Source organism: Paenibacillus sp. FW104-T2, assembly GCF_058789975.1.
Window position 1 is genome coordinate 57,672 of record NZ_JBYTCE010000004.1, and the last position, 230,686, is coordinate 288,357.

Here is a 230,686-nt window from a genome sequence, read left to right on the forward strand (position 1 = left end):
TATAGCTTGACTCAATCCACAGACAGGAATGGTAACGTGAAAGATAAAATTGTAATGCCTCTCTGGACATGCTGTCTGTTCATTGTCGTGATGAACACCACCATGTTTAATGTATCCTTACCCGTCATTATTAACGATCTCCAAATTACATCTGACCTGGGCTCATGGGTCATCTCCAGCTACTCTATCGGTTACGCATTATCGACCGTCATTTTCAGCCGGTTATCCGATCGGGTCCCGGTGCGCAAACTGCTAACCATCGGACTGCTGATTCTGGGCTTGTCCTCGTTACTTGGATTATTCGCACACAGCTTCGCCGTCCTGCTGCTGACGCGCATTTTGCAATCCGCAGGTGCAGGGGTTATGGCTGGGCTCGGCCTTGTAATTGCGAGCCGCTACATCCCGCTGGAACGGCGCGGAGCCGCAATTGCCCTCATCTCTTCAGGCAGTGCCATGGCTTTTGGGCTGGGTCCCATTGTGGGCGGACTCATTAGCGAGTACTGGGGATGGAATGGTCTTTTTGCAATAACCGTACTTGTTCTGCTTGCCCTGCCTGTATTGCTCTATTTTCTGCCGCGGGAAACACCAAGCTCAGACAACCCTTTCGATATGATCGGAGCAGTGTTAACGGTTATTAATGCCATAACGCTTCTGGTCGCGATTACCCAGCAGTCCTGGATCTGGTTTGCTATCGGTGTCCTGTCTCTTGTGGTTCATATGTGGTACATCCGCAAAGCACGCCTTCCGTTTGTCAATCCCGATGTATTCCGAACACCAGGGTATACACGTTTGATTCTCATTGGCTTCTGCATTTTGGTCGTTAATCTGGGTAATCTGTTTCTGATGCCGCTTGTCCTTGCCGACTTGTTCGGGCGTTCATCGCTCACAATTGGTTTGCTCATTGCTCCGGGAGCCATTGTCGCAGCCTTTTGCACCCGTTTCGTAGGACGCTGGATCGACCGTTACGGCAACATGCGCTTTCTGATGATTGGACATGTGCTGCTTGCAGCTGTACTTGCCCTGTTTATGCTCGGACTGAATCAGTCCGCCTTTATTATTACCGCAGGCTATCTCTTTTTCTCACCTGCACTCTCCGCCTCCATGGCTTCACTGAATAACGAAACGTCCCGCATTCTCCCCAAGACGCAGATTGGAGCAGGTATGGGCATACTTCAGCTGATTCAATTCTTCGGTGGTTCGATGTCTGTGGCGGTCTGCGGACTGCTGTTACACAGCATCCCGGGCGTTTCGGTAGAGAAAGCCTATCACGTTGTTTATGGATGTCTGCTCTTCGTCTGTCTTGTCTCGCTTGTTATCGTAGTGTGGCATCACAGAGCCTCTCAATCTGGAGTTGTACAGAGTCAGAGTAGTACCGTGAAATAATGGAATACTTTAAAATAATTGTTATAAAATGAATACACAAACAGCCCGCATGCAGTGCGGGCTGTTTGTGTATTTCGATACGTCTTCAGTACGGAGTCATCCGCATCGATTCTAACTCTGGGTTCAAAATTCCGTATTAATTCCCATCCCGCGCTGCCTTCCAGGCTTCCTCCACCGATACAGGGGCTTTGCTGCTGCCCTCTCCGCTTCCTTCTTGGGTCCACAGAGGCGGGTAATAGGCAAATACTTGTCCCCTCTGAAGCTGACCAAGATCATTTTGCCACCCTTCCCAGCGGAAGGTCTGGTAGAACTGCTGCAAATCGCCATCTGCCAGCCAGGTCAGAAATTCCGAATAAGTAAGCTCCGTCGCTTCCCATTCCTGAGCATCCGGCGCATAATAGTATATCTCTCCGGTGCGACCGAATTTGCCCGTATCCAGTGCAAAAAATCCGCCTGCCACATCATAGGCAACCACCATCATGCCCTGCAGAGCCTGTACACAGGGCTTGTCGCTCAGACCGTTCCAGCTGGTCAGACTTCCAAATACGCTCTCACCGCCTGCACCCAGCAGCGTGATCCACCCGTGATCAATCACCATTCCTTCCGTCTCGTAAGCAACAGCTCCCAGATAGGATTTGGTGCTCACTTGAAGACGATAGAGCGTATCCTCTCCATCCTCTGGTCGTGCAGAAACATACTCATATGTATTTTGCCCGTTATCCAGTAGTTCCTTGAGTTCCTCCCACGCGTGATTGTCCCGATCCAATAGTTCATCTGCAGATAATGTGTGCATATCTTTACTCCTTCCAAGGTATCAATTCATCATTTATACCTAGCATTCTTTTATTCATTTTCCGTGACCAAATCCCTCTAACACTTCACCATTCTCGTTGTTCAGCTCTACCCTACCGCGTAAAGTCTTCCTCATCATCCAATCTCATCGGTTCCCCTGCACAATTCAGGCAATGAATCGGCCACTTGTATGCAATCCTCGTACCCCAGATTTCCAGAATGAGCAAAAAGGACTCCAGGCCGCTTTTCCCACTCCTTTTCAAAAACATCGTTCCACATGCTTAACCCTCCATTACACACTCACATTTTACCTTTCTATCAGCATATCATGGCATATTTCACCATTCAAATCTGCTATAATCAAAACTTCACAGCTAACTCATAAGGAGGAAAACCTTTGCTTCGTGCAGTCAACTTTTGTTTTCTGGCTCTGATGCTGCTGGCAGCGGGTTGCCAGGATCAGGTCACATCCAATCCAGCCCCTGCTCCGACTGACAGATCCGACCATCAGGAAGTCTATTACATATCACCTTCAGGTGACGATGCAAACAGCGGTACGATTCAATCCCCTTGGAAAACAATGCAGCATGCTTCTGAACAAGCCACGCCAGGGAGTACGGTCTATTTGCGAGAGGGCGTGTACCAGCAGAAAGTCAAAATCACCCGGAGCGGTCATTCCTCCACTAAGCCTACCATCTTCTCCAGCTATCCCGATGAGAAAGCCATTATTGACGGAAAGGGTCTGTCTGTTAATGGACTTGAAGGCTTGATTGAAGTGGAGAATGCCAGCTTCATCACGATTCAGAATGTTGAGATTCGCAACTTCACCACAGCACATGCTGACCAGGTACCCACCGGGATTTATGTACACGGAGCAGGTGAATACATCCAAATTCGAGGCAATACCGTACACGAGATCGCCAACGTTGCTCAGCCGGAAGGACCCGATCTAACAGGCAGGGATGCTCATGGGATTGCTGTCTATGGCACGGAACACCCCGCAGCACTGCGGAATATTCTTATCCAGGATAATGAATTATATGATCTGGTCTTAGGTTCAAGCGAGTCACTCGCTGTTAATGGAAATGTGGACACTTTTTCCATACTGGACAACACCATCCATGATACGGACAACATCGGCATCGATCTGATTGGGTATGAAGGGATATCTGCAAATGACAAGTATGATCGGGCCCGAAACGGAATTGTAAGAGGTAACGAAGTATACGATATTACGTCCAATTTCAATCCTTCTTATGGCACCAACCTTCCCAATGACAGCCATTCGGCAGGGGGCATCTATGTCGATGGGGGTACAGATCATATCATTGACCAGAACCGGGTATACCGCAACGATATCGGCATCGAAATCGCATCCGAACATGCCGGGCGTTCCACAAGCCATATTACGGTTCAGGATAACCTGGTCTACAACAACAGGCTGACGGGCATTGCCATGGGAGGATATGACGAGGAACGCGGGTCTACCGAAAACAGCACGGTGATGTACAATACCCTGTTTCAGAATGACACTTTGGGCGCAGGCAATGGGCAACTGTTCGTGCAAGCCATGACGAAGAACAACACGTTTAAGCGCAACATTGTCGTGTCAGGCAGCTCAGGTGTGCTCATCTACAATGAATACAGCAGCAATTCAGGGAATCTGCTTGATGAAAATGTATACTATACCCCAGTTGCAGAGGAAGATGCCCTGTGGGTTTGGAAAAATGAAGGATATTCCGGTTTTCCAGCCTACATGAAGGACTCCGGCAATGACGCACACTCACGCTATGTAAATCCGGCTTTCATGGACAAAACCAGCGAAGACTTCAATCTCCAGCCCGGATCACCGGCAGAAGGTTATGGTTACCTTGCACCCAGGTAACAGCGGAGACTAAGAAAAGAATAGAAAATCAAAAACCGGATCGGATAAAGGGGTGTCCCTATCCTGTCCGGTTTTTTTCTGCTTTTACTACATCATTAGTTATAAGAAGTTAGCTTTGGATTGTACCAGCTGCATGAGTCACCCGATTGCGCCCTCCGGTTTTGGAGGCATACAGCGCCATATCCGCTTTTTGGAACAAGGACTGATCCGTATCTTCCTCAGCAACCGTCGCTGCACCGATACTGATGGTGATATTATAGACTCCCCAATCCGCAGAAGCCACCTGAGTACGGTACCGTTCGGCTGTAATCACTGCTTGCTCGGCCGTACAATCCGTGAGAATAATCACAAATTCTTCCCCCCCATAACGAGCCACAACGTCCGAACTTCTGGATACCGACTGCAGCAGACCTGCCAGATTGCCAAGTACGAGATCCCCTACCGGATGTCCGTACGTGTCGTTAATGCTTTTGAAATGATCAATATCTACGACCAGCAGCGAGAACTCGCGTTGGGTGGCATGGTAGCCTTCCAAACTTTCAAGCATTTTCAGCTGGAAGAATCTGCGGTTTTTAAGTCCGGTGAGCAGATCGGTAGAAGCCATCGTCTCGAGCTGGTCATTCACTTTAATTAATGCCTGCTGCTTCACTTCATATTCCTCGTGCAGCCGTTCAAGCTCCTTGTTTGCTTCATGCGTAGCCTGATAGAGCTCCTGCAGCTTTGTCTTCGTGTTCAAAATATCCTTCTCATGTTCAATCCGTTTACGCATGACCACAACCACACAGTCCACGACGCTTTCCCCGTCACGAGTCTGGCGAATCCCATTAAGCAGAACCGGAACATCCTGCTGCTCACTGGTGCGAAACGTAAAGTACATCTCGTCCACGCGGCCATACAACTGAATGTACGGATAGAAATAGGTGTGGAAAAAAAGCTTGTTGGTGACCGACATGGTGGACTCAATATGTCTTCCCATTAGCTCGCTGCGTTCATAACCCAGCATCGTCAGCAGGGTTTGATTGACTGATTGTATAACCCCCGAGTCAGAAATCGAGAAGTACCCGCAGGGAGCAAGATCTAATTGTGCATCCATCAATAACAGCCTTTCTTCTGGGTTTTATGCGCTCGTCAAATAATTATTAATCAATCGAATGGTTTCTTCCGGTTGACTTAAGTGAGGGTAATGTCCTTTGGCGGTCATCTGCTGCAGCATGCTGTTCTTCAGATGAGCATGCAGATAATCGCCTACTTCAACCGGGGCAATGCTATCATCGGAGCATTGAAGAATCAGCGTAGGTACAGATGCCTGTTCCAATTCCTCACGACAGTCGGACAAAAACGTCACCTCGGCAAATTGCCTTGCAATATGCGGATCTCTGGAGCAAAAGCTCTTCTCCAGCTCTTCCGTGAGCTCCTTCCGTTCCGCATTCTGCATCACGATCGGTGCCAAATAACTTGCCCAGCCAATGAAATTCAACTGCATCATCTCGAGCAGTTCATCAATGTCACGGCGATCGAAGCCCCCATAATAATTCGGCAGGTCATTCACATATCGCGGAGAAGGCCCCAGCATCACGATGCTATTAAAATATTGGGGAGCTTGAATTGATGCCAGCATGCCAATCATGCTGCTGACAGAATGCCCAACGAATATCGTATCTCTCAATTTGAGCGCTTCCATAATCTCCAGAACATCCGTAGCATATCCTCGCAAATCACTGTATTTATGCGCATCGTAATAATTGATCTGAGATTGCCCTGAGCCTACATAATCGAACAAAACAATTTGATAATTTTCACTAAAACCCGGAACGATATAGCGCCACATGTCCTGATCACATCCAAACCCATGAGCAAAGACAATCGTTCTGCTGCCTGAGCCAAGCACTTTTACATTGTTGCGTACAAGAACGTCAACCGTCATTACAATCACCTCTCTGAGGTATTTTCCATTCACTTCATATGTGGTTATTATATCGGAAAAAGTTGGAATATGAATTAAAAATATTAATTCACTTGAGGTAAACATGAATAAGATTCGCATTTCCGCAAATCACAAAAACCTTTACAACCTGACTGTCGTCAGGTAATATCAATTCAACATGTCGTGCGACAAAGATAACAAAGTGGAGGAAGATGAATGACTACCCTTGGAATTGGAAATGCACCCCGGAAATTGTGGGGAAGATCTTTTATTTTTATCATGCTGGCTAACGCTTTATTGTTTATGGCCTTTGAAATGCTGTTACCAACCTTGCCTTTATTCGTTTCAACGCTTGGCGGCGATGCTTCCCAAATCGGCCTGGTCACAGGCATATTTATGTTCTCGGCCATCCTGGTTCGCCCTTTCACGTCGGTGCTTGCATCACGGATGGACAAAAAGTTTCTCCTGCTCATCGGTATAACCATATGTGCTTTAACTACAGGTTCATACTACCTGTCGTCAGGTATTTGGATGATTTTGATATTGCGGGTTATACACGGATTCGGATTTGGTCTGGCAACGACATATTTTGCCACGATCGCCACGGAAAACATCCCGCGGGATCGCCGGGGTGAAGGTATGGGGTATTTCGGTGTAGGAGAGACTGTAGCCATTTCCATTGGCCCATTGATCGGAACCAGTCTTCTGTACAAATACAATTATCAAAGTCTGTTCATGGGTGGTATGTGCATCCTGCTTCTCGCGCTGATCATGGCGATATTTGTATCGAGAAAACCAAAAACAGCATCAGGTGCAGACCCATCGGGTTCCCCCACACCTAAGGTCAAGCTAATCGAAAGAAAGGTACTCTTTCCTTCTCTACTGATTATGTTAGTTGGCGTTGCTGCCGGGTCGATCATGTCTTTTGTAGCCTTGTTTGCGGCAGAGAGAGGATTTGATAATGTAGCCTGGTTTTTCTTCATCGTGGCTATTGCGAGTTTTGTGGTCCGATTGTTCTCGGGGAGAATGTTCGATCAATTGGGCCCGGGGTCCGTATTGCTGCCATCTGCCGTATTTGCGATCGCGGGACTGTTCATACTGACCATCGCTCAAAATGACATGCACTTCCTCATAGCCGGTGCCTTGTATGGATTTGGATTCGGTGCCATTTTCCCAGCGATTCAGACCTGGTGCGTCAATCTGGTGGACGAGCATGAACATGAGAATGCCATGGCCTCCTTCTTTAATTTCTTCGATCTGGGCATTGGCGGTGGTTCACTGCTGCTTGGTATGATTGCTTCAGCATTTTCCTATACAGTGGTGTATGATATTGCCATAGGCATTTTTGTGGTATATATCCTGTTATATCTGGTATACTCCCGTAAACAACGGAGAGCTGAAGATTATTCATTGGAGGTAGACATTGAGTAAACAACGCATCAAGGACATTGCCATCCAACATTTCAATCGTCTGGGTTACGAAGGAACCAAGATGGCGCAGATTGCCGAAGAGGCGGGCATTCGCAAGCAATCGCTTGCGTATCATTACCCGACCAAAAAGGCACTGCTGCTTGAACTTTATGAGGAAGTGGTGCAGGAGGAACAGCAATTCGTCAAAGATTTCTTCCTGCAAGCGAATGAACTGCCTTTGGAGCAGCAATTGTACAACTTTTTGCTTGAGCATAAAAACAGATTCCTGACACATCCGAATGTGGCTTTTATGTACATTCTGTCCTTTATCACTCCGCTTGAAGTGCATGATTTTGTCCTCGCGCAGTATCGAACATATCTTGGCACGCTCAAAGCCGAGCTCGCCGCCGTGTTTACCAAACATGAGAACATCCGTCTGAACCCTGAAGAAGCTACGGTGGCTTATGTCACGCTATTGGATGGACTGGATGTACAGCTCGTATATGAGACGAGACAATCCTATGAACACGCACTCACCATTGCCTGGAATGTATTCTGGACAGGCATACGTCGCTAGCGAATTTGACTTGTCCTGCAAGCAAAGAGGAGCGCATCTCCATGTTTATACTGTGGAGACCGCTCCTCTTTGTGATGTTCTTTTGACGCGAGCTATGCCTTCGTTATTTCGCAGTCACCCTTTGCCGTGTCCGTGTCCGTGTCCGTGTCCGGTCTTAAGCAGGCCGCTTCCCTATCCCTTCTGCTCCGTTGCACCCAAGCTGTCTTCCCCATTAAAATGTTTAGCCACCGGCTCAGTCTTATAGTCATGGGACATTCCACTCAACCCCCAACATAACAGGTTGTAAGCTTTTCCCATTTTGATATAGTATAATTTCTATGGCGACAGGATCTATACATAGCATTAACATGACATTCATAACATCTGGAGGAATTAAAACCATGCAAAAATTGGACGCTGCCTTACAACAGTTTATTGAACAGCAGGATTTATACAATGAAGCTTACGGACTCTTCAAACAACATGATCTCCGCCCCCGCGAACAACCTAACCAGCCCGAAGTGGACAAGCGTATACCCCTCTCACCTGAGCTTGTGTATTTGTATACCCATTATGAGATGAGAGATGCAAAAGCTGAAGGGACACTCAAAATGAAAAATGCGGCCGTGGAAATTGGAGATGCGGCCCTATTATCCTTCGTTGCTCCTGAGCACCTGCACCGCCAGCAGCAGGGTTATCGCTGGATCGGCATGAATGAGCCATATGTGGAGTCGCCCTCCTGGAAAGCAAATCATGTCGTTATTGCCAACTTCAATGATGATCCATTGATTGTGGATACAAACGAAGCCAACTCACCTGTGTATGCTGCCTTTGAAGGCGGAGAGCCCCGGCGTATTGCGGGTTCATTGTCCGACCTGTTCACTGCACTCGCCATCCTGATTGAAGCGGCACGCGCTTACGGCGGAGAAGTGAAGGATGAAGAGACCTATGAAACCAAACCTGAATATTTGGAGCATATAGAACCTTTATTGGTTGATCTGCTTGGCGCAGAGCACACCGCACATCTGGTTGAATATTTATCGCTTCGTTAAACCATCGGAATGAGAACAAGCAAGATTGAAGTGGCTTCGCTAACGAATTGATAATGTGTGCTGGAATTGCATACAGAAGAATTTATCTCTGATGAACTAGGGGGAAGACCATGATTTATGTTGCTTTGCTGCGGGGGATTAATGTAGGCGGGAACAATAAGATCAATATGAAGCAGCTGAAAGAAGCTTTTGAACAAGCAGGCATGCAGAATGTCGTTACTTACATTAATACGGGCAACATTATCTTCGCCGATGATCAGGAACGTATTCACGCTAACGCCGAGATATCCAAGATATTGGAGCAAGCCATTACTGCTGAGTTCGGATTAGAGATCCGTGTCGTGGTGCGCAATATGGAAGAAATGCAGACTGTGCTTCAGGCGCTGCCGGAGGAATGGACCAATGACGAGCAGGCCAAGAGTGACGTGATGTTTCTGTGGGATGAAGTCAATGACGTCTCGGTGTTGGACAAGCTGCCCCTCAAACCGGAAGTGGGCACATTGATATACGTTACCGGAGCCATCTTGTATTCAGTAAGCAGAGAAGATGCCGGACGCAGCGGGATGAACAAGCTTGTCGGCTCCTCTGTCTATAAATATATGACGGTCAGAAACGTCAACACGACCCGCCAAATTTATAGGCTCATGCTGGCTGCGGCAGAGTGATCATATGAACTTCGGCATGAAAAAATCCCCCAAGGGATGGCATGGAGGAATATTTTGACGGATGTCTCTCCATGCTGTTTGCCTTGAGGGATTACCTTTTATGAATACAAGCTGCTGCATGTAAAATCATTAATCGATCTGAATACGTCTGTGCGTATGATCGTCTCCTGTACATTTCGGTATTTCAAGCTTCAGCACGCCATCTTCCAACCGGGCCTTAATGTTCTCCTCATCGATATGTTCCACATAGAAACGCCGGAGGAATTCACCGGACCTGCGCTCCTGCCGAATAATTCGATTCGAATCATCCTTCTGTTCATGAAACTCATTACGTTTCGCACGGATCACCAGTTCATTGCCCTGTACCTGAATATCGATATCCTGCTTGGCGATACCAGGCAGATCAGCTTCAATCAAATATTTTCCATCTTCCTCACGGATATCCGTCCGGAATGGCTGGCTGCCGGTTCCAAAGGGAGAAAGCCACGGGCTGTCAACCATATCATTGAAGGATTTCAGCATGTGTCCGAACAGGTCTTCATTTCGTTTACGAAACGGGATCAGATCAAACATGAACATCATCTCCTTATATGTGATTGGTTTGTTGTTGCTTACATGGATTATTATAATCCTCTTGTGGATGATGCTCAAAATACGTAAGAGCCGAAAAAAAATGATTTTTCTTCAATATGGCTCGCTGCTTGAAAATAAATCCTTGTTTCTTTTGATTTGACCTTTTTTGACCTTCCTGCTTTTTCGGGCTCATTCAGAGAATGAACAGAACGCTATCCTTCATACTGAAAACGATCCAGAAACCGCTTAACGATGAGATTGGACGATTTGCTTTCACGCATAACCCATCCAATGGAAATCGCACGCTGTACACCTTCAATTTCCAGGATGGAGAAGTCATGATGCAGGACACTTCTGTCATGTGTGAATGAATATTCATGACCGATCGTCACCGCATCCAGCTGGGCAAGGGCGGCATTGACCACTTCGGAATTGTTCGTTCGGAACAATACATTCACCTCTCCTACCGTCTGTGAAAGCTCCCCTACAAACAAATCCACCAATTCGTCATTAAATAACACCAGTGTCTCGTTTTTCAATTCATGCATGGTGATCGACTTCTTGCCTGCCAAGTGATTGGTATGATTCACACAGGCACGCATCACCCCTTCATCAATGGGAACAAAGCGCAATCCTTCCAGATGCTGCTCCATATCATCTGTATATAGAGCGATTAGACCGAGATCGACCTGCTTGTTCCGCACATCTCTGATAATGTTGCGGGCAGCACTTTCGGACAGCTCGAATTTCAGATCCGGATATCGTTTCTTCATACTCGCAATGGTAGGTATGATGCCCGGAATTCCTCCAGGTATGGCTGACAATCGGAGTTCTCCATGGATCGATTCCCCTATATACTGGGCATCCTCCTTGATGTTTTGGACCGTATCGACAACCGATTTCATTTTGTCCAAAATAGGCTTGGCCTGTTCCAATACATACGCACCGTTACGGGACCGGCTGAACAATGGCATGCCCAGCTCATGCTCCAGACGTGTGATCGCCTGACTGATCGTGGACTGCGTGACCGATAATGTTGCAGCAGCAACGGTAATAGAGTTGGTCTTTTCAACTTCAAGTACATACACCATTTGTTCCAGATTCATCGTTTAACTCCCAATCCTTACATTAATTTATTTTATGTTAAGTGCATTTTTGTTAAATATACATGAATCATAAAATTAAGTATACTTGGATTGAAGATGAATGTAAGCGAAATCATTTTTTTTATTTTAACCGACAAAGGAGTGCTACATATGAATCCATTTGAGAATCGATTTGCAGGTAAAGTTGCGGTTGTTACAGGTGCGGCATCCGGTATCGGATATGCCATTGCAAGACGCCTTGTCCAAGAAGGAGCTTCCGTCCTTGCTGCCGATCTGAATACAGAACGTCTGGACGCCATCCAGGTTGAACTTGGGGAACGGTTCTTCGGTGTTAAAGCCAATGTGACCGTTGAAAACGATATTGAAGAAATGGTGAGTGCCGCTGTCAAACAATTTGGCAAACTCGATCTGGCCTTTAATGTGGCAGGTGCCTCCCGTGCAGGCGTCATTACGGAACTATCGGAGAAAGATTGGGACTTCACCGTGGATCTGTGCATGAAAGGTGTCTTCCTAAGCATGAAGCATGAAGCCCTTGAGATGGCTAAACATGGTGGCGGAGCCATCGTAAATGTGGCTTCCCTCAACTCCCACGTGCCTATGTATGCCGGATCGGCCTATGCCTCTGCCAAAGCCGGTGTCGAAATGCTTACCAAGAATGGAGCACTCGAAATGGCGCGTAACGGCATTCGTGTTAATGCTATTCTACCGGGTCTCATCGATACACCTTTAACTGCGGAACTGCTCTCCAACGCAGATATCAAAGAAGCCTACATGGAGCGGATTCCGATGAAACGTGCTGCTCAGCCGGAAGAAATGACGGGACCTGCCCTGTTCCTTGCGAGCGAAGATGCAGGATATGTGTCCGGTTCCAGCCTCATCGTGGATGGAGCTTGGGCAACGACCGGATATCCAGACCTGAGCCGCTGGTTCTAAGTCTGTACATTTCCACATGGTTTCCATATATCAAGTAAAGCCTATTGGACAGAGCTCAGCTCTGCCAGTAGGCTTTTTTCACTTGGATGTCATTACTCGATATTTTTACAAAACTGCTTCAGTTCGCTAACCTCGGCTTAACAATTCGCCCCTATACTAAAACAATTGTACATACTATCAACCATGAATCGGTAAAAGGGGATCTGGAACTGTGAAAAAGAGAAATCAATGGCTCGCCGTTTTGTCCATGACAGCTATACTCGGCGCAGGAGCAGCCAGCTACACATCGATGGTTCATGCGGCAAGCGCATCCGAATCTACTAATCATGTCGTACTACGAACAGCCATCCAAAATATGCAGGGAACCGTCACTTGGGATAGCAGCAGTCGCAGTGTCGACATCCAGTTGGGTGAAGTCCGAGTGCAGCTTCCGGTCGAAACAGCTACAGCTACCATCAACGGGGTGCAAACGCAGCTGGACAGCAAAAGTTATGTTACGAAAGGAATGACATACGTTTCCCCACAAACGTTGAAACGGATTACGGATCAGGTGATCCTGCGCCAAAATAAAACCGGATTTGAACAGACAGCGGCCTTCCAGATGCCAAGCGGCAAAGCCGAAATTGCTGCCTCCACTCCGGACGGCAAGCGCCTCCTCGTAACTGAAGCAGACAATGGCAGCATTTCCGTGCTGGATATTGCTGATCTGAACAACGTGAACGTTCTGAAAACCGTCAGCTTCCATGATCTCTCTGCCAAAGCAGAGGTAACTAGCGTAACCGTATCCAAGGACGGCAAATATGGCCTCGCCGTTATTCGTACCGGCGATACAGATACCGAGGCGAACAAGGGGCTACTGGCGGTTGTTGATCTTGCAACCTACAAAACCGTGAAGACGTATGAGCTTGGGGTCGGGCCAGACTCCATCGCATTATCCCCGGATGGATTGCAAGCCGTGATCGCAATCGAAGATGAGGAACTTAACAAGGCTGCGGACGAGATCGATTACCCTAATGCCAAACGCCCAGGCAGCATCATGATTGTATCGTTTGCCGGCGGAAACGTCCTTGAAGGAGAGGTAACCAACCTGCCTGTGTCTCTGGAAGATGTGAGCGGTGCAAGCTATCCGCATGACCCGCAGCCAGAGTATGTTGCCATCAGCCCGGACAGCAAAACCGCTGCTGTTACATTGCAGGAGAACAATGTCATTGCCATCATCGACCTGCAAACGAAACAGATCAGCTCGATCTTCTCGCTTGGTACCACCTCACATCAAGCCGATCTGAACGATGACGGTGTCGTTCAGTTCACCGAGAGCCTGACAGCCCGCTACGAGCCAGATGGTATTGCGTTCTCTGCAGATGGCAAATACCTGCTGACCGCCAATGAAGGCGACCTGGGCAAAGACGAGTTTGACGATGGTGTCAAAGCTGGCGGACGCAATATCGCCGTCTGGGATTTGCAGGGCAAGCGGGTATATGACAGCCAAAACCTGATCGATGAAGCAACCGCGAGGGTTGGTTTATACCCGGATGATCGCAGTCCGAGCAAAGGCAGTGAAGTTGAAAATCTGACGGTATCCACTGTAGACGGCACAACCTATGCTGCCGTAGCCTCTGAACGGGCCGATGCCATTCTGTTCTTCGATCTGGCCGACCCGGTAAACCCGGCCTACCTCGGCCTGATTCCGACAGCTGGTGAGTCACCGGAAGGAATCCACCGGCTTAACGGCCGCAGCGTATTTATTAGTGCGGATGAGAGTACAGGGACACTTAGCTTTTTTGAAAAAAAATAATTCAGTACGCAGCAGGCGGCTGTTCCAGCAGCTGGGATTAAGTTCATGAAATTTCAAAAGGACATGAGAGCATCACGCTCCCATGTCCTTTTTTGCTGCCTGCTAATGTGCCATCTCTGCTGCTTTAAAAGCTCCGAGCCAATCGTTCCAGCCATTCCACCGCCGGAGCGAGAACTGCTTCATCGATATCGAATTCAGGATGGTGATGGGGTGCAGGCAGGTCGCTGCCAACAATCATATACGTTGCAAGTCCACCCTGCTCCTGTACGCGTTTGATCATATAACTTGCATCTTCGCTTCCCAGGGCAGCGCCATCCGAGATCGCTTCAGCATGTCTTATTCCGGATATCCCTTCTGCCTTCTTCACGGCCAGCTCTGCAAGTTCCATATCGCACCTGATCGGAATAGCTCCGCCTACAATCTCAACGGCGACACTTAACTCATGCATGGCTGCACTATGCTCCAGAATCTGACGCACACGCCGCTCCAGTTCAAGATTCGTTTCTTCCTTCGTGGAACGCGTCTCAATCACCATGCGAGCGTGCTCGGCAATGATGTTCGCGCCAGTTCCTCCTTCCAAAATGCCCACATTGATCCGTGTATCGGCTGTACTGAATCTTGGCAGTGCATGAATATTAAGCATGGCAGTTGCCGCACCAAGCAGCGCATTCCGCCCTTCTTCAGGTGAAGCTCCCGCATGCGAGGATACCCCCGTAAAGTGCGCTTCCAGCTTCGTCGTTGCCAGGAAACCAGCGGAAGCCCCTTTGACATGACCGGACGGCACGTCGGTACCCAGATGCATGCAGAACAGGCGGTCTACCTGGTCGAGCATGCCCTTTTCCACCATGGCGTACGCACCGCGTACTCCCTCTTCGGCAGGCTGAAATAACAGCCGGACTTTCCCGGCAAACTGTCTGTCGCTTAACCGTTCTGCTAGCGCTAGACCAATGCTGGTATGCCCGTCATGTGCGCATGCGTGCATGATGCCTTCATGTTTCGAGCGGAACTGCCCAGACTGCGGCACGTGCTTGTCCTGCCCGCTTTCACGAATCGGCAGTGCATCCATGTCGAAGCGAAATGCCGTTGTCGGCCCTTCCTGAATTCCATCCAGCTCGGCGACAACAGCGGTAAATCCGCCGCGCATCTGCTCCACGATAGCGGGCTCCGCTCCTTCCTGAAGAGCACGCTGATAGGCATCTTCCAGTACTTCCGGTTTGGGCAGCCCCCGCCGGGACGTGTCATCAATGGCCTCTTTTCCATACGTCACACGATAGCCTAACGCTTTTAACATCTGTACAACTTTGGTCGCAGTACGAAATTCCGTGAATCCCAATTCGGGATATTGATGCAGCTCTCTGCGAAGCGCAATAATGTCGATCATATCGGTTCCCCTCTCTCAACTCTCTTATTTCCGAATCAGACGATCTTCTATAATCTGGCGTGAACTCCCGGGCCAAGTGGCAGGTTGAAGACGTACCAGAGAATGACCATAACGACCCAGACGGAGAAGAATGCAATGGAATATGGCAAAATCAAGGAATAATACGTTCCGAGCTTGGCATCCTTGCGGTATTCCTGCAAAAATCCGACGAACAATGGTACAAAAGGCGATACCGGAGCAAGTGGAATAATAACCGAGTCGGATACCCGGAAAATGACTTGAGTGAACGCCGGATGGAATCCAAGCAGCATCATCATCGGGATAAATACAGGAGCCAGAATGGACCAGATTGCAGATCCACTTGCAATAAACATCGTTAGCAATGCAGATAGGAAGATCAATCCGATCACCACCGGGATGCCGTTAATACCCGTTTTTTCAAGCAAATCGGTGATGGTCAGTGCCAGAAACTTACCCATATTGCTCCAGTTGAACATCGCCACGAATTGGGATAGCGGGAAGACCATCACGATGAAGCCTGCCATCGTTTTGATCGGTTCAATCAGCAATTTCGGCAGATCATTCTGGTTTCGAATCACTTTCAGTTTAATGCCGTAAGTCAGTGCTACGGTGAAGAAGAACAGTAAAATGACAGGCACAATCCCTGCAAGAAAAGGCGAACCCATCACACTGCCTGTTTCCGGGTTGCGAAGAATGCCATTCGAAGGTACAACCATAAACGCGATGATAGCGATAAAAATAAGGGCGGCAAAACCAGCCGCACGCAGTGCCCGGTTTTCTTCAGGTGTTGGAGCTTCCAGCTTGTACACACGTTCCCCTTCATATGTGCCAAGGCGCGGTTCCAGGAATTTGTCTGTCATAAAACCTGCGACCAGCGTCAACACAATCACAGAGGCGGACATGAAGTACCAGTTATCCAAGACCGTAACACCCACATTTGGATCTACCGAGGCGGCAATTTCGGTACTGATGCCTGACAGCAATACATCCGTAGTCACAATCAGCATATTTGCGGTGAAACCAGCACCAACGCCGGCAATGGCTGCAATCAATCCGGCAATTGGATGTCTGCCTACAGCGAGAAAAATTAATGCTCCGAGCGGAGGCATGATGACAAGCGCTGCATCTGAAGACACATGACTGAAGAATGCAATGAAAATAACAAGATAGCTGGCATAGCGGGCGGGTACCCGAACAGCCATTTTGCGCATGACCGCTTCCAGAAGCCCTACTTTCTCAGCGAGACCAATTCCGAGTACCAATGCCAGAATCGAAGCAAGTGGTTTAAAATCAGCAAAGTTCTTTACCACATTCGGCAGCAGCCACTGTATTCCCTCTCGGCTCAGCAGGTTTTTGACCTGAACCTTCTCTCCGTCAATCGGGTTATGTGCTGTCGCGTTAAAGAACGACAGTATAAGGGTAGCAATCATCAGCGCAACAATGAGATAGATAAACAATAAAAACGGATTGGGAAGCTTGTTCCCCACTTTCTCTACCCAACCAAAAAGTCCTGTACTCTCCTGCCTTTCCGCTTTCACCATGCAAATACCCCCTGACTGTGATATTAACGTACATTTAACGAAAATGTCGTAATTTTAGGACATTATATAATTAACTCCGTACAAAACTCAATACTTATGTTATGTATTTTGACACTACACATAAAAAATACCGATCTGCAGCCCGTTCACATTGTCCACCAGGAGTGGACATGAGAACTAAGTTTGCAGCATCGGTATCCTTATTCCGCCTCTATGTTCGTAAATCTAACGCAGCAGCCGATATCGGTTACTTGGCCGTCCTCTGCGGGTATTCAACTCATTTCCCGTGATTTCAGCCAGGGAGTATGCCGTAAGACTGCCGAGAATTCGCTGTACGTGCCTGATGGTCATTGATAATCCTGATGCCAGTTCACTGGCCGTAAATTCTTCTCTGCCCATCCGGCGTATGTATGCCTTCAGTTTCTGAAATGTACGAATGCTAACCCCTGCCTTGTTCAACTGTTCGAGCAATTCGGTGTCACTTGAATACATCTCATAGGATAATTCCTGATCCTCACCCGCTGCCTCCACAATCGTCCCATTCGTCTCATAGACAATCACACGTCCAGCTTCATCGTCCTTGGCATATTGGATCGCCTTCCGGGCATGACGCTCTGCATCAAATGCAGTTTCACCAAACCCGATCCCGGCAAAGGAAAGCAGATCCGTATCCAGCTCAAGCTGATGCATCGCTGTGTGCAGCGATTCCATATTGCGGGCCATTCCACCCCTGGAACCATACATCAGATATCGTCCTGTACCATCCTGATGAAGGGAACCATCGATTTGTTCACAATGACGCAGGAGGATGCCTTTGATCTTGAGCTCCATATGCTGCAGCTGATACCGTTCCGTCGATTGTTCACCGGCTGCATGCCACCCTTCAATCTCAACCATTAACACGCCAATCTGGCTGTCTTTGAATGCAGAACTGCGGATCTGCTCAATCAGCATTCGTACCGCTTGCACCGTCTCCAGCTTGGTGGAATCAATCTTGAAGACAGGGACCCCTCTCTGAAGTAATCCTTCATATACAGCGTACAGACAGGTAATGGCTGCCTTGGTCTGCCCTTCCTCCCAGTGACGAACGTGGAATTGGATCATGTCTTCGACATCGTAATCGGTGGAGAAAACGTATTTTCGCAGCTGCTCATCCGAGAAATTCAATTCCTCAAGACTGTCCATCAGCCCCCAGCTTTCATTCCCCGTCATATCAATGGAGATTTCCTTCACCGGATTGTCCAGTGTATAAATGGCTTGCAGCATAGCTTTGTACAAGCTGGCCCCGGTAGGCGGGCAGTAGATGGCATGTTCTTTTTCATGCAAGACGTCCTGGGCTGTCAGATAAGGAATGGGACCCGTAAACACCCACCCGTGTACTTTCTCGCGGTTCCTCGTAATAATCTCGCCCGTCTCGCGTGCATGTTCATAGGGATACAACTCAAAATGAGCCTCCAGCTCCTGCCCCTCCACAGCACGCATGGTCCGCTCAATGGACGGCTTCGGTCCTACAATTCCGATTCGGTACATGCACTCACATCCCCTTGTCCAACGCAGCATCGTTTAATAGAAAAATCATACCGAACTGAGGTTCCGCTGTAAACCTCTTCATCTCAGCCATGGCTTACACCCTCTCATTCCTGATTATGCATCATAATCGTAAATTTTACATTTAGTTAACCCATTCCTTACGTTCGTTTAGCAATTGTTGTATACACTGGTTTTTGGATACCAAACTATACATATCTATTTTAGGAGGATGTATTCATGTTAAACCGGTTCAATGCCCGTGCGGCCAAAATGATGCTCGCGGTTACAACAGTTGTTACAGCTACGCTGGGAGGAAGCAGCGCAGCATGGGCTGCTGACGACACTGCTGCACCCGCATCATCATCACCGATCAAAAATGTCATTATCCTGATTCCGGACGGTATGGCTAACGATGCCACTGCACTGGCCCGCTGGTACAAAGGGGCCTCCCTGACTCTGGATTCCATGGCAAGCGGTATGGTTCGCACACACTCCGCAGATGCTCCGATTGCGGACTCGGCTCCTGCGGGAACGGCTTTTGCTACAGGTTATAAATCACATACAGGATATGTTGGCGTACTGCCAGACAAGGCAACCATGCCTGGACAGAAGGCTATCGCTCCTGGAGATGCCAAGAAACCCGTTGCATCCGTGCTGGAGGCATCCAAATTGGCAGGCAAGGCAACCGGCATTGTAGCCACCTCCGAGATTATGCACGCTACCCCGGCAGACTTCTCTGCCCACTATCCGGATCGCAAAAATTACGATGCACTCAGCAAACAGCAAGTATACAACGGACTCGATGTTGTTTTGGGTGGCGGAAGTCGCTACCTTGAGCCGGCGGGTCGCAAAGACGGTGAAAATCTGGTCTCTTCCATCAAAGCACTCGGTTACGATTACGTGACCACACCGGCTGCCATGAAAGCCTCAAACTCCGGCAAGCTGTGGGGAATGTTCGCACCTGCAGGCATGGCTTATGACATGGACCGTGACCCTGCCAAACAGCCAAGCCTTGCTGAAATGACTTCCAAGGCCATTGATGTTCTGTCCAAAGACGAAGACGGTTTCTTCCTCATGGTTGAAGGCAGCAAAGTGGACTGGGCTGCTCATGCCAACGATCCGATCGGAATTATCAGTGACGTGCTGGCATTTGATGATGCCGTAAAAGTAGCCATGGATTTTGCCAAAGCAGATGGAGAGACAGCTGTTGTGGCAGTAACGGACCACGGTAACGGCGGTCTCACGATCGGTAACAATGCAACAACGGGCACCTATGACAAAGAACCATTGTCCACTTTCATCGGACCTTTGAAAAAGGCCAAGCTGACAGGTGAAGGCGTGGAAGCGAAGCTGAATGCCAAACGCACCAATATCAAAGCTGTCATGAAACAATACTATGGCATTTCCGACCTGACATCCGAGGAGATCGCTACCATTAAGGCAGCCGAGCCAGGCAGCCTGAACTACTCCATCGGACCAATGATCAGCAAACGCGCAGGCATTGGCTGGACAACTGGTGGTCACACAGGCGGAGACGTTGTGCTCTACACGTATGCTCCGAACAATGACCGTCCATTCGGCGTAATCGACAATACGGATGTGGCTAAATATATGGCGCGCGTATTGAATCTGGATCTGGATAGCGTGAGCAAACAGCTATTTGTTCCTGCCAAACAAGCATTCACAGCCAAAGGCGCTGCGTACAAGCTGGACCTGACAGATGCCAAAAATCCTAAGATTCTGGTTACCAAAGGTAACACTAAAGTCGAACTGCAAATCTACAAAAACATTGCGCTGGTTAACGGCAAAAAGACTGCGCTGGAAGGCGTAATCGTGTATAACGGGGTAGATGCCTTTGTACCACAAGGTGCAGTGGATCTGATTCAGTAAGTTTGAAAGATGGTCTGCGCTTATAAACCAAACACACATAATGGGAAAGCGTAGCGGTTTACAACGTTTCAACCGGAATTATATCATTGGGCTGCCGAATATTTCGGCAGCTATTTTTGTTGTTCACAGACAAGGAAGGGTACCCCCTCCTTGCTTGTCGTATAATAGACGTAACATTGATAAATAGGAGACAAAAAGGAGAGATTCACCCATGTTGATCAAATTAAACTGGATTACACTTCGGGTACGCAATCTGGAAGCCTCGCTTGGGTTCTACCACGGCATGCTCGGGCTTCCAATCCAGCGCCAATTCGAAAGTCGTGGGCGGCAAATTGCCATGCTGGGCACAGAAAATGAAACCATGCTGGAGTTGATTGAGGGAAGTGAATCCATCCTCAAAAAAGAATCTGGCGTGTCCATCGGCTACGAGGTGAGTTCACTGGAAGATGCCATGGAACGACTGACAGCACTGAATATTCCCATTGTTCGCGGGCCCGTTCAGCCGAATCCGCATCTACGCTTCCTTTACATTGCCGACCCGGACGGCTTCGAGGTACAGCTCGCCGAACATGCATGATCTGGTGTGACACTCATAGAACAGCGTTACCACGTTTTGGTGTTGTGCTTGCCCGGAATCAACAATAATATCCTATACAAAACAAGAGCATCTCTAGTTGAGCCCAGAACATGCTCTTGTTTTGCATTTACAAATCATTTGTGGAACGCTGTTGGACACTTCATGCTTAGCAGCTCGGCAAGCTGGCGATAACCTGGTCCATCCTCGCTTTGGTTCACTTCATCTTCGTCCATCTCCAGCCAATAATCAGCATCCAGCAGCTCCACCATGTCCAGCATCGTAATCTCCGCACAGGCAGGATGTTCACAAACAGCCAGCATAGGCTCGGGACTGTCATCCCAGTTGTACCCGTCCACGACAGCATGCAGAAGTACAGCGGAGTCCAGCTCACGGATCTTCGCGGCTGCCCTCTCTGAAGATTCTTCGTACAAAATTTCATCCACGATGGCTTGTTCCGAATCAGTCAGCCGAAGTCTTACCGATCCCGTGGTGCTGAGCAGCATATCTGCAATGGCCGGGTCCCGTCTAGCTGCATTCCAGGCCGACGCCTGAATTCCATATGCAGAGTCAAGCTTCACCCCATATTCAAGCAAGAGCTGGATGGCTTCGATCTGCTTGAACTTCACAGCTTTTTTTAGAGCGGTATCACCGAGTTTGTCCTCCGCGTCCAAGTCTGCTTGCTGTTCCAACAGACATTTAATGGCCTCAGCTGGCATGCGATACGTCAGAAAAAGCATAAGCGGTGTCCGTCCCCGTTCATCCCGCTCATTGATATCCAGGTTATGTACTGCTGCACAAGCTTGCTCCACATCTTTGGACTTACTAATTTCAAGCCAATTCATTCACAATCCTCCTCCTTGCACTTCACACTCTACATTACACTGTAAAGGAGATATTCACGGGGTTCAAGTCCACTTGACAGCAAAAAAGCCCGCCGGACGATGAACGTACGGGCGGACTCTACATTTTCTACTAAAAGGTATCCTACCTCTAAACTGACAGCGCATCGATCGGTACTATAGTGGGTGAAGGACGATCAGCATCCTTCTCTTCAGTGAGAGAAGAGGACAACTGATGATCCGACACCAGCTCATTCAGGTTCAGTATCAGTTGCTCCAGCTCACCGAAGCTGTCCACCATCTTCTGAGTCAGGCTGCGCTGCTCCTCCATACTGGCAAGAATCTCTTCCGTAGCGGCACTGGATTGCTGAGTCACACTAGAAATCTCGGAAACCTCATTCACGACTTTCGTGGAGGATTCCTTCATCGTGGCGGAACTGCTCTCGATATCCATGGCCTGGTTCAGCACTTCCTGGGAATTGCTATTAATCGTACGGAACACAACTTCTGCAGTCTGCACGCTGTCTCTTCCTTCTTGAAGAGCAAAGCGAATGCGTTCGAAGCGATCGGTCAGTGCCTGTGTTTGCCCTTTTAACCGGGTCAAAATGGTACCAATCTCACTAGCTGACTGACCAGAGTGCTCTGCCAGCTTGCGAACTTCCTCCGAGACCACGGCAAATCCGCGTCCATGTTCGCCTGCACGAGCGGCTTCGATCGCAGCATTGAGTGCAAGCAAGTTGGTCTGGTTCGCAATATCCGAGATACTGTTCAACATCAGGGACATCGCTTCACTTTCCTCATTGAACTTTCTCATATCGGAAGCCGTGGTATCAATCGTCTCATAGAGTTCCTGCATCTGCACATTCAGATGATCCATCTGTGCACTTCCCGTTTCCGTGCTGGAAGCCATACTGGCGGATAATTCTTTCATTTGAGACGAATAGGAAGCAACATCACGGATATGATGATCCGACAGGGAAAGGGATTCCGAAATTTCTGCCACACTCGTAGCCTGGAACTCCACGCCTTTGGCCACTTCACTGAATCCAAGCGTCACTTCATGCGTGATGGACCCGGTCGCGTCCACCTTTTGTTTCAGTTGATCCGTATAAAGAGACAGGCCTTCCACCGAAGCTTTGACACGCTCCATCATGGTCTCTACTCTGTGTTTGGATTGCTCTACTTCCTGCCAGCGGACTTCGCTGTCCAGGAAAAGTCTCTGATTTAAATGGGAGACTAACATCAGGATTGCTCCGGTAAGAGCGAACAGTCCAACGTTAACGATATTCTCTATAAGTTCATCAGCATGAGCTGTGTTTATAACAAATAGCTGGAGCACACTGTGGACTAGTAAGACAAAAAAACCAATCATAAAAAACTTCTTGTTCGGAATGAGCAGCAAAACAGCGGTTATGACCAGACTCATCGTAAGATTAACTGTTCCCCAACCAACATAGACCCCACATATGGTAATCAAAATGGTATACAGCCAAGGAATTAAATGAATATGTTTTCTTTTCACATTAGCGTATGTAACCCAGGCTGCAAACAAAATGGCAATCCCATTGGAAACAAGCAGCTTAGGGAGCATGAAGCTCAGACCCATACCAATTGCAAGAATAATCCACAGAATGATACTGATCAGCTTGTTCCTTTTCCAAATAATCTCATCATACCGATTCATCCGTTCCCCGTCCTTTATCTAGGTAAATGTGTTGTTGTAGGGCAACTCTGTACTACATTCCATTGGTCTATGGTCCTGCTTATACGCAATCCGCAAATCCCCCGCGCTGTAGCATAGTACAAATTAACTTCATAAACATGAAATGAGCGCTACATTATGTATATCGGTATTCTAAATTTGAAATTTTATATGACTTCCAAAATAATATACTTCCATATTATATTGACAAACGAAAATAAGCCTGCTTATACGCTGTGACGCATAAGACAGGCTAATTGGTTAATTTAAGTAGATCACGTTACCTACTACAAATTCTATTTTATTTTCAACTCGATCATATCGCGTTCTGCTTCCTGAAGATCATCGTACGTTTTGCCTGGCACACCATGCAGCTTTAATACCAACGAGTGTGGCTCATCCAGTAGGTTGCTGCTGAAGGAAAAAATCATGCCGTCTTCCGTTCCACTACCCGATACCATAATTAGCGTTGTCTCTTTCCCGTCTTTGGTTGTGGATACCATCTGAGTAGGTTGAACCACATCGTTAATGGACATTCTGGATTCAAAATCAATATCTTTTTCAGGTTCGTAGATGAATCTCGCTCGAGTCACTAGAGGCGATAATTCTACTTCAGATAACATCACCTCATATCCACCAACTGTGAATAGCTTATTCAGTTCTAAGACTTCTGTCTGTGGAATCGAGAATTTAGGGTCCAGATTGAAAGTGACGTTCATTTTTTTTGAAAATTGATATTTGCGTTCCTTTTTGACTGCATCTGAATCAGTCCCTTGGTTCGGAACAACTGATGAAATCTGTACATTCATCATGACTTGTTCAGGCAAGGGCTGATTTTTTTGAAACTCTATGGCGCTTTGACCATAAATGGTGTGCTCATCTTCTGAATGATGCACCCCTCTAATATTTCCGTCGCCCAATACATTATTCGTTACCGCGTTTGTCATCTTGGTATTCACAACCGAATAGACTTCTTGAGTATCGTCTGTCTTGGCTGTATATAACACAATTAACTTGTTCTCATCTGCCATTACTGCATTAACGGTAAATTGATATATTCCCGATTTCACCGTACGGTCGACAAGTTGAACATAGCCATTATTCATTGCAGATTCGATCGTACTCCCGCTAACGTCCTGCTCAGCCAGTTTTCGAAAAGGCTCCAGCACTCCCCAATCCTGAATGGGTTCAACTGCTGTGGTTTGTGAGGGAATAATCCCTCGGTATGGCCCGAGTAGGAAACATGCGGCAGTGATTACTGTTATGAGCACAGCAGTGATCCATTTTATTGGGAGACTGCTTGCCGTTCGCTTCGCTCTTGCTTTTGCAAGTCCTCGCTGGATGGCAAATGCCGTATCTGCCGGGTTCAAATGCTGTTTCTCCACTTCAACCTGATATGCGTCTGCGAGCAGTGCTTGTTCCTCCGGACTAGTTCTCATGCCAATCCCTCCTGTTCTTCATCAGCTTGCGTAATTGCTCCAGCCCTTTGTGCTGCCAGGTTTTGATGGTGCCTTCGGGTTTTCCGAGGATCAAGGCAATGTCGCTCAGTGTCATGTCGTTATAATATTTCAGCAGTAGTACATGGCGGTATTTCGGTTTTATTTTCTGCAAAAATCCCCACATGACAATCCGGTTATCATCCTGGCCTGCAACTGCGACCTCCGCAAACACATCCTCCAAACCGTCATTAGCCAGCGGTGTGGTTCGCTTGCGGCGTCTCTGTTCATCAATACAGACATAGATCAAAATACGAATAATCCATGATTTGAACGCTTTTTCATTTTTCAAACTCCGACGCTTCGTCCAGGCCCGGCATGTCATCTCCTGTACGGCTTCCAGAGCATCATGACGATTGCGGAGATAGCTGTAGGCAATGGAAGTCAGCGTATCTTGATGCTCCATGATGGACTGGACAAACACCGTCTCATCTTCGGTTTGCACGAATATCATCTTCTTCATCTCGGCTTTGGTCTCCACCCCGGTTCCCTCCTTCTCTCTCTCTTTCTGTGGTATAAGACGGGTAACTGTACCAAACGGTTTTTATTATTTTCCCAAATGCCAATGAGCCGGATTGTAAAATAGATTCAAACTGGCCCAATAAGGCTCAGGGCTGTCTAGAGATCTTTTGATTTAAACGATAAAAAGAATGACCCCTGTTTAAGACAGAGATCATTCATTAATCCGTACTGTTCTTTATTAAAATGTGATTTATAGATCATCGTACGTTTTTATAAACTCTATTTATTTATGTAATGTCGAATGGGCGATTTTCACTCACGTTAAATGGTTATCGCTGATCTACATGAGTTACAATGGGGTCCCTAGAAAGCTTAATTATTCTCATTCCCCTACTCTTCATTCAATTCATGGATGGAACGATCCAGCCATAACTCATACCAATCCAGAAAGCGCAGACGTTCCATATTGCCGAAATAATGATCTGGATAAATGCCGCTGCGATTCGCCCGATCATCGGTCCAGATCTCCCCGCTGCATGGTCCATTCAAGACCAGATTCATGGAAATGCCGCAGCCAAAATCACTGATGCGCAGCAGGCCTGCCGACCGTTTAGGATCATGATAATCATGGTCCAGTGCATCCCACTCCTCTTCTTCCTTGCTGTCATCATACCAGTCAACTTCCCAGTTCCAAGCCTCTACATAGGGAAATGGATCCGAGATAGCATTCAGCTCATCGTCATATCCAATGACGGCATACACCCCATCTTCCGGCTTCTCCAGTCCGTAATATGGACCTGCTCCTCCCGACCCGATATGCAGCAAAAAAGCCCGATACTCCTCTGGCAAAGTAATCTTCCATTTCTGTTCGAACCCTGTGATCTCTTCCGGTGTCCATACCCGCTCCAGCTCATATTCGTGGTTCTCTGCCCCAAACAAGCTCATATCCGCATCCAAACGTTGAAGATTCTTCAACTTCTCGCTTATGCGTTCCAGCTGCTGCTTATACACGACTGCTGCCCCCTCACCCTCTATTCCATTTGTTCTATGACATAACCACGTTGTTGCAGCTCATCCAGTGCTGCTTCTACATCACGTTCAGGACATAGCTTCCTGATTAAACCTGGCGTCACTGGTTTTCCTTCATATACTTCAGCAATCGCAGACAGCGGCAGTTCATGTGACTCGTAATAACCCTCTGCCCAATCAGCGAACGCCTCTGGCGTTTCCTCGATATAGCCCAGCAAAAAATCGGCACCGCCTGTGGCGTCGTCTTCGCTTTCCTCGATTAACGCTTGCTGAATCCAGCTTCCTGCCTTCCACTCCGGGTCGTTTGCTTCCCGCCAAATACAAAAGGTAACATCCTCCGGCTCCATTCTCTCTTCCTGATCCTCCATGATTGCTCTCAATGCCTTCGGCACTTCATCATACATGCCCGGATAGACTTGCCCATCGTCACGAGCATGGGGGCTCAAGGGAGATTCGTGATCAAACCCCTTGATTAAGGTACCCGATGGGGTAAACAACACATGCAGGTGATCTCCTGCCCCGTTGTCGATACTCCCCCAAGCCACACCAGGCTGCAGCTCTGCTTCATAGCGGTGTACACGAAGCCATTCTTCCTCCGACAGGATGATATCTAGTGCGGCGAGTACCCGCATATGTTGATGCAGTTTATCTGAATCTGTGATCGATGTGAAATTCCAATTCGGCATGTGGATTCCTCCCGCTTCCGTTTTCTTCAGTTCTTGAGTTCTATGAGACCTGTCTACCCTTATAAAAAACACTTCAAATCCGGATCAGACTATCCAGATCATTGTGTCCTTGAGCACCTGGTTGAATCGTCAGTGAGATCTGATTGCCTTCTCTTGAGACGATGCAAGCCACATTTCCCGGCTGCAGCGATAGTGTTATTCCATCGCATGACTCATCCGGCTCCAGTTCTCCCCCACTGACATCTTCAGCTGCACCCAGAAATACGTTGCCGGTCGGAACTTGCAGATAGAATACCTGCGCATCTTCCGTTTCTTGCACTTTGCTAGCTGTATCCGAGATGTCCACACTCCATGTCACCTCGTACAATCCATCGGCTCCCAGATTGAAAAAGAGGCAATTGCCCGCATTCACCTCAGCCAGTTCATCTTCCGGAATGGACCACCAGTCGGGCGGTTCTTCTACACGGTGTTTTAACGAAGCCAGATCGAACAGGCACATGGTCGCCGTTCCCGTCACGAATTGAAATGTCCCACGCATTCTTATCTTCCTCTCTGATCGTCATGATTTATTGCATTAGCCACTCCAAGCGATGCAGCAGATCACCGTCCAGTTCCTGCCCGCATAACGACAGCAGCTTATGAAGACGTTCCCGTTCTGCCGTGGACAATCGCCCGCCGTAGCTGCGGTTCGGGTATCTGGCCCAGTTATATAACTGGCGATGAATGGCTTGTTTCACCCATTCGTGCCTTGCCGCTGGAAGCTGCTGCAGCAGCAGTCCAACCTGATTCCACTTGTTCATGGAAGAAATAATGCGCAGCACATTGCGGACGACATGAGGCAGGGCATCAGGGTCCGACAACAGTCCAGCCATTACATCAGGCTGGATGAGATAGGGATGATGCATAAGTGCACGGCAGGCCTCCCGGGAAATGCCAGACTGCGGGCTTTTTAGCGAATCTACAAAATGCGTTCCGTATGAAGAAGCGTCCAGCCGCATTAATCCGCGGATAACGGCTTTTCGTACGGCAATCGATGGATGCTTCGCATATTCATACAGCACTTCTGCGTCTGCCTTGTCCCCCGTCTCTCCCAGTCCTGAAATTGCTGCAGCGAGATGATGCTGATCATCACCCCAGATGACATCCAGATACCACTCCGCATAGCTCACGTTCATCCACCGTTTGGCATACCTCCGTGCTGTATCCCGCACTGGCAGGTTTGAATCCAGAAGCCGATCCATTATAATGGCCTTTGCATCATCTGGATACATCGTGGCAAGTACAGCCAGACCTTCCCGGCGGATTGAAGGTACACTGTCCAGCTGCATGCCAAGAAGGGCCTCTCTCAGCTTCTGACCGGACAACATACGATCTACTCGCTGCGCTGCCCATCGCCGGATGGCAGGGTTCTCATCCCGTAATGCCTGCTCCATAATCATGCCAGCATCCGTGCCCTCTGCTTCGAGTGAAATCCGAAAAGCGAACTGACGGATGCTGGGTTCAGGGGATACCCGTGCGTTATGACGGACAAACCGGCATTCCTTCTGACGCAGCAGGTGATGTACGGATTCGACAAAAGACTCGAATGAATCCCGCCCACAGATCCGAAGCCGCTCCACAAGCATGATATTTTCCATCCACAGCTTGGCATGCTCGGGCTTCAGTTTAAGTTCCAGTGCCGCTCTCGCCAACTGACGAATTTCGGACACCCAGTCATTCAACCGAAGCAGCAAATAAGAAAAGCTATAGGACTCATCCTCCCGAATCATTCTTCTAACCGCAGCCTCTCTGATGTAGCCGCTCCAGTGCATCGTCAACATGGATAAACGAATTGTACTGGCCTGATCTATCTTATGTACCTCACGTTCCACGACCCGCTTCCAAATGACGGGGGAAGGACGCCATTCCCTTACATGTTCGTTCAGCCACACCAGTTCGGATACTGGACACGCTTCTATTAAACGAGCTACCGCCTGCTCTGCAGCCTGACGGATAACAAGACTGTCATCATCCATCAGTCGCAGCAGACTCGGGATCAAGATATACTCTCCGGATTGACCAAGATGACGGAGCAACTCGGCGGTTTCCTGAACCGTTCCCGTCCCGAGCTGATCCAATCTAAGCCGGAGTTCCGAAGTTAATTGCCGCATTTCATCCGCTCCTTCCCATCTGATTCAGGTGAGGAATCAGAACCATATCCAACCATTATATCAAGCCAGGCACCGGGGTTAAAGGAACTCAGGGGCTATATCTGTGTATGCTATACTTGTGAGAAAAATGCAATGAGGGTGGGACTGTACTATGGACGGATGGGAAAGCGGCGTGATTCGGGTTCACGATAGCCTGAAATTGTACTCCGGTCTTACGGAGGAGGAATTGAAGGCAAGTTGGTTTTATCGGGAGAATCGTACGGAGGTTCAGAAGCTTACTACGGGATATACGTGGTATAAATTCAAATCAGATGCCTCTGCAGATGTTAAAGCATTTTACCTCGCCTTGTGTTTCCATCAGTCCCGGCTGGTTCAGGCCAGTTTGGCACTGGACGGCGAAGAATTCCCCTCTTCATGGGATGACTGGACCGAAGCAGGTGAGATGAAGCGAAAGCTGGCCCATGATGAGTGGCTCAAAAATCAAATTTCCGCTGCGCCGCATATTAACCGCTCCAAACCCTATCCCTATATGGAATACAGCTTCCCATGGGGATCAATATATTCCAGCTATGATCCACGGTCTGCGAGTGCGAGCATAGGGGTCACTTTTACCTGATATGGTGTTGGATCCCCTTCAATGCAAACAAGGCCATATCTCTTCATTTTCGGGTACAAATTGACGATATATCCATAACATGAACTTTTTGAACTTTGTGGAGGAAACTATGTCAATCAACCTTAGAAGAGAGCCTTTTCGTTATACATTGAAGGAACCCATCACGTTTGAAATTTACATTATCAGCATTAATGGAGTCTCTGCTCCGCACAAACCCATTCAGGCCGAATTGATCGATATCAGCCGATCGGGGTGCCAGCTTTCATTTCCGCTAAGCCTGCATGTAGAGTCCAATGAAATCCGGATCGGAATGAATCTGCTTCTTTTTGAAGATCCGTTAGATCTGGAAGGAACACTGCGCTGGGGCAACGAGGAGAACGAAACCTGGCATTACGGCGTGCAGCTCGAAATACAAGACGGGAACCATGATCGCCTGTCCAGAGAACTGCGCATGCTTGCCGGACAGGGAAGAATCATGGTGAAGTAACGGTTTTGCTCGCGGTAGAAGCATTCTCCATTTTGGACCAGTTCACACTTTTCTCCAGAATCAGCGAGACCATAACTCCGATCACGAGACCATTGCTAATAATCGGAATAAGGTAAATCGGTAATGCCTGAAATGCCTCTGCAGGGATGTTCATCACTGCCACGCCGGTTAGCACAGGCAGAGCCACGCGGTAGATCGTCTTGGAATTAAATGCAGTACCTTCAATGGTGCGGAGAGCCGTTCCAAACATTTGCAGATAGGCTACAAACAGCACCGCACTGCCCACACTCGGTGGTATTTGCGCAAAAAAGGCCGTCACCGAAGGGGTAAGTCCCAAAATACATAACATGGCAGCCCCGATAATAAAAGCAGCACGCCGCAAAATCCGAGTGCTTTCCAGAAAACCGATAGACGAAGCAAATAAACCAAATGGCAGCACACCCACACATGCGGATAGCATGCTGAACAATCCGGTTAGCACATAGGAGCGTTTATATTGCTGGTCTGTCGTCTGTGTTTCATATATTTTCTCGACCGTGCTTAATGTCGTAATTGAATTCGTCATATTGACCAATCCGACAAAGAACGCAGTTACAACAATGCCTGGCTCCCACGTCGGTACTCCCCATGGAAACAGTGTAAACAAGCTCCCCCCAGAATTGCCCGTTAACCCTGCATGCTGGCCTGGAAACACAAAACTGTAGGCAATCCACCCTGTCACAATGCCGATGAGGATGGAGTAGTTGCCCAGTTTACCTCTTCCCTTCAGTTGGATCAGGGCGACCAGAAAAGCAATAGCTACAGACAAAGCTGCAACCGGCAGGTTAAATGTACCGAATTCGGTATACCCTATCATGCCTTTGAAGAAATTCATGGTCAGCTGAATCGTCATGAGAAACAGCATGGCGCTCTTAACCATGGGTGTAAACAGCTTCTGCAGCAGATGGGCTGCACCCAATCGGCCAAGAATGGCCATGGTTAGTCCTGCGAGCAGGAAGCCGGCAGCAAGTCCGCCCCCGATTCGCTCCAGACTCATGCCGGCGGAAGATGCCGATACGGTCAGACTGAGGGTCAATCCCCACCAGAGACCGGACGGTCCATCCATAACTGCATAACGATGCCCAAACACGGCCTGCAGAATGCACACGGCTCCGGTCAGCAGAAAAGCGTGCTGCATGGATGCAGCGATGGCATCCGGTGACATCTGAAAATTATGACCAATGGATAATGGAACCACGACCGTGTTGGTAAACAGGAAGAAGAACCATTGAATTCCTGCCAAAACCAGAGATGATGTCTGACTCATATATTTTGTAATGAAATGCTCTTGTTGTCTGTTCATGTTTTCATTCGTGTCCTTTCGCGCCTCAATATGGAAATAGGCACCTTCATTCAGCTATTCAATAACATTCGTTCCATTTCGGTATAACCGTTGCGTCTGGCATGAGCTAGCGGGGTTACGCCATCCCGATCGGCGATCTCTCTATCGGCACCATATTGCAGAAGCAATGCTACGATCTGCTGATGCCGCGGTCCACCGTCCCCCAGAATGACGGCCTCCAGGAGAGCTGTCCAGCCCAGATTGTTGATATGGTTCACATCCACATCCGTACAAGTCAGCAGGAATTCCACAATGTTCACATGGCCTCTGTCTGCTGCAGGGATAAGTGCGGTTCCGCCAAAGCGATTCGTTAATCTTGTATCTGCCCCAGCCGCGACGGCCATTTCAACAATTTCCTTGAGGCCCTCAGCACTGGCATATAACAATGGATTATCCAATCGATTATCCTGAATGTTAATATCCGCTCCGGCATCAATCAACATGCTAACGGTCTGTACCTTGTTGCCATGCACTGCAGCCATTAGTGGTGTTCGCCCAAGCGCATCCCGTTCATTCAATCCGGCACCTTGTGTAATATACCGGATCACCTCATCTGTATGTCCAGCTTCTGCAGCGGCATGTATCGTATTAACCAATGCGTTCATCCTCCAATTCATTGTTAACCTTGTGGATCAGCGTTCCAATGGAGATCGAATCTTGCTATTTAGGTGCGTAAATCTAATGTATGGTACCATAGGAGGATAGTATATTAAAAATACATGTTTTGTTGGCTAACTATACGAAATACATATACTTGCAACGAGGGTGAAAACAAGTGGATATCAAACAATGTCGCTACTTTATTGCCATTGCCGAAGAGAAACAAATTACCGCAGCTGCCCGAAGACTGCACATGGCTCAGCCTCCACTCAGCCAGCAATTAAAACTGATGGAAGAAGAGCTTGGCGTAGCCTTATTTGAACGCAAAGGACGCCTGATGGAATTGACGCAAGCAGGCCGCAGCTTCTATGATTATGCCGTCACGATGACCAAATACATGGAGGAAGCCGTTATGGAAATGCAGAGCTTCCGTTACGGCATCCGGGGCAAGCTATCCCTTGGCATGAATACCATTTCCGATAGTCTGATCCCGAAGGCGCTCCAGCAGTTTCGCACAAGCCATCCTCAAGTAACCTACAAAATTCAGCAGAATGAATCTGCTCAACTATGCAGCATGCTGGATGATGGACTGATTGAGCTGGCATGCGTACGTATGCCGGTAAAAACCAAACACTATGAAGTGCTGCATCTGCCGCAGGAGCCGCTCTACTATATATCCTCGGAGCCCCTGGAGACCAATGGAGAAAATGGCACTTACTTTGATCAGTTGGCCGAAGTTCCACTCCTGCTTCCCAGTACAGAGGGACTTGGCATGTTTGAACTGATTCTCGAGAAGTTTCGTGAACATCAGGTGAAGCCTTCGATTATGGGTGAATGCTCAGATGTGGCCATGCTGCTAGAGCTGGTCCGGCTCGGATTCGCGAACTCCATCGTGCCTGGCACTGTGCTGCAGCTTCATCACGAACAATCATTCCATGTATATCGGATCCTTGATCCAAACTCCACCGTGGGTTCAGCGCTCGTCTGGCTGCACCATCGTTATCTGTCCAAGCCGGCCCAGCAATTCGTGCAGTTGGTTCGGGAGATGCTCCCATAGGTACATAACGGATGAGGTGTTGCTTCTGACAGCAACGGATTTGCCTTTGCAGTGACATACAAAAAATAGTTATAAACAAAAAAAACAGCAGGGTCTCCAGTACGTTTGGAAACTCTGCTGTTTCTTATGGATTAGGCTTTGGCTGTATAGAGCAGCTCTTGCTCTTTAATTGCAGTACGACCTGCAGATACAATAGACTCATATTGATGCATGTTTGTGATGATGACTGGTGTAATGGTTGTATAACCCGCTTTTTCGATTTCTTCACGGTCAAATTCCATCAATACATCACCCACAGCAACTTTTGCACCCGCCTGAACCTTAGGCGAGAAGAATTGGCCTTTCAGCTTCACTGTATCAATTCCGATGTGAATCAGCATCTCTGCACCGTTGTCGCTGACCAGACCAATCGCATGTCCACTCTTCGACAAAGAGAACACCGTTCCGTTAATCGGGGAAACCACACGACCTTCGGTCGGCTGAATTGCAAATCCTTTACCCATAATTTCTTCAGCGAATGCAGGGTCCGGTACTTCACTCAACGGTTTTACTTCCCCTGTCATCGGGCTGAATACTTCTTGATCCTGGGCTTTTTCTTCTTCAATCGCAGATACTGCTGAAGCGGAACTGTTTACATCAGCGGCAACTGGTGTAACAGGCTCAGCTGAAGCTGTAGTCGCTGCTGCTGGAACCGCTTCTGGAACATCTTCGAATCCGAGGATGTAGGTCAGAATTGCTGAAGCTACAACCGCAATGACTATTCCGATCAGAGCATATACAAATGTCGGACCGATGATCATTGGAATTCCTGAAAGACCTGCCAGACCACCAATAACATACGCTTTTGTTTGGAAGAAGCTAATGAACGCTCCGCTAATTGCCGCACCAATCAGTGCTGCCACAAACGGTTTTTTGAATCGCATATTGACCCCGTACATAGCTGGTTCTGTAATACCCATAAGTGCGGTAACACCAGTCGATGCAGACAAGGATTTGATTTGTTTGTTTTTGGATTTCAGAGAAACACCCAGAGCACTACCTGCTTGTGCAAAGTTAGCAACCATCATGAGCGGAATCAAGTAATCGTATCCCAATGTTGCAATGGAACCGATCATGATTGGAACGAGCGCATAGTGCATTCCTGTAATAATCAAGAGGGAGAACGCTCCACCAACAAGCAATCCTGCAAACAAACCAGCATTATTAAACAACCAGTTAATACCGTCTGTCAAGCCGTTACCAATGATAACCCCTAGTGGTCCTACGGCGATCATCATAACAGGAACAATGATAAGCAGTGTAACTGTTGGTACAACAATCAATTTAAGTGAAGCATGTGTAACCTTGTCGATAGCTTTTTCTACATAAGATGCCAACCAGACTGCAATCAAAATCGGAATAACCGAAGATGCATAGGTTGCAGCTACAACCGGCAAACCGATGAAAGATACATTCTCACCCGGTGCTAACAAAGCGGTAATGGTTGGATGCATAACCGATGCACCAATGGCCGCACCAATGTACATATTGCTCCCGAGTTTACGTGCTGTACTAATCCCGAGAATGATTGGCAGGAAGTAGAACGCACCATCACCAATTGCGGATAAGATGATGTATGTTGAACTTGTTGCATCAATCCATCCAAAGGTAAGCAGCAAGGCCACGATTCCTTTGATCATACCTGCGCCAGTGATGGCTGGAAGGATTGGAGTGAACACACCTGAAATAAAGTCAAATACGGCACTCAGCGGATTTTTCTTTTTGCCGCCTGTTGCAGCAGCAGCTGGTTTCGCATCAGGAGATTTGGACATGTTTCCTACCAGCGCGTTATACACCACAGGCACATCGTTCCCGATAATAACCTGAAATTGACCACCATTCTCCATAACGCCCATAACGCCAGGTGTATTTTTAAGCGTCGCTTTGTCAGCTTTGCCGTTGTCATTGAGATTAAATCTGAGTCTTGTCATACAGTGCGTGACTTGATCAATGTTTTCTTCTCCACCGACCAATTTCAGAATATCTTTGGACAATTGTTGTTTATCCATTGTGTTTTGCTCCTTTAATGTGTAATGAAGGTTAAAAAAAAACCTAAACACTGAATAATGACAAAGCAGTTTCAGCTTATCATTATTCAACGTTTAGGTTTTGCCTTTTTAGCAGTAACAATCCCAAAATTATTCAATTGGTTGTTCATTTCTTACAACACGCTCAATGTGAATCGTCAGATACAGTATTTCTTCCTTGGACAAGACCCGATTATAGATCTTCCGCGTATAATCATTAATCTTGACTGCACAAGCAAATGCTTCAGGGTATTGCTTACTCACCAGATCATGAAGCGGATTATCTTCTTCCTTGTCTTCAATGGCTGTACCTTGCAGCACACGTTGAGCAAAAAACTTCAGATGGGTTAAGAAGCGATAATAGCTCAGCGAATCCTCATCCAGTTCAATGACAAAACTGCGCCTTACAATGTTGAGTATGTCCTTGACAATATTCGTAATACTGATGGTTTCTCTCATCTCGCCGTTCATCTGGGCGTTGACCAGATGCATGGCGATGAATGCGCATTCGTCTTCGGGAAGCAGTACACCCAGCGTTTCTTCAATAATCTGTAGTGCCTTTAGTCCAATGGCATATTCCTTGCGGTACATGCGCTTGATCTCCCAGAACAGTGCGTTACGGATCTGCAATCCTTGACGATGTCGATCAATGGCAAAATGAATATGATCCGTTAGTGAAATATAGATGCTCTCATGTAACTTCTCACCTAACACCGTCTCCGCATAACGAATAATTTCATCCGAGCATTCAACATATTCAACTGGAATATCAGACAGAAGCGTTTTCAGTTTCTGCGATACTTCCTTGCTTTCCAATGAGAATATTTTTTCGACAAGACTTTCGTCGATCGATTCACCAGCATGTTTTTTGAAGGCAATTCCCCGCCCCATGACGACCAGTTCGTTTCCGCCCGAATCAATCACGGTAACTACGTTGTTGTTGAGCACCTTCTCAATTTTCATTTCTTCACATCACCTTGCACCGTCAAAGTAGTAAAAGGCAAAACCAAAGCAGGTCACGAAAGATGCCCTGCTTCTGGTTTTGCCTGATTGAACAGTAACAATCCAGTTATTCATTAGCCTTAGGCCCATCTTACCATATAAATATCTATATGACAATGTTTTTGTGTAAGCGGTTAATGTGACTAATTATGACATGAGAAGATGCTTGTCAACCATGCCTTTTGAACCACTATTATTCGTTAATGCCTTTCAAGCTTGCACCATTAGTACTAATAACTTCTTTGTACCAATGGAACGATTTTTTCTTATACCGTTCCAGTGAACCTGTTCCGTCGTTGTTACGGTCCACATAGATAAATCCGTAACGCTTCTTCATCTCTGCAGTCGATGCACTAACCAGGTCGATACAGCCCCATGAAGTGTAGCCCATAACTTCTACACCATCTTCAAGCGCTTCACCCACCTGCACCAGGTGGTCATTCAGATATTGAATGCGATAATCGTCATTTACCGTTTTATTGCCGTTCTCGTCCGTGATCAATTCATCCACAGCACCCAGCCCGTTCTCAACGATAAACAATGGTTTTTGATATCGATCCCAGTATTTATTCAGCGTCACACGCAGACCTTGCGGATCGATCTGCCAACCCCATTCACTTGCTTTAAGGTAAGGGTTTTGAACCCCTGCAAACAGATTTCCTTTTCCTTCAATGCGTTTCTCTGGATCGCCTGTCTCACAGATACTTACATAGTAGCTGAACGAGATAAAGTCGACCGTATGCTTCAGAATTTCCGCATCTCCGTCTTCGAACTTGATATTGATATTATTCGCCTTGAAATAACGGTTAATGTATTTTGGATAGTATCCACGTGCGTGGATATCGGCAAAAATGTCATTACGTTGTTCTGCATGCATCGCTGCAACTACATCATCCGGATTCGGAGTCAGCGGATACGTTGGCATACTTAGAACCATACAGCCAATTTTGGCTTCCGGCATAATTTCATGACCCAGTTTAACAGCCAGTGCACTTGCCACCAGCTCATGGTGAATCGCCTGATACAGATCCTGCTTGCTCAATTGGTCTTTTGGCGTATAGATCCCGCCGCTCATGAATGGCTCCTCCAAAATGGAGTTGATTTCATTAAACGTCAGCCAGTATTTTACTTTGCCCTTGAAGCGGTTGAACAGGACCGTTACATAACGCTCGTAAAACTCGATCATTTTACGGTTAACCCAGCCGTCATACGTTTTGGATAGATGCAGCGGTGTCTCATAGTGAGAGATCGTTACCAGGGGTTCAATCCCGTATTTGTGGCACTCATCGAATAAGTCATCGTAAAATTGCAAACCTTTTTCGTTTGGCTCCAGCTCGTCCCCTTTAGGGAAGATTCGGGACCAGGCAATGGATGTACGGAACACTTTGAAGCCCATTTCGGCAAACAGTTTTACGTCCTCTTTGTAACGGTTGTAGAAATCGATACCGATCAATTTCAGGTTATCTTCCGTAGGTCCTTCCGTTCTTGGCGTGGTGATCCCGTGAGGCATCACATCTTGGACAGACAATCCCTTACCATCCGTATTATAAGCTCCTTCAAGCTGGTTGGCGGCTACCGCGCCGCCCCATAGAAAGTCCTTAGGAAATGGTGTTGTCATCTCAATCATTCCTCTCTTATCGTGTCTATTCATTGTTTGTCAGAAGCGTTCAAGCTATCCGAACCTGTAATTACAGCTGTTCACCATTGCTTGCAATCACGTTTTTGTACCAGTCAAAAGAATCCTTTTTGGAACGTTCGAGGGTTCCGTTACCTTCGTCGTCCAGATCAACGTAGATGAAGCCGTACCGTTTGGACATTTCGGAAGTGGACATACTCACCAGGTCAATTGGACCCCAAGCCGTAAATCCGATTAGATCCACACCATCCTTGATGGCTTCCTTCATTTGTTCGATGTGTTTTTTCAGGTAATCCACACGATAGGAGTCATGAATCGAACCATCTTCTTCCACTTTGTCATAAGCTCCAAGACCATTCTCTACGATGAACAATGGTTTTTGGTAACGATCCCAGAAGTTGTTCAGCGTTATGCGCAGGCCAATTGGATCGATCTCCCAACCCCAGTCGGAAGCTTCCAAATAAGGGTTTTTTACACCGCCAGCCAGGTTGCCTGCAGTTTCCTCCAGGTCAGCAGAAGCTGATTTGGTTACGGACATGTAGTAACTGAAGGAGATGAAATCGACCGTGTTGTTCAGCAAGATTTCATCATCGCCAGCTTCTTTTTGAATCATGATGTTGTTCTCTTCAAAATAACGTGCCATGTAGTTCGGATATTTACCACGAGCGTGCATATCCGTGAAGAAGAGGTTGATCTGATTCTCGTGTTGAGCCAGACGCACATCTACCGGGTTACAAGTCGCAGGATATGTCTCCATGCGAGCGAGCATACAGCCCACTTGGGAACCAGGCATGATCTCATGCGCAAGTTTCGTTACCATTGCACTTGCTACAAATTGGTGATGCAGCGCTTGATACGTCGTTTGCAATTTGTTGTCCACTTTATCGATCAGAATGCCGCCGCCAGTGTACGGGCTGAACAGCATAACGTTGATTTCATTGAAAGTCAGCCAGTATTTCACTTTGTTTTTATAACGGTTGAATACTGTTTCTGCATATCTTACGTAGTGCCCAATAACTTCACGGCTAGCCCAGCCATTGTACTTCTGTGTCAGACCAAGCGGAGTTTCGTAGTGAGACAAGGTCACCAGCGGCTCAATGCCGTATTTCAAGAGTTCATCGAAGACTTCGTCATAGAATTTCAGACCTGCTTCGTTCGGTTCCTGATCATAACCGTTCGGGAAAATGCGCGCCCAGTGAATGGACAAGCGGAATACTTTGAAGCCCATTTCGGCAAACAAGGCGATGTCTTCCTTGAAACGATGATAGAAATCGATACCAAAGCGTTTCGGGAACCGCTCTTCAATTTTGCCTGACAGAATTTCTTCGATGCGGGAAGAGGAGATTTCCATCGCATGTCCGCCCGTACGTTTCTCTTTGGGAACATGGGCGATCATATCTGCTGTGGATAGACCTTTACCGTCTGCATCAAATGCTCCCTCCAATTGATTGGCAGCAGTAGCGCCGCCCCATAGGAAGTTTTCAGGGAAACCTTTTTTTGCCGTAGTCATGAACAACAACCTCTTTTCAACAATTTATTTTGTAATGACAAGTCAGAAAGATAGAATGTCCTATTTCGAGCAAACCAACACGATAATCAGTAGATCCACTTGAGGTTGTTCCTGATCCATGGACCCAAAAGAGGCCAGAAAACAAGAAAAACCTAAACTCAAGGTAAAATAGCGCCCAAAAAAGGAGCTTTCATTTCACCATCAGTTTAGGTTTTGCCTGTCTTCGCAGTAACAATCCATCAAACGATGTATTGATTATTCGGTTGTTTTTCTCTCGTGATGTAAGCGTAACATATCTATAAATCAAAATCAACTTCACCACGTGACACCCATTTTATATAGAAGAACTTCAACGCGGCATGCACATAACGGCTGCTCTTGATGCATTTGTGCCGTCTGTATGACCCAGATAGCTTGCAGGACTTTGGTCGCCTAAAGCAAGCAGCTTTTTGCGCACCCATTCCAGTGCATACTCCCCCATTTCGCATAAAAACACCTGACATATATCTGCCGGAATTCCCTTTTGTTTCGCGCTTTCAACCAGTTTCGGATCGACCTGCAAAAAGCGATCGGCAAAGCACATAACAAATGAGTCCCAATTCTCCTGATTGAATTCAGCAAGAAAGATATCTTTCATACTCATGTAAAATGCCTCCCTGAAATGCGATTTGATACCCCGAAGTCCTATCTGACATAATTCAGCCTTAAGCCGCTTGAAACGATAACTGAGACAGGTAAACTTAATTTTACATGTTTTTTGAGAGATTGAACACCTGAAGGAGGAACCCATCATGACTGATGAAGCAAGCACAGCCGGCTGGGATGCCATTGATAAAGCATTTAACGAACTTTATGGGGAGCAGGAACCCAAACATTATGGCACAGCCATCCCTTATGCGCTCGGAGGACCTGACCCTCTGGATGGAATCAGTGCCTATAAAGTGGAACATCCCACGCCTCATTGGCATTTTGTAACGTACGGTTTCTCCGAACTATATGACAAAGAAACCAATGATCCAGAGCACAGTGGATATGGATTCGAACTGACCTTTCGGCTTACCCGAACAGAGGATGAGACTGAACCTCCCGCTTGGGCTCTGAACTTGTTACAGAATATGGGGCGGTATGTCTTCAATAGTGGTAACGTATTTCGCCCAGGCGACTATCTGGATGCCAATGGACCGATCTGTCTGGGCTCTGATACCTTGCTGACCGCCCTTTCCTTTATTGAAGACCCGGATCTGAAGCAGCTATCCACCCCTAATGGTACAGTGGAGTTCATTCAAATGGTCGGAATCACCGGACGTGAACTGGAAACAATGCAAACGTGGAATACTCGCGGATTCCTCAAATCATGCGAACCTTTCATGCCCAAATATGTCACGGATCTCATGCGTAACTCCTATGTGGATATTCCATCGGTAGTGCAGGCTGTTCAGCGTGGAATTGAGCTTGAAGGCTCAAGCACGGCATTTTTATTCATACAACAACTAACTTGGACGCCTTCCCGCAAAAGATTGCTGCAAAAAAATGTGCCCGCCGAACTTCAGTTTGGAGCCAAACAGGCGGTTCTGATTGGAAAAATACTGCGCAGCCGCATTGCAAAAGGTGCTCCGTTATCACTTGTAGGTTCAGGAGTAAATATCACCTTCGAGGCCGGAGAAAATGCTGCTTTTCATGAAGAAGAAACCAAAATCACCGTAACCGTGAATGAACAGACAGTAAACGAACTAACAGCTCATCTTAAACCTTCGGAAATGACATTCGAAATACCTTCCCTTCCCGGCTTGGTTATCCGAATCGTCCGAACTGAAATTACCGACCAGGAAGGTCGCGTCGTAGAAACCATCGGTTAAATGTAAGGAGGTAGTATCATGTCTGTCACTACATCGGCCTTGCTGGAACCTTGGTCTGACATCAGTGCACCTAGATCGAGCATGGCTCATATTAAATATATTTCCAGGACCAGTCTGGAAAGATTGCGCAAAATCAATCATTTTCTGATCGGTGCCTTCCAGCGCAGTCTATCGGATATAAGGGAGAACCTATCCAGCACCTATCTGTTTCTGCTGACGGATGCGGATGGCGTGCTGCTCGCCATGGATTACAGCCCTGATCTGGAGGATGAAGTGAAGCAGTCACCGATTCGTCCAGGCATGGTTTTCACTGCACAGAGCTGCGGAATCAACGCCATCTCGGCCACCATGGAAAAGAACGAACCGGTATTGCTGCCACCAGAGCAGCATGAGAGCCCTCTTTTTCAGCAATGGCACTGTTACGCTACGCCTCTATCTGTAGGAATCAACCATTCCGGTTATCTGGATGTGTCCACCATTAACGCAGATATGCAAAGTGAATTAATCGCCATTGCCAAGCTCATCCCTGCCCATATGCAGAACAGCTATCAGAGCCTGATGTCATCCATTCCTTCCGAGAAACCTTCTGTGGATTTCACTGAGCGTCAGTTAACCATCCTTGAAATGATCTCAAAAGGGTTAACCGTTAAGGCCATTGCTTTGAAATTAAAAATCAAGGAATGCACGGTGAATCACCACAAAAAAGTGATCTTCAACAAATTAGGTGTGCAATCCAGCACGGAAGCTGTTTCAATTGCAAGCCGATTGTCTTATTTATAGTGGAACCCCTATAGTTTCCTATAGGTGGTCAAGAAGAACACTTGTGCTACAATTTTGTAGTACGCCAGATTAGAGAAAGAGAAAAAACACACACATTTAATTCAGGAGGGTTTTATGTCTATCACAAAAAAAACGTCTTTATTCACTATGCTCATCATGATGATGCTTGTTGCAGCCGCTTGCGGTGACAAGGCAGATAACAACGCTCAAACGGAAGACACGACTAAAACAGAAACTGCAGCCGCTACAGACACGGATACCGCCAAGACAGAGGATACTGAAAGTACGGAAACGTCGACTGACGCAGCAGCTGAAGAAGACAATTCAGCTAACGTGGAACTGGGCACAACCGAAAAAGGTTCTTACACGAATGACTACTTCGGTGTATCATTGAAATTCCCTGAGGAATGGGAGTTCCAGGATGCAGAAGGAATGAACGAGCTGACAAGTGCTTCTTCGGAAGCCATTGCCGGTGACGATGATACGAAGAAAAAACAGCTTGAACTGTCCCAAACAAAAACACTGAACCTGTTGATGGCTTCGGAATTGCCGCTGGGTGGTCAGGAAGTAGGTCCTTCCGCTATGGCCATTGCCGAGAAAGTCAGCCTGCTGCAGGGGATTCGCACAGGTAAAGACTACCTGGAAGCAACCAAGAAATTCATGGTCGACAGCCAGTTCCCTTATGAATATAAAGAAATTGCAACCGAAACGATCGGCGGTAAAGAGATGGATGTTATGCAAATCACAATGGATGCTGGTGACGGTACAACCATTACACAGGATTACTACAGCACCATCATTGAAGGTTATGCCTTCAACTTCATCTTCACGTATTTGGATGATGCAAGCAAAGCCGAGATTGACAACATCAAGAAATCCGTTCAATTCAAATAATAAAGTCCACACCTAAAACAAACGTATGAAGGACCCCGCACAGTTGATCTTGCACAGATCACTGACGGGGTTATTTTTTTGTGCCTGCTTGTTTGATCACTTTGATCCGTTCTAGCCGGAAACGGCCACCCAGTGCCCTTCCGTTACTTCGACCCACTTGGACTGCTCCAGATTGTAACGATCGGCTAGCTGCTCCCTGCTGTTTTCTTCAAACACCGTGCGTTTTTTCTTCGCTTCCACAGCCGGATCAGGGACCGGGATTGCAGAGAGAAGCGACTTCGTATACGCATGCTGTGGATTGGAATAGAGCTCTTCACTCTCAGCAAGCTCAACGATTTTACCGTTATACATCACAGCCACACGATCACTGATATGTTTGACCATGGACAAGTCGTGTGCAATAAAAAGATACGTCAAACCAAGCCGCTGCTGCAATTCCTCAAGAAGCTGTACGATCTGCGCCTGTATGGACACATCGAGCGCAGACAGCGGTTCATCGCACACAATAAACTCCGGTTCCACAGCAAGTGCCCGCGCAATCCCGATTCTCTGTCTCTGACCGCCAGAGAATTCGTGAGGGTACCGCAGCGCATGGGATGGCTCAAGCCCCACCATTTCCAGCAGCTCTTCCACCCGCTTCTCCCTCTCCGCTGTTGTCTTGGTCAGCTGATGAATATCAAGAGCCTCCCCGATAATGTCCATAATTCTCAATTTCGGGTTCAATGAGGCGTAGGGGTCCTGGAAGATGATCTGCATATGCCGTCTCATCGTTTTCATTTCCGAAGTGGACAGCCGGTTCAGTGGAACCCCTTTGAACAAGACATCCCCGCCAGTCGGTTCATGCAGTCTCAAGATGGCACGCCCCGTCGTGGATTTCCCGCTGCCAGACTCTCCGACAACCCCCAGTGTCTCGCCCTGGCGGATATAAAAGCTGATATCATTCACTGCCTTCAGCGCGTTGCCTTTGCCAAGATTAAAATGCTGCCGCAGGGATTTCACCTCAAGCAGAGGCTGATCATCTTGTAGATCCTTAGGGAACAGTGAAACCGGTTTGGGTTTCTTCTTCTCATCCAACCGCGGCAAGGCATTCAGGAGTCTGGACGTATATTCGTGTTTCGGATTCGCGAAGATCTCTGCCGTTGTCCCAGATTCCACGATCTGTCCCTCTTTCATGACCACGACGCGGTCACACATTCCAGCCACAACCCCCAGATCATGTGTAATCAGGATAATGGACGTTCCCAGACGTTCCTGCATGTCTTTCATCAGATTCAGAATTTGCGCCTGGATGGTCACATCGAGTGCAGTGGTTGGTTCATCGGCAATCAGCAGCTCCGGGCGGCAAGCAAGTGCAATGGCGATCATAACCCGCTGACGCATGCCTCCCGAGAACTCGTGTGGGTACTGATTGTAGCGCACCTCACTCTGTGATATGCCAACCAGTTCGAGCATGGCGATGGCTTGCTTTTTCGCTTCCCTGCGGGTCAGCTTCTGATGCTTGATCAGACTTTCGGAGATTTGTTTTCCAACTTTGATGGTCGGATTAAGCGAACTCATGGGGTCCTGGAAAATCATGCCGATGTCGCGGCCGCGGATGCTTTCCATCTCCTTTTGCGTTTTAGTCGCCAGGTTAACTCCGCGAAACAAAATCTCTCCCTGCTTCATCTGAGATGGAGGAGAAGCAAGCAGCCTCATAATGGAACGGGCTGTTACGCTTTTGCCGCTTCCCGATTCTCCAACAATCCCAAGCGTTTCCCCTTTCCGAACCTCGAAGCTGACCTCCCGTACCGCCTGAAACTCATTCTCTCCAGAATGAAAAGAGACCGACAAATCACTAACTTTCAGTAAAGGCTGCATGTAAACACCTGCTTTCCTTCATGTTTATGCGTTTCATAATATGTACACAATTCCATACCTTGACAATTGAATAGACCCTAAATAATATATACTATATCAATCGGAATAATGCAATTTAAAACTGAATGATGGGAGGTTTGCACGGTTTGAATCTTGCAGTAGACGGCAAAATGTCACGGCTTGCACAGCATCTGAGTTTCATTTATGGCAAAATGCTGCTTCATCCCTCCTACCGATATGTGCTGTTTATTCTCGGGCTGCCAATCAATCTGATTGTGCTTCTGGTGTGGCAATCCAAACGACAAAAGGATGGATGGCAAACCACTCAGCGAGCTGTAGAACAGGAGATGCACGCTTCTTCTTACCGGGATAAGCTTCGAACCATAGTAGAAGAACAGCTGCGGCGCAAACATCGTTTCTTCCAACAGCAGGTAAGTGAAACAGAATTCAAGCGTCAGACGGAGCAGTGGCTGGAGGAAACCTATCAGAAAGAGTTGTATGAACGAACGTCACGCAGGCTGCAGGGACATGGAGAACAGCGCCTGACCATGGCCGACACGTTCCTTGCATTGCTGGATAGACCCTGGTTTGTGGCTCTATCTATCATTCCAGGCTGTCTGATGTACGTCATACTATGGATCTATGGCAATCCTTATCTAAAGTACATATTCGAAAGAATACTGATGACTCTGTTCGTCATTCTGGGTGTAGCTACCCTCGTATTCACCATCCTGTATCTGTCTCCGTTCAACCCGGCAGCCAACATTCTCGGAGAGACAGCGACACAGGAGCAGATTGCAGCCTTTAATCACGTATACGGTCTGGATCAGCCTTATCTCGTTCAGCTATGGAACAATATCAAAGGAATCGCGCTGTTTGATCTGGGCAACTCCTTCTCGGGAAATGAGGATGTGACCGCGACCATAGCCAGAAAGTTTCCGATTACACTGACACTCGCAGTCATTTCTCTACTGCTTGCCCTTGTCATCGCACTTCCCATCGGGATCATCTCGGCGATCAAGCCCAATTCGCTGTTTGATTACACGTTTATGTTTATCGCCCTGATCGGATTGTCGATTCCGAACTTCTGGCAGGGACTGATCTTCATCCTGAACTTTTCAATTAAAATGCAGTGGCTGCCTGCAACCTTCAATCCTCAGAACTGGCTGTCCATCATTATGCCAACCATTGTTCTGGGAACAGGATTAACAGCTGCAGTGGCCCGGATGACCCGTTCTTCCACTTTGGAGGTTATTCACGAAGATTACGTGATGACAGCTCGCGCCAAAGGACTCAGCGAACGGAGTGTTCTGCTGAAACATGCGGTACGCAATGCTTTGATTCCAATCGTAACGGTCGTTGGATTGCAATTCGGAGGTATGCTCGGCGGAGCGGCCGTAACGGAGAAAGTATTTAATATTAGCGGACTCGGCAGTTACATTGTGGATAAACAATTTATTCCCGATATTCCGAGTATCATGGGCGGAGTAGTGTATACAGCGATTACCATTTCCATCATTAATGTAATCGTAGATCTGTTGTACGCATTTATTGATCCAAGAGTACGTTCCAAGATGAAACAATATTAAAGCAGGTGCAATATGACAAATTCGGGTTCCTTAACACAAGAAGTGCGTTTCCGGCTTAAGTCTTCACCAGAATACAGTCAGGCCAGCTTTGCATGGGTCACTTCTCTCCTATTAACGGTGTTACTGCTGTTTAACAGTTATGACCTGGGCAGGCAAGAGTTCAGACCCTTTCTGCTGACTGCACTTTGTATCTATCTTTTCTTCACGCTCATTCAAAGTATTCTGATGCTGCTCATCCGAAAAGACTTGACCAGACACGGACATATCTCAGCATTAACCCGCAGGCTGGCTTGGGTTCAGCTGCTGGCCATCTGCTCTGGCAATATTTTCATCGTCACAGCCGCATTTCATCTGATCAAAAAAGCAAAGCAAGTGGAATACACCTTTGCGGTCTATATGCTGCTGACGCAGCTGTTCGTTATTGGCGTATCGGCGCTCAATATGTTCAAACCCTATGTATCCGATATGTTTTTGCCAGCCATGGCCGCCTTGCTACTCATTCTGGTCATTGACCTGGTCGTTTTGATGATTGTAGCCCAGTATACTGCTGCTTCGATCATCCCGCGATGGATGGTTGCTGTCAGCATCCTGCTGATTCTGACCTCGGTCACAGGAAACGTTTTTGCACTGCTGCTCGGCATTTCCATCATTGGGCGCTACCGGAGACAAGGGAAACAGAAATCAAACTTCTGGAACGACCTCTGGGACCGACTGGCTCCTAACGTAACAGCGATGTCCGGCATGTTTTTTATCATCTTTCTATTTTCCATCTCGATCTGCAGTTTCTTCACCTTTGATTACAGCATGGCGGTCGAAAACAACTATTCCGCCCTGCTGCAGCCGCCATCCCTGGCTTATCCACTCGGGACGGATGACTTCGGGCGATGCCTGTTCTCCCGAATCGTATTCGGTGCCCGCATCTCGTTGATCGTAGGCTGCCTGTCGACCATTATTCCTGTAATCATTGGCGGAGTCCTTGGAGCCTTCTCCGGATTCTATGGAAGACACACAGACAATATCATCATGCGGCTGCTCGATGTCCTCTATGCCATTCCGGGCATCCTGCTGGCCATTGCCATCATTGCAGCATTCGGTGCCAATACGGTCAATCTGATTCTGGCCCTCAGTCTGGGATCGATCCCAACTTATGCACGTACCATGAGAGCCAGTGTCCTGTATGTTTCCACCTTCGAATTCGTGGAGGCTGCGCGTGCACTCGGCTATAACAACCGTTCCATCATTTTCAAGCACATCATTCCCAACTCGCTTGCACCAATGATCATCAAGTCCACGCTTACGATTGGCGGAGCGGTCATTGCTACCAGCAGCCTGAGCTATTTGGGACTGGGTGTCGAACCACATATCCCGGAATGGGGCAACATTCTCAAACTGGGCAGTACATATCTGGAAACGCACTCGTATCTCGCCATTTATCCGGGACTGGCTATCATTCTGCTGGTTCTGTCATTCAACTTTCTCGGTGATGGTCTGCGCGACGCACTTGATCCGAAGTTGGTAAAGGCTTAATTCAAGCAATTTCAATTTATTCAATTCATTCCATTCAAAATTATCCAGGAGGTAATCCCATGAAAAAACGTTCGTTGATCTCATTGCTGCTTATTCTCGTCATCGTGATTTCGGGCTGCAGCGTGAAGACCAAGTCCGAATCCCAATCGGAGACGGCCCCGACTTCGCCAGCAGAGAGCGCTCAGAATCAGGCTCCAGTCGACATTGAGCTGCTCGCCCAAAGTTCTTCCGAAAATGACGTTAATATCATCCGTGACCAGCTGACCAAAAACGGCTTCAATGTAAAGCTGAATCTGCAGCCGGATTACGGCAGCTACAAATCCCAACAGGACGCAGGCAACTATGATATTGCTCTCTCCAGCTGGACGACAGTAACCGGTAACCCGGACTATGCCGTTCGTTCTCTTTTCAAAACCGGTGGTGACTACAGCATTCTGGCGGATGAAGAGATCGATAAACTCATTGACGCCGCAGCTACCCAAACACCCGAAGAATACAAGGAAACGTACAAACAATTGGAGGACCGCCTGGTAACGGATCAAGCCTACATCGCTCCGTTGTACATTTCCCTGAAAAGTCAGGCCGTGAATCAGGACATCCTGAATCCGGATACGGTACGCCTGTCCAAGTCCCGTGCCATGGCTTGGGAACCGATCGAATTCAAAGACAGTTCCAAGAATACTAAGGATCCACTGATCCTGACTCAAAGTGCTTCCGTGCTGACTTCCCTTGACCCGATCAAAGGCAACGACGGCTCCATCAACCAATTGAACACCAACATGTATGTTCGTCTTGTAAACCTGACGGATGATGATCAACTGACGGCCGAAGGATCACTTTCCCACAATTTCAGCATCGCTGAAGGGAATTCGGAGTATTATTTCATTCTGAGAGACGATATTAACTTTGCAAAGATTGAAAACAAAAAGGCAGTAGATACCGGCGAGCGCGTGGGTGCCGATGACGTCATCTTCTCTCTGGACCGCGCCAAAAATAAAGACTCTGTTCCGGATCACCGGACATACAGCTTGCACGAGCATATCAAAGAAGCTGAGCTGGTAACCGACCTGAGCACCCTGGAATCGATCCAGCAATCCGGCGGTAAGGGAACCATCAAAGACGCTCTCGAGCAAGGACTCGATTCCAAAATCACCGAACTGGTCTCAGACAAAACAAAAGCGGATAATAGTGCAGGTAAATATCAGGTCGTGAAACTGACCACAACAGAGCCTTTCCCTCAAGTCCTGAATTACCTGGCTCACCAATCCGCGGGGATCGTGTCCAAGAAACAGGTGGAGAGCATCAACACCTATGACGTAGCTTCTTTTGACGTAAACAAGGATATTCCTTATGGTGACCAGAACACGGTAACAGAGGGGGCTTCGTACAACAACACACTGTATGCAAGCGGACCTTACATTCTGGCTTACAAAAACGACTACGAGGGCGTATTCTATCAAAACCCCGGATACCGCAAAGGATCTGAATATGCTCCGAAAATTTCACAGGTAAACGTGCGCTTCATCGCGGATGCTGACAGTGCGCTATCTGCCCTTCGCAGCAGTGAAATTCATCTGTATTACGGGGTACCCGAAACGAAGTATGACATCATTGAAAGTGACAGCAAGCTGAAGCTGCAGAGCATTCCGAGCAACGCGGTTTCCTATCTGCTGTTTAACACCAAGAATAGAGATGTGGCGAAGAGCAGTGACTTGAGAAAGGCAGTGCTGTACTCCATTAATCAGGATGAGATTCTCCAGTTCTATAAGAACAACAAGCTCAAAGCCTATTCCACGGTAAGCCCTCTCGTTCAGACAGGGAATGAATTGAAGTCTGACCCGGCCAAAGTAAAAGAGTTCTTGAGCAATTACAACGCATCCAAGTAGATAAAAGCATAAACGGCTGCTGACAGAATCAATCCAGGGTTCTGTCGGCAGCCGTTTTCATATCATGCAGATTGCAAGCAGGTTAATGGTAAAACTTGATAAAAGAACGTACGTTCGGTATAATGGTGTTATCCTGAATAAGCGAGAGGCAGATATGGACGACAAATTTATTAAAGAATTACGCGGGATTAGTCGGGATGATAGACGAAGATCCGAATTCATGATTCAAGGCATGAAAGAAACACTGGAAGAAAGAAAGCAGCAGAACATACTTAAGCGCTGGATCCGGCGCAGGAAAGCAGAGAAGAAAATCTCACAACGATTCAATCCGAATCCCCACTCGGATCAAAAGTAAGACATAAAAAAGGAGGCAACGCGTGCCTCCCTTACGTTTACATATGAGAACTAATCTAGTAAATAGCATTTGTATTTCAATTCGACGCTTACTTTCAATAGAACTTGATTTCATTGGAGAGCTGCCGCATCAAGGCAAAATGGCAAAGGATCTAACCGGGAATCCGGAAGCCTTTTCGGCCTTGGGTACAATGTTGAAGATCACTGCACCTTTTGCTGGCACCTGATCCAGATTGGTTAACAACTCTACCTGATATGTATCCTGAGCAAGCACATAATATTCCGCGAGAAGTGCGCCATTCTTCTGATAATCCACAGCTGAATCGGTATCGAAGGTTTCATGACCAATGGCCTTGATTTTGCGTTCCTCGAACAAAAACATCAATGCACTAACCGACCAACCGGGTGCATGGCTGTTGCCTTCTGCATCCTTGTTGTCGAACTTTTCATGATCGGGCCAGCGTTTGCTCCAATCGGTACGAAGTGCCACGAAGCTGCCTTCTTCAATGACCCCATATTCCTTTTCGAATTCAAGAATATGCTCGACATCCAGCGTAAAGTCCGGATTGCCCGCCACGGCAGCAGACTGGTCAATGACCACCAGCGGCAGAACAAGTTCCTTCAGCCCTAGCTGATCCAGATAACGCGTGTCACGCACAAAATGAATCGGTGCATCCAGATGGGTGCCGTATTGGCCGGGGAATGTAAAGCTCTGAGCGAAAAAACCTTGGTCGTGATTAAACAACGTATCAAACTGGGCAGCATCAAAAGCAGAGAAGTGCGGCGATTCCGGGCCAAAAGTATGGGTCAGATCAACCCATTTCTTTTCTTTTAGCAGTTGAATGGCCTCGATGAGTTCGTTGGACAATTGGATCACCTCATACGCAGAATGGAATAAATTTCTACTATTATATCTTAAACCTCCACATATGGGAATGCTGCTTCTGCCCCTCCCTCCTCCATGAAACAGCCACCTTCCCAAACGGAAGATGGCCTTGATTCAGACTCCTAATTTCAATGTAATATAACCTTCGTATGCGAGTTGACACCTATTGCGCACGGATGACAAGCTTCCCACGTGTATGATGTGTTTCGCTTTTCTTATGCGCCTCCTGAAGTCCCTGTTCGCTTAAATCATACGTCTCGTCAATCACAGGTTTGAGTTTCCCTTCTGAGGCGAGCTTCGCCAGTTGGTCGAGCTGCTCCCCTTTCGGTTCCATCATGAATACATTCGCAGTTACGCCTGCCTCCTTGGCAAGGTTCTCGTCCGGTTGCTCCACCAGCGAAACCAGATGTCCGCCGGACTTTAGCACCTTGAAGCTGTCCCGCTGAATATCACCACCCATTGTATCGAGCACGACATCATACCCGGAGAGGATCTCCGAGAAATCTTCTTTTTTATAATTGATAAAATGTTCCACGCCCAAGGAGCGAAGCAGCTCCTCATTGGACTCACTCGCCGTTGCCGCCACTTCAGCACCAATGTATTTGGCAATCTGTATCGCATAAGTTCCCACACCGCCTGCTCCCGCGTGAATCAATACCTTTTGCCCCTTGGCGAGGTGCGCATGATCAACTAGTGCCTGCCAGGCTGTCATGCCCGCAAGCGGTATGGCCGCAGCCTCCTCAAAACTCAGATTATCCGGAATACGGGATACGATATCTGCATCTACCGCCACATATTCTGCATAGGTTCCGAAGCTTCGCGGACGGGCGAATACTCGGTCACCCTCCCTGAACTGTGTAACATTGGATCCTACCTCTGCTACAATACCCGCAGCATCCCCGCCCAAAATCAAAGGGAATGAATCAGCCGCTTCTTCCATATGTCCTTGCCTGACTTTGAAGTCGACCGGGTTCACCGAGGTTGCATGAATCTGGATGATGACCTGATTGATTCCACATGTCGGCTTCGGTACTTCCTGTTCCTTCAATTGTTCCGCTCCACCAAACTTATCAATAACAATAGCTTTCATACCAAATCCCTGCCTTTCGATTGGATTATCGCGTGCCCTCCTTCTTCATTACCCTGTGCAGCCATTCACTTGACCTTGAATCTCAAGCTCGCCGTCCTCGTTCCATCAAAAAAACAGCCACTAAGCATGCTATAATAGGAACATTCTCATTTTTCATGAACTAACGGACAAGCGAGGGAAAACAAAATGGATATTGAGGTCATCACATTACATGCATTTTCGGATATCGTTGAGGGAGGTAACCCCGCTGGAGTCGTTATGCAGGCAGAGCATTTGTCCGCGTCGCAGATGCAGGAGATTGCCAGACAAGTCGGATTTTCTGAAACGGCATTTGTCATGCCTTCGAATTCAGCTGATTACAAGATACGTTACTTTACTCCAAATCATGAAGTAGACCTATGTGGACATGCAACGGTTGCACTATTCTATCTGATGAAGGCAGAGCAGATGGTCGACGTGGGCAGGTATACACTTGATACACTTGCAGGCATTCTCGAGGTAACCGTCGAGAAAGGCGGTGACGTCTATCTGTCCCAGACGCTTCCGCAGTTTGGAGAGCTGGTTAACCGGCAGGACATCGCAGACTCTCTGCAGATTCCGCTGCAGGACCTACATCCAGAATTGCCTGTACAGATCGTGTCTACCGGGCTGCGCGACATCTTAATTCCGGTTAGGCATCCTGATGTTTTGACAACCATTAACCCTGACCTTCAGCAAATCTCCGACATCAGCAAAGCTCATCAAGTGGTGGGTTATCATGTGTTCGCACTTGAAACGCAAGATAATGCAGCCCTCGCAGAATGTCGGAACTTTGCCCCGCTGTACAACATACCGGAAGAGAGCGCCACAGGGACATCCAATGGCGCATTGCTGTGTTACCTGCATAAGTATCAACAACTCCGAGCTCCCCATGATCAGACATACATAATCAAACAAGGGTACACGATGAACCGTCCTTCCAGGATCCTGGGCAGAATAACACTCGGCCCTTCCAACGAGATCACTCAAGTTCAGATCGGCGGCGTCGCCGTGCATATCGAGAATATTGGGATTCATCTTCCTTAGGCAAAAAAATATCCGCGTTGCTCGCCTTCTCACTTACCGTACTTGGTAGCATAGGAATTCAAAAAAAAGCGTCACACCCGAGAGATGAAGTCTCTCCCGGTGTGACGCTGCTACCCGAATTCAATCTAACCTGTTTCTTTCCTTCGTAATCGATTTCTCAGACGCTCATATTGCCCATAGATCCACGGCGCTTCCTTCGTCAGGATCGGGCCCAGAACCGCCAGAATCAGCACGTACAACACAGCGAAGGACTGGATTGAAACCATCAATCCTCCGGCCTTGCCAATGTTCGCCATAATGATGGAGAACTCCCCTCGGGAAACCAGCGTGAATCCTACCTTGAGTGAAGCCTTTGGCGTCATTCCAGACATTCTGCCTGCAATCATTCCTGCGCCATAATTGCTCGCAATGGTTAAAATGACCGCAATGATGGTCATCCCGACAGCACCCCCAAGGGAGGAGGGTTCAATGGTCAGCCCAAAGCTAAAAAAGAAGATCGCACCAAAAAAGTCCTTGAACGGCATGACCTGATGCTCAATCCGGTTCGCATGTCTCGATTCACCGAGGACCAGTCCCATCATTAATGCACCGATCGCCTCGGCAACATGCAGCGTTTCCGAGAAACCAGCGACCAAAAAAAGCAACGTCATCACGGTAAGCAGAAACAGTTCGGATGACTTGATATTCAGCGCCTTGTCAATATACTTGATGCTCTTCCGGCCAATGATCAGAAACAGCACAATGAACAGCATCGCAGACAAGGATACCAGCAGTACACTGAGGAACGAGGTCGCCCCGCTGAGAACGAGGCCAGTCAGGATCGAGATATGAATGGCAATGAACAGATCGTCAAACATGATCATGCCCATAATAATCTCCGTTTCGGGATTCGCCGTGCGCTTCAGATCAACGAGTACTTTGGCCACAATCGCTGTTGAAGAGCTGGTCATGATGCCGCACACCACCAGCGTTTCTTTTAACGGCAGCTCCATGAACCAGCCCAGCAGCAGACCGGAAGCAAAATTAAGCCCTACATAGAACATGCCTCCGGTCAATATGGCTTTGCCCGATTTCATCAATCGGGAGACCGAAAATTCAAGTCCAAGATAAAATAAAAGAAACAAAATGCCAAGCCTGCCCATAAATTCAATAAATGCCGAGCTTTCGATGAAACGCAAATCCACGATACCGATCTGTGGTGCATGCGGTCCAACCGCCATTCCGATCAGAATGTAGAAAGGAATGACCGAAAATCGTAATCGTGCAGATATTAGCCCCGTAAGTGTAATCAGCGCAACAGCAATTCCCACTTCGAATATGAGCATATCCATAGGCTACAACCGTCCATCGGATAATAACCGTTTTAATTGCCTGATCTGATCCCGCTCTCCAGCCACGACAATCGTAGCCCCTGAGGCAAATGTGTAGTCTGGACCCGGATTAAACTGTTTCTCCCTGTTCTTCTCCACCACCGCCAGAATGACAGCCCCCGTCGCTTGGCGGATATCCAGTTCCCCTATCGTTCTTCCAATACTTCGTGAATGAGGTTCGATTCGCAACCATTCGATCAGTAAGCCATCGAGCATAACTTCCCGTTCATCCTGGAATTTCGGCTTATAAGTCATGCCTCCCACGACGGCAGCGACTGCACGGGCCTCTTCGTCATCCAAGGTTACAAGGGATACCATATCCCCCACCTCTTCAGGCGTGTCTCCGGATTCCATGTGAAACAGATCGCGCCGCTCATCATTATGAATCACGATAATCAAATGCTCTCCGCTACGGGTGTGCAGCCAATACTTGCGTCCAATTCCCGGTAAATCCGTCTCTTTAAAGTGCATGATCCACACCTCCTGAAGACACCGGATTCAAGGTTGTATTACTCCAAGTGATTTCCGTAATACGCACCCTCATGGAACCAGCCGGGATCGTAACGGATCTCGTTTCCCCTTTGCTGCTAAGCAGCAATTGACGTCCTACAGGCGAGAGAAAGGAGATGCGCCCTGCATCCGGATCTGCCTCTTCAGGCATGACAATCTTGAATGCATCCGACGTATGGAAATCAATGTAATCAAATCGGATCTCGCTCCCAATAAGCACGACGGAATGGAGAAGCTCATCCGGGCCGAGCAGGAGCTTCTGGACATATTCGGTGTAAGCAGACAATAATTTCTCCATCTGTATCCGCTCGGGTTCACGCACGTCAAAATAGGCGTCGAGAAAAGTCCTTTTCTCTTCACCTAATGTAATGAGCTGTTTCACCAGTATTTCTCTGCAAGGTTGAAGGTTAGACCTATGGTTCATAATAGATCTCACCTCCTATACAAGCTTTGTTCTCCACATGAATTCGCATGTTGCTGTTCATCATCCTGTTTTCCTCCTTCTGTTAGATAAAAGCCCCGGAAACCGGGGCCTTCTTACCATCTTACCAAAACTAATTTTTTAATCCAGTCTATTCAGCTAACTTCCCGTTCAAAATGGGTAATCGGCTGTATTATCCAATTGTTGGAATGTAATCTTTACACCACATGATAGATCCATAGAACATTTTAATAACGTCATAAAAAACATTTTATGGGTTTTCATCTCGTATTTTTATTTTCTTTCCTGTATATTTAACTACAAACTTTTATGCAATTTATGCAAATAGCCAACCACAGACTTTAACACAATAAAGGAGTGCATCGAAAAAGTGTCCACTATTACTCAAGAATCAACTCAAGTCACTGCTGCAGAATATGTTCATTCCGTTTATGAATCGGTTATCGCCAGAAATCCGCAAGAACATGAATTCCATCAGGCTGTAAAAGAGATTTTGGACTCACTCATTCCTGTGATTGAAGCGCACCCGAAATACATGAACAACAGCTTGCTCGAACAGCTGGTTGAACCCGAGCGTGTCATTACGTTCCGCGTACCATGGGTCGATGACCAAGGCAAGGTTCAAGTGAACCGTGGATTCCGCGTACAGTTCAACAGTGCCATCGGTCCTTACAAAGGCGGACTGCGCTTCCACCCTTCCGTGTATTCCGGAATTGTGAAGTTCCTGGGCTTCGAACAGATTTTCAAAAATGCACTGACTGGACTGCCGATCGGCGGTGGTAAAGGCGGTTCCGACTTCGATCCCAAAGGAAAATCTGATCTGGAAGTAATGCGTTTCACGCAAAGCTTCATGACAGAGCTGTATAAATATATCGGTTCCGATACGGACGTACCTGCAGGCGATATTGGTGTAGGCGCGAGGGAAATCGGTTACATGTTCGGACAGTACAAACGCATTAGCAGCGGGCATGATGCAGCGGTATTAACGGGGAAAGGTCTGCTGTATGGGGGAAGCCTTGCTCGCAAGGAAGCTACTGGATTCGGTTGTGTGTACTTCGTGAACGAGATGCTGAAATCGAAAGGGCTGAGCTTCCAGGACAGCACAGTGGTTGTTTCCGGTTCAGGCAATGTATCCATTTACGCCATCCAAAAGGCTCAGGAGCTCGGCGCCAAGGTCGTGGCTTGCAGTGACTCGGGAGGATACATATACGATGCAGAAGGAATTAACCTGGATACCGTAAAACGATTGAAAGAAGTGGATCGCCTGCGGATCAGCGAATACGTCAAAGAGCATCCTCATGCGGTGTACACCGAGGGCTGTGCAGGTATCTGGTCCATCCCGTGCGATATCGCGCTGCCTTGCGCAACGCAAAATGAGATTGATGAACAGTCTGCTGAACTGCTCGTGCAAGGCGGCGTCAAAGCCATCGGTGAAGGAGCCAATATGCCTTCCACGCTTGCTGCAATCGATCTTTTCCTGAAAGAGGGCGTTCTGTTCGGTCCGGCGAAAGCAGCCAACGCAGGTGGAGTTGCAGTGTCCGCCCTTGAAATGTCTCAGAACAGCATGCGGTTGTCCTGGTCATTTGAAGAAGTGGACACGAAGCTGCATGAGATCATGCGGAACATTTACAACAGCTGTGTGGAGGCAGCGGATCAATATGGCTGTACTGGAAACCTTGTGGCAGGAGCCAACATTGCAGGCTTCCTGAAGGTAGCCGATGCCATGCTCGCTCAAGGCGTAGTCTAAGTTTTAATCAATTTGACCGTTCCACTTGAAGCGTGTGCACATCATAACTTTATTCATGAAGGACAGTTCTCCCTGAGGAGAGCTGTCCTTTTTCATCTTTTGAAATGATCGGAGCACCTCAGGCCACTACAGGATGAGAGGGTCCATGTGGTTCCGTTCTCCCTTACGCAAAAAAGCCGCCAAAATGGCGGCTATCACAGTCAATATGGTTTATGAACGAACGGTTTTCAGTGCCCCGCTCCAGGACAACACTTGGTCCAACATTCCGTTGAGATTGGTCAAGTGCAGATCAGCCGGTTTGAAGGTTCCGTTATCAAAATCGGTGAATAAAGAAAGTGCCGGGTGAACACGCACATCCGCAACCGACAGTTCTCCCAGAATACCGCGCAGATGTTCTGCCGCACGAGCACCGCCTACCGAGCCATAACTAACAATTCCTGCAGCTTTATCGTTCCAGGCTTCACGAGCATAATCCAGTGCATTTTTCAGTGATGCAGAGATGCTGTGATTATATTCCTGTACGATAAATACGAATCCATCGAGGCTCGCCAGCTTGGTGTTCCAGGCTGTAGCCTGTTCTGTTGCATCAGCTTCGCCCAATAGCGGCAGCTTATAATCGGCAATATCCACGATTTCATAGTTGGCATCACCGCGTGAATCAGCGATCTTTTTCACCCATTCTCCTACTTGCGGACTCAACCGACCTTCACGTGTACTCCCAAGAATAATCCCAATATTTAATTTCGACATCTTTGTTTCCTCCTCTTGTGTGTTGTTGTTAGTTTTACCGAATAACTTATCCATAAATCCCATATCTACACCATCCTGCATCCGTTTAATTGTTTGGCTTTTTATTGATAATAAGTTATATGGTTTAATTAGTCAAGTAACTTACATAAAGTTTGCAAATGTTTTTTTATCTCTACATATCATATCAATGCTGATTCCTATTTATGCTGCAATTCTGCCCTCCCATATGGAAACCTATAGGAATTGATCATATTTCAGTGTAATGGTAAAGTGATATTAACACTAAATATCCAGTTTTTTCATTTATCAAAGGAAGTGTACACATTGTCTAATCTATCCCACGGCAGTACGATGAGCCCTCATTTATACACGGACTGTGAGCAGTGTTTCGGGCTGTGCTGCGTTGCCTTGCCTTATGGCAAGTCATCCGACTTTGCTTTTGACAAAGCCAGCGGCACCCCTTGCTCCAACCTGCGCTCTGACAATCGCTGCGGCATCCATACGCAGCTCCGGCAAAAGGGCTTCAAGGGCTGCACCGTCTATGACTGCTTTGGTGCAGGCCAGAAGCTGTCCCAAGTAACCTATGCGGGCAGAGATTGGCGGGATCATCCGGAATCTGCTGCCGAAATGTTCGACTGCCTGCCTGTCATGAGACAACTGCATGAACTGCTCAGTTATATGAACGAAATGCTCTTGCGGCCGGAAACCTCCTCTCTTCACGATGCCATCCGCAGCGTATACCAGGAGACGGAACGCCTCACCGATCTGGAGCCTTCCGCGATTCTGCGTCTGGATATTCCCTCTCAGCGGACGGTCGTGAACGATCTTCTGCTGCAGGGGAGTGAACTGGTACGTGCGCATGCGCCATCCAGCAGCCCTGAGCAAGGGAACTCCAAACGCAAGAAACTGAAAGGAAGAGACTTCCTAGGCGCCAATTTAAGAGGAGCTGACCTCCGGGGAGCAAGCTTTCGGGGCGCCTTAATGATTGCTTGTGACCTGCGCAATGCCGACTTGAGACATGCTGATCTAATCGGTGCCGACTTGCGTGATGCGGATCTGGGCGGAGCAGATCTGACCGGGAGCATTTTTCTGACACAATCCCAGCTGAATGCAGCCAAAGGAAATTCCCGTACCAGATTGCCAGCTCATCTCAACTTGCCTGAGCACTGGTTGTAAAGATATCCTCTGCTATATAAGAGAGAGCTTTAACAAAAACAGCCCGTCCCTCATAATGAAGGACAGGCTGTTTCTATTTATTGCAATAAATGAATCGTTTTATTTCGAACATTTACAGAAGATCGCGGCGAAGTTCCTCAGCGGATTTCGGGGACAGGTGACCAAGTGGAATATCAAATACGGTTTTGGCACCTTTATGTCCTTCCAAGCTCAAACGCTGTGCAGCCCGTGCATAAGCGACCAGTACACTGGCGGTGAATTCAGGGTTGCTATCGAGCTTCAGACCAAATTCCACAATTTGCTTTTGGCCTGTACCGGTAACACCACTACGAATAACAAATCCACCGTGCGGCATACCTTCATGTTCCGATTTAAGCTGCTCTTCAGTAATGAACGTTACCGTTGTATCGTAATCTGCAAAATAGTTCGGCATGGATACAATGGTTTCCCGAATTTCATCCTGGTTAGCACCTTCTTCAGCCACGACATAGCATTGACGCAGGTGTTTCTCGCGTGTGGACAGTTCCGGTGTCTCGCCTGCGCGAATCCGGTTAATCACTTCTTCAACAGGTACAGTGTACTGAACACCTGCCTTAACCCCTGGAACACGGCGGATTGCATCGGAGTGACCTTGACTGACCCCTTTGCCCCAGAATGTGTACTCTTTACCCTCTGGCAGAATGGATTGGGCGAGCAGACGGTTCATGGAGAACAAGCCTGGGTCCCAGCCTGTGGAGATCACACTAACGTGACCGCCTTGCTCTGCTGCAGCATTCACTTCCGCGTAGAATTCAGGAATTTTCGCATGTGTATCGAAGCTGTCCACCGTATTGAACAACTTGGCAATGGCAGGTGTCTGCTCCGGAAGATCCGTTGCCGAACCGCCGCACAGAATCATGACATCAATTTTACCTATGTATTGCTCGGCAGCAGAGATGTGCTCAAAACGAGCTTCTGTACCTTCTGCAACCATCTGCTCCGGATTACGCCGTGTAAATATAGCAACAAGCTCCATATCCGGGTTTTGCACAATGGCTTTCTCCACGCCTTTACCCAGATTTCCGTAACCTACGATACCAACTTTAACCATGTTCGATCCTCTCCTGTCTTCTTCTATAGTTGCTTACTACTCTAGTATAAAGATATAACATACCATGTAACCTGTTAGGTTTCCAGTCGAAATCAAAAATACCTTGCACTAATGCAGCACCAAGCTGCTTTCATGCAAAGCATGAGCCATTCATTCCTATCCTGGACCTAGAAAAATAATCGAAACACATGAATGATGTAATCCGACTGTTCGGTAAAATGTGCTACAGATGCTGCATCTACTCTGGCTGTGAAGCACAAGAAAGATACGGTTAGAATCAAGAGAGAGAGTACACTGCTTGCCAGGAGCAAGGATGCGAACTTGGTGACGACCCTTAATTTTCTCATCCAATCTGCCTCCTGTTCGCTGTTTGTTTCGGAGATTATATGTTTCATTTGTGACCTGTGGATTCAGCCATGTCCAAAATGGCACCCGCAACGGCATCCGGTTGACTGTTATGGATGTAATGTTTGGCGTGAGGAACTATCTGCTGTCTCCCCTGTACGGACCATGAGGCAAACTCGGCTTGATCTGCCTGCCATGCCCGGCTTCCCTCACTTGGTTGATCTGATCCGGCCGTAAGAATGGTTAGAGGAAAGGAAAATGGCTGTTTGTTCTCCAGCACACGGGCTGCGTTAACCTTGGAACGATGAAGCTCATCCATCACGTTGTCGTTGTACGCATGCTTCAGCGTCGAACGGGTAGCGGCCTTTTTCATTGGTTCTGCAACCAGGTCCGGGTCAATAACCAGCGTTGCCATCATCCGATCCGAATGCAGCAATGTTCGTGCAATACCGGTTTTCACCAGAAATCTTGCTGAATCGAAATACCAGTCTGGCGCATCCATCTCCGCCGTGCTGTAATATTCAGGACTACCCCCATCGATCATAACAATACCTGCCACTTCATCCGGATACATTTGTGCATATCGAATGGTCTCCAGAGATCCCAGGGAGTGACCCACCATAATGTACGGTGGTCGCTGACCGGATTTGCGCAGCAATTGATGCACTTCATCTACAACGGTATCGATGTCACGCGGCTGCTCTGTATAGTCGCTGTATCCATACCCGAATCGGTCATACACGGCAATTTTTACATGGGATTTCAGCTTGTCGTACAGCGGACTGAAATCCACGTAGGGATTCGGTGTTCCCCAGCCTGATGCAAGTACAACGGTCACGGATCCCTTCCCCGCCGAGTAGAGGTGCATATTACGTCCACTTACCTCATACAGCCTGCCAGGCGGCGTATATGACTTCATATCCTGTGCAGACTGATAAGCTTCGTAAGCCGTACCTGTAAGCAGCAGCAGACCTGTCGTCAGCATCAGGCCACCTAATACTTTCACCACTCTCCGTAAACCCTTGTTCATCGCTTCTCTACCCCTTACACGCTAATCTCATCTTCGTCTATGCCTTGCATAACGTTCCTATATGTATTCTTTAATCCTACCCAAGAACCGTTGTAACCGGAACAATCCGGGGTCCAGTTCTTCCCCCAACCAAAGTCCAGTTCATGACCTACCCTGCGGGCTGAGAAGGGACTGTCCAGCATTCTATTAGAGGGGATAGACAACCCAGTTCACACCAAAAAACCGCAAATTCCCGATGCATTATCGGAAACCTGCGGTTCTCACCTTACTCTATTATTCAGCCTATTCTGCGACTGCTACAGTTGCAGCGTTAATCCGACTGGACAGTGGTCACTGCCCATCACATGACAGTCGATGTTTGCATCTTCAACCAGTGGTGCCAGTTGATTGGACACGAGGAAATAATCGATACGCCAGCCCACATTCCGCTCCCGTACCTTTGGCATATAAGACCACCAGCTATACACGTCCGTGCGATCTGGATACAAATGCCGGAAGCTGTCCACATATCCCGCCGCCAGCAGTTCGGTCATTTTCCCCCGTTCTTCCAGCGTAAATCCGGAGTTGCCCATATTGGGCTTCGGATTCTTCAGGTCAATCTCCTGATGAGCCACATTCAGGTCACCACAGACAATGACCGGCTTGGTCTGCTCAAGCTGCAGGATATATTTCAGGAAACGATCCTCCCACTCCAGTCGATAAGGAAGACGGGTCAGATCACGCTTCGCATTGGGCGTATATACATTCACCAGGTAAAAGCGGTCAAACTCCAGCGTAATCATCCGGCCTTCCGGTTCACTGTCTTCCTCCATCCCGTAGCGGACGGATAACGGCTTGACCCGGGTAAACACGGCGGTACCGGAATATCCTTTTTTGATGGCATAGTTCCAGTATTGGTACACATCTTCCCCGAGGTCCATCTCAATCTGCCCTGCCTGAAGTTTGGTCTCCTGCACACAGAAAATATCGGCCTGACTTTCCTTATAATAATCCATGAATCCTTTCGTAACGCATGCCCTTAACCCATTCACATTCCAGGACACCAGCTTCATATCCTCATCTCCTCACATCTCCCCAATATAGCATGGGCGAATTCATAAGGACAAGGTTATCCGCCTGGAAATGGGACGAGGGGTGCTCAAAGGCAGTTCCCGCTAGGTAAACAGCCACTCCAGCGCTTCGGAAAAGTGTTTGGCAAAGAACAGCATGTCATGTGTTCCTCCCTCTTCCTCCACGTAGTTCAACCGATCAGCGGGATATCCCTTTGCCAGAATCGCCCTGACCGCTGCACGCGTATAGTCCAGCATATGGGCCTGAATATTTTGTTTGTAGATCCCCTCCAGGCTGCCCACATACATATACAGCTTCAGCTCACTTCGATCAGACCAGGATTGCCCGGTCATGTAATCCAAAAATCCTTCGTACCACATCGAAGCAGACAGTGCCCCTACCTTGCCAAATACATGCGGGAATTCGGTGGCTGCATACAGGGAAATTAAGCCCCCAAGTGAACAACCCATAATCCCCGTATTCACTCGATCTGAAAATGTGCGGTAGTTCGAGTCCACGTGCGGTTTCAACTGATTGATGATCGTATCCAGATAGGTTCTGCCTTGCCCGCCAAAAGACGAAAACGAAGCCGTAAGGGCCGGCATTGGCCAAGGCGTATAATCATCGTTCCGATTATGGGGCTCAATGCCAACCAAAATCACTTCGGGCAGCCTTCTCGTTCGATAATAGTGATCCAGAAGATTACTGCAGACCTTGGCTACTGCTCCCCCATCCTGAATATATACGACAGGATAACGACCTCCATCGGCGTAGGAGGGTGGAAGAAGAAGATGAAGCGTCCAGCCGCCTACTGTCTCATGTATCCATTTACTCATGCTAGGATTCCTCTCCTCCAATGCGAATCCGGCCAATCACATCCGGTTTTTGAGCAGCAAAAATATAAAATACGGTACTCCGATAATGGAGATCACAATGCCTACGGGCAGCTCTGCCGGGGCAAATACGGTTTTGCCAATCAGATCACCCACGACGACCATGGCCATACCTACCAGCCCGGATACCGGAATGACCCGCTTATAATGAAGTCCCACCAGTCGTCTGGCAATGTGAGGAGCGATGAGTCCAACAAATCCGATACTGCCGGATACGGCAACACAGGCGCTGACCAGTCCCACACTGCCGAGCAGCAGCAGTCTTCTCTCCCGGTGCACATCCACGCCGAGCCCCTGACTGCTGGCCTCCTGCAGCTGCATTACATCAAGTACACGGGATTTCAGCCAAAGCAGCGGAATAAGCAGCACCAGCCAGGGTATCATGGCCGCAATGAAACGCCAGTTGGCATTATAGATACTGCCGGTCAACCAGACGGTGGCCATCTCAAAGTCCCCAGGGTTCATCTTCAGGGAAAGATAGAGCGTGATTGCACTAAAGCCCGAACCGATGGCAATCCCGACCAAGATCAGCCGCTGCGAATCCAGCTGTCCCCGCTCTTGGGCAAACCACAGAATAAGAGTTACCGCCACTAAGCCTCCGATCAGCCCAAACAGCGGCATGGCCATAATGGACAACCAGCCGGTCCCCGATATGGAACCCTGGAACAGAAGCATAAACAGCACCATGGCCGTTCCCGCTCCTGCATTGATTCCAAGCATGCCTGGATCAGCCAGCGGATTGCGGGCAATCCCCTGAATAACCGCCCCTGCAATGCCAAGTCCCAGCCCAAGCAGCAGGGCAATGACGATGCGCGGCAGCCTGAAGTCGAAAATAACCAGGTCATGTTCATGAACGGGGTCCAGCCGCATTAAGGTTTTGACTACCTCCATGATCGAGATATCGAACGTGCCGTTCGTCAGACTGATATACACTGCCGTTGCGATAATAGCTGCACATACGAATATAACGGCCCATAATCTTCCCCGCTTCCGTTCAGGCATGTTTTCCCCCTCCTTTGGTCTTGATCAGATAGAGGAAAAAAGGCACACCAAACAATGCGGTGACAACCCCAATCGGTGTTTCAAATGGTGAATTGATGAATCTGCTCAGAATGTCGCACCATGCCAGGAATATCCCGCCCAGAATGGCTGAACAAGGAACAACCCAGCGGTAATCCACACCGAAGAAAAAACGCGTGATGTGCGGTATTAATAAGCCGACAAATGCGATCTTCCCTGCCAATGCCACGGAAATCCCCGTTAAAATAACAACGCTCAGGATGGATAATGCCTTGACCCATGCGGTCCGCTGTCCCAGGCTTGTTGCAACGTCATCTCCCATGGACAGAATGGTAACGGACTTCGAAAGGATCAGCGCTAACGCCAATCCCACCACAGCAAAGGGAATAATCAGCTTGATCATGGTCGGATCCATCTGATGCAGTCTGGCGTTGTACCAGAAGCTGATGGTCTGGGAGACCTGATAGTAGGTCGCTACAGCCTGCGACACACTACCTAGAAACGTGCCAATAATCGTGCCCAGGATGGCAAGCCGCACAGGGGACATTCCGCCGGGCAGCAGCCAGGCAATGAAAAATACGAGCCCTGCTCCCAGAGCAGATCCCGCCAGGGAATAAAAAATAAGCCCAAGGGAAGACGTATTAGGCATAAATACCATGCATAGCGTGATTACAACGACCGACCCATCGGATACCCCCATAATGGAAGGGGAGGCAAGATAGTTTCTTGTCATCCCCTGCATGAGAGCGCCGGATACGGCCAAAAAAGCGCCGATCAGCAGAGCACCAATCACGCGTGGAAGCCGTGAAGACACAATGATCTGATGATCGATGCTGTTCGTGTCAAATTCAAAGATACTTGCAATGACCGTGGAAACATCAATATTTTTGGCTCCATACAGAATGGATGCCAGAATGGTGGCTGCAATAATCAGGGGTGCTGCTGCGAACAGCACCGCCGGATTCAATCTTCTTTTTTGCATGGATTATACACGCCTTGCTCTAATTATTTGGTTAGCTGCTCAACAGCGGCCTCCAGGAAATGAATTCGGCTCCACGCCGGACCTCCTTCGGCAAGCGGATCAATCACGTTAACAAACGCCTGATCATTTTGCAGGGCCTTCGTTTTCTGCAGAATCGGGTTATTCTTCAGATCTTCAAGCGCATTCGGCGTGTCTGCATTCTCTGTTGCTTCGAATTGAATAAACACCACATCCGGATTCATCTCGGCAAATTTCTCCACGGAGATTGCTTCCTGTGCTTTCGCTGCCTGAATCTCGGCAGGGACCTGGAATCCAAGGTCATTGTACAGGATCGGGTTCACGAAGACCGACTCGGGATATACATACATCTGTCCATTACGGATTCGGACCGCCACAACCTTTTTGTTCTGCAGTGTATCACCAAGCTCTACCTGAGCCGTTGTCAGGGCTGCTCTGTATTTTTCAATCTCCTGTTTGGCCAACTCCTGCTTGCCTGTCAACTCAGCGAGCAGATTGAGATTGGCCTCCCAGTTCGTGGAAATGTGAGATACCTGAATGAACGGGGCAATTTTGCCGAGCTGCTCAGCCACTTCAGGCTTGAATTTGGTGGTGCCCAGAATAATATCCGGTTTCAGTGACAAGATGGTTTCAAAGTTTGGCTCAATCTTCTGTCCAATGGACTCTGCTTGATCGGTAATCGAGGTATACATCTCCGGGAACTTCCCGCCGAAGGTGATTGCACCTACAGGGTGTACGTCCAATACCAACGCATCTTCCATCGCTTCCATCGAACCGGTGATTACGATTCGTTGAACATCCGTTGGCACCTTATATTCCTGATCCAGATATTGAATGGTTCTTGTTCCTTCTGCTGCTTCGGTTGTTTCCGTCTCACTACTCGCTGCCGTACTTTCGGCCTGAGCTGAATTTTCCGTTCCTCCTGCTGTATCTTCCTGATTACCGCATGCCGCCAGAACAGTCAGCATACAGATCAATGCCAGCAGCAACCCCAGTTTTTTCTTCATCTCTGGTGATCCCCCTTCAATAGTTCCATTCTCTAATTGAGAATAATAATCATTATTGAATGATAAACAAGAATGACAAACAGGACCATGGACTCTGTCCTGAATCCCTATGGATTATTTACCGAAGCAGATTCATCATGTCATCCAACATTCGTTCATTGGATACAGGGGAATTTTCAAGCCAAGGGTCAGCCGTAATGATATACAGACGGTTATTCTGCACCGCCTTGATGTTTTGCCATAGGGATGTTTTCTGCACATCCTCCCATACGGATAATGTTTCACTTTCCTGACACACCATCAGGAAAATGCAATCCACCTTCATGGCGCTTAATTGTTCCAGGCTAATGGGTTCGTTGTATACCGCGCCCTGTGGACTCGAATAGGCGGACTTAACCCCCAGATCACCATAGAAAACCTCCGCCATGGAAGGTGAGCTGTACCGGGTGAACTGCTGTTTCAGCAGGCGTACAACTACAGCTGTGTCATTACCGAGTTCCTGCTGCATCAGCACCTTAGCCTGCTGGACCTTGAGGTCATAGCTTGCCAGCCAGGCCTCGGCATCCTGCTTTCCTCCCACCTGCGCAGCCAGCGTCTGCAGCTGTACACGCCAAGAATGTTCCGAAGCTGCAATATACTGCACAGGCGCAATTTCTTCTAGCCGGTTCCTCTCTTCAGGCCGCAAATGGTCATAACTGATAATCAATTCGGGTTGATGCTCCTGCAGAGCCTGGATTTTGGATTCCCATTCCACGTCCAGACGATAGGCACTGAGGTGCACCGGGATGTCCTTGCCCAACATACGATAGTAATAGGCCGTCCATTTGGGGTGCAGCGGAGCAGCATATGGAATCATGTTCAGCGCCAGCAAATGTCCCGTCACCCCAATATGATAGGCAGCAATTTTGCGGCGACGGCTGTTCATGTATACCGAAGGGGATACGCCAACGATTTTTTTGAATTTGCGGCTAAAGTAAAACTCATCCTGATACCCGACCTGGTGGGCGATGTCCCGCAGACGCAGATCCGTGCTGGCCATGAATTGCTTCGCCCGGTTGATCCGGAGTCCTGATATGTAGTCCGTGGTGCTCATTCCATATCTTCGTTTGAACAAGTCCACGTAATATTTTGGGCTGAGTCCGGCCATGCCTGCGAGAAGTTCCACCGTCAGATTCTCATTGGAATGTTCATCAATGTATTCTTTGGTGCGCTGAATCAACATTTGCGAGTCTTCCTTAAGTGGTGTGTGAGCCTCTGTAACGTGAACCAGAAACTGCAGGAATTCCAGATAAGCATGGTAACGGCCCATCGGCTTGCCACTGTGCCAGAAGTTATTCATTTCTTCACAACGGAAAGCCAGCTGCAGGGTGGAAGCCACTGCCAGTTCCCTACCAGATCGAAACAAAGGTGTATCCTTAATGAGACGAAGCGAACTTGTGTCTTCTTGGTCTTCCTCATACAGATCGAAACGGACCAATGTTACTTCAGCGCCCTCTTCTCCAAAAGATGCCAAGCCAAACGTTGATTCAGGCACACATGAATATACGCCTTGTGCCCTTATGTTTACGGAACGGTGATCCAGGGTTAACAAAGCTTCACCACCTGTAACCATGACCAATATATAAGAGGATGTATGCTGCTGAGGCAGCACCCATCCTGCTCTGGATTTGATTTTCTCAATATCTCGTATTTTCAACGTCAGACGATCGAGTGGATGTTCGGAACCCACCAGGCGATCCTTGTGAAAGTTTTGGGAAATCATCTATTTTCCTGCCTCCATTTGATAACCATTCTCATTTACTTGTTCTAGTATATCAAATTTACGCAGGATGTCGCACGACCTTCTCAGGATCGACACATTAGAAAAGAGTGATCCATTATCCTATGGAGGCAAACCGGATTGCCCTGCTCATCAATATCGGCAGTACCGAAATATGACCTTCATCTTCAAAACATGTAAACTCGGCACTGAAGCCCTCAAGTCCCGTCTGGCCCAGCCAATGTGCGAGCTCTCTGGAACGACCCACTACGCCGCTCGGGTGGCTTTCTTCCTGCTCCCCTGCTGCAATTAATACGTGCATCTCCGTCCCACAATTCTCCGTGCGCGAAACCCATGATGCTCTCTGCTGTTCAATCCAAGCTGAATTCCAGTGGATGGACGGACTGCCTGCGATGTAATGGCGAAATGTTCCGGGATTGCCCAGCAGCATCTGCAATACGAATAACCCGCCGAGGGAGTGACCTACGATGGATTGCCTGCTGCGATCTATGGAATACTTTTCCTCCACCTCCGGCTTCAACTGTTCTTCAATAAAATGCATGAACGCTTCTGCCCCTCCATATTCAGGCCAGCTTGCGCCATCCGGTCTTCGAGGCAAATCCGCTTCCGGAACCGGCATCATGAAATCGTAGTATCTCTCTGGTGGAAAGGGCTGCTTAGCCTCGTAACCAATCCCGACAATCACTGCCGGGACCACTCCAGTTTTGTCTGAACGCACGGATTGAACACGCATCGCCTCAACCATGGTACCGAACACGGCATTGGCATCAAGCAGATAGATCACGGGATATCCGCTGGGCGGCGAAGCGATGTCCGGAACAAAAACGTAAATTACATACTCGCGTCCACTCCGTTCAGCGCGCCCCTTATATACAGATGTTCCCGGCAAGATTACTCCCGGACCCATGCCATCTTGATTCATGACCTGTTTCATTGACGATTCCTCCTTGTTGTTAATGCAGTAACTTTTGATTATATCCAAGGCCCTTCTATCCCTCCATGGACGATCTCCTCGTCTAGTATGGATAATGCACCGTTCATGCAGAGTTCCCAAAAAACGAAAAAAGACCGGAACATGGTCCGGTCTTCGTTCGGCCGCGAAGAGGCGCGGCCTTTAGCCTATGTGAATTCTTGCAGGCTCGTGTTTCCTATACCTCGCTCTTTAACTTGGAGAACACCGCAAGATCGATGTAGCGTCCCTTTTCAAACTCATGCTGCCGCAGCAGACCTTCCTGTTGAAAACCAAGCTTATGCAGCAGTCTGATCGAGGCCTCATTCTTCGGCTCCACTTTCGCTTCAATCTTGTTTAGCTGCATGTTCGTGAAGCCAAAATGCATTACGACATGTGCTACCTCAGTCATAACGCCCTTCCCCCAATACTCGGGATGCAAATCGTATCCAATCTCTGCACGGTTATGTACTTCTTCTCTATTGAGGAACCCGCAGGTACCCACCACTTTACCGGATTCCACATCTTCAATCATCCAGCGCAAACCGGACTGTTCCCTGAAAATCTTCGTATACCAGCCTATCTCATCCATCGCATCGTTCACACTCTCAAAAGGTGTAAATGGCATGAATTCCACAACCGTCTCATTGGAATACAACGCCAAAAGATCCGAGGCATCCTGCTCATCTGCAGCTCGCAGGTTGAAGCGGTCGGTCTGAAGCACAGGGAACTCGTCAAACATAAACGGGGTATTCATGGATCTTCTCCTTTCAGCCAAACTGTTATCAAATTCTATTCATCTCGGATTTTTCCTATCCATTGTACCAAAATCATGATAAAAAGACCCCTATATTGCACAGCAGATGATAGAAACAAATCACCGTACTGTTCAACAAGGAGTCCTGCTGCACACGGTTAACCGTGCCTATTCACACTTGATGGTTACTCAATTACAACCCATGGGTATCGGGACGGCTCATCAAACAGAAGTCGTATTCGATCAGGTGCACAGCCTTCCTCGTCAAATACGAGCAGTTCATTCTCATCCTGAAGCCAGGAAACAGGAACTTTGTAATCTTCCTGCGGACCAATCTGCCAATATCGGCCCAGATGATGTCCATTCAGATGGAGTGTTCCCTTGCTCATTCCGGTAAGCCGAACCATCAGGTTCACTCGGTAATGTTCCGGCACATCAGGCCGGGAGAACTTCCAGCGGTACCACACCGGCTGGCCATATGAACGATCAATCAGCGGGCTGGCCATACGATTGCCACTATACTGAACGACATCCTTGGTTTCCATAGGCTCGGCCGATTCATCGAATGTACCCAGCGTTGCCCACTGCTTGGGAAGCAGTGCTTCGTTGCCAGCCATGCGCCAGTCTGTCAGCTCATCTTCATTTCGGTACAGAATAAGCTCCAATCGGTTCAGAGGGCTGGTGCTATAAGGCATCTCCAGTGTGTTGACCTCACCCGGTTTCAAATAAAGTGACAGATCCACCGTATGGAATGAAAACCAGTCCTGATACCCTTCGAGCGGTACATCGATGCCATTAATCCGCAGCCCTTTGCTTACAGCTCCAACAAGAATGGCACGGTCCATGCCATCCAGCGTGATACTCCGGCTGAGAAGCGGATGTTCCTCCAGATAATTTACTTCATCCAGATGAACAATTCCACTTGCTGCGTGCCAGTCCCGCCGGATATCCTGTACGGAGCCGCCAAGATACACAGGGCCCGCCAATCCTTTGCTCTCACCCAAATGTGGCGAGAAATTGAGCCTTCCCATGTGCTGAATCAGGATCTGGAGCCTGTTCGTTCCTTTCACAGTCCTCACCGGGATCGCCGCCGCACCAACCTGTCTTACCAGCGCCTGTTCCACGCCACCCACGTATACTCTGGCCGTATCCTGAAGATCCGGCAGAATGAGATTGCTCGCACCTCCATCCTCACTGTGAAAGTCGCATTCAGAGAGCAGATATCCGTAATCCTGCCCGTACTCCGCGAAGTGTTCCGGATGACCGCTTGGTGATTGCGCCGCTGCTTCCAGGTTGATACGCGCTACGTCCGGGGATTCAGACAATCTTGGAGGCATCGGCAGCACGGGCAGCTCCTGATGGTGAGCGCCCTTGGGCGCATAGTAATCCTGCGTATCCTCCGCACGACCGGACTCCACTGCAGCATCCGGGTGGATGAACTCGCGTCCAGTCAGCATCTGTTCACCAGAGGGCCAGCCACCGAGCAGCAGCATGGACCGGTCCGGATCGGAGATCATGCCCTTGACCTGCCCGGATGGCAGAATGTCAACATCATCCACCCCGATCACATAACGCAGTTGTTCCTGATCCGTGCCTTCGATTCTCCAGGTTCTGTCCATCGCTTCACTGTCCAGTACAATGATGCGGAGCGGGACACCGCCAACCTCCAGACGAATTGTCCCGGGTTCACGGAAATGGAACAAATCCAGGCGCCGGACATCACTTTCCGGATCGTGATCCAGGAGCAGCTGCATGCTGCTGCTTATCACTCGCAGGGACGGAGCCTCCAGTTCCACAACCGAACGCTGTCCCGTATCCCCCACAATGAACAACGTCCGTTCACCATTCACCATTTCGTTGCCTGCAATCCACACACCACCCGTCAGGAAAACATCATCTGCAATCCGAATTCGGTCAAAAACCGGAACGATCTGTCCAGGGCCCAAAGCAACAGGAAGGGTGCGTCCTTCATCCAGCGTAATCGGCAGTGTCTGCCGTTCATCCAGGTGACTCTCCATGAACCATATCGTCTGGTCGCCAGAACGCCGTCCTCGTATGGAGATCCCTTTGGGATAGCGCGGGCTCATCTCAGCTTCCGGGATCTCTTCGGCTTCCATGAAGAACGCTCCGAACGCGTTCAAGAAATAGGACCACTTCTTCGTTACCGCGTATTTCGGCGTCACACGCCCGTATTCATTCAGCGGTGCATCATAATCATACGAAGTGACCATAAATATGTCGCTACTGCCCACGCTTCTACCACCATAACCGCCAAAGTTGGTCCCGCCATAGAACATGTAATGGCTGATTCCGGTATACCCGGCACGGAGAACCTCCATCAGCCGCTTTTCCAGTAATGGTGCCGTTTTCTGAATGGCAGAGGGTCCCCCCCAATTCTCAAACCATCCGGTCCAGAACTCAGTAACCATCTTCGGCGTATCCGGCTGTTTCTCACGCAGCTTCGCATAATGCCCGTCAGCACCCGACCAGAAGTTGGCCCCCTCGATCGTTCCCTCTGCACCCCCTACACAGGTAATGAGCGGGACATTGATTCCACGGCGAAGCAATCCATCCTTAAGGCAGTTCATATGATCGCTTGCTGCGGCGTCATCCATCAGATACCCGTATTCATTCTCCACCTGAACAAGAATGACGCTGCCTCCAGCGGAAACCTGGCGCTCACGGATGATCGGTATAATCCGGTCGAAGTACAGGTCCACATAGTGCAGATAGGTTTCGTTGTTTTCACGGAATTTCACGTTCGGCTTCGTTGCCAGCCAGTAAGGAAATCCGCCAAAATCCCATTCTGCACAGATGAACGGTCCTGGACGTGCAATGACCCACATACCCAGTTCGGCACACAGATCCAGGAAAGCCCCACAGTCACGATCTCCTTCGAAATTCCATTGTTTTTCCTCAGGCTCATGAACGTTCCAGGCAAAGTACGTATCGATGCAGTTCATGCCGGCCAGTTTGGCCTTAACCAATACCTCTCTCCACTCTTCCCTTGGCATCCGGAAGTAATGAACCGTTGCACTGTTCAGAAATACGCGCTGTCCATTCCACATGAAGCTATGCCGGTCATAACTCCATTCCGAAGTAACACGGTTGTCAGCCCTAGGTTCTGTATTCTTCTCCTGCTCATGAAGCAAAAGGGATCGTTTCTCTGTCAAAGCGTTCCCCTCCTTCTTAAATGTTTGAGTTCATATGTCATTCGTCTATCCTAATCAAGCGAATGGATCTGCGTCAGTTCGATCTACTCGCCCGCCTTCAGCGTTACACCTTCCAGAACCACGGTGGTCACGGAATTCTCCGCCACAGGCACTTCCACTCCATTGGCATACACCGGAATGTCCTCAAGCTGTTCCATATTCCGGTCCGGTGAGGTCTGGTACACCTGTGCCGTGGATGAATTCCCAATATCAAAAGACTGCAAATCAAATGCCTTTTTTCCGGCAGACAGCTCATTGCGGATAACCAGCACCAGTCTCTGGCGCTCTGCGTCATAGGCAGCCAGCGTGCGTCCATCATCGGTCGGTATAATCTTCGTCCCCGGACGAATGTACTTGGTGAACTGAGCCATGCCATAATACTGTTTGGTCATCTCATACTGCTCATCCCCATTAAAATTGGCATGGATGAAGCCCCAGTTATTATTGGCACCTTCATCTTCAACAGCCTGCCAGTAGACCCAGGCAGAAGGCTGCATGATTTTCAGATCAAACATGATCCGCTCCGCCAGTTCCTGTACCGATGTCATATCTTCGTGATGGTGAGGCTCACTGCCTCCCGTGCCATACTCGGACATCCACAATTTCTTGCCGTGCCGCTCCGCCAGGGTGCGCAGTTCCTCCATTTTGCTTCCATTATAAGAATGGGTGTTGATCTGCGCGATCACATCCAGCGTATCCTGATCATAGATGCTGAAGTTGTGCACGGTTTCATCAATGCTGTTGTCGTCCGCAGCACTGATGACCGTACCATCCAATCCTTTGCTCTTCAGCGATGCAGCCACCTTTTGGATAATCTCGGCCTGCTTGTCGTTGCTGAAGTGACTGCCTTCCTGCATATTGCCTTTTTTCCACCAGTCCGAGGAAGGTTCATTCAGGGGATCAAGCGTCCGGAACGTAATGCCCCACTCATCCCGGTAATGCTTCACCACTTCGGTCAGATAATCGGCAAAGGCATCATACTGATCCTCACGCAGGTTATTGCCGCCGTCTACGGCACCCGTTACCGATCCGCTGATCGTCATCCAATACGGTGGTGAGTTGGAGAACGCTTCAGCGATGTTTACTCCGCGTTCCAGGGAGCCCTGCAATACCGACCGCTGCCCTGCATCCGCCTTCCAGTCCCACACGCCAGGTTCAGGCTGGAAACCGGGAACATCTCCGCCGGGGCGAAGCGCCTTCATTTCCGGGTTTTCTTCTCCGCCGATATTGTAACGGACGATGTTCAGTCCCAGCCCTTTGTCCACATCAAAGACCAGATCCATGACTTCATCGACCTTCGCCTGATCCTTCCATCCCCCCAGATCGTTAGCCCACCATGCAAGCGACGTTCCCCATCCTTCAAAATGGTCATAGGACTGTTCCAGCTGCAGACGTACGGGCTCACCCTCAAATGCAAGCATCTTGGATTTTTCATTGGCAAATTGATTCACGATGATTCCTCCTCCCGCCAGAAGCACAATCAGGGCCATACCGATCAGGGTATAGCTCCTTTTGCGGCTGCTGCGTTGTTTGTTATCCGCCATGGCTCACCCAATCCCTTCTCCATGCACGAACATGACATCCACTGATTTTCACGACAGGTTCAATCATTGTACGTACCCCCCGTTACTTGATTCCGCTGCTGCCCCCGCTAATGTTGGCTTCATAGACATAACGCTGTCCGAACAGATAGACCAGTACCATCGGAATGGTCAAGAACAAGGAAGCAATCATGACCAGGTTCCAAGGAGGCATCTGCCCGCCGCCAACGGTAGTCAGGAGCTGAACGCCAAGCGCGAGCGGCATTTTCTCCGGATCATTGATATAGATGAGCGGCCCCATGAAGTTCCCCCAGTTATAGGAAAACGAGAAAATGGCGATGGCCGCCAGGATGGGGTACGTCAGCGGCATGATGATCTTCCAGTAGATACCCGGATGTCCCATACCATCGATCATCGCGGCTTCATCCAGTGATTTCGGAATACTCATCACGAACTGACGGATCAGGAATACGTTGAACGCTCCTGCGAAGAAGCTCGGTACGATGAGCGGATAAAATGTATTGATCCAGTCCAGATGACGGAAGATGATGAACTGCGGCACCATGGTGACCTCACCCGGAATCATCATTGTGCTTAGGAGGACGATAAACAGAAACCGACTGCCTTTGGCCTTGATGCGAGCGAAGCCGTAAGAAACGATGGAAGCCGACAGGACCGAGCCCACGATGGTGAATATGGTGATGATGATTGAATTTTTCAAATAGGTGCCCAGGTTGTTGTTGGTGAAGATCGTGTAGAAGTTCGACCATTGAAACTCCAGCGGCACAAATGTAAAGGCTGACTTCACCGTGGTTGCGTCACTCGCCAGTGCAATCGAGATCATGTACAGGAAGGGCGAAGCAAGCAGCACCCCGACCAGAATCAGAAATATGTAGGATATCGTTTTCTCCGCAGTGGATGGATTACTCATTCGCTTTTCCCTCCTCGTAGTGCACCCATAGTGCCGATGAACGGAACACAACCAGGGTGAGTGCCATGATGATAATGAACAGCACCCAGGCTATGGCTGAGGCGTAGCCCATTTTGTAGAACTGGAATGCATTCTGGAACAGGTAGGGAACGACCATCTGGCTCGCATTGTCAGGGCCTCCCGCTGTAACAATGAACACCTGTGCGAACGTCTGCAGTGCCCCGATCATCCCGGTAACCAGATTGAAGAATATGACGGGCGTGAGCATCGGAAAGGTAATATGGAAGAAGGACTGTGTGCTCTTGGCTCCGTCAATGGCAGCAGCCTCGTACAGCTCCTGGGGAATACCCTTCATACCCGCCAGCAGCAGTACCACGCCACCCCCAACGCCCCAGAGGGACATGAGAATCAATGCAGGTTTGACCCAGTTCGGATCGAGCAGCCATGCTGGACCCGGAATGCCGAAGATGGACAGACCCTTGTTAATCAACCCTTCGGTTGGTGCCAGCAAATGAATGAAGAGCAGCGAGCTAGCTACGACCGGTACGACCGACGGCAGATAGAACAAGATACGAAAAAAGGTAATACCCTTGATTTTTTTGTTCAGATAATAGGCGATCCAGAGGGAGATCGACATGCCCAGTGGAATGGATATCAATGCATAGAAGAATGTATTGCCCACGGACTTCCAGAACAGTGGATCATCGGTGAGCAGCGTTTTGTAGTTGTCGAACCCGATAAATTCCGGGGTCTGGAACAGATCCCAGTTGGTGAAGCTCATATAGATGGAAAACAGGATCGGACCCAGGGTAAGCCCCAGGAAACCGATCAGCCAAGGCGAGATGAAGAGATAAAACCATTTCCCGTCTTTTTTTCTCACGTTAAGCCCTCCCCATGACGTAGAGAGCAGATGGAGATCCGCACAAGTTCATGTGCTGCGCTCCATCTGTCCCCCTGTCCATGCTATTTGTAGAGTCGTTCCAGCCCACTCTGAATTTCGGTTACCGTATCATCCAGTGAAGCCTTGTTGTTGAAGTAGACGCCAAGCTTGTCATTGATCAGTTTCATCATTTCGTTCCATTGCGGGTTGAATGGTTCTGCATAAATGGTCGATTCGCTGAACGCAGCCATGTTGATCTTCTTGCCGCCATATTCGGCATTCAGGAATTCATCGCTGGACAGTCCCGCCTTCGTAGCCGGTGCATCCTGCCCTGCCTTGATCATCGGCATCTGTGCCTCAGGTGTCGTCAGTGCTTCAATAATCTTGAATGCTTCCTCCTTGTGTTTCGATGCATTCGTGATGGTGAAGCCGTTGAAGAATGCGTTCGTCTCACCCCATACCGGGGAGATGTCCCAGTTGATGCCTTCCACCTTAGCCAGTGAACCGATGTTCCAGAAGCCGGTTGTTTCCATCGCGATTTTGCCCTGAGCGAACAGCGGGTCTGCACCGATATTGCCCATATCGGCAATCTCCGTCGGCGTCGGTCCAGCACCGTGCGTGAAGATCAGGTCATTCATGAATTGCAGCGCATTACGCACCGGTTCCGTGTTGAAGGTTGGCTTGCCGCTCTCGTCGAACAACGACCCGCCGTTCTGGTAGATCAGCTGCATCCACTGCGGCCACCAGCTTCCCGGGTAGTACCCCCATTGAACCGTCTTGCCGTTCTCCTGCACCGTCAGCTTCTTGGCTGCTTCAAGCAGGTCCTCCTGGGTCCAGTCCTTGGTTGGGTATTCTACCCCAGCCTTGTCGAACAGATCCTTGTTATAAAAGAGCACCATCGCGCCTGCGCGGTCCGGCATGCCGAACTGCTTGCCGTCGTATTTCATGAGGTTCGCGATGTCATCGGAGTAGCGCTCTGACATGTTGACATTGTTCGCCTGGATCATCTCATCCAGCGGAATGATCTGATTTTTGGAGGCGTACGCCTGATAGTTCTCGGCAATCATCATGATGTCGGGTGCAGTTCCCCCCGCGATCATGGTTTGTACCTTCTGGTCATAATCCCCTGCAACCACGTTAAGCTTCACGTTAATATCGGGATAGGTCTGTTTCACAATGTCGAGTCTCTCCTGGTAAATCTTCTTCTCATCCTCCGAGCCCCAGATCGTCATGCTCAGATCAACCTTGCCTCCGGCCCCGCCAGCTGAATCGCCGCCGTCTCCGCTGCTGCAAGCTGTCAGAACCACAACCATAACCAACATCAATAACGAAATGACCTTTAAACTTCTTCTCATACGGTACGCCCCCTCGAAATAATGAATGGATGACCACACTGAAACCCATTTCATGAAATGGGTTTCATAAAGCTTAAAATTAAAACCCGTTCCACTTCATGAAAGGGGTTTCATTTACGGACTCATTATATTTCACCTTTCGAGGGAATGTCAACGCTTTCTTTTCCAGATGTCCGTCCCTTTATCGCTTGGCAGGACCGGTGCTCTGACGAATAATCAGCTCCGGCTGCAGCACGGTTTGCTTCTTCGCTTGTCCCTGATTAATCAGCTCGTGCAGCTTATCCACCGCCAGCTTGCCAAGCTGATACGTATTCTGTGACACGGTCGTCAGTTCCGGAATAACCGCACTGGCCAGCGGCGTATCATCGAATCCCACGATGGAAATATCCTGCGGAATGGACAGACCATGTTCAATCGTTGCCTTGATCGCACCAATGGCGGTGTAATCATTTACACAGATGACGCCTGTCGGTGGATTGTCCTGCTCCAGCAGCTTGGACATCTCCCGTTTGCCGTCATCGATGGAGAAACTGCCGAGCAGCTGGCGTTCTTTCGGAATTTCGAGTCCATGCTCCCGCAGTTTTTTCTGCACGGCCCTGACCTTGACCATTGTTGTGGACAGTTCTCTCAATCCGCCTACAAAAGCGATGTCCCGATGTCCCAGTTCCAGCAAATGTTCCGCAGCGAGTACAGCTCCTGCCGCTTCATCCGTGTAAACCCGGTGGAAACCTCCTTTGGGAATATTGCCATTGACCAATACAATCGGCATGCGTTTGCCCATGTCGATCAATTCCTGAGCCATGTCGTCCGGACAATGCTGCATGTTGATTCTTCCCCCGAGGAAAATAATGCCATCCACCCGCTTTTCGCGCAAAATGGACAGATACTCGGACTCCCGGTTGTAATCCCCCGCCGTATTGCACAGAAAGAACGTGTATCCCAAGCCACGTGCCTCATTCTCGGCACCCCAGAATACTTCCGGGAAGAACGGATTGGTAATGTCCGGAAGGATGATGGCAATCGTGCCCGTCTCTTTCTTGATCAGGCTTCGTGCCTGCGCATTGGGCTGGAACTGGTGCTTCTCGATAATCGACATGATTTTCTCTCTCGTGCTTGCCCGTACGGGTGCCGTATCGTTGAGCACCCGGGAGACGGTCGCAACAGATACGTTTGCTTCTTTTGCGATGTCATAAATGGTGATCGGTGTCATAAGTGGAACCTTCCTTTGTCTCTAATTTTCCTGCTTATCATACCAGATAAGGATGGGCGATGTAATGGGTTTCACTCAGGTGAGCGAATCATTTTACACTGGATCACTACGCGGTCAGAACCATCTTCCGATCGCTGTTATCCTCAGATTTTTCTGATTCACTAGAAGTAAGGGGAAAATCCGGGGATAAGCGTATGCTTTCGATGTAGCTTTCTTGCAGAAAGCTTTTAGGCGAACGCTACGCTTCTACAGATTGGTTCTGTCCTCTCCGTTATTGTGTAAGTGGTTAGTTCAACTTATATAGCGTGTCAAAATAAACAGCTTGCTGTCGGCATTCACGACCTGCGTGCCGTTTTCCAGCTGCACAAGGGACGTATCCCAGTGGGTATGTCCGCAAAAGACAACCGTCTCCGGCCCGGCCTCCAGGGCCTGCCGGATCAGCGGTTCGCCCATGAGCCCAAGCTCGGGAATGCCCGGGCTCTGGTGCAGCAGCAAGCAATCCGGATGCTGCTTCAGCAGCTTGTTCAGGGATTGCAGGTAGTGCTTCTCCGGCAGCCGGTTCGGCTTGTCAGGCCTGCCGATAATGCCGCCCAGGCCAGCGATGCGCAGCAGCTGTGACTGGGCGGCAGCATGCGACGCAGGGCCACCTGGTGGCGGGCCTGCGTTAATGACGGCTGGGACATCCATGTAGTGGATGCCCTCGCCGCTGTGCAGCCGATGAGCGCCTGCTTCATCGGTGAGATCATGGTTGCCGTCCACGCCGGCAACCCAGCCGAAGGCTTCCCGGAAGGCAAGCCAGACGGGAACCGGATTGCCGCTTGCTCCCCTTTTGCCGCGTCGGCCATACAGGTCTCCGCACAATAACACTCCCACACGATCCGGATCAACCTCCGGCCATTCCACCTCTAGCAGCAGCCGTACATGAGCGGGCAGCATCACACCGAGCAATGCATCCATGTCGGATTCAGCAGCTGCATTGGCTGCAATCGTGTGCGTTTCCATCCGGGGCACAGGCACAATGCCCTGCAGATCCGAAGCCACAATAAGTGCATCTATACCCTCCGGCAGCCCGGAAACCGTACCATGATATATGGGCAGCTGCGCCTCTGCGACCTCTCCCCCGGGGATGGCATTCAGGTAATCATACGGTTCGATCGGCTGGTCGTTCAGCTTCAAGATTTTCATGCAAATTTGCCTCCTTCGCTGACGAAAAATGTCCGTGTTTTTGTATAGAAGTACTCTAAACTGCTATTAAGATTTATGTATGACTTCCAAGCTTGTACATGGAGCAAATTCGTCTTCATTTTTCCTTGATTTTGCATGGATACTCCTTCTATTTTACATCACTCGCCCATATATTAGATTGTAAGCGAATTCATATGGTGATTAGAGGAGTGTGAACTTACGTTATGATCATTCAGGTCAGCCCGCTGGCAGAATCCAGACTTAACGCGATGCTGGGAGATCAGCCAGGCTATTTAAAGCTGTTTTATGACACCGATGGATGCGGATGCGATGGCACTGCGGTCCTCCTGATCGTTAACGAACCGGATAGTGATGACATTCCGATTGAATCCGGTGCGCTCCCTTTTCTCATCAACAAACAGCAGCAGATATACTTCGAGTCCAACTTGCGTCTGCAATCGGAGAACAGCTTTCCTTCGTACCGGCTGACCAGTGATTCCATGATCTACGGCAGCCATGTCAAGGTCCATGATCTTCGGGATACGGCCAACTCTTCACCCGAGCCGCTCAGTTGGTTTGTCCGCTGATTTATTTTACTACGCTTAACCACATATGCAAAAGCCGGCACTCCGTTGGAGCGACCGGCTTTTGTTATGGAAGGCATGGAATATCTATGCATTATCGAATTTTCCTTTATTGTAATACCTTCCTCCTCCAAGCTGCCTCTTGACCAAACTCGCTTTCGCGTCTACATTATCATGTAAGCTAATTAAGCCTAATCAATCCGCGAGAGGAGGAGCTCTTATCACACCATTCTATGACGTCATTATCGTTGGAGCAGGCTCCATGGGGATGAGTGCAGGTTATTATCTGGCACGAAGCGGGGTTAAAACCCTGATGATTGATGCTTTTGATCCCCCCCATACCGAAGGGAGCCATCATGGAGAGTCACGATTGATTCGCCATGTATACAGCGGGGGACCTGATTACATCGCGATGGCACTTCTTGCCCAGAATCTATGGCAGGAGCTGGAGGATATAGCGGGGAATAATCTATTTGTTCGTTCAGGAGTCATCAACCTGGTTGATCCAGAATTCCATACGTTTCGCGACCGGTTGACTCATGCAGATGATGCCGGAGTCCGGTATGAGATGCTGCGTGCCAATGAAGTGATGGATCGCTGGTCAGGGATTACCATACCTGAACATTATGAAGGCATGTACGAACCGGATGCTGGTTATCTGTTCAGTGAACGCTGTATTCAGACGTATCGACAAGCCGCAGAACAAGCGGGAGCCACGCTGCTGACGCATACTCCTGTGGAACATGTCGAGTGCGGACCTCAGTCCGTATCCGTAAAAACTGCTGGAGGAGATACGTATCACGCAAGTAAGCTCATACTCAGCACAGGTGCCTGGTTTCAGACATTGAAACCGTTTGTGGATCTCCCGATCCGGGCCGTTCGCAAAACGGTAGGATGGTTCGATGCACCGGAAGCATTGTTCGGCGAAGAACATTTCCCTGGTTTCACGATATCCGAACGGGAAGGGATCTATTACGGATTCCCCAGCATCGGCGGGGCCGGAGTGAAGATTGGCCGTCATGATACAGGACCTACATGGGCGCCAGGAGAACCACAGACACCGTTCGGAACGGATGAAACGGACGAGGGTGAACTGCGGAGGCTGCTTGAGCTTCGAATGCCACAGGCGGCAGGTCAATTGAAGCGTGGCAGTGTATGCAAATACGAAATGACGCCTGACGAGGACTTTATTATTGATCGTCACCCGCTGCATGAGCATGTTTGGCTGGCAGGCGGATTCTCGGGTCACGGATTCAAATTCGCAAGCGCAATAGGCCAGATCCTGTCCGATCTGGTCCAGACAGGACATACGGATCAGGATATTGGACGGTTTGCCCTGTCCCGATTCACCAAGACCGGCGTCTCATCATCACTATAAATTCAAAAGACGTGCAGGGACATCATCAATCCTTATCGATTGGCGTCCTTGCACGTCTTCTTCATGAACACTTTTAATAATTATAAATGATTCTTGTGGTACTTGCTTAAAGCAGATAGGTTATTTCATTTTATTTAGTTTATTTTGGTTACTTCATTGTTCATTCATTGGGTCATTTCGTTTTAAACTTCGCCGCTTCCGCTGCAAGCCGTTTGGTCAATGTATCAATGGTCTGTACCATCTCTGCCAAATGCTCTGTCATCCCCGCTTGCTCCTGCATCGTTGCGGTCACTTCCTCAACTGAAGCCGATACTTCCTCACCGGAAGCAGACAAGTTCTGTGCGGCTCCAAGGACATCATCCTTGTCACGCTCAATGGATTCGATCTCGGAAGCAATGGCCTGTACCTGGTCCATGATTTCATGCATATTTTGCGTGACAAACGTAAAGGTTTCCTTGGTTTGGCCAACACTGCTCTTATGCTGTTCCGCAATGGCCTCAATGGCTTGTACGCTGCGGTTGTTCTGCTCGACATGTTCAATCGTCTGCATCACAATCCGCTTGATGTCCTCCGACTGTGCGGTTGTCTGCTCTGCCAGTTTACGGATCTCCGAGGCAACGACGGCGAAGCCGCGTCCCTGATCGCCTGCTCTGGCTGCCTCAATGGAAGCATTGAGTGCAAGCAGCTTCGTCTGATTCGCAATCTCGGCAATGGTGCTTGTAATCTGATGAATACCCGAAGAACTCTCGGCGAGCTGCACCGTAATTTTAGAGATATTTCCAACTTCAGCCTCGTTCTGATTATTCACGGCAATGAGCTTATCGACGACCTCATGATTGTTTTCAAATGCATCGGTAATCTCATCGGCTTTACGTTTCACTGCCTGCGATTTCTCGCTCACACTGGCAATCTTGCTTCCTACGTTCATAAATTTATCCACGATGGATTCCGTATCACTTGCTTGTGATTCCATGGCCCGCGAAATTTCCATTGCCGTTGTCGTGGTATCCGCAATGGATGCTGAAGTCTGCTGCGTGGACTGATCCAGCTCGGTTGTACTGGTGTTCAACGTACCAATGGAGCTGTTCATGCTGGAGATCAACTGCCTGTTGGTACCCGCCATCGTGTTGAAGCTGTCCGCCAGATCCTTGAACTCCCCGCTGTATTTTCCTTCTGCCTGAACGGTCAGATCTCCACCTGCGAGCTGTCTGAACAAAGCGTTCAATCTCGTAATCGGTCTCGTTACCATGAGCGAGATTAGAATTCCAGCTGCGATGGAAACCGCAATGGCACTAAACAGCACGATATACATTTTGTTCGCCATGGATACAAGCGGCTTTCGCACGTCCTCGTACGAATCCTCCACAATGACCGTCCAATCCGAGCGCGGAATTTTGGAGTAGAATACCACTTTTTCTTCCGAGCTAACTTCCCCTTGCTGCAGCTGCTCGCTTGAAGGCAGATTAAGCAATGTCTGATACTCCCCTGACTCCATCTTCTGGCCTGCCAATGTATCATCTGACGAATGGAACATCACCGTACCTACACGGTCCAGGATGATAACACTACCATTTTCATTGATTTCGATGTTCTGCAGCTGGTCGACGAAGAACGAGGTGGTTGCAGTAGATACCAACACGCCTTCTACTTGATTGTCATCATTGTAAATCGGCATGGCGAATGCTGTACCCAGCGTTCCGAGCGTTTTGGATATAATCCCTTCACTGATGACATTCCGCCCTTGAATGGCCTGCTTAAAATAATCCCGATCTGCACGTTCACCCTTGAGGGCTGTCGGATCATTCGCTGCAACAATAATGCCTTCCTTGTCCAGCAAGATAATATTGCTGTTGCCCTCCATTCCTGCAAGACTGTCTGCCAATATGCCACTCGCTTTGTCAATCAGTTCACTGTTTTCCGCGAAAAATGCATCATCGCTCTGTTCTCCCGAATTCCGTATCTGAAGCAATTCTTCAAATGTACGATGGGTCGTAATGAGAAACGTTGACTGCTCCTCCAGAGTAAGGGAAGTGAACAATCCCGCCCCGATCCGATCGGAAGTCGCCTTAATCTCATCTTTGCTTTTGTCCAGCGTAATATTTTCTGCAACCCTGTAACATAAGATCGCCGTAACTACCAAAACGATACATACCAGCACACTGATCATCAGCGGCAACCTGACCCTGAAGGACATGTTCGCCATGCTTCCCTTCACCTTACCGAATAACTTCAATCCATTTCACCTTCCATTTTCATCATGTTGTAGTCCAACTTTTATGTATTTTCTTTATATCGGTATGTATCTGTGAATTGTTCAGTGATATAGAACATTTGCATTGATGTTTTCATATTCATGCAGTACCTCTGACGCCCTTTCCCCAGGATCTTTCTAGGACAAAGGAGAGAGCAACCGATTAGCAAATATAGACTTTGGTTTAATACAAAATATGACATCACTTACGTATAATCAAAGAACTACATATTTATTAGGGAGAGAACTGAAATTGAATACAAAAATGCCCACAATGTTAAACGTTATACGCTCACTGCTTGGGGTACAGATGATCTATATGGGAATTGCCACAGGCTTTGTAATCTACGATATGCTGCGCCACAGTGCAGATTACGCCGCGTTTCCGCTATCCGATCAGGTTGCTTACTTCACGAGTGCGGGAACCCGCATCCTGCTGTTCCTGGGCCCCCCGATTCTGACCATGATATTCATTGCAAAAAGAAGATATAAACTGACCATGACCTTCATGAGTCTAACCTTTTTGTTCACTGCCGGATTGCTTCAAAATTTTCTAGTCGTTCTGCATTTGTTCATGCTGCTTGTACTCCTGCTCCACAAGCCGAGCAAGATGTATCTCAAGCAGGAGGCTCATGTGCGGCAGTATTCCAAGCGGGATTTGCAAGTATAGATTTAGTTGTAGAATGGAGTCTGTGAATAGAATGAAAATGCCAAAATGGTTTAATGCCTTTTACTCTCTACTCTGCCTCAAAGTTGTCTATGAGGGGTACTCCCTTTTGAAAGCAATCTCCTTGTTTCTCAGCGGCACACTGGATAACGCTCCTGTTGTACTAGCGGATGCCATTACCCGGTTTATTTTGCTTGGCCTTCCCGCGATCTGGATCGTGGTTTGCATCTCCCAACGTAGGTACACCAGAACTATATTTGCGCTGATTTTGGCGTTACTGCTGGGCATAACCCTGCCTCCCACCTGGGGTCAAACGTTATATCTATGTTCCATCCCGTTCCTTCTGCTGCATAAGCCGAGCAAAGAGTATTTAAAACGTCCCAAGGAAGAGCCATCGGCCATTCGAATTCCTGCCAAAAAGGCTCGTATGTAAATGAAATCTGGTAACGTAACTAGATTTTTTCTGTGGCAGAAAATTGCTCTTGTTCAGATCGGTTGGGGCTCCGATTGTTCTATAAGGAGACTTTCTCAATAGATCGGATCAGTTCTCTTACTGCTGACAGAGAAGAACATAGCGTTAAATGGAGAAGTGAAGATGCTTGGTTAACGTAATACTAAATCCTTCTAGTAAAAAAGCTCCTGCCATATATGTGGCGGGAGCTTTTGTGCGATCGATAACTCATAGTGAACGATCATAGTGAACGCAAACGTCATATTACGAATATTTATCATCTTATAAATATATTCCTTGAACCTTTCTTCTTAACCCAGCTGTGCAATTCGCTGCTCTATGCGGGGAAATAAACGGAATGCATTCTCATAGAACACCTTGTCATGATGCTGCTCCGGCACAAGCCTGCGGATGAATTCGGCATACAGATCGATCGGTGCAAGCGGCCAGTCGGTTCCGAAGAGCATTTTCTCGTAGTGATCGGAATACACCAGCGCCCGGCGGAAATGGTCCATGAACAGCGGTTCATTCATGAATCTTTCAAAATGGGGACGATCCCCCACCACAAGGCCGGACAAATCAGCATATACGTTAGGATTCTTCGCCACCACTTCGGCGGCATCCATCACCCAGGGATCACCCAAATGACAGATCATGAAGTTCACTCCTCGCTGTTGATAAGCTAGCTCATCCACAGTCAGCGGATGGGCATACTTCAGCAATCCATTCATCGAGTAGGTGTCCCCCGTATGAATCACGACGGGAATATTGTACTTGGCTGCCAGTTCATAGATCGGAGTATAAATCTTGTCATGGACATAGTAATGATAGTACCCCGCGTACAGCTTGATTCCCGCTACCTCGGGAGCCTGCAGCCTTGCTTCAATGCGGTCCAGTTCTTCCTGTGCGTGTTCACCGCCAAGCTGGTTCGGATTGACACCTACGCACTCCATCAGAAAGGGCGGAACCGTTTCTTCCAGATCAAGTCCCATTGGGTTCGGTGAACTGGAGTCCGGAAAGGCTCCCTTGGTCTGCTCGGTTACTCCCATGCCAATACCGAGAATGACATCGTTTTTATCAAACTCCGCCTTAAGACCGGCGGCAGAGTAATCGACTTGGGACAGATCGATCGCCGTTCGATGGAAGCTGTCAATGTCAGACAGATGAATGTGAATATCAATGATCGGCATGAGTGTTCTCCTTTACCTTTACACCAGTCGTGTTTCTAAAAGATAGCTTCAACAGGCTGCGGACATCTTCCGCATTCAGAGGAATCTGCCCTAAGACCAGATAAGTTGGTTTCATCCAGGCAGTCTCCCCATTGGATACCGGCAGATGTTGATGCACATTGTGGCTGAGTACCTGGTTATTCACATATACCGACGGATTATGGTTGGGATAGGCATCAACGGCATGCAGCATGTTTTTACGTGAAACTGCACCTACTCGCAAGAGTCCCTTCAATTGAAGACCCGCATCCACCTTCCCCAAGGAGAACCGTCCTTGTTCGGGATGTTCCACCCAACCTTCGGCAAATATGGGTGAAGGCCTGAAGAAATGATCTTCCGTAAGCGAGTAGTCCGCCAGCATCAATCCGGTTTCGTTCGTCACCGAATGCAGCGAGCAGAGAACTGGCACGCCAGGCAGCATGAGGTAACGCTGTTGTACTGTGATTCCCCGATTCGCTTCCTGCTTCTCGATCCGGGTCGTCATGCAGATTCCTGTCCAGATGTTTCCGTGATCATCCTTCTGCTCCGTCCACGCTGTACTTCGGTGCTCCTGCTGACGGCTAAAACCATTTATGCCGGGGATTCCCACGCCAAGCCCACCGTACCACGGATTCCACCAGGAACGCGGTGCTGCTTCCGGATACGAACTGTCCAGCCATTCCTCTCCCTGATACATCAAGGAATGCACAACACTTCCGAACCCGGGTGCTGCTGCTATTGAGAGAACTCCATTGCTCACCGTGTACACCGGACCTGCCGGACCTTCTTCAATCACACAGTCAACGGCGGATTGCGTCTTCGGAATCCAGAGAGCGGTCCGTTCCTGTATCCGATCCTCCCCGCGATATACGGCTCGAATCTTCCAGCCATGTTCACTGTTTTCCTTTGCCACGGTTTCCTCAGGGGAGAACTCCAGCTGTACAGAGCGAAGGTCCTGCTCCCGGTTTAATTCCATATCTGCAACTTTATACTCCGATGCACTGCCGTTCTGCGCATACAGCTCCAGATTTCCGGCTAGTGGTATCATTTTTCGCTCCATCCATTCGGCCTGCAGCTTCCCTCCCTCAAATGGATTACCACCGCCCAGAGCCAGTTCGAGATGGTCATCCAGCACAGGTACAATCCGATCGCGCTCTTTACGTGCAAAAGAACGGAAATCCTGCCACTTCACGAAAGTGTTCAACGCAAATACAGTCTTCTTGGTCTGTACAACAGCCCCTGCCTGCATCCTGCCAAGGTCATGCTCCAGCCCCAGTGTATATTCCGGACGAAGCAGCTTCAGTGAAGGGTCCCAATAGATACCACATGCTCCGTACGCTTCCTTGCAGAAAAGCCAGTTCTCCGTGATTTGGGCACTATCCCAATGGCCCGGATCGCTGGAATACGTATCACCCATGTCCACGTACCGACCTTGGTACGGCAGAATTAGCCGATTCCCGAAGAATCCGAAGTTGGTCATTAAACTTACATCCTCTTCCAGATCTGTACTGCGCGTATTGATTATTTCGTGGTTAAATTCCGCAATGCCGCTGGCAAACAACTTGACCACAGACTTGATATGCAACCCAGGAAAGTCCTCCGATTCATAGAGAGCTTCAAAAACCTGACTGTCCCCTTCGGGATAGATGTTGACTTCTTTGGCTTGTTTCTTGGAAAACTCCTCGGCAAACGGCTTACCCAGCTTCGGATAGGTCCACCAGAACGTATGGTGAGAGCCCGGATACTCGATCCACATCGTATTATCCTGTCTGCTCATATGAAGGGAGAATGCACCATTCACAGCTACCCATTGATCCCCGTATTCTCCGCCATAACGCCCTTGGGTTCCCTTCATCAGGACGGAGAGTTTACTTGTGAAAACGACTGACTGGTGACCTGCCGGAACAGCTGTCACCTCCACCTTCCTCGAATAAATTCCATACGAGCGCAGGATAAAGGATACGGGTATCGAGGCTTTACCCTTCGCAGGCACGGTGAGGCGTATCGAAGGTTCTGTCCATTCCAGAAAATCATCCTCGGGCAGGTCAAAAGCAAACTCGGCCTCGGCATCATAATTGTTCTTCACGTTCAGAACCAGCTCTGCGGGGACACCCGTGTACAGTTCCTTCGCAGGCAGCACCAGGTTCAGCTTGGCTGGAAACTTCGGTGCAACGCCTATACGGAACTCCGCTTTCCTGCCGCCAATCAGCCATGTACTGGCGACAACAGGGTGGGTCTTCATCAGGTTCTGTTCCTCTGTGACCGGGTCCAGATGGAACTCGCCTTCCACAACGATCGTCTCCCCCGGAGCCACTTCTCTTGTGGTGTGCAAAGCAAAGCGAATATTTTTGTTGTCCTGCCCCTTGATTTCTATCGTCAGCTCAGATGCTGAGCAGTTCTTGATTCGGTAGCGAACCTTGTATGTGGAGCCAAACACCAGATCATGGTCATCGATCTCTGTAGTGATTACGTAATCTGGCGTGTCGAGTGCGGTCAAGCCGCGACCGGACTTCTCGAACTCGGCGCGCAAGGAGATGTCTCCCTTTTTCCAAGTGTAATCGAAGAAATCAAAGCCTCGCTCACGCCGACCATCCGGCTCAATAACGAGTTCACGCGTACTAGCGGTATACCAGTCCAACACCTCGAAGTATGGAGCGAGCGCTTCGGTCTGCAAGACGGTCGGGATGAAGTTCATCAGGTGCACATTGTCCTCTTTTTTCTCCCAGAAGAAACCGCATTTCTTGTACATCGGCACAGCCTTGGTGTTGCCTGCCCACGTGAACAGATCGAGGCGTGGCCACCCCGCTTCCACGGTTTTGCGAACGGCGTTCAGAATCAGATTGCGTCCGACCTTATGGCCGTGATAATCGGGACGCACGTTCAGTAACGGTACATACAGCGCACCTTCATCGAAACGGTAGTGGGCAAAGCTGCAAAAGCCAACCACTTCATGCTCATGAACCGCGAGAAACACATGCAGATTGGACGAACTCTCCATCTCCCGGCGTACGGTATCTTCCGTTCTCTGGTTCGTCCCTCCTCCCCAGCTTTCATTGCTGCGGTTCCACATGTCTGCCAGTGCGGCAGCGTAGGAGTGATCGTATTCGATAATGCGGATCTGTTCTAGATTTGAGGTGACTGCCATGTCTCTATCCCCTTTGCTATATGTATAGGGTGGTCTTGGGTACTCGTTCGTAATGACCCGACCTTGTCCGATAGCCACAGAGATGATAGAGTACGTGTTTGCAGAAGCTATCGATAGTATGATCATACTATAAATGGGAAAGATTTTCAGAGGATTAAAAATCTATCTTTCACTAGGAATGTCTACTAGATGCACTTAATCACCGGATAATTCCAAATTCTATATCGAAACAATATAATTCGTTGCTTTATTAAAACTAGGTAAAACAAGAACAGAAGAGTTCGAAAATTCCTTTCGGGATAATAACAAAAAAATCCACGTCATTGAGATAGACGTGAATTTAAGTATGGGATCTCGTTTGGGAACTCAAAGCAACTCGTTCCCTTCCGTGCCAAAGTCTATTTCATCGTGTCGTTTATCCTCTTTCACTTTAGAGAGCAGAGTCTTTTGATGAGAGCGCAGTTCTTCCTTGTAATTGGTCAGTTTGGTTTTTGGGCGCAACAACAATTTATTGTCTGCCGTCACTAAAATCTCAACTTCCGAACCTTCCTTCAGATTAAGACGTTTAAGTACTTGGTTAGGAATACAAATTGCGATACTATTTCCCCATTTTCTAAGTATGGCTGTAGTCATGGCAATCTCATACCTTTCGTTTGATAGTTGCTCCAATTATACCTCGCCCCGCTATTTTTTCCATGAAACACCAAAAGTGCATTACATCCGTCCGTAAAAAGAAAAATTTATCCGTCTACGGCCAGCTAAAATAATAACATCATGTATTTCAGATTCAATAAATAAAAGAACCCCCGTTTAACTTGAACGAGGATTCCTATGCCATCTCACATAATTAAATGAAATAGAATAATTACTAAATCAGTTCCTGCTTCCGTTTCAGATATACAAACAGCACCACCCCCGACGCCGCACAGATCACAGCGCATAAACCGATGAACCCATAACCCGCCTGCAGACCGCGAAGCAGCCCCAACGGAGTAGTTGCACCATACGCGTTCTTCACGCCTTCAATAACCCAGCCAATCGCATAGTTACCAATGACGCTGCCGACCCCCATCAGCGTAACCGCAAACGTAATGGCGGTGTCGCTTCCGTTTGGATACCTTTTCGCAATAAATGCCATCACCGTTGGATAGATCATGGCAATACCTGCACCAGACACGGCAAACAGGAACGCCAGCCCCTCACCGCCCGCGATGGCCGCAAATGTACATACAGCTGAGAAAGCTGAGAAAACAATCAATGAAAGTACAAAACCAATCCGGTCCGTAAGCGGACCGAGCAGCAGACGCCCGAGCGAGAAGCTGAGGAAAAATGCAGACAGCATCCCCGAAGCCTTCACGGTGTCCCAGGTATACGCCTTTTCCAGGAAGTTTACAAGCCAGCCGCCCACGGCCAGTTCGGATACCACGCCAAAAGAAAGAATCAGCACCATCATCCAGATGGCCGGATCCCGTGTCAGCATTTTCAGGGAAACCCGATCTTCATGCGGAAGATCATCTCCCGGAAACGAACTAAGCATTGCCGCAATAATAGGCAGTAGGCAGAGGGATAACATCGCCAGATACATGCCGCGCCAGTCCAGTTCATGCCCAAACACCGTCAGTGACATGACGCCCGTTGCCAGCAGCGGAGCTACGGTTGAACTGAGACCATAGAAGAAATGGGACAGGTTCATCATCATGCCTGTATTTTTCACAAAGATCCGAGCACCCAGAATCGCCAGCGCAATCTCCAGCATGCCGTTACCGATGTACATGAAGAAATACGATGAAGCAAATAGCGGATATGTATGGGATAAATAAATGAACACACCCGAGAGAATCATGGAGGCAAAGGAGATAATGCTAACCGCCTTGATGCCCCATTTGCGGACAAGGATGGCCGTAAACGAACAAGCGATCAGATACCCCAGCGCGTTCAGGGATAACAACGTTCCGAGCTGCTTCTCGTCCAGATTGAAGTCGAATTGAATGCGCGGAATCGCCGGTCCTTTAATATTTTCCGATATGCCAAAAACAATAAAACCAATAAAGATCGTCGCCAGCTGCATGGCATACATCTTATCAAACTTCTTTTTACTCGCTTGCTGCTCCAAAATAAGTACCTCCTGTTGTATAAGACAAATAAACGATTCGTCACATATAATCTACCATTTTTTCTCGATTAACTGGATGCGGTAGGTTAGGCTCTCCAACGTGACAGCAACCAGGCCGGTAACATATTCACGCCGTGTGTCATTTTGAATCATGACTTGTGGCATGTGCTCCTGTGGTATGGTTTGCAGGCAACCCTGGATCAGATCGTGCTGCATGCCAGAGTCCATCGTGTCTCCTGTAATGACGATCGCTGCCGGGTTAATAATGACAATGATGGATACCAGCGTTTTGACCACAAGCTGATGCAGTCCCTCGGGAGTTTGCAGCAGGTGAAGCTGTTCTTCGGATGACACCCCAAAAGGCAGGTAGGATACCTCGCCGCTAAAATGTGTGTTCCCTTTCAACGGGTGACCGTCAATGATGAAGCCTGCCCCGGGATAATGATTTTTTGGAAAAGTGACCACCGCAAAGTTTTTCTCTTCCTCAAAATGCTGCTCGTTGTACAGTCCGTACACCGTCAGATTCATGTCGTTATCAATAGTGACTTCAACGTCTTCGAATCGCTCCTTGAGCTTTGGCCCCAGCGGCTGACCTGCGAGACCTGGCACATCACAAATGCCAATAATTCCGTTGTGCGCCACCCCCGGTATACCGATCCCGACCGCCTGCACATTGTTGTACTTTTCAATCAAAGCTGCAATCAGATCCTCCACTGTAGCCACGGTAATCTCATCCAAAATAAGCGTCTGCTCATCCTTTATCTCGCCATTCAGATTAGCCTGAAGATGCGTGATCGAGTGAACACCGCCCTCTGTTCGAATAAACACGCATAGCACGCTGGCATAGTCCGCATTGAATTGATATCTGCTCGCAGGTCTCCCCCCACTTGATTCATCCGGGCCCAGATCGATAATCTCCCCCGTCTGCAGCAGCTCGTTCAGAATTGTGCCGCAGGTCGCAACACTGAGTTTCGTCAAGTTCGCAATGGAAGACTTCGTACCCACGCCCGTTGATCTAAGTGTGTTCTTCACCAGCTCCACATTAATTCGCTTCACCTGCTGTGTGTTGTGTGATGTAGGCTGCATGTAGAATTGAACCCTCCTTTCAATTAATTTATCATTCGAAGGAATGTTTTTAAAAGTATTTTAATAATTGAAGTTTAGGGGGACACCCGGGGAAAGTCAATGCTTAATTGAAAGCGGGAACAATGTTAATGTTATTAGAGAGAGGGTTGATACATCATAGTATATTGTCAAAGGAGACACAGACGATGAGGAAAAAGGGACGCTTTATGCTTTCGATTATTTTGGTGGGCCTAATATTGCTAAGTGAATTATTCATTTGGTCTTCGGGGAGAATCGGATTGATTAATACAGTATGTAGGATGATTTCAGATGCACCTGATATAGCAATACAAGGCAAGAGATTATCTTACCAAGGAACAGTAAGTTTTGAAGATACTCTTAGTCTTGAACAATATGCATCCAGTGACGAGGGCAAAGCCCTGTACAAAGCAAAAGGTACTCCAATACCACCACCATGGATTTATGTTAAAAAAGATGAAAACCACTTTTTTCGATATAAAGTTCCACAGATTCCTTGGCGCATGTGACAATCCACCCGATCGTCGTAACGTATACTTCATGATCTTCTCGTCCCCATTGACAAATCTCCATAACAGGTCTAACCTAATAACGAATCACTCATTCATTATTAAGGAGTCGTTCTCAATGGTGCAAGCCAAGAAAGACGAAGTCAGGAAAGAAATTGAATACGCAGCGCTGAAGGTGTTCTATGAGAAAGGCTTTGTGGATGCCAAAATGAGCGACATTGCGAATGAAATCAATATTTCGGTAGGCAATATCTATACGTATTTCAAAAACAAAAAGGATCTGTTCTATGCGGTCGTGCCACCGGATCTGGTTGATTACCTAAAAAAAGTGCTGGTCGATACCATTCACTTCGATAACCAGAACCTGTTCGAGGCGGAAACGGACAGCGAAAGGAAAACGGCACTGTTACAGGAACAGGTTGATGTATTGCGCAAATACCGGAACCAGATCATCATCATTTTCGAAAAGAACAAAGGAACGATCTACACCAACGCCAAGAATGAGCTCGTCGAGACCATGATCGAAACCAAGAAAGCCTATCTCAAAAAGCAGTACAAGCATTATGAGATTGGAATGGAAGAACACCTGATCTTGCTCGATATCCTCGCGCACAATGTGATCGACATGAACCTGGATTTGTTGAAACGGGACATGAGCGAGGACAGCCGCAAGCAGATTTTTGAAGCGTTATATGTATACCGGTTATACGGCATGAAGAGTTTGAGCGAATAAGCTATATGCCTAGCTGGCACAGCGTGCAGATCAGGTCAACAAACGTACTTGGTCCGCACGCCAAAAAAATGCCTAATCCACCCCCTTATTTTTTTGATTCAAAAATGAATTAATAATTCAATTTTAAATTCGATGCTCATTTCAAGGAGGAACACCCAATGACGAAAACAGCTTATGCATTAAAAAACTGCCATCTGATTCATGGAGACCTTAATCGCGATCTGGAGAAAAACATCACCGTCCTGATCAATGAGCAAGGGCTGATTCAGGGGATTGGAAAATCAAGTGAACTGGCCATTCCGAGCCACTATGAGGTTATCGACCTATCGGGAAAATATGTGATGCCTGGCTTGATCAACGCTCACGTCCATCTCTTTGCGGATGGTAAGCCCTTCAGCCTGTCGGTCAGCGAAGGCATGCTGCAATTCGCCTATGATCGAATCCTGAACACGAAATTCGGCAAGAACGTTCTGAAAAAAAGAATGAAACGCAATGCGCTGACCGCACTGCACGCGGGCGTAACCACGATGCGCAGTGTCGGCGAATTCTTCTATACCGATGTGAAATTGCGGGATGAAATTAACAACGGTGAATTCGTTGGCCCTAATCTGCTTGTCTCTGGATTTTTCCTAAGTGTAACGGGAGGTCATGGTGCTCCTTTCCTGGCTCTGGTCGGGGACTCCCCTTGGGAAGCTCGCAGAAATGTACGCCTCAATGTGAAGAACGGCGTGGATCTCATCAAAATCTGCGTGACGGGCGGCGTTACGGATGCCAAAATGGTCGGCGAAGCAGGCCGTTTGCAGATGACGGTAGAGGAAGTTGCCGCGATCTGCGAGGAAGCCCACAAAATCGGGTTGCGGGTGGCAGCTCACGTGGAAAGCACGGAGGGTGTCAGAGTCGCATTAAAAGGCGGCGTCGATACCATTGAGCACGGCTCCGAGATGGATGACGAGATTATCAGCTTGTTCAAAAACAATCCGAATGCCCTGAATGGCTATACTGCGCTTATTCCAACCTTTCTGGCTGCTTATCCCTCTGCTCTGCTCGATACCAGCGTAACGAAGGTGAGTGCAACCGTGAATGAAAACGCCAGACTCGTGTATACATCCATGTTAAAAGGTGCGCAGCAGGCCATCGACAACGGCATTACCATCGGTCTTGGCACCGATGCCGCCATGTCGTATGTGACTCACTATGACATGTGGAGAGAGATGGACTACTATATCAAACAGACTAATCTTAGCAACAAACACCTGATCGATATGGTGACCCGAACCAACGCGAAGATCCTCGGCATTGAAGACGTTACAGGTACGGTCGATATTGGAAAACAGGCAGATCTGATCGTGCTGGACCAAAGCCCGTTGGAAAATATTGAAGCACTATCCGATGTACGTATGGTCATGGTCAAAGGAAATCTAATTCAATCACCATCTGTGACGAGAATACAGCAAGTAGACGATGTTCTAAACTCGGTTTGGTGAATTCAGGAGTGAAATCATGTTAGGAATATTAGTCAATTGCTTTTCCATTGTATTCGGAAGTACCCTTGGAGCGATCACTAAAAAGTTTGTCAATGACGGATATAAAGCCATTCTGTATCAAGTCATTGGGATCAGTGCTATCATCATCGGCATTAGCACTACCATCAACAGCATCTCTACGAGCCAGTATCAGGTGATGTTTGTTATCTTTCTTACGATAGGCGGCATTATCGGTCAACTGATTAATTTCGATCAGATTTTGTCCAGGATCATGACCCGTTTCTCGTCCAATGGACTAAATGAAGGATTGACGGTTGCAATCTCCTTATTATGCTTAGGGTCCATACCGATTCTCGGACCGCTGCAAAGTGCACTGCAGGGAGATAACACCTTTTTGCAGATCAATACCATTTTCTCGGGCATTACGGCCCTAATTCTGGCTTCCTCCTTCGGCTTTGGCATTATGCTTTCAGCGATTATTTTATTTGTCATTGAAGCTCTGGTCTTCTTCTCGGCTGACTTTATCTCCGTATACATGACGGCCAACATCATTAACGAAATCACGTTGATTGGTGGTATTCTGGCGCTCTGCACCGGATTGAACGTCCTGAAGATTACGGAGATCAAAGTTTTGAATCTGCTTCCGGCCTTATTTATTCCTATTTTTGTGTTATAAAATGGTATGTAATTATTTGGTAGACAGCGAAACTTAAGAGGCTTATCCTATTGGGTAAGTCTTATACTACTATCTAGGAGGAATTTATAATAAAATTGCTAAAGATCTTATCGTTGTACGTGGCTTGTTTAATTGTGACTTACGTCATCATTGCCATCGGTACTGTTGGCCTTTATTTGGGTTCAGCCCTTGTACTTACTTTGCTTGTTTATATTGTGATTTTGCTCTTAAAGATACAGAAAAAATGAGGATTACCACAATAGTGGTAGTCCTCATTTTTATAAGTATTCTTTACAAGTACATTTATTCTTTACAGATGCATCGCAAGCAGCAATTTGTAAATCATAGCTGTCGCTTCCGCACGGGTCGTCATATTCTCCGCACGAACCGTATTATCGGTATAACCATTAATAATATCAGCTTGTACAGCTGCATCCATGGCGTCCTGTGCCCAAGCTGGCGTTTGTGCTGCATCGGTGAAGCTTGGTTTGGCATTCTCACCGTTCGTTCCCGCCTGCACATCACTCAACTTCAGTGCTTTTGCCATCATCACAGCCATCTCGGCACGGGTAATGGTGCGATCAGGCTTGAATGTATTATCTCCATAGCCTGTCACTATACCGGCTTGCACGGCAGCTGCAATCTCGGACTTCGCCCATGCAGGTACAGCTTCCTCATCAGCAAATGAAGTCGTAGACGCTACCGTTTGGAGAGCCAATGCTTTGCTAAGCAATGTGACAAACTCAGCTCTTGTAATCTCCTTGGACGGTTGGAATGTTCCATCTGCATACCCTTGGATGACGTTCATGCCCATCAGACGATCCGCATAATCAGATGCCCAGTGTCCATTTAGATCCGTCAGGTTCGCAGGTGTGTAACTGGACACTACAAAGGTACCCAGGTGATTCACATTCGCCGTAATGGTTCCAGCAGCATTCGTTTCCCCGCCGACAAATACCCAGCTCTGACGAGCTTCGTTATAATAATAGATTGCCGGCTTCGTTCCGCTTATCAAACCTGCCGGATCATAATTCAGGCTCAACTCAGCCGAATGGTTTAACGTCCGTCCACCTGTGCGGCTAATCTGTACCGCTTGACCCAGAATATTCAGCGAAGCTGTATTCTGCAGTTTGTCCTGTGCGATCACGGACAGCTGTAAAGTATCTTTTTCCCCAACGGCTCCAGCCGGAGCTTTGAATTCCACCACGTTTTTAATACCCGTCTGTACAGGCTGATTCGCTTCCACTTCAACCTTCACTTCAGTCGAGGAATCCGATCCGGTGCCCGGAGTGGATGGTGTTGTAGGAACTGTAGGGGTTGTCGGTACGCTTGGCGTGCTTCCTCCGGCACTGCCACCGGTATTGCCTCCATTACCGCCGCCTGATCCACCGCCATTGTTCGAACTGGCTTGTACCGTAATAGTACGTGTGACTTCTGCTGCTGCATTGCCAGCGATATCTTTTACGTTATAACGAATCGTATAGATTCCGGCTGCTTGTGTGTTCACGGTGCCTTCCATCTGCACGGAACCGCTGATCCCCACATTGTCGGATGCCAATGCTCCAGGTTCACTGTAGGTATCCCCCACGTTCAGTGTCATCTGACTGCTGCCTTGCAGTGTAATGACCGGAATTTCGCGGTCGATTTTGACAACCATCAGTAAAGTATACTCACTGTTCAGATCGTCTGTAGCTCGGAACAACAGGCTGTGCTCTCCAGGCTCAGCAATCTCCAGAGACGTATTCTCGGTATAAGGGCCATACGTTTGACCTCCATCACGGGACAGCTCAATGGTCGCCGAAGTGGCCGGTGCATATACCGCGCTCGTTACACTTACGTTTACAGACTGATTCGTCCATGTATCCGTATGATACGGCTGGCCGTCTGTGGTCGTCATATTGCTTTTCAGAATCAGAACCTGATTATTGGTGCCCTCTACGATGACAGTGAAAACTTTCGTTTGTATTTCGATGCCGCGTTGTACCGTGGCTGTCAGTTCCAATCTTTCATTGTTATCAGGCTGTGTCAGCAGCTTGCCTTGATTATCGATCAATTCCGGATTGGAACTGGACCAAGTAATTGTCGCTCCATGTTTCCCTTCAACAGGAAGAGTGAGGTCGGAAGTGACCGCGTTCAGGTCTCCCAGATCAATCGCTTGGAGCGTGTCATTTACCGCCTGCACATCACTATAAGGTGCCGCGTTCACGAAGATCGGATTGGAGTAGAACCACAGATCCCGATAATTGCTGTCATTGATTTCGTTGAAACGCGTTTCTGCATCTGCAGTCGTGTTCTTCGGATCCAGCTGTGGTTCGCCATTCACCGTCTCACCTGGAACGTTCATATCCAGATTCGTCCCGCGCAGGCGGAAATACTGGTCTTGATCCGTGGCTTTGATCTTATATGTGATGACATTGTAGCCTTCGGCATCTGTCGTCCAATCGTCCGATGTGAAGGTAGCCAGCACTCTCGTGGAGTCGTTGGTATCCTTGTTATATGCGGCTGTACCCTTCTCGGCCTTGCCTGTCACATCCCCTGCGATCAGGTCAACGTGGTCGACCACAGGTACCTGTCCAGCGGATATACCGCTGTTGATTGGCTTTTCATAATTGTTACTGGTCGTTGGGCTCTTGAACCGGATCTTCAGCTCCACTTCATCGCCCTGAGTCACGTTCAGATCCTCACCCATTTCAGCCTGAGCGCCTGCTCCGGAAGCGGTGAAATCCAGTGCGTTAATCAGATCACCGAATACGGAAAAGGATTTTCCTGAACGAAGACCTTCCAGCACGGCCTGCATTCCGCTGCCCTCAACCCACGCGTAAGTCTTGGCATATTCCCCAGGGAAGTAACCACTGGAATTCGTACCAATGGTTTTGAAATGGTAATCCGAGTTACCATAATTCCAGAAATGGCGCCCTTCTCCCAGCAGTGCGTCCCACAGTCCGCCCACTTTGGCCACCATGTAGTCTACACCGCCATATGTACGGTATTTGTACCCATCGTCTGCCTTCGGATTAGATACGTTGTAGGTTGTGTTATACCCGCCGCGATCCGGTTCCATCTGGTTACCAAGCATACCTTCGATACCGAATACCACTTGTGGCGCCAGATCGTTGAAATCGCGGAAGTCCGCAATTGTATATTTATTTTTGCCACGCGAAGGATGGTTGATCATCGCATAGCTCGTTGTTGGATAGTTGGTTTTCAGCCAGTTAATGGCAGTTAGTGCATCCTGATGTGTCGTATAGGCACGTCCGCCTTCCTGATTCCAGGCCGCTACATCGGCCGGATCGAACAGACTCGCATCGCGATTGGTAAAACGATATTCGAATTCTTTGGCAGCTTCCAGCGCTTCGGTCGAATTCGGCTCATCGGTGAGAATCCCCACACCAACGTGTTCATGCGTCGGCATGTCCCATTCGAAGCCGGAGAAGATCGTTTTGCCTGCATATTTGCCTTGCTCCTGTAGTGCCTTGATCTGAGGTACCTGATATTCATTCATTCCCACGGACATCGGAATGGACCCACCAGGAATTTCATTTCCGTTGTGATCCCGCTTGGATAACCGCAAATGATCCGTCAGCGCGATCCAGTCCAGCCCATATTGCGTCAAACCCGCGTCCAGGACGTTCTCCAGCGAATTTTGCGCATCATCCGATTCAAATGTATGTACGTGCAAATCCCCCGTTTGCCAAGAACCTGCAGCTGTGCTGTTGACTGGCGTGTTATCTCCCGCAGCTGCATGGGTAATCGCCGCAGGAAAAGCTCCCATGACCATTCCTGTAGCCAGCGGTATCAGCGTAAGCATAGCCAGCATTTTCTTTCCTTTTTTGTTGAACAACCTGATCCCTCCACCCGTTCTGTGTTGTTGTGCCGGGAGTAAATATATGAGACTTTGAGGGTAGGGTCAACGCGTTGAAAGCGCCTATTAAAAATTTTACATAGAGCTGCATTCGTTTACATTCTATTAAAGCTTTCTTTTGCTGTATACATATGTTGTATCCTCTCTAAATCTCTCGTTTTATGAGTCAAAATGATTAAACACGGCACGTTTCGGCTCCTTGCAGCGTTCAAAGTTTGTTCACCATTCAGGAAACTTTCACCACTCTTGTGGATGACAGGAAGAGCTTTGAGAGAATTCTATGATAGATGGGATCAAGCTGAAGAATTATGTAAAAATCGTCATGTGAATATGACTCTAAATCCTGTCATTCGTGCGACCCATTTCAGAGATATTCATGAGCTCTATATCCCACGGATACTCGGTTAATGCTCCCTTTTGACTTGAATTTTACATCTCTAGTTACGTAAAAAGATTGTTAATGGGAGGTTAATCTCAATGGCAAATCTACTATATATAAAGAGGCAAAAATTAATTCCAACAGAGGCTGACTTTCCCCATCAAAAGCTTTCTTATAACACCATTACTTTATACCTAAAACGTACTGCAAAAGAATTATTTCACGATGGTTTTATAAAAATCTCTTTATGGGGGACCGATAAAACTCATGCGCCATGGTTGCTAAGACGTCACCAAACCATTGATTTACCCAAAAGGAGAAAAGCATTGTGAGAAAAATCGGGAGTTTATTCATTATCTATTCCATGCTTACAGCCTTGTTTATGACAAGTTCTGTTATGGCAACTGGAGATACATTGGATTCAAGGAAAGAAGGAACCATTGCAACAACAAGTGCGACGAGTTATTACGTCTCTCCGAACGGCAATGATACCAATGCGGGAACGATAAATGAGCCAGTGAAAAGCTTGATGCAAGCTCAGTACCTCGCTTCGTCCGGCGATACCGTTTATATCCGCGGCGGAGTGTATGACGATTTTGAAATCGCTAAAATGGACAGCAATTATAATTACGTTCATGCCTTCAACAAAAATGGAATTACCTACGAGGCATATCCGGGTGAGAGGCCTGTATTTGACTTCAGCAATGTACCAACCAATTTACGTGTAGCTGCTTTCTTTGTTGAGGACCGTGTAACAGGTGTCACTTTCGAGGGATTTGATGTCACTGGAGTCAAAGTAGGTGAGCAACCTCAATCGGAGGCCTTCAGAATCAGAGGTCAAGCCGATTTCGTGAATATGGCCGCTTACGGAAATGAAGCCATTGGTTTTTATTATACAGGGAATGGGACAGGAACCGTTCTTAACTCTGATGCCTATGACAACATTGGCCCGACGGATGTATCTGCAGGAAATACAGATGGATTCGGAGCTCATGGCGGAGCTGTTTCGTTCATCAATTCCCGCGCCTGGAATAACAGCGATGATGGATTTGACAGTATCAGTTCAAAGGGACCTGTGGTGTACGATCATTGTTGGTCGTTTAACAACAGAGGCAACCAGAATGGCGTAGGCGACCAAAATGGTTTTAAAGTCGGAGGATATGCCTACCGGACAACCGGAATTCCGGACCCAGTGCCCGTTCATACGGTCCAATATTCACTTGCTGTGAATAACGGAGCAAATGGATTTTATGCGAATCATCAGCCAGGACAATCCGCTAACTGGACCAATAACACAGCATACAATAATGGAAGAGCTAACTACGATATGCTTGAACGCGTAAGTCCAACGGATATCACCAATATTCCTGGTTACAGGGAAGTGTTACATAATAACATTGCCTATATGGGGACAACCATCAAGAATGATAACAACCCCATTGAAAATGTGTCCAATAATTCTTGGACCATTGATGGCGGTCTTCAGCTCACCTCAGAGGATTTTTTAAGTCTGGATACGACTCAATTATCGGCAGCTAGAAAAACAGACGGCAGTTTACCTGATGTCACGTTCATGCTTCCTGTAGATACGAGTCCTTTATTCAAACATGGTTTAGGATACCTTGCCGATAAGTAAGATTCTGTTTTTCAGTAGACCAAAAGGTGATGTCCAAGGAAATGTGGATATCACCTTTTGATTTTTTTACAATGACTACGTTTATATCAACACAATTTGCGCTACATCCCCCACACTACCCCTCCAACCCGTTAAACTGTCGAAGCATGGTGGTAAAACGTCCCAGCTCTTTATCATCCCAGCTGGATATGCGGTCATAAAAGGCCGACTCCTTCTCTTTCAACGCATTCACTGTCGACTGCTCGCCAAGCTCCGTCAGAGACAATAGAATGCCGCGCCGATCATCAGGGTCCTGCTCCTTGCTCACATATCCTGACGTTTCGAGCTGCTTAATCAGGCGGCTTACCGAGCTGCGGTCCATGGCAGTCGCTTCCGCCAAAGCTGCAGCGCTTGTAGGACCATAAGAGTACAGCCACCGTACGAGGTGAAAAGCAGCAGGCTGCAGTGTCGCATCAAAACGCTCGGCAGACCGAACATTAAGTGCATGCGAAGCACTAATCAGGGCATGGATCTGCTCACCAAGCGCCAATTCCAGGGCTTCTCTGTCTTTGGTTTTGATTGCATGTTCACTCATTTTTTGTTCCCCTCTCCTTAATTCGTTAAAGCAGGCGTTCAGAAAATATAGTTGACAAATATCAATTAATATTCAATTAATATGTATAGTTGATTTATGTCAATTATATCTATCGACTCTGTTCGTGTCAAAAGGAGACTTCACTATGAAAACAACACAGTCTATTATCGTAATCACTGGAGCAACAAGCGGATTGGGGCAGCTTGCTGCCATCGAGCTTGCCAAACGTGGTGCACATCTTGTACTCACAGCCCGAAGCGAAGAGCGCGCCGAGGCTACCAGAAACAAAATCAGGGCAATTGTACCCTCTGCCAAGTTCCAATTTTTCTTCGGAGACTTATCCTTGCTGAGTGATGTAAAACGTATTGGGCTTGAAATGGCAGCTGCGTATCCACGTATCGATGTACTTTTGAATAATGCCGGACTCCATGCGTTTGAACAGAGAGTGACTTCTGAAGGGTTTGCTGAGATGATGGCCGTGAACTATTTGGCCCCTTGGCTGCTAACGCATATGTTGCGTAATTCCTTGATTCAGTCAGGTCATGCCCGCGTTGTGAACATTGCATCTGAAGCCTCTCGGAATCATGGCCAACTGGTGCTGCCGGATGACTTGATGGATACCACTCCCTTTACAGCACGTGGCTCCTCTCCGATCTATGGCAAAACCAAACTGCTGAATATTATGTTTACTGGCGAACTAGCCAGACAATGGGAAGGGACCGGGGTTTGTGTGAATGCCTTGAATCCAGGTTTCAATGTCACTGGTCTTGGACGAGAGCTGTGGTTCGCGAGTGTGCTTGAGCGCATATTAACGTTTCTGCACATCGGCGACCCACGCCGTGGCGCGGACATCATGACTCGTCTCGCTGTGGAACCCGAGTTTGGAAAGGTTTCGGGAGGTTATTTCAATGTGGGAAGCGGGGCGGCAATTACTCCCGTGGATCCAGGCGGAGATGCAGGAATGCAACACAAATTGTGGGCGGTAACGCATCAATTGATGAATGAACGCGGCTTGCTGGATTAATATTGGTTCAGTGCTGGAGGAGAGGAGGCTAGAGGGGCCTCGATCAGCCCCTTATCTTTTCGCTCCCTTGATATTGTACTATCCGATTTTTGGAATTCACTATAGTTTATTTTGCTGTAACACGAGCTCAGGGAAGCGTTTAACCATGTCGTGGATAAAACCATCATTCCCGTAAATGGCAACTACAATGGACTCTTTCCGGGTTGGCATTGGAATAATAATGGCTTGTTTCCCCTTAAAATAGTAGCGATCCTTTCGCTCATCCCCGTTATCATCTACATAGACAATGTTAACGAAATCCATATCATGACTGAGCGCTTTATCGTGGATCACAATACATAAATATCGACCTACCTTTTCTACGGATATGCCCTCTTCGTCTTCATCCCATACATACTCGTTTGGTTGCATTACAAGCTTATTATCCGCTGTTTTGGTGAGGATAGATGCTTTGGCATGCTCTCCTTTTACATCAATCAACAGTGCAGAGTGGTCACTCACTATTTTTGTATCAGCGTATTGCAGATGATGAGCTTTGAGATAGCCTTGAACATCCTCTCTGGTAAGAGGTTCGCCACTCGAACCATTGGTGAGCATTAGCATAGATAACATCAATTCAAACAAAAACTTCATTTTATGTACTCCTTCTATTGTGGATATTCATATATATCACTTTAATTTCTAATTTCTTCATGAACTGAATAATAGAATAAAAAGGGACTGGCGAATCCATTGATGCAATACTTGTGAACCCGCCAGCTTCTTGCAATAATGCCTATTCTTCATTGCTCCTTCAATTTATAGCGTTGCAAACACCTTGTCAAAGCCTGCTTTCGACTTGGCAAACAGCTCGGTTGAATCAAGTGTTGATGCAGGTGCCAGAACTTCCTGAGATACAACGCCCGTGTAACCAATAGCCCCTAAGTTTTTCAGAAAACCCGTCAGATCAATGACTCCCTCGCCTGGATACAGGCGCTCATTATCAAGCAATTCTTCAATTGGCAGATCATATGCATCATTGATATGAACGTGAACAATCTGTTCCTTTTTCAATTGCAGCACCTCTTCCATACTCAAACCAAGCGTATGCCAATGATAGGAATCCACCAGTAAGCCTACATTGGGAGCATGAATGGTCTCGATCCAGTCCAGCGTGTCTTCCACACTCCAAATAAACGGATTCTTCCACTGGGTACGCAAATGATGGCAGCCGACAAACTCCAGCCCTAGCCGGATACCGTATGCCCCCAGAATATCTGCACAGAGTCTCAATCGTCTGGTAGCCGCCGCCATGAAAGATGCTGCAGGCTGATCGGTCGAGGGTAGAACATAGGTGCAGCAAGTGAAACAATTCAGCGAAGCAGAGGCTTCAGCCATTTCAACCAGAGATTTGAGTCCTTCACGAAATTGCTCTTCTGAGTTTCTCCAGTCCACGGTGAAATCCGCTGAACCGATGATGATATCGTTGCTTTCCAATAGGTGTGCGGCTTGCTCCTTGCCGTATTGTTGAACCAATGAGAGCGGATTCAAATCTACGGACTGGAAGCCATATTCGGCCGCATTCGTAATATATTGTTCATCAGACTCGATCTTCCCCAAACCTGCTTTCGTTAATCCTCTAATCATCCCAATCTCCTCCTGTGACTTGTCTAATAGGCAACGACTGCTGCACCCTCTTAAGCTCAAATTCAGGGTATAAATTCATAATAACAGCAGCTTCAAAAAAAGAAACCAGTAAGTTCCATTCTTTTATGGCACAAACCCTACGCAACCCTTTCCCGGAATCAGCGTAATAGAAAAAAGTGGAAAGGAAGGTGATACGATGACGAAATGGCTCAAGACAATTCAGTCCCCTACCATTATTTTCTTTTCATGCCTTTTGGTGCTTTCTGTGATCGTTGGTTTCCTATCCAAGCCTTATTTCACGGAACACATATTCTATGCAGACAATAACAAGTATTTATTGGATCGCCAAGAAGAAAACCAGTTGATATACCGGAGTAGAACGGCTGATTCCATTCAGGTGCAAGTGGAGCAGCAGAAGCGCACCGTATTCATCGATGATCAGAAATATATCATAACAGAACTCAGTTCCACACCTAATGCAGCATATAGCGTGTTATACCCCAAAGGAGACACGTATGAGGTTCAGGACCATGGCGGTATATTAAGAAGTTTTGATGAAGAAGGCAATATCATTAATTCCATCGCTTTTTACGTTAACAACCAGAGAATACTTAGCGAGGACGAGGAACGATTTTCACCGGATACAATCGTGACTGCTGCGTACCCGGCATACCATCACACGCAAGGTGAGCCCGTCTACCTTTTTCTAGCACTCGCCGGTTTGATATTTGGATGGTGCAGCTTCTACTACCGGAGGTTTCAGGATATCCTCTTCCTCATCTCCCTACGTTGGATCTGGGTGAACGACCCCGAACCTAGCGACTTTTATTACTTGATGACCAGTATTGGCGGGATTGTTGTCATGATGGGATCCGTTTGGATTTCCTTCAAAGCATTCTGAACCAAGCGGATTTGCATACAAAAAAGCGGTGATGACGTTGAAAATACGTCATTACCGCTCTTTTTTATCCCCCTATTAACGGGGCTTTGGTCAAGTTTGTCAAACCTGAATATCCATCGTCATATTACTTCATTTAGTTCACACGTTCCAGCGTGTACCGATTACGCGGAATTTCAAGTCCCAGGTTCTCCCGAAGCGTCTCATGCTCATATTCCGTTCGGAACAGTCCTCGTTCCTGCAGAACGGGGACAACCAGATCCACGAAATCCGCCAGTCCATTCGGCACAACCGTACGGATATTGAATCCGTCTGCGGCTTCGCCTTCAAACCACTCCTGAATCTGATCGGCAATCTGGTCGGGTGTTCCAATGAAAGAGGTTCGCGGCGTTGACGCTCTTAGCGCGACTTGGCGGAGAGTCAGCCCCTCTTCTCGTGCCTGCTGCTTGATCTTGTCCGTTGTACTGCGGAAACTGTTGCTGCCCACATCACCAATCTCAGGGAAAGGCTCGTCGAGCGGATATTCTGAAAAGTCATAATGGTCAAAATAACGCCCCAAATAATTCAGCGCGTGGTCAATACTGACCAGGCCGGCAATTTCCTGATACTTTTGCTCTGCCTCTTCCGCTGTTCTGCCCACAATTGGACCGATACCCGGAAAGATCAGTATGTCTTCAGCCTGACGTCCATATACTACCGCTCTTGCCTTAACGTCCCGGTAAAACTCCCTTGCTTCCTCAAACGTCTCATGTCCCGTATATACAGCATCTGCTGATTTCGCTGCCAGGTCTTTGCCGGATTCGGATGAACCTGCCTGAAAAATGACCGGATAACCCTGTTTCGAACGTGCCACATTGAGCGGCCCCTGTACCAAGAAATGGTTCCCTTTGTGATTCAGCGTATGGAGCTTGGAAGGGTCGAAGAAGACACCATTCTCCTTGTCCCCGACAAATGCATCATCCTCCCAGGAATCCCACAGTCCTTTGACCACATTCAGGTGCTCTTCGGCAATTTCATAGCGCAGCGCATGGTTTGGATGTTCGCCTTTGCCAAAGTTCAGTGCCGATCCTTCCAGTGGGGAAGTGACTACGTTCCAGCCCGACCGTCCTCTGCTAATTTGATCCAGTGAAGCAAATTGCCTCGCTACCGTAAACGGTTCGCTGTAGGAAGTCGATAATGTCGCAACCAGCCCAATATTGGAAGTGGCTCCTGCCAGCACAGACAACAAGGTCAATGGCTCGAAGCGATTCAGGAAATGAGGATTGGATTTTTCGTTAATAAAGAGACCGTCAGCAATGAATAGGAGATCGAACTTGCCTTCCTCCGCTTTACGCGCCTGTTTTTTGTAAAAATCAAGGTTAACACTGGCATTAATCGGAATGTCAGGGTGTCGCCAGAAGGAAATACTATTCCCGACTCCGTTCAGATTGGCCCCCAATTTCAATTGTCGTTTCGTCATATTCAAGTCCTCCCTATGTTTTCGTGGGTAATCCGGTCACTCTTGTTCAATGGCTTCATATCACTTACCTTTACCACCCAGGCTGCCCCGAGAAGTACGATCCCTGTAAGCAGAAAAATAAAAGGAATGCCGGTCCATCCACCAAGAAAGCCGCCAATCAAAGGTCCAAGCACAATACCGAATTGGCTCGCCGTCTGGCTGAGACTAACTGCCCTGCCCCGGAATTCGTGCTCCGCATATTTGATTATTAATGCATTGAGAGCCGGGTAGACCGCAGCGAAGAACAGACCATAGATAAATCGCAAACTTCCAAAATACACGAGATTATACGCGGTTAGCTGAAGAAGACTGCCAATGCCGCCGCCGATCAGCCCGATAAACAAGGTTTTCTCATACCCGATCCTGCCACCAATCTTTCCCCATTTCGGTCCCATAATGACTGTCGCTACGCCGATGACTGAAAAAACGATGCCTGCACTGAGTGTCGCATGGCTTATATCTCCGCCGATCTGAACGACATACAGCGTCAGCACCGGTTCGATAATGAGCACGGACGTGGAGACGAGTAAAATAAGTCCATAGATCCGCATTAAACCGGGAGTGGATGCCGCTCTCTTCAGATCTCCAAGAATACTGGTGGAAGCCACTTTATGAGATCTGCGCGACTCTTTTACACCAAGAACCAGCAGAGCCGAGAACAGTGTAATGATCCCGGAGGCAATGAAGCATCCCCGCAGCCCAATCCATTGACTGAGCACACCTCCAGCAAGAGGCCCAAGAATTCCGCCTGCTGCAGTGGATGTGGAGATGACACCCAGCGCGTAGCCCACATGTTTCTCCGGCGTATTCGTGCCAACCAATGTGATGGAGGCCGGATTGAATCCTGCCATGAGTCCCTGAAAGACCCGAACAGCAATGAAGGTGTAAGGATCCTGAACAAAATAGTTGGCAGAATGGGCAATCGCCAGCCCAACACCTGAACGGATCAGCATCAGCTTGCTGCCGTATTTGTCAGCCAGTGATCCCCAGAAGGGCGCACATAGTCCGCTGATCAGAAAGCTGATCGAGATCGAGACACCGGACCAGACCTCCAGCCCGCTCTCAATTCCGAGATCATTTTGCAGAAACAGAGGAAAGAACGGCACGGACAAGGTGTACGACATATGATTGAAAAAAAGCCCCAACCACAGAATATACAGATTACGCTTCCAATCCGGCATATCGGTATTCTCCATAGTATATAATTCCTATAAAATAAGTAGGTTATTATCCATATTAGGATACGGATGCAGGAAAGTATAATAGAAAAGTTCAATAGACCCATTCAAGAATTAAATGAATGGGCCTGTCATTATGCCATTTAACGCTCAATTTTCAGTTAGCTGGATAGACATAAAAACATCTACCTCATCTTCACGATCTACAAGAAACCCGAAACGTTCATATAAATGCTTCGCCCGGCTTCCCTGCAGCACATTCAATATGACACGTTTACCTCTGACTTCGTCCTTTTCCAGTAGCTTTTGCAATACTTCGGTTCCAATCCTCCTGCCCTGCACATCCGGATGAATATAAAAGTGCTCCAACAGAGCACCCTCAGCCGTAGGCTTCAGTGACACACAACCTACAGGTGAACCCTCCAGCTGTATAATCCATGTATAGATCGGATCGAATGTGTTCCGGAAACGTTCCCGAACCTTCACCGTCATACCTTCCCAATCTGGTCAGATCATCATACAGAACCAGGGCACGCAAATCAGCAAGCCGCTCCACATCTTCCTGCACAGCTTGATGCATTGTTAGTTGGTTCATTAATACAACCTCCGTATTCAATACTTCCACTACCTGTTTCTTCGCATATGTACTACTGCTTGCTGACTTCTACATCAATTCATTATCCATTTTCTTGGCACGTATAATCTCGCGAATAATCTTCGAACGGTTCCAAACGACAAATTTGAAGACAAGTCCTCTCTTATTATAGGTCGTTTCTGCCCGTTTAGGAGTATTTTCGCATAGGATTATGATCAAAAAAAAGCATAGTCCACCGGATATCATCCGACATGAACAATGCTTCTTTCTGTGTTGCTATTTCTACGAAAAGGAGAAGCCTCTCTTCCCTACATCTCTTGCAGGATGCCTTTGACAAGCCCGATAAAGGTCGTCTTCACTTTTGCAGCCACTTCGATGACTTCATCATGACTGAGCGGCTGATCCAGAATGCCGCAGGCCATGTTGGTCAGACAGGAAATGCCCAGCACCTTCATGCCGCCATGGATGGCTACGATCGCTTCAGGAACCGTAGACATACCTACAGCATCCGCGCCCATCGTCCGAATCATGCGAATCTCGGCTGGTGTCTCATACGCAGGGCCACTCCACCACGCATACACCCCTTGCTGCAGGCTGACCTTCTGCTCTTCTGCAACCTTAAGGGCAATACTGCGCAACTCGCGGCTATATACCTGGGACACGTCAGGGAAACGGACACCGAGTTCGGCGTTATTGGGTCCCATCAATGGATTGTTGCCTACCAGGTTAATGTGATCCGTAATGAGCATCAGCTGACCTGGCTGGAAGCTTGTGTTGATCGCTCCGCAGGCATTGGTAATGATCAATTGCTCAACACCCAGCGCCTTCATGATGCGAACCGGAAACGTCACTTCATCCAGCGTGAAACCTTCATAATAATGAAGACGTCCTTTCATCGCGACGACTGTTTTGCCCATGAGTTCGCCAATGACCAGCTCGTTAGCGTGACCAACAGCTTCAGATTGTGCAAAATACGGAATATCCGTATAGGGAATAACTGTAGCATTCTCGATCTCGTCCGCAAGTGCTCCAAGGCCGGAACCTAGGATCATGCCTACGACAGGCTTGGTGTTGATTCGGTTTAATATGTAATCTCTAGCTTCTTGAATATGTTCGGATTGATGCATGAATGGTTTCCTCCTGATCATCTGTAGTGGGGATTCGTATGACTATACTTCAAGTGTAATGAACAATGGACATGATGTAAATGGAAGTCGGCAACCAACACTTCTGGGCAGTCTCACGCTGTATACGTTAAGCATTAACGCCCGTCTGTAACACTTGGAAATAACCTTGCAAAAGCTTATCAAAATCAGGAGTCTCTTCCTGAATCTGCTCTATATACTTCCACAAGATCAATTCTTCCGTTTCGATGTTTATTACCTCGTATTCCATTTGTCCGGACTCCCAGACAGTCACTTGGCCCATGGCACACCCTGATTCATGAACAAACCCGGTCGAGGGGTCGGGAATATACTGTTCGTTCACATGGCCACGGTTCACCGGTTCTGTAGTAATATGAAGCGTTCGCAGCGGGCCTGCCTTTTGTTCGGCCCATTGATTAAATTGTTTTCGAATCATATGAAAGTACCCCGCCTTCAGGCTTAACCATTCTTGTGTCATTCATGCTTCAACATTACACAAAAAACCGATCCTCTGTCGAGAATCGGTCTCATTTATTGAAAAATAATAACATATTTTACATCAACAGGTAACTGCAATCACCCTTACTGCTGATCCAGCGAATAACGCATTTTGCTTTTTATGAAATCCATCCCCATGATCAGTAACAGCATCAGTACAGCAAACATCATGGATTTTCCAATAGTACTTTCAGGAAAGATCATATAGGCAGCTGCAAAATGGCCTGCAAAAAGAAACAAGTAATTCCTTATTCGGTCCATCTTCTCATCTCATTTCGGGATCAAATTCAGAACACAACTGTAACCTACTGCTCTACATTATCATATTTTTCCATATTGATCCATAATGCAAGTTATCTCTTTCGCCCAATCCCCTCATAGACAGCCTCGCACAATTCAGTTGTAAACCTGCCTGACATACCCTCCAGAGCTGTGTTCGTGAACGCAACAACGCTCAGCTCTTCTGTCGGATCAACAAACCATGAGTGACCATAGGTTCCTCCCATACGCCACGTTCCAACGGATTCCGGGGTAGCCGCCTCTATCGGATCTTTCAGCAACGTAAATCCCAGCCCAAATCCTCTGCCCGGCCAATAAGGCATGTCAAGATCGCCAATATGATTGGTCGTCATATCGGTGACCAGTGATTTAGGCAGAAGAGAGCCCCCACCTTGACGCAGCGTTTCAAGCAAAAGAAGAAAGTCTCCTGCACTTCCAACCATCCCCGCGCCACCTGAGTAATAGGCCGATGGATCGAGAACTCTTTCTGGTGCAAGGCGGAAGCCGGCCGTTCCTTCAATAAAAGGAACATGGTCCATATCATGCAAGCGACGAGGTCGCCCATTACTGTTAAAACTGTCCGCATAGGCAGCAGTCAACCTCTCCGGATCGACAGCAGCAAAATCCGTGTCTTTCATGCCCAGTGGATGAGTGACGAACCGTTGTACCGCCTCGCGCAGTGTCATCCCAGTCACTTTCTCAATGACTGCACCAAGTACATCCGTTGCAATCGAATATCTCCACATCTTCCCGGGCTCATACAGTAGTGGTACAGAAGCAATCCTGAGCAAATTTTCTTCCAGTGTAACGCCAGCGATATCCATCCCATCTGATACTTCGGCAAGTTCGTAGGTTCCCCCGTTTTCCTGAAAAAAGCGATACGTTAACCCCGCCGTATGTGTCATTAGATGATGAACCGTCATTGATGCAACTTCCCCGTTTGGCTGTTGAGGAAGAAATTCAGGAAGCCATGTTGCTACCAGATCATCCAGCTTTAATTTTCCTTGGGAAATCAATACCATGGCAGCGGTAGATACAATCGGCTTGGTTACAGAAGCATACCTAAACAGTGCGTTTTCTTGCATTGGTATGTTCTGCTCCCGATCTGCAAGGCCAGCAGCGCTGTTATAGACCAGCTCCCCTTTCCAGGCAATCTGAACAACGGAACCCACGATTCTTTTTTCTGCCAATGTCCGGTGAATGACTTCATCCACAGATACAGAATTAAACTTCATATCTCTGTCTCCCATTTCCCTCTTCCTCTCCATGTGCTACCACTTGATTATTTAAAGTAAGTATGCTTATTATATAAATGTCCTCATCCGTATTACATAAGGCAACCAAGTTATCCACAATAATCTGCCATGAATATAAAGGTAATTACAATGCATTTCCTATAATTTAAAGGGGGCCATTTCATGGACCAAATCGATACGAATATTCTCTTTCATTTGCAAAACCAGGCAAGGCTATCTATGACAGAATTGGGCAAGCTGGTAGGTTTATCTCAACCCGCCGTAACAGAACGTGTGAAACGATTGGAAGAAAGCGGTGTAATTGAGGAGTACCGCACCATCATTTCTCCACAGAAAATAGGGAAATCGAGTACTTCCTATCTCCTTTTTCGCACACGGGATTGTCATGCCTTTCTTGATTTCTGCCGTTCGTCACCGGAAGTGGTCGAATGTCATCGCGTGAGCGGAGAACATAACTACCTGTTAAAGATCATGACGGATTCCATTGCTGATCTTGAAGCATTTGGAGACCGATGTGATCCATACGGTACCTACACTACCCTTATCGCCATATCTTCACCTATCGCAGCCAAAAATCTCATCGAAGAAACGAATGTGCTGTAAATGGTAGTTTCGTTCTTAGCCCGTTTTGGGAAAACCATGTTTTCTGGCGGAACAGGCGACAACCAAGGCGATAAGAATCAACAGAATCAAGGAAATCGGCAGAAAACGAGCTCCCACCTGGTTCAAAAGGATGGCTCCGATGATCCCTCCTCCCCCAATTCCCAGATTCCATGCTGTTACCAGCATAGATTGGGCGACATCAGCACTCTTGCCCCCGGCTTGCGCAATTGCAGTCTGCAATAACGTAGCGGCCCCTCCAAATGTAAGTCCCCAGGCAACTACCCCCATAATGATCACAGTCGGTTGATGGATAAAAACCCCCATCGCCAGCGAGGCAAGTGCGAATATAACTAAGCTGATTAGAACCAAGAGCCTGATGTAACGATCAATCAGCAGCCCAATAATCCATATACCGATCACTGAAGTCAGTCCAAAGATCAGCAGAACCAGATCCACCCGTTCAGACAGCACGGTCTCACCCAGATAAGGTGATATATACGTGTACAGAATGTTATGGGCGAGGACCCAGGCCAGAACAACTAATAATATGGGACGCACCCCAGGAATAACAAAAATTCGATAAAGCGCAAGCTGATGACGAGCAGGCTCCCCCTTATAATCAGGTACTTTCCATAGGACCCAAACTACAAGCGCAGCCGTCAATAACGAAATTGTTCCGAAAATAAGACGCCACCCTGCGTAATTGCCCAAAAAGGTACCCAAGGGAACGCCCAGTGCAAGCGCCAAAGGTGTGCCCACCATGGCCACTGCCATCGCTTTCCCCCTTAACGAGCTTGAAACCATCCGGCGTGCGTAACCGGCAGTCATTCCCCACAATACGCCAGCAGACACACCCGCCATAAAACGGGCAGCAAGGGTAACTCCGTATACCGAAGAGACGGCCGTAATCGTGTTGAAAATCAGAAAACCGAGGATGCATAATAACAGCAGAGGCCTGCGTCTCCATCCACGTGTAGCAGTCGTAAAGGGGATCGCTGCCAGAAGAGATCCCACTGCGTATAATGTGACGAGTTGTCCAGCTAAACCTTCTCTGATTTCCAGATCTTGTGCTATTTGCGGCAGCAGTCCCGCCGGTAGACTTTCTGTAAGGATGCATATAAATCCAGCCATAGCCAATGCAAGCAGACCTGACCAGGGAAGACGCTCCTTTGCCATTGCGTTCACGTTCACGAAGACTCTCCTTTATCCCTTATTTGTGTAAGTCCAGAAGCCTCTGGCCTACAAGAATAAGCTTATAAAATCGGGTCTACATTTGGCATAGTTAATTAACGGCAGATCGATCGTTTTAGGAGGATAATCCGTTTTATTTCGGTGTTTCACTTTGAATTTAAATGTAAGCGATATCAATTGGTAATGGCCAAATGCTCGATGGTTAAATAGGATGGAAGGAAATCGAAGATGATTAATAGCGCTCCTGTTACTCACTAGATTGATAGGATAAAGTACAGGCATTGATATCAATGCCTGTGTTCACACATACAAAACGTAGCTTGATAGAGGAAAAATCCTGATGCAGATACACCTTGTCGACAATACGTTCTGGTAGCCGGGTTCGGTCCAATTACAAAAAATCAAGATGAGCGGTATGTCTGCCGCAGATAACAGGCCAGCTGCAGATGAAGCAGGTGCTCCTGGTTACTCAAGGACATGCCCAAAATCTCTTCAATTTTGCGAATCCGCTGATACAGAGTATTGATATGAATATGAAGCGTGGCTGCCGTCTGAGCAGCAGATCCCCCGGAAGCCATATATGTCATTAGCGTTTCCTCCAGTCCGCCGGTCTGCCCTTTGACAGGTCGAAGCGGTTCAAAGATCTCTGCCATAAACGCATTCAGATCCTCCGCAGATTGCCGGATGAACAAACGGTTGACACCTATATCCGTGTAGCGAATGGTTCCCCGTTCTCCCCTTGTCTTCTGATACGCCAGTGCCTTATCGGCTTCCTGGAATCCCGTATTAATCGCATCTAAACCTGATCGGATTGAACTTAAGCCTCCGAATAATTTCACCTGATTTCGATTCTCCCAATCCTTCAACAGGGAGCTGAACTGCTGCTCCAGCTTACCGGGTTTAAACGCATCAGTCACGATCAGCAGCAAGGTCATTCGTCTCTCATCCCCAAAAGCAACAGGCAGCGTTCCGCTTGGCATTTTCTCTCTCAGATAAGCAATGAGCTGAACGGATAATGGACTATATGTGGATGGATTCACCCGATCTGCAAACTCCAAAAGGCCGACTACGATGGATGTTGAAGGACCGATCCCGATCTCCCCCGACTTCTGCCAGTAATCCTCCGAGTCCTGACTAAGTCTCAGTTCATTGAAGAATTGCTGTGTTTTCTTGAAGTAAAATTCAGCCAGAGACTGCTTGCGCATCAATTCAAGAGCCAGAATGGAGCTCCCCTGCTCCAGCGCAATTAACTGCAATGGTTCCAGCGGAGTATTCATCTGCATGATCAGATAACCGAGACATTGATTAGCCGAAGCAATCGGGTACAAATATTGAAATACCTGGCTTTCTTCCCCCTTGATACATGTCAGATAATCAGGATGATGCAAGGATTCGTACAGATTGCGCAGTTTCTCCATATCCCAATCATTCAGGACACTGCTCCGTTTGGGAATCCATTCATTATCAATAAAATCGATAAATACGATTGGCACGCCAATAATACGTGTCAATTCGTTAACGATGGATACCGCACCCTTATTTTGCAGCGAAAGCCGCATTAAGGATGAGTGAATCTCGTCTCGTTTGATGAGCGTTTCGTTCCGTTTGCTCAGATCCTCATAGAGCTGGGCATTCGTGATGGCAATGGAAACCTGGTCGGCAAAGCTCTGCAGCAGTCTTACATCCGATTCCGTGAATATGGGGACCCTACCTTTTTGATAAACGATTAACACGCAATCCGGCTCGCCTCCCACCTTGATCGGCACCGAAATGATTGACCCGATATTCTGAAAGTCGTATGCCGAATTCAAATGATCCTTGTTGTCAGGGGTCATGTTGCCAAAGTCATCTTCCACTGTGGAGAAACTGTTGTAAAGCTTGGGTATGCCTCGCTTGAATGTATTGCCAATAATGCCTTCACCCGGCTTCAGCTTCATTTTCATCATGTCCTCGCCCATTTCTCCAGCTCTCGCCTTAACCTTCAGTGCATCAATTGAAGGATCGTATCTCCATAACACCCCGATACATTCATAAGGAATGACCGATAGCGCACTCACCAAAATCCGGCCCAACAGCTCATTCAGATCTAACAGCTGAGTCACATCACGGATACTGTTCATGATTTCGTTCAAGGCACGTTCATGCTTGCTGGCCACAGCCTCCGTATAATACGGGTAGAGTAATGAGGATAGCGTAACTAAATCTTCCGCAGAACAGTGCCAGTTCATAAAGACACGAATTGCCACACATATATTATTGCTATATGGCAGAAAAACTAACACGATATCATCTGATTCTTGCTCTACTTTGGGGTGTTGAAGAGGGAGACTTTCATCAAAACAAGGTGGTATACTTTCCTTTTTACCAATGGCTTCATTCAGCACCCAATCTTCCCAATTACTGCTGATCCAAACCTCATAATCGCATTTCCCCAAACGTTCTCTCAGGATTTCATGTAAGATTCCATTCAACAGAGCCGCCCCCAAGTCAATGTAGGTTTTCACATAAAACTACAATTTATTATACATATATATACATTGTGTTGGTACCCTCTCATCCTGTAACTTTATATCAACACAGAAATCAAGTTAACAATTGATGAGAAAGAAGGTAACACAATGTCCAAAATCATGCACAGCAAACACTTCAAGTACATTGTTCTCGCTCTCTTGTTTCTCGGCTGGTGCCTAGGCAACCTGGATCGCTTCGTCATCAACTATGCCATTGTGGGAATAACTCAGGACCTGGGTCTGGGCGCTTCCGCACAAGGAATCATCCTCAGCAGCTTTTTCCTCGGGTATGCCATTATGCAAATCCCAGGCGGAGCACTCGCCGACCGTTTCGGCTACCGTAAGGTCATTCTTGTTTCCTTGTTCTCCTGGTCCATATTCACCATTCTGACCGGTTCCGCCTGGTCATTACTCTCTCTTATCTTCGTTCGTTTCCTGTTTGGTATTGGTGAAGGCAGCTTCTTCCCTTCCGGTTCCAAAGCTATCGCCACCAACTTCCCGGTCAATCAGCGAAGTGGAGCCATGTCGATCATGCTGGCGTCCGCTGCAATTATGGGGGTTGTCACTCCTATTCTGACTGGACACGCCCTTGTCACCATCGGCTGGCGTAACCTGTTCTATATCATAGGTGTGGTGGGTATCCTCATCACTGTCCTCATGTTCTTTTTACTCAAAGAACCGGCTAAACCTTCACTCGCTGCCTCTGCCTCGGGACAACAACCCAAAACATCGCTTAAAGACGTCTTGAAAACGCCGCTGATCTGGAATTTGTTTATTAGCTATTTCAGCATTTATGCCGTGAACTGGGGACTTCAATCCTGGATGCCAACCTACATGGTCAATGTCCGGGGACTCGATATGACGCAAATGGGACTGCTTTCAGCCATCCCGGCTGTCGTCAGCATTTTCACCATGCTCCTCAGTGGCTATGTGCTTGACCGCATCCCGGCTGGCAAAGATCGGATTATCGCTTCCGTATTCGGTGTACTTGTGGCCTTCTTCCTGTACCTCATGGGCTCCTCGGGAAGCATTGCTACATTTATTACGTACATGACCATCGTAACGGCCATGGCTGGATTTATTTCCACGCTGATCATTTCCAAATCACTAAAAACCATGCCCGAATCTATAGTCGCAACGGCCAATGGATTCATTAACACAGGTGCACAGCTCGCCGGTTTCCTGACACCGATGCTGATCGGATTTCTGGTAGAGGCTTCAGGGGGATCTTATGCAACGGCATTCATCATGTTGATCGCCTTCGCCCTCATCTGCTCCCTTTCATTATTCTTCTCGCGTCGTTCGAAACAAGACAGTGGTTCTGAAGTGCAGGCGACGGCTGTTTAAAGACGCAGCTTAGTACCCTTTTTCTAGATAAGAATCATGCCATAACAAACAAGACATTTCTTGTTCACCATAAAATACATGTAAAGAGGTGTATCCCATGACAACAACGATTGATCTAACCCAATATATATCCGATGCCATTGAAGGAAAACGCGAGTTGTTTACCCAAGCTAGTGACCGAATCTGGGAATTTGCAGAGACAAGGTTCGATGAATTTCAATCCGCAGAGCTGCTGATCGAATTGCTTGAATCCGAAGGCTTCACGATCGAGAGAGGTGTTGCCGGACTGGAGACCGGATTCATCGCCTCCTATGGTTCGGGGCTGCCTGTTATTGCCTTACTGGGCGAATATGACGCACTGGCTGATCTCAGCCAGGAAGCCGGAATCAGCACCTACCAGCCCGTTCAGCCGCGTGGTAACGGTCATGGCTGCGGACATAACCTGCTCGGCATAGGCGCTGTGGCTGCGGCAGTCGCAGTCAAAGACTATCTTCAGGATAATCCGGATACCCAAGGAACGGTGCGTTTCTATGGATGCCCGGCCGAAGAAAGCGGATATGGTAAAACGTATCTTGCTCGTGAGGGCTACTTCAAAGATGTGGATGCTGCACTCTCCTGGCACCCTCACTCCATGAATGCCGTTATGCATGGAAGCTCCAATGCAGTCATTCACGGCACGTTTACTTTTAAAGGCATCAGTGCTCATGCTGCAGCCGCTCCCCACCTGGGACGAAGTGCTCTCGATGCCGTTGAGCTGATGAACATCGGTTCAAATTATATGCGGGAGCACATGATTGATCAGGCCCGAATTCACTACGCCATAACCAACTCGGGCGGTTTGGCACCCAATGTCGTGCAGGCGGAAGCCGAGGTCACTTATCTCGTTCGAGCACCGAAGAGCGCTCAGGTACGGAGTCTGTTTGAACGTCTGGTGAAAGTCGCAGAAGGGGCTGCCCTGATGACGGAAACCACGATGGATTTTAAATATGAAGGCGCATGCGCCAACCTGATTCCGAACAGCACGCTTGAGAAAGTGATGCATCAGCATCTCGTGGCTTTCGGTGCACCCGAATATGCAGAGGACGAATACGATTATGCCAAAGCCATCTATGAGACGCTGCCGCTCCAAAATCAGCAGGAAGCTGGCGCGTTAGTTGGTCCTGAACTCGCCCCTCTTCTGGCTGAGCGACCACTGCCCAACTTTATTGCTCCTTATTCGGATGAGAAGGAGACCTTCATGGGTGGATCAACCGATGTAGCGGATGTCAGCTGGAATGTGCCAACCGCTCAGTGTATTACCACCACGATGGCCTTTGGCACGCCGCTTCATGCTTGGCAAACCGTTGCCCAGGGCAAGAGCAGTTTTGCTCACAAGGGCATGCTGCTCGCTGCCAAAGCGATGGCAGCTACGGCCATTGAATCCATTTTGCATCCAGAGATCGTCAAGGAAGCACAACAGGAGTTGCTGGACAGACTCGGCGGGGAAGTATACGACTGCCTCGTTCCCGCAGATGTTCAGCCTCCCAAACGGGGAGAATGAGACAGTGAGGTTCAAAGACGTATTTTCCATTATCGGTCCAGCCATGGTTGGACCGTCAAGCTCCCACACTGCAGGAGCAGCACGGATCGGCCGCACGGCTCGCCAACTGTTCGGCGAATGCCCTTCCCATGCAGAAATCATCATGTTTGGCTCTTTTGCCGCAACGTACAAAGGACATGGTACCGACACCGCCATCGTTGGCGGTCTGCTGGATATGGACACGGATGATCCCGGATTACCCGAGGCTTTTGCCCATGCAGACATGGCTGGCATGCAAACCGTTATCCGTCCGGGAACAGGTCTGTACCCGCATCCGAACACGACAGAGATTGTATTAACCAACGCAGCGGGAACTCGGACATTAAACATGATCGGAACGTCAATCGGCGGAGGGAATATCGAAATTGTCCGGATTAACGGCTACAACTTGAAGCTGACGGCTCTCTATCCTACACTCATCATTCGTCATAGCGATGAACCCGGTGTCATTGCTGTCGTCACTCGCCTGCTTGTAGATAATCACATCAATATTGGACACATGTCTGTGGATCGTAAGAACCGGCGGGGTGAAGCCATGATGGTGCTCGAATGTGATGGCCGGATTGACCAGGCCGTGGTGCGGCAGATTGAAGTGATTCCGGAAGTCCAGGAAGTCACACTGCTCCATCTTTAATTTGAATATTGAAATTGATTTCCGCTTAATCGATAAAGGAGCCTACGCCAATGAACTTTCGAACGCTAAAACAACTTGCCGAACTGGCGGAGACCCGCAATCTTTCCCTCGGCCAGCTCATGCTGGAAGAGCAATGTCATGAATCAGGCGATGACACGGGCACCGTGTTCGGTCAGATGCAAGAGTATTATGAGATTATGAAAAGTGCGGTGCACCAAGGTCTTCACACCGATACCACTTCCAAAAGCGGATTAACTGGAGGAGACGCCCGTAAATTGATGGCTTTTCGCGCAGATGGACAATCCATGCTCGGGGACCATGCCAGTCTGTCCATGAGTTACGCACTTGCGGTATCCGAGGTCAATGCCTCGATGGGCCGAATTATTGCTACACCGACGGCGGGTTCCTGCGGCATTATTCCCGGGGTATTTATCAGCAGCCAGGAGCGATTCGGCTGGACCGATGAACAAATGGTCTACGGCCTGTTTGCCTCCGGGGCAATCGGTTATGTCATTGCCAACAATTCGTTCATCTCTGGAGCGGAAGGCGGCTGCCAGGCGGAAGTGGGGTCTGCCATCGGGATGGCAGCCGGAGCGCTGGTGGATATCCGGGGCGGGTCCCCTTCCCAGGCCATCCACGCCGTAGGACTTGCGCTGAAGAATACCCTTGGTCTGATCTGCGATCCGGTAGCGGGGCTTGTCGAGATTCCGTGCATCGTACGGAACGGGTTTGGTGCCATTACTGCTCTCGGAGCCGCCGATATGGCGCTGGCCGGAGTCCGCAGTGTTATCCCTTCCGATGAGGTGATACAGGTCATGCTTGAGGTTGGATCAGCCATGCCTGAATCATTACGCGAAACGGCAGGCGGCGGCCTCGCCCAGACCCCGACAGGGCGCAAGATCACACGGGATTTGCAGCATAAATAAAGATCAGGCATGTCATTTACACTCAGAGAGACGGTCAGAACGCCTCTCAAGGTAAATGCATGCCTGCTTTTTTTGTTTGATGTATATGATGTATCTCAACCAATGAACAGCTCGTACATTCTTCAGATAAGTTCTGTTGAACTAAAGGGAGATACAGCTATAGCTTGTCCACCTGCAGCAGCGTAACCTGTTTTATGGTACATGCAGGACTGATTTGCTCTTCGGATAACACGTTCAGCTTGATCAGGCTTTTCAGCTTATGACTATCTACCTTGGACAGCAGTCTCCAAATGTCCGGATCAGGCAGTGCGGTGTACAGCTTCTGGTCATCATATTCCTTGCGTTGCTGAAGCACCGTTTTCACCGTATAACCGCCAACCCGTGTCTCATATACCCCTTGTTCGGCACAATATGCGACAATCTCATCTCGTAGTACAGATAATTGCTGCTCAATCTCTTTTTGCTGCTGCTTCAGTTGAAAATAGGTTTGCACCTTCTGTTCCATGACCTATCACGCTCCTCTATACCATAGGTATGCAGGAAACGATTGTTTAGGACAGGCTATTCATGACTATTCCCGGGGAAATAATGAATCCATGATTTGTACCGGAGATTACCGTTGGTCGTATTCCAGCCATTAGTACGGGTTTTAACTGACTACTCCCATTCTATCAACTTCTTAGGGTACTCCGTCATGATTGCAATAGACTCTCCTTCAAATACGGATTGTTGCGAACAATTGCACACACCCGCTGCATTACTTTTGGTCCCATGGGTACATCGGCGACGCAGCTTAACAGAATCCAGCGTAGACAAGCCATTGCTTCAAAAACCCCTTCATCCTCCAGCGAGTAACTTGCTGTACGCCTGAATTCAGCACAATATGTCTCTCCATAACTCTCTCCATTGTAGATCGTAATAAGAAAAACAGACCATGCAACATCGTACCTCGGGTCGCCCAGCTGTCCGTTCGTCCAGTCGATAATGGTATAGTCATCCTGCATTTCAAGAATATTACCCAGATTATAATCCCCATGGATTAAGCAATCCTGCCTAAGCTGGACGCATTGAAGAAGGTGCGACAGATGAGTGCTGATGTCTTCGTAAAGCTCTATGGAAGGAAAGAAATAACCAACAAAATCATACCTGGATATGTACGCTCCATCTTGTGCGGCACCTGCTTCATTCAGCGGATAACGATGGACCTCCATTAAATTCCGAGCCAAATGTGCCAGCTTGGAAGATGTTAATTGGGTAACAGGCGCACCATCATAGCTCGTTAACAGCACCTGATTCTGCTCCTCATCCATGCCCCAGCCATAAGGTGTGGAGACACGGATCCCATTATGGAGTAGTTTGGATAGCAGCTTATATTGGTTGCCGACATTCGGTTTGGAATCCTTGTTCCATATCTTCAGAACATACGGCTGATCATCAAATACGATTTTCATCACATCTGCTTCCAGTCCAGGTGACAAAGGAATAACATCATATCCCCCTTTAATCATAAGCCCTAAATGTTCATCCAATTGGATCCAATTCATACGGCTAAGTTCGATGGTCATCACTTCCCCCCCTTCTACACATGGTCTTACCCCGGGAAAAATAAATCACTCTTACCATTTTCCGGCTAATTATTGGTCTACCTAATACGGTCAGTCAGGGATAATCAGGCCTTTACCAATCACATTGGCGGATACCGGTTCCTTGCCCAATTCTCTCGCCCATACCGACAATTGTCCCATATGGTGAATTTCATGAGCGATGACGTGGCGCATCACTTCTCCCCATGAATCTATTACAACTTTGCCATTCGGTAGATGATCAATATGAGCTTTCTTTTCCATGCTCGTGTCCCACGCCAAAACAAATGCCTCTACATCGGGACGCAGCTTGCGATCGAATTGTCGCACAGCTTCAAGGCTCTTGTAGTGTTCAAAATCTTCCGCTCCATCCGGCTTACCTTGCAGAATCTGAAGCCAGCTCCACTCTACATCAATGATATGGAAAAACGTCTTCAAGATGCTCCCTACCCCGCCTGTACGAGTCCTCAGCAATTCTTCAAGCGGTAGATCCTCACACCACGCATACCACTGTTCACGCACCATCCAGTTATAACGAAAAAAAGTTTCCATTTCCATTCCTCCTTTTCCGGTTGTGTTTCTAGAGTGTTTTGATCAATTCCGTATTGGCAAATGTGGTATCCGAATGCTCAAGATCCCCGTATATCCCACTAATCTGATTGAATCCGGATTTAATCCAGAATCGTAATGCTGGCCAGTTTTTGAGCGCTACATTGATTCTGATTTCCCTGTATCCGAGTGAGGAAAGATGGAGACTCAGTGCTTGAATCATTTCCTGTCCATATCCTTGCTTCTGTATTTCATTTTGGATATATAAAAATTCAAGATAAATGGAATCCTCAGATGGGTAACCATGGTACATACTCAGCAGACCGATTTTTTGATTCTCTTCGACTGTACGGATCGATTGAATCCGGTAATTCTCCAGCTTTCCTCCCGGTGGAAGATTGCCTTCTTTAACACATTTCTTCACATAATCCGGTTCATACTCCCGTCCATCCCATTGTTGTAAGTAACGGCTTGTTTCACAAATGGACTGGATCTCGGGGATCTCGTATTCTTCCACATCCGAAATAATGAGTCGTTCTGACTTCCATTCCTCTGGGAGCTGTTTCATATTCATCACTCCAATGTATTGTTAGGCTCATCTCCAAATACCTGGATCGGTCCAGTCCATCGTTCCTCATTCAGGATCATTTCCTTATACATTCCTTCCGTATAGCTATCGATAACACGATTCCAAAATTGATTGGCAGGCTTATTGGCTAGCGTTTGCCGAATCTCCCACGCACCAGGGAATTGATCAAAGATATGGAACGCTGCTCGCTTACCGTATCCTTTCTTTCTATACTTGCGCACAATAAAAAAATCACTAACGATATTTGTCCTGGATGCTTCACTAACATGCACGAACTCTCTCGGAACATCCAGCATTAATAAGGCGAAGCCTGCTATCTCCCCATTCACTTTGATCATTAGGGGTCGCCTGTAGGTGTCCGTCCATTGATGATCAATATACTTGTATAGATATAGACCATGAATATTCAACTCATGTCCATCGAACTCACTTGAATCATATCGATATAGTTGCATCAGGTTATGTAATACATGTTTATCTTCGTAATCTATCGCATTAATTTCTACCATTTCTCTTCTCTACTCTCCCTTCCTGTTAAGCAATTTTCTTGATGATACGTTCCTTCCAACTTGTTATCAAAGAACTCTATCCAAACCTTCTGATCTATTACATAATTCCCATTAATTCAAACTCTTCCTAAACGTAACACGCGAATATCCAGTTTGGAAATAATCCTTCTCCAATTTCGATACCGAGTAACCAATCGATTTATAAAATACTAGTGTATCTTCATTACCAGGATGGCCGAGGGTGTGCAACATAACTTCAGTTACTCCTTTTTCTTGAATCGCTTCACATACATGGTCCAAAAGAGTTTTCCCGATTCCCTTTCTCAGATGCCTGGGCGATACAACGACACCTACGATTTCGTAAGACTTTTCATCATTGTTATACATAAACCCCGCATGTCCTACAATCTGGTTCATCTCAACTGCAACCCAGTATTCTGAATCACTGGAATGATGGATATAGCTCGCCCAACGTTCTGGATAGAGGTCAATGATAAAAGCGGGGAACTGCAGCGCATATTCGGCCATTAATCGCTTAACCAATTCCGGATCCTGCGGTTCCAACCGTCGGTAAGATATCACATGCATCACCCTTTTATAAATATGGAACAATCTCGAAACACTGCTTACACTATCTACGCTTTTTGCGAACGCTGAAGAGGGCCTCAAGCCCCAGATCGACCAGTACAAAGATCATCGCTGCAAATACACCAAACAAAGTTAGAGGGAACGTTTCTTTAAGATTAAAATTATTCTCTCTAGCTCCGATAACCAGATAAAATATGCACATGCCGACGAACCCAGCGCACGCGTAACTCAGTAATTTTACAATTAGGTAGAGTACATGATTAGTAAATCTGATTTTGTTCAGCAAGAAGTCTACTACGATCGACAAAGGTAAGCCTATCAAAAAGATCAACGGAGCTGCATAGACAGGGTACACTGCAATATAAAAACCAAAATCATAGGTTTCACTCATAGATAACAAGCTTGCAGCTAAACTAAACAAGATTACGGTTAAAAGTGAAGTTAACAGCTTTCTACCCAGGTTCATTTCACCACTCCAATATGGGTATCCACAATTAATCCAAGGTACTTATACGTCCGAATCCGCCGGTTTCCAGCCTACTTCCTGAGACCACAGATGGGCTTTCTGCAAGATTTCCCACACTACAGGCCCTTTGCCCTCCACATACTTCGAACGTTGTTCCTTGTATAAACGCATGAGCCTATGCTTTTCCTCCGCATACTTCAGGCAATCCAGTGGATGTTCTCGTAAATAATCCCTGAACAACAATGTCATCTGCTCCGAAAAACTCCCTGCTTGCCTAACGTGTACATGGGTTCGTCTATTCCCTGGTGCTTCGCGGAAATATCTTTTGCTCTGATCCGGATTATCCTCCCTAAACACAAAGCCGACCCTTTCAATATGAAACTGGAAGTCCGGTAAGTTATCGAGATTCAACACCGAAATTTGAATGTCAATAATGGGTTTGGCGTCTAAATCGGTAATAGAAGTTGATCCGACGTGGTCGATGCGTAGAGCTTTTTCTCCTAATGCCTCCCTCAATCTGGATCCCGTCTCTAGAAACAACGACCTCCATGCCGGGTCATGCGTTGCAATTCTCCATTGCTCTTCCATACAGAACCTCAACCTCGTTTCGATATGTATTGGCTATATCATAAATAACAAGTCCTATCGCCTTTTGTTACTCATTATCGTGTGTTTATTGTTCATTCGTGCATTTAATTACCCTTCCCCTTAAACCACTTTCTTAGTTGATTAATATGAGCTTGATGGTAACGATTATGGTCAGCCATATGCCATATTCCCCAGCGTAGTGTGGCTTGTTTTTCAAGGTCATGTCCAAAAGTAACAACACGGTCCAAATCAGCATCTGTTAATTGCTCACATGTCTCTTTCAGATCAGTTATTACTCCCTCATATTGAGAGATAAGCGTGTCCCTTGACACTCCACTCACCATGGGAAGGTTATTGTTTTCATCGATCATCGGGCCGTATTGTTCTATCAATGACTGGGGCAGTGGTACTCCCTTGATCCTGTAAACCCAATTTAGATCAACGTATAGGATATGTTTTATTAACTGAGCTGTACTGTTGAGGTTATGATCGGGTCCCTTGTAGTCTACTTCCTCCTGTGACATTCCTTCTGTAATGGTTTGAAGTCGCTGGCTATTCTCTCTCACTGCTGAATATAACATCCCAACTACAGGTGACATATTGGCTTGGCTTTGCAGGTCATGCAGCATATTATTTTTCCTCCTTGCCTTGTTCATAGCAGCATATTGTAGGTCATACCATGAAATATAACTACGGATTCGGGTAGGTCTCTTGTAAGAACTTAACCGACTGGTTTATCAGAGCTTTCAAAATATCCACATGAATGTCTTCGACTTTATTAATATACACGCATGCTTTTCCCGTCGTATGTTTCCCCAGGTCCTTTAAAAGTGACTCTCGTTCTGTATCGCCAGTTGCAAAGTATAAACTAATTTTGGCCTTACGGGGCGAAAAACCCACCAGTGGGGCATCACCTTCGTGCCCGGAATCATATTTATAATGATACGAACCAAATCCAATAATGCTTGGTCCCCACATTTTGGCTTCATAGCCTGTTGTCTCAGCAAAAATATCCAGCAACGTATAAGCATCCTCACGTTTCTTTGGATGATCCACGCTCTCAATAAACTCAATAACACTATTGTCTGTCTCTTTTGTTTTTTGCTTGTACATCATGATTCACTCCTTTTCAACCTGATTGACAGACTGGATCTGTCCAACTTCTCGCAGATGATTCAGTTCATCCAATGATTTTTGTAACGATTCCATTCTCCTCAACCCTGCGTATTGATTACTAATTATGCCTGCAAAACCAATAACAACGACTATAATGAGATAGAGCAATGGACTCCCTCCAAAATGAATTATCGTAATATAACTGTTAATGAGTGCAGCAGATAATTAATTCGTTAAATCTTTTACTTTCATTGTAAAACTCTCCCAGTCACTACTATATCCTACATTTGTTCCCCAACCCGCCGACCTTAGATCATTTCTTAATTGGATTAGCTTGCTAATTTCATCATTGTCCAATTTGGTATTTGGAAATCCTGTGAATGTGGGGAATTTAGCAAAATATCTATATAATGCCCACAAGTCATTTTCTTGCGATTCCGTAATCATTCCAGCATCTTTGCCTGTAACCATTAGTTGGTTGATACCTTCTGTAATATCCTCAATCTTCTCAAGAACCATATTTTCGTCGTTCCACTTATTATTCATTTGATAATCAATTGTACTCTCCAATTGCACCAAATCGCCCTGAAGACCAAACGATAAACCCGAATGGATTTCCCTCAAGTGATTTTCTCTCCAAAAAACGTACGTGATCAAGATGATATTGAATACGATGGAAACAACAATAATGATATTCTTGGTCTTCATTGATTCCCCTCTCTATTAAAAAACTTCGCCACCTTAAGCGTCACGAAGTTCTCTTTCTGATCATTCTGATTTGGCCCCTGTGATTGATCTCATCCTCGAAAACATGAAACCACATAAAATAAAAATTGGCCGGCTTGTTATACCAAAACTCCTCTTCCTTATTCAACCAGTCGTCACCTACCGTCTGAAATAACTGAAGTGTTCTCATCCTTACTTGGTCCATTTTCGTAAAATAAAAGGTGATATCATTACCTTTGATCTTTTCCTGTCCTTCCTTACCTAATTGAAGGGCCGGGCCCCATTCCAATAATTCCTCTTCGTTCAGCTGCCGATTCTCAAACGTCGCCACCTGATAAGCGTATTCAACCCCCGCAAAGTGCAGCAGCAATGCTCCAATCGAGTTACTTTCCGAATCCAGCAAAAAATCCAGTTGATCGATGGATAGATCTTTGACTTCTTCAATCGTTGTATATCTGGCATAGTTCATCATTGAAATTAGGCGACTAATCTGTGGAGAATAACCCGGTATGTCACTTATCAGATAAATGTTATCCATGTTCATGATTTAATTCCCTCCACCTTAGGTATGTACGACTTGGCTCATGATAAAGTTCACAGCATCCTCAAAATCTCTGCAATATAATTCGGCTCGGTCACGGCCCGTGTCCATTAATCAGGGTTTAAGCTTCCTGTGCAAGATTTTCCAATTAATATCCAAAAAATCCAAGAATGATTTTTACCTTCTTCACCTTTTTATTCATAAATTTAATTCCCTCTTTTGTATCGATGATCATTACCTTTTTTCCGATCCATACTCTAACGTACACTGACCTAAGACGGAAAGGTCTAGTAAATCCCTTGACCTCACTTTCCGTACCGTCTTCGTGTTCGAATTCCGTTCGGATGAACCAATGGTTTCCATATCCGATCTCTCTGAACTTTTTCACAGCATGCTCCTTTTCTCAAGACCTTTTCACTTTAATTTGATTCCGCAGGAATAATCATTTGTTGTACCTCTTGTACCCCAGGAATAAACCCGAGGTTATAATACACGGATTCCGCATCGTTTCCTTCCATGACATACAACCGTAGGATGGGATATTTTCCTTTCAGGATTGTCAAAGCCCTCTGCAGCATGTATGTAGCAATCCCTCTTCCTCTATGCGATGGGATGACACCTATACTGTATACTGCTGCCTCCGTGTCCTGTAAACAAATCCTGCAATTGGCGACAAGCTCTCCCGTACTTCTGTCATACACAAGTGTAGATGCTTCCGTGAGCACCTCATTGGTTAGAGACGGATCTTCATCAGGTATGAACTGTTCAAAGGAAGACTGATTTCTTCTTAACGCCTCAAAACCTCCTACAAAGTTTGCGAAGTCGCAATGAGCTATTTCATTTTCATTTGTAAATCGCTTGGTACCTGTTTCATCTTCAATAATTTGAGGACTCTTGATGATCAGATCGTCGTCCCATGTCACATCGAATTTTTCAGTGGGACGCTGCATCCAGCGGCATCTGAACTCCACTGGCCAAAATCCGGCTTTGGCAAATAAATGAACCTGATCCGGAAGAATTTCAAAAGCTTTAATGGCTTGGGTTCGATCAGACCAGCTGACCAGGATCTTTTTCAGTAGCTTCAGTACCTCAAATGATTGATTGAACGGTGGAATAAAAAATAAATGATATATAGTATTGGGTGCCATCCGTACCCCACCAATTTTCGATTCTCCCTGGTAGATCCAATACGCATTATTTCGGTTAGCACTGAACCGCTCTTCTCGAAAAAAACCAACAAAGCGCATATTGTAATAAACCGAGCAATATATTCCCCACTCTTCCGGGTCAGCCTTACGAATAGAATATTCGCTGGATATATCATACGTTTCCATGTTTTCAGACCATTCAGCTACCTGCATTCGTTATTCCCCCTTGAATATCTTCATAGAGAGCACTTTCTTATTACTATTCACTATGATTAACTTCCTCTTATGTTGTTCAAGAATCTCATGAATCTTGTTCTTATTTTCACGATCAAATTTGTAATTCCATTCAAGCATGTCGATCAAACCCTTGAACGTTTGTTTGTAATTCGCCTTTTCTAATCCAACTCTTTGTTTAATGAATCTCAGTACAATTCTTATTGCTCTAACCATTGGTTCTGGGGCCAAAAATATGATCAAATCTGCCTCTTCAAAACTCCGCATTACCCATTTGTAGTAAATTCCCTCAATAATCCACGCATCCTCACTTATAATATCTTCAAGCAGTCTATCCCGGAGTTCAGGTGGATTCTTTCCGGCAAATTCAACGGAGCTGCTCCACATCACTTTGTCCAATTCGTAATATGGAATATTTAGTCGGTTGGACAGTGCTCTGGCCAAATAGGTTTTTCCACTGCCTGTGGAACCAATAATATGGATTCTCTTGTAAACCATCTTAATTTTTCTCGCCCTTGTCTTTTAAAAGTCTTTATCATTCAACTATTTAACTCATTATAAATTCTTGTATCCTTTTCCCGTCCTCAACTCGATCTGAGAAGTTTCCTTGTGTGTACTCGTGTATAACCTTATTCCAAAAGCGCTGTGCGGGCACATTATTTTCAAGCTGGTGTACTTCCCAGTGCCCCTTATGCATATCAAATAGTTGTTTAGCTACCGCTGTGCCTATGCCTTCTTTCCTGTATTTCTTCATAATAAAAAACTCCGCAATGGAAAAGTATTTTCTCTCTTCTGATTCTATGCATCTCACTAACACAAAACCAATATAGTTATGCTCTTGTTTGATGACATATGGAAATCGATGATCCACTTCGATCCAATAGTCTTCCAAATAGGGATATGGCTTAAATAGACCATCACCTTCCACATCACAATGGATAAATTCAGAGAAGTCATAAATATAGAATTGCATGAGATTTTGTATGATACCCTTATGTTCCTTGGATGCTTGAATTAATTCATAATTCATATCGTGGTTACCACCTCACCTTTACTTAGCTATGTGTAGCGTCTTCTTAAAGGCTTCAATCTGTTTTTTATGATGTTTATCATGCGAGATGAATGCCCTTACATACTTTTTAATACTGAATTTCTTTTTGTCTCCATCCTTATATTCTCGTGTATATTCTTCTTCGTTCAATCCCGTAATGTCATGGATAATGTTCATTCGTTTTTCTATAAATTCTTCAACAATGGTCTTCTTCGATCTGGTCTTTGAGTATTCCATCGCATTTGCATTAAATTCGTCAAAGTTCAGATGCTTTACGGTCAATGGTTCGCCCTGTTTGATTTTATAGATAGCTTCCTCATAAAAATATTGATCCCACAGCATCATATGCGTGATAACGTCCTTCAAAGTCCATTTGCCTTCAGCTATTGGCGTATTCCAAACCTGCTCAGATAGACTCTCCAACTCTCTCACATAAGAAGTAAACGACTTGAATTCCTCAATCATTTCATCCGTAGTTTTAGCCATGATTATATCGCTCCCTATAAGTGATTTTGTTCACCTTACTTTAAGATCGAACTCTGTTCAAAAAACTAATCCATCCTTGCTTTTATTCATTGATTAAGACTGACCTATGCCAGGCCTATTAGTATTAAATCGAAAATGTTAAGCGACGTCTAGGTAATCCGAGCTTGAATTGTACACATTATTGCTCACCCATACCAAGAGTACCCTGAATAGATCTCTCATAGTTTTCCCACATAAAATAAAATGGACCCACGTTTAATGGTTGGTTCTTGTGCTCCAGAATAAAGTCCTTCCAAATAACTACATCCTCTTCCCGATCCACTTTCACAGAGATATAACCACACTCTTCGTCTCCGCACCAAGGGCATACTAAAATGGGATATCTATAATACAGATACTCATGGGGTTCCTTTAACAAAAGGTATTGAATCATTTGTCTTTGATTTCCCTCACTTCCCCATCCCAGAGCTGGTACCAGATCGTGCCTCTTAAGCATCTGATATAAAGACTTTCCATCGATAATGAGATCTGCGAATGTTGTGTTTTTATTCCCATCCTGAGATGGATCTAATTCATCATACCGACTGGAAGGTTGAGTTTCTAAAACATTTATTGTAGTCATTACTAGATTCTCCTTGTTGTTTATCCTGCTGATAACTTATAAATAAAATAACGCTCTTCCATACGTAATAGTTATTACGTTTCCAAAAATCTACAGCCTTTTCTTCAGAAAATACTGAACTATGCCTTCTGGATATTCATCGATGACTCCAAACACTTCATAGCCCATCTTCTGATAGAACTCTGGAGCCTGATAGGAAAACGTGCTGGTGTGAGCAAGTTTGCACCCCATACTTGAGGCTATGCTTTCCGCTTGCAAGAGGAGAGACTTCCCACTCCCGTGATTTCTATATTCCTCGTCGATCCAAAAGTTATCAATATATAATGTCTCACAGTATGTAGCACAGAAGATTCCACCTACAGCCCTGCCTTCCTTATCCCTCAGAAATAGATTGATGCTTTTTCCTGGCTTCTTTAATAAGCCTTTCGTTTCTCTTACATTGTAGTTATATAAACGATCACAAATGGCTTTGTAGTCATCCTCATGCTCTTCATATGCAATCTGCAATTCAACATCTTGCTTTGGGCTATTCATCGCTCTATAACCTCATTTCATTCGATTAGATTTTGTTTGCTCACTTGGTTCGTTCTTCTATAGGTATTTCTTAAATGCTTTGCTTGACTCTCCATCGTACCCTAGTTTTTCATAAAAATGATGTGCCTCGCTTCGGGATGCTCCACTGGTTAGAAACATTTTCACACAATTTTTCTGTATACATATATTTTCGATATGCTTCATTAGTGCTGAACCGTATCCCTTGCTCTGAACATGCTCTGTAACAATGACTCGTTCGACTACTCCAAACGGTCTATCCTCTACTAGAGCATCCAGACAAATATGTAAGTGCGCTGTACCAATGACCTTTTGATCAATTTCACACACGAGCAAGAAACTGTTGGGATTATATTGGATCTCCTCAATCCGTTCTCCCAGCACTTTTGTGTTCAAGTTGTTTGGCAATAATTCTTTGTACAAACGTTCAATAGCCTGCGCATCTCTTGGCTCTGCTTCCCTGATCATCACGCTCACGCTCCTTATTTTCTAAACATAATTAATTCAGCTGATAACTCAATATAATGTCTCCATTGTCTTCAATTTCGCCTGTGTCCAGGAATCCAGAAGCTTTATATAGCGTGTTAGCCACAACGTTATGCGGTACATGAGACACTCTGATCTGTTGGCAATCAGCTCTGCTTTTTAGTTTGTTGATTACTTCTCTTATCGCTTGTTTGGCATAGCCTTTTCCTTGGTATCTCTCATCAATCATAAATCGCAAAATCCAGTAATACCCGTCACTATAGATTTCATTGTCAAATAGAATGAAACCCACCATCTGATCCTCCGCGTAGATTCCGTATGGCTTGGAAGTGGTCTCCTTGATTGCATGAATGAGCGAGTCCGAATTCGTAGCGACCAGGTTCATTTGCTCATTCCGTGGTTTAAGGTTCATGCATTCCAATTCGTTTTCTTTCGTTATCAACCTTAGTGTGACGTTCTCTACTGACATGATGGCCTCCCCTTAATCATTTATCATCGTCTTACCATAATCCATATAAATACTTGCACGGACCTTTCCTACAATTTATCCAACACATATACATCTGGAAAACTAAATCCATCATAACCCAAATCATGGTATATGCGAATAAATTATTCCTCTCTCCTTTGAGGTGTATCTTCTTTTAACTTCACAAAAAAACCACGGTTTCCCGTGGCTTCACATGATTTCTGCATTTCCCTTATACAGTTCCACTCACCATTTGCCCCTTGTACCAAACCGCCTGCCGGGCAGATTTACGGGCAACGGCTTCCGCCGAGCAGCTCGCCTGAACCAGTACAAAGCTCGCCTCATCGCCTACTTTAGGCCAGACTTGTTTCCCTTCCGAATCCAGCGGTGTAACTCCACCCGTGATGAATCCAAGAGATTGGGACAACGAACGTTCATCATTGTATCCATATAATTCGGCGAAGCGCCCTGCTTTCTCCAATTGATCCCCGCTGCCAAAAGGTGACCAATGATCGGTCAGGCTGTCTGTGGCCAGCTTCACGTTGACCCCCACGCGATGCAGCATCGGAAGGGGCATAACCATTTTGCCGATGGGCACCGTTGAAGCCACGCTCATGCCGAGTGAGGCCATGCGCTTCGCCATATCCTCTGCCTCCTGCGGCTCCGCTTGAGCGAACCAAAATGCATGACTCACCGTAACCTTCCCTTGAAGTCCTGCCTCTTCCGTCAGATCAGCGAGTCGCTGCAGCGTTTGCTTGCCCGGCTCGTTGCGATCATGCAGATGGATATCAATCCCCGCCTGATGCTGCACAGCCAGATCTACCATGGCATGCAGCGATTTCTCGATATACTCGTCCACCGTATGCGGATCAAGTCCACCTACGATTGTAGCGCCTTCTTGCATGGCTTGGCCCATTAACTTCACCGAATTGGAGCGAAGCAGCCCATGCTGCGGAAATGCCACAATCTCCGAGGAGAGTTTGCCTGAGAAAGTTTCCAGTGCTTGTCTGGTGGCCTCAAGCCGTTTCAATCCGCTGACGGGCTCAATGTTGCAATGGCTGCGTACATGAGTGGACCCATAGCCCTGAATCAGGTGCAGGATACTCTCCGCTTGACGTTTCGCATCCGGCAGCAGCTTGGGCAGCAGCGCCTTCTCTTCTTCAATCCGTTCGAAAATGCTGGATATGCGCCTTACAGCTTTCCAAGGTCCATCGTAGTATGTTTTATCCAGGTGAATATGTGCTTCTTCGAACGACGGCAGCAGCAGCTGCCCTTTCCCATCATATTGAGGCAGATCCGTCTGAGGTTCCGTTCCCTCATCCTTAATCTCAATAATGATTCCGTTCTCCACCCGGAGACGGACCTTCTTCGTCTGTGTTCCCGTTACCTGGCCCTCTTCCATAACATAACCTTGCTCCATCGTTACGTTAGTCAACCAATATGCCTGATTTAACATGTCATCCCTCTTTCCACGAAGTGTGCCGTGCATGGTATCGATCATCTGTGCTCTATGGTACCATAGGGGTGAACGAGGCAAAAATATGTAAAACGTTGGTGTTCCATACGATGATCGTTTGGATCTGACTGGCGGAAAGGTGTGCCCTCAACATGAACAAATGGCTTCCTATCCTTGTAAGCGCAATCGCAATTACGCTTTTCATGCTGCTGTACTATACGGTAACCGGGACGTCCCTTTCAGAAGTGCATTGGGGTTCGTACACGGTGATTCTCCTACTTGTTCTAGTTATTCCACAGACGCTCGGAACGATAATCAGAGAACGCAAAAACAGGCACAACTAAGTGCCTGCACCCTATCCACCCTCCTAAACCACCGCTCTTCAAAAATGAAACCGCTCATGCCCGCCATTAGTCACGCCTTCAATCCGCTCTAAGTCCAGCAGTCTGCGCTTCAACTCCAAGCCTCCGCGGAATCCGGTCAGTTTACGGTTGGCACCGATAATGCGGTGACATGGTAACAGAAGGGGAATGGGATTCGCCCCGTTCGCCGCCCCAACTGCACGAACCGCCGTAGGTCTGCCGATTGCAGCCGCAATCTCGCCGTATGTGCAAACTTCACCATAAGGGACACGCCCCAGCTCTTTCCACACCTGCTGCTGGAATGCTGTGCCAATCAGATCAAGTGGAATCTCGTCCGTATAACGAATCGGCTCCCCTGCAAAGTAAGCTTGCAGCCAGTCCACCATGCCTGTCCCCTTTATGGCTTGTTCATCTTGTACCAGCCCTGCTCCCGGGGCAATCCGGGTAATCCAGCTGCTCCAGTCCTCCAACGTTTCATTCGGCATGACAATACGGCAGATCCCAAGTTCCGTAGCGATCAACACCCACGGACTGCCGTCCAGCTCCAAGGCAGACCATATGATCTTTTTTCGCATGTGTCCACTCTCCTCCCTATGGAGTATTTCATTTCGTTTCTTTCTATATAAAGAAGGCTCCGCGGCTAAACACGAATAGATCTCTTGGTCTTCCGCTTCATGCCGCGAATCATCTGCTTGGTCTCCGGATCCACGCGATAAGACTCCGTTATTTTCTGCAGAGCTTTATTGTAGGTAAAATCATCGAGCGTATTGTTTTTCAAATATGGCATCGTCACTTCTGGCTGCTTCACATAGGCCATCGATATTGCCCACGCTACCGCCATTTTGACGTAGTACGCTTCATGTTTAATCTGATCCAATGAGACCAGAACCCGATCAATGTATGTCTCATCCAGATAAAAGTTCAACAGCATGACCACGCCAAAACGTATCTCGTACTCCTGATCCGACTTCAGATAAGGCTGTAGGAAATTCCACACGGATTCTGCATGCACCCTCGTATATTTCAATCCGGCGCAGAAGCTGTCACATATCGACCAGTTATCAATCTTGGGAACAAAAGCGGCGACATGCTCCAGCCATTCATCCAGATCCGCCTGGACATGACCAATAACCATGGCCTGCAGCATCACTTCTTCGAAATAGTCATCGTCAGCCGTCTCCAGGTATGCACGCCAGTCCCCTGCAGCGAGCTTTTTCGCCATCTTTCGTATCGCAGGCAATCGAACACCCATCAGATTCGTAATATTGGGAATCAATGCAGCCGAGAATTTTTGGTACTCCGGTTCGGCCAGACTGAGCAGCTGTGTTCTGATCTCTTTTTCCACTCGTGCAAGTCCTCCTCATCAGTTACTTGTACAACCAGTATATCTCCGCAGCGCCTATTTGTAAGCACGTTCCGAATGGTTGAGCAAGATTTCAATAGCGCAGTCCATGCTTCACTCATCCAATTTGCTGTTTACCTCGCTTACATTGCGTTTAAAAATACGGATCCCCGCCTCTAGAAAGGAGTCTTGATATGAACAAGAACGGACCTCAATCGCCTAAGAATAATTCAATCGAAGAAATCACCGCGCTGCTGGTTCAATATGTACAAACCCAAGACCTCCCCGAATTTTATAAAGCGATAAAAGAGCTGCATCCTTACGATCTTACGCTCATCTACAAAAAGTTTCCCGAACAGGAAACGAAGCGGCTGCTGCTTCTGTTCAAGCCAGATGTTCTCGCCGATATGGCCGAATCGCTCAAGCTTCACGAACAGATTAAGCTGTTCGAACAGCTTGGTCCTGAACGTACGCTTGAGGTCATGCAGCAGATGGACAAGAGTGATCTGATCCGGTTCCTGCATGATTTGCCTGCCAAACGCAGGGAACATCTGTTGTCGAACATGCATCTCGACCATTCTGCCATTATCCGCTCCGTGCTGAACTATCCTCCGGAGACGGCAGGCCGGATCATGACCGACCGTTACCGGACTCTTCTGGCGCATGAGACGGCGAAGGAAGCGATAAGGGAATCCCAGGGCACTCCGCCTATACCAGCTACGAGCTATCTGTACGTTACGGATGATGAAGGCAAACTCGTTGGAGTGGTCAGTCACCGATCCCTGCTTCAGGCGGGTGACAAGACCCGGGTAGAGGAGCTGATGACCAAGCGCGTCATTTATGCGACTGTGGACATGGACCAGGAAGAAGCTGCGCAGCTGCTGCAGCGTTATGAATTTATCGCCTTACCCGTCGTTGATGAGAACCACAGACTCTGTGGTGTCATTCAGATGGATGATGTCATTGATATCATCATGCATGAAGCCAGTGAAGACCTTGCCAAGATGGGGGGCGGCGGCAAGGATATTGATTTTGATACCAAACCACTCGTGGCGGTTAAACGCAGGCTCCCCTGGCTTATCCTGTTACTATTCATCGGACTCATCTCAGGCAGCATTGTGGACTTCTTCGAGGATACGCTGAATCAGGTGGTTGCACTCGCATTTTTCATGCCCATGATCGCCGGTATGACCGGGAACACGGGAACACAGTCCCTGGCTGTCGTCGTCCGCGGCCTCATTGGACGCAAGCTCGACAAGTCCACCGTACTGGCGTTGATCGGCCGGGAAATCAAGGTAGGTACCCTGATTGGACTCGTATGCGGAGTCATGATTACAGTTATCGCCTACTTCTGGCAGGGGGACTGGCTGCTCGGCACCATTATTGGCGTGTCCCTCTTTTTCACACTCGTTATCGGTACACTGACAGGTACATGTATCCCCCTATTGCTGAGTCGCTTCAAGGTGGATCCCGCCGTTGCCTCCGGACCCTTGATCACTACGCTGAACGATATATTGTCGCTGTTTATTTACTTCGGGATCGCAACCCGGTTTCTGGATGCACTCATGTAAAACCGGCTGTGCCTGACATACGGAAAACAGACCCACTATGAAGGATAGCGGGTCTGTTTATGCCTTTCCAAATGAATGAACAGTGCATCTAATCATAAGTGACATCCAAGCTTTAAGATATCGATGAAATGAAATGATCTACTTTTCTATCAATCTATGCCGATCTCTTATTTTTGTTATAGATATCGAAGGCTACGGCAAGCAGAAGCACCAAACCTTTAATTCCCTGCTGCCAGTCAATGCCCAGTCCAATGAGGGACATCCCGTTATTCAGTACCCCCATAACCAAGCCGCCGATGATCGCTCCAAACACGGTTCCAATCCCTCCGGAAGCTGAAGCTCCACCGATAAAGCAGGCAGCAATCGCATCCAGTTCGAAGTTGGTACCCGCTCTTGGGGTAGCCGCATTCAGACGAGCAGCGAAGATCAGACCGGATACAGCAGCGAGCACACCCATGTTTACAAATACCCAGAACGTCACTTTTTTAGTTTTGACTCCGGATAGTCCTGCGGCCTTTTCATTTCCACCAAGTGCATACACATGACGTCCCATTACAGTTCGGTTCATGACGAAGGAATACACGACGATCAGAACAAACAGCAGGATCAGGATATTCGGAATTCCGGCGTAACTTGCGAGTACGAAGGTGAACAGGTTCGTTACCGCAGCCACCACAATCAGCTTGAGCAGGAAAAGTCCCTGCGACACCACCGCGAATCCGTATTTCCGCTGGGAGCGGCGTTCCCGCAGTTCATTTACGATATACCAGATTGTAAGCGCAATCCCTACAAGAATCGAGATGAGACCGAAACCTGAGAATTGGATATCAGGCAGGAACCCGGAGCTAATCTTTTGGAATCCCCCCGGAAAAGGAGAGATGGACTGGCCCTCCAGCACAATCATCGTCAAGCCGCGGAAGAGCAGCATGCCCGCAAGGGTTACGATAAAGGCCGGAATCCGCACATATGCGATCCAGAAGCCCTGCCAGGCCCCGATTAACGCCCCCACCAGCAAAGAAGCAATCACTGCCAGCCAGGCTGGAAGCTGCCAGTCAACCATCATAATTGCCGCCACTGCACCGACAAAGGCTGCAACAGATCCGACCGACAGATCAATATGTCCTGTAATGATGACCAGTACCATCCCGATGGCGAGCACCAGGATATAGCTGTTCTGCAGAATCAGATTCGTAATATTGATCGGCTTCAGCAAGAGCCCACCAGTCAGCACCTCGAACAAGATCATAATGACAACCAGTGCGATAATCATGCCGTATTGGCGTATATTGTTTTTGAACAGTTTAGTTAGCATTTCCATGCTTCTCGCCTCCAGACTTCGTCATATATCTCATCAACGTTTCCTGCGTCGCTTCCTCGCGGCTGACTTCTCCCGTGATGCGCCCGGCATTCATGACATAAATCCGGTCACACAGGCCCAAAACCTCCGGGAGCTCGGATGAGATGACCAGCACGCCCTTGCCCTCAGCAGCAAGCCGGTGAATAATCGTATAGATCTCGAATTTCGCGCCCACATCGATTCCGCGGGTCGGTTCATCCAGAATGAGAATATCCGGTCCGGCAAATATCCATTTGCTCAGCACCACTTTCTGCTGGTTACCCCCGCTCAGATTGCCGGTTTTCTGAAGGATGCTTGGGGCCTTGATATTCATGCTTTTCTTCATCTCTTCGGCAACCAGCACTTCTTCACGTTCATTCACAACGGCGTTTTTGGTCAGCTTGCCCAGGCCGGTCAGTGAAATATTGCGTTTGATATCATCCATAAGAATAAGTCCGTATTCCTTCCGATCCTCTGTCACGTAGGCAAAACCATTCTGAATTGCTTCCGTTACACTGTTGTTCTGAATCGGTTGGCCATCCTTGATGAGCTGGCCCGATATGTTGCGTCCATAGGATTTGCCAAATATGCTCATGGCCAGCTCTGTGCGTCCCGCACCCATCAGACCAGCTATGCCGACGATTTCACCACGCCGAATATTCATGTTGACCAGGTCCAGCACTTTGCGATCAGCATGATGCTCGTGATAAACCGTCCAATCCTTCACTTCCAAAATGACATTACCAATATCCGCATGACGCTCGGGATAGCGGCTTGTCAGATCACGGCCCACCATACCGCTGATAATCCGGTCCTCGGTGACGTTATCCTTCCTCATGTCCAGCGTCTCGATGGTCTTGCCATCCCTCAATATCGTGACGGAATCCGATACCTTGGACACCTCGTTCAGCTTATGGGAAATCAGAATACACGCAATTCCCTGCTTCTTGAACTCCAGCATTAATTGGAGCAGGTTTTCACTATCGTCCTCATTCAGCGCTGCCGTCGGTTCATCCAGAATGAGCAGACGAACCTTTTTGGAAAGTGCTTTGGCAATTTCAACCAGCTGCTGCTTCCCTACACCGATGTTGGATACAAGGGTGTTCGGATTTTCGCTCAAGCCCACTTTGGAGAGCAATTCACGTGTGCCGACCAATGTTTCTTTCCAGTCAATGATGCCTTTGCTGGCACGCTCGTTGCCCAGGTAGATGTTCTCGGCAATGGACAGGTAAGGGATTAGTGCGAGTTCCTGATGGATAATGACGATTCCCAGATCCTCGCTCTGCTTGATGCTTTTGAACTCGCAGGTTTTCCCCTGAAATAAAATATCTCCTTCATACGTTCCATGTGGATATACACCGCTAAGCACTTTCATCAGCGTGGATTTACCTGCACCGTTCTCACCGCACAGGGAATGAATTTCACCTTCCCGGATCTTGAGATTGACGTTTTCCAGTGCTTTGACGCCAGGAAAGGTTTTGGTGATGCCCTTCATTTCCAATATGATTCCGGTCATGGGACTTGCTCCTTTCCATTATTATTTCAGTCCGATTTCTTCTTTGGTGTAATAATTGGAGCCGACAATGTCCTTCTCCACATTGGTCCGGTCCACGGAGATCGGGTCCAGCAAATAGGCCGGAATTATTTTAATACCGTTGTTATATGATTTTTCGTCATTCACTTCTGCTTGTTTTCCTTGTAAAATACTATTGGCCATCTCTACCGTCTGCTCCGCGAGCTTGCGTGTATCCTTGAATACCGTCTGTGTCTGCTCTCCGGCAACAATGGATTTGATGGAGGCCAGCTCCGCGTCCTGCCCAGTAATAACAGGCAGAGGCTTACTTTCTGATCCGTATCCGACGCCTTTCAGTGACGAGATGATGCCAATGCTGATTCCGTCGTATGGGGACAACACTGCATCCAGGTTATCTCCAGAGTAATAGGCACTGAGCAGGTTATCCATCCTCGACTGGGCGAGTGCTCCATCCCAGCGCAAGGTCGCAATCTGTGCCATTGTGGTCTGGTTGCTACGTACCACAAGCTTGCCGGAATCGATATAGGGTTTCAGTACAGACATTGCGCCGTCGAAGAAGAAGTACGCATTGTTGTCATCGGGTGAGCCGCCAAACAGCTCAATGTTGAATGGTCCTTTGCCTTCCTTGAGGCCAAGCTTCTGCTCAATGTAGGAAGCCTGCAGTACCCCAACCTTGAAGTTATCGAACGTTGCATAATACGTGAGATAAGGCGTGTTCCGGATCAGGCGGTCGTATGATATGACTTGAATGCCCTCATCGTGAGCCTTCTTGATTACATCCGTCAGTGTATTGCCGTCCACGGATGCAATGACCATCACATCCACTCCCTTGGTGATCATGTTCTCAATCTGTGAAATCTGATTTTCGACCACGTCCTCAGCGTACTGCAGATCTGTCTTATACCCTTGCTCCTGAAATAGTCGGACCATGTTCTCACCGTCGCCGACCCAGCGCTCGGACGATTTCGTTGGCATGGAGATGCCGACATATCCTTTTTCCTTGCTGCCTGTTCCGCTCTCAGCCAGATTGCAGGCCGATAACATCAATGTCATCACCAGAAGCCAGATCATCACTGCTCCTTTTTTCATATCAAGTTCCCCTTTCCTCGAATCATGCGGATCTGATTGTGTTTTACAAGATAACGCTTACAATCCAGAAATGAACTTCAATTGCCTTCTGTTTCTGCCTGACCCCATCGTAGCATTGTCACGTTTAAACAGTCTTTGCAGCTTTTGAACCTTTTTTATAAAAATTTAACTTTTGTATTCTCAGAAGGAGTACCTCATCCCTTTCATTGAATACAGTTCCAGATCCATCTCCAGGACGAAAAAAAAGAGCTGATCCGCTTCGCAGAAGCAGAGCAACTCTGTTGTCTTCGCCATGTCTTGTGATGCTACACCCGATCTGCGGAGGTACTGTGCCCTGTGCCCCCATCCTTCCGGTACTGTGCGGGTGAAATGCCCATCACTTTCTTGAACGCCGTGCTGAAATAGTGCTGGGTATCGTAACCGACCCGTTCTGCAATGCTGTGGATAGGCAGTGCCGTTGAATCCAGCAGCTGTACTGCTTTGCGGATGCGAGCATGGGTGACCAGCGTTACGAATGTATCGTTTAACTCTTTCTTGAGCACCCGGCTGAGATATACCGAGGAGACTTGCAGACGCGAAGCGAGCGATTCCAGTGTCAGTTCCCGATCCGCGTACCCTTCATGAATGATCTGCCGAGCTCTGCGCACCAGCGGAGACAAGCGGGCTTCCCCATAGATAAGCTCACGGCATAACCGGTAAGCACTCGGGACGTCCTCCAATTCACCTGTATTCTGCTCCACATGAGCATGAACAGCAATGTTGAGACAGGCACTGATTTGCTGTTCAATCGTGCAATCCAGTTCTTCCGGAGCTGCCTGCCAGAGACAAAAGCCAATTAATCCATTCGGGTCCCGGAACAGGACATGGGGAAGATCTCCCAGCAGTTCACCGATAATATTCTCCACGGCAAACAGAAACAATTGACGATCATTCTCCCGCATAAGGGACTGCCGTGCTTCGGCAGCAGGCCAGCGGACGACCCCGATCTGCACAGGCGGATCCGGTGGCAGGCGCAAGAACGCAAGCTGCTCTGTCAGATCTTTTCCTTCCGCCCGTCCTTCCAGCCACTCCAGACAAAAACGCTGTCGCAGCAGCGGAATGTTGCGTTCGATCTGGTCGGCAGCCTGCTTGACGTAGGCCGTACGTCTACGTTCTTCATCCATGCGCTGTTTCAGGCGCATAAGTGCAGCATGCAGCCGCTCTGCATCTACCGGCTTAAGAATGTAATCCTCCACGCCAAGTCGCACAGCCTCCTGGGCATAAGCGAACTCATCATGCCCGGAGATGATGAGGCAGCGGCAATCCGGACACTCATCCTGAAGGCGACGGATCAGATCAATGCCGTTCAGAAATGGCATGTTCATATCGACTAGAAGGATATCAATACCGAACTGGACAGCCAGCTCCAGCGCTTCCTCTCCGTCCTCCGCTTCACAGGCAACCTCCATGCCAAGCGCTTCCCAGTCAATGGCATCCCGAATGCCTTCGCGAATAATCGGTTCATCATCTGCAATCAGCACTTGGTAACGCCGGGCCGACTGCAATGTCTGGGCTGCAGCCACCGATGCTGCCGTACTCTCCGTCTCTGCTTCTGTCCAAGCTGCTTGGATCATTGCTTCCTTCATTGACTATCCCGCCTTCCCTCAGTATCGAATTGCAACGCTTGTGGAAGTTCTTTCATCAACGGCTGAGTGATGGTCACACAAGTCCCTTCACCTTCCCGACTATTCAAACTAATCCCATATTCTTCTCCAAAAGAAAGCCGAAGGCGTGCCTGTACATTCAGCATGCCATAGCTTTTGCCGCCCTGACCGGCTTCCTGTGTTTCCATGCTTTCCAGGGGCGTACCGAGCAGCTGCGCCATCTCGTGCAGCCGCTCGCTGGACATCCCGGCGCCATCATCCTGTACCGTCAGATACAGCTTATGATCTTGTACTTTGGCCTCAATTCGAATCTTACCCGGACCTCGTCTGCCCTTAATCCCGTGATAGATGGCATTTTCCACAATAGGCTGCAGCACCAGCTTAAGCACGAACAGCTCCTTCAGCTCCTCCGGAATCACCAGCTCACATTGAAGTCGATTCCGGTACCGGGTCTGCTGAATTTGCAGATAACTGGATATATGTTCAACCTCGGATTTCAAGGGAATGAAATCATTGCCTTTGCTGAGCCCGATACGAAACAGTCTGGACAGGGCTCCCACCATCTCGGATACATCGTCCACACCTTTCCTCTGTGCCATCCAATGGATCGTATCCAGGGTGTTATATAAAAAATGAGGTTTGATATGCTCCTGCAGGCTTCGCATTTCAGCATCCCGTTTTTGCCTCTCCCGTAATTCATTAAGAGACATGAGCTGCCGGATCCGTGCCAGCATTCGGTTAAAACTTCTGCCCAGCATGCCGATTTCATCAGCACGATCGCTCCAGCGGCCCGATCTGAGATTTCCCGTTTCCGCCCTGCGCATATAAGACATTAACCGGAAAATCGGTTGAGCAATGGAACTGGAGAACCGCAGGGAAGCGCTCAGACCAAAGAGACAGACCACGAACACAAAACTGACGACGTAAAACTGGATCTGGCGGACTTCAGCGATCGATTCCCTTGCCGGGAATACCCCTACAGTTCTCCATCCTGTAAACGAGGAAGACTGGTACATGAATAACAACTCCTTCCCATCCGCTTCAGCGTTAAATATTCCGCTATCCGCGGATGGGAACCACGCGGATGGGATCTGCTCAACAAGTGGGTTATCCGGCATATAGACACTTCGCCCTTCTGCATCGGTCACCATCACATATCCGGATTTCCCCAACGTTACATCCCTGGCGGCCTGAGATACGGTACGCAGTTTCAGGTCAATCATAATGACACCGAGCACGCGTCCTGATGTTTCATCCGTGATGGAACGTGCAACAGACACAATTTCACTATCCTTATACCGAACATGTGTCGTGATGTTACGCTGTTTCGGTTGACCCAGAACAGTAAAAATGCCGGCATTCCGGGATGCACCTTGGTACCACTCCTCCTGAACCAGGCTCTGATTGGTTTTCGGGTACATCTCGTTGCTAATGTAATCTCCGTCTCCATTCACAAGGACAATTCCTGCAATTTCCGGATACAATGTCGTGAATCCCTGCAAAAACTGCTTGATCCCATACAGTTGTTCCTGATCTTTGGACTGATTCGAATCGCCACCGGATACGGCTGCTCCTGTATGACCGTCAAACTCCGTTTTCCCTTCCATGAACGCACGGATATCCGGGTCAAACGCAATCAGATAGGTCATGTTTTGCAAATTCTCCATCTTGCTGTCAAGTGCTTCATTGACCTTGCCGATTAGCTGCATCGTGTGTCCCTCGACCTGCCTTTCAACAATCCGTTCCACTGTCCAGTTCACCAGCAGTCCGAGTCCCACTGAAGGAACGATTGCAAAGAGCAAAAAGAGCAGCATCAGCTGATAGCGCAGTGGCATATTACGCAATCGCAGTCTCTGCAATCCGCTCTTCATCCAGAAACGAATTTTCTTCCAGCCGAGGGGCATTCGAGAACGATGTTCTGTTTTATTTGGCATAGTAATCATCTACATTCGATCGTGTCACGACAGAGATTCCGGTATCCACCCTAACCGGCAGCGGTGCATTTTCATCCGAAGAAGACGGTGCAGGTACGGTGAGTTGGTGGTGCAAATGAAACAGGTATTGAAGGGACCAGTAACCCATGTTCCAGGTTCCCTGTGCGATCGTTGCAGAGATTGTGCCGCTCTTGATCATGTCCAGTGTAGCTTTATTGGTATCAAAGGATATGATCTGTAGCGGATAACCTGCATCCCCATTCTGAACCGCTTCACCAACGCCCGCTGCTCCCGTAGCTTCGGTTACAAAAATACCGCCGAGCTCCGGATATGTCTTCATCATTCGAAGAGCTTCATCCCTCGATTTCATTGCATCTCCGTGCCCGTCCGCGATTTCAACAACCTTCATGGAAGGGTACCGATCACGGATGGTATTACGGAACCCTTCCGTTCGCTCCTCATGATTTTGCTGTCCCGGCATGGTCAGAACGGCGACTTCTCCCTCCCGGCCCAGAAGCTCGGCCATTTTGTCCGCAGCAGTCACCCCTGCTTGATAATTGTCCGTGCCGAGAAAAGAATAGGCCCTGCTGTCCGGGGCATCCGCATCAAACAAAACCACCGGAATCCCTGCATCCAATGCTTTGTTAATCACAGGAATAAGCGATTGCGGGTCAATGGCGGAGATGGCGATGCCTGCCGGTTTCCGTGCAATCGCTTGCTCAATGATCGTGGTCTGTTCCTTCGGGTCATATCGGGTAGCTCCCCGATACTCCACGGTTACTCCGAGCGCATCCCCCGCATCCTCGAAGCCTTTGAGCACACTTTTCCAATATTCCAAGCCAGACTGAAATGTAATCATGATGTATGTTTCACCAATATCTCCACGCAGTCCCTTGGCTTCCCAAGAGCCATTCGCTTCGCTTGAGTATTCATACCTGAGTACATACAGTGCAAAAGCCGAGATAAGCAAAATGTAGACCAGCAATGTCTTTTTCATATTCGTTTTCACATCCTTGAGATCTGTCCACTTGTGTTTCGCTTAAATTGTAAACGCAAACACGCAAAAAAGAAACCGCTTTCCTCTCCAACCAAAGTATCTTCATACTTTCGATCTCAGGTTGTGCTGCTGCAATAATGTACTATCGGTTCCCCCATTCCCGCAGTATGATCATGAAACTACAACCCGGGGAGGCACTATGAAACGATGAACCTTACATCTTTTTTGATTTATTGCATTGTGGTTACCTTTACGCCAGGACCCAGCAATATTGTCATTTTATCTTCAGTTCAGCACGCGGGTGCACGCAAAACCATGCAATATGTATGGGGAGCCACCGTGGCTTTTGGGTTGCTGCTTGCCGCATCGGCTTTCCTCAATCATCTTCTGGCCGGCATCTTGCCCAGTCTTCTTCATGTGATGCAGATCGTTGGCAGCCTGTATATGCTGTACCTCGCCTATCAGATCTACAAGATGGGATCTTCCGAGGAGGCACCGAAGCAAGCAACCGGATTTGTGAGCGGTTTAATTATGCAGTTTGTGAATCCGAAGGTAATTCTGTTCACGTTCACCGTCATCCCCAGCTATGTGCTTCCTTATTATGACACCTCGCTGTCAACGATGCTGTTTGTCTGTCTTATCACTTTGATTGGATTTTTGGCCTTTACCAGCTGGGTTGTTTTCGGCTCTGTGTTCAGGCAATTTTTGCATGATCATCAAAAAGCTTTTAGTATCGTGATGGCTCTCTTTTTGGTATACTCAGCCATTATGGTATCGGGACTCATCTAGATTGGAGGTATGCATGGAGTGGAGCTGTTCAATTATAAGAAGTCGTCTGATGTCCTGGCCCTTTCGGCCAGTTTTACGGATTTTACGTATAAGAAGCACTGTCACGAGGAATATGCGGTTGGTGTAACGCTGCGCGGTATCCAGCAGTACCATCTGGATGGTCATTATCAGGCTTCCCACCAGAACGGTGTCATGCTGTTTAATCGGGAGCAGTCCCATGATGGCAGTTCTTACGACAAGGCTGGTATCGACTATGTCATGTTGTATCTGAAGCCGGAAGTGGTAGAAGACATTCTGGGGAAAAAGGAATTGCGTTTCTCCACTCCCATTGTCTATGATCCGCAGCTGGCACGAAGTATTCTCATGCTGAACCATGCCGTTCAGAGCGGGCAGGATGAAGCCAAATGCAGTGAACTGCTCTTCAGCCTCGTACATCTGCTGTCCCGGTCGGAGATTGATACTCACATTCCCGGACCTGGTGACGGGCTTGTCCGAAAGGCCAAAGAAATGATGTTCAGCAGGTTCGATGATGTGCTGAAACTGGATGATCTCTGTACCGAATTCAATATGTCCAAGTTTCAGTTTATCCGGGAATTCAAGTCACATGCCGGCATATCACCCTACCAGTTCTTCCTGAACTGCAAGGTTGAACATGCCCGGCAGGCCATAGAGAAGCACAAGGATGTCTACTCCGCGGTAGCCGAATGCGGATTCGTCGATCTTACGCATTTGAACAGACATTTTAAGCGTGTCTTCGGTGTTACCGCGTATGAATATATGCTTCAACTGAACTGAGGCGCTAATCTTTTTGTTCAAGCTATATTTAAGGTGAAATGATAGCATAATATCCATATCGTATGGCTGGCGGCCCAACATATGAAATTCAGACATCCTGGAGGAACATGACATTTGAAACAGCAAGGGAAAAAGGCCTTCTCTATCCCGCTGCTCCTTGCAGCATTGAGCCTTACCGTATTTGCACTGATTGCCCTGTCTATCAGTGATAACCAGATCCACCGGTTTGATGATAACCTGATTGGATGGATACAAGGGATGGAAGCTCCCGGAATGACCAAGTGGATGCAGGTGTTCACCTGGATTGGCAGCGGATGGCCTGTGATCATCATTACGATCATTTCCATGTTGGTTTTATATCTTTTCCTGGGACACCGAAGGGAACTTCTGTTTTTGGCAGCAGTCATTGCAGGTTCCACGCTGCTAAACACCCTGTTGAAACTGGCATTTCAGCGTGCCAGACCCACCATTCACCGCATTATCGAAGCAAGCGGATACAGCTTCCCAAGCGGACACTCAATGGCAGCATTCAGCCTGTATGGTGGACTGGCCTTTTTGATCTGGAAACATATCCCCACGGCAACAGGTCGGGTAATCATGATTATCGTCAGTGCAGCCTTTATTTTGACCATTGGCATGAGCCGGGTTTATCTGGGTGTGCACTATCCCAGTGATATTGCCGGAGGTTACTTTCTGAGCGGCAGCTGGCTGGCCATTTGCATTTGGTTTTATCAGCGTTATGTGGAGCGGCTCTCCCTGCTTCATTCCAAACCTCTGACATAGAAAATCAAATTTAGAACATATGAAAGACCCGCCACCCTCAGAGCTGAGGTTAGAGCGGGTTTTCCTGTAGTTATTCCTGGATACCGTCCTGGACGAGAGTCAGGTCCACGTGAGCCCGAATATCCATCGAGCCATAATTTTTATAGAACGTTTCACTGTCCCAATGGTGGGTACGACTTCTTACATACTCTCCAAACCCGATCGGATCCACATTTTCTCTCTGACACTTTCGGATCAGTTGATTCATTTTAGCTTCCATATGCCTTTTCATTTCGGCTTCCAGTTCCTTCATCTCTTTGCCGGATAACAGAAAATCATTCCGCGAAGCCTTAATCACGGACGCGCTGATGTGAATCTTTGAATCCAGCGTTGCTGCTGGCGTGTCTGAAACCAACCGATGCTTCACGGAGGAAGATAAGATTTTGATTAGGGCATCATTGTCTGTTGTATTGGCCGATGGCTTCTGGGCTCCCTCAACCTCATTGATCTGTGCAAGAAACTTGCCATTCTTGGCATCCTCCGTAAGCAGCTTCAAACAAAGCCCCTCTTCATCACTCAGCTGAAGTACAGCTTTTTCCCCTTTGAAAACCACAAGTCCACCCAGCATAATTTTATCCTGATCGTTCAAACGAAGACGAGGGAGATAAATATCCTGTCCTTTGCTGAAATATTGGAATAATGTCTGATGCAGAGTGAAGTGAGGCAGATTGGCAAAATTGCCGTTTTGCTCGATTAATTTCATCAGATACAGAGGATCATGAGCGGGGATGGACGCCTTAATGATATCCAGTGCCTTTCCTTCCGCTACGGCAAACTGCATACGTCTGGATACCCGGGTATTATGGGCTAACACGCGCAGAATATCGCCTATCCCGTGTTTCGCATAGTCCTCACCCAGCACCATCATTCTTAATTGGCCATACTCAATAGGTTCTTTCGCCTGCATATTCATTCTTGGCATGACATCGAAGCTGTTGGTTGAATCGATCTCCAGCAGTTCGACATCACTCTTGTCCTTCTCGGTATACTCACCGATGAGCACGCTGTTGTGAATTTGTTTATCTTGCAGATCGTATGCGGAAGTTAGGACAAGGCTGATCTCATTTACAATGCTCGTATCCTGGCAGGAGCTGAGCAGCAGCATCCCCATTACGCACATTACGGCAAGGATCCGTTTGGATAGACGTTTCATACGCTCACTCCTCATCCAGTTGATTCGTTTGATGAACCCTTCCCGGCTTGTAGCGGATAAAGGAGAGCGGCCTTAAATAGCTTGGCCTCTTATCCGTCTGTTGATAGGAAGCACGAATCAGGCTGTCTTTCAGATCCCTGAACCGCATCGGATAAAAAGGAGCCATGTAAGGCGACCCCAACGACTTTAATCGCGACAGATGGACAAGGAGGAAGCACAGACCGATCGCAATCCCGAATGCGCCCCAGATGGCAGCCAGTATAATGATCGGAAATCGCAAAAAACGAATGGCATTGGACATTTTATAGATCGGTGTCACAAACGAAGCCAGTGCAGACAAGGATACGATGATGATCAGTACGTTGCTCGTAAGGGCAGCCTCTACGGCGGCCTGCCCAAGAATGATCCCGCCAACAATACCCAGGGTTTGTCCGATCCGGTTCGGCAGTCTGGCTCCTGCTTCACGCAGGAATTCAATCGTCGTCTCCAGAAATATAGCTTCCACAAAAGGGGGAAACGGTACATTTTGTCTGGATGAGATCAATTTGCCAAGCAGCTCCTTGGGTATGACCTCATAGTGAAAGGTCATTAATGCCACATAGAGGGCTGAGGCAAACAACGAGAAAATGACTCCAAAAATGCGAATCAGGCGAAAAAAAGATCCAAGCGCCCACGGCAGATAATAATCTTCCGGCGATACAAAAAAATCAAACAACGTGGATGGCCCTGTAATAAAACTTGGCGAGCCTTCGCTGATGACGGCAACCTGCCCGGTGATCAGGGCATAGATGACTCTGTCCCTTCGTTCTGTTGTCGTAAACAAGGGGAACGGCGTAAGTGAATTATCCGCGATCAGTTGATCCAACTGTGACGTATCCAAGACAGCATCGAAATCGATTCCCTTCAGTCTGTCCTCCATCCGGCTGACGTTCTCGGGATGAGCAATACCATCCATATACAGAATGGCCACTTGGGATTGGGACAAGGAGCCCAGTGTCATTTCCTTGATGATCAGATTAGGTGTCCGCAGCTGTGTACGGATCAGATGCAGGTTAACCGGCAATGCCTCGACGAATCCGACCTTGGGTCCGATTACGCTAAATTCATTTTCCGTGTCGTTATCACTTCGTATTCCTTCCTTGCCTGGCATGGGAGCCAGAATGGCTTCATGAGTCAGTCCGTACTCCCGAATTAGCAGACTGCCTTGAAGAAGGGATTTGACCATTTCCTCGCCTTGATCGGTAAGGCTCGTTTCCTCTATGGGAATATGCATGAGCACCTCATGCAAATTCACTTCTTCGCTTGAAGGGATGCGTTCCTGCAAGGAGTGGATAGCTACTTCAAGGAGATGGCTGTCCACGAGCGTTTTATAGTAGCAGACTTCAAGGGCCAGTCCGGAGAGGGTCATCGTACTTATGATAAAATCATCAGAGCGACGGCATGGATCGAGCGGGTCATGAGATGTACTGGACATCTGTTGGTTGTCACTGGCAGGTGAATTCATGCTTCCTCTCCTTTGGGCTGGTCCGGCATATCCTGATGTCCGGTAGAGCCCCCCAGATTCTTGCGGATCAGGGAGATGATAAACAGAAGCGGGACATATAACAAAATCAATACTTCCCCCGTTCTGGTGTATATCTCGGTGACCATATCAATATCCACGGTGTCTTTAACAACAAATAAAAGAATAGCAAAAAGGATAATGGCGAGTTTCAGTCCGAGACTGGGCTTGATCGATCTCTCCAGTTTCAAACAATGACATGCTGCCCATAGCCCCAACGTGATGATGGACAGAATCTTTAACAGCCAAAAGGATAACACCAGATACTCCATCCGCTGGATCAAAGGCATTTCAATAATGCTGATCATGCTCAGGGTAGGCCACAAATGTTCCTTCATCTGTCCATGATTGAAGTACATAAAGGAATAGATAAAGAAAACCAGATACACTATAGCCGCTGTAACCAAGGCGAGATAAGCCCATTTGAGGGAGCGACCTGGCGTCTTGATGTAAGGATATACGACCAGCAGAATGCCGCAGCCGATAAATTCATGAAGCATATCCCGTGTGGACAACCATATGGAAGTGACATCGTGATCCAGCACAGGAAGAAGGTTTCGTGGATGAAGATAGGAAGAGATCAGGAACGTCTGCGGGAAGACAAATACTAGGATGAAGAGGGTGCCCCAGAGGCACATCCCGGTGACCGACTGAATGCCGCCCGACACACAGTAATAGACAAGCAGCAGAACCACGATGCCCAGCAGCCAATTATTTTGTGTGGGAAGAATCCACAGCTGGATGATATGAATATAGGAGCGATAGGCTACAAAAGCTCCCAGCAGAAAATATAAAATAAAGATCCAATTCAGGACTGAACCCGCGATTCGGCCCCAATACCGCCTGTTGATGTGAACGAGAGAGGAATGACCGGGGGATTGGCGTGACAGCAGGACAAACATCATTTTTAGGATGATGGAGATCATGACAGCGGCGGCCAAAATGCTGATCCATCCATCTTTCTCCGCGCCGCGCAGCATTTTATATTGAAAATTCATTAAACCCACGCCAACCAAACTTACATAGAGCACAAAATACAGATGAATGGGTGACATGCTGTAGCGATTCCCGGAAGTGTTCACAGAGATCTCCCCTTTTCTGAACGAACATATGAATCTGCTGAAAAAAATCACTGCTAGCGTTTTACCTTCACTTATGCTCAGTCTCTGAGTTAAGTATGTAAATTATTCGAGATTTTATTCAAAAGCAAATACCCGCCTACTCCCTATAGAGGGAACAAGCGGGTACGACATCTCTTTTTATCGGCAATTCATTATAGTTCTTCGCCATTGGATTCAATGACTTTTTTGTACCAGTGGAAGCTCTTCTTCGGTGTTCTGCTCAGATCACCATTTCCATCATTATCCTTGTTGACATGAATGAAGCCGTAACGCTTCTTCATCTCTCCGGTCGATGCGCTGACGAGGTCAATACATCCCCACATCGTGTAGGCAATGAGCTCCACCCCATCCGCGACTGCTTCTTTCATTTGCTCAATATGACCTCTCAAATAATCAATGCGATAGTCATCCTGAATGGTGCCATCTTCTTCTACCACATCGACTGCACCCAGACCGTTCTCAACGACCATCAATGGCACCTGATAGCGATCATAGAGATGATTCAGCGTGTAACGCAATCCTTTCGGATCAATCTGCCAGCCCCAGTCGGAAGCTTCCAGGTACGGATTTTTGATCCCGCCCAGCAGGTTGCCTTCGGCTCTCTCCAAGGACTCGTCCGCACTTTCAACCAAGGACATATAATAGCTGAAGGAGTAGAAGTCCACGCAGCCCTCACGCAGGGTTTGCTCATCTTCCGGCTGCATCTCGATCTGAATGCCCTGCTCTGCGAAGAAACGTTTGGCGAAACCAGGGTACGCTCCTCTCACTTGCACGTCCCCACAGATCATGTTTGAAAGCTGATCCTTCTTCTGTGCAAGCAAAATGTCATCCGGATTACACGTGTTCGGATAGGTTGTCATGAACGCAACCATACAGCCGATTTGGAAGTCGGGGTTAATCTCATGTCCAAGCTTGACGGCCTTTGCGCTCGCCACGAACTGATGATGCAATGCCTGGAAGCGAGTCTGCGGATCGTCGATGCCATCTGTCAACGTTTCTTTTCCTTCAAACAGAATACCCGCCGCCATATATGCGCCCATCGGCATGGTCAGACAGTTGATCTCGTTGAATGTCAGCCAATATTTCACCTGGTCCTTATAGCGAGTGAACAGGGTTGTACAATAACGGAGGTAACAATCAATCACTTCACGCGAAGCCCATCCGTTGTATTTTTGCGTCAAACCAAATGGTGTCTCATAGTGAGAGATGGTTACCAACGGTTCAATGTTATATTTTTTCAGTTCGGCAAAAACTTGATCATAGAACTGCAATCCCTCTTCATTTGGCTCCAGATCGTAACCGTTTGGATAGATCCGGGACCAGTTGATGGACATGCGGAACATTTTGAAACCCATCTCTGCCATCAAGGCAATATCTTCTTTGTAATGTCCGTAAAAGTCTACAGCCTCATGGCTCGGGTAATACGTGCCTTCTTCAAGTACTGGCGTAATCCGCCGCGGAGTCGTATGGGTACCGCCTGTCATCATATCGGATGTGCTCGGGCCTTTGCCGCCCTGATTCCATCCGCCTTCGAATTGATTGGCAGCCGTTGCGCCGCCCCAGTAAAATCCATCTTTCATTTTCATGACAAGTCCTCCTATGAATAAGCTGCTTAACACTATAATACCAGTGTAGCACCCATACCCTGACACCTATTGTCATGGTATAATCATGGCATGGAAAATAACCGATTATTCCGAATACTGCTGCTGTTACTTGAAAAGAAAAAAGCCACCGCACCTGAACTCGCCCGTTTGTTTGAAATCTCGGTACGCACGGTCTACCGTGACATCGACCGGCTGAGCGCGGCAGGAATTCCCGTCTACACCACCACAGGCAAGCACGGTGGCATCCATCTGATGGACAATTATGTTATGGACAAGTCCCTGCTGTCTGAAGAAGATCAGAACGAAATTTTGCTTGGACTGTACAGTATCAGTGCCATTCCACACCTGAACAGTGTTCATATGCTCAAACGGCTGACTGCCTTGTTTGATCACAAACTGGAGTGGATTGAATTCGATTTCTCCCCGTGGGGCAATATTCCTGTGCAGGAAAGAGAAATGTTCAACTTAGTGAAGCAGGCCATACTGACCAAGCAAGGGATGACATTCAACTATATCGACTCTGACGGAGAAGCAAGTGTGGAGACCATTGCACCCGTCAAACTCATTTTCAAAAATAGTACATGGTATATCGAAGGACAGGACGAAAGTCTGCCGTATTCTACCGAGAAAAAGACATTCAAGATGAAACGGATCTCCGAGCTCCGTTTGCTGCCAAGGCTGCAAGAGCATGGATCAGCTTCGTCCACAGCCGATGTGGAAAAGACACCTGTGAACGCTCCCTTATCCCTAGATCTCTTATTTTCAAGTTCCATTGCTTATCGGGCGCTTGATTTCTTCGAACCCTCCCGGATCAACAAACAGCCGGATGGTTGCCTTCGTGTGACGTTGGAAATTCATGAAGGAGAGCGGCTGTATTCGTTTCTGATGTCCTTTGGTGCTGAACTGACCGTTCTCGAACCTCCACATGTCAGACATGAACTGCTCCGCCGATATCAACAGGCTGTCAAACACGTGCAAGCCTTCAATCCTGACGGCTGCTAGCCCAATGAATGATATAATGGAATCGCCAAGAGCTTGAATTCATTAATTCATTGCAAGTTGCCCATTTTGTAGAGGAGGTTTATCCATGCAAGACATCAGACGCAACAATGTGGAACGTTTCAAAGGCTTCGGTACGTTATACGACCAGAATCGCCCGGCTGCACCCACAGAAGTCGTGGAAATTTTGAACACCTATCTCGGCACCAAACCAAGATTGGTTGCTGATGTGGGCTGCGGCACCGGGTTATCCTCATGGATCTGGCTGAATAAAGCTGAACGTATTATTGGTGTAGAACCCAGCGATGACATGCGAGCCGTGGCGGAGGCCAAATGGGAGGCTGCAGGCAAACCGGATCATCTGCGATTTGTATCAGGCTTATCTCATGAACTGGGATTGCCGGACGGCAGTGTGGATATTGTAACCTGCTCCCAATCTTTCCACTGGATGGAGCCTGAGTCCACACTTCGTGAATTCGCACGTGTACTTCGACCAGGAGGCATATTTGCCGCCTATGATTGTGACTGGCCACCTATCCTCGATTGGCAGCTGGAGCAGGCATATCAGCATTTGATCGCGGAAGCTGATCATCAAGCTTCCAGTCTGGCAGCACAGGAAAACCAGGCTCATAAATGGAGCAAGAACGGACATCTGCAGCAAATAAGCCAATCAGGCCTGTTCCGCTATGTGCGTGAGATCGTATTCCATCACCATGAGACGTTTGATGCGGATCGGTACGTCAATCTGGCCCTCAGCCAGGGCGGCTTGCAGACAGCGCTGAAGCTTGGAGCGGACGAACTATTAACGGCCGCAGATGAATTCAGAGCGCTCGCTACCCGGATATTTGACGGACAAACGAGAACGGTCTTGTTTTCTTATCGCATGCGCCTGGGCATCATCTGATCTTCCCATTATTCCAATCATATAGATCCAACCCGGAAGAAAGGCAGTGAATGGCTTTGAATGATTTGAACACCTTGATGCAAGATCGGGCTTGTATTGAACAATGCTTGGATAACTATTTCAATTCCCCTCATAGAGACATCCTGATGTCCCATCCAGCCAAAACAGAGGACGAGGATTACGGCGTTCCTAAGGACATGCAGGATGGTGCAATAGATGAAGAAGGCTGGGTTCGCTGGAGAATGCTGGCTTCTATGGTGACCGAGGATGAGATTCGCAGGCTGGAACAGTCCTGTGGATTGCCCGTTCCCGTCCCGCCGCTGTATCGTGCATATCTGAGCACAAGATATGTCATGAATGTCTATCTGCGCTTCGACGATTTTGTCATTGGTCTGCCGGATTTGCCCTCCGATCGTCCATTACGGGACTTACAAGATTTATGGGTAGCCTGGAAACCACTAATTGCCGATGGGTACATTCCACTCGCTACATACGAAGATGACGCCGGACCGGTATGTTGGGACATTCGCAAACCCTATGGTGCACATGATTATGCTGTCGTTTGGTTTGATCATGAGCTGCTGGTGCATAATGAATGGCCCAATCGCGAACAGCTTGAAGGCTGGGCTGTACCTCTATTCCCATCATTCCAGGATATGCTCACCCCACTTGCGTCCAGCCACGATTCATAACTAACAGGTATCGAAAAAGACGGTTCCTCCTATGTGGAGAGAACCGTCTTAGACTTATTTATCAAGATGAGAACAAATGGCTTAACTGCTCTTCCTGCACATTCAATGCAAGTACCAGCTTGGATGGATCCTGTTTGGAATAGATGACGTTAATGATGTGACCCTGCTGAACCTGAGACAGGGCGGAAGGCAGAATATCCTTTTGCGTTGTCACTTGAAACGTCTCCCCATTCGGTGGGGTCACGCTGAGCGTGAGCTGAAGCTTAATCTTGCCTGTTCCCGAATTTCCCAGCGGGGTGACGTCGAGAATCTTGGCCATCGCTTTCTCCCCCGTACGGGCAATATCCATCATATCTGGAGAAACACCCTCCTGGATCATCTTCTCGTTAAGCAGTTCCTGCAGGTCCGCTTGCGATAGCTGTCCTTTCAGATCAATCCCCACCTTACGCTCATCCTTCTCGGAAACGACCAGCGGAACAAAACTTCCTGGCTGAAACTGTGCCAGCGCTGTAAGGGGGACGACCGTTTTCAATTCAGCGTCATATTTCTCCCGCCCTTTGCGCGATACAGTCAGGCTGAGCCGCACTTCTGGCTGTTCATTAATATACGTGCCTGTCTGCTGAACGCTTCGAATGACGCCCACAGCAGGAAGTCCTGACTTCACCCGACCCACGCCGAAGATGTTACTTAGAATGGTTGGAATGAAGATTAGGCCAAAGCCTGCAAAGATCGCCGGTTTATACCACCAGGCCTGCATGATGATAAAGGGATCATTCCAGAGCTGCTGTGCCAGAAATGGCGAAAATCCCACCCCGAATACGGTCAACACACCAATCATTCTCAATATACCTGTCATATCCCCCACTCCTTCATCTCTATAATTCGTTGTTATATGAATAAATCAAACTACTCTCTATCCGTACTGTGCTTAATCCTTGGGGTGAACACTTAACCTGTCAACAATCCCATATAAATCAGTTCCGACGGATTCGCAGGATTCTGACCTAATCCAATCCGGTCTCCCACCCGGGGAATCTGCATTTTGGACACTAGCGTTTCCAGCGTTCGCTGATACTGTCTTCCACTCGTCTCCGTTACATCCAATACGAGTACCACAATGGGATCAAAGTTAATCAGCTTGCCTGTATCCGTAATCGTGAGGACCGTAGCCGTGGCCGTTAAGGGAAGTGAACCCGTCGCCGCCAGTTGTGCCTGTTTCGCTGAATCCAGACTCTGATTGATTGCTTCCCGGTGCTGCTTGGGTACGAAGCCTTTCATCATCAGGCCGGTAAGTCCTTTGTTCATCACTCGATCTGCTTTTGCAATGGCGTCTTCCTGTTTGTTCTTCTTGCTAAACCATCCCATCCGAAACACCTCATTTGTTTGTTTTTTGTTATATATTCATTATAAACAGGAAGGCTTCGCTTTGAATATGCTTCTGACTGCATACAAAATAAACGCCAAATCCGTAAATTCAATCGCGATATGATGGTTGATTTTTATGTTTATATCATTTAATTCGCAAAAAAAGAGCCGAGTATCGGCCCTTTAATTGGTCTGGGAATCTTTTGTTTTGTAGAAAATGGACCACCGCTGGACAAAAAACGTGATCAAAGCATGCGTTTCAAGCCGATATACTCCCTTATTTTTTGCGCAGCAGATAAACCAGCTTCTTATAATACATCGCTGCCTCTTTATACCTGCGCTGATCCTCGGATACCACCGCGAGTCCCTCATATAACGGCTCCAGTCTCATGGCATGCTGTGTCGATTCGAAATAGGGAAGGCATGCGAGAGCCTGTTCCATAAACGCTTCACGATTCCCATGTGCCAGGGCCAGATGACTCTGATAAAACGTTCCACTCATCTGTTGATCCTCTGTTATTGCACATGTAAGCAGTTGATCCACACTTTGCGCAAGCATGCCCCAATGTTTGCGGCCAAGTGCGACCTCACAGCGATACACACAGATGAGGGGCTTCATCGCCTGCTGTGTTTCTTCCGGTTCCTGCATTAGCAGCGTCTCAAATCGCTCAATCTCCGTCTGAGCCTTGTCTAACTCCCCCGTCATGGTCAACATGACAATACGATTGTTTGCAATTGCAGTAACGAGATCGCCCTGATTCCCGGCATACACCAGGTTGGCTTCCGCCATCGTAAGAGCCGAGAGGGCTTCCTGTACAAGCCCCATGGCGAAGCAATAACCGCTATAGGCAACATATAAACCCGACAAGCGGTGGAATAGACGCTGATCATACACATGCCGCATCGTCAGTTCAAAGACCTGTTTAGCCTCTTCGTATTGTTTGACCTGAATATAGGCTTCCATTTTGATATTTTGTACGGACAGCCAAAATTCACTACCAGGGAGAGCCAGCTCACTGAGCCTTGTTGCATGAGTCAACACGTCGACATAAGCAAGCTTGGAACGATAATACTGCACCTTGTAATACAAGAGGGCTTTTGCCAGCGGACGGGGCAGATCCACATCATCCGGACGACCGTATTTCTCCAAATAAAAATTCAAATAGGAAGTATGGATGTATTCATGAGCGGCTGCGTCGTTCAGCTGCTGGTAATACACTGCTTTCATAAGAGCGGTCGTCAGTTCAACCGTCAGCGCATCATCCCGATCTTCCAGCGCATGCACGGTGTCTTCCGGTATGGCCGAAGCCGGCATGGACAGCTGTGCAAAAATAGCCTCTGCCCGTTCCAGCGTCTCCTCACTCTGATCCGCTGCGTGCAGCAGGTAAGACGGCTTGACTGCCAGGCGTGAAGCAATGGCTTCAGCCAAGTCCTCGGGGAGCGGATAACGATCCGCCAGTATGTTCGCAAAATGAGCCTGTGTCACCAGACCCTCAACAAGATCCTTGCGGGAAATTTGCTTTCTTTTACTCAGAAATTCAATCCGTTCCTTGAGCATGGGCGTGTGTTCCTTTCAATTCATTGCTGTAAATGCTATGAACTATCATCGCAAAATCAGGGAATCAATGCCACCCTTTTGACGAATTCAAATGAAACGGTTTCCGTTTCGGTGACAATTGTTTTACAATAAGGAGGTATGCAATGGAGAATATGGACTAACTATTAACACATGAGTTGATAATGAAAGGATGCCAATGAATGATTATTAAACCAAGAACGCGTGGTTTTATTTGTACGACTTCCCATCCTGTAGGTTGTGCCGCACAGGTGCAAGAACAGATTGAATACGTGAAATCCCAGCCGGCGCTGAAAGGGCCACGTAATGTGCTCGTTATCGGTGCTTCTACCGGATACGGACTCGCATCACGTATTGTCTCCGCGTTTGGCGCAGGAGCGAACACCATCGGTATTTACCGCCCAAGCAGCTCAACGGACAAGCGTACCGCTTCGGCAGGATGGTACAATTCGGCTGCATTTGAGAAGGCCGCGGAAGAAGCAGGCCTGAAATCCTACAGCATCACCGGGGATGCATTTGCTAACGAAACGAGAGAAAGAGCAGTTGAGCTGATCCGCAGCGAATTCGGCCAAGTTGACCTTGTGGTCTACAGTGTGGCATCCGCACGGCGCACCGATCCGAACACCGGAGAAGTTTCCAACTCCGTGCTGAAACCGATTGGACAATCGTATACGAACAAAACGGTCAATTTCCATACGGGCGAAATCACTTCCGTTACCCTGGAGGCTGCAACTGAAGAAGAGATTCGTCAAACGGTAACGGTAATGGGCGGCGAAGACTGGGAACTGTGGATGGATGCACTGCAGCAAGGCGGCGTGCTGGCTGACGACGCAACGACGATTGCATTTTCCTATATCGGTCCTGAACTGACACAGGCCATCTATCGTGAAGGCTCCATTGGCCAAGCGAAGGATCATCTGGAGGCGACGGCACACAAGCTGAATGATCGCATGAGTGCCACGGGTGGACGTGCATATGTGACTGTAGCGAAAGCTCTTGTCACCCAGTCCAGTTCCGCGATTCCAGTTGTACCGCTGTACATCTCTGCCTTGTACAAAGTCATGAAGGAAAAAGGACTGCACGAAGGCTGTATCGAGCAATTGCAGCGTCTGTTTGCTGATCGCCTGTATGCCGGAGGAGACGTTCCAACAGACGAACAAGGACGCATTCGTATTGACGATTGGGAGATGAGAGAGGATGTTCAGGACGAAGTGGCGAAGCTCTGGAATGAGCTGACCACAGACAACATCTACGATCTGTCGGATCTCGAAGGGTACCGTCGCGAGTTCTTCCAGCTGTTCGGTTTTGAGACCGATGGCGTGGACTACGAAGCTGACGTGGATCCCAATGTGGAAGTACCGCATCTGCGCTAATCGCTATTAAGAGATAACACAGTGCGGGTGCGTACATCAAACGAAATGATATAAACGTAAAGGAGAGCCCCTAGGCTCTCCTTTTGTTATGTTCAGATTTATTGAGTGAGTGAATGATTTATCTTCTTCAATCTCATGTACCCTTCATGCATCAGAGGATCAGAGGGACTTCAATCCCTTTTTTAGTGCTGCAGGCACTGTCTTTTCCACCTTGATGGACTGTGCTCCATGCATGATTGCGAAGAAGGCGAGTCCATCCCGAAAATCGGACATCCATTCTTCCACGGGGGGAGCGCTCTCCTCCATGGATAACAAACGGACCGTGAGTGTTCCCGTTTTACGATCCAGTCTGGGATCCATCCGCCCGATCAGCCGATCCCCGTGAAGAATGGGCATGGCGTAATAGCCATACGTCCGTTTCGCTTCAGGCGTGTAAATCTCCCACTTATAATGAAAATCAAACAAATCCACAATCCGTTCCCTTCTCCAGAGCAGGTTATCCAATGGGGGTAAGAAACGAACCGGACCTGATGCCTCATAATGTGTCTCATCCTGCTGCATTCTCAGCAGCAGCTCTTCATCCTCTGTCCGGATGTAGTAGGGTGTCACGACCCCCTCAATCTCCAGGGGAATCATTCGTCCATCCGCCACACGTGCAGCCATCTGGGCACGCCGCTCTGCTGCGGACCATTTCAGCCATCCGAGTCTGGCATCACGGGTATCCACTACCCGATAGGCATGGATGTATTTATCCAGAAGTGCCTGCTGTTGTATATGCGTCTCCTGTTCTACACGAAGGCCAGGCCTCTGTTGATAAAGATTCGGTTCAGTGATCTGGAAGTATCGTTCATTGCCCTGCCTTGCAACGACCCGGATGGCGGCAGTATCCAGCAGCAGGTTCAGTGCAAGACTTGTGTCCTTGGTCTTCGGTGCATCCGGACGATCCCAATAACCACTGACTCGTTCAACCGCACGAAATGCTTTGGAGGGCAGCGGTCCTTCCTCAGCAAGACGCTGCAGGACATGCTGTACAGTTATCTCCAGACGCTGCAGGGATGGATTAAGCCGTTCCCTTAATCTTGCGCGCACAGGTTCGAAGTACGCGTAGTCCTCCATCGGAATGACACAGGCGGCATTGGCAAAATACTCGAATACCTTGTGCTCACGAAGCAATGTATGTAAATATGCAGGTTCGTATCCCGGATCGCGGGCACCCAGAACTAAATGCTGATTGCCAATCACTGCTGCAACCGGATCAATCTGCACGCAGCCTAACGTACGAATCAGACGCATAACCTGATCCGGTCCGGACGATCCCGATTCTGCTGGCCAGCGTTCCAGCAGCAATTGTGTATGCAGCAAAAAGCGCCGAACAGCAGCCTTTGTCGTACGCAGGGGTGTAGTCATGATGGATCATTCGTCCTTTCTCACAGGATTCATGGTTCGCATTTACGATTTTTACAGTTTGTCCTATTTTTCCATTTTATCAGTCTTTAATGAAGCAATCCAACCAAAGTATTAAGTAAAACATTCATGAAGCTCCCTTGCCGCACGTCCCGTAGACAAAATAAAAAGAAGCACCACCATCCTGGATGATCCGCTTCTTGTGTTTGACCTTTTGCAGTTTTTCTTGTTTGGTTGGCATGAGTCGAACATGTTGGGATAATGCACCATAATTTTCGTTTACTCTTCGGCTCTGTTCGGGACAATATTGTCCTGAGCGCTCTGCTCTGCGTAATGCTTTTTGTGTTTGGGTACGTGCCATAATGGATATACACTCTCCTTTGGTTGAATACACTCAATATATCATGTGCAGGCATGCAAGTGAAGGTGAACCCTGCCTAATTTCCTCGTAAAAAGGCCCTATCGGGCCTGATAAATGCATTTCTAATATAGAACTCTAGCGTGTAGTTCGTTTTCGTCTCGATTGCCACGTTTCTACCGGTTCCTGATCATCTTCTTCAATGAGCTCCATCGCTTCTTCCACTCTTCTCGACTTGAACAGAACAATCAGATCCATTAGATCTTCCCGGTCCAGCAGCTTCACACCGTTGACCGCAGCCAGAGTCCGGCAGGCTTCCGTGTACCTCGCTGAAGTCAGAACGATTGAGCGGTCTGCTTCATAATAACGCATCGAGGTGTAAATCTCCTGCACGGCACTCAAACCAACCGGATGATTCGCTCCATATCGTTTGGCCTGAATCACATTCCGTCTGCCCAGCCGGTCTGTAAACACAAGATCCGCGCCGAAGTCACGGCTGCTGGTCGTCTTGTGAACTTCTTCGTAACCGAGCTGTTGAAACAAATGAAAGAGATACAACTCAAACTCCGAACCATCTTCCATTTTGTCGATGTCCTTAATTGAAATCTTGCGTGGGTTGGCTTCACTGCGTATACGCTGTCCCCGCCGGATGATTCGCCGAATTACCAAGGCTAGCAGCAGCAATACAGCGATCGATCCAATGACCCAAGGGGTTACGTTGTCATTCCAATTCATGTCTGTTCTCCTTGTACATTCCTCTGTCTGAATCCGTGCCTAGGTTAGAATTAACCATCATTACCGCACTTAATATAACAAACTTCTACCTGGTTCGGAAGAAGATGAATTCCCTGTAACCGTTATACTTCATCAAACATAGATAATAGGATACATCACGGATAAAAGGTTACAGTCTCTCAGGTTGAATTCCAACTGGATTAAATGGTAGAATTCAACAATCGGTTCTATTTTGAACCGAAGAAAGGTGGTTTATAACTTGCTTACATTAAACAAACGCAATACCAAAACTCTGGCAGCCCTTCTACTCAGCGGCGTGCTCCTCTTCAGTATGAATACAACGGGTTATGCCGCAGTACAGAGTGAGCCGCTTCCCAAACCTGCTTGGACTTCGCCTTCACTGATGCAATCCCAGGTCAACACGGAGAAAGACGTTCTGGTCAAGGAGATCAACGCTGTCCCTGCCAAAAACCTGGTATACGTACATTCCTCCCAGCCTGTGACCAAAACAAGTAGTGCCACAACGCTGGCCTGGCAGCTGGATACACTTCAAGCCCTGGATGCAACAACCGGCAAAGTGAAATGGAATTATATTTTTCATGAGAAAAGCGGGCCGTATACGACCTATTCCGATTCAATATACACCAGTTACGGCACAGCCTATGTATATATGGAATATTCGGATGGAACCAAGAAAGTATACTCATTTAACACATCCGGTAAAACGAATTGGGTCAGAACGGTAAATGCTCCTTCCGATCTGTATCTTCTCGATGACGAAACCTTGCTAGTCGCTTCCAGTCAAGGTGCACAGTCCAACGGTTCGGTTCGAACCGCTATCTCGCTTTATGACAAGAAGGGCAAGCTGATTACCGAAAAGACGGTTAATGGTGCTGTGCTCCAGGCAGGCAGTGACCGCATTGTGGTAGATGCCAGCAAACGAATCAAAGTCGGTAGTTACTGGCAGCCTGCAGCGAATCCCAAAGTGGAGATCTATGATCGTTCGCTCACTCGCCTGTCCTTCTATCAATTCCCGAGCAATGCAAACACGCAGGGAGACGGCGGTGGTGAGTCACTTGCCATACTGAACGATGGCTCCGTCATCATGCGTGCCAACTTTGAGAACACGGGCAACAAACTCATGGGCTTCGGAGAAGATGGCAAGCTCGCTTGGGGACGCAGCATTCCAGGTAATGCCTTCATTCAGACAGTAGGCGACGGATATACCCTGTTTACAGGTTCCAAGCTGGAGCTGTACAATATGAAAGGCAAAGTAACAGAGCGCACGTTCAAGGATCAACAGCCTGTGCTGATGCAAGTGAAGCGGACACAGGGTGGACAGTATCAACTTGATTTTGCCAAAACAGGTTATATTGTGGACCCCAAAACCCTGGAAGACGTGCATGTGTACACAGCCAGTGCTTCGGTTCCTTCTATTATAAGTCCTTCAACGTATGTCAATGGTGTCCTCTACACCATTCAGGATGATACACTATCCAAACATGTGCTTAAGTCCATGTCCACAAAATAATTCATCAGCCTTGATTAAAAAAAGCCGGTTCGACTCCAAAAGGAGCCTGCCCGGCTTTTGCTATACGATCTTCCATTGTCTTACTTCCAATTTGCTTCAATAAATTCATCCCGTCCGGATTGGGCACGGTCTTCCTTGTAATGCTTTTCATTTTTCTTGTGGTAATCCTGATGGTAGTCCTCAGCCGGGTAGAACACAACCGCATCCCGGATTTCTGTCACAATGGGCTGGTTAAATCGTCCACTTGCGGCCAGTTCCTGCTTGGACTGCTCTGCCAGTTCGCGCTGTCGCTCATTGTGTACAAAAATCGCTGTACGATACTGGGTTCCGCGATCCTGGAACTGACCCCCATCATCGGTTGGGTCAATCTGCGGCCAGTAAAGCTCCAGCAGTCGCTCATAGGGAAACAGTTCCGGATCGAATGTGATTTCAACCACCTCAACGTGCCCGGTTTCCCCTGTTTTGACCTGCTCATATGTGGGATGTTCAACGTGACCGCCTGTATACCCGGATACAATCCCGTGAATGCCTGGCTGTTCTTCAAAAGGTGTAACCATACACCAGAAACATCCCCCGGCAAATGTCGCTTTCTCCATTGTCTCTCTCTCCTTCGTGCACTCATCTATTATTAGGAAACCTTGCTAGTCAGCCAAACCAAGGTTTCGTTATGAACCGCTGCCTATATATCTTAAAACAAAAAGAGGTTGATGGAAAGCCATCCATATGGCTTCTCATCAACCTCTTCATTATAAACGGGAAACATCATTTATTTCCCATGGATTCGTAGTGCAATAACGTCGTTACCCGCGACTACGACCCATTGAACGGAAGATCAAGCTTACGATTGCTACAAGTACGATGGCACCAATTAATGCCGGTACGATGTAGAATCCGCCCATTTCTGGACCCATCTCTCCGAAGATCACGCCGCCTAACCAACCACCGATGAAACCAGCGATAATGTTACCGATAACACCACCTGGGATGTCACGACCAACGATCAGACCTGCCAACCATCCAATAATACCACCGATAATTAATGACCATAACCAACCCATACTACTCACCTCAATTAAAAGTTTTTGTTGTTGTCTGTCTACTATTAACCGCTACAGAAGCATTTAAACAACTGAATTAAAAATTGTTGTATATTACCTTTTATTCATATGCTTCATATTCGCACGACGAGCCCATCTCAGCAAGGAAACAACTCATTTTTGCTTTCCGTTCAACCTTCAACAGCTTCAACGGCTTAATTGTACCTCCCGAAGGTCATTGTATGTGGGAGCAGACAACCGTAGTATATCCAATTGAGATGTATAATATTTGGCGGTGTATGGTATTAATAAAAACCGGCTCGTCCTTTTCCAGGCTGAGTCAGCCAGTTATGCTTATGGCTCTTGTCCAGCTCTCCCCGCATGGACTGAATAACTTGTACAATGTCCGTCTGGCCATTCTGATGCCATTCAAGTGCAGCACTGACATATAACTCACCGAGCTGTGCAAGGGAGAATGTATCTGTGAGCCGAGCCGCTTCCTGCGTTCCTTCTTCGCCGGCAAAGACCGGAAATCCCCGCTGCTGCAAGTACTGCAGTCGCAGTGCTTCATCTGGCAGCGGAATTTCATAAGCCCGATCAAACCGTCCGGCACGGTTCATGAGACCTGGATCTATTTTCTCCGGATAATTCGTTGTGCCGATTAGAAAAATGCCTTCTTTGGATGTTGCTCCGTCCAGTGTATTGAGAAAGAAGGAGCGCACTTCGTCCGGCATCGAATCAATATCTTCAATGATCAGCACCATGGGAGCCAGGCGTTTGGCTGCCTCAAATACTTCCCGAACGGACTCACTGTTGGTATACTCGGTAATTTGCCAGTATGCAGCTGGACCCGGAATGCTGCCCGCAATGGATTTGACCAAGGTTGTTTTCCCGTTGCCCGGATGACCATACAGCAGAATCCCCCGCTTATAGGGAATATCATATTCCCGGTAGAAGGAACGATCCGCTTCGAAGAACTGATCCAACGAGCGGAAAATATCCTGCTTAATTTGAGGAGAAAGAACCACATCGTCTCTTCCCACCGAGCGGGTGATGGATTCGACATGGCGTTCACTGCCATTGCGGGCATCGGTATACACCGTAACCTTTTTCATATTTTGCTGACGCTCCCGTTCACGCACACTGCCCAGAAACTGCTTGAGTTCTTCCTCACCTACCGCGAATACAAAGTCCTCATTGTAGATGCCATTATCCCGGAAAAAGGGAATACGTACGAGTGCAACCCCCCATTTGGGATATGCAAACACGTTGTTCCGAATGGAATAATGCACGCCATATGTAGGCACATCACCATCATCTTCATAATGCAGGGTACGGAGCTCCAGATCCTCAAAAATACGGGCAACCAGCTCCACTTCGTTACTATCGCTTAACAAATCCTCCTTCAGCAGCTCCCAGTATTCGTTATTCGGATCATCACTGGCAAACAGTTCATAACGAACCCCGTACTTGCTGCTTAGTGCTTCAATAATGCCTCGGATCAGACGTGCATATGTCGCATAGCCCTGGATTCGGATCTGGTCGTCCTGTGTTTGGTCGTAAGCATAGATAGCTCGGGTGTGATTTACTTTTTCATTTGGTATGATCATTATTTCGCTCCTTTCACAGCTGCAAGCGGTTTGCATTTGGCTACAACCTGAGCCAGGCCTGCACCGGTAACACTATCAATAATTTCATCGACATTTTTATATGCCTGTGGCGATTCATCTATAATCGATTCGAGTGATCGCTGATTCACCACAATTTCATCTTCCGTACCCACGCCGAGTGCTGATGCAAAATCTTCTACCGTAACCAGACGCTTGGTTGCGGTACGTGAGCGAATGCGCCCTGCACCGTGGCAGATCGAATAATAGTTATCTTCGCCCTGCGGCTGACCTACCATGATATACGAAGCTGTCCCCATCGATCCTGGAATAAGCGCAGGATGGCCTGTAGCCATATAAGGTTTCGGATTATCCGGGTGCCCGGCAGGCAGTGCACGCGTTGCCCCTTTGCGATGAACGAATACGCTGCCTTCTTTCGCATGAGATTCCTCCCAGGCATAGTTGTGCATCAGATCATACAATGTTCGGAATTCACATTTGGGTCCGAATACTTCCCGGAATGCCTCCCGAATAGCGAAAGCGATCAGATGCCGGTTAACCACAGCATAATTCAAAGCGGAATACATCATGTTGACGTAATGACGGCCTTCGGCGTGTTCCAACGGAGCAAAAACCAGTCTCGGATCCGATGTACCAAGCCCGTTTCGCTGCATCACTTTGGCAATGGCAGACGAGCTGGTCTGGCTCACATATCCGCCCCAGGCACGGGAACCTGAATGAATCATGACGACAATTTGACCATCAACCAATCCCCAGGCTTCCGCGATCTCACGATTTTCCTCTGCGATTTCAATAGACTGGATTTCGGCAAAATGATTGCCCCCGCCCAAGGTGCCCAGCTGGCGGTGTGCACGATGCCATGTCATATCCGGAACAAGATTGAGCACTTCCTCATCGTAGGCAAATTTGCTGCTTTCCACATGGGTAATGGATGTCGACTTCTTCGGCGTGTAACTGTCCGGAATATATTTTTTCGGCAAGCCGTGCAAGCCTTTGCGAACAATGTGTTCGAGCCTTATATCCGAGAAATGCCCACGCTGACTTGCCTCCATAGGCAATACCTTTTCAATGGCCTTGACCAGCTTGCGGCGCAATTTTACATCTTTCAGATCATCCCTGTGCAGATTGGTCATATGCACCCGCATCCCGCAGCCGATATCACTACCAACGATGGATGGAGAAACGTAACCCGTCTTTGCATCCCATACAGCCGTAGTGCCGATGCAGGTTCCTACACCTACATGAACATCCGGGGTATAACTCATATAGGAAATGCCAGGAATTTGCAGATTGTTGTTAGCCATTTCAAACACTTTATAGTCCAAAGAGGAAAACAATTGCTGTGCGGCATATACCGTCAAGTCTCCTGCTGGCAATTTCACTTCATGCCGATATCCGCCAGGAAATTCGTTTTGACTTGTAAATAAATTAGGTTCTGTATTCATAAATGGTGATTTTTCCTTCCTGTTTTTCATCTTTAGTTGTTTATCTAAATAAGGAATGTTTGTATCGCATGGTTCATGTCCGCTTCAGTCGATACAACCAAAAAAGAAGCCATGGACGCTTCGCCCATGACTTCTTCATGACAATAACAGAGAACAGAACGGCATAAAAATGCAATACCTCTGTTCTCCATCGCTATATAAGCCGAGATTGACATATCTATGCCTGCATAATGAACAGTGAAAAGATATGCCGATTCTCCTATGTCGCCCGTAAGAGGCCAAAGAGACGATGAGCTGAATATGCAATTGTATCTACGCGACTTGGTGTCTGTGTTAATCGAACATCATAACCAACCATCATGTCTTTCGGCCTCCCTTCGTAAATGATAAGTCTTATATTAATAGGACTCGTTTCGATATGTCAACCCTTTTCTTGGAAAATAAACCGTTTGGCATGAATATGCATATACTAAAAAAATCAGGGGTCTGTATCCATACAGCCCCTGATTTTTACGACAACATATGTTGTTTGTGTTAAGCTTATACGCTTAGTTTCCTGCTTGTTTTTCCAACTCTTCAACCGGATTTTCATCCTCTTTGGCTGGTACTTTGGAAGACAGGAACCACCCGCATACCGCAATGGTAATCAATACGATATAGAATCCGAATTTCCAAATTTTATTTTCCGGGAAATGTTCATCCAGAACACCGAGCGAAGGATGGGCCAGCGTAATGACTGCCAGCTTAACCCCTACCCAACCAACGATAACGAAGGCTGCCACTTCAAGTCCCGGACGGGAATGAAGCAATTTAACGAAGAAGGAAGCTGCAAAACGCATTATGACGAGACCAATAAATCCTCCCAGGAAGATGACGATAAATTGTCCACCGTCCAACCCGCCAATTGGAGGCAATCCACTTGGTGGCAACGCCACAGCCAGTGCTACGGCTGCAAGAATGGAGTCAACCGCAAAAGCGATATCCGCTACCTCAACCTTGAAAACCGTCATCCAGAAACCGGATTGTTTCTTGGCTTTCTTCGGTGCATCATCGGCTGCTTCGTCTGTCTTGTTTCGGCTGCCCATAACTTTCTTGGCAATGTGGTTAATCGAGATGTAGAGAAGATACAGCGCTCCGATCGCCTGAACCTGCCACACATCGACGAGGAACGAGATCAGGAACAAGGAACCTAACCTGAAGATGAAGGCTCCGAGCAAACCGTAGAATAGCGCCTTTTTGCGCTTCTCATCCGGTAAATGCTTAACCATAATCGCAAGCACCAAAGCATTATCTGCTGCCAGCAATCCTTCCAGGACTACTAGGACGATTAGTACCCATCCATACTCCAATAATAATGACAAATCCAAATTTGACTCCTCCTTAGTATCCTTATGATGTACAAAAAAAGGACCTTTACCATCGCTGGTAAAGATCCTTTTTTATCCATAAAAAGAGACCTTTACCCAGCATGAAAACTTGGTAAAGGTCTCGCTAACAACAAATTGCTGCCAATAAAGCCGGGGATGTAATCCCGAATTGACGACTTTACTGTGAAAGCTACTCCCCTTTAACATCAGGAATATGCAGTTTTAGTTGGTGCATTTCTTACGGTTCAAATAACCTGTTCTCATCATATTCACAACGCTGCACAAAGTCAAGCTTTATTTAACAATACGTTGACCCTGATCCATTTTGCGAAAAACAAAAAAGTCATAAATGAAATTGCCCAGAGGGATAAACGATATGAAAAATAAAGCGATCGGACGGCGTAAACGCCACTTTTGCGTCGTATACAGACTAACCATAAACAACATATACATCAAAAACAGAAAACCGTACAAATTACCAAACCATGTAACCGATTGAGGCAAAATCCCTGCATTTTTCAAGGGGAATGCAACAAACAGCAATAATACATATGAAAGTCCCTGCAGCCACAGCAGTAATCGGAAGCGGCCCAGTGTTGAATGTAACATCATGTTCCTCCTGTTTCTATCCACCTAAAGAGTAATCTGCAACCTGTTCATTATATCACAAGTACCTATTTCTTCGGTACTGCCGAGGCGCCAAACGCTTCGTAAAAGCATAAGATGTGACGAAGATTCGATACTCGTATGGGACAAGGAGGAGCCACCCAATGAAAATAGCAATGGTCGCACCGGAGAAACTACCTGTGCCTGGAAACGGTTCAGTTGAAATAAGCATTCTGGGTATCGCTCGCGAACTTGCACTGCGTCATGAAGTGACAATTATTAGCCGCGAAATGCCTGGTCTTCCAGCCAAAGAGCAGCTTGAAGGCATTACGATCCGCCGTGTTCCTTCCAGTAGTCCTGATCGATATATTCAGGCCGTTATCCGGCTGTTAAAGGACAGTTCATTTGATCTGATCCAGGTGGATAATAGGCCACGCTGCTTGGCCCGAATCAAACGAAGCCTGCCTGACACCCCTGCAATCCTGTTCCTTCACTCCCTGACCTTCGCTCAGCCTGGACCATCAAGATTAGCGTTGTTACGACAAGCCGACTGCATCGCTGTCAACAGTTTGTCCCTCAGAGACAGATTAGGACGCAGGTTCCCTTCGGTGAAACATCTGATGAATGTTATCCCTCTGGGTGCCGATCTGACCCGCTTCGTTCCAGCGCTAAACGGCGGAACAAACTCCACGCCGTCAGAGCGTTCACAACCCTTTTCTGTGCTGTATGTCGGCAGACTGATTCCAGGCAAAGGTGTGGACATTCTGATTCGCGCAGTAGCACTTGTGCAGCAGAAGGTTGATGTACAGCTGATCATTGCAGGCAAGGGGCCGCAGGTCTATGTGCGCAAGCTGCGTCTGCTAGCCCGAAAACTCGGGATTCGTTCATCTTTTCTCGGACAGATTGCCCATGAACAGATACACCATTTGTACCGGGCCGCTGACTGCCTGGTCTGCCCGTCTCAAATGCACGAAGCCTTCGGGTTAGTTAACGTTGAAGCCATGGCTTCCGGTCTGCCTGTGATCGCTTCAGACAATGGTGGCATTCGAGAAATTATTGAGTCCGGCAGCAGCGGTTATCTGGTTTCTCCATATGACAAACCTCAGCCATTTGCTGCTTGCCTTCTGAAGCTTGCCCGGGATCCAAAGCTAGCCGAATCTCTTGGCAAGGCTGGGCGAGCAATTGCCGTGAACCAGTTTGGCTGGGCCCGAACGGCCATGCATCTCGAAGCAGCTTATACAAGACTTATCCGCCAATGAGCTAAATTGAACAGAAGTCATAACAAAGCTGCCCCCATTGCTGCGAGGGACGGATTAAGCTTTTTCCCGTGACTGCCAGCTTGTGATCCATGACTCCATTTGGGGGATGGGGACATGTACCATTTCAATGAGCTCAACAATAATCATATCTTTCATGGCAAACCGGACCTTCGCACAGGTCTGCTGGTGAAAGACATCATAAAATCCAGAGCCTGCCCAGCAACCGTGAGGAACAAAGACTGGGTCGTTCACGATATATCCCACGGTACCTATTGGTGGAATAACAACCTTGATCGCCTGATGATCTGTACGATTATTGGGATCCTTAACCAAAAATACGGTATCATCTACATTTAATGCCTGGATACCATGATAATGCTCCATTCGATCCATGGCTGCAAATAAGTTGCTGCTCATAACATGTTCTTCTCCTTTTCCTTCATTCCAAGTTTCAAGTTAAAATAACCAATCAAATTATTCATCTCCCTCATAGTGCTTCAACCAATGAGTCAGTTGTTTGCGAATCTCTGTTCGAAATTCTCGGGGCTCAAGAACCTCCGCTTGAGGGCCAAATTGATATAACCACATCAGGAACTCACGACTGCTGTTTAGTGTGACTTCGAATAACAATCCACCATCTGGCAGATCCGTCATCCGCGGACGAACAAACATTTCTTCTTCTTTTATGTAAGGTGCCATTTTTTCAGTAAATCTCACCTTGAAATGAATATGTTCGTCCCCTCGATCAACAGACCACGTATTTTTCATATACTGCGCTATGTTGAAATCCGCTTTGTCAAAGTGGGTACCTGTCTGATTCACGTCCAGAAAACGGCTCATGCGAAACAATCGCACCTTCTGCACCAGATGGCAATACCCGACGAGATAAAAGCGCTGATCACGTGGAATAAGATAGTAGGGATCAATGTCACGGACCGTAATATCATTATTGGTCAGTGTACGATACCGGGTACGTATGGTTTCCTGATTAAGAATAGCTTCAATAATCGGGATAAGCAGATTGGGGTCTTTTCCTTCCTCCCGGTATGCAGGCGTTCCCATGCGTATGATACCTGCAATGTTCTCCACGATATCACTGTTTCTTGATTTTAGCTTGGTATGGACTGACATCACTTTGTCAAAAGCCGCATCGAATTCAGCCGGCAATTGGGAAGTATCCAGGACAGACGGAAGCATGGAGAAGACCATAGCCTCCTGCTCCGTAAAATCGAGTGGATACAAGGCGAAATTCCCAATAAACCGATAACCCTTGCCGTAGCCTTCGTTCATGATAGGGGCAACCCTGTCCAAAATCCGGAGATCGCGATAGATCGTGCGCACAGTTGTATCACATTTCGCAGCCAATTCCTTGGCTGAGATTCCGGGATACGCTTGTATAGCCTGAAGTATACGCAGCAGACGAATTAATTTCTCTGTCATGTAGTTTCTCCCCTTCGATATTTTATCGGCAAGGAAAACTAGTTCCTTTAGTACATCTATAAATCTTTAGTCCCATTCATTATTTCGCAAATTCACTAATTATGTATAGTTCTATTGCACTTTTTCTCATTTATTAATATACATTTTCTGACTATATTGCGCAAAATATTAGATACAAGCCCTTATACCTAAGTCTCGAAGCCTATTTAACAATTCTAATAAAATGACAAAAAAGCTCCGTCTCGTGGGAAGAGACAGAGCTTTACGGATGATTAATTATGCAGCTGTACTAATTTTTTCAACACGTTCACCAAATGTTCACACAATTCCGGAATATCTTCCATTTGGTCTTCATTCACATTTCGATCGAAATACACATGACTTGAAACGTTATACCTGATGGGTTCCTCTCCATACACAAAATGAATGTTCTGTACCAAGCGCTGATCTGGCCAGCTCACTTGTATGATGGAGCGAATTGAGGGACATAGCCTGTCTGGCTCAGGAATCTCCTGGCTAAATCGAAGTTCAAGCCGACATCCAGGCTGGCTGCCGGGTGACTCCAATATTTCGGCCGCCAGCGCTTCCAGAGAGCTTCGGAGTATAATCTCCGCTTTGACCTCAGAATGCTCCCTTAGAACGAACTGCAGCACAAACTCTCTGGACATACTCGCCATCTCCAGAATGTCTTTCCGGTTGGATATGTGAATGATCTCATCGAGATTGTCGAGATCATACAGATAGTTCTCAAAACCGACCTTGAGATTGTCGTACACAGTTGGATCAAACATGAAATTGCCTACTTTCCTAAGAACTTATACTGACCTGTTTGCAAATATGACCTTGATCCGCTTCGGATCGGTGTATCCTTGTATCTATTATAACCATCTCTACGATCGCAAAAAAAGCCCGGTCATGATGACCGGGCCTCGTCTGGGGTAGGGGAGCAGAACTCCCACGCCCCTATTATTCGTCTGCTGCCTTCTCTTCCTCTGCAGCCACAGGTTCTGCCTCATCAGCAGAAGCTGTTGGCTCTTCCTCAGCTGCTTGTGGTGGCATAACGGATGCGATAATGGAATCGGGTGACGTAATAAGTGTCAAGCCCTTATCCAGTTTAACATCTTCAGCTGTCAGGCGATCACCAATGTCCAGCCCGCTGACATCCACCTCAATGGAAGTCGGCAGGTCGGCTGGAAGTCCTTCCACTTCCAATTCGGTTTCCTGCGTTTGGAACACACCACCGGCTTTGGAGCCAGCAGCCGTACCTTGGAAATCAATCGGCACACTTACGCTGATCGGTTTATTTTTGGATATTTGCAAGAAGTCCACGTGCAGCAGACGTCCATTGCGCTCCTGCTGATCCTTAATCAGCACAGGAACGGTTTTGCCACCCTCCAGATTGAGGTTGAACATCTCGGAACGACCTGTACGAGCGACCTTGAGCATTTCTTTTTCATCCACATGTATGGAGGCCCCTTCGAACTCAGGACCATAAACGACAGCCGGAACACGTCCGCCTTGTCTTAACAGGCGCAATGCCGCACCTTTCTTTTCAGTTCGTGGAGTTGCAGTAAGTTGAGCCATTTTTCCGTTGGATTTCATGATTGAACATCCTCCTTCAAGGGATCCCTACTTTGTATTGGTGTTGGGAAGCATTCGGCTTCTCTCATAGACCAAATGGGTCTTCTTTTTCTTTGGCCAAATCTCGGGCCATATCTATATATACCCCAATGAACGGGCTTCTCAAACATTGGCTTGTACAATTCATCCCCTTTTCACACCAAAATCCAATCTCTGCGTACCAAAAAAAGACAGCCGGAAATACCCTCCGACTGCCTGCTGCTTCTAGGTTTATCTACAGCTACTATACGCATCTAAAAAAAGGATTCAAGCACTGGTACGGTTATCCTCTTCATCACTCTCGCGTATAACCTGCATTTGGTCTGTACCGCTCTGCACAACAATCTGCACATTCCCGTCTTCTGGCACAATATCTACATATCGGTCTCCACAGGTATCCTTGGCCTGCCACTCATTCAGCCGAATAATCAGCCCCAGATGATGCAGGCCTGGAGCTACACGAATACGGGCCTCTGCGGCATTCCCCACCCGTTCAAGGGGTACCGCTCCATCTGCCATTCCTGTGCCCCATACCCAAACATCCCATCCCTCGTACTGTTGATCCTCCCGTTCATAACGAAGCGTAACGAGACGAGAGACGTGCTTGTGGACTTTGATTGTCGCCGTAGACTGTATGCTGCCAGCCATGGCTGTAATTTGCGCTGTCCCTGGGGATAAGGCACGAACGATTCCAGCTGTACTGACCGTTGCAATATCCGAATTCGACGAATGCCAGCGTATGCCGGTCCCTTGAAGCGGCTGCCCAAATTGATCCAGCACCAATGCACGGAAGCGACTGATTCGTGTCGTATACAGAACGGTTTCACCGACAAGCTCAATTCGTTCGGCATGGCGATGATCCACCTGCAAGAGGCTTGTAGCAAAGATATGACCACATTCAACCGTTATCGCTGCTTCACCTTTCTCTTTCGCATGAATCGTACCATCCGGATCGATCTGAATCAGCTGCGGCTCCGAAGAACGCCACAGGACTTTGCAATTCTCTACTACATTACCGAGGCGGTCACGCACAATCGCCCGCAGCCCCGCTGTCTCACCTGGACTATACACCTGACGTGGAGCATTAATCTCAATTGTAGCCGGTTCCGTTCCGCCAACATGTTCGATATCATACAGTACCATTAACGACCAGCGCTCTATAGGAGCAATGCCGCTAACCGTCCCAATCGAGTCTGTACCTGCCTGATGATCGTTAACGACCACATGCCAGTCACCTTCCGGCAAATGTATCTGCTGCTGGTACGCTGTTGCATTATAGGCCACAATAATTCGATTCCAGGTGTCCTGATTGGCCCCATCCTGCAGCATGAATAGGACGACATTACCGTCAGCACGTAGAATGCGAAGGTGATTCCGGATCTGGTCTGCGCTGATCATGCGAAAGGCAGGATGAGTACGGCGCAGATGTATTAAACCCCGGTAATAGTCAAAGACAGGTCTGAAACGGGATTTGTTCGCCCACGGAATGGCGTTAACCGCATCGCCGCTGCGGTAACTGTTGTGATCTCCCGCTTTTGATCTCAGGATCTCATCCCCTGCATGCAGAAAAGGTATCCCCTGAGAGGTTAGCAATATTCCAGAGGCTAGCAGCGAGCGGCGAACCATCTCATGGTTAAGCACATCATCAGCATCCACATACCGATAGGGATCTGCTGCCTTTACCGCCGATTCTGCACTCCCTCCCCCCACCGGTTGCCCGTCTCTCCATGCTGGAAAACCCAATTCATGTCGGAGATTCATCGTGGTTGCGATTTTGTCCCACAGGTTCAGGTTGTCATGGGCCGTGACATAATTGACGGTCTCCACAGGTGACGATGTAAAGTCATCGATAGCTCCGGAAATCCCCTTAAGCAGCTCATGCTCGAGGCCATCTGCTCCGGTTACATACCCTTTCCCGCTGCCATCACTGTCCCCTTTGATCGCACTGCGAAAATGATCATTGAATACAGCAAATCCCTGACCCCGCTGGGTACCTTTCAGGGTTTTGCGATCCAGTGGTGAATCTCCACCTGTCCACGGCTCCCCGTAAATTAGCATGGCTGGATCAATCTGCTCACGCAATTCACGGGTCAATTCGTTCATTGTATCGGTGTCAATCAGGCCCATGAGATCGAAACGGAAACCATCCACATGATATTCCTCAGCCCAGTACAGGAGAGAGTCTAGAATATATTTTCGCACCATTGGGCGCTCTGTAGCCAGTTCATTGCCTACACCCGATCCATTACTCAGTGTGCCGTCTGCCCGATAGCGGTAAAAATAACCGGGTACAATCCGTTCAAATGGACCTTCGTCCACACCATACGTATGATTGTAGACCACATCAAGCACAACACGTATACCCTGGCGATGCAGAGACTGCACCAAGGCTTTGAACTCACGAATTCGCACGGCCGGATCCCGCGGATCCGTAGCATAGGAGCCCTCCGGGACGTTATAATGCTGTGGATCATAACCCCAGTTATAGGGTGCTCTGAACGTTATGCCTTCTTCAGCCGATTCCAGTTCATTCACCGTCTGATAATCCGCCACAGGCAGAAGATGCACATGGGTAACCCCGAGTTCGGCAAGATGATCCACACCGATACGATGACCTGCCCTGTCGGTCAGTCCGGAAGCCGTGAAGGCTAGAAATTTCCCTTTATACGGAATGTCGGCATGGGGATCGGAGGAGAAATCACGCACATGCAATTCATAAATGACGGCGTCCACAGGCCGCTGAAAAACAGGCTTCACGTCCAGCTCCCAATCCGGTGGATGCGTTGTATCGAGATCAATAATGGCCGTCCGCTGCCCATTGGGCGACACGGCGCGGGCATAAGGATCCACCACTACTTCTGTGCGTTGATCATCGTGTGTAATGCGATACATGTAATAAAATCCTGCCCAATCGCCTGCCAGCTTCACGCTCCATATGCCATCTTCATCACGAGTCATGTCACTTGCCTGCCCGCCATCATGTTCCGTTACCCATCCACTTGCATTGTAGCTGCCCTCATTTTCAAAAACCAATATAGAAACCTGCTGGGCCGTTGGAGCCCACAGCTTGAATGTACTGGAAGCACGAGTATATGTTAAGCCAAGATCGTTGCCTTCGTAACGAAAAGATGTCCATTCCGGCATCGTTCCCACCGCCTTTATATCCATTGATTTCGTGTTGTCCCGATGGTACGGAGCGGGACGTCATTTGTCAACCCGGGGTTGTCTGTACTCAACATATCGGTTGAACAGAGGCTTTCATGAAGTCACTCGCTGGATATTGGTCTAACCCTTGCAGCAATCGCTTTCAAAATACAGCATATGTAAACAAGCGCCGCAGATTGACAGCATTTGTACCTGTCTGATCAAAAAACAAAATAAAGCACCCTTCTCTCCGTAGCGGAAAAGGGTACTTTACTACAGTACGCAAAAAATTTAATTATTGGCATACATGACCATCAGGGATATCGCCGGTACACTGACCTGCCCATCGTTGATGGTACGCAGTGGTTCAAGACCTGCTTGTCCCTGCTCTACAACAATATTCCACATTCCGGAAGGAATAGGGAGGATTCGGCTTTCCTTTGCCGCGTTATAGATCACGATAATTCGATCCCAGGAATCGCCGGCAGCCGTGCCTGATAGCTCATACGCAAGCAGGCTTTTATCTTTTTTTAACAGAGATACATGTTGATTAATGTCGTTCCGAGTTCTCAACCGGAAGGCTGCATGTTCAAGGCGAAGACGAATCAGTCCGCGGTAGTAATCGAATACCGGCTTGAACCGCTGCTTTTGTTCCCAACGAATCGCATTGACGGCATCACCACTCTCGTGACTGTTGGCATCGCCATATTTACTGCGCAAAAACTCATCTCCCGCCGCAAGCAGGGGAATTCCTTGGGATGTGAGCACAATGCCATTCGCAAGCAAGCAGCGCCGAACCGTTTCATTCTCCAGCACATGATTCGGATCAATCTGCATATACGGATTCGCATGCTGTACTGCCTGCTCCACACTGTCATATCCTCGAATGTGTCCCTTATCATCATAGGAGATAAACCCAAGCTGATCTTCCAGTCCTTGTGTATGCACAACCTTGTCCCACAGATTTAGATTATCGTGAACTGTTACGTAATTCACCGTCTCGGATGGACTGGCCGTAAAATCGGTAATCGCTCCCCTTACACCCGTCCAGATATCCTCTTCCTTTCCCTCCGCACCTGTCGCGAATCCTTTCTCTGCTCCATCACTGTCCCCTTTGATCGCTCCACGATAATTATCGTTGAATACGGCTAGTCCGTCTCTTTTCTGATCTCCTTTGAGGGTCATTCGCTCCCCTAGTGGGGAGTCCATTGCCGCCCATGGCTCACCGTACAGTAGGATGGATGGAGATACATGTTCATGCAGTTCCTCGGCAAGTTCCCTCATGGTTGCCGTATCAATCAACCCCATTAGGTCAAACCGGAACCCGTCAATATGGTATTCCTCTGCCCAGTAACGCACCGATTCCAGGATAAACTTGCGTACCATGGGGCGTTCTGTGGCTACCTCATTCCCAGTCCCGGATCCGTTGCTGTATGTGCCATCCTCATTCTGACGATAGTAATACCCCGGTACCAGCTTCTCAAACGAACTGCCTTTCGTATTAAACGTGTGGTTATACACCACATCCATAATCACTCCAATCCCTCTCTGATGAAGTGCCAGCACCAAAGCCTTGAGCTCGCGGATGCGTGTACCAGGCTCATCTGCACGTGTCGCATAAGAGCCTTCGGGAACGTTGTAATGCAGCGGATCATACCCCCAATTATAGCTGGAATCCTCGGAATCACCATAAGCACTGTCTCCAGCCTTGGATTCGTCCACGGTGGCAAAATCAAACACGGGCAGCAGGTGCACATGGGTAATCCCAAGCTCGGCCAAATGATCAATCCCCAGTGTATTGCCTTCGGAATCGCACAGTCCAGTTTCCGTAAAAGCCAGATACTTGCCTTTGTTCACCATGCCTGATGAAGGGTGAATTGAAAAATCCCGCACATGCAGCTCGTACAATACGGCATCCACTGGACTCTTCAGCTCTGGACGAACATCCTGGCTCCATCCTTGGGGATCTGTCTCTTCCAGCCTGATAATAACTCCCATTTCACCATTCATGGTAACTGCCCTTGCATAAGGATCCACCGCTATCTCCTGTCGTCCTCCCTTGAAGGTGGCCCGGTACATATATCGATAACCATTCCATTCTCCATCCAGCTTCAACAACCAGATGCCGTGCTGCTGTCTTTCCATTAGGAATTCCTTTGGCTCGGCACGTTGTTCCCCGGTTCCTCCCTGTCCTCCTGGAAGCTCGGTAGTGGATGCCGGGTAGAGCAGCACGTCCATCTGAACGGCATCTGGTGACCAAACTTTGAATTGGCAGGATTGAGGGCCTATCGTAATCCCCAGATCTTTTCCTTCGTATGTATCATTTGCAATTATTTCTTGCTTATCATGTTCTTCAATCATGATGTCTTTCCCCTCTCGGTGAGTATAAATGGATGTGAAAAGAATGCTCCTTTCTTTTTATACCCTTTCTGCTGCCCAACCATAATCCTGTGAAAGAAAAAGAAGCCATGCTTCACGTTCGTTCACGTAAAACACAGCTTCCTTCGGGCACACGTATACTCTGCGCTTTGCTTTATTTCCCGTTCAGTTCGGCATAGGATGCCTCCAGTTCAGAGATCAGCTGATCTCCCCCGGCTTTTCGCCAGTTAGCCACTTCCTGCTCCCAGCCTGCATCGTCCATCTTGCCCATAATGTACTTGGTCTGTGCATCCCAGATCATCTGATCCAGTTCCTGACCCCGCTCGGTGTAGATGGCCGATGACAGTGTCAGCGCAGGATTCGGAATGGCATACTGCTCATTCTCGCGAGCCATCTTGGTGCCCTTCATGCCAATCGGAACATCAACCAATTCAGCCACGTTGTATCCTTCAACACTTAACAAATTGTCACGGTACGGCTTCACTTCGCGTTGATAAGCGTCAAAATCCTTGAGTTCGGTTTTACCATCCGCTGTCTTGGTGTAATGCACATCGAGCAGCCCGCGCAGCTGCAGCGTGCTCAGCTCTTCATCCATCAGCTGATCGAGGAAGGTGAGCACTTTCTTCAATTGTTCCTCATCCGGGACGGCAGCCTTCGGGATCACCAGCATGCCATAGTTCCCCGGTTCCCCTGCGATGCGTATACCATCTGTTCCCTGGAACGGAGCTACATCGATCACCCCATCCGGAGCGTTAGGCGTCAGCCGCTGCTGGGATGACTTGCCGTTCTGAGCCACGCCGTTCAGCTTCATCCCGACCAGGCCAGAGTCCATTTTTTTATCCGCATCGGAAGGATCGAGAGCAGGGAAATCACTGTTGATCAGCCCTTCGCTAAACAGCCTCTTGAACAGCTTCATCGTGTCCACATATTCAGTAGTCAGGAATTCCGGAGTCAGTTTGCCCGCATCATCCACCCCCCACTTGTTCACACCACCGATACTCACAGCAATCCGGGTCAGCGGAGAAGACACGCCTTCGTTATACTTCTTGAAGAGCAGCGCACCATACGTATCTTCCTTGCCATTCCCGTCGGGATCATCCTTGCGCATGGAACGCATCACTTCATACCAGTCATCCAGCGTCTTCGGCACATCCAGCTTCAACTTGTCAAACCAATCCTTGCGGTATACAATGGCCGTTCGTCCGATATCGCGGAAGTTGGGAATGCCGTAAATTTTGCCCTCAATCTTGATATTGTTAAAATAGGCCTCGGATTGGGCAGACAGATTTTTATAATCCTTCAGGTAGGGCCCCAGCTCCCAGAACAGTCCCGTTTTGGCTGCATTGAACGTGGTCGGCACGTAATTTACGCGCATAATGGTCGGCATCTCTCCGGAAGCAACCATGACGTTCACCTTGTCATCAAAAGCCGACTGCGGAATCCACTGAACATTGACATCCGTATTCGTATACTCCTCAATCTTTTGCTCCACCCCATTTTCCTTCGCGGGCACATCGCCTACCTGCATCAACGAGATGGAAATGGGAAACTTGCCTTCCCCGGCCGCTGGAGCTTTTTCTCCTCCACAACCTGCAAGCAGTCCGGCGGACATTGCACCAATGACAACAAATCCGCCTATACGGGACACCCGACCTTTTGCACTCATGAACCATCTCTCCCTTTTGTATTATCGTTATTACCAGCAATAGGCTCGCCTGAATGAAGGCGCTATCATAATTCTGTCTGAAGAAAAGAACCAGCGTTAAGCCAGTTCCATCTCCACACCTGCCAGAATAAACGGGGCAACCGATTTCGGATCATTGATTCGGATCGACTCGGTTACATAATATTCGTACGACCCATCACGATACGGACTTCCCCCAAGACCTGCACCACCATTGCACTGGGTCAGCGACAGTACACCTTCACGGTCCGTTTGCAGCAAGTGCTGCAGCAGCCCCTGGTATCCTTTATCTGCGACCTCCTTGAACTTGCCGCTCAGGTAACCTTTACGCACACCTTTGGCCAGCGCGTATACAAACATGGATGTACCCGACGCTTCGAGATAATTGCGCTCACGTCCCGGCTGATCCAGCAGATGAGGCCAGAGCCCTGTCTGTTGATCCTGTACATGCACAAGTGCATTCGCCACGCGTTCGAATATGCCGACAATCTGGCCGCGCTGTTCATGATCTACTGGCAGATGATCCAGTGTATCCACCACGGCCATTACGTACCAACCCATGGCCCGGCTCCAGACATGGGGAGAACAGCCGGTTTCGCCCGAACTCCAGCGCTGCTCCCTGCTTTCATCCCAGGCATGATACAGCAAACCGCTGCGCGGATCACGGGTATGCTTCTCCACCAGCAGCAGCTGCAGAGCCGCCCGGTCAAACCACTTTTCCTCGCCCATTACTGCCCCATACTGCGTGAGAAACGGAGTCGCCATATACAACCCATCCAGCCACATCTGAAAAGGATAGATCTTCTTGTGCCAGAAACCACCTTCACTCGTGCGTGGCTGCCCTTTGAGCTGAACCATGAGCAGGTCTGCTGCCTTGCGATATTTCGCTTCACCTGTTTGGTCCATTAGGAAGAATAAGGATTTCCCCTGATTAATCTGGTCCAGATTGTACTCCTCAACGTTATACGAGCGTATCGTGCCATCCTCCTGAATAAAGTGATCCATCAGCTCCCGGATGTAGTCGTAATACTTTGCTTCCCCCGTACGATGATACAGTTCTTCCAGCGCCTTCAGCAGGCAGCCGTTCTCATAGTGCCAGGTGGGGTACAGCTGATGATTGCGGTAACTTTCCATGAATTGATCGGCCATTCGTACCGGTGTGAACTGCAAGGTTTCCTTCATCGATACCCTCCGCATCCGCTCGCTTATTGAGCCTGTTTTTTGTAATCTTCTGCGTATTCCTCGCGAATCTTCGTTCCGCCCGCATTAGCCCAGTTCTCAATCTCCTGTTTCCAGCCATTTTCATCAATCTTGCCCATGATGTATTTGGTTTGCGCATCGGCAATCATCTGATCCAGATCAGCCCCGCGATCACCATAGGTCGGCGAGTATAACGTAAGTGCAGGGTTTGGAACGGCATGTTCGGCCAGCTCTTTGGCAAGCTCGGTTCCTTTTACACCCAACTCGGTATCCTTCAATTTCGGCACATTGTAACCTTCAACGTATGGCAGATTGTCACGATATGGCTTCACCTCACGCTGGAACGCATCGAAATCGCTCATTTCCACTTCATCCTCGCCCACTTTGGTGTAATGTTTGTCTTCTATTCCACGCATGAGCAGTGTTGCCATCTCCGGTTCCATCAACTTATCCAAAAAGCTCAGCAGGCTTTTCAGCTCCTCTTCGGATTTCACGGTTGCTTTAGGAAAGGCCAATATGCCGGAGTTGCCTGTCTGGCCCGCAACACGGTCGCCGTTCGCTCCAAGCAAACCTGCAATGTCAACCACCCCATCCGGGTCATTCTTGGAGAGACGCTCCTGCTGACTCTTACCGTTCTGCGCTACGCCGACACGCATGCCGACAACGCCGGAGTCGTACTTTTTCTCCGCTTCCGTGGAATCAAACACGGCAAAGTCCTGATTCAGCAGCTTCTCATCATACAAGCGTTTCAGCAGATCCAGCACCTGCATGTATTCCGGCGTCATGAACTCCGGTGTGAAGCTGCCATCATCCTCAACCTTCCACTTGTTCGGTGCACCGAAGCTTACGCCAAGACGCGTTGTGAAGGAATATTGATCTTCATTATATTTTTTGAACAGCATCAGACCGAACGTGTTATCCTGCCCATCTCCATCCGGATCGGAAGTTGCCAGGGTTTTGATTGTTTCATACCATTCATCCGGCGTGGTCGGTACCTTGAGATTCAGCTTATCGAACCAGTCTTTGCGGTAAATGACCGTCGCCCGTGCAATATCAGAGAACACCGGCACGCCATAGACTTTTCCGTCTACCTTGATGTTGTTGAAGAAGCGCTCGTTCTGGGCGGACAGATTTTTATAATCCTTGAGCAGGGGCCCGATCTCCCAAAACACATCGTTACGCATGGCACTTGTTACTGTCGGGTTGTACTGCACTTTGACGATCTTCGGCATATCGCTGGAAGCGATCATGACATTAATTTTGTCATTGTACGCCGAAGCGGGAATCCACTGAATATCCAGCTTGGTATTGGTAAAGGCTTCGATTTTTTGCTGGACCTCATTTCCTTTACCCGGCACATCACCTACCTGTGCAATCGCAATGGAGATGTTCTGTACGCCGCCTTCGGCAGCCTGACCCTCATCCGATCCGCATCCAGCCAGCAACCCCGTTACCAGTGCAAGTGTGCTCAGGACAGCCAGAGCTTTCTTTTTTGTTCCTCTCATCAAATGAAAACCTCCCCTTGTATACATTGCTGATTCCGCATGCTGCATATTGCATTGCAACCATCCATTCAATCACCAATCTCATCCTTTCACAGACCCCAGCATCACTCCCTTAGCAAAATGCTTTTGCAGGAATGGGTACACAAGCATGATCGGAATCGTTGAGAATACAATGACAGCCATGCGAATGGTCAGCGGCTGAATCTCCGTCTCCTCAATACTCGTGTCACCAATCCGGCTCTGAGCCAGAATGACAATCTCACGAAGCCATACTTGAACCGGCCACTTCTCGCTGTCATTGATGTAGATGACGGCGTTGAAGAAGCTGTTCCAGTGAGCGACTGCATAGAACAGGGAGAACGTGGCCATCGCCGGCATCGACAAAGGCAGTACAATACGGAACAGAACGCCGACATCATTACAGCCGTCGATTTTGGCAGCATCCTCCAGTTCATCCGGAATGGCCTGGAAAAAGTTCTTGAGTACGATCAGGTTGAATGCACTGATGGCGGTAGGCAGCATCAGGGACCATAACGTATCGGTCAGATGCAGCGATTTAACCACGAAATAGGTGGGAATCATGCCTCCGCTGAACAGCATGGTGAACAGTACGCCTAGCAGAATCGGCTGCCGTCCTCGCAGATATCTTCTGGATAGCGGATACGCCATCAGTGACGTGAATAACAAGTTAATCAATGTACCGACCACAGTAATGTAGATCGAGACTCCGAGACTGCGAATCAGTGTATCTGTCGAGAAAATGTAGCGATAGGCCGCCAGGGAGAATTCTTTGGGAAAAAGGATGAATCCTCCCTTCGCCACCTCATGCGGGCTGGTAAACGAAACAGCCAGAATGTAGATAAACGGAATGACGGTCACAATTCCGATCAACAGCAGCAAACCATGATTGACGATATCGAAGATTCGGTTGCCCCACGTTTTATCCTGTTGCATCTTAATGTTCACTCCTGTCTGGTGAAGACGTCTGCTTGCTCATGTTAGTAGACGCCTTCCTCCCCGAATTTTTTGGCCAGCTTGTTGGCACCCAGTACAAGCGCAAGCCCAACAACCGACTTGAACAAACCGACAGCAGCGCTGTAGCTGTACTGTGCTTGCGTCAGACCTTTGGTGTATACATAGGTATCAAATACCTCACCCACATCCCGGTTGGTTGGCGTCAGCATCAGGAAGATCTGTTCAAATCCTGTATCCAGGAAGTTGCCCAGACGAAGAATGAGCAAAATCACGATCGTACTGCGGATGGCAGGCAGCGTAATATGCCAAGTCTGGCGCCAGCGGTTGGCTCCATCAATCCGCGCAGCTTCATAGAGCTGCGTGTCTACACCGGAAAGTGCCGCGAGGAAAATAATCGTGCCCCAGCCCACCTCTTTCCAGATGGATTGTCCGACAATCATGGAACGGAACCAGCCTGGCTCCAGCAGGAACGCAATCTTTTGCCCCGTCAGACTGTACAGCAATTCGTTGATGGCGCCGCCCTCCGTAGTAAACAGCATATAGAACACCCCAACGACCACAACCCATGATACAAAGTGCGGAACATAGACCAGCGTCTGTACAAAACGCTTGAATCGCTCACGGCGCACTTCGTTCAGCATCAGTGCCAGCACGATGGGCAGGGGGAAGAAGAAGACCAGATTATAGATCGCCAGCAAAAACGTGTTCCGGAACAGGGTCCAGAACTGCGGTTCCCCGAAGAAACGCTGAAAATGCTTGAGTCCTACCCAGTCACTCCCCAAAATTCCTTTGTACGGTGTGTAATCCTGAAAAGCCATCGTAATGCCATACATGGGTATATATTTGAAAATAACAAAGTAAAGCACTCCCGGTATCAACATGATGTAGAGCCACCGGTTTTTGATAACGTCCCTCCACAGCAGGTTTTTGTCACTGCGGGCAGCGGGCCGTGTCCGAGCCGTCGTTTCGGCTTTCATAGTGTTTTCCTCCCCACATTGGAAACGATTACAAAAGTTCAATTCCTGAACTCATGCCTTCATTGTGGAGGATAAACGGATCACTGGCTATCGTCCGGTTTTAGCTTCTTGTTTTTCCTTGCCAGGCAAGGGTTTACGACCCTTCCCCCGTTGGAATATCAGGCGCGGATGCACTCGTTTTAACCTCTATAATCCTGTCTTAACCCGGGACGATGGAGCGTGGCCAGCAGGGTGTACAAACATAAAAAAGCCTGCCCGCCATGGCAGGCAGAGCAGGCTTTGTTTTACCGCTGCTGTTCCCGATACTTGCCGGGAGTTGTTCCCGTAATTTTACGAAACGTTCGGATAAACGCAGTGGGGTTGGTGTAATTTAGTTTCTCGGCAATTTCCGATATTTTGAGGTTGGTGGTCTGAAGCCAGGTCTTGGCTTTTTCCATTCGATACTCTGCCAGATATTCAGTGAAATTCACGCCGGCTTCCTTCTTGAATACCCGGCTTAAATAAACAGGATGGAAATTCAGCTCTTCCGCACAGGCTTCCAATGACAGTTCACGGTCATAGCGTTCCTCGATTAATCGGATCATCCGCCGGGCAATGTTCATATACTGCGATTCTTCCTGCTCCCGCCAGAAACGAATGACGGGTACAAATAACCGTTTACGGAACCAGTTCGTCATTTCATCAAGGGTGGAGAGCTTCAGCAGCTGAGCCATGGATGCCTTCTCACCAAGCACTTCGGCCACATCCCCTCCCTGTTCCTGCACAAGCTGGTACACACGAGATAGAAGCTGAACCATAATGACGGGATATTCACTAAAATGCAGTTTCTTGTCAGCGAGCAGCCCCAGATACTGTGAAAAATACATATCGGTTTTCTCTTCATCGCCTTGTTTCAAGGCAGAGGCCAGCTGATCCTCAATCATTCTGAGCTGTGTATATAAGGCTGCCTCGGTCTGGCCTCGCGGCTGGATATCTTCATAATGCAAAATGATACGGCTTCCCAGGCTCACCCTGCCCTGCAGCGCCTCCCGGCTCTCCTGATACGCCCTAGGTGTATCTCCGATGGCAAAATAGGAACGGCTTATGCCGATACTTACAGGCAAATTGAGATAGGTGACTACGCGTTCCCTGATCCATTCCGCCTGGGTGTGCATCCATTCCTTGAGCTGCAGCTCATCATTCAGCTTTGAAGCTAGAACCGTCACTTGTGCATCATCTATCATAACCGGGGTGAAGCGCAATTCCGCAGGCAGAAGCTCTCCAACCATATTGTTAACGGCAAACAGCAGCAGATCCCTGTCCTGTTCTCCGTACCTTGTTCCTTCGAGTGTATCAATCTGAAGTGTAAGCACACCAAGACTCGACCAGTCTGACGGGAAATCATAACGTTCGCCCTGATATCTGAAATCCTCTTCCGAGATTTTTCCGGTCAGCAGTTTGGTCATGAAAAATTCCTCCAGATGAACATGCTGTCCCTTCATCTGCTCCCGCAGCGTTTTTTCCGAGCTGAACAGTGTGGATAAACGCTCCTCAATATAAATGAATTCATCCTGACGACGGCCTGTCTGCAAGGCCGGAGAATCCAGCCCTTTCGTAAACTGCAGCAGCCTGGAAATGGGCGAATACATCCGCCGGCTTCCGTATATCGCGAACAACCCGGTTACACATAGCATGACCAGTGTAGCCACTCCGGTAACAACTGCAATTTTCTGCGATTGGGCGGTGATTTGTCCAATAGATACCACAGATACATACAGCCACCCATTAAGTGGCGATTTCCTGTAGCTTACAGCCACCGGGTTTCCTTCCACCTCAGCGTTAAAGAAGCCCTCTGCCTGATTGCTCGTTTCCACCTTAGCCTGAATTTCCTCATTCAAGGCAGCATATTTCTCCTCTTGCCCATTCTCGTTCAGAAAAAAGTTCTGATCCCGGTCCAGTACATACATATCCCCGGTGTTCGGATTTTGGCTCAGAAACGTGCTAATCTCCGCATCAGCGATATCAATCACGAGAAATCCCTTTGGACTAACATTCGTCGGTACCATAGGAATTTTAAATACCATGCTGACGACATCATCCGATGAAATGAGTGTGGGCATCTGTTCCTGTGAACCCTCGGATACCCCTGCTGAAGCCAGTACGCTTTCTGTGGATGAATTTTTATTCTGGGTCACCCAGAACAGACTGTTCGCATAGGTGAGATAGGAGCCAATACGGTCCCGGATACTGAAATCATCCAACTTTCCAAAGGACCTCATGGAGACCACCCAGTCTTGATCCAGGTTAACCAGATAGGCCTGATCTATATTTGTAACCGCTTGCAGATTGTTGAATCCAGACGTAAGATCACGTATTTCCTGAAACTCGGAGCTGTCCAGCGGCTTCTTCATGGCTTGCAGCACCAAGGGAGAATTCACATACTGGATGGATGACAATTGCAGGCTGCGTAAAACCTGTTCTACCCGCATTTGGGTTTGATGCAAAATCTGCAGATTGCTCTCACGTACTTTTTGTTCAATGTCACGCGAAGCGATCGAATAGGAGACGGAACCGATGACGATGACTGGAAGGGCTCCGAGAATCATGGTAAAACAGAGCAAACGCAGCAAATATTTAGGCAATGTGAGCATCCTCCTTTGTATAGAATCTGCCTATTTGAATGCCTGATGGAATGCATATCCATCTGTATAATATCGCTTTCATTGGATTAATTTACTATTGTTATTTTAAAACCCAATCTTATTCAAGTCCACTATTTATTCTTAAGATTGACTTTGGGGCCATTTCCAGTTTATATTGTAGACATATTCCTCAATTCGAAGGAGAGATTTTGATGTCGGTGAGCGTTCTTAACTAATCAAGTTTCATATTCAGGAGTTTGGCCTTTCATGTGCGCTTGTGCCTTATGGCATACGTGTATTTCTTGATGCGCCATAACCCTGTACTTAGTTAAGAACAGCGGATATCATAAATCGCCTCCGGGATTGTACTTGTCCGGGTCTATTTCCGCGCTGTGTTCAGCGTGGATTTTTTTGTATAGACCTATTATGGACTCTGCTTTCCCCTACATGCAGGGCGGAGAATGACGTTTGTTCATTCTCCGCCCTTTTTACGTTTTCAGGAATAGATTCTGAGTTACAACCCAAGTTACAAATTCAAAATCCAAGGAGAGATCAAGCATGAATGAAAACACAATGAATACACTGGGCTATCATCAAATTCAAAATAACGTCGCTTCCTGCGCTCTTTCTTATCTGGGCAAACGTTACGCGAAAGAAATGAAACCCATGGTGGACCCAGGGCTGATCCAGATACGCCTAGCTGAAACAGAAGAAGCCTCTGCTCTCATCCGTTACGGGGCCAGTGTTCCCATCCCTTCGCTTGACGGTATGGAGACCATTATGGATCTGCTCGGTACCGGTTATCTGTTTAGTGAACGGGACTTCACTCAACTTGCGCAGTTTCTGCGAAGCTGTGCACAATTAATGAAATACATGGAGGGCAAATCCGAAGCAGCTCCTACGGTAAGCCGGTATGCTGCATCCATGATGCGGATGGAATCCCTGTTAAGCGAGATCGAACGCTGCATTTACAGCGGCCGAATTCAGGATCAGGCGAGCAAGGAACTGACACGTATCCGGAAAAAGATGACCGTGAACGAGGAACGAATGAAGCGCAAGCTGGATTCTCTCGTGAGCAAGCACCGGTCCATTATGCAGGAGAACGTAATCAGCCAGCGCGGTGGAAGAACAGTATTACCCATCAAGAAAGAATTCCGCAAGCAGGTGAAAGGCAGTGTCTTAGATGAATCAGGGAGCGGGCAAACCGTATATATTGAACCCGCGGAACTGGTGGGACTGCAGATGGAACTCGCTTCACTGCAAGCCGAGGAATCCAGAGAAGAAATGAAAATCCTGGGTGATTTAACGTCGCTCGCAGAATCTTATAATCGCGAGATTGCGCTGAATACCGAGACGGTAGGTGTCCTTGATTTCCTGTTTGCCAAAGCGAAATACGCGGCAACCATGGATGGACGTACGGTCCAGGTAAATACATCGGGCCGAATTACGCTTCAGCAGGCGCGCCATCCTCTGATGGGCACCTCCATGATTCCGCTTGATTTTGCCATCGGAAGGGATTATTCCTCACTTATCATTACAGGGCCGAATACAGGCGGCAAAACGGTAGCGCTCAAAACATTGGGGTTGCTCACCCTGATGATGCAGTCCGGTCTGCTCGTTCCTGTGGGTGAAGGCGGCGAGATGGCCGTATATCATGAAGTGGCTGTCGATATCGGAGACGGACAAAGTTTGGAGCAGGCACTCAGCACCTTTTCAGCTCATATCCGCAACATGATCGGCATTCTGGAGCAGGCTGATGCATCTACCCTTGTGCTGATTGATGAGATGGCCTCCGGAACAGACCCGGGAGAAGGGGTCGGTCTTTCCATCGCCATGCTGGAGGAACTGCACAGCCGCGGAGCAACCGTAGTGGCTACCACTCACTTTGGGGAAATCAAGCATTTTGCTGCTGCCGCACCAGGATTTGAAAATGCACGGATGGAATTCGATACGGCTACGCTGCAGCCCCTTTACCGTTTGCGTATCGGTGAAGCAGGGGAAAGTTACGCATATTCCATCGCCTTGAAGCTGGGAATGCCACAGCGCATTATTGATCGTTCCCAGTCCATATCGGACCAAGGCATATCGAAAAGTCCTATCAACAGCATGAGCTCCATCATGCCGATAGTGAAACCAATACCAACTGAGAGTTCTGTCCTTGAGCCATTTCCGAACTCCGCAGCTGCACAGAGGGCGGAGAAGAAAGTACATTCCCCGGCAGCGACTAAATCTGGAAAACAATCCCAGAAGGTAGAAGATACGAAGTCGGTTCCCCCAGCGAAAAAATTTCGAAAAGGGGATCGTGTATACGCAGCCTATTTGAACCAGTCAGGAATCGTCTGTGACGTGGAAGACAGCCGTGGAAATATCGGGGTAATGCTGCGCGGGAGGAAAGTCAAAATTCACAAGAAACGCCTCACACTTCATATATCTGCAGATGAGCTGTATCCAGGCGATGACTATGATTTGGATATTGTGCTGGAGACGAAGGAGAATCGGAAGAAGCGCAAATTAATGGGACGTAAACATGTCGAAGGGCTAACGATTGAATTGCCACCTGAAGAATAGGGCCAGCCCTGTTATACTATGAAATATGACGATATGGAGAAAGTAGGCGTGCCATGAGCGGAAGTTCCAATTCACAGACCAAGAAGACAGGGACCAATGTGCTCTTATGCCCACTGTGCGGGGAGGCCAATGGCTGCTCCTATGCGGCTGGCCGTCCCCATTCGGAATGCTGGTGTAACCATGCCGAGTTTCCCGAAGGTGTGTTTGACCGCATTCCGGCAGAGCAGCGGCGTAAATCGTGCATCTGTCAGCGATGTCTGGAATCGTATACAGATCAGGCTGAACACAAACAAGAGCCTCACAGTTAACTCCTGTGAGGCTCTTGTTTTGCGATTGGGTGTCATAATACCATAACACGGCACGCAATCATATATAAGTTGTTTCTTACATTTGATGATAATGTTCTACAGCCTGCTTGAGAACAGGGTGCTGCTCATCCATGGCTGTGTAGTGACTAAGTGCTGCAGCAATGCCCTTTTGTTTGATCATATCCTGAAGCTCTGCTGCCTCCGGATCATCCTGTACATCGAATTTGCAGGCTGCCGCCATGCCTCTTGCCAGGTTCGTCGTGCCCATTCCATAGTCATGTGCCTGTAGCGCTGGACGAACCAGACGGTCGTTGGGCGACAGCTTCCGCAGCGGCGAACGACCTACCCGGGTGACTTCATCGGTGAGATGCGGATTTACAAACCGCTCCAATATTTTATTTATATACTTCTGATGATCTTCGGGGTCGAAACCAAACCGTTTCACAAGTACCTCACCCGTTTCCTGCAGTGCACCGTAGACGAGGGATTTCACTTTGTCGTCTGCAATCGCCTTCTGAATCGTATCATACCCGTTCACGTAACCGAGATATGCAGCGCAGCAATGTCCCGTATTGACGGTAAACAGCTTCCGCTCGATATAAGGCTCAAGGTCATCCACATAGAGTACACCTTCAATCGGAAGGAATGCAGGCGCCATCTGTGAACGGTCCACAACCCACTCATAAAAAGGTTCAACCTGAACATGCAGCGAGTCTTCGTGATGCTGGATTGGAACAATCCGGTCTACTGCGGAGTCAGGGAAATACACATATTGATCAGCAAGAGCCTTAACGGGTTCTTCCAACAGAGCATACACATGCTCTTTCAGCTGTGTGCTGGCTCCAATGGCATTCTCACATGCAATGATGTGAAGGGGTTTCTGCACCGAACCTGAATTTAATCTTGCCTCAAGCCCCTTGGCAATGCCTGGTGCAATATGTTTCAGGATGCCCACTCCGACTGCGGTCGTAACGAGATCTGCCTCTGCAACGTTCCGGGCAACCGTCTCCAGCTGCGTTCCATCAATGGCACCTACCCCTTTGACCGTTTCCATATCTTTTGTTTCGTTGGCCAATTCGACCGTATACTGTCCACGCTCCTGTAATGCCTTAACCAACTCCTGGTTCACATCCGAGAAGATGACATTATATCCTGCCCGTGACAGGATTAATCCGATGAACCCGCGTCCGATATTACCTGCTCCAAAATGAAGGGCTCTCATAGTTCCATTTCACTTTCGAGAATGGTAATGATTTCCTCCGCCGTTTTGGCATAACGAAGTGCTTCCATGTTCTCATCTTCCGCACAGATGACCGCAATGCTGGTCAGAATCTCCATGTGCTCACCGCCCTGAGCGGCGATACCGATCACCATGTAGGCTTTTTCATCCCCAAAATCTACACCTTGCGGGAACTGAATCACCGAAATGCCTGTGGACAGAATGAACGATTTGGATTCTTTCGTTCCGTGTGGAATGGCAAGTCCATTGCCTACATAAGTCGATACGATCTCCTCACGCTCAAGCATCTTGTCGATATAATCGGCAGTAATATGTCCTGCGTCTTTCAGAATCTGTCCAGCCATGCGAATAGCCTCATATTTATCCTGTGCCGTTGCGTTCATAACCACTTTGTCTGTTGTAAGTATGCTCATGTTTATTAACCTCCAATTTCGGTTTTACTTCGATAAAATCCAACCAATTCACGGGACAAATAATGAATAAGATCATCCCGGATTCCCTTTTCCAGCAGTGTAATCATCTCATCCTGCAGTAACAATGCACTGATCTCGCTTAGCACCTCCAGGCTCTCCCGGGATAATTCCCTCGGTCCAACCATCAGAAGGATATGGCTGACGCCAACCGGGTCCTCCGTCGTTACTAGCAGCGGCTCTGATAATTGAAACAGACTGATGGACGGCCTATAAATGCCATCACTGCGGGTATGAAACAGCGCGAGTGATGTATCCGGAATTTTCTGGCTGCCCACCTTTTCCCGAGCTTCAAGCAGCCTGGCGATTTCTTCCGGGTCCTTCAGCACCCCGGCTTCCTGCAGCACCTTGCACATGGCAAAAGCCGTTTCATAAAAGCCCATCTTGCGGTTATCCAGTGGAAACACCTGAAACTTGCCCGTGATTCTAACGATTTCAATGAGTGTGGCATCAAGCCCCGCCGGATCAGCATGGCGGTCAGGTGCCTTTGCACTTGCTTTACTCTCTCCATACTTAACTTGTACCCGCTGCAGCGTCGTATTTTGAATGTACAGACGCAAACGTTCACTTTCTTCTGCCGTTAACAACGGACTCACCTTGTAATACTGATGCGGTTCCATCGGCAGATCAACTGTCGATAAAATGAGATCATAGTCCTCTTCGGGGAACCGTGCAGCCTCATACCATGATGCACTGTCCACAATCCGAATCTCCGGAATTTCCTTGGACAACCGGCTGGAAAGCATACGGGATGAGCCAATTCCGCTTGTGCACACGATAATGGCCCGAATCTCGCGCTTCAGCACACGCAATCGCTCGATGGAAGCGCCAAAATGCATGACCAGGAATCCAATTTCCTCATCCGGCACGTCCGTATCCGGCCATGCGTCATGCACCGCGTTCTTCACATCCCCGAACAACGAATCGTAATCCTTGCGAATCTGCTGAAGCAGTGGGTTACGTATGCTTTGCCTGCCTCCAATCCGCTCCATCACCGGCTGCATATGGGCAATCAGCCCTTCTCGCAGAAGACGATCCTCCTGGAATGCATAGCCCGTTCTCCCCTGCATCTGATCCATCAGGGAACGAACCATGTCCAGCAATACCAGATCGTCAACAGGCAGTAAGCGTGTGGAGTGAATAAGCTGCTCGGTTTCAATTAATAATTTGTGCAGATAGCTCTGTTCTTCCTTGGCAAATGAGATGCCAAGCTGATCGGAAAGCACGCTGCATAATCTCGCAGCCATGTATTCAGGCACGCTCTGATCTCCCGTAGAAGGGTAAACCGCTTTTTTATCCGAAGAAGGAATGCGACCGACGGTAAACCCCTTGCGAATGCGCACCAGCGCAACGGACAGCTGAATAAGCAATTTGGTATACTGTCGCTCCGGAATATTTTCGAGCCAGTCAATATCCGGCTGCCACAACGCATTCTCGACCGTCAGTACATCACGATGGCCAATCATGCCCAGCAGCTTCTGGTTCACCTTGGAAATCCCCTGGTCAGGTTGCCTTCCGAACAGATCAGATTCATCCAGATATTCAAGCGCAAGTCCTGCGATTGCTGCGCGGTAGGCCGTTTCACTGCCATTGATCTTCACTCCGTATCCTCGCCTGCGAACCAGCTTCAGGCCCGCTTGACGAATCCGGGGTTCCAGTTCATCCAGATCATTGCTAACGGTCGAGACCGTTACTCTCAGATCCGATGCAAGCGCCAGCAGTTTTACAGGCTCCGCCTCATCCAGCAAAATGCAAAGCATGAAGAGTTTACGCTCTTCGGGCGTAAACTCCACATATTCGTTCAGCTCCAGCTGCTCACGCAGTGAAGCCAAATCATCGGAACCAGGGTCTATGCGGACCCCGGTTCCTGATTTTTTTTCCAATTTCATGCCAAAGGGTTCAAGCCACTTCTCAATCATCTGAAGCTCCCTATGGACGGTTCGTGTACTGACTTTGACCGCAATTGCAATGTCGCCGGCGGTTACTTCCTGTGGATGTTCCAACAGGAACTCCACAATTTCACGCTGTCTTTTCGTAATACTCATATCTCAAGCCTCCGGCTCAGGGAAAACGATCGCAACCTGTTATTTCAGGCGTTCAACGAGTGCATCGTATTCCGGGCTTTTTAGGAAGTTATCGATGGATATATGTTCTGCGTTCGGTGCCACGCTGCGTGCACGGTCCGTCAATGTCTTCTGCGTAATAACAACGTCAGCGTCCTGCGGAATATCACTGATTGCCGTGTTGGTTACCGCAACGTCAATCCCTTCAGCTTTCATCTTCTTGCGGAGAATGGAAGCCCCCATGGCACTTGAACCCATACCTGCATCACAGGAGAAGACGATTTTCTTCACATCCGTTTTTGCTTTCACAGTTGAAGAAGCCAAATCCGCGGCTCTGTCTGCTTCACGATTATCTGCTGTAATAGCAGCATTCGCTGTATTGCCTTGACTCTTCATGTCTTTCATGCGATTCGCTGCAGACTCCAGATCTTCTTCTTTTTGCTTACCTGTTTTCAGCAGCAGTGCTGCAACCAGGAAGGATACGATCGCGGCCACAGCCACCCCGGCGAGCATCGGCAGATATCCACCTTTTGGCGTTAACAGGGAATATGCAATGATACTACCCGGTGAAGGTGCTGAAACCAGTCCTGCTCCGGTGAGCATGAAGGTTGCTGTACCTGCCACGCCGCCTGCGATTGCCGCAAGAATCAGAATCGGTTTCATCAGAATGTAAGGGAAATAAATTTCATGAATTCCCCCGAAGAAGTGGATGATAACCGCACCCGGTGCGGAAGATCTTGCTGTTCCACGACCGAAGAAGCAGTACGCCAGCAGGATACCAAGTCCGGGACCCGGGTTTGATTCAAGCATGTATAATACGGATTGACCCAATTCTCTCGCTTGATCTGTTGCAATCGGTGTTAGAATGCCGTGGTTGATTGCATTGTTCAGGAACAATACCTTCCCTGGTTCAATGATCAGGTTGACGAGTGGGAGCAATCCCAGATTCATCAGCCCCTGTACACCAGCCGATAATACGGTGCTAATTCCTTCTACAGCAGGTCCGATACCCAGCAGTGCAATGATCGCCAGGATACCACCGATAATACCGGCGGAGAAGTTATTAACCAACATCTCGAACCCTGCTTTGATCTTGCCTTCAACGGCTTTATCGAACTTTTTGATGATCCATGCAGCCAGTGGTCCGGCAATCATGGCACCCAGGAACATCGGAATGTCACTGCCGACGATAACCCCTATAGTCATGATGGCACCAATGACACCACCACGCTGGCCATGCACCATCGTACCTCCAGTGTAACCGATAAGCAGTGGCAGCAAATATTTGATCATCGGATCTACTAACGTTGCAATCGTTTCGTTAGGGAACCAGCCTGTTTTGATAAACATGGCCGTAATTAATCCCCATGCAATAAATGCACCCATATTCGGCATAACCATGCCGCTTAGGAATCGGCCAAAACGCTGAACGCCTACCCGGAGACCGCCTTTGGAATTGGACGTTTGGTCCAAGTTACTCATTGTATTATCCTCCTCGGATCAAGTAGTTATCATTTATGAAAAGGGTATCATTTCTCCCCTGCTGTTATCCTAAGCCAGATTGGTCTCCGGTTCAACGAAATGAAAGCGTACTTTCGTCATGATCATTGATGACAACATTGTGTTTATGTAATCGTTTTTATGATGATGAGAGGGCTCTAACCATTGATATACTTGGCTTTTTTCGTATGTGACTTATATCATTTACGGTACTAAATTCAATAATATAGCATGTGCGATTCAGCCTTATTCCATCCTGTTCAAGTGTCTCATATGGCAACAAGCCTGTCCTTGGGAACACGAAAAAGCCTGCATGAGCACCAAGGCTCACACAGGCTCTGAAGACGTGCACGACCGTCCAATGTATGAAAAAATCATGGATTAATAAAGGTTATTTAGTGCAAATACATTCTACTCCTCGATGTGCTTACGATATGCATCAGCATTCATCAGTTTAGACAACGCTGTTGTCAAATCACCTTCAACACGAATCTCAATCATCCAGCCTTCTTCGTAAGGCGAACTGTTGACGAGTTCAGGTGCATCCTGCAGTGCTTCATTCACAGCAATAATCGAACCACTTACCGGAGAAAACAAATCCGAAACCGTCTTCACGGATTCAATCGTACCAATGCTGTCTTCCGCTTTTACATCCGATTCAAGGTCAGGCAATTCCACAAACACAATGTCACCCAGCTGATGCTGCGCGAACTCGGTAATGCCGATCCGTACAGTATCCTCCCCTACGGTTTGCACCCACTCGTGCTCTTCACTGTACAGGAAATCACTTTTCAATTCGCTCATCGATATCCGCCTCGCTTTTCATTAATGAGTGCATGCGTCCTTCGGCCAACCCTTTTTCCCAGAACATAGCGTAAGATATTTTTGATTGAAATGTCAAGATACCTCACAAATTATTTGATTTTTGATGATTACGCCTGTAACGCAAACACCCTCACTCTACATATAATGGGTAATATTAGAATAGTAAGCGCACTCTTTTTATATACACGAACAATAAATTAGGATTTATAAATATTATTCGGTTTTTTATTGATTTCTGTGATATCGTTCTTGACATCGATAGGGGATTCACGTTTTAATGAGAGAGTAAATGTTAATCGTTGTGTGCATCACCCGCGGATGAATGTAAAGGGAGAGATTACCCGTGACGCCCAACTCTGGGATGCATGCGGTAACGCCGAAGGAGTAAGCCACCCGACAAGCGGGAGGTGAATCTCTCAGGCAAAAGGACTTTTACGGGACGCAACTCTGGAGAGCATCTATTCGCCCGATATGGGCGTTATGATCACCCAAGGGGAAACCTGCTGCAACCTATTGGCGGGGTAACTCTCAGGTACCAAGGACAGAGCCTAAGAATACAGCGTGCTTCTGGCATGCCGGTTCTTTGGCCTGTCCTTTTCCTTTTTCCCAAAAAAACGAAAGTCAGGATCGAGCCGGCGCTGTCATCAGTAGCCTTAACCATACTTATCCAAGAAAAGAATCATTCATGTTATACACTCGGCCCGGTAGCGGCCATAACGAGGTGATTTGATGTCCGATTTGCTTAGAACTCCACTCTATCCACTTTATCAGCAATATGAAGGTGTACGGTGCATCGATTTTGGAGGCTGGGAGCTTCCGGTGCAATTCAGCGGGATTCAGAAGGAACATGAAGCGGTGCGCGAACGGGCTGGGCTGTTCGATGTATCCCACATGGGTGAATTCACGGTGCAGGGTGAGCAGGCCGAAGCATTTTTGCAGAAACTGACGACCAACGACGTGACCGCACTGGTTCCTGGCCAGGCACAATACACGTTAATGTGTTACCCGGACGGTGGCGTAGTGGACGATCTGCTCGTATACAAGCTGGAAGATCAGCATTATATGCTCGTCGTGAATGCCTCTAATATTGACAAGGACTGGGCCTGGCTGCAAGAGCACATGGTTCCTGGGGTGAGCATGACGAACGACTCCGCAGAAACAGCTCTACTGGCTCTACAGGGCCCGCTTGCTGCAGACATCATCGGAAAAGTTACAGATACTGACGTATCCATAATCGAGCCTTTTCGTTTTGTACAGCATGCTGAGGTCTGTGGTGTAAAACTGCTGCTGTCCCGCACCGGTTATACCGGAGAAGACGGCTTCGAACTATACGTACAGGCAGATCAGGCCGCTGCGGTCTGGAACGGATTGATGGAGGCGGGCGCTGATTACGGTCTGGTTCCGGCTGGACTTGGTGCACGGGATACACTTCGATTCGAAGCGAAGCTGCCCCTCTATGGACAGGAATTATCGCCGACCATTTCACCGCTGGAAGCAGGCGTTGGCATGTTTGTGAAGCTGAATGCCGGACCTTTTATCGGGCACGAAGCACTATTGCAGCAAAAAAATGATGGACCTGCCCGCAAACTGGTCGGCATTGAAGTACTGGAACGCGGGATTCCACGTCCCCACTATCCCATCTACGCGGAAGGCGTGCAGATCGGGGAAGTAACAACCGGTACACAGTCCCCTACGCTGAAGCGCAATCTGGGGCTCGCCCTAATTAACAGCCAATATGCTGCACTCGGCACCCCGCTCGAGATTGAGATTCGTGGCAAAAAGCTGAAAGCCGAAGTTGTGAAGACCCCTTTTCATAAACGGACACGTACGTCAAAGACACCTACCCAAGGAGCTGATCAAGCATGAGCAAGCACCGCTATATTCCCATGACTGAACAGGATCAGAGCGCCATGCTCGCAACCATCGGTGTGGACACGATTGAAGATCTGTTCCAGGACATCCCGCAGGAGATTCGTTATCAAGGCGAGCTGCCTGTCTCCTCCAAACTGGATGAATACGCACTGACACGCCACATGTCGAAGCAGGCTGGCGCCAATGCCAATTTTGAGACACATGCCAGTTTCCTGGGCGCAGGCATATATGATCATCATATCCCTTCCGTGATTAATCACGTCATTTCCCGTTCCGAGTTCTATACCGCCTATACGCCATATCAGCCCGAAATCAGTCAGGGCGAGCTCCAGGCGATCTTCGAATTTCAATCGTATATCTGTGAACTGACTGGCATGGCTGTAGCCAATGCGAGCATGTATGATGGCGCGACCGCATTTGCAGAAGCAGGGAATCTGGCCGCAGCGGCAACTCGTCGCAAACAGCTAATCGTCTCCCGTACCGTTCATCCTGAAGCCCGTCAAGTGTTGAAGGCTTACGCCCATGGTCTGAATTTGGAGATTGTCGAGATTGGTTATCAGGACGGGGTGACCGATTGGGATGCCCTTCAAGCCGCCGTATCGGATGATACCGCAGCTGTCATGATCCAGAGTCCGAACTTCTTCGGTGCCGTGGAAAATGTAAAACAGGCTGCAGACCTCGCGCATGCGCACAAGGGTCTGCTCGTGGTCAGCGCAAACCCGCTGGCGCTTGGTATGCTCGAAGCTCCAGGCAAGCTGGGTGCCGACATCGTTGTCGGTGATGCACAGCCCCTTGGCATCTCCGCTTCGCTCGGTGGTCCGACATGTGGATATTTCGCTGTATCCCAGGCTCATATGCGCCGGATTCCGGGCCGAATCGTTGGCCAGACAACGGATCGCAACGGCAAACGCGGTTTTGTACTGACGCTCCAAGCACGTGAACAGCATATCCGCCGCGAAAAGGCGACATCCAATATTTGCTCCAACCAGGCATTGCTTGCCCTAAGCGCTTCGGTGTATATGTCTACTATGGGAAGACAGGGCATGATGGATGTGGCTGACCTGAATTTGCAAAAGAGTCATTATGCTCTTCAAGCACTGACAGCAATTCCTGGAGTCAGCCTGACCTTTAAAGCCCCCACATTCAATGAGTTTGTCATCCAGCTGCCCGAAGGGACAGACGTCGATGCCCTTCAGTTGAAGCTGCTGGATGCCGGTTTCATCGGTGGATATGAACTTGGACGGGATTACCCGGAGCTTGCGGGGCATATGCTGGTCGCTGTTACGGAACGGCGCAGTAAGGAAGAGATTGACGAATTCGCACGTGTATTGGAGGGATCGCTGTGACTCAGGAAATGACAACCATCCAAGGACAGCCGGAAACGGCAGCTCCTTCCCAAGCCGAAACCAGCACGCAACAAATGACACAGGCAGCATCGTCTGCTCCAGAGCAATCACTGATCTTTGAACTGAGCAGCCCGGGTCGTGTCGCTTACTCCCTGCCTGAATGCGATGTTCCGCGTCAAGATCCCACGAGCTTGATTCCCCGGGAAATGCTGCGTTCGGAAGCAGCCGCACTGCCTGAGGTATTTGAAGTAGATGTCATTCGTCACTATACTGCCCTTTCCCGCCGGAACTTCGGGGTAGATAACGGATTCTATCCACTCGGATCTTGTACGATGAAGTATAATCCGAAGATTAACGAGGATGTAGCTCGCTACAATGGATTCGCCAAAATCCATCCGTATCAGCCTGAATCCAGTATTCAAGGTGCACTTGAACTTCTGTATACATTGCAAAACGACCTTGCAGGTCTGACTGGCATGGACGCGGTGACCCTGCAACCAGCTGCTGGTGCCCACGGTGAATGGACCGGCCTCATGATGATTCGTGCCTATCACGAAGGTCGTGGTGAACAGCGGACCAAAGTCATTGTCCCGGATTCTTCACACGGCACCAACCCGGCAAGTGCAACCGTGGCTGGCTTTGAGACGGTAACCATTCCATCCCGTGCGGACGGTCTGGTCGATCTGGATGCACTGCGTGCGGCCGTAGGTTCCGATACCGCAGCCTTGATGCTGACCAACCCAAATACCCTGGGATTGTTTGAAAAGGACATTCAGGAGATTGCCTCCATCGTGCATGAAGCTGGTGGCCTTCTCTATTATGACGGAGCCAACTCCAATGCCATTATGGGTATTACCCGTCCTGGGGACATGGGCTTTGATGTCGTGCATTTGAACTTGCACAAAACGATGAGTACTCCGCATGGCGGAGGTGGTCCTGGTGCGGGACCCGTCGGCGTAAAAAATCGTCTGATTCCGTTCCTGCCAAAACCGATGGTGATCAAGAACGAACAGGGACAATATGCCCTGGATCGGGAAGGAGATCAATCGATTGGTCGAGTCAAAGCGTATTACGGCAACTTCGGTATCTTGGTACGCGCCTATGCCTACATTCGTACGTACGGACCTGAAGGCTTGCGCCGGGTATCCGAATGTGCCGTACTCAATGCAAACTATATGATGGCACGTCTTGCACCTTATTACGAAATTCCGTACCCAGGCGTATGTAAACATGAATTTGTCATGTCTGGCCGGGGCCTGAAGCAATATGGTGTAAGAACATTGGATGTAGCCAAACGACTGCTTGATTTCGGGTATCATCCGCCAACCGTCTACTTCCCGCTCAACGTAGAGGAATGTATCATGATTGAACCAACGGAAACAGAGAGCAAAGAAACGCTGGATGGCTTTATCGATACGATGATTCGTATTGCCAAGGAAGCAGAAGAGACACCTGAACTGGTACTCAATGCACCTTATGGGACTCCGGTTACCCGTCTGGATGAGACCACAGCAGCACGTAAACCTGTATTGAACTGCGCGTGCAGTTAATACCCAGCCATTCAACTAAACGGCTCCAGCTGATGTTTTAACGTCAGCTAAAGCCGTTTTTTTATTTGCTGATGTCGCTGCCTCCTACGCGCGAACGCTCTCTTTCTTTATTCCTTATGATCCCACATTAGCCCGCAAAAAAAGCCGGCATCCGCTGTTCGCAGATACCGGCAATATCGCTGCATTCCTGCAGCCCATTCATCGGAAAAAGAAAAGACCTTAAAATCTGGAGGAAAACCCTCGCAAAATTACGCTTTGATGCTTTGAACCAATTCGACCACTTGCTCAGCAGTTTGCATGTCCAGAGCTTTGGCAGCCAGTTCCTGCATGTCCGCACGGGACAGCTTGGTGATCTGGCTACGAGCTGGCAGGATGGATGTTGCGCTCATGCTGAACTCATCCAGTCCGAGACCAAGCAGCAATGGAATTGCTGTTTCGTCTCCCGCCATCTCTCCACACATACCAACCCATTTACCTTCGCGATGTGCTGCATCGATGACCATTTTCACCAGACGCAGAATAGCAGGGTTGTATGGTTGGTACAGATAGGATACACGCTCGTTCATACGGTCAGCTGCCATGGTGTATTGAATCAGATCGTTCGTTCCGATACTGAAGAAATCAACCTCTTTGGCAAATTGATCCGCTAGAACCGCAGTCGAAGGAATTTCGACCATGATACCCAGTTGAATGCTGTCAGAAACAGCAATCCCTTCAGCGACCAGCTTTTCCTTCTCTTCGAGCAGGACCGCTTTCGCTTCACGGAATTCACCCAGTGTTGCGATCATTGGGAACATGACACGCAGGTTGCCATGTACGCTTGCACGCAGCAATGCACGCAATTGTGTACGGAAAATATCCAGACGGTCCAGACACAGACGAACTGCACGGAAACCAAGGAATGGATTCATTTCTTTTGGCAGATCCAGATATGGAAGCTCTTTGTCTCCACCGATATCGAGTGTACGAACAACGACAGGTTTGCCTTCCATTTTTTCAAGTACGGCTTTGTAAGCATTGTACTGAATATCCTCGGAAGGAAGTTTGTCTCTGCCCATGTACAAGAACTCGGTACGATACAGGCCTACAGCCTCTCCACCGTTCTCCAGAACACCGGTAACGTCGTTCGGCGTACCAATGTTGGCTGCCAGTTCCACATGAACGTTATCCACCGTTACGGTTGGTTCGTCACGCAATTTTCGCCACTCGGCACGTTGTGCATCATATTGTTCCTGTTTGGAACGATACTCCGCAATGACCTCATCTGTTGGGTTAACCAGAACATGACCGTCCAGGCCATCAACGATAATCATATCGCCTTGTTTGGCTTGAGCCAGAATGTCTTTGGTTCCCACAACAGCCGGAATTTCAAGAGAACGAGCCATGATTGCAGAGTGGGAAGTACGTCCGCCAATGTTGGTTGCAAAGCCTTTAACATATTGACGGTTCAATTGAGCTGTATCGGAAGGCGTCAGATCCTCCGCCAGCACAATCACTTCTTCGCTGATCTCAGCCGGACTCATGAAGTCGATACCAAGCAAGTGATTCAGCACACGTTTGGTTACGTCACGCATATCTGCAGCACGTTCCTGCAGGTAAGCACTCTTCATGTTTTCGAACATGGAGATAAATTGCGATGCCGTTTCGTTGAGTGCAAATTCTGCATTCACTTTTTCATCAGCAATTTTTGCTTTTACCGGATCAATCAGTTCCGGGTCATTCAGAATGAGCAAATGGGAAGCAAAGATTTCAGCTTTCTTCTCGCCAAGCTCTTGTAAAGTACGCTCTTTGATCGCCTCAAGCTCAGACTGGGACTTGCCCAGTGCTGAGTCGAGTTTCGCGATCTCTGCGTCAACGTCGTTGATTTGGCGTTTTTCTACAGAGTAATCAGGATGCTCCAAGATAAACGCCTTGGCGATAGCAATACCCGCCGAAGCCGCGATCCCGGAAACATTAAGCATTAATTTCGCCCAGCCCTTCGTTAACCATAACGTCAGTCAGAGCTTGAAGAGCTTCAGCTTCGCCTTCGCCTTCAACGATGATGCTGATGGTGTCGCCTTGTTCCAGACCAAGGGACAGAACGCCCAGGATGGATTTCAGGGTTACTTTTTTACCGTTAGCTTCTGCAAAGGATTCTGCACCTTTGAATTTGTTAGCTGTATTAACCAAGGCTGTCGCCGGACGTGCGTGGATACCATCTTCGTCTGTAATTCTGAATGTTTGTTGCATTACAATCATCTCACTTTCAAGTAGTTTAATTTAGGCATTGCATATATTTTACACTTGCTTGCCATTGTCGGAACACTTCTTATTTTATCTCAATGATTGGCTGATCGCCAATTTTCAGTACTCCACTCTTCTTCAGGGTCACCGTGGAGCCCTCTGGCAGGTTGGTGAAAATCACTGGCGAGATAATGGATGGAGCGTTAGCTTTCACATACTCCAGATCCACTTCCATAATCGGTTGACCTGCCGATACCAGATCACCTTCCTGCACAAGCACGTTGAAACCTTGACCTTTCAATTTCACCGTGTTGACACCTATATGAACCAGTACTTCCTTGCCTCCGTCAGACATAATGCCGACAGCATGCTTGCTAGGGAATACGTTAAACACTTTACCATACACTGGCGAAGTAATTTTGCCATCATGCGGCAGCACAGCGAAACCGTCACCTGTCATTTTCTCAGCAAAGACCGGATCAGGGACGTTAGTGATATCCATCAATTCACCGTTGACCGGCATGACGATATCTTCAGCAATAATGCGTTCGCCTTCTGCTCCCGCTGCTTTCTCCTCTTCAGGAGCAGGTTTAACATCAGCAGCTGGTGCTGGTGCCGGAGTGCGTCCTGCAATGATATCCTGCATTTGGGACTTGATTGTATCTGAACGTGTACCGAAAATGGCCTGTACATTATTACCCACTTCAAGCACGCCAGATGCACCCAATTGTTTCAAACGATCTTTATTTACATTGGATTTCTCATTTACTTCAATCCGCAAACGAGTGATACATGCATCCAGGTGTTTAATATTCTGCTGTCCACCGAAGGCTTCCAGAATATTGTGTGGCAGATCGTCTGTTGAGCCTGATCCTCCACCCGAATTTGTTTCAGGTGTTGCATCTTCGCGACCTGGTGTTTTGAGGTTGAACTTACGAATGATCATTCGGAATCCGAAGTAGTAGATCACGGCAAGAATCAAACCGACGATAATAACGTCCCACCATGGTGTGCGGTTCGGGATAATCCCGAAAATCAGGAAGTCAATGAATCCACCAGAGAACGTCATCCCGATTTTGACACCCAGAATTTGCATTGTCATGAAAGACAAACCTGCGAAGATACAGTGTACTGCAAACAGGACTGGTGCCACAAACAGGAAGGAGAATTCAAGTGGCTCTGTAATCCCGGTAAGGAACGAGGTCAGCGCAGCTGAACCCATGATCCCTGCAACATACTTTTTGTGCTCCGGTCTTGCTTCATGGTACATCGCAAGTGCCGCAGCCGGCAAACCGAACATCATGAACGGGAATTTACCTACTTGGAAGGTTCCCGCCGTGAGGTTTACACCATCACGCAATTGGTTGAAGAAGATCTGCTGGTCCCCACGAATGACGTCTCCAGCCTTGTTCACATACTCACCGAATTCAAACCAGAATGGAGAGTAGAAAATGTGGTGGAGTCCAAACGGAATAAGGGACCGTTCCACAACCCCGAAAATGAATGCCGAGAGCGTCGGGCTCGTATCTACCATGAAATGAGATACAGCATTCAGTCCACTTTGAATCGGTGGCCAGATAACCACCAGCAGTAACCCGAGCAAGAGGGAAACAACCGATGTGATAATCGGAACAAAACGTTTACCTGCAAAGAATCCAAGGTAAGACGGCAGTTCGATTTTGAAGAACCGATTGTAACACAGTGCTGCGGCTATACCAATGATGATACCTCCGAACACACCTGTACTCAGTGTAGGAATACCCAAAATGCTGGCATAGCCTGGTACTTCGCCGATCATTGCCGGCGTTACACCAACTGCTGTACCCAAAGTGACATTCATCACCAGATAACCGATGATGGCCGCAAGTCCTGCCACACCTTCGCCTCCGGCCAGCCCAACGGCTACACCTACTGCAAAGAGCAATGCCAGATTGTCAAATACGATCTGACCTGCGTTCATCATGATCGTCGCGATCGAGTTCACCCAAGGGGTGTCCAGTGCCGTTACGTATTGCAAAAAGTCCGGATTCACCAGCATATTACCGATTCCGAGCAATAAGCCCGCCGCTGGTAGAATGGCCACAGGCAGCATAAGAGCTTTACCTACTCTTTGCAAGACTCCAAAAAGCTTTTTAAACATCGCGTCGTATTCACCCTTTCGTATAAGTCTGTATGTCGTGATGCAAGCAAGGGAAAACAAAAAAGGCATAAGCTAATAAAGTGAACTGTACCAACCTTCGGGTATAGCATACCCTGTATAAGGTAAGAACAATCACACTCTAGAAACTCATGCCTGATCGAGTCAGTAACACGTCGCTTATGTTTTTTATTCAGTTGCTTGATTACGGACACCATTGTAGCATCACTTCAAAAACAGTGCAAGCCTTTACACTAAATTTGTTCGGACGCAATTCCAGCCGTGGTAATATTTCACTTTCCCTCTTCTTCTTTCCTTTGATTGAGCCGTTGGAGATGGATGGTCAGATAACCAACCTCTGCTGGATAAACCGGCAGATTCAATCTTCTCTCCATCACTTTGGTCAACTTCCATGCAAGCGAGTACATTTCAGGGTACTCCAACTTGAGCAGGGAATCCAGCTTATGAAGCTCTTCCACCTTATCCCCCCGTCGCACACGTTCTAGTGCAAAGCGAAGATGTGTAAGCAAACGCGAATAGTCCAGTGACTCCGTCTCAAACGAATAATCCAATTGGTCCGTTACGATTCCCACCAGATCGGTAATCAGCTGGGAATGCTCACGTACTTGGGATATGTTCTGATTAGTCATGGCACTGTAGATATGGAGTGCAATAAAACCAATTTCATCCATACCCAGATCGACACCGAGCTTTTCCTTAATCAGGCGAACGGCATAATCTCCCATTCGATATTCTTCGGGGTAGATCTCACGTGTTTCATATAGAAACGGATTTTGGATCACAATGCCCTGTTCTTTGCGTTTAAGTGCAAAGGAAATATGATCGGTCAATGCAATATGAATATGTTCGTTAAGCGGAACATCCGTACGCTCAGCAATATACGTAATGACTTCGTTAATAATCTCGATCAGTGCCTCATCCACTTGCGGAAGAAGCTGTTTATACTGCTCTTGCTCCTGCTGGTTTTTCAAAATAAACATCTTCTCCACAGCCATCAAGGGAATGATGTCACCCGTTTTCCGGTTAAAGCCTATGCCTTTACCGATGACGACGACTTCTCCATGTTCAGGATGCTGTGCAATAATTACATTATTATTTAGCGCTTTGTTTACATGCAGGCTGCTCACTGTTTGCACCTCTTTTTTCATACCATCTGGAATGTGATTCGTCACAATCCTCGTAATGAACGAAAAGACGTCCGGTGCGGGCAAACCGCGCCGAACGTCTCGCTTAAAAAGTAACAAAAAATCACGTTAAGGTCAATAGAGCTTCACGTATCATTCACACGTAGTCCTAATCCTCTGTTCCAGCTCTCTCCACAATCTTATCGATCACTGATGGAGTGTTTACAGTTTCGCTTTGCTGAACAGCAACAGGTGCAGGCGTTTGGGACTTGGTCAAACCTTTGATCAACTGCTCTACATCAATGCCCGATACGCTTTTCAGCATCTCAGGAGCTGTAGACATCAGTTCGGTCACATAGTTACTTACACGTGCTGCACCCTCACCCTTACCTGTATCTACCACAGTTAATTTATCAATGGATGAGATCGGCTCTGCAATTTTACCAGCAAGCTCAGGCAGCATTTTGACGATAATATCGAGTACTGCAGCCTCGCCAAACTTCTGGAACGCTTCAGCCAGTTTCTCTTTCGCTTCGGCTTCCGCAAGACCGCGCAGACGAATGACTTCTGCATCCGCAGTACCCTTGGCCCGTTCTGCATCTGCCACAGCCTGACCTTCAAGCCGTTTTTGTTCGGCTGTTGCTTTGGCTTGAGTCTCGATGGAGTATTGCACCGCATCGGCCTCGCGCATTCTTTTTGCTTTGTCCGCTTCGGCCGCCTGCTCGACAGCATAACGATCTGCTTCCGCTTTTTTCTTCACTTCGGCGTCATACTGCTTCTCACGTACGGTAATTTCTTTTTCCTTCAGGTCAATCTCACGTTCTTTACGCACGAGTTCAACTTTCATTTGTTCTTCCACAACCGTCTGTTTCGCACGCGCTTCTTGGATATGATACGCTTGGTCTGCTTCGGCCTTAGCCGTATCCTGGTCGCGCTTAAACGCTGCCACTTTCAATTCCTTCTCTTTGGCTGCTTCCGCGATATTGGTATCCCGGAGCAATTCCGCCTTTTGCCCTTGCTCTTCTGCATTCGCTTTTTGAATACGAGCATCTCTCATTGCTTCGGCTTCCGCAATCTCGGCATCCCGTTTCACGGCAGCAATTCTCGGCTTACCGAGGGCGTCCAGATATCCTTGTTTGTCACGAACATCCTTGATGGTAAAGGATACGATCTGCAAACCCATCTTTTTCAGATCTCGTGCAGCCACACCCTGAACCTCTTGTGCGAACCGATCCCGATTCCGATAAACTTCCTCCACAGTCATGGTTCCGAGAATGGCCCGCAAATGCCCTTCCAGAACTTCCTGTGCTTCGCCTCTTAAGGCTTCAACAGGTTTACCGATGAATTGTTCGGCTGCGGTTGCTACATCTTCCACAGCACTACCAACTTTGATAATCGCTACACCATCTGCAATAACCGGAACCCCTTGTTCCGTATACACTTCTGGCGTGGATACGTCCAGCTTATGAGATAGCAATGAGATAAATTCGGACTGCTGGAACACAGGCCAGATGAAGGCACCACCGCCGCGTACAATTTTAATTTTACGTCCGGACTCATCTTCGGAAATATTTTTATTCCCCAGAAAGGAACCCGTAACGATCATCGCTTCATCGGGTCCAACCGTCTTATATCTCGCCCAGAAGGCCAAACCAAGAACCAGAATGACACCTACAACAATTGCAGGAATCAACAACACATCCATATTGAATTCCATTCCACATCTCTCCCCTTATTACAATGATGACAAAACAACTTCTCTCGTTCTACTCAAACGTCTTTAAGTACATCTTCATCCCATTCCGCCACACGAAGCACACCTTCAGTTATGTCCACCACGACAACGCGCACTCCCGCCGCAATAGGGCGATGTTCGAAACTGGATGCCGTATGAATCGTGTTACCGGAAGCAACACGGATCATGACCTCACCGAAACCCCTTTCAGGTATTGGAATCGTAATTTCTCCGATTTTCCCGGATAGCTCCTTCATGGAAAATGCAATGGAAACCTCACTATTCCGCATCGGCTTGATATAAGCAAAGAATACCAGCATGGCAGCAGCAATACCTATAAGCAGGGATAAGATAAGACCCGCAATGGCACTTACGGAGCTATAACGCGTCAACATGATACCAGCTCCGCCAAACGCTGTGATAGAACCAGCAAGTACAACAGGTTTGAGAAAATCAATGCCTGGCAGTTCAAAGGCTCCATCCAGCAATCCGTCAATCAAATCACCCAGCACCACGCTGACGACCGCAAAAATGGCTCCTCCGATTAGACACCCCCAATAGATGGACTCCATTCCCCGTTCCTCCTCTCTTCTGCCGAAACTTTTAACCCACTGGGCATTCCTCATGTAAATAAATACGTAGCCATCGGCTTAAAGTTTCAAAATCTTTCCTCATTTGTATTCTAGACCCGATAATGGTTATTCTGCATGGTATTTCACGCAAAAAGACCGCAAATCTCCATATTGTGGAGATTTGCGGTCTTTTTTAATAATTGAATGCAATTTACAGAGAAGCCTTGTAAATGGATACAACATCCTCACGCTGCAGCTTCTTGAAGTTACCAAATGGGCCAAACAGCATCGCCTTGTCAGCCATGACATCAATCTGGCTGTCGTCAATGTCATAGTCAGCAAGACGACTAGGTGCGCCAATAGACGTCCAGAATTTACGCAAAGCTTCGATGCCTTCCTCAGCTACCTGTTTGTCCGATTTGCCTTCAGGATTCACTTCAAAGACATTAACAGCCAATCGTTTGAAACGATCCACGTTTACGTCCAGGTTGTGTTTCATCCAGTTCGGGAACAGGATCGCAAGGCCCCCGCCGTGCGGGATGTCATATACAGCAGATACTGCATGTTCGATGTTGTGGGTTGCCCAGTCACCTGCTAGTCCCATATTCAGTACGCCGTTCAATGCCATCGTACCGCAGTACAGAATGGTTTCGCGCAGCTCATAGTTTTCCAAATCCTCTACCAAACGAGGTGCTGCATCCATAACCGTACGCAGAATAGTTTCACAGAATCCAAGTTGTACTGGCGTATTCTCATCCAGATGGAAATAATGCTCCAATACGTGAGACATCATGTCAACCATGCCGTATACCGTCTGGTCCAAAGGCACGGTATATGTATTAACCGGGTCAAGGATGGAGAACGCAGGGAACGAATACGCACTGCCCCAGCCCAATTTTTCCTGTGTATCCTGATTCGTAATAACAGAACCCGAGTTCATCTCGGAACCTGTTGCTGCCATCGTTAGTACGGTACCAAGTGGAAGTGCGTCCTGAGCAACCGCTTTACGCTGAGCAAAATCCCACATATCGCCATCGTATTTCGCACCTACGGCAATCGCTTTGGCACAGTCAAGCACACTACCGCCACCTACGGCGAGAATCAGCTCAATGTTCTGAGTTTTACAGATGTCTACTCCCTTATGGACAGTTAAAAGACGCGGGTTCGGTTCCACGCCTGCCAGTTCTGTAACTTCTGCGCCAATTTCCTTAAGCAATCCGATCACTTGATCATACAGACCACTACGTTTAATGCTGCCGCCGCCATATACAAGCAATACCCGTTTGCCGTACTTCGGTACTTCGGTTTTCAACGCTTCCAGTTGTCCTTTACCGAAGATCAGACGGGTAGGGTTATAAAATTGAAAAGATCTCATAATCTATGTCGCCTCCATTGGAGTTAGAATGTTTGTGCAACTCCAATTATAGTACCCCGATTTTATAAAAACAAATCCATAGTCACTCACTTATAACAAGCCGTTAATTTGCAGATGGGCACGGAACATATCCATGCTGGAAGGCAGACTCTCCTTGTCCACCCAGGACTCGGAAGACCACAATCCCGCCTGCTTGAATGCTCTCGGGCAATGGATAAAGCATTCATTCACGTCTACAATAACGGCTGCCCCTATCGTTTTCCCCGTCCAGCCCATACTGTTGATAAACTCCTCATCCTTCGTAATAGAAGCTGTTCCATTGATCCGTAATACTTCGTTCATGCCAGGAATGAGGAAGAGCATGCCCACCCCAGGATGGGTTAGGATATTTAACAGCGAGTCGATGCGGCGATTGCCTGGACGTTCGGGATAGACCAGACGATGCGGATCAAGAACCTTCACGAAGCCTGCTTCGTCTCCCCGGGGGGATGCATCACTTCTACCTTCCCCGTCGGAACTGGACAGAAAAAATAGGGGTGACATGGATAAAAAATGTTCAACATGGGAGTCCACAAACGATATCGCTTTGTTTCTCACGTGCTCATGAGGCTCACCCACCATGTTTTGCAGTTCTGCTGCATCGGTGATTAGCGGTATGTTCAGTGGCTTCTTTTCCATTTATTCGTCCCCGTTTCCTAAACTTCAAGTATTTGATCAAGCCTATGATAATCATTCTCATATTATACAATGAACCACCCGCCTCTGCCATGGCCCTGTGTTTATTGCTCATGATGGAAGAATACTTTAGATATATGATCGCTAATAACCATCGAGCCACATACACAAGTACAATTGCAAGATGATGGATTCATTGTATTGAAAAAAGATAGACGAGCATTGCTGCTCACCTATCCTTTGTAATTGTTTATTCATAACATCATATTACTGCCCATTTGTACTTATTCGGTATATCCCATGCTTTCTACAAATCGACGGAAAGCCAGACGTCCGGCTTCATCATATTTGTAAACTCCGGCATGCTCCAAAATCTCGGAAAACTTCAGGCCAACTTCCTGCTGAATCAGAGCAACGGCCTGTTCCTTGTCCAGGTTGGAACCGTAACGTTCTTTCAGTTCCTCCGCCCAGCGAAGATGCTGGTTCAAAACATGGTCAGAAGCCTGGGCAGCTTCCGCAAGCTGAGTGTCCCCTGCGAGAATATCGGCGATTCCGTCCAATTCTTCTTTTAATCGCCCTGGAAGAATCGCAAGCCCCATGACTTCGATAAGTCCGATGTTCTCTTTTTTTAAATGATGCATTTCACGGTGCGGGTGGAAAATCCCCTCGGGATGCTCTTCATTCGTACGATTGTTGCGGAGAACCAGATCCATCTCGTAACCACCGTCCGCACTGCGACGAACAATTGGCGTTACGGTGTTGTGAGGTACCTGCTCTCCATCCACCTCGCTGAACGCCTGGATCTGAACGGAAGGATCACTGTACAGTTTCCATGCTTCATACACGGCGTTACCCGCTTCGAGCAGCTCCGCTGGATCATGCGAAGTGAGCCGAAGAACGGACATTGGCCATTTTACCAGACTCAGGGTAAGCCCAGGTGCATCTGTATGACGGAATACTGCTTCAGCTTTCGCATTTTGGATGGCAAACGTATGACGTCCACCTTGGAAGTGGTCGTGAGTCAGGATCGAACCACCCACGATTGGCAGATCTGCATTGGAACCAATAAAATAATGTGGATACTCGCCTACGAAGGCAAGCAGTCTACGCAACGTATCTTTTGTCAGCTTCATTGGCACATGATCATGATGAAAAATGATGCAATGCTCGTTATAGTACACATATGGCGAGTACTGGAAGAACCAAGGTTCACCGTTTAACTCCAGCGGAATAACGCGCAGGTTTTGACGGGCCGGGTGGTTTACCCGACCAGCATAGCCTACATTTTCCCGGCATAATTGACACTTCGGATACACCGGCGGCGGAAGCAGTTTGGCCATGGCGATTTCCTTCGGGCTTTTCTCCGGCTTGGACAGGTTTATCGTAATTTCCATATCGCCGTATGGCGTTTCCTGTGTCCAATACACATTCTTGGAGATTCGGTCCATACGAATGTAGTTGGAGTGAATCGACAGCTCGTAAAACTTCGATGTGGCTGCTTCAATACCTTCTGTTTGCTCTGTGTGGCGGAACGCGCGAACCACCTCGGATGGACGGGCCATCAGCTGACCCATAATTTTCGCATCCAGCAAATCACGGTACGTATCGGTATTCTCCGGAATGAGTCCAATGGCATAACCATAGTCAATCAACGTATCCAGCAACGATTGCGGTCCATCTGGTACAATCTCGTTCAGCGCTCCATCGTAAGGCTCGGAAAATCCGAACTGTTCCAGCAGAAGGTTACGGCTGTAATCCCGATCCGCTTCTTCAATCAGCTTGTTCTGCAAGGCAAATGCAACCAGACGTTCAATGGCATGCAGTGCTTCCTGCTGCTCCGGTGTCCGGTCTGTGGTGCCTGCAGCATTATGGGTCTGTGACATATGGATGTTCGCCTCCTAGTTTTTTCCGTAGCCGTTAGGATGAGATTGGTGCCAGCTCCAGGCACTCTGAATGACATCTTCCAAATTGGTCCGTGTCGGATTCCAGCCCAGTACGGATCTTGCTTTGGCAGACGAGGCTACCAGTACAGCCGGATCACCTGCACGGCGTGGCTCCTGTACAACCGGGATATCGAGCCCTGTCACTTTTTTCGCAGTTTCAATAACCTGTTTAACCGAGAAGCCTTGACCATTACCCAGGTTAAACACGTTACTGTTCTCCCCTTTGCGGAGATAATCTACCGCGCGCAGATGCGCATCTGCCAAGTCACTCACGTGAATATAATCGCGGACACACGTTCCATCTTCTGTCGCGTAGTCATCGCCAAACACGGCAATGTGCGGACGTTGTTTCAGTGCGGTTTGCAGTACGAGCGGGATCAAGTGGCTCTCCGGCTGATGGTCTTCACCAATTTTGCCGCTATCATGTGCTCCAGCTGCATTGAAGTAACGCAAGGACACGTATTTAATATCCTGTACTTTATCGAACCAGGACATCATGCGCTCCATCATCAGTTTCGTTTCACCATACACGTTTGTAGGTTCAGTGCGGTCACTTTCTTCGATTGGCACTTTCTCAGGCTCACCATAGGTGGCAGCTGTAGAAGAGAATACGATCCGGCGCACATTGGCTGCATTCATTGCTTCCAGCAGGCACAACGTACCGAACACGTTGTTGTCATAATATTTAACCGGATCCTTCATACTCTCTCCGACCAGGGAATTGGCCGCAAAGTGAATGACTGCATCAATGGAGTTCTCAGCGAACAGTTTTGCCAGAAACGCCTTGTCACGCAGATCTCCTTCATACAGTTTGCCGCCAAGCAATGCTTCCCGATGCCCTGTCTGCAAATTATCCAGCACCACAACTTCCTCGCCGCGTTCCAACAAAGCCGCTACCGTATGCGAACCAATATATCCTGCTCCACCTGTCACCAAAATTGCCATTTTACTTCGCCTCCTTCAATTCTTTGACACCGTCGCCTACTCCGCACACATAGAAGTCTCCCTTAAGACTTGTACGTGCTTCATACGCTGCCCCCACTTCGCGGACAAAGCGTTCTACATCATCCTCATGTACCAGTGACACCGTGCATCCACCGAATCCGGCTCCCGTCATGCGTGCGCCGAGTGTGCCTGGAATGCGCTGTGCTTCCTCTACCATCACGTCCAATTCCTCACAGCTTACTTCATACAGATATCGGAGCGATTCATGAGAAGCATTCATCAGCTTGCCGAACGTTTCCAGATCGTTATTACGCAGTGCTTCCACCGATGCAAGCACACGTGCATTCTCTTCAACGACGTGCTCTGCACGCTGTCTTACCTTCTCATCCTTGATGTGATCCTGCAGTGTTACAAATTGCTCCGGCGTCAGTTGCGCCAGATAATCAAGTGCAGGCAGCTGTTCCTTCAAAATGGCAAGTGCCTGCTCGCATTGGGAGCGCCGCTCGTTATAGGCCGAGTCTACCAGACCGCGACGTTTGTTCGTATTGCCAATGACCAGCTTATAAGAGCCCGTACGGAAAGGTACTTTCTCATATTCAAGCGTATCACACATTAGCAGAATGGCATGATCTTCTGCTCCGTTAGCCACGGCAAACTGATCCATAATGCCGCAGTTGACGCCAACGAACTCGTTTTCTGCTTTTTGGGACAGAAGCGACAACTGTACTGTATCGATCTCAGATACACCTTCCATCGACTGTATCGCGTATCCTGTAAGCACCTCCAGCGAAGCCGAAGAGGAGAGTCCGGCCCCGTTCGGGATTTCACCGTGGTATAGGAAGTCATATCCTTTCGTTACCTTCACGCCTTTAGCTTGCAGTTCAACCATGACACCAACTGGATAATCTGTCCACTCCCCTGTTTTCTCCTTGCCGATCGAGGATGTGTCCAGCACGCCTTCATAGGACATATTGGTGGAAGCCAGCTGCAACTTGTCGTCCTTCCGTTCCCGGATAACAAGTGTTGTGCCGAATTCAAGTGCTGCCGGAAGCACGTACCCGCCATTGTAGTCGATATGTTCCCCGATCAGATTTACACGTCCAGGAGCATGGAATACACGGAAATCCGCTTCACTCTCTCCGTACTTCTCAATAAACTTTTGTTTCAATTCATGTATGTTCATTGCTGCTGCACCTCATCTCAATGTTGTTGTTTTGTTAAGGTTATTATACAAGAAAGCGGTACCTCTTGAAATGCAACCATGTGTGTTTCATATGGATAAATGTGACCTTCCGTCATATAATGGAAAGAACACCACAGAAAGAAGGAACGGCACATGATTGATCAACACAAGGAACATTCAGCAGTAGATCCGATAAAAAACACACAGGAATCCTCGGGGAAAAGTGGAGCAAAAACGTACTCCGTTGCCTCCAATCCGGTCTATTATGATAAGGGGCCATTACATGTCCTTTTTGCAGGCGCAAGCCAGACTCTTCCGGGTCATGCTCTTGGTCCAAAACTATACGATTACTATCTGCTTCATTATGTAGAAAAGGGCGCTGGTACATTCCGTACGGAACTCCATACCTACGAATTATCCGCAGGAGATTGTTTCCTCATTCATCCCGGGCAACTGGTCAGCTACCAGTCCGATGCCCGCCGCCCCTGGGAATATCGATGGATGGCCTATACAGGCAGCCAGGCTGGGAAACACACGGAAGAAGCAGGCTTCCGTCCAGAAAAATCCGTTTTTCATGCCGGGCCGTCCTGCGGAATTGCTGACTGGCTATCCGTCATGCAAAATGCATTTGCAGAGCGTAAGGAAAGCTCTCATTTTACATCCATCGGTACCTTATATATGATTCTAGCCGAAGCCCAAAATCACCTTTCTCAGGGACAAACCCTGATTCCAGGTGAATCTTCGATTAGACGGACGGTAAAACAGATGATCCAATACATGTCTACCCAATATGCTCACCCTGTCTCCATTGAACAGATGTCGGCCAGCCTCGGCTACAACCGCGCTTATCTATCCCGGATATTCAAGCAGGAAACCGGTCTGTCCCCGGTCACGTATCTGCTCAAGCTCCGCATTGACAAGTCGCGGCAGCTGCTGCGTGAACGCCCGGATCTGTCCATTGAGCAGGTATCCGCATCCGTAGGACTGCCAGATGCCCTTTATTTCTCCAAACAGTTCAAACGTTTCCACGGAGAAGCCCCGACTCTCTATCGGGAAAATATTCTCTCCAGACCTCCAGCTCCGAGGCCCGGCATGGCACAACCAAACAAGAAATAACCCTTCAGGAAAAGTGTAGTGTTGCGAACAACGTCTGTTTACTTGGGCACCATGCATGAGTGCAAATTAGTGAAAAAGAAAAGAAGATGCATCTGCCATTACGGCTAACATGCACCTTCTTTTTTCATTTAATTATAGGTTCTCAGTCACATGCTTATTTGTCATGATGTTCGGGACTGAGAATGGATTCAATTCGCTCCAGCTCTTCCGATGAGAAGTCCAGCTGATTGAGTGCGGCCACATTCTCCTCGATCTGCGATGTACGGCTTGCACCGATCAATGCCGATGTTACCCTACCGCTTCGCAAAACCCAGGCAAGCGCGAACTGCGCCAGACTCTGACCACGAGCTGCAGCAATCTGATTGAGAGCACGAACTTTGCGCAGCGTCTCAGGTGAGATATTGTTCTCGTTCAAGAAAACGGACGGCCCTTTTGCACGAGAATCCTCCGGAATACCGTTCAGATATTTGTTCGTCAGTACCCCCTGTGCCAAAGGACAAAATGCAATGCTGCCTGCACCATACTCATCCAGCACGTCCTGCAGCCCATCTTCAATCCAGCGGTCCAGCATGGAATACTTCGGCTGGTGGATCAATAGAGGTGTACCCAAACCCTTCAGAATTTCGGCAGCCTCTCTCGTCTGCTCCGCCGGGTAATTGGAGATGCCCACGTAGAGTGCTTTACCCGAACGAACAATATGGTCCAGAGCCATCATCGTTTCTTCCAGCGGTGTTTCCGGATCATAACGATGGGAATAGAAAATATCGACATAATCAAGCCCCATGCGCTTGAGACTTTGATTCAGGCTGGATACCAGATTCTTGCGGGAACCCCATTCGCCATAAGGTCCGGGCCACATATAATATCCCGCTTTGGTGGATATCACCAGTTCATCCCGATAGGGCTTCAGATCCTGGGCCAGCACCTGACCAAATAGCTGCTCTGCAGAACCTGCGGGCGGACCGTAATTGTTGGCAAGATCGAAATGCGTAATGCCCAGATCAAAGGATCGAGTAATCATGTTTCGACCGTTCTCTGCATTATTGATGCCGCCAAAATTATGCCAGAGTCCAAGTGAAATGGCCGGAAGTTTCAGTCCAGAACGTCCAACCCGGTTATATTTCATCGTTTCATAGCGTGTATCGCTGGCTAAGTAGACCATCATGAATCCCTTCTTTCCCCAGGTTCCGCTTCCTGCACTCTTTTCGAGCGCGGGAGAAGGCGGTTATTTCAGACAAACCGTTTAACCAAGAAGCTGGTCCACCTTAATCATTACCTCGCCGATCGGCTCGGTAATCAGCAAATCTGCCTGCCGGTCATACGCCGTTGGCGTGGCATTCAGTAAGACGGTGTGTTTTCCCCGAAAATACGTAATTAGCTGTGCAGCAGGGTGGACGGTCAATGAGGTACCGCCGACCAGCAGCAGATCAGCAGAAGAGATTGCGTCCACAGAGTGGTATAGCGTGTTCTGGTCCAGTTCCTCTTCATAGAGCACAACGTCAGGCTTAATGACACCATTACAAACCGCACAGCGGGGAACCGCATCCTTCGACCGAATGATGTCATCCAGCGGGTAGAAACGCCCGCAATCCATACAGGCATTCCGATGAACGGAACCATGCAATTCGAGTACGTTGGTGCTGCCTGCTTTTTGATGCAACCCGTCGATATTCTGGGTAATGACCGCCTTCAGCCGACCTTCCTGCTCCAAACGTGCAAGGAGCTTATGACAACCGTTAGGTTCGGCATCGGGATGAAGCATTTTGCCCCGATAGAAATCATAGAAAATATCGGCATGCTGATCGAAAAAGTGACGACTCAGCAGTTCCTCTGGCGGATACGGAGAATGCTGCTCTGTCTGATATAGGCCCGCGGCAGAGCGGAAGTCGGGAATCCCGCTTTCGGTCGACGTTCCTGCACCTCCGAAAAAAACAATATTGGAACTTTCCTGAATCCAGGAAGCCAGCTGTTCTATCCCGTTCATCCTCTCTCCTCCTTAGCGGAATAATCCCTTTCAGGCACCATCCGGACTCACCCGGATTTCATGATAATCCCCGATAACGACATCCGCATCCTGTAAATGTACTGCTTCCTCCCCAGGGGGACAAAAACCAACAACATGTGAAACTCCTGCGTTCAGTCCCATCTGCATATCCCCGTTGCTATCGCCTATAACGATGGCCTGGTTAGGATGAATATGTAATTCACGACATGCCAGCTTGGCAGTTTCGCCATTCGGCTTGCCTAATGTAACGCGGTCACAGCCTACGATGGACGTAAAGAAAGACCGTATCCCCATCCATTCCAGATGTTCTTCTGCTGCGGGCGTGCTGTCCGAGGTTACCACCGCCACCTTGATCGAAGCTGCTTGGCAGCTCTGCAAAAAAGAAACCAGCCCAGGCATAGGCTCGGCCTGCCGTTTGGAACGCACTTCCTGCATGGCTGAATTGGAGAGCTCACGGACTGTTGTGATCGCATCATTCCAAGGCATGCCTGCCGCATACAACTGTCCGGCCAGGAGCCCGGTGCTCTCATCTACAGTAGCGATGGCCAGCGGACCCTGCCTGTCATAATCAACAATGCGTCCTTCGCTATCGTGTACTGTACCGAGTACCTTACCTCTTTCCACCGTGAAACCAGTCCCCATGCCAGATAACAAGGCTTCCAATTGATTTAGCAAGGAATCGGCCCACGGCCCCCATAATTGCAAAAATTCAAGCAGTGTCCCATCCTTATCGAACAAAATGCCCTGACAGGGAAGCTGCAGACCGTTTATTTGAAGTATGGCCATAACCTTGCCGCCCCTCCTGGCAGATGTATTATTGGATACCTTCGAGCCATTCGGTAACCGCCTTTACCGTTTGAGACAACTGCTCTTCGCCCGTAATTTCAGGTTCTCCGTCACCACTCTGGTGCCCGTAGTCACCGAACTGCGAGTGGTTCCCTCCTTCAATGGTGTAGTACACCGTGTCTTCCGGCAGATAGACGCGGCCGTTTTGGTATTTGGTCGCATTGACGACTTCGTCATTGGTACCCAATATGGATAGCGCCTGAATCCCCAATGACTTCACGCTGCCTTTTTGATCCGGATAGGACGCCAGGAAAAAGATGCCTTGAAGCGCGCCCGGATGGGATGCTGCATAACGTGCAGCCATGGATCCACCCAATGAGTGTCCACCCATGACGAATGATTCGTCCGGATAAGCATTACGAATATCATCTGCCAGATTTTGTTTCAGTACTGCCAGATTGACCGGCATTTTGGCAATGATGGTATGGTGTCCGGCTTCTGCCAACTCTTTAGCCAGAGGAGCATAACTTTCCGGTTTCACCAAACCACCCGGATAGAAAATAACACTAATCCCTTCAGGTTTGTCTGGCATAAAATCAATCCAGTTTTCCTGTTCACTCACCGTAACCTGATCTGCTGTTTCCATAGCCTTCTGGGCCATTTCCTGCGGTCCGTACGGGGTAAATAGCTTCCAGGCAACAAACCCGCAGCCAATGACAATGAGCGCCAGAAGTACGAGCAGAAATTTTCCGATGCCCCTCTTCTTGCGCCCTGTATTATACCGGTTCCTCAACTTCAATCACCTTTCTTCACTTACCGCAGGTACTGCGGCTCTTGGGGAATAGGAGCAAGGCTGAACCTGCTCACATTCCCCGCCTTGCCTCTATTCCGCTTTCGCCTTACGGTAAGCATCCATATATTGTTCCGCCTTGCGGCGAACATGACTTAAATCCCCTGTTTTCATCGCTTCGGAAGTCAGGTCGGACCCGATCCCCACAGCTACGGCTCCTCCCTTGATCCAATCGCCCAGATTGGACAAGGATACCCCGCCGGTCGGCATAAAATTCGCTTGAGGCATAGGCCCCTTCATTGTCTTGATAATGGATGGATCATACAGATTGCCTGGGAACAGCTTCACGATGTCCACACCAAGCTCAAGCGCACGTTGAACATCGGCAATGGTCATCACGCCAGGTAGGATCGGAATTCGATAGAGATTGCAGATCTTTACGGTATCCGGATTCAGCGATGGTCCGACAACAAACTCAGCACCTGACATGATTGCAGCTCTTGCTGTCTGGGGCTCAAGCACTGTTCCTGCTCCTATTATGGCAAACTTTTCGGGATCCTGTGTGTTCCAATGGTAGACACGGCTCAGTTTCTCGATGGCTTTGAGTGCACTGGGAACCGTCATCGTAATCTCAATCACTTTGATACCACCGGCGATGGCTTGCTCAGCCATGGCAATGACCTGATCGGCAGAGTCGGCCCGAAGTACGGCGACTACCCCGTTATCCGTTATTTTTTGCAGCAGCTGAAGCTTCTTCATTTCATTCTCTCCCTTATCAATGTGGTTGTTTATTACAAGCCTTACAATTGAAGAACGAAGATGAGACTTACATGATATCAGCAGCGACTAGCGCTCAACATGGGTTACGTTGTTCAGCTTGGCCTCGACTTGCTCCCACGTCGGAAGCGCCTCCCAATCACCAACGGCCTGTATAACCATGGAGCCAGTTAAGTTCCCGAGCCGGGTAGCCTCCTGCGGAGAGTATCCCTTGAGCAGGCCTGATAGGAAACCTGCACAAAATCCATCTCCCGCGCCAACCGTATCCAGCACATGATCCGCCTTGAAGTACGGAACTTCCGTTAGGGTACCATTCACCAATACATAGGTCAAATCCGGTCCACCTTTTACGATGGAGACGGCATTCAGAGCTGACAAACGTTCAAATATCTTCTGCTCATCCTGTTCGTTATACAGCAGCTTCATCTCGTCCAGGCCAGGCAAAAAGTAGTCAGCCTGCTCTGCCAGACGAAGCAAAACCGGACGAGCCTGCTCTACTGACCAGAGTTTAAGACGCAGATTCGGATCAAAACTTACTTTTACACCAGCCTGTTTGGCTATATGTATGGCAGCTTCTACCGTAGACAAACCCGAAGGGCTTATAGCGGCAGTAATACCTGTAACGTGCAAAATCTCAGCCCCGGCAATATAGTCCGGATCCAGATCATCCGGAGTCATCGCACTTGCAGCGGATAGTTTCCTATAATAATGTACAGAGGATTTCCCGGAAGCGTTCTCACGAATCATCAGACCTGTTGGTTCCGCGTCACTCAAGCGTGCTCTGGATACATCTACACCTTCACCACGAATCGCTTTTAAGATCATGGTGCCGAGGGGATCCTGACCCAAGCGCCCAAACCAACCACTTGTATGGCCCAGACGGGACACACCGATGGCCAGATTGCTCTCTGCGCCGCCAAACGACTTGTCCAATGAAGCCGCGTATTCAAGACCTCTTGTATCCTTGGCTGTCAGCAAACCCATACTTTCACCGAATGTAACAATCTCAGGACTTTGGCGGGTATTCGTTGACATCGTTTCTTAGCCTCCTTAAATTTACAATTCCTCATCTTCTTTTCCCATTGTCATCCTCTATGCAACCGTTGTCAATCCCGCTCGTTCATTTTGTTGTCACAGCTCCGGGAAAGGATAGCGCTTTCTATTGTGAATTATATCACAATGATTCCTTCATATCCGTATTACCCTTATGAAAGATACAGATGGCCTCGACCGTGAGGTCAACAGGAGGGTTACAACATGAACAACCGGACTGGAATCCGTGGTGATCAGGAATCATTTTTTTATAACTTGCGCTTTATGCTTATTGTCTGTGTACTCGTTGGAAATGCTCTTGAACCACTCATTACACGCTTTGCGGGAGCAGAGGCTCTGTTCCTGTGGATATATACATTTCATATGCCGTTATTCGTATGGGTTACCGGATATTTCGCCAGACATGCTCCCCAGGGTGCATCCGGACGCAAAGTACTTAAACAAATTGCGCTTCAGTACGTTTTGTTTCAATCGTTATATGCTCTAATGGATGTTACGGTGTTCCACACTCCGCACATGAAACTGTCCTTTTTTGCTCCTTATCTGTTGCTGTGGTTTCTGGCCAGTCACTTCTGCTGGAGGCTCCTGCTTAGAGCTACCTTATCGTGGAAGCCGATCTATCGGCTCATTGCCTCCATTCTACTGGGAGTAGTGGCGGGTTACTTGCCTGTGGACGGATTTTGGCTCAGCTTCAGCCGAACGTTTGTGTTTCTTCCTTTCTTCATGATCGGTTATGACTATGGGGCCTCCATTCGTTCTTATGTGCGAACAGGCTGGGGGCGTCATGCCGCCGCAATATTATCTGCTGGTCTTTTGATATGGATAGGTTTGGGTGGACTTCAGATCTCCACAGGGTGGTTAATGGGCAGCATGACTTATGCTGAACTCGGTCACCATGAGTGGTATGCCGGAATCTATCGTCTTGCAATTTATGCCCTCGAAATGATCTCGGGAGCTCTATTTCTGGCCTGGGTGCCTTCTCTTACATCCAGACTGACCGATATGGGACGGCGTACACTTTATGTATTTCTTCTGCATGGATTTCTCGTTCGCCTTATGATCTGGTCAGGCGTTTATAATTATATCGAAAGCGGATTATACATTCCTGTGATCGTTGCCATAGCCGTAATGTTTGCTGTACTATTGGCCCAGCCCGCAGTACGTCAGGCCTTTCGGCCCGTAATCGAACCGGATATCTCACGGTTTTCCCTGCATCGCCGTGAAATATTCAAACGTTCTGCATGAATGCTCATCTGCCCCTTGTTCATTACTCTCTATCGTAACGGCTTGTTTCAGGCTGGAAGCAACGTGGTAAGTAGGGATACGCGCTACAAAAAACAACTTATCCCTTAAGGAGTGATTTGTAATGGCACGTTCACAGGCAGCTGGACAAAAGATGAGTCGAGAGGAAGCAGGCCGATTGGGTGGCAGAGCCACCTCCAAAAATCATGACCGCAGCTTTTACCAAATGATAGGCAAAAAAGGTGGAGAAGCGACCTCTGATGCTCATGATTCCGATTTTTACAAGGAGATTGGACGCAAGGGTGGCGAAGCAACCTCCGAAACGCATACCAAAGAATTCTATCGTGAGATCGGACGCAAAGGTGGAAGCAACTAGCCTTTTACACCGAATCTTATCCGAATAATAACAAAACGTTATATTGCTGTTAAGAAAGCCGAACTCCATGAAAATGAGAGACGGCTTCTTTCTATTGATTGTAGAAATATGACGACGGTTGTGATAGACTCTATAAAAAACCGGGTTGTTCACGGGTTTAAAGCAGCAAAGAACTTCATAAACTACGGGAAGCTCGAAGCCGACCGAGTCGGTTATTTTTTAGAGTACGGATGAAATTAAACGACAGATGCACTGCCATTTATATTTCCATTCATGTTGCTCAATATTATATATTTGGGGGGAAATACACCATGTCAGCCAATAAGATGCGTTCCGATATGATCAAAAAGGGTTTTGACCGTGCACCACACCGGAGTCTGCTCCGCGCAGCGGGCGTTAAAGAAGAGGACTTCGGCAAGCCGTTTATCGCTGTATGTAACTCTTACATTGATATCGTGCCGGGCCACGTTCACCTGCAGGAATTCGGTAAAATCGTAAAGGATGCTATTCGTGAAGCGGGCGGCGTTCCATTCGAATTCAACACCATCGGAGTAGATGACGGAATTGCCATGGGACACATTGGTATGCGTTACTCGCTGCCAAGCCGTGATATTATCGCGGATTCCGTGGAAACGGTTGTATCAGCACACTGGTTCGACGGCATGGTCTGTATCCCGAACTGTGACAAAATCACACCAGGCATGATGATGGGTGCACTCCGCTGCAATATCCCAACGGTATTTGTAAGTGGTGGCCCAATGAAAGCAGGTCGTGACAGCAATGGTAAGGCCCTGTCCCTGACTTCCGTATTTGAAGGCGTAGGTGCATTCCAGGCTGGTAAAATCGACGATAAGAGCTTGCTCGAGCTTGAACAGTTCGGTTGCCCAACTTGCGGTTCTTGCTCCGGTATGTTCACAGCAAACTCAATGAACTGTCTGGCTGAAGCGATGGGACTGGCTATGCCAGGTAACGGTACCATTTTGGCTGTAGCTCCTGAGCGTCGTGAATTTGTTAAACAATCCGCGAAACAATTGATGGAACTCATCAAACTGGATCTGAAACCACGCGATATCGTTACGGTTGAAGCGATCGACAACGCCTTCGCACTGGATATGGCTATGGGTGGTTCAACCAACACTGTACTGCACACTTTGGCTCTCGCTCATGAAGCAGGCATCGATTATCCAATCGAGCGCATCAATGAAGTGGCTAACCGTGTACCTCACCTGGCGAAGCTTGCACCTGCATCCGACCTGCACATCGAAGATGTACACAATGCCGGCGGCGTAAGTGCAGTTCTAAACGAATTGCTGAAGAAACCAGGCGCGATCCACGCGGATTGTATTACCGTAACAGGTAAAACGATCCGTGAGAACGTAGAGGGACAAGAGATTCAGGATACGAATGTTATCCACAAGCTGGATAACCCGCATTCCGAAAGAGGTGGCCTTGCCGTATTGTTTGGTAACCTTGCACCGGAAGGCGCGATTATCAAAGTCGGTGCGGTTGATGCTTCGGTTGGCGGTTACCACAAAGGACCTGCGATCTGCTTCGATTCACAGGAAGAGGCACTCGAAGGCATCGCGAACGGCAAAGTAAAAGAAGGACACGTTGTCGTTATCCGTTACGAAGGACCAAAAGGCGGACCAGGTATGCCTGAGATGCTTGCTCCAACTTCCCAGATCGTAGGTATGGGTCTTGGTGCCAAAGTCGGTCTGATCACAGACGGACGTTTCTCTGGTGCATCCCGCGGTATCAGTATCGGCCACATCTCTCCGGAAGCAGCAGAAGGCGGTCCAATCGCTTTTGTTGAAGAAGGAGATATCATTGAGCTGGATCTGAATAACCGCATTATCGAGCTGCACATCAGCGATGAAGAGTTCGAACGTCGCCGTGCTGGTTGGAAAGGCTTCGAGCCGAAAGTAAAAACTGGCTTGCTGGCTCGCTATTCCAAACTCGTTACCAACGCAAGTAACGGTGGGGTTTTGAAAATTTAATCCCTTGCAATTTTTCAATTGTTTTACTATATGATGCAAAATACAAAATAAAAAGGGTTGCTCCTCTGCCAGTGATGGCAAGGGAGCAACCCTTTTTGCATTGATTTACATGCAATCGAATTAGATATGAATAATACCCTTCTAGTTTATTAAACCGTTGGTGTGTTGTTCAGCTCAGCACCGGCCAGTACATCCGCTTCACTCTCCACCAGATCTGTTTGCATCTGTTCCGTTGTTGCAGCTACAAGGGCATGTTGTCCGTAACGCTCCATTAATACACCAAGCGGCATGGCAATCATTTTCGGAACCAATTGCTCGGATCGCTGTTTCAAACGCTTGGTTCCTGAAGGATGAATTACACTCAGCAATAGTTTGAGATACACCTTGGAAGCCGAACTGAAAGGTCCAGGCGGCAGATCCTTAACGGTAAATCCGAATTTCTCAGGTCCCCGATTAATCATACTTACACCGTACACTGCTTTGGCAGAACGGAGTTCAGGTTCCGATGCAATCTGCCGAGCCAGATCGGGAAGCTGCTGTTCCATAGCCCGAATCATACGGATGGCCAGATGCATACTGGAGCGCGAGGTCATCCCGAGCTCGAATAATTTTTTATTATCAAAATGAAGTTCAATAACCGGGTCGCCGTTTCGGATGACTTGCCCCTCGCTCATTTCAACCAACGCACCGTGATATACACGGGATCGATAATGAAGCATCGGGTCTTCCGGCGAAGCTGTCCGCAGATGGTATACCCAGTGGAACAGCTTCTCCCAGCCAAGCCATAAAGCAACCACAATTCGTTTCCATGGAGATAATACGGTCTGAGCTGGAGCTGGACTCGTTTTTTGAGATTCACTCACGGTAATGCCTCCTCCCATCAAGGTATCGATGCGTACACTTTGCAATCCCTGCCGCTCGGCCTCTTGCAGTACCACTTCCAAGGCCTGGAGCATCTGTTCAGGTGCATGTGCGTCAGCCCCAAGCGTGGTACCCCGGTCATGCAGCAGCATGACTTCTCCGCCTCTGAGCTCTTTCAACATGCGTTCTGTCAGTTTCTTCGCTCCGACACGACTTCTCCAATCCTCGAACATCGAAGACCACAGAACAATCTGGCGATCCTTTCTGCTGAAAAAATCAAACAGGTTCATGATCCCCCAAGGCGGACGGTAAAAACAGGTTCTTACCCCCGTGACCTCCTCTATAATCTGGCCTGTTCGCTGTATCTGATTTTTAACCGTACGCGGCCGCATTAACCAGTTTGTTTTGTGGATGTAGTTATGGATTCCAATCAGATGTCCTTGCTCATGAATGTGCTGGATAAGTTCCGGGTGACTGGCCG

208 protein-coding genes, 1 pseudogene and 2 riboswitches (1 of these 211 running past the window's edge) are annotated in these 230,686 nt (G+C 48.1%); of the genes and pseudogenes, 60 read left to right on the forward strand and 149 right to left on the reverse strand.

From position 1 onward, the window contains the following. Nucleotides 1-36 precede the first annotated feature (36 nt). Nucleotides 37-1,383, forward strand: coding sequence for an MFS transporter (locus tag AC3WQ3_RS06555; protein WP_492471790.1), 1,347 nt, complete (start codon nt 37-39; stop codon nt 1,381-1,383). A 136-nt stretch (nt 1,384-1,519) separates the two neighbouring features. Here the strand turns inward: AC3WQ3_RS06555 and AC3WQ3_RS06560 are convergent, their stop codons facing one another. Continuing rightward, the gene (locus AC3WQ3_RS06560; protein ID WP_492471791.1) at nt 1,520-2,176 is read right to left on the reverse strand and encodes a DUF2625 family protein; all 657 of its coding nucleotides are present in this window, start codon (nt 2,174-2,176) and stop codon (nt 1,520-1,522) included. Nucleotides 2,177-2,572: 396 nt separating this feature from the next. Between AC3WQ3_RS06560 and AC3WQ3_RS06565 the strand changes: the two genes are divergently transcribed. Then, nucleotides 2,573-4,060: a right-handed parallel beta-helix repeat-containing protein gene (locus AC3WQ3_RS06565; protein WP_492471792.1), complete on the forward strand. Its 1,488-nt coding sequence runs from the start codon at nt 2,573-2,575 to the stop codon at nt 4,058-4,060. 109 nt (nt 4,061-4,169) lie between these two features. On the opposite strand, the gene AC3WQ3_RS06570 is transcribed toward AC3WQ3_RS06565, so the two are convergent. Both AC3WQ3_RS06570 and AC3WQ3_RS06575 read right to left on the reverse strand, forming a co-directional pair. After that, nucleotides 4,170-5,153: a sensor domain-containing diguanylate cyclase gene (locus AC3WQ3_RS06570; protein WP_492471793.1), complete on the reverse strand. Its 984-nt coding sequence runs from the start codon at nt 5,151-5,153 to the stop codon at nt 4,170-4,172. A 24-nt stretch (nt 5,154-5,177) separates the two neighbouring features. Further along, complete coding sequence (locus tag AC3WQ3_RS06575) at nt 5,178-5,984, reverse strand: alpha/beta fold hydrolase (RefSeq protein ID WP_492471794.1); 807 nt, start codon at nt 5,982-5,984, stop codon at nt 5,178-5,180. A 216-nt stretch (nt 5,985-6,200) separates the two neighbouring features. Between AC3WQ3_RS06575 and AC3WQ3_RS06580 the strand changes: the two genes are divergently transcribed. The 4 genes from AC3WQ3_RS06580 (at nt 6,201) to AC3WQ3_RS06595 (ending at nt 9,667) form a co-directional block, all read left to right on the forward strand. Then, on the forward strand, nt 6,201-7,415 hold the full coding sequence (locus AC3WQ3_RS06580; RefSeq protein ID WP_336780444.1) for an MFS transporter: 1,215 nt from the start codon (nt 6,201-6,203) through the stop codon (nt 7,413-7,415). Next, nucleotides 7,408-7,971, forward strand: coding sequence for a TetR/AcrR family transcriptional regulator (locus AC3WQ3_RS06585; protein WP_492471795.1), 564 nt, complete (start codon nt 7,408-7,410; stop codon nt 7,969-7,971). The genes AC3WQ3_RS06580 and AC3WQ3_RS06585 overlap by 8 nt, the downstream gene beginning before the upstream one ends. A 380-nt stretch (nt 7,972-8,351) precedes the next feature. Next, a complete protein-coding gene (locus AC3WQ3_RS06590) occupies nt 8,352-9,002 on the forward strand; it encodes a hypothetical protein (protein WP_492471796.1) in 651 nt (216 codons plus the stop codon). Between the two features lie 110 nt (nt 9,003-9,112). Continuing rightward, the gene (locus AC3WQ3_RS06595; protein WP_154896222.1) at nt 9,113-9,667 is read left to right on the forward strand and encodes a DUF1697 domain-containing protein; all 555 of its coding nucleotides are present in this window, start codon (nt 9,113-9,115) and stop codon (nt 9,665-9,667) included. A 129-nt stretch (nt 9,668-9,796) separates the two neighbouring features. On the opposite strand, the gene AC3WQ3_RS06600 is transcribed toward AC3WQ3_RS06595, so the two are convergent. Together AC3WQ3_RS06600 and AC3WQ3_RS06605 are read right to left on the reverse strand one after the other, a co-directional pair. After that, nucleotides 9,797-10,240 carry an Hsp20/alpha crystallin family protein gene (locus AC3WQ3_RS06600; protein ID WP_492471797.1) on the reverse strand — a complete coding sequence of 148 codons (444 nt, stop codon included), beginning with the start codon at nt 10,238-10,240 and terminating at the stop codon, nt 9,797-9,799. A gap of 212 nt (nt 10,241-10,452) precedes the next feature. After that, nucleotides 10,453-11,346: a LysR family transcriptional regulator gene (locus tag AC3WQ3_RS06605; RefSeq protein ID WP_154896220.1), complete on the reverse strand. Its 894-nt coding sequence runs from the start codon at nt 11,344-11,346 to the stop codon at nt 10,453-10,455. 150 nt (nt 11,347-11,496) lie between these two features. Here AC3WQ3_RS06605 and AC3WQ3_RS06610 point away from each other — a divergent pair, with 150 nt between their 5' ends. Beyond that, complete coding sequence (locus AC3WQ3_RS06610; protein WP_154896219.1) at nt 11,497-12,279, forward strand: SDR family oxidoreductase; 783 nt, start codon at nt 11,497-11,499, stop codon at nt 12,277-12,279. Between the two features lie 211 nt (nt 12,280-12,490). Next, nucleotides 12,491-14,074, forward strand: coding sequence for a choice-of-anchor I domain-containing protein (locus tag AC3WQ3_RS06615; protein ID WP_492471798.1), 1,584 nt, complete (start codon nt 12,491-12,493; stop codon nt 14,072-14,074). A 124-nt stretch (nt 14,075-14,198) separates the two neighbouring features. Here AC3WQ3_RS06615 and AC3WQ3_RS06620 read toward each other — a convergent pair whose 3' ends face one another. From AC3WQ3_RS06620 to AC3WQ3_RS06630, 3 genes are all read right to left on the reverse strand, one after another. Next, nucleotides 14,199-15,455 (reverse strand): amidohydrolase, encoded by a 1,257-nt coding sequence (locus AC3WQ3_RS06620; protein WP_492471799.1) that lies wholly within the window; start codon nt 15,453-15,455, stop codon nt 14,199-14,201. A 47-nt stretch (nt 15,456-15,502) separates the two neighbouring features. Continuing rightward, nucleotides 15,503-17,017 (reverse strand): AbgT family transporter, encoded by a 1,515-nt coding sequence (locus AC3WQ3_RS06625; RefSeq protein WP_492471800.1) that lies wholly within the window; start codon nt 17,015-17,017, stop codon nt 15,503-15,505. A gap of 225 nt (nt 17,018-17,242) precedes the next feature. Further along, complete coding sequence (locus AC3WQ3_RS06630) at nt 17,243-18,547, reverse strand: hypothetical protein (protein WP_492471801.1); 1,305 nt, start codon at nt 18,545-18,547, stop codon at nt 17,243-17,245. 237 nt (nt 18,548-18,784) lie between these two features. Here AC3WQ3_RS06630 and AC3WQ3_RS06635 point away from each other — a divergent pair, with 237 nt between their 5' ends. Together AC3WQ3_RS06635 and AC3WQ3_RS06640 are read left to right on the forward strand one after the other, a co-directional pair. Further along, nucleotides 18,785-20,437 carry an alkaline phosphatase gene (locus AC3WQ3_RS06635; RefSeq protein WP_492471802.1) on the forward strand — a complete coding sequence of 551 codons (1,653 nt, stop codon included), beginning with the start codon at nt 18,785-18,787 and terminating at the stop codon, nt 20,435-20,437. A 211-nt stretch (nt 20,438-20,648) separates the two neighbouring features. After that, nucleotides 20,649-21,014: a VOC family protein gene (locus AC3WQ3_RS06640; RefSeq protein WP_492471803.1), complete on the forward strand. Its 366-nt coding sequence runs from the start codon at nt 20,649-20,651 to the stop codon at nt 21,012-21,014. A gap of 134 nt (nt 21,015-21,148) precedes the next feature. On the opposite strand, the gene AC3WQ3_RS06645 is transcribed toward AC3WQ3_RS06640, so the two are convergent. The 8 genes from AC3WQ3_RS06645 to AC3WQ3_RS06680 form a co-directional block, all read right to left on the reverse strand. Next, entirely contained in the window at nt 21,149-21,856 is a 708-nt protein-coding gene (locus AC3WQ3_RS06645; RefSeq protein ID WP_492471804.1) for a DUF4274 domain-containing protein, read from the reverse strand. Between the two features lie 148 nt (nt 21,857-22,004). Continuing rightward, the gene (locus tag AC3WQ3_RS06650) at nt 22,005-23,537 is read right to left on the reverse strand and encodes a methyl-accepting chemotaxis protein (RefSeq protein ID WP_492471805.1); all 1,533 of its coding nucleotides are present in this window, start codon (nt 23,535-23,537) and stop codon (nt 22,005-22,007) included. Nucleotides 23,538-23,851: 314 nt separating this feature from the next. Continuing rightward, a complete protein-coding gene (locus AC3WQ3_RS06655) occupies nt 23,852-24,994 on the reverse strand; it encodes a DUF4179 domain-containing protein (protein ID WP_492471806.1) in 1,143 nt (380 codons plus the stop codon). Continuing rightward, the gene (locus tag AC3WQ3_RS06660) at nt 24,984-25,457 is read right to left on the reverse strand and encodes a sigma-70 family RNA polymerase sigma factor (protein ID WP_492471920.1); all 474 of its coding nucleotides are present in this window, start codon (nt 25,455-25,457) and stop codon (nt 24,984-24,986) included. Before AC3WQ3_RS06660 ends, AC3WQ3_RS06655 begins: the two co-directional genes overlap by 11 nt. 446 nt (nt 25,458-25,903) lie before the next feature. Continuing rightward, nucleotides 25,904-26,524 carry an SMI1/KNR4 family protein gene (locus AC3WQ3_RS06665; RefSeq protein WP_336780430.1) on the reverse strand — a complete coding sequence of 207 codons (621 nt, stop codon included), beginning with the start codon at nt 26,522-26,524 and terminating at the stop codon, nt 25,904-25,906. Nucleotides 26,525-26,544: 20 nt separating this feature from the next. After that, the gene (locus AC3WQ3_RS06670; protein ID WP_492471807.1) at nt 26,545-27,228 is read right to left on the reverse strand and encodes a hypothetical protein; all 684 of its coding nucleotides are present in this window, start codon (nt 27,226-27,228) and stop codon (nt 26,545-26,547) included. Between the two features lie 73 nt (nt 27,229-27,301). Further along, complete coding sequence (locus tag AC3WQ3_RS06675) at nt 27,302-27,766, reverse strand: DUF6386 family protein (RefSeq protein ID WP_336780428.1); 465 nt, start codon at nt 27,764-27,766, stop codon at nt 27,302-27,304. A 28-nt stretch (nt 27,767-27,794) separates the two neighbouring features. Then, nucleotides 27,795-29,378 (reverse strand): HEAT repeat domain-containing protein, encoded by a 1,584-nt coding sequence (locus tag AC3WQ3_RS06680; RefSeq protein WP_492471808.1) that lies wholly within the window; start codon nt 29,376-29,378, stop codon nt 27,795-27,797. A gap of 151 nt (nt 29,379-29,529) precedes the next feature. On the opposite strand from AC3WQ3_RS06680, the gene AC3WQ3_RS06685 reads away from it, so the two are divergent. Both AC3WQ3_RS06685 and AC3WQ3_RS06690 read left to right on the forward strand, forming a co-directional pair. Next, nucleotides 29,530-29,994 carry a hypothetical protein gene (locus tag AC3WQ3_RS06685; protein WP_336780425.1) on the forward strand — a complete coding sequence of 155 codons (465 nt, stop codon included), beginning with the start codon at nt 29,530-29,532 and terminating at the stop codon, nt 29,992-29,994. A 109-nt stretch (nt 29,995-30,103) separates the two neighbouring features. Beyond that, entirely contained in the window at nt 30,104-30,481 is a 378-nt protein-coding gene (locus AC3WQ3_RS06690) for a PilZ domain-containing protein (protein WP_153979574.1), read from the forward strand. Here the strand turns inward: AC3WQ3_RS06690 and AC3WQ3_RS06695 are convergent. Further along, nucleotides 30,468-31,823, reverse strand: a complete 1,356-nt coding sequence (locus tag AC3WQ3_RS06695; protein ID WP_336780424.1) for a uracil/xanthine transporter — start codon at nt 31,821-31,823, stop codon at nt 30,468-30,470. The two genes, AC3WQ3_RS06690 and AC3WQ3_RS06695, sit on opposite strands and share 14 nt — an antisense overlap. A gap of 50 nt (nt 31,824-31,873) precedes the next feature. Then, nucleotides 31,874-32,467, reverse strand: coding sequence for an ankyrin repeat domain-containing protein (locus AC3WQ3_RS06700; RefSeq protein WP_492471810.1), 594 nt, complete (start codon nt 32,465-32,467; stop codon nt 31,874-31,876). A 170-nt stretch (nt 32,468-32,637) separates the two neighbouring features. On the opposite strand from AC3WQ3_RS06700, the gene AC3WQ3_RS06705 reads away from it, so the two are divergent. Next, complete coding sequence (locus tag AC3WQ3_RS06705; RefSeq protein WP_492471811.1) at nt 32,638-33,519, forward strand: LysR family transcriptional regulator; 882 nt, start codon at nt 32,638-32,640, stop codon at nt 33,517-33,519. 131 nt (nt 33,520-33,650) lie between these two features. Here AC3WQ3_RS06705 and AC3WQ3_RS06710 read toward each other — a convergent pair whose 3' ends face one another. The 5 genes from AC3WQ3_RS06710 to AC3WQ3_RS06730 all read right to left on the reverse strand — a co-directional run bounded on the left by AC3WQ3_RS06710 (nt 33,651) and on the right by AC3WQ3_RS06730 (nt 40,376). Further along, complete coding sequence (locus AC3WQ3_RS06710; protein WP_492471812.1) at nt 33,651-35,567, reverse strand: beta-glucoside-specific PTS transporter subunit IIABC; 1,917 nt, start codon at nt 35,565-35,567, stop codon at nt 33,651-33,653. Between the two features lie 129 nt (nt 35,568-35,696). Further along, nucleotides 35,697-36,548, reverse strand: coding sequence for a BglG family transcription antiterminator LicT (licT, locus tag AC3WQ3_RS06715; RefSeq protein WP_492471813.1), 852 nt, complete (start codon nt 36,546-36,548; stop codon nt 35,697-35,699). Nucleotides 36,549-36,780: 232 nt separating this feature from the next. Further along, nucleotides 36,781-38,205, reverse strand: a complete 1,425-nt coding sequence (locus tag AC3WQ3_RS06720) for a glycoside hydrolase family 1 protein (RefSeq protein ID WP_153979579.1) — start codon at nt 38,203-38,205, stop codon at nt 36,781-36,783. 70 nt (nt 38,206-38,275) lie between these two features. After that, nucleotides 38,276-39,733, reverse strand: a complete 1,458-nt coding sequence (locus AC3WQ3_RS06725) for a glycoside hydrolase family 1 protein (protein ID WP_492471814.1) — start codon at nt 39,731-39,733, stop codon at nt 38,276-38,278. 349 nt (nt 39,734-40,082) lie between these two features. Then, a complete protein-coding gene (locus tag AC3WQ3_RS06730; protein ID WP_492471815.1) occupies nt 40,083-40,376 on the reverse strand; it encodes a hypothetical protein in 294 nt (97 codons plus the stop codon). Between the two features lie 148 nt (nt 40,377-40,524). Here AC3WQ3_RS06730 and AC3WQ3_RS06735 point away from each other — a divergent pair, with 148 nt between their 5' ends. The 3 genes from AC3WQ3_RS06735 (at nt 40,525) to AC3WQ3_RS06745 (ending at nt 43,263) form a co-directional block, all read left to right on the forward strand. Further along, the gene (locus AC3WQ3_RS06735; protein ID WP_492471816.1) at nt 40,525-41,589 is read left to right on the forward strand and encodes a suppressor of fused domain protein; all 1,065 of its coding nucleotides are present in this window, start codon (nt 40,525-40,527) and stop codon (nt 41,587-41,589) included. 18 nt (nt 41,590-41,607) lie between these two features. Continuing rightward, nucleotides 41,608-42,369, forward strand: coding sequence for a helix-turn-helix domain-containing protein (locus AC3WQ3_RS06740; protein ID WP_492471817.1), 762 nt, complete (start codon nt 41,608-41,610; stop codon nt 42,367-42,369). A 114-nt stretch (nt 42,370-42,483) separates the two neighbouring features. Then, complete coding sequence (locus AC3WQ3_RS06745) at nt 42,484-43,263, forward strand: hypothetical protein (protein WP_336780415.1); 780 nt, start codon at nt 42,484-42,486, stop codon at nt 43,261-43,263. Between the two features lie 111 nt (nt 43,264-43,374). Here the strand turns inward: AC3WQ3_RS06745 and AC3WQ3_RS06750 are convergent, their stop codons facing one another. After that, a complete protein-coding gene (locus AC3WQ3_RS06750) occupies nt 43,375-45,120 on the reverse strand; it encodes an ABC transporter ATP-binding protein (RefSeq protein ID WP_492471818.1) in 1,746 nt (581 codons plus the stop codon). A gap of 128 nt (nt 45,121-45,248) precedes the next feature. Between AC3WQ3_RS06750 and AC3WQ3_RS06755 the strand changes: the two genes are divergently transcribed. The 4 genes from AC3WQ3_RS06755 (at nt 45,249) to AC3WQ3_RS06770 (ending at nt 50,477) form a co-directional block, all read left to right on the forward strand. After that, a complete protein-coding gene (locus tag AC3WQ3_RS06755; RefSeq protein WP_492471921.1) occupies nt 45,249-46,709 on the forward strand; it encodes an ABC transporter permease in 1,461 nt (486 codons plus the stop codon). 12 nt (nt 46,710-46,721) lie between these two features. Continuing rightward, nucleotides 46,722-48,236, forward strand: coding sequence for an ABC transporter permease (locus AC3WQ3_RS06760; protein ID WP_492471819.1), 1,515 nt, complete (start codon nt 46,722-46,724; stop codon nt 48,234-48,236). Nucleotides 48,237-48,295: 59 nt separating this feature from the next. Continuing rightward, entirely contained in the window at nt 48,296-50,122 is a 1,827-nt protein-coding gene (locus AC3WQ3_RS06765) for an ABC transporter substrate-binding protein (protein ID WP_492471820.1), read from the forward strand. Nucleotides 50,123-50,276: 154 nt separating this feature from the next. After that, nucleotides 50,277-50,477 (forward strand): hypothetical protein, encoded by a 201-nt coding sequence (locus AC3WQ3_RS06770; RefSeq protein WP_336780409.1) that lies wholly within the window; start codon nt 50,277-50,279, stop codon nt 50,475-50,477. A gap of 129 nt (nt 50,478-50,606) precedes the next feature. On the opposite strand, the gene AC3WQ3_RS06775 is transcribed toward AC3WQ3_RS06770, so the two are convergent. Further along, nucleotides 50,607-51,344: a cyclase family protein gene (locus AC3WQ3_RS06775; protein WP_492471821.1), complete on the reverse strand. Its 738-nt coding sequence runs from the start codon at nt 51,342-51,344 to the stop codon at nt 50,607-50,609. A gap of 181 nt (nt 51,345-51,525) precedes the next feature. Beyond that, nucleotides 51,526-52,452 carry an NADP-dependent oxidoreductase gene (locus AC3WQ3_RS06780; protein ID WP_492471822.1) on the reverse strand — a complete coding sequence of 309 codons (927 nt, stop codon included), beginning with the start codon at nt 52,450-52,452 and terminating at the stop codon, nt 51,526-51,528. Between the two features lie 186 nt (nt 52,453-52,638). On the opposite strand from AC3WQ3_RS06780, the gene AC3WQ3_RS06785 reads away from it, so the two are divergent. Continuing rightward, nucleotides 52,639-53,517: a PhzF family phenazine biosynthesis protein gene (locus tag AC3WQ3_RS06785; protein WP_492471823.1), complete on the forward strand. Its 879-nt coding sequence runs from the start codon at nt 52,639-52,641 to the stop codon at nt 53,515-53,517. A gap of 125 nt (nt 53,518-53,642) precedes the next feature. Here the strand turns inward: AC3WQ3_RS06785 and AC3WQ3_RS06790 are convergent, their stop codons facing one another. Genes AC3WQ3_RS06790 through AC3WQ3_RS06800 form a run of 3 tightly spaced genes read right to left on the reverse strand, consistent with a single transcriptional unit; the run spans nt 53,643 to nt 55,821 of the window. Then, nucleotides 53,643-54,848 (reverse strand): cation:proton antiporter, encoded by a 1,206-nt coding sequence (locus AC3WQ3_RS06790; RefSeq protein ID WP_095359650.1) that lies wholly within the window; start codon nt 54,846-54,848, stop codon nt 53,643-53,645. Between the two features lie 3 nt (nt 54,849-54,851). Next, a complete protein-coding gene (locus AC3WQ3_RS06795; protein ID WP_492471824.1) occupies nt 54,852-55,358 on the reverse strand; it encodes a cation:proton antiporter regulatory subunit in 507 nt (168 codons plus the stop codon). Further along, complete coding sequence (locus AC3WQ3_RS06800; RefSeq protein WP_492471825.1) at nt 55,348-55,821, reverse strand: GreA/GreB family elongation factor; 474 nt, start codon at nt 55,819-55,821, stop codon at nt 55,348-55,350. Before AC3WQ3_RS06800 ends, AC3WQ3_RS06795 begins: the two co-directional genes overlap by 11 nt. A 388-nt stretch (nt 55,822-56,209) precedes the next feature. Here AC3WQ3_RS06800 and gdhA point away from each other — a divergent pair, with 388 nt between their 5' ends. Further along, nucleotides 56,210-57,586 (forward strand): NADP-specific glutamate dehydrogenase, encoded by a 1,377-nt coding sequence (gene gdhA, locus AC3WQ3_RS06805; RefSeq protein WP_154896187.1) that lies wholly within the window; start codon nt 56,210-56,212, stop codon nt 57,584-57,586. Between the two features lie 210 nt (nt 57,587-57,796). Here gdhA and AC3WQ3_RS06810 read toward each other — a convergent pair whose 3' ends face one another. Then, on the reverse strand, nt 57,797-58,336 hold the full coding sequence (locus AC3WQ3_RS06810) for an NADPH-dependent FMN reductase (RefSeq protein WP_153979595.1): 540 nt from the start codon (nt 58,334-58,336) through the stop codon (nt 57,797-57,799). Nucleotides 58,337-58,687: 351 nt separating this feature from the next. On the opposite strand from AC3WQ3_RS06810, the gene AC3WQ3_RS06815 reads away from it, so the two are divergent. Beyond that, nucleotides 58,688-59,512, forward strand: coding sequence for a pentapeptide repeat-containing protein (locus AC3WQ3_RS06815; protein WP_336780825.1), 825 nt, complete (start codon nt 58,688-58,690; stop codon nt 59,510-59,512). A 112-nt stretch (nt 59,513-59,624) separates the two neighbouring features. Here AC3WQ3_RS06815 and AC3WQ3_RS06820 read toward each other — a convergent pair whose 3' ends face one another. From AC3WQ3_RS06820 to AC3WQ3_RS06905, 18 genes are all read right to left on the reverse strand, one after another. Next, nucleotides 59,625-60,602, reverse strand: a complete 978-nt coding sequence (locus tag AC3WQ3_RS06820; protein WP_492471826.1) for a diaminopimelate dehydrogenase — start codon at nt 60,600-60,602, stop codon at nt 59,625-59,627. A 167-nt stretch (nt 60,603-60,769) separates the two neighbouring features. Next, entirely contained in the window at nt 60,770-60,949 is a 180-nt protein-coding gene (locus tag AC3WQ3_RS06825) for a hypothetical protein (RefSeq protein WP_336780402.1), read from the reverse strand. Between the two features lie 44 nt (nt 60,950-60,993). Continuing rightward, nucleotides 60,994-61,977, reverse strand: a complete 984-nt coding sequence (locus AC3WQ3_RS06830; RefSeq protein WP_154896186.1) for an alpha/beta fold hydrolase — start codon at nt 61,975-61,977, stop codon at nt 60,994-60,996. Between the two features lie 296 nt (nt 61,978-62,273). Further along, on the reverse strand, nt 62,274-63,029 hold the full coding sequence (locus AC3WQ3_RS06835; protein ID WP_492471827.1) for an exodeoxyribonuclease III: 756 nt from the start codon (nt 63,027-63,029) through the stop codon (nt 62,274-62,276). 102 nt (nt 63,030-63,131) lie between these two features. Next, nucleotides 63,132-63,863, reverse strand: coding sequence for an alpha/beta hydrolase (locus tag AC3WQ3_RS06840; RefSeq protein ID WP_492471828.1), 732 nt, complete (start codon nt 63,861-63,863; stop codon nt 63,132-63,134). Nucleotides 63,864-63,899: 36 nt separating this feature from the next. After that, nucleotides 63,900-64,922: an iron ABC transporter permease gene (locus AC3WQ3_RS06845; protein WP_154896183.1), complete on the reverse strand. Its 1,023-nt coding sequence runs from the start codon at nt 64,920-64,922 to the stop codon at nt 63,900-63,902. Then, a complete protein-coding gene (locus tag AC3WQ3_RS06850) occupies nt 64,915-65,922 on the reverse strand; it encodes a FecCD family ABC transporter permease (RefSeq protein ID WP_492471829.1) in 1,008 nt (335 codons plus the stop codon). Before AC3WQ3_RS06850 ends, AC3WQ3_RS06845 begins: the two co-directional genes overlap by 8 nt. Nucleotides 65,923-65,945: 23 nt before the next feature. Next, nucleotides 65,946-66,947: an ABC transporter substrate-binding protein gene (locus tag AC3WQ3_RS06855; RefSeq protein ID WP_492471830.1), complete on the reverse strand. Its 1,002-nt coding sequence runs from the start codon at nt 66,945-66,947 to the stop codon at nt 65,946-65,948. 118 nt (nt 66,948-67,065) lie between these two features. Next, entirely contained in the window at nt 67,066-68,709 is a 1,644-nt protein-coding gene (locus AC3WQ3_RS06860; protein WP_492471831.1) for an AraC family transcriptional regulator, read from the reverse strand. A gap of 115 nt (nt 68,710-68,824) precedes the next feature. Beyond that, complete coding sequence (locus AC3WQ3_RS06865; RefSeq protein WP_492471832.1) at nt 68,825-69,661, reverse strand: alpha/beta hydrolase; 837 nt, start codon at nt 69,659-69,661, stop codon at nt 68,825-68,827. A gap of 214 nt (nt 69,662-69,875) precedes the next feature. Continuing rightward, on the reverse strand, nt 69,876-70,433 hold the full coding sequence (locus tag AC3WQ3_RS06870; protein WP_193725049.1) for a GNAT family N-acetyltransferase: 558 nt from the start codon (nt 70,431-70,433) through the stop codon (nt 69,876-69,878). 185 nt (nt 70,434-70,618) lie between these two features. Continuing rightward, nucleotides 70,619-73,606, reverse strand: a complete 2,988-nt coding sequence (locus AC3WQ3_RS06875; RefSeq protein WP_492471833.1) for a beta-galactosidase — start codon at nt 73,604-73,606, stop codon at nt 70,619-70,621. Nucleotides 73,607-73,689: 83 nt separating this feature from the next. Then, a complete protein-coding gene (locus AC3WQ3_RS06880) occupies nt 73,690-75,189 on the reverse strand; it encodes a glycoside hydrolase family 30 protein (RefSeq protein WP_492471834.1) in 1,500 nt (499 codons plus the stop codon). Between the two features lie 82 nt (nt 75,190-75,271). Next, nucleotides 75,272-76,117, reverse strand: coding sequence for a carbohydrate ABC transporter permease (locus AC3WQ3_RS06885; protein WP_336780391.1), 846 nt, complete (start codon nt 76,115-76,117; stop codon nt 75,272-75,274). Beyond that, nucleotides 76,110-76,997 carry a carbohydrate ABC transporter permease gene (locus AC3WQ3_RS06890; RefSeq protein ID WP_492471835.1) on the reverse strand — a complete coding sequence of 296 codons (888 nt, stop codon included), beginning with the start codon at nt 76,995-76,997 and terminating at the stop codon, nt 76,110-76,112. Before AC3WQ3_RS06890 ends, AC3WQ3_RS06885 begins: the two co-directional genes overlap by 8 nt. Nucleotides 76,998-77,080: 83 nt before the next feature. Then, nucleotides 77,081-78,352 (reverse strand): ABC transporter substrate-binding protein, encoded by a 1,272-nt coding sequence (locus AC3WQ3_RS06895; RefSeq protein WP_336780390.1) that lies wholly within the window; start codon nt 78,350-78,352, stop codon nt 77,081-77,083. A 181-nt stretch (nt 78,353-78,533) separates the two neighbouring features. Further along, nucleotides 78,534-79,562: a LacI family DNA-binding transcriptional regulator gene (locus AC3WQ3_RS06900; RefSeq protein WP_127538762.1), complete on the reverse strand. Its 1,029-nt coding sequence runs from the start codon at nt 79,560-79,562 to the stop codon at nt 78,534-78,536. A gap of 291 nt (nt 79,563-79,853) precedes the next feature. After that, nucleotides 79,854-80,747 carry a metallophosphoesterase family protein gene (locus AC3WQ3_RS06905; protein WP_492471836.1) on the reverse strand — a complete coding sequence of 298 codons (894 nt, stop codon included), beginning with the start codon at nt 80,745-80,747 and terminating at the stop codon, nt 79,854-79,856. 224 nt (nt 80,748-80,971) lie between these two features. On the opposite strand from AC3WQ3_RS06905, the gene AC3WQ3_RS06910 reads away from it, so the two are divergent. Continuing rightward, nucleotides 80,972-81,334, forward strand: coding sequence for an iron-sulfur cluster biosynthesis family protein (locus AC3WQ3_RS06910; protein ID WP_336780388.1), 363 nt, complete (start codon nt 80,972-80,974; stop codon nt 81,332-81,334). A 217-nt stretch (nt 81,335-81,551) separates the two neighbouring features. Further along, nucleotides 81,552-82,709: an N-methyl-L-tryptophan oxidase gene (gene solA, locus AC3WQ3_RS06915; RefSeq protein ID WP_336780824.1), complete on the forward strand. Its 1,158-nt coding sequence runs from the start codon at nt 81,552-81,554 to the stop codon at nt 82,707-82,709. Between the two features lie 172 nt (nt 82,710-82,881). Here the strand turns inward: solA and AC3WQ3_RS06920 are convergent, their stop codons facing one another. Next, nucleotides 82,882-84,912, reverse strand: coding sequence for a methyl-accepting chemotaxis protein (locus tag AC3WQ3_RS06920; protein ID WP_336780387.1), 2,031 nt, complete (start codon nt 84,910-84,912; stop codon nt 82,882-82,884). 322 nt (nt 84,913-85,234) lie between these two features. Between AC3WQ3_RS06920 and AC3WQ3_RS06925 the strand changes: the two genes are divergently transcribed. Both AC3WQ3_RS06925 and AC3WQ3_RS06930 read left to right on the forward strand, forming a co-directional pair. Further along, nucleotides 85,235-85,630 carry a hypothetical protein gene (locus AC3WQ3_RS06925; RefSeq protein WP_492471837.1) on the forward strand — a complete coding sequence of 132 codons (396 nt, stop codon included), beginning with the start codon at nt 85,235-85,237 and terminating at the stop codon, nt 85,628-85,630. 106 nt (nt 85,631-85,736) lie between these two features. Beyond that, on the forward strand, nt 85,737-86,060 hold the full coding sequence (locus AC3WQ3_RS06930; RefSeq protein ID WP_492471838.1) for a hypothetical protein: 324 nt from the start codon (nt 85,737-85,739) through the stop codon (nt 86,058-86,060). Between the two features lie 329 nt (nt 86,061-86,389). Here AC3WQ3_RS06930 and AC3WQ3_RS06935 read toward each other — a convergent pair whose 3' ends face one another. From AC3WQ3_RS06935 to AC3WQ3_RS06955, 5 genes are all read right to left on the reverse strand, one after another. Continuing rightward, nucleotides 86,390-87,268: an amidohydrolase family protein gene (locus AC3WQ3_RS06935; protein WP_336780384.1), complete on the reverse strand. Its 879-nt coding sequence runs from the start codon at nt 87,266-87,268 to the stop codon at nt 86,390-86,392. Beyond that, nucleotides 87,255-90,431, reverse strand: coding sequence for a GNAT family N-acetyltransferase (locus tag AC3WQ3_RS06940; RefSeq protein WP_336780383.1), 3,177 nt, complete (start codon nt 90,429-90,431; stop codon nt 87,255-87,257). The genes AC3WQ3_RS06935 and AC3WQ3_RS06940 overlap by 14 nt, the downstream gene beginning before the upstream one ends. Before the next feature lie 366 nt (nt 90,432-90,797). Continuing rightward, complete coding sequence (locus AC3WQ3_RS06945) at nt 90,798-91,064, reverse strand: AbrB/MazE/SpoVT family DNA-binding domain-containing protein (RefSeq protein ID WP_336780382.1); 267 nt, start codon at nt 91,062-91,064, stop codon at nt 90,798-90,800. A gap of 235 nt (nt 91,065-91,299) precedes the next feature. Further along, nucleotides 91,300-92,508 carry an MFS transporter gene (locus tag AC3WQ3_RS06950; RefSeq protein ID WP_336780823.1) on the reverse strand — a complete coding sequence of 403 codons (1,209 nt, stop codon included), beginning with the start codon at nt 92,506-92,508 and terminating at the stop codon, nt 91,300-91,302. Nucleotides 92,509-92,595: 87 nt separating this feature from the next. Then, entirely contained in the window at nt 92,596-93,630 is a 1,035-nt protein-coding gene (locus tag AC3WQ3_RS06955; protein WP_336780381.1) for an ROK family protein, read from the reverse strand. A 185-nt stretch (nt 93,631-93,815) separates the two neighbouring features. Here AC3WQ3_RS06955 and AC3WQ3_RS06960 point away from each other — a divergent pair, with 185 nt between their 5' ends. The 4 genes from AC3WQ3_RS06960 to AC3WQ3_RS06975 all read left to right on the forward strand — a co-directional run bounded on the left by AC3WQ3_RS06960 (nt 93,816) and on the right by AC3WQ3_RS06975 (nt 97,050). Next, the gene (locus AC3WQ3_RS06960; protein ID WP_336780380.1) at nt 93,816-94,157 is read left to right on the forward strand and encodes a hypothetical protein; all 342 of its coding nucleotides are present in this window, start codon (nt 93,816-93,818) and stop codon (nt 94,155-94,157) included. A 118-nt stretch (nt 94,158-94,275) separates the two neighbouring features. Then, on the forward strand, nt 94,276-94,890 hold the full coding sequence (locus AC3WQ3_RS06965; RefSeq protein WP_336780379.1) for a TetR/AcrR family transcriptional regulator: 615 nt from the start codon (nt 94,276-94,278) through the stop codon (nt 94,888-94,890). Nucleotides 94,891-95,048: 158 nt separating this feature from the next. Beyond that, a complete protein-coding gene (locus AC3WQ3_RS06970; protein WP_336780378.1) occupies nt 95,049-96,374 on the forward strand; it encodes an amidohydrolase family protein in 1,326 nt (441 codons plus the stop codon). Between the two features lie 16 nt (nt 96,375-96,390). Further along, a complete protein-coding gene (locus AC3WQ3_RS06975; RefSeq protein WP_336780377.1) occupies nt 96,391-97,050 on the forward strand; it encodes a DUF554 family protein in 660 nt (219 codons plus the stop codon). A gap of 310 nt (nt 97,051-97,360) precedes the next feature. Here AC3WQ3_RS06975 and AC3WQ3_RS06980 read toward each other — a convergent pair whose 3' ends face one another. Continuing rightward, nucleotides 97,361-100,891 carry an S-layer homology domain-containing protein gene (locus AC3WQ3_RS06980; protein WP_336780376.1) on the reverse strand — a complete coding sequence of 1,177 codons (3,531 nt, stop codon included), beginning with the start codon at nt 100,889-100,891 and terminating at the stop codon, nt 97,361-97,363. 498 nt (nt 100,892-101,389) lie between these two features. On the opposite strand from AC3WQ3_RS06980, the gene AC3WQ3_RS06985 reads away from it, so the two are divergent. Continuing rightward, nucleotides 101,390-101,623: a hypothetical protein gene (locus AC3WQ3_RS06985; protein WP_336780375.1), complete on the forward strand. Its 234-nt coding sequence runs from the start codon at nt 101,390-101,392 to the stop codon at nt 101,621-101,623. Beyond that, nucleotides 101,620-102,927: a right-handed parallel beta-helix repeat-containing protein gene (locus tag AC3WQ3_RS06990; RefSeq protein ID WP_336780374.1), complete on the forward strand. Its 1,308-nt coding sequence runs from the start codon at nt 101,620-101,622 to the stop codon at nt 102,925-102,927. Before AC3WQ3_RS06985 ends, AC3WQ3_RS06990 begins: the two co-directional genes overlap by 4 nt. Nucleotides 102,928-103,042: 115 nt before the next feature. On the opposite strand, the gene AC3WQ3_RS06995 is transcribed toward AC3WQ3_RS06990, so the two are convergent. After that, nucleotides 103,043-103,501 (reverse strand): MarR family winged helix-turn-helix transcriptional regulator, encoded by a 459-nt coding sequence (locus AC3WQ3_RS06995; protein ID WP_336780373.1) that lies wholly within the window; start codon nt 103,499-103,501, stop codon nt 103,043-103,045. Between the two features lie 145 nt (nt 103,502-103,646). Between AC3WQ3_RS06995 and AC3WQ3_RS07000 the strand changes: the two genes are divergently transcribed. Next, nucleotides 103,647-104,525, forward strand: a complete 879-nt coding sequence (locus tag AC3WQ3_RS07000; protein ID WP_336780372.1) for an SDR family NAD(P)-dependent oxidoreductase — start codon at nt 103,647-103,649, stop codon at nt 104,523-104,525. A 99-nt stretch (nt 104,526-104,624) separates the two neighbouring features. On the opposite strand, the gene AC3WQ3_RS07005 is transcribed toward AC3WQ3_RS07000, so the two are convergent. Both AC3WQ3_RS07005 and AC3WQ3_RS07010 read right to left on the reverse strand, forming a co-directional pair. Next, a complete protein-coding gene (locus tag AC3WQ3_RS07005; protein WP_336780371.1) occupies nt 104,625-105,158 on the reverse strand; it encodes a hypothetical protein in 534 nt (177 codons plus the stop codon). A 165-nt stretch (nt 105,159-105,323) separates the two neighbouring features. Continuing rightward, the gene (locus AC3WQ3_RS07010) at nt 105,324-106,151 is read right to left on the reverse strand and encodes a sugar phosphate isomerase/epimerase family protein (RefSeq protein ID WP_336780370.1); all 828 of its coding nucleotides are present in this window, start codon (nt 106,149-106,151) and stop codon (nt 105,324-105,326) included. A 196-nt stretch (nt 106,152-106,347) separates the two neighbouring features. Between AC3WQ3_RS07010 and AC3WQ3_RS07015 the strand changes: the two genes are divergently transcribed. Further along, nucleotides 106,348-107,052, forward strand: a complete 705-nt coding sequence (locus AC3WQ3_RS07015; protein ID WP_336780369.1) for a DUF6199 family natural product biosynthesis protein — start codon at nt 106,348-106,350, stop codon at nt 107,050-107,052. A gap of 133 nt (nt 107,053-107,185) precedes the next feature. Here the strand turns inward: AC3WQ3_RS07015 and AC3WQ3_RS07020 are convergent, their stop codons facing one another. From AC3WQ3_RS07020 to AC3WQ3_RS07055, 8 genes are all read right to left on the reverse strand, one after another. Continuing rightward, a complete protein-coding gene (locus AC3WQ3_RS07020; RefSeq protein ID WP_336780368.1) occupies nt 107,186-108,508 on the reverse strand; it encodes an LLM class flavin-dependent oxidoreductase in 1,323 nt (440 codons plus the stop codon). Nucleotides 108,509-108,510: 2 nt separating this feature from the next. Further along, a complete protein-coding gene (locus AC3WQ3_RS07025) occupies nt 108,511-109,743 on the reverse strand; it encodes an MFS transporter (protein ID WP_492471839.1) in 1,233 nt (410 codons plus the stop codon). 132 nt (nt 109,744-109,875) lie between these two features. Then, nucleotides 109,876-110,172, reverse strand: a complete 297-nt coding sequence (locus AC3WQ3_RS07030) for a GNAT family N-acetyltransferase (RefSeq protein ID WP_492471922.1) — start codon at nt 110,170-110,172, stop codon at nt 109,876-109,878. Further along, on the reverse strand, nt 110,105-110,320 hold the full coding sequence (locus AC3WQ3_RS07035; protein ID WP_336780365.1) for a hypothetical protein: 216 nt from the start codon (nt 110,318-110,320) through the stop codon (nt 110,105-110,107). Before AC3WQ3_RS07035 ends, AC3WQ3_RS07030 begins: the two co-directional genes overlap by 68 nt. A 308-nt stretch (nt 110,321-110,628) precedes the next feature. Further along, complete coding sequence (locus AC3WQ3_RS07040; RefSeq protein ID WP_492471840.1) at nt 110,629-111,447, reverse strand: purine-nucleoside phosphorylase; 819 nt, start codon at nt 111,445-111,447, stop codon at nt 110,629-110,631. Between the two features lie 127 nt (nt 111,448-111,574). Beyond that, nucleotides 111,575-111,943, reverse strand: coding sequence for an immunity protein TriTu family protein (locus AC3WQ3_RS07045; protein WP_492471841.1), 369 nt, complete (start codon nt 111,941-111,943; stop codon nt 111,575-111,577). Between the two features lie 104 nt (nt 111,944-112,047). Beyond that, nucleotides 112,048-112,224: a hypothetical protein gene (locus tag AC3WQ3_RS07050; protein WP_492471842.1), complete on the reverse strand. Its 177-nt coding sequence runs from the start codon at nt 112,222-112,224 to the stop codon at nt 112,048-112,050. Between the two features lie 92 nt (nt 112,225-112,316). Further along, nucleotides 112,317-113,477 (reverse strand): serine hydrolase domain-containing protein, encoded by a 1,161-nt coding sequence (locus tag AC3WQ3_RS07055; RefSeq protein WP_492471843.1) that lies wholly within the window; start codon nt 113,475-113,477, stop codon nt 112,317-112,319. A 183-nt stretch (nt 113,478-113,660) separates the two neighbouring features. On the opposite strand from AC3WQ3_RS07055, the gene AC3WQ3_RS07060 reads away from it, so the two are divergent. Next, on the forward strand, nt 113,661-114,101 hold the full coding sequence (locus AC3WQ3_RS07060; protein ID WP_492471844.1) for an Lrp/AsnC family transcriptional regulator: 441 nt from the start codon (nt 113,661-113,663) through the stop codon (nt 114,099-114,101). Nucleotides 114,102-114,116: 15 nt separating this feature from the next. Here the strand turns inward: AC3WQ3_RS07060 and AC3WQ3_RS07065 are convergent, their stop codons facing one another. After that, on the reverse strand, nt 114,117-115,277 hold the full coding sequence (locus tag AC3WQ3_RS07065; RefSeq protein ID WP_492471923.1) for an MFS transporter: 1,161 nt from the start codon (nt 115,275-115,277) through the stop codon (nt 114,117-114,119). A 416-nt stretch (nt 115,278-115,693) separates the two neighbouring features. After that, nucleotides 115,694-117,763: a helix-turn-helix domain-containing protein gene (locus AC3WQ3_RS07070; protein WP_492471845.1), complete on the reverse strand. Its 2,070-nt coding sequence runs from the start codon at nt 117,761-117,763 to the stop codon at nt 115,694-115,696. A gap of 147 nt (nt 117,764-117,910) precedes the next feature. Between AC3WQ3_RS07070 and AC3WQ3_RS07075 the strand changes: the two genes are divergently transcribed. The 4 genes from AC3WQ3_RS07075 to sdaAA all read left to right on the forward strand — a co-directional run bounded on the left by AC3WQ3_RS07075 (nt 117,911) and on the right by sdaAA (nt 122,288). Further along, the gene (locus tag AC3WQ3_RS07075; protein ID WP_336780359.1) at nt 117,911-119,149 is read left to right on the forward strand and encodes an MFS transporter; all 1,239 of its coding nucleotides are present in this window, start codon (nt 117,911-117,913) and stop codon (nt 119,147-119,149) included. Nucleotides 119,150-119,246: 97 nt separating this feature from the next. After that, nucleotides 119,247-120,689, forward strand: a complete 1,443-nt coding sequence (locus tag AC3WQ3_RS07080) for a M20 family metallopeptidase (protein WP_492471846.1) — start codon at nt 119,247-119,249, stop codon at nt 120,687-120,689. Nucleotides 120,690-120,693: 4 nt separating this feature from the next. Then, nucleotides 120,694-121,362, forward strand: coding sequence for an L-serine ammonia-lyase, iron-sulfur-dependent subunit beta (gene sdaAB / locus AC3WQ3_RS07085; RefSeq protein ID WP_492471847.1), 669 nt, complete (start codon nt 120,694-120,696; stop codon nt 121,360-121,362). A gap of 50 nt (nt 121,363-121,412) precedes the next feature. Continuing rightward, nucleotides 121,413-122,288, forward strand: coding sequence for an L-serine ammonia-lyase, iron-sulfur-dependent, subunit alpha (sdaAA, locus tag AC3WQ3_RS07090; protein ID WP_492471848.1), 876 nt, complete (start codon nt 121,413-121,415; stop codon nt 122,286-122,288). A gap of 157 nt (nt 122,289-122,445) precedes the next feature. Here sdaAA and AC3WQ3_RS07095 read toward each other — a convergent pair whose 3' ends face one another. From AC3WQ3_RS07095 to AC3WQ3_RS07200, 22 genes are all read right to left on the reverse strand, one after another. Next, nucleotides 122,446-122,793 (reverse strand): hypothetical protein, encoded by a 348-nt coding sequence (locus AC3WQ3_RS07095; RefSeq protein ID WP_492471849.1) that lies wholly within the window; start codon nt 122,791-122,793, stop codon nt 122,446-122,448. Between the two features lie 187 nt (nt 122,794-122,980). Further along, the gene (locus AC3WQ3_RS07100) at nt 122,981-123,832 is read right to left on the reverse strand and encodes an aminoglycoside phosphotransferase family protein (protein WP_492471850.1); all 852 of its coding nucleotides are present in this window, start codon (nt 123,830-123,832) and stop codon (nt 122,981-122,983) included. A 111-nt stretch (nt 123,833-123,943) separates the two neighbouring features. Beyond that, nucleotides 123,944-124,423, reverse strand: coding sequence for a DinB family protein (locus tag AC3WQ3_RS07105; RefSeq protein ID WP_127538722.1), 480 nt, complete (start codon nt 124,421-124,423; stop codon nt 123,944-123,946). Nucleotides 124,424-124,451: 28 nt separating this feature from the next. Next, nucleotides 124,452-124,988 (reverse strand): GNAT family N-acetyltransferase, encoded by a 537-nt coding sequence (locus AC3WQ3_RS07110; RefSeq protein WP_492471851.1) that lies wholly within the window; start codon nt 124,986-124,988, stop codon nt 124,452-124,454. Nucleotides 124,989-124,993: 5 nt separating this feature from the next. Further along, entirely contained in the window at nt 124,994-125,518 is a 525-nt protein-coding gene (locus tag AC3WQ3_RS07115; RefSeq protein ID WP_492471852.1) for a GNAT family N-acetyltransferase, read from the reverse strand. A gap of 111 nt (nt 125,519-125,629) precedes the next feature. Next, nucleotides 125,630-126,082, reverse strand: coding sequence for a GNAT family N-acetyltransferase (locus tag AC3WQ3_RS07120; protein WP_492471853.1), 453 nt, complete (start codon nt 126,080-126,082; stop codon nt 125,630-125,632). A gap of 67 nt (nt 126,083-126,149) precedes the next feature. After that, nucleotides 126,150-126,572 (reverse strand): hypothetical protein, encoded by a 423-nt coding sequence (locus AC3WQ3_RS07125; protein ID WP_492471854.1) that lies wholly within the window; start codon nt 126,570-126,572, stop codon nt 126,150-126,152. Between the two features lie 42 nt (nt 126,573-126,614). Beyond that, nucleotides 126,615-127,160, reverse strand: coding sequence for a GrpB family protein (locus AC3WQ3_RS07130; protein ID WP_492471855.1), 546 nt, complete (start codon nt 127,158-127,160; stop codon nt 126,615-126,617). A 104-nt stretch (nt 127,161-127,264) separates the two neighbouring features. After that, nucleotides 127,265-127,789, reverse strand: coding sequence for a DinB family protein (locus tag AC3WQ3_RS07135; protein ID WP_492471856.1), 525 nt, complete (start codon nt 127,787-127,789; stop codon nt 127,265-127,267). 61 nt (nt 127,790-127,850) lie between these two features. Continuing rightward, on the reverse strand, nt 127,851-128,273 hold the full coding sequence (locus tag AC3WQ3_RS07140; RefSeq protein WP_336780821.1) for a DUF1801 domain-containing protein: 423 nt from the start codon (nt 128,271-128,273) through the stop codon (nt 127,851-127,853). A 228-nt stretch (nt 128,274-128,501) separates the two neighbouring features. Further along, entirely contained in the window at nt 128,502-128,984 is a 483-nt protein-coding gene (locus AC3WQ3_RS07145; protein WP_492471857.1) for a hypothetical protein, read from the reverse strand. Nucleotides 128,985-129,024: 40 nt separating this feature from the next. Next, on the reverse strand, nt 129,025-129,540 hold the full coding sequence (locus AC3WQ3_RS07150; RefSeq protein WP_492471924.1) for a DinB family protein: 516 nt from the start codon (nt 129,538-129,540) through the stop codon (nt 129,025-129,027). A gap of 151 nt (nt 129,541-129,691) precedes the next feature. Next, nucleotides 129,692-129,931, reverse strand: a complete 240-nt coding sequence (locus AC3WQ3_RS07155) for a DUF3977 family protein (protein WP_492471858.1) — start codon at nt 129,929-129,931, stop codon at nt 129,692-129,694. Between the two features lie 31 nt (nt 129,932-129,962). Further along, nucleotides 129,963-130,904, reverse strand: coding sequence for a GNAT family N-acetyltransferase (locus AC3WQ3_RS07160; RefSeq protein WP_492471859.1), 942 nt, complete (start codon nt 130,902-130,904; stop codon nt 129,963-129,965). A 3-nt stretch (nt 130,905-130,907) separates the two neighbouring features. Beyond that, on the reverse strand, nt 130,908-131,423 hold the full coding sequence (locus AC3WQ3_RS07165; protein ID WP_492471860.1) for a P-loop NTPase family protein: 516 nt from the start codon (nt 131,421-131,423) through the stop codon (nt 130,908-130,910). A gap of 49 nt (nt 131,424-131,472) precedes the next feature. Continuing rightward, nucleotides 131,473-131,955, reverse strand: a complete 483-nt coding sequence (locus tag AC3WQ3_RS07170; RefSeq protein WP_492471861.1) for a GNAT family N-acetyltransferase — start codon at nt 131,953-131,955, stop codon at nt 131,473-131,475. Between the two features lie 21 nt (nt 131,956-131,976). Then, nucleotides 131,977-132,462 carry a DinB family protein gene (locus AC3WQ3_RS07175; protein ID WP_492471862.1) on the reverse strand — a complete coding sequence of 162 codons (486 nt, stop codon included), beginning with the start codon at nt 132,460-132,462 and terminating at the stop codon, nt 131,977-131,979. A 178-nt stretch (nt 132,463-132,640) separates the two neighbouring features. Next, on the reverse strand, nt 132,641-133,084 hold the full coding sequence (locus AC3WQ3_RS07180) for an oxidoreductase (protein ID WP_492471863.1): 444 nt from the start codon (nt 133,082-133,084) through the stop codon (nt 132,641-132,643). 90 nt (nt 133,085-133,174) lie between these two features. Further along, complete coding sequence (locus AC3WQ3_RS07185; RefSeq protein ID WP_492471864.1) at nt 133,175-133,618, reverse strand: GNAT family N-acetyltransferase; 444 nt, start codon at nt 133,616-133,618, stop codon at nt 133,175-133,177. Between the two features lie 57 nt (nt 133,619-133,675). Continuing rightward, the gene (locus AC3WQ3_RS07190; RefSeq protein WP_492471865.1) at nt 133,676-134,104 is read right to left on the reverse strand and encodes a GNAT family N-acetyltransferase; all 429 of its coding nucleotides are present in this window, start codon (nt 134,102-134,104) and stop codon (nt 133,676-133,678) included. 31 nt (nt 134,105-134,135) lie between these two features. Next, the gene (locus tag AC3WQ3_RS07195; protein WP_492471866.1) at nt 134,136-134,591 is read right to left on the reverse strand and encodes a GNAT family N-acetyltransferase; all 456 of its coding nucleotides are present in this window, start codon (nt 134,589-134,591) and stop codon (nt 134,136-134,138) included. A gap of 232 nt (nt 134,592-134,823) precedes the next feature. Further along, nucleotides 134,824-136,047: an amidohydrolase family protein gene (locus tag AC3WQ3_RS07200; RefSeq protein WP_492471867.1), complete on the reverse strand. Its 1,224-nt coding sequence runs from the start codon at nt 136,045-136,047 to the stop codon at nt 134,824-134,826. 152 nt (nt 136,048-136,199) lie between these two features. Here AC3WQ3_RS07200 and AC3WQ3_RS07205 point away from each other — a divergent pair, with 152 nt between their 5' ends. Then, complete coding sequence (locus AC3WQ3_RS07205; protein WP_492471868.1) at nt 136,200-136,391, forward strand: hypothetical protein; 192 nt, start codon at nt 136,200-136,202, stop codon at nt 136,389-136,391. A 38-nt stretch (nt 136,392-136,429) separates the two neighbouring features. On the opposite strand, the gene AC3WQ3_RS07210 is transcribed toward AC3WQ3_RS07205, so the two are convergent. Both AC3WQ3_RS07210 and AC3WQ3_RS07215 read right to left on the reverse strand, forming a co-directional pair. Further along, nucleotides 136,430-136,984 (reverse strand): methylated-DNA--[protein]-cysteine S-methyltransferase, encoded by a 555-nt coding sequence (locus tag AC3WQ3_RS07210; RefSeq protein ID WP_492471869.1) that lies wholly within the window; start codon nt 136,982-136,984, stop codon nt 136,430-136,432. Between the two features lie 65 nt (nt 136,985-137,049). Further along, nucleotides 137,050-137,754, reverse strand: coding sequence for a DNA alkylation repair protein (locus AC3WQ3_RS07215; RefSeq protein WP_336780335.1), 705 nt, complete (start codon nt 137,752-137,754; stop codon nt 137,050-137,052). Nucleotides 137,755-137,945: 191 nt separating this feature from the next. Between AC3WQ3_RS07215 and mgtE the strand changes: the two genes are divergently transcribed. Continuing rightward, on the forward strand, nt 137,946-139,322 hold the full coding sequence (gene mgtE, locus AC3WQ3_RS07220) for a magnesium transporter (RefSeq protein ID WP_492471870.1): 1,377 nt from the start codon (nt 137,946-137,948) through the stop codon (nt 139,320-139,322). Nucleotides 139,323-139,476: 154 nt separating this feature from the next. Here mgtE and mmsB read toward each other — a convergent pair whose 3' ends face one another. The 6 genes from mmsB to AC3WQ3_RS07250 all read right to left on the reverse strand — a co-directional run bounded on the left by mmsB (nt 139,477) and on the right by AC3WQ3_RS07250 (nt 147,855). Beyond that, a complete protein-coding gene (mmsB, locus tag AC3WQ3_RS07225) occupies nt 139,477-140,640 on the reverse strand; it encodes a multiple monosaccharide ABC transporter permease (RefSeq protein ID WP_095359718.1) in 1,164 nt (387 codons plus the stop codon). Next, nucleotides 140,624-142,174 (reverse strand): multiple monosaccharide ABC transporter ATP-binding protein, encoded by a 1,551-nt coding sequence (gene mmsA, locus AC3WQ3_RS07230; protein WP_492471871.1) that lies wholly within the window; start codon nt 142,172-142,174, stop codon nt 140,624-140,626. Before mmsA ends, mmsB begins: the two co-directional genes overlap by 17 nt. Nucleotides 142,175-142,195: 21 nt before the next feature. Next, a complete protein-coding gene (chvE, locus tag AC3WQ3_RS07235) occupies nt 142,196-143,281 on the reverse strand; it encodes a multiple monosaccharide ABC transporter substrate-binding protein (RefSeq protein ID WP_095289592.1) in 1,086 nt (361 codons plus the stop codon). Between the two features lie 305 nt (nt 143,282-143,586). Then, complete coding sequence (locus AC3WQ3_RS07240) at nt 143,587-144,906, reverse strand: response regulator (protein ID WP_492471872.1); 1,320 nt, start codon at nt 144,904-144,906, stop codon at nt 143,587-143,589. Next, nucleotides 144,903-146,759: a cache domain-containing sensor histidine kinase gene (locus AC3WQ3_RS07245; RefSeq protein WP_492471925.1), complete on the reverse strand. Its 1,857-nt coding sequence runs from the start codon at nt 146,757-146,759 to the stop codon at nt 144,903-144,905. Before AC3WQ3_RS07245 ends, AC3WQ3_RS07240 begins: the two co-directional genes overlap by 4 nt. Before the next feature lie 88 nt (nt 146,760-146,847). Next, nucleotides 146,848-147,855, reverse strand: coding sequence for a substrate-binding domain-containing protein (locus AC3WQ3_RS07250; RefSeq protein ID WP_127538703.1), 1,008 nt, complete (start codon nt 147,853-147,855; stop codon nt 146,848-146,850). A 207-nt stretch (nt 147,856-148,062) separates the two neighbouring features. Here AC3WQ3_RS07250 and AC3WQ3_RS07255 point away from each other — a divergent pair, with 207 nt between their 5' ends. From AC3WQ3_RS07255 to AC3WQ3_RS07265, 3 genes are all read left to right on the forward strand, one after another. After that, nucleotides 148,063-148,644 carry a LysE family translocator gene (locus tag AC3WQ3_RS07255; RefSeq protein WP_492471873.1) on the forward strand — a complete coding sequence of 194 codons (582 nt, stop codon included), beginning with the start codon at nt 148,063-148,065 and terminating at the stop codon, nt 148,642-148,644. Between the two features lie 18 nt (nt 148,645-148,662). Further along, nucleotides 148,663-149,439: an AraC family ligand binding domain-containing protein gene (locus AC3WQ3_RS07260; RefSeq protein WP_127538701.1), complete on the forward strand. Its 777-nt coding sequence runs from the start codon at nt 148,663-148,665 to the stop codon at nt 149,437-149,439. A 114-nt stretch (nt 149,440-149,553) separates the two neighbouring features. Next, a complete protein-coding gene (locus AC3WQ3_RS07265) occupies nt 149,554-150,222 on the forward strand; it encodes a phosphatase PAP2 family protein (protein WP_127538700.1) in 669 nt (222 codons plus the stop codon). Between the two features lie 70 nt (nt 150,223-150,292). Here the strand turns inward: AC3WQ3_RS07265 and AC3WQ3_RS07270 are convergent, their stop codons facing one another. The 4 genes from AC3WQ3_RS07270 to AC3WQ3_RS07285 form a co-directional block, all read right to left on the reverse strand. Then, nucleotides 150,293-151,414 carry a Ger(x)C family spore germination protein gene (locus AC3WQ3_RS07270; RefSeq protein ID WP_492471874.1) on the reverse strand — a complete coding sequence of 374 codons (1,122 nt, stop codon included), beginning with the start codon at nt 151,412-151,414 and terminating at the stop codon, nt 150,293-150,295. Nucleotides 151,415-151,418: 4 nt separating this feature from the next. After that, nucleotides 151,419-152,918 carry a spore germination protein gene (locus AC3WQ3_RS07275; RefSeq protein ID WP_492471875.1) on the reverse strand — a complete coding sequence of 500 codons (1,500 nt, stop codon included), beginning with the start codon at nt 152,916-152,918 and terminating at the stop codon, nt 151,419-151,421. After that, nucleotides 152,915-154,057: a GerAB/ArcD/ProY family transporter gene (locus tag AC3WQ3_RS07280; protein WP_492471876.1), complete on the reverse strand. Its 1,143-nt coding sequence runs from the start codon at nt 154,055-154,057 to the stop codon at nt 152,915-152,917. The genes AC3WQ3_RS07275 and AC3WQ3_RS07280 overlap by 4 nt, the downstream gene beginning before the upstream one ends. 191 nt (nt 154,058-154,248) lie before the next feature. Next, nucleotides 154,249-155,682 (reverse strand): glycoside hydrolase family 1 protein, encoded by a 1,434-nt coding sequence (locus tag AC3WQ3_RS07285; protein ID WP_336780327.1) that lies wholly within the window; start codon nt 155,680-155,682, stop codon nt 154,249-154,251. 90 nt (nt 155,683-155,772) lie between these two features. On the opposite strand from AC3WQ3_RS07285, the gene AC3WQ3_RS07290 reads away from it, so the two are divergent. From AC3WQ3_RS07290 to AC3WQ3_RS07300, 3 genes are all read left to right on the forward strand, one after another. After that, on the forward strand, nt 155,773-156,705 hold the full coding sequence (locus AC3WQ3_RS07290) for a helix-turn-helix transcriptional regulator (protein WP_492471877.1): 933 nt from the start codon (nt 155,773-155,775) through the stop codon (nt 156,703-156,705). A gap of 85 nt (nt 156,706-156,790) precedes the next feature. Continuing rightward, nucleotides 156,791-157,606, forward strand: coding sequence for a class I SAM-dependent methyltransferase (locus tag AC3WQ3_RS07295; RefSeq protein ID WP_492471878.1), 816 nt, complete (start codon nt 156,791-156,793; stop codon nt 157,604-157,606). A 77-nt stretch (nt 157,607-157,683) separates the two neighbouring features. Then, on the forward strand, nt 157,684-158,298 hold the full coding sequence (locus tag AC3WQ3_RS07300; RefSeq protein WP_492471879.1) for an SMI1/KNR4 family protein: 615 nt from the start codon (nt 157,684-157,686) through the stop codon (nt 158,296-158,298). Nucleotides 158,299-158,359: 61 nt separating this feature from the next. Here the strand turns inward: AC3WQ3_RS07300 and AC3WQ3_RS07305 are convergent, their stop codons facing one another. The 3 genes from AC3WQ3_RS07305 to AC3WQ3_RS07315 form a co-directional block, all read right to left on the reverse strand. Further along, entirely contained in the window at nt 158,360-159,154 is a 795-nt protein-coding gene (locus AC3WQ3_RS07305; RefSeq protein ID WP_154896113.1) for a hypothetical protein, read from the reverse strand. 92 nt (nt 159,155-159,246) lie between these two features. Next, the gene (locus AC3WQ3_RS07310) at nt 159,247-159,663 is read right to left on the reverse strand and encodes a hypothetical protein (RefSeq protein WP_336780323.1); all 417 of its coding nucleotides are present in this window, start codon (nt 159,661-159,663) and stop codon (nt 159,247-159,249) included. A gap of 277 nt (nt 159,664-159,940) precedes the next feature. After that, nucleotides 159,941-161,221 carry an XRE family transcriptional regulator gene (locus AC3WQ3_RS07315; protein WP_336780817.1) on the reverse strand — a complete coding sequence of 427 codons (1,281 nt, stop codon included), beginning with the start codon at nt 161,219-161,221 and terminating at the stop codon, nt 159,941-159,943. Between the two features lie 200 nt (nt 161,222-161,421). Between AC3WQ3_RS07315 and fabV the strand changes: the two genes are divergently transcribed. Beyond that, nucleotides 161,422-162,612 (forward strand): enoyl-ACP reductase FabV, encoded by a 1,191-nt coding sequence (fabV, locus tag AC3WQ3_RS07320; RefSeq protein WP_336780322.1) that lies wholly within the window; start codon nt 161,422-161,424, stop codon nt 162,610-162,612. Between the two features lie 159 nt (nt 162,613-162,771). Here fabV and AC3WQ3_RS07325 read toward each other — a convergent pair whose 3' ends face one another. The 3 genes from AC3WQ3_RS07325 to AC3WQ3_RS07335 all read right to left on the reverse strand — a co-directional run bounded on the left by AC3WQ3_RS07325 (nt 162,772) and on the right by AC3WQ3_RS07335 (nt 165,109). Further along, nucleotides 162,772-164,019 carry a DNA glycosylase AlkZ-like family protein gene (locus AC3WQ3_RS07325; RefSeq protein ID WP_336780321.1) on the reverse strand — a complete coding sequence of 416 codons (1,248 nt, stop codon included), beginning with the start codon at nt 164,017-164,019 and terminating at the stop codon, nt 162,772-162,774. 124 nt (nt 164,020-164,143) lie between these two features. Then, nucleotides 164,144-164,377 carry a ribosome rescue factor BrfA gene (brfA, locus tag AC3WQ3_RS07330; RefSeq protein ID WP_336780320.1) on the reverse strand — a complete coding sequence of 78 codons (234 nt, stop codon included), beginning with the start codon at nt 164,375-164,377 and terminating at the stop codon, nt 164,144-164,146. A gap of 135 nt (nt 164,378-164,512) precedes the next feature. Continuing rightward, nucleotides 164,513-165,109: a restriction endonuclease gene (locus AC3WQ3_RS07335; protein ID WP_336780319.1), complete on the reverse strand. Its 597-nt coding sequence runs from the start codon at nt 165,107-165,109 to the stop codon at nt 164,513-164,515. A gap of 259 nt (nt 165,110-165,368) precedes the next feature. Here AC3WQ3_RS07335 and AC3WQ3_RS07340 point away from each other — a divergent pair, with 259 nt between their 5' ends. After that, nucleotides 165,369-166,640, forward strand: a complete 1,272-nt coding sequence (locus tag AC3WQ3_RS07340; protein ID WP_492471880.1) for a hypothetical protein — start codon at nt 165,369-165,371, stop codon at nt 166,638-166,640. Nucleotides 166,641-166,720: 80 nt separating this feature from the next. Here the strand turns inward: AC3WQ3_RS07340 and msrA are convergent, their stop codons facing one another. The 6 genes from msrA to AC3WQ3_RS07370 all read right to left on the reverse strand — a co-directional run bounded on the left by msrA (nt 166,721) and on the right by AC3WQ3_RS07370 (nt 172,726). Beyond that, complete coding sequence (gene msrA / locus AC3WQ3_RS07345) at nt 166,721-167,236, reverse strand: peptide-methionine (S)-S-oxide reductase MsrA (RefSeq protein ID WP_127538686.1); 516 nt, start codon at nt 167,234-167,236, stop codon at nt 166,721-166,723. A gap of 204 nt (nt 167,237-167,440) precedes the next feature. Next, the gene (locus AC3WQ3_RS07350; protein WP_095289572.1) at nt 167,441-167,698 is read right to left on the reverse strand and encodes a GlsB/YeaQ/YmgE family stress response membrane protein; all 258 of its coding nucleotides are present in this window, start codon (nt 167,696-167,698) and stop codon (nt 167,441-167,443) included. 284 nt (nt 167,699-167,982) lie between these two features. Further along, on the reverse strand, nt 167,983-169,287 hold the full coding sequence (locus AC3WQ3_RS07355; protein ID WP_492471881.1) for an AAA family ATPase: 1,305 nt from the start codon (nt 169,285-169,287) through the stop codon (nt 167,983-167,985). Then, on the reverse strand, nt 169,287-170,750 hold the full coding sequence (locus tag AC3WQ3_RS07360) for an RtcB family protein (protein ID WP_492471882.1): 1,464 nt from the start codon (nt 170,748-170,750) through the stop codon (nt 169,287-169,289). The genes AC3WQ3_RS07355 and AC3WQ3_RS07360 overlap by 1 nt, the downstream gene beginning before the upstream one ends. Before the next feature lie 548 nt (nt 170,751-171,298). Further along, the gene (locus AC3WQ3_RS07365) at nt 171,299-172,117 is read right to left on the reverse strand and encodes a TerC family protein (protein WP_127538683.1); all 819 of its coding nucleotides are present in this window, start codon (nt 172,115-172,117) and stop codon (nt 171,299-171,301) included. Between the two features lie 294 nt (nt 172,118-172,411). After that, complete coding sequence (locus tag AC3WQ3_RS07370) at nt 172,412-172,726, reverse strand: DUF3817 domain-containing protein (protein WP_492471883.1); 315 nt, start codon at nt 172,724-172,726, stop codon at nt 172,412-172,414. 161 nt (nt 172,727-172,887) lie between these two features. Between AC3WQ3_RS07370 and AC3WQ3_RS07375 the strand changes: the two genes are divergently transcribed. Beyond that, nucleotides 172,888-173,982, forward strand: a complete 1,095-nt coding sequence (locus tag AC3WQ3_RS07375; RefSeq protein ID WP_336780313.1) for a glycosyltransferase family 4 protein — start codon at nt 172,888-172,890, stop codon at nt 173,980-173,982. Nucleotides 173,983-174,036: 54 nt separating this feature from the next. On the opposite strand, the gene AC3WQ3_RS07380 is transcribed toward AC3WQ3_RS07375, so the two are convergent. The 12 genes from AC3WQ3_RS07380 to AC3WQ3_RS07435 form a co-directional block, all read right to left on the reverse strand. After that, entirely contained in the window at nt 174,037-174,399 is a 363-nt protein-coding gene (locus AC3WQ3_RS07380) for a DNA-binding protein (protein ID WP_336780312.1), read from the reverse strand. A 57-nt stretch (nt 174,400-174,456) separates the two neighbouring features. Beyond that, nucleotides 174,457-175,422, reverse strand: a complete 966-nt coding sequence (locus tag AC3WQ3_RS07385; protein ID WP_127538679.1) for a helix-turn-helix transcriptional regulator — start codon at nt 175,420-175,422, stop codon at nt 174,457-174,459. A gap of 272 nt (nt 175,423-175,694) precedes the next feature. After that, complete coding sequence (locus AC3WQ3_RS07390; RefSeq protein ID WP_492471884.1) at nt 175,695-176,213, reverse strand: hypothetical protein; 519 nt, start codon at nt 176,211-176,213, stop codon at nt 175,695-175,697. A gap of 175 nt (nt 176,214-176,388) precedes the next feature. Beyond that, nucleotides 176,389-177,024, reverse strand: coding sequence for a 50S ribosomal protein L25 (locus AC3WQ3_RS07395; RefSeq protein ID WP_127538677.1), 636 nt, complete (start codon nt 177,022-177,024; stop codon nt 176,389-176,391). Between the two features lie 285 nt (nt 177,025-177,309). Continuing rightward, nucleotides 177,310-180,186 carry a type I pullulanase gene (gene pulA, locus AC3WQ3_RS07400; RefSeq protein WP_492471885.1) on the reverse strand — a complete coding sequence of 959 codons (2,877 nt, stop codon included), beginning with the start codon at nt 180,184-180,186 and terminating at the stop codon, nt 177,310-177,312. A 291-nt stretch (nt 180,187-180,477) separates the two neighbouring features. Continuing rightward, nucleotides 180,478-182,547 (reverse strand): type I pullulanase, encoded by a 2,070-nt coding sequence (gene pulA / locus AC3WQ3_RS07405; RefSeq protein WP_492471886.1) that lies wholly within the window; start codon nt 182,545-182,547, stop codon nt 180,478-180,480. Between the two features lie 172 nt (nt 182,548-182,719). Further along, entirely contained in the window at nt 182,720-184,231 is a 1,512-nt protein-coding gene (locus AC3WQ3_RS07410; protein WP_492471887.1) for an extracellular solute-binding protein, read from the reverse strand. A gap of 96 nt (nt 184,232-184,327) precedes the next feature. Further along, nucleotides 184,328-185,431, reverse strand: coding sequence for a glycoside hydrolase family 88/105 protein (locus AC3WQ3_RS07415; RefSeq protein WP_492471888.1), 1,104 nt, complete (start codon nt 185,429-185,431; stop codon nt 184,328-184,330). Between the two features lie 23 nt (nt 185,432-185,454). After that, nucleotides 185,455-186,954, reverse strand: a complete 1,500-nt coding sequence (locus tag AC3WQ3_RS07420; protein ID WP_354482145.1) for an extracellular solute-binding protein — start codon at nt 186,952-186,954, stop codon at nt 185,455-185,457. Between the two features lie 81 nt (nt 186,955-187,035). Beyond that, on the reverse strand, nt 187,036-187,908 hold the full coding sequence (locus AC3WQ3_RS07425) for a carbohydrate ABC transporter permease (protein ID WP_095289558.1): 873 nt from the start codon (nt 187,906-187,908) through the stop codon (nt 187,036-187,038). 44 nt (nt 187,909-187,952) lie between these two features. After that, nucleotides 187,953-188,906, reverse strand: coding sequence for an ABC transporter permease (locus AC3WQ3_RS07430; protein ID WP_095289557.1), 954 nt, complete (start codon nt 188,904-188,906; stop codon nt 187,953-187,955). A 284-nt stretch (nt 188,907-189,190) separates the two neighbouring features. Next, a complete protein-coding gene (locus AC3WQ3_RS07435; RefSeq protein WP_492471889.1) occupies nt 189,191-191,527 on the reverse strand; it encodes a helix-turn-helix domain-containing protein in 2,337 nt (778 codons plus the stop codon). 558 nt (nt 191,528-192,085) lie between these two features. On the opposite strand from AC3WQ3_RS07435, the gene AC3WQ3_RS07440 reads away from it, so the two are divergent. Beyond that, nucleotides 192,086-194,095, forward strand: a complete 2,010-nt coding sequence (locus AC3WQ3_RS07440; protein ID WP_492471890.1) for an endonuclease MutS2 — start codon at nt 192,086-192,088, stop codon at nt 194,093-194,095. Between the two features lie 53 nt (nt 194,096-194,148). After that, a complete protein-coding gene (locus AC3WQ3_RS07445) occupies nt 194,149-194,403 on the forward strand; it encodes a cysteine-rich CWC family protein (protein ID WP_193724658.1) in 255 nt (84 codons plus the stop codon). A gap of 76 nt (nt 194,404-194,479) precedes the next feature. Here AC3WQ3_RS07445 and AC3WQ3_RS07450 read toward each other — a convergent pair whose 3' ends face one another. The 5 genes from AC3WQ3_RS07450 to gcvH form a co-directional block, all read right to left on the reverse strand. Next, a complete protein-coding gene (locus AC3WQ3_RS07450; protein WP_336780303.1) occupies nt 194,480-195,625 on the reverse strand; it encodes a mannitol-1-phosphate 5-dehydrogenase in 1,146 nt (381 codons plus the stop codon). Next, nucleotides 195,622-196,056 carry a PTS mannitol transporter subunit IIA gene (locus AC3WQ3_RS07455; RefSeq protein WP_095359756.1) on the reverse strand — a complete coding sequence of 145 codons (435 nt, stop codon included), beginning with the start codon at nt 196,054-196,056 and terminating at the stop codon, nt 195,622-195,624. Before AC3WQ3_RS07455 ends, AC3WQ3_RS07450 begins: the two co-directional genes overlap by 4 nt. Nucleotides 196,057-196,061: 5 nt before the next feature. Further along, nucleotides 196,062-198,158, reverse strand: coding sequence for a BglG family transcription antiterminator (locus AC3WQ3_RS07460; RefSeq protein ID WP_492471891.1), 2,097 nt, complete (start codon nt 198,156-198,158; stop codon nt 196,062-196,064). 39 nt (nt 198,159-198,197) lie between these two features. Further along, nucleotides 198,198-199,658, reverse strand: coding sequence for a PTS mannitol transporter subunit IIBC (locus AC3WQ3_RS07465; RefSeq protein WP_336780301.1), 1,461 nt, complete (start codon nt 199,656-199,658; stop codon nt 198,198-198,200). Nucleotides 199,659-200,087: 429 nt separating this feature from the next. Further along, nucleotides 200,088-200,480, reverse strand: a complete 393-nt coding sequence (gene gcvH / locus AC3WQ3_RS07470; RefSeq protein ID WP_336780300.1) for a glycine cleavage system protein GcvH — start codon at nt 200,478-200,480, stop codon at nt 200,088-200,090. 339 nt (nt 200,481-200,819) lie between these two features. After that, nucleotides 200,820-200,943: riboswitch (glycine riboswitch) on the forward strand. Between the two features lie 3 nt (nt 200,944-200,946). After that, nucleotides 200,947-201,048: riboswitch (glycine riboswitch) on the forward strand. 182 nt (nt 201,049-201,230) lie between these two features. Between gcvH and gcvT the strand changes: the two genes are divergently transcribed. From gcvT to gcvPB, 3 genes are all read left to right on the forward strand, one after another. Beyond that, nucleotides 201,231-202,367 carry a glycine cleavage system aminomethyltransferase GcvT gene (gene gcvT, locus AC3WQ3_RS07475; protein WP_492471892.1) on the forward strand — a complete coding sequence of 379 codons (1,137 nt, stop codon included), beginning with the start codon at nt 201,231-201,233 and terminating at the stop codon, nt 202,365-202,367. Further along, on the forward strand, nt 202,364-203,719 hold the full coding sequence (gene gcvPA / locus AC3WQ3_RS07480; protein ID WP_492471893.1) for an aminomethyl-transferring glycine dehydrogenase subunit GcvPA: 1,356 nt from the start codon (nt 202,364-202,366) through the stop codon (nt 203,717-203,719). The genes gcvT and gcvPA overlap by 4 nt, the downstream gene beginning before the upstream one ends. Nucleotides 203,720-203,793: 74 nt before the next feature. Further along, entirely contained in the window at nt 203,794-205,269 is a 1,476-nt protein-coding gene (gene gcvPB / locus AC3WQ3_RS07485; protein ID WP_492471926.1) for an aminomethyl-transferring glycine dehydrogenase subunit GcvPB, read from the forward strand. A 248-nt stretch (nt 205,270-205,517) separates the two neighbouring features. Here gcvPB and ptsP read toward each other — a convergent pair whose 3' ends face one another. From ptsP to AC3WQ3_RS07540, 11 genes are all read right to left on the reverse strand, one after another. Then, entirely contained in the window at nt 205,518-207,230 is a 1,713-nt protein-coding gene (ptsP, locus tag AC3WQ3_RS07490; protein ID WP_095289546.1) for a phosphoenolpyruvate--protein phosphotransferase, read from the reverse strand. Beyond that, the gene (locus AC3WQ3_RS07495) at nt 207,223-207,498 is read right to left on the reverse strand and encodes an HPr family phosphocarrier protein (protein WP_036617010.1); all 276 of its coding nucleotides are present in this window, start codon (nt 207,496-207,498) and stop codon (nt 207,223-207,225) included. The genes ptsP and AC3WQ3_RS07495 overlap by 8 nt, the downstream gene beginning before the upstream one ends. A gap of 79 nt (nt 207,499-207,577) precedes the next feature. Further along, nucleotides 207,578-209,632, reverse strand: a complete 2,055-nt coding sequence (ptsG, locus tag AC3WQ3_RS07500; protein ID WP_336780297.1) for a glucose-specific PTS transporter subunit IIBC — start codon at nt 209,630-209,632, stop codon at nt 207,578-207,580. A 290-nt stretch (nt 209,633-209,922) separates the two neighbouring features. Then, on the reverse strand, nt 209,923-210,777 hold the full coding sequence (gene glcT, locus AC3WQ3_RS07505; protein WP_127538661.1) for a glucose PTS transporter transcription antiterminator GlcT: 855 nt from the start codon (nt 210,775-210,777) through the stop codon (nt 209,923-209,925). Between the two features lie 166 nt (nt 210,778-210,943). Beyond that, the gene (gene floT, locus AC3WQ3_RS07510; protein WP_492471894.1) at nt 210,944-212,491 is read right to left on the reverse strand and encodes a flotillin lipid rafts scaffold protein FloT; all 1,548 of its coding nucleotides are present in this window, start codon (nt 212,489-212,491) and stop codon (nt 210,944-210,946) included. A gap of 53 nt (nt 212,492-212,544) precedes the next feature. Next, nucleotides 212,545-213,081, reverse strand: a complete 537-nt coding sequence (locus AC3WQ3_RS07515; RefSeq protein ID WP_492471895.1) for an NfeD family membrane protein — start codon at nt 213,079-213,081, stop codon at nt 212,545-212,547. A 211-nt stretch (nt 213,082-213,292) separates the two neighbouring features. Next, entirely contained in the window at nt 213,293-214,456 is a 1,164-nt protein-coding gene (locus AC3WQ3_RS07520) for an iron-containing alcohol dehydrogenase (RefSeq protein WP_492471896.1), read from the reverse strand. Nucleotides 214,457-214,546: 90 nt separating this feature from the next. After that, nucleotides 214,547-215,134, reverse strand: a complete 588-nt coding sequence (locus AC3WQ3_RS07525; protein WP_336780293.1) for an MSMEG_1061 family FMN-dependent PPOX-type flavoprotein — start codon at nt 215,132-215,134, stop codon at nt 214,547-214,549. A gap of 281 nt (nt 215,135-215,415) precedes the next feature. Beyond that, nucleotides 215,416-217,014: a UDP-glucose--hexose-1-phosphate uridylyltransferase gene (locus AC3WQ3_RS07530; RefSeq protein WP_492471897.1), complete on the reverse strand. Its 1,599-nt coding sequence runs from the start codon at nt 217,012-217,014 to the stop codon at nt 215,416-215,418. A gap of 15 nt (nt 217,015-217,029) precedes the next feature. Next, nucleotides 217,030-218,019: a UDP-glucose 4-epimerase GalE gene (gene galE / locus AC3WQ3_RS07535; RefSeq protein WP_492471898.1), complete on the reverse strand. Its 990-nt coding sequence runs from the start codon at nt 218,017-218,019 to the stop codon at nt 217,030-217,032. 1 nt (nt 218,020) lies between these two features. Further along, on the reverse strand, nt 218,021-219,202 hold the full coding sequence (locus AC3WQ3_RS07540; RefSeq protein WP_336780290.1) for a galactokinase: 1,182 nt from the start codon (nt 219,200-219,202) through the stop codon (nt 218,021-218,023). A 153-nt stretch (nt 219,203-219,355) separates the two neighbouring features. On the opposite strand from AC3WQ3_RS07540, the gene AC3WQ3_RS07545 reads away from it, so the two are divergent. Further along, nucleotides 219,356-220,318, forward strand: a complete 963-nt coding sequence (locus AC3WQ3_RS07545) for an AraC family transcriptional regulator (RefSeq protein ID WP_336780289.1) — start codon at nt 219,356-219,358, stop codon at nt 220,316-220,318. 154 nt (nt 220,319-220,472) lie between these two features. On the opposite strand, the gene mgrA is transcribed toward AC3WQ3_RS07545, so the two are convergent. The 6 genes from mgrA to AC3WQ3_RS07575 all read right to left on the reverse strand — a co-directional run bounded on the left by mgrA (nt 220,473) and on the right by AC3WQ3_RS07575 (nt 225,711). Then, nucleotides 220,473-221,480, reverse strand: coding sequence for an L-glyceraldehyde 3-phosphate reductase (gene mgrA, locus AC3WQ3_RS07550; protein ID WP_095289537.1), 1,008 nt, complete (start codon nt 221,478-221,480; stop codon nt 220,473-220,475). A gap of 81 nt (nt 221,481-221,561) precedes the next feature. Next, on the reverse strand, nt 221,562-222,302 hold the full coding sequence (locus AC3WQ3_RS07555; protein ID WP_336780288.1) for an NAD-dependent protein deacylase: 741 nt from the start codon (nt 222,300-222,302) through the stop codon (nt 221,562-221,564). A 30-nt stretch (nt 222,303-222,332) separates the two neighbouring features. Beyond that, the gene (locus AC3WQ3_RS07560) at nt 222,333-223,109 is read right to left on the reverse strand and encodes an HAD family hydrolase (protein ID WP_492471899.1); all 777 of its coding nucleotides are present in this window, start codon (nt 223,107-223,109) and stop codon (nt 222,333-222,335) included. A 28-nt stretch (nt 223,110-223,137) separates the two neighbouring features. Next, a complete protein-coding gene (locus AC3WQ3_RS07565; RefSeq protein ID WP_336780286.1) occupies nt 223,138-223,902 on the reverse strand; it encodes an alpha/beta fold hydrolase in 765 nt (254 codons plus the stop codon). Between the two features lie 90 nt (nt 223,903-223,992). Next, nucleotides 223,993-224,658 carry a bifunctional 2-keto-4-hydroxyglutarate aldolase/2-keto-3-deoxy-6-phosphogluconate aldolase gene (locus AC3WQ3_RS07570; RefSeq protein ID WP_336780285.1) on the reverse strand — a complete coding sequence of 222 codons (666 nt, stop codon included), beginning with the start codon at nt 224,656-224,658 and terminating at the stop codon, nt 223,993-223,995. A gap of 87 nt (nt 224,659-224,745) precedes the next feature. Continuing rightward, a complete protein-coding gene (locus tag AC3WQ3_RS07575; RefSeq protein ID WP_492471900.1) occupies nt 224,746-225,711 on the reverse strand; it encodes a sugar kinase in 966 nt (321 codons plus the stop codon). Nucleotides 225,712-225,933: 222 nt separating this feature from the next. Here AC3WQ3_RS07575 and AC3WQ3_RS07580 point away from each other — a divergent pair, with 222 nt between their 5' ends. The 3 genes and pseudogenes from AC3WQ3_RS07580 to ilvD all read left to right on the forward strand — a co-directional run bounded on the left by AC3WQ3_RS07580 (nt 225,934) and on the right by ilvD (nt 229,344). Beyond that, nucleotides 225,934-226,974 carry an acyltransferase family protein gene (locus tag AC3WQ3_RS07580; protein ID WP_492471901.1) on the forward strand — a complete coding sequence of 347 codons (1,041 nt, stop codon included), beginning with the start codon at nt 225,934-225,936 and terminating at the stop codon, nt 226,972-226,974. A 121-nt stretch (nt 226,975-227,095) separates the two neighbouring features. Next, nucleotides 227,096-227,338 (forward strand): annotated as a pseudogene (locus AC3WQ3_RS07585) (KGG domain-containing protein); the annotation flags it as partial. 320 nt (nt 227,339-227,658) lie between these two features. Next, nucleotides 227,659-229,344: a dihydroxy-acid dehydratase gene (gene ilvD, locus AC3WQ3_RS07590; protein ID WP_095289529.1), complete on the forward strand. Its 1,686-nt coding sequence runs from the start codon at nt 227,659-227,661 to the stop codon at nt 229,342-229,344. A gap of 149 nt (nt 229,345-229,493) precedes the next feature. Here the strand turns inward: ilvD and AC3WQ3_RS07595 are convergent, their stop codons facing one another. Then, nucleotides 229,494-230,686, reverse strand: partial view of a polysaccharide deacetylase family protein gene (locus AC3WQ3_RS07595; RefSeq protein WP_492471902.1) — the 3' portion only. It continues 238 nt past the right edge of the window; the window shows 1,193 of its 1,431 coding nt (coding positions 239-1,431); the start codon falls outside the window, past its right edge — the gene reads right to left on this strand; the stop codon is at nt 229,494-229,496.

Excerpts from the sequence above, each read along its gene's own strand:
- AC3WQ3_RS07110 (WP_492471851.1), bottom strand. The coding sequence starts at position 124,988 with ATGAAACAGCTCCCAGAGGAATGGAAGTCAGAACGACTCATTATTTCG.
- gcvPA (WP_492471893.1), top strand. The coding sequence starts at position 202,364 with ATGAGCAAGCACCGCTATATTCCCATGACTGAACAGGATCAGAGCGCC.
- AC3WQ3_RS06800 (WP_492471825.1), bottom strand. The coding sequence starts at position 55,821 with ATGAACCATAGGTCTAACCTTCAACCTTGCAGAGAAATACTGGTGAAA.
- AC3WQ3_RS06975 (WP_336780377.1), top strand. The coding sequence starts at position 96,391 with ATGTTAGGAATATTAGTCAATTGCTTTTCCATTGTATTCGGAAGTACC.
- AC3WQ3_RS07440 (WP_492471890.1), top strand. The coding sequence starts at position 192,086 with ATGAATGAAAACACAATGAATACACTGGGCTATCATCAAATTCAAAAT.
- AC3WQ3_RS07250 (WP_127538703.1), bottom strand. The coding sequence starts at position 147,855 with ATGAAAAAGACATTGCTGGTCTACATTTTGCTTATCTCGGCTTTTGCA.
- AC3WQ3_RS07395 (WP_127538677.1), bottom strand. The coding sequence starts at position 177,024 with ATGAAATCCAACGGAAAAATGGCTCAACTTACTGCAACTCCACGAACT.
- AC3WQ3_RS06760 (WP_492471819.1), top strand. The coding sequence starts at position 46,722 with ATGACAAATTCGGGTTCCTTAACACAAGAAGTGCGTTTCCGGCTTAAG.
- AC3WQ3_RS07150 (WP_492471924.1), bottom strand. The coding sequence starts at position 129,540 with ATGGATAACATTTATCTGATAAGTGACATACCGGGTTATTCTCCACAG.
- AC3WQ3_RS07385 (WP_127538679.1), bottom strand. The coding sequence starts at position 175,422 with ATGACAGAGAAATTAATTCGTCTGCTGCGTATACTTCAGGCTATACAA.
- AC3WQ3_RS06785 (WP_492471823.1), top strand. The coding sequence starts at position 52,639 with ATGGATATTGAGGTCATCACATTACATGCATTTTCGGATATCGTTGAG.
- AC3WQ3_RS06965 (WP_336780379.1), top strand. The coding sequence starts at position 94,276 with ATGGTGCAAGCCAAGAAAGACGAAGTCAGGAAAGAAATTGAATACGCA.
- AC3WQ3_RS06945 (WP_336780382.1), bottom strand. The coding sequence starts at position 91,064 with ATGACTACAGCCATACTTAGAAAATGGGGAAATAGTATCGCAATTTGT.
- AC3WQ3_RS06590 (WP_492471796.1), top strand. The coding sequence starts at position 8,352 with ATGCAAAAATTGGACGCTGCCTTACAACAGTTTATTGAACAGCAGGAT.
- AC3WQ3_RS06770 (WP_336780409.1), top strand. The coding sequence starts at position 50,277 with ATGGACGACAAATTTATTAAAGAATTACGCGGGATTAGTCGGGATGAT.
- AC3WQ3_RS07275 (WP_492471875.1), bottom strand. The coding sequence starts at position 152,918 with ATGAATTCACCTGCCAGTGACAACCAACAGATGTCCAGTACATCTCAT.
- mmsA (WP_492471871.1), bottom strand. The coding sequence starts at position 142,174 with ATGACCGGAATCATATTGGAAATGAAGGGCATCACCAAAACCTTTCCT.
- AC3WQ3_RS06620 (WP_492471799.1), bottom strand. The coding sequence starts at position 15,455 with ATGATCGACATTATTGCGCTTCGCAGAGAGCTGCATCAATATCCCGAA.
- AC3WQ3_RS07105 (WP_127538722.1), bottom strand. The coding sequence starts at position 124,423 with ATGGAAACTTTTTTTCGTTATAACTGGATGGTGCGTGAACAGTGGTAT.
- AC3WQ3_RS06905 (WP_492471836.1), bottom strand. The coding sequence starts at position 80,747 with ATGAAAATCTTGAAGCTGAACGACCAGCCGATCGAACCGTATGATTAC.
- AC3WQ3_RS06655 (WP_492471806.1), bottom strand. The coding sequence starts at position 24,994 with ATGAGAACTAGTCCGGAGGAACAAGCACTGCTCGCAGACGCATATCAG.
- AC3WQ3_RS07045 (WP_492471841.1), bottom strand. The coding sequence starts at position 111,943 with ATGACACAAGAATGGTTAAGCCTGAAGGCGGGGTACTTTCATATGATT.
- AC3WQ3_RS07165 (WP_492471860.1), bottom strand. The coding sequence starts at position 131,423 with ATGGTTTACAAGAGAATCCATATTATTGGTTCCACAGGCAGTGGAAAA.
- AC3WQ3_RS07040 (WP_492471840.1), bottom strand. The coding sequence starts at position 111,447 with ATGCATCAATCCGAACATATTCAAGAAGCTAGAGATTACATATTAAAC.
- AC3WQ3_RS06985 (WP_336780375.1), top strand. The coding sequence starts at position 101,390 with ATGGCAAATCTACTATATATAAAGAGGCAAAAATTAATTCCAACAGAG.
- AC3WQ3_RS07520 (WP_492471896.1), bottom strand. The coding sequence starts at position 214,456 with ATGAGATCTTTTCAATTTTATAACCCTACCCGTCTGATCTTCGGTAAA.
- AC3WQ3_RS06685 (WP_336780425.1), top strand. The coding sequence starts at position 29,530 with ATGGACGGATGGGAAAGCGGCGTGATTCGGGTTCACGATAGCCTGAAA.
- AC3WQ3_RS06860 (WP_492471831.1), bottom strand. The coding sequence starts at position 68,709 with ATGATTTCCCAAAACTTTCACAAGGATCGCCTGGTGGGTTCCGAACAT.
- AC3WQ3_RS07300 (WP_492471879.1), top strand. The coding sequence starts at position 157,684 with ATGCAAGATCGGGCTTGTATTGAACAATGCTTGGATAACTATTTCAAT.
- AC3WQ3_RS07335 (WP_336780319.1), bottom strand. The coding sequence starts at position 165,109 with ATGAATTGGAATGACAACGTAACCCCTTGGGTCATTGGATCGATCGCT.
- fabV (WP_336780322.1), top strand. The coding sequence starts at position 161,422 with ATGATTATTAAACCAAGAACGCGTGGTTTTATTTGTACGACTTCCCAT.
- AC3WQ3_RS06790 (WP_095359650.1), bottom strand. The coding sequence starts at position 54,848 with ATGGATATGCTCATATTCGAAGTGGGAATTGCTGTTGCGCTGATTACA.
- AC3WQ3_RS07035 (WP_336780365.1), bottom strand. The coding sequence starts at position 110,320 with ATGAACCAACTAACAATGCATCAAGCTGTGCAGGAAGATGTGGAGCGG.
- AC3WQ3_RS06960 (WP_336780380.1), top strand. The coding sequence starts at position 93,816 with ATGAGGAAAAAGGGACGCTTTATGCTTTCGATTATTTTGGTGGGCCTA.
- AC3WQ3_RS07185 (WP_492471864.1), bottom strand. The coding sequence starts at position 133,618 with ATGAATAGCCCAAAGCAAGATGTTGAATTGCAGATTGCATATGAAGAG.
- AC3WQ3_RS06900 (WP_127538762.1), bottom strand. The coding sequence starts at position 79,562 with ATGACACCGATCACCATTTATGACATCGCAAAAGAAGCAAACGTATCT.
- AC3WQ3_RS07525 (WP_336780293.1), bottom strand. The coding sequence starts at position 215,134 with ATGGAAAAGAAGCCACTGAACATACCGCTAATCACCGATGCAGCAGAA.
- AC3WQ3_RS07465 (WP_336780301.1), bottom strand. The coding sequence starts at position 199,658 with ATGAGTAACTTGGACCAAACGTCCAATTCCAAAGGCGGTCTCCGGGTA.
- floT (WP_492471894.1), bottom strand. The coding sequence starts at position 212,491 with ATGGAATTCAATATGGATGTGTTGTTGATTCCTGCAATTGTTGTAGGT.
- ptsP (WP_095289546.1), bottom strand. The coding sequence starts at position 207,230 with ATGCTTAATGTTTCCGGGATCGCGGCTTCGGCGGGTATTGCTATCGCC.
- AC3WQ3_RS07545 (WP_336780289.1), top strand. The coding sequence starts at position 219,356 with ATGATTGATCAACACAAGGAACATTCAGCAGTAGATCCGATAAAAAAC.
- AC3WQ3_RS07350 (WP_095289572.1), bottom strand. The coding sequence starts at position 167,698 with ATGGGTTGGTTATGGTCATTAATTATCGGTGGTATTATTGGATGGTTG.
- AC3WQ3_RS06950 (WP_336780823.1), bottom strand. The coding sequence starts at position 92,508 with ATGTATGCCATGCAGCTGGCGACGATCTTTATTGGTTTTATTGTTTTT.
- AC3WQ3_RS07270 (WP_492471874.1), bottom strand. The coding sequence starts at position 151,414 with ATGAAACGTCTATCCAAACGGATCCTTGCCGTAATGTGCGTAATGGGG.
- AC3WQ3_RS06955 (WP_336780381.1), bottom strand. The coding sequence starts at position 93,630 with ATGCAGCCTACATCACACAACACACAGCAGGTGAAGCGAATTAATGTG.
- AC3WQ3_RS07425 (WP_095289558.1), bottom strand. The coding sequence starts at position 187,908 with ATGCAACAGGATAAAACGTGGGGCAACCGAATCTTCGATATCGTCAAT.
- AC3WQ3_RS07210 (WP_492471869.1), bottom strand. The coding sequence starts at position 136,984 with ATGCGAAAAAAGATCATATGGTCTGCCTTGGAGCTGGACGGCAGTCCG.
- AC3WQ3_RS07370 (WP_492471883.1), bottom strand. The coding sequence starts at position 172,726 with ATGTTACATTCAACACTGGGCCGCTTCCGATTACTGCTGTGGCTGCAG.
- AC3WQ3_RS07575 (WP_492471900.1), bottom strand. The coding sequence starts at position 225,711 with ATGTCAACGAATACCCGCCAAAGTCCTGAGATTGTTACATTCGGTGAA.
- AC3WQ3_RS07580 (WP_492471901.1), top strand. The coding sequence starts at position 225,934 with ATGAACAACCGGACTGGAATCCGTGGTGATCAGGAATCATTTTTTTAT.
- AC3WQ3_RS06845 (WP_154896183.1), bottom strand. The coding sequence starts at position 64,922 with ATGCCTGAACGGAAGCGGGGAAGATTATGGGCCGTTATATTCGTATGT.
- AC3WQ3_RS07290 (WP_492471877.1), top strand. The coding sequence starts at position 155,773 with ATGGAAAATAACCGATTATTCCGAATACTGCTGCTGTTACTTGAAAAG.
- gcvH (WP_336780300.1), bottom strand. The coding sequence starts at position 200,480 with ATGAGCGAATTGAAAAGTGATTTCCTGTACAGTGAAGAGCACGAGTGG.
- AC3WQ3_RS06625 (WP_492471800.1), bottom strand. The coding sequence starts at position 17,017 with ATGGTGAAAGCGGAAAGGCAGGAGAGTACAGGACTTTTTGGTTGGGTA.
- sdaAA (WP_492471848.1), top strand. The coding sequence starts at position 121,413 with ATGAACTTTCGAACGCTAAAACAACTTGCCGAACTGGCGGAGACCCGC.
- AC3WQ3_RS06670 (WP_492471807.1), bottom strand. The coding sequence starts at position 27,228 with ATGCCGAATTGGAATTTCACATCGATCACAGATTCAGATAAACTGCAT.
- AC3WQ3_RS07410 (WP_492471887.1), bottom strand. The coding sequence starts at position 184,231 with ATGAGTGCAAAAGGTCGGGTGTCCCGTATAGGCGGATTTGTTGTCATT.
- AC3WQ3_RS06600 (WP_492471797.1), bottom strand. The coding sequence starts at position 10,240 with ATGTTTGATCTGATCCCGTTTCGTAAACGAAATGAAGACCTGTTCGGA.
- brfA (WP_336780320.1), bottom strand. The coding sequence starts at position 164,377 with ATGGCACGTACCCAAACACAAAAAGCATTACGCAGAGCAGAGCGCTCA.
- AC3WQ3_RS06605 (WP_154896220.1), bottom strand. The coding sequence starts at position 11,346 with ATGAATCTGGAACAAATGGTGTATGTACTTGAAGTTGAAAAGACCAAC.
- AC3WQ3_RS07245 (WP_492471925.1), bottom strand. The coding sequence starts at position 146,759 with ATGCCACTGCGCTATCAGCTGATGCTGCTCTTTTTGCTCTTTGCAATC.
- mgtE (WP_492471870.1), top strand. The coding sequence starts at position 137,946 with ATGAACAAGAACGGACCTCAATCGCCTAAGAATAATTCAATCGAAGAA.
- AC3WQ3_RS06570 (WP_492471793.1), bottom strand. The coding sequence starts at position 5,153 with ATGGATGCACAATTAGATCTTGCTCCCTGCGGGTACTTCTCGATTTCT.
- AC3WQ3_RS06730 (WP_492471815.1), bottom strand. The coding sequence starts at position 40,376 with ATGAGTATGAAAGATATCTTTCTTGCTGAATTCAATCAGGAGAATTGG.
- AC3WQ3_RS07095 (WP_492471849.1), bottom strand. The coding sequence starts at position 122,793 with ATGGAACAGAAGGTGCAAACCTATTTTCAACTGAAGCAGCAGCAAAAA.
- AC3WQ3_RS06680 (WP_492471808.1), bottom strand. The coding sequence starts at position 29,378 with ATGCGGCAATTAACTTCGGAACTCCGGCTTAGATTGGATCAGCTCGGG.
- AC3WQ3_RS07315 (WP_336780817.1), bottom strand. The coding sequence starts at position 161,221 with ATGCTCAAGGAACGGATTGAATTTCTGAGTAAAAGAAAGCAAATTTCC.
- chvE (WP_095289592.1), bottom strand. The coding sequence starts at position 143,281 with ATGAAAAAAGGAGCAGTGATGATCTGGCTTCTGGTGATGACATTGATG.
- AC3WQ3_RS07195 (WP_492471866.1), bottom strand. The coding sequence starts at position 134,591 with ATGTCAGTAGAGAACGTCACACTAAGGTTGATAACGAAAGAAAACGAA.
- AC3WQ3_RS06675 (WP_336780428.1), bottom strand. The coding sequence starts at position 27,766 with ATGCGTGGGACATTTCAATTCGTGACGGGAACGGCGACCATGTGCCTG.
- gcvPB (WP_492471926.1), top strand. The coding sequence starts at position 203,794 with ATGACACAGGCAGCATCGTCTGCTCCAGAGCAATCACTGATCTTTGAA.
- AC3WQ3_RS06695 (WP_336780424.1), bottom strand. The coding sequence starts at position 31,823 with ATGAACAGACAACAAGAGCATTTCATTACAAAATATATGAGTCAGACA.
- AC3WQ3_RS06560 (WP_492471791.1), bottom strand. The coding sequence starts at position 2,176 with ATGCACACATTATCTGCAGATGAACTATTGGATCGGGACAATCACGCG.
- AC3WQ3_RS07020 (WP_336780368.1), bottom strand. The coding sequence starts at position 108,508 with ATGACGAAACGACAATTGAAATTGGGGGCCAATCTGAACGGAGTCGGG.
- AC3WQ3_RS07445 (WP_193724658.1), top strand. The coding sequence starts at position 194,149 with ATGAGCGGAAGTTCCAATTCACAGACCAAGAAGACAGGGACCAATGTG.
- AC3WQ3_RS06740 (WP_492471817.1), top strand. The coding sequence starts at position 41,608 with ATGTCTGTCACTACATCGGCCTTGCTGGAACCTTGGTCTGACATCAGT.
- AC3WQ3_RS07530 (WP_492471897.1), bottom strand. The coding sequence starts at position 217,014 with ATGTCACAGACCCATAATGCTGCAGGCACCACAGACCGGACACCGGAG.
- AC3WQ3_RS06755 (WP_492471921.1), top strand. The coding sequence starts at position 45,249 with ATGGGAGGTTTGCACGGTTTGAATCTTGCAGTAGACGGCAAAATGTCA.
- AC3WQ3_RS07080 (WP_492471846.1), top strand. The coding sequence starts at position 119,247 with ATGACAACAACGATTGATCTAACCCAATATATATCCGATGCCATTGAA.
- gcvT (WP_492471892.1), top strand. The coding sequence starts at position 201,231 with ATGTCCGATTTGCTTAGAACTCCACTCTATCCACTTTATCAGCAATAT.
- AC3WQ3_RS07135 (WP_492471856.1), bottom strand. The coding sequence starts at position 127,789 with ATGCTGCATGACCTGCAAAGCCAAGCCAATATGTCACCTGTAGTTGGG.
- AC3WQ3_RS07205 (WP_492471868.1), top strand. The coding sequence starts at position 136,200 with ATGAACAAATGGCTTCCTATCCTTGTAAGCGCAATCGCAATTACGCTT.
- AC3WQ3_RS07560 (WP_492471899.1), bottom strand. The coding sequence starts at position 223,109 with ATGGCCATACTTCAAATAAACGGTCTGCAGCTTCCCTGTCAGGGCATT.
- AC3WQ3_RS07100 (WP_492471850.1), bottom strand. The coding sequence starts at position 123,832 with ATGAATTGGATCCAATTGGATGAACATTTAGGGCTTATGATTAAAGGG.
- pulA (WP_492471886.1), bottom strand. The coding sequence starts at position 182,547 with ATGATTGAAGAACATGATAAGCAAGAAATAATTGCAAATGATACATAC.
- AC3WQ3_RS07430 (WP_095289557.1), bottom strand. The coding sequence starts at position 188,906 with ATGAAAGCCGAAACGACGGCTCGGACACGGCCCGCTGCCCGCAGTGAC.
- AC3WQ3_RS06815 (WP_336780825.1), top strand. The coding sequence starts at position 58,688 with ATGAGCCCTCATTTATACACGGACTGTGAGCAGTGTTTCGGGCTGTGC.
- AC3WQ3_RS06820 (WP_492471826.1), bottom strand. The coding sequence starts at position 60,602 with ATGGTTAAAGTTGGTATCGTAGGTTACGGAAATCTGGGTAAAGGCGTG.
- AC3WQ3_RS07050 (WP_492471842.1), bottom strand. The coding sequence starts at position 112,224 with ATGGACCGAATAAGGAATTACTTGTTTCTTTTTGCAGGCCATTTTGCA.
- AC3WQ3_RS06640 (WP_492471803.1), top strand. The coding sequence starts at position 20,649 with ATGTTGATCAAATTAAACTGGATTACACTTCGGGTACGCAATCTGGAA.
- AC3WQ3_RS07160 (WP_492471859.1), bottom strand. The coding sequence starts at position 130,904 with ATGCAGGTAGCTGAATGGTCTGAAAACATGGAAACGTATGATATATCC.
- AC3WQ3_RS07415 (WP_492471888.1), bottom strand. The coding sequence starts at position 185,431 with ATGAAGGAAACCTTGCAGTTCACACCGGTACGAATGGCCGATCAATTC.
- AC3WQ3_RS07375 (WP_336780313.1), top strand. The coding sequence starts at position 172,888 with ATGAAAATAGCAATGGTCGCACCGGAGAAACTACCTGTGCCTGGAAAC.
- AC3WQ3_RS06855 (WP_492471830.1), bottom strand. The coding sequence starts at position 66,947 with ATGAAGAAAAAACTGGGGTTGCTGCTGGCATTGATCTGTATGCTGACT.
- AC3WQ3_RS07190 (WP_492471865.1), bottom strand. The coding sequence starts at position 134,104 with ATGATCAGGGAAGCAGAGCCAAGAGATGCGCAGGCTATTGAACGTTTG.
- AC3WQ3_RS06735 (WP_492471816.1), top strand. The coding sequence starts at position 40,525 with ATGACTGATGAAGCAAGCACAGCCGGCTGGGATGCCATTGATAAAGCA.
- AC3WQ3_RS07285 (WP_336780327.1), bottom strand. The coding sequence starts at position 155,682 with ATGAAAATGAAAGATGGATTTTACTGGGGCGGCGCAACGGCTGCCAAT.
- AC3WQ3_RS06810 (WP_153979595.1), bottom strand. The coding sequence starts at position 58,336 with ATGTCGAAATTAAATATTGGGATTATTCTTGGGAGTACACGTGAAGGT.
- AC3WQ3_RS07005 (WP_336780371.1), bottom strand. The coding sequence starts at position 105,158 with ATGAAGTTTTTGTTTGAATTGATGTTATCTATGCTAATGCTCACCAAT.
- AC3WQ3_RS07075 (WP_336780359.1), top strand. The coding sequence starts at position 117,911 with ATGTCCAAAATCATGCACAGCAAACACTTCAAGTACATTGTTCTCGCT.
- AC3WQ3_RS07065 (WP_492471923.1), bottom strand. The coding sequence starts at position 115,277 with ATGGCAAAGGAGCGTCTTCCCTGGTCAGGTCTGCTTGCATTGGCTATG.
- AC3WQ3_RS07255 (WP_492471873.1), top strand. The coding sequence starts at position 148,063 with ATGAACCTTACATCTTTTTTGATTTATTGCATTGTGGTTACCTTTACG.
- pulA (WP_492471885.1), bottom strand. The coding sequence starts at position 180,186 with ATGCCGGAATGGACATCTTTTCGTTACGAAGGCAACGATCTTGGCTTA.
- AC3WQ3_RS06910 (WP_336780388.1), top strand. The coding sequence starts at position 80,972 with ATGATCATTCAGGTCAGCCCGCTGGCAGAATCCAGACTTAACGCGATG.
- AC3WQ3_RS06885 (WP_336780391.1), bottom strand. The coding sequence starts at position 76,117 with ATGAGTAATCCATCCACTGCGGAGAAAACGATATCCTACATATTTCTG.
- mmsB (WP_095359718.1), bottom strand. The coding sequence starts at position 140,640 with ATGGAAATGCTAACTAAACTGTTCAAAAACAATATACGCCAATACGGC.
- AC3WQ3_RS06895 (WP_336780390.1), bottom strand. The coding sequence starts at position 78,352 with ATGAGAAGAAGTTTAAAGGTCATTTCGTTATTGATGTTGGTTATGGTT.
- AC3WQ3_RS06825 (WP_336780402.1), bottom strand. The coding sequence starts at position 60,949 with ATGAGAAAATTAAGGGTCGTCACCAAGTTCGCATCCTTGCTCCTGGCA.
- AC3WQ3_RS07495 (WP_036617010.1), bottom strand. The coding sequence starts at position 207,498 with ATGCAACAAACATTCAGAATTACAGACGAAGATGGTATCCACGCACGT.
- ptsG (WP_336780297.1), bottom strand. The coding sequence starts at position 209,632 with ATGTTTAAAAAGCTTTTTGGAGTCTTGCAAAGAGTAGGTAAAGCTCTT.
- AC3WQ3_RS06795 (WP_492471824.1), bottom strand. The coding sequence starts at position 55,358 with ATGCACTTTAAAGAGACGGATTTACCGGGAATTGGACGCAAGTATTGG.
- AC3WQ3_RS06610 (WP_154896219.1), top strand. The coding sequence starts at position 11,497 with ATGAATCCATTTGAGAATCGATTTGCAGGTAAAGTTGCGGTTGTTACA.
- AC3WQ3_RS07460 (WP_492471891.1), bottom strand. The coding sequence starts at position 198,158 with ATGAGTATTACGAAAAGACAGCGTGAAATTGTGGAGTTCCTGTTGGAA.
- AC3WQ3_RS07125 (WP_492471854.1), bottom strand. The coding sequence starts at position 126,572 with ATGAACCTGGGTAGAAAGCTGTTAACTTCACTTTTAACCGTAATCTTG.
- AC3WQ3_RS07310 (WP_336780323.1), bottom strand. The coding sequence starts at position 159,663 with ATGGGATGGTTTAGCAAGAAGAACAAACAGGAAGACGCCATTGCAAAA.
- AC3WQ3_RS07055 (WP_492471843.1), bottom strand. The coding sequence starts at position 113,477 with ATGAAGTTTAATTCTGTATCTGTGGATGAAGTCATTCACCGGACATTG.
- AC3WQ3_RS06935 (WP_336780384.1), bottom strand. The coding sequence starts at position 87,268 with ATGCCGATCATTGATATTCACATTCATCTGTCTGACATTGACAGCTTC.
- AC3WQ3_RS06630 (WP_492471801.1), bottom strand. The coding sequence starts at position 18,547 with ATGTACCGAATCGGAATTGTAGGACCGAAGCCGTCCATTGAGCGGACC.
- AC3WQ3_RS07140 (WP_336780821.1), bottom strand. The coding sequence starts at position 128,273 with ATGTACAAGCAAAAAACAAAAGAGACAGACAATAGTGTTATTGAGTTT.
- AC3WQ3_RS06880 (WP_492471834.1), bottom strand. The coding sequence starts at position 75,189 with ATGGCGGATAACAAACAACGCAGCAGCCGCAAAAGGAGCTATACCCTG.
- AC3WQ3_RS07180 (WP_492471863.1), bottom strand. The coding sequence starts at position 133,084 with ATGACTACAATAAATGTTTTAGAAACTCAACCTTCCAGTCGGTATGAT.
- AC3WQ3_RS06925 (WP_492471837.1), top strand. The coding sequence starts at position 85,235 with ATGTTAAACGTTATACGCTCACTGCTTGGGGTACAGATGATCTATATG.
- AC3WQ3_RS07060 (WP_492471844.1), top strand. The coding sequence starts at position 113,661 with ATGGACCAAATCGATACGAATATTCTCTTTCATTTGCAAAACCAGGCA.
- AC3WQ3_RS06650 (WP_492471805.1), bottom strand. The coding sequence starts at position 23,537 with ATGAATCGGTATGATGAGATTATTTGGAAAAGGAACAAGCTGATCAGT.
- AC3WQ3_RS06995 (WP_336780373.1), bottom strand. The coding sequence starts at position 103,501 with ATGAGTGAACATGCAATCAAAACCAAAGACAGAGAAGCCCTGGAATTG.
- AC3WQ3_RS06635 (WP_492471802.1), top strand. The coding sequence starts at position 18,785 with ATGTTAAACCGGTTCAATGCCCGTGCGGCCAAAATGATGCTCGCGGTT.
- AC3WQ3_RS07015 (WP_336780369.1), top strand. The coding sequence starts at position 106,348 with ATGACGAAATGGCTCAAGACAATTCAGTCCCCTACCATTATTTTCTTT.
- AC3WQ3_RS07010 (WP_336780370.1), bottom strand. The coding sequence starts at position 106,151 with ATGATTAGAGGATTAACGAAAGCAGGTTTGGGGAAGATCGAGTCTGAT.
- AC3WQ3_RS06575 (WP_492471794.1), bottom strand. The coding sequence starts at position 5,984 with ATGACGGTTGACGTTCTTGTACGCAACAATGTAAAAGTGCTTGGCTCA.
- AC3WQ3_RS06840 (WP_492471828.1), bottom strand. The coding sequence starts at position 63,863 with ATGAGTAAATGGATACATGAGACAGTAGGCGGCTGGACGCTTCATCTT.
- AC3WQ3_RS07360 (WP_492471882.1), bottom strand. The coding sequence starts at position 170,750 with ATGAATACAGAACCTAATTTATTTACAAGTCAAAACGAATTTCCTGGC.
- AC3WQ3_RS06710 (WP_492471812.1), bottom strand. The coding sequence starts at position 35,567 with ATGGATAAACAACAATTGTCCAAAGATATTCTGAAATTGGTCGGTGGA.
- AC3WQ3_RS06870 (WP_193725049.1), bottom strand. The coding sequence starts at position 70,433 with ATGAATACCCCGTTTATGTTTGACGAGTTCCCTGTGCTTCAGACCGAC.
- AC3WQ3_RS07175 (WP_492471862.1), bottom strand. The coding sequence starts at position 132,462 with ATGGCTAAAACTACGGATGAAATGATTGAGGAATTCAAGTCGTTTACT.
- AC3WQ3_RS07115 (WP_492471852.1), bottom strand. The coding sequence starts at position 125,518 with ATGGTAGAAATTAATGCGATAGATTACGAAGATAAACATGTATTACAT.
- AC3WQ3_RS06645 (WP_492471804.1), bottom strand. The coding sequence starts at position 21,856 with ATGAATTGGCTTGAAATTAGTAAGTCCAAAGATGTGGAGCAAGCTTGT.
- licT (WP_492471813.1), bottom strand. The coding sequence starts at position 36,548 with ATGAAAATTGAGAAGGTGCTCAACAACAACGTAGTTACCGTGATTGAT.
- AC3WQ3_RS07305 (WP_154896113.1), bottom strand. The coding sequence starts at position 159,154 with ATGACAGGTATATTGAGAATGATTGGTGTGTTGACCGTATTCGGGGTG.
- AC3WQ3_RS06595 (WP_154896222.1), top strand. The coding sequence starts at position 9,113 with ATGATTTATGTTGCTTTGCTGCGGGGGATTAATGTAGGCGGGAACAAT.
- ilvD (WP_095289529.1), top strand. The coding sequence starts at position 227,659 with ATGTCAGCCAATAAGATGCGTTCCGATATGATCAAAAAGGGTTTTGAC.
- msrA (WP_127538686.1), bottom strand. The coding sequence starts at position 167,236 with ATGGAGAAAGCGACATTTGCCGGGGGATGTTTCTGGTGTATGGTTACA.
- AC3WQ3_RS06940 (WP_336780383.1), bottom strand. The coding sequence starts at position 90,431 with ATGGCAGTCACCTCAAATCTAGAACAGATCCGCATTATCGAATACGAT.
- AC3WQ3_RS06970 (WP_336780378.1), top strand. The coding sequence starts at position 95,049 with ATGACGAAAACAGCTTATGCATTAAAAAACTGCCATCTGATTCATGGA.
- AC3WQ3_RS06765 (WP_492471820.1), top strand. The coding sequence starts at position 48,296 with ATGAAAAAACGTTCGTTGATCTCATTGCTGCTTATTCTCGTCATCGTG.
- AC3WQ3_RS07450 (WP_336780303.1), bottom strand. The coding sequence starts at position 195,625 with ATGAGAGCCCTTCATTTTGGAGCAGGTAATATCGGACGCGGGTTCATC.
- AC3WQ3_RS06580 (WP_336780444.1), top strand. The coding sequence starts at position 6,201 with ATGACTACCCTTGGAATTGGAAATGCACCCCGGAAATTGTGGGGAAGA.
- AC3WQ3_RS07380 (WP_336780312.1), bottom strand. The coding sequence starts at position 174,399 with ATGAGCAGCAACTTATTTGCAGCCATGGATCGAATGGAGCATTATCAT.
- AC3WQ3_RS07325 (WP_336780321.1), bottom strand. The coding sequence starts at position 164,019 with ATGACTACACCCCTGCGTACGACAAAGGCTGCTGTTCGGCGCTTTTTG.
- AC3WQ3_RS07025 (WP_492471839.1), bottom strand. The coding sequence starts at position 109,743 with ATGGAGAATACCGATATGCCGGATTGGAAGCGTAATCTGTATATTCTG.
- AC3WQ3_RS07355 (WP_492471881.1), bottom strand. The coding sequence starts at position 169,287 with ATGATCATACCAAATGAAAAAGTAAATCACACCCGAGCTATCTATGCT.
- mgrA (WP_095289537.1), bottom strand. The coding sequence starts at position 221,480 with ATGGTCTACTTAGCCAGCGATACACGCTATGAAACGATGAAATATAAC.
- AC3WQ3_RS07570 (WP_336780285.1), bottom strand. The coding sequence starts at position 224,658 with ATGAAGAAGCTTCAGCTGCTGCAAAAAATAACGGATAACGGGGTAGTC.
- AC3WQ3_RS06700 (WP_492471810.1), bottom strand. The coding sequence starts at position 32,467 with ATGAACGCATTGGTTAATACGATACATGCCGCTGCAGAAGCTGGACAT.
- AC3WQ3_RS07200 (WP_492471867.1), bottom strand. The coding sequence starts at position 136,047 with ATGTTAAATCAGGCATATTGGTTGACTAACGTAACGATGGAGCAAGGT.
- AC3WQ3_RS06850 (WP_492471829.1), bottom strand. The coding sequence starts at position 65,922 with ATGCAAAAAAGAAGATTGAATCCGGCGGTGCTGTTCGCAGCAGCACCC.
- AC3WQ3_RS07540 (WP_336780290.1), bottom strand. The coding sequence starts at position 219,202 with ATGAACATACATGAATTGAAACAAAAGTTTATTGAGAAGTACGGAGAG.
- AC3WQ3_RS07390 (WP_492471884.1), bottom strand. The coding sequence starts at position 176,213 with ATGTTTGATCCAACTGTGTACGACAATCTCAAGGTCGGTTTTGAGAAC.
- AC3WQ3_RS06780 (WP_492471822.1), bottom strand. The coding sequence starts at position 52,452 with ATGAAAGCTATTGTTATTGATAAGTTTGGTGGAGCGGAACAATTGAAG.
- AC3WQ3_RS07130 (WP_492471855.1), bottom strand. The coding sequence starts at position 127,160 with ATGGAAGAGCAATGGAGAATTGCAACGCATGACCCGGCATGGAGGTCG.
- AC3WQ3_RS07240 (WP_492471872.1), bottom strand. The coding sequence starts at position 144,906 with ATGAAGGAAGCAATGATCCAAGCAGCTTGGACAGAAGCAGAGACGGAG.
- AC3WQ3_RS07295 (WP_492471878.1), top strand. The coding sequence starts at position 156,791 with ATGCAAGACATCAGACGCAACAATGTGGAACGTTTCAAAGGCTTCGGT.
- AC3WQ3_RS06920 (WP_336780387.1), bottom strand. The coding sequence starts at position 84,912 with ATGGCGAACATGTCCTTCAGGGTCAGGTTGCCGCTGATGATCAGTGTG.
- AC3WQ3_RS06830 (WP_154896186.1), bottom strand. The coding sequence starts at position 61,977 with ATGAACAAGGGTTTACGGAGAGTGGTGAAAGTATTAGGTGGCCTGATG.
- AC3WQ3_RS07555 (WP_336780288.1), bottom strand. The coding sequence starts at position 222,302 with ATGAACGGGATAGAACAGCTGGCTTCCTGGATTCAGGAAAGTTCCAAT.
- AC3WQ3_RS06835 (WP_492471827.1), bottom strand. The coding sequence starts at position 63,029 with ATGAAGCTGGTGTCCTGGAATGTGAATGGGTTAAGGGCATGCGTTACG.
- AC3WQ3_RS07420 (WP_354482145.1), bottom strand. The coding sequence starts at position 186,954 with ATGAGAGGAACAAAAAAGAAAGCTCTGGCTGTCCTGAGCACACTTGCA.
- AC3WQ3_RS06865 (WP_492471832.1), bottom strand. The coding sequence starts at position 69,661 with ATGAAACAGGTCATGAATCAAGATGGCATGGGTCCGGGAGTAATCTTG.
- AC3WQ3_RS06660 (WP_492471920.1), bottom strand. The coding sequence starts at position 25,457 with ATGGAGCATCAAGATACGCTGACTTCCATTGCCTACAGCTATCTCCGC.
- AC3WQ3_RS06720 (WP_153979579.1), bottom strand. The coding sequence starts at position 38,205 with ATGACAACACCATTTCCTAAGGACTTTCTATGGGGCGGCGCGGTAGCC.
- AC3WQ3_RS07515 (WP_492471895.1), bottom strand. The coding sequence starts at position 213,081 with ATGGAGTCCATCTATTGGGGGTGTCTAATCGGAGGAGCCATTTTTGCG.
- galE (WP_492471898.1), bottom strand. The coding sequence starts at position 218,019 with ATGGCAATTTTGGTGACAGGTGGAGCAGGATATATTGGTTCGCATACG.
- AC3WQ3_RS06750 (WP_492471818.1), bottom strand. The coding sequence starts at position 45,120 with ATGCAGCCTTTACTGAAAGTTAGTGATTTGTCGGTCTCTTTTCATTCT.
- AC3WQ3_RS06745 (WP_336780415.1), top strand. The coding sequence starts at position 42,484 with ATGTCTATCACAAAAAAAACGTCTTTATTCACTATGCTCATCATGATG.
- AC3WQ3_RS07145 (WP_492471857.1), bottom strand. The coding sequence starts at position 128,984 with ATGAAGACCAAGAATATCATTATTGTTGTTTCCATCGTATTCAATATC.
- AC3WQ3_RS07000 (WP_336780372.1), top strand. The coding sequence starts at position 103,647 with ATGAAAACAACACAGTCTATTATCGTAATCACTGGAGCAACAAGCGGA.
- AC3WQ3_RS06725 (WP_492471814.1), bottom strand. The coding sequence starts at position 39,733 with ATGACTACGGCAAAAAAAGGTTTCCCTGAAAACTTCCTATGGGGCGGC.
- AC3WQ3_RS07170 (WP_492471861.1), bottom strand. The coding sequence starts at position 131,955 with ATGAATTATGAATTAATTCAAGCATCCAAGGAACATAAGGGTATCATA.
- AC3WQ3_RS07455 (WP_095359756.1), bottom strand. The coding sequence starts at position 196,056 with ATGAGCATACTTACAACAGACAAAGTGGTTATGAACGCAACGGCACAG.
- AC3WQ3_RS06690 (WP_153979574.1), top strand. The coding sequence starts at position 30,104 with ATGTCAATCAACCTTAGAAGAGAGCCTTTTCGTTATACATTGAAGGAA.